Below are 230,686 nucleotides of genomic sequence, written 5' to 3'. Positions count from 1 at the left end.
GGTCGTGCCTGTTTGGATTTTGCGTGGGTTTATTTTTTAAGTTTTACCAGGATTTCATGAATGGCCATTGCCGCTCCTGATTGTGGTGTATCAATATTTATCCGCAAAATGCTTTCCTGGTTCGGCGCCACTGTAAATTCACCGCTGAGTTCAATGACGTGTATAGATTCGATTAAGGTTGGAGGAGTGATATCTATGTTGTTGACGTTCAATACCACCGTGCTTGGATTGCCGGCAGCTTCTCGACCTATCTTTATGCTAAAAATATATGTCGCGTTACCTAGAGTGGAATACCTGTATGTTCGGATAAAAGCCGTCCCGCTCGCTGGTGAGAGGCCGGGATCAATGTTGAGTCGGTCATTGTATGTATATATGCCCCACATGGGTTCTGGAGTGCCCGACCGCCAGCCAGGCCAGAGTTCATGTGGAATTTCATTTTCAAACGTGACTCTTTCCTGGAAATCCTGTTCGCTTGTTGCATTCATGATGAATCTCCATGTTTTAGGAAGACGCAGTTCATGAAAACATGCCAAGGCAGAGCGCACACCTGTCAGGTCTGACAGGTGTGCGGGGTTATCCGACCGGCGGCTCTAATACAGCCTCGTCCGTTGGAACACCGGTATTCGGCATCCGGGTATCAAATGCTCGACCTCAGCACATGTTGGTCGTTCCCAATCACTTTAGGGCTTCAGCCTGCCTGCACCGGCCCCGCGACTCCAGTGATTCAACATCCGATCCACCACCAGCTCCCCGAGCATGATCAGCAGCGCTACGCCCAACAGCGTCAGGCGCTGCGACGCGGGATGAGAAGGCCGAGATCATTGGCGATGATTAGCGGACATCGGCCAGCAGTTCCTCGTTTTGAAGCCTGCGGGCACGACGTACACACGACCGGTTTTACGGGGCGGTGGGGTGAAGTCGGGTGGGCAGAGGCGGTGATCCAGCACGCGTTCGGCGGTGTCGTTATAACTGAGGGATTCTTAGGGGAGATGGGGTTTGTTTGGCGTTCGTGGTAAAGCCTCCTTGCGAGGTAGAGCCGTCATTCATCGCTGATAAACGGATAGGGTGTGAAGGTGTCTTTTGAACGCCTGGGTTTAAAAGGCGATTTGCGCCGACCTCACTGGCCCTTCATGAGCAAGCTCGCTACCACATTCGGAATGCTTTCCCTGTGGGAGCCAGCTTGCTAGCGAAAGGGCCGTCCCGGCCAAAAGAAAAAACTCGATCGCGCCCCGCTGTTTAAATCACTGGTTAAATAAATCCGTCTCCTTTGTGTTTTTTTATGCCATTCGCTGACTTGGAGGCTTTTCCATCAGCCGATGCGCGATTTATATCCCATTGGATATGCATTGTAGTCTGCGATCGACTTTTGTTGCGTCCATCCGGGATGGGTTGGGTGAATCGGGATTTGTAAAGCATAGGTAAGGTAGTAATCATTCGGCTGGATGAATGTGGTGGCCCAAATGTAAACATTTCCTTTCGGTTGTTGGATTCCGAATAGTAGCGCTTGGTAAATCTGTTTCTGTAGAGGCGTCCCGTCAACAGTGAAGAGTTGGGCACCCAAGGATGATAGTGAGGCGACAGCTTGATCATATGGAAGACGCCTTTCGTCACTGACTACGAGGTCGTACACGTTTTCGCAAGTAACCTGATAACTGACGGTATTTCCTTTCGTGTCACGCACGCTGATCATTGCGATTCCGTTTCCTTTCGAGATGACGTGGCCGGTTGCCGGATCAACGGAAGCGACAGTGGGTTTGGAAGAGCTGTATTCAAAAGGAGGACTCCCTCCACGGGCTTGTCGGGTTTGATGTGCGCCCGGAGGTATGTATGCCGCTTTCTCAATGGGCTGGAAATACTCTGGTCTGGTTGGGGGGGGTGGAGGGTACAAATGTGCCCCATCCAGTAGCATTGGCGTGGTATCTATTTCCAGTGCGGGGGGGTCGGTATAGGTGCGAGCTGCCGACACTTCACCGGAACCATACCGCGCCATGGGGTTGTCTTGGGTCAGCACGTCTAGCAGCAATGGATTGCCCGTCAGTTTCTCCAGGTCGATGGTTTCCGCGTCATCACGGGGATAGTCTTCTCTGCGTTTCAGCAGAATGGGCTTGTCCACCCGCTTGCCATCCAGATCCTCATCCACGCTCTGCACCGGCGACCACGGTGCATCGGTATCCGGGCCGTTGCCGATCTGATCGGTGACGGTGTAGGAAAAATGCAGTTTGTTGTCCAGGCGTTTCGCCTTGTCCAGAAAGGCGCGGGTGACGGTGACGCAAATGGTGATGGGGGTTTCGTCGCCGGGGTTCGGCGGTGGCGGCGCCTGATTCGGACTGACCCTGGGCTTGGGTTCCAGCAGTTCGCCGTTGCACGTGAGGGTGATGACGTCATACGCCCGGCAATACGGGTAGGCGACGCACACTTCGGCGCTGACGAAATCCGCGCCGACGCCGTTCTTGATCACGTCGGGCAGCAGCAGCTTGAGTTCGGAGTGGCCGCCGGGGTCGGTCAGGTGATCCTTCAGGCCCGGGCGGATACGGTTGTAGAGGATTTCCAGCGATGGGGTGGAAGTGCCTCGATTGTCGTTGCCACGCCTGACGGTGTAGTACAGCTTGTTGACCTGGTCCGGATGCAGTCGACCCTTGGGAATGCGCAACATGGTGCGCACGTTTGGATCCTCAATGGTTTTGCTGTCCAGTGCGACCAGTTCACCCTCAAGCCAGAGCTCCATGACATCGCCGGGGTCCATGGTGCCCGACAACGGTGGATCGGCGTGGACAATGGCGCCGCCGATGAGATCATGGGCCACTAAAGGCACGCCGGTGTGTCCACCTTCCACAGGCTTGGTCTGGCCGTTGATGATGGGCGGGCTGAGGATGAGGACGGTGTTGTCCGGTGGGGTAGAGATGGTCATGAATGAAGCTCCTGCGCGTTGGGAATGGGCAGGGGTTATCAGAGCTCTTAATCGGCGATTGCGCACCTGTCAGATCTGACAGGTGTCGACATGTCTCCGACGAATGGTCGTTGATGGATTAAAAAATCGCCGTTCCGGTTGATGCGGAACGGCGGTTTTTTCTTGGGAGAAGATTGCCTGTGACGCCGCCGCCTTCGCGAGCAAGCTCGCTCCCACAGTTGGAATGCGGTCAAACTGTGGGAGCGAGCTTGCTCGCGAAAAGGCCATCCCGGTCAGCAGAAAAATCTCGGTCAAGCCTCGCTGTTTGAATGACTGGTTAATAGTGGAGTTTTTATATCGACACCCGGCAACGCAAAACCGCCTCGGTTGAACGAGGCGGTATTTTTCAGCTTGAACTGCGTATTTATAAATATGTAAGTGGGTCGTGCCTGTTTGGATTTTGCGTGGGTTTATTTTTTAAGTTTTACCAGGATTTCATGAATGGCCATTGCCGCTCCTGATTGTGGTGTATCAATATTTATCCGCAAAATGCTTTCCTGGTTCGGCGCCACTGTAAATTCACCGCTGAGTTCAATGACGTGTATAGATTCGATTAAGGTTGGAGGAGTGATATCTATGTTGTTGACGTTCAATACCACCGTGCTTGGATTGCCGGGAGCTTCTCGACCTATCTTTATGCTAAAAATATATGTCGCGTTACCTAGAGTGGAATACCTGTATGTTCGGATAAAAGCCGTCCCGCTCGCTGGTGAGAGGCCGGGATCAATGTTGAGTCGGTCATTGTATGTATATATGCCCCACATGGGTTCTGGAGTGCCCGACCGCCAGCCAGGCCAGAGTTCAAGTGGAATTTCATTTTCAAACGTGACTCTGTCCTGGAAATCTTTGTAGGCCTTGATCCTGTAAGTCCGTAGGGCAAACGTCACGGCATCTGTCTCGACTTGACTGCCGCCAAAGCCTGCCTTGAACTCCAATTTCAGGTCACTGCCATCTTCCAGGCTTTGCAAGTCGGGGAGTGGAAAGCCGTCGTGGGTGTGAAAACCCTGGTCGATCCACGTCGCATTGGTTTGCGAACCCGGCGGTTGCCAGAAGGTTTTCGAGTAGTCGCCCCCGCCTTTTAATGTCCCTTTCGCTTTCAGCCAGACATATTGTTTCAGCGCAATGTGCGGATAACTGTTCGCGCGCAGGGTGGCGTTGGTGGTCAATTGACTGACGTCCAATTCCGGCCCTTCGCCTTGTTCGGAGGCCTGCACGATCAGCGGCCCGGGCAAATCGCTTTGCGCAATGGGCGACACCGCCAGCGCACGAATCCGCGACTCTTTCGGAACCTGGGTGCCGCGCGTTACCGTGTAATCCAGCGTGATGGACTTGGCGAGGTTGAAGGCGAGCACCGAGACGGCCAGCGGTATTTCCTGCGGGCCGACGGTGGTGACGGGCCATGGCTCGGTGGTGTGCGAACCGGCAGCCGGCGTTCCGGGGGCGCCGGTCCAGCGGACGATAATCTTGTCGCCGACGAGCATGCCGTCATAGTTGATCACTGAGGTCAGGGCGTTCTGGGCCTCCAGCGGGTCGAGGCTGGTGTCGTTCGGGGCTTGCTTGATTTTCGGCTCTTTCAGATCCAGCGCCACGCCGACACTGAACGCCAGCGTATCCGAATAACTCGTTCCACCCGCTGCGCGCTTGATGTCGTAATACGCCTTCACCGTCCCGCCTTCGTTGCCCTTGATCAGTTCGGCCTTGATCGGGAACGCCACAGGCTGGCCGGCGGTGATGGAGCTCAGTTCGACCCGGTCGCTGTTTACGCCGGTAATGGAGCCTTCCCAGACCCGCGTGACGATGTCGCCCTTCACGGTCTTGAGGTAGTTCACGGTCAGCGTGGTGCCGTTGGTATCGGATGGCAGGACGCCGCTGACCACGCCGTCGACTGCCGGCTCGGGCAATTCCTGGCGTGGTTCGCCGATCTGCAGGATATCGGCGTGGATCGATTCGCGGATCGCGTGGGTCTGGTTGAGTTTGCTCATGGTGCCGAGTACCGAGTCCTCGATCAGCAACTGGTAATACAGCTCCAGCTCTTTGCCAATGATCGGTGTCAGGTGCTGCTTGTCGACGATGATCTGCAGCGGAAGTTGGGCGTCCATATCGCCTTGGGTAATCGGTCGCAGGTTCAGGTTCGGCAGGTAGGGGGTCAGGTCGGGGCGAGTGCCGAGCCAAAACAGCTCGATCGCTTGGCCGACGGCGAAGTAGGGGCCGAAGGCAATTTCGATGGTGACCTGTTTCAGGTCCGGATCCAGCGGATCGATGGCGCCTTGTCTGGCCTCCAGCGCCACGGGAGCGGGGAGCCGGTGAATCTCGCCGATGGCGCTGATGAACTGGGTTTTGGCATCCCGTTGTGCGCTGCCGTCGGCCTTCTCCAGGCGATAAGACAGGGCGATCTGAGCCTGAGCCAGTTGGCGCAGCACGGCGTTGGACACGATGATCTCAGGAACGCTGGGCACGCTGATCAAGACTTTTCCCGGTAATTCAATGTCGATCGGCGGACCTTCTTTCGGGGTGCCTTTGATTCGGACAAAAATGGTGTCACCTACCTCGAAGTCTATCGGTTGTGGAGGGACTGGAGGGGGCGAAGGTGGGGGAGGGTTTACGGCCATAACTTGAACCGTACCGTCGGCGTCGCCCAGGTTGTCGACGTCCAGTACGTTGTTGATAGCCTCCTTGAGCAAAGGCGCGCCCAGCCGGGTTTTGTCAAGCGTTACGACTACCCGTTGCTCGACGCTCCAGCCGTCGGAGCGATTGTCGACCAGGTCGTAAACTTCGAAGGCCACGGCCAGCCCTGCCTCGCCAGAGTCGCCGGCGTCTACGATGGTTTCCTTTGGAATGGTCACGATAACCGGCGTCTCGCCGTCAGCCTGTTCCTGGGTCAGTGCAGGGCCAGAAAAGAACATTCCGCCCCAGCTGAACTGAGGCGTATCGCCAGCGGCGGCGAACAGATAAGGCGGCGAGCCATCAGCTTTTCCGAGAGTGATCGATACGCCAGCATCGACGTTACCCTGGTGGACACCGTCCTTCAAAATATCCTCGGGAATGCTCATCACCAGTCCCGGGTGCCCCGGCCCCTCGCTATGGTCAGGACCACCGGGGAGGGTGAGTTTGACCAGCACCTGCATCACTTCCGAGGGTTCGGGCGTACCGCCGAGGCGGGTGACGGTGTAGGAGAGTGTGTGCATTCCTTCGGTAAGGTGTCTGGCCTCCACGAACATTTGCAGCTCGGTGCCGACCGCATCCTCATCAACGATTTCCAGCGCTATCTGCAGATCGGAGTCCCGCAAGATGCGCAACGCGTCGCGGTTACCCATCGTCCCCCAAGGCCCGGCCTGGCAGAGCAGGCCCTGACGAGGGAAGTTGAGCTTCGCCGCGGCGAGATTGATGCCCCACCTCAGGGGCGTCGACGACACTGGACCCGTACGGCCGGGGATTTTGAGTTCCTGTAGCAGCTGCGGAGCGTCGTTGATTGAGTCGTTGTCGGACATGGTGGCCACTCCGTGGGCTTGAGCGATGGAGTGATTGAACGGCTAAAAGGGAGATTGCGCACCTGTCACATCTGACAGGTGCGGGCGGAAATCCGACGGGTGGTAATGTTGGAGAGGTCGAGTCGCCGCTGATAAAACCCGTAAAAATTGCGCTGCGCTTTCATGCCGATAACCGGCCGATTACGTCACAAACCGGTGCGTTTAGAAGGCGCTCCGCTAATACGTCGAAGGCTGCCATAAAGATGTCGATTTAACGATTGGCCTGATCCAGCCCTCACATGTCGGTTAAAGGGTTGGAAGAAAATCACAATTCAACCCATGACAAATAAGTACTCCCATAATTACATACATACATTGAACCTCCGTCCATACTGCTTACGAGGTGACGAGGCCCGCTTCCAATTGGATAGGCTGGCCCAGCAGCGCCAGTACTTAGATTTATGGTGTGCAACAAGTCTTCACTTATATTCGTAATGTATAAGTAATCGTCAGTCTTGCTGGTGATCAATGCATGTCCTCCAATACTTTCAATGTGTCGGATTGCTACTTCCTGTTCAATTTCAATGACTGAAATGCCGGTCGCTGTAGCAATATAGGCTGAATCTCCAGCGTGGTTGATGGTGATACCCAGTGCTGGCGCAGGGAGCACGATTGCGCGACGGGTAAATGTTGCGATGTCGATGATGGAAAGTTCAGAGCTTGTCTGATTGCATATGTAAATGGATTTGCCATCAGGGCCAGCGAATCCTTGGCGTGGATTTCGCCCGGCGGGGATGGTTTCGGCTGCAAAAGTATCAGTATTGCATCTTGTGATAGTGCCTGAACTGTAATTGCAAGAGAATAGCCAGCGACCATCCAGACTAAGAATCAGGCCTGTAGGATCTCCACCAGTATCGACAGTTTGAATGACCTCCTTGGCATGCAAGTCAATTACCGAGATCTTATCGACAGATCTGTTGCTCACATAACAGAATCTCTCATCCGGACTTATAGCAACACCATGAGCACCGGTGATGTTCTCAATTGTTGTAATAATCTCATGGGTTGCTGTATCGATAATGGAAAGATTCTTTTTTTGCCAACTGGAAACGTATATACGCGTGCCATCCGCACTGATTTTCACGTCCCAGCTCCCACCACCAATAGGGATGTTCTTCAGCTGCCCCTGGGCCGTCACTGTGGCCGATGCCTCGCCAACTGATGCACCTTTACTGGCCACCAGATTGTAACTTCCACTTGTCTGAGCGCCTGTTACACCGCGGACACTGACTTTGCCCTCGATGTCGCTGGGGAAATCCCGTGAGCCGCTTCCTCCATCGCTAAAGCTGAAATCAGCGGGGAGGTCCAATGTGACGGTTCCCTGCAGGGGGGTTCCGTCCAAATTGCTGAGTTGAACTTCGATATCCTTAAGCCGACCTCTCGGTGCGATCACGTAAGGCGCATTGGTGAATTTCACTAGCACCGCATCCTCAACGGCCTTCACGGTATAAGTACGTACCGGAAAACTCAGCGCCAGGTTTTCATCCGTGCTGTGATCCGGGGTGGACATGAACGTCACCGCCAGTTCGCTTTGATCCTTCAACCACTGCAGATCAGCCAAGGGCAAGGATGCATCGAGATAACCTTGCGATATCCAGAGGGCGTTCACCGCATTGCTCGGGCCAGTCCACAGGGTGCGCGTATATGGTTTATCGTCTTTTTTTGTGCCTTCCACTCGCATCCAGACACGCTGGCCGCTGGCAATGTGCGGCCAGAAACCGCCACGAAGAGTCGCCGCAGCAGTGAGCGTGGACACATCCAGGTCAGTGCCGTTACCACCGTCGGCCGCTTGAATGATTTTCGGCGAGTGCGAAAGATCCACACGCAGTTGCAACACCGCCAGCGCACGAATCCGCGACTCTTTCGGATCCTGGGTGCCGCGCGTTACCGTGTAATCCAGCGTGATGGACTTGGCGAGGTTGAAGGCGAGCACCGAGACGGCCAGCGGTATTTCCTGCGGGCCGACGGTGGTGACGGGCCATGGCTCGGTGGTGTGCGAACCGGCAGCCGGCGTTCCGGGGGCGCCGGTCAAGCGGACGATAATCCTGTCGCCGACCAGCATGCCGTCATAGTTGATCACGGAGGTCAGTGCGTTCTGGGCCTCCAGTGGGTCAAGGCTGGTGTCGTTCGGGGCTTGCTTGATTTTCGGCTCTTTCAGATCCAGCGCCACGCCGACACGAAACTCCAGCGGCTCGGCATAACTGGTCCTCCCATCCGCACGCTTGATTTCGTACCTGGCCACCACCGTCCCGCCTTCGTTGTCCTTGATCATCGCGGCCGGGATGGTGAACGGTATTTCCTTACCGGCGGTAAATTCGTTCAGCTTGATCGAGTCGGGATACTCACCGGTGATCGAGCCGACCCAGAACATGAACGCTTCATCGCCTTTGACCGTTTCCGTGTAGATGATCGTCGCGGTGGTGCCGGGGGTGTCGGCGGGCAGGACGCCGTCCACCACGCCGGCCACCACCGGTTCGGGCAGTTCCCGGCGTGGTTTGCCGACTCGCAGGATGTCGGTGTGGATCGACTCGCGAATGGCGTGGGAGGCCTGGTACGCGTCCAGCTTGGCGAACGCCGCGCTCGGGATCAGGAGTTGGTAGTAGAACTCCGCCGTGCCGCCGTTGACCGGGGTCAGGTGGTTGCCGTCAATGCTGTACGACAGCGGTTTGGCTGCGACGATGTCGTTGTGGGTGATGGGGCGCGTTGGCAGAGCAGGCAGGTAGGGCTTGAGGCCTGACGTGGTGCCGAGCATGAATATGTTGAGCTCCTGACCTTCGGCAAAGGATTTGTCGAAGGGGATTTCGAGACGCACCTGGGGCAGTGCGGGATCCAGCGCCCCGGAGTTCTCGTCCAGCATGATCGGCGCGGCCAGGCGCTGGACTTCGCCGATGGCGCGGATGAATTGGCCGTTGGATATCAGGTCGGCGCTGCCATCGGCTTTTTTCAGGCGGTAAGACACGGTGATCTGGGACTTGGCCAACTGACGCAGCACGGCATTGGGGGCCTTGGTTTCAACAACGCTCGGCACGCTGATCAGCGGGAGGCCTTCTATTTCCAGATCAATCGGTGGACCTTCGACCGGCGTGCCCTTGATCTTGATGAACGGAATGTCACCGATTTTGAAGTGGGCATTGTCTGTGGCGACCACTTGCACGGTGCCATCGGCGTCGCCCAATTGGTCGACGTCCAGCACGTTGTTTAGCGCCTCCTTGAGCAACGGCGCACCCAGCCGGGTCGCATGAACGGCCACCACCACACGCTGTTCAGGACTCCAGTCCTCGGAACGGTTGAAAACCTTGTCGTACACCTCGAACACCACGGCCACTCCGGGGATCCCTGGACCACCGGCATCACCCGCTTCACGGATGATATCTTCTTTGATTTTCACGATGATCGGCGCCGTGCCTTCGGCCTGGTCCTGGGTCAGTGGAGCACTGAGCACGAAGATTCCACCCCAACTCACGCGGCAAATATCGCCGGCCGCGGCGAAGGGATAGGGCGGTGTGCCGTCGGCCTTGCCAATGCTGATGTCCACGCCAGCGGCCACGTTGCCCTCGTGGATGCCGCCGTCAAGAATCTCCTGCGCAATGATCATGATCAGCCTGGAATGGCCGTCGTCACCGTTGTTATCGTGGCCACCCGGGCGCGTCAGCTTGACCAGCACCTGCATGACTTCGGACGGTTGATCTGTGCCGCCCAGCGGCTTGACGGAATAGGACACCGCAAACTCGCCGTCGACCATGTGCCGCGAAGGCACGAACATGCGCAGTTGCGTATCGACCTCATCCTTGAGGACGGTCTGGGTCAGCACGTTGTGCCCGGTGCCCCAAAATATCGTCAGCCTGTCGCCACTCGCCATATTTCCCCACGGCCCCGCCTCGCACCGCAGGCCGTGATACGGAAAGTTGTCCAACGCGGCGGCGATGTTGATACCCCAGACATCGGGATCCTTCGACACCGGGTCCTTGCTGCGACCAGGAATGCCAAGTTCTGCGAGTAGCAGGGGTTTTTGGGGGCTGGACATGGAGACGGCTCCGACGGGAAGTGACGGAACGAGTTAACGCGACTTGGCGTGAATGCACACCTGTCAGACTTGACAGGTGTGCGGTGATATCCGACGAGCGGTCGCCTTTCCGGACGCTGCGCCCGAGAAAGCTTCGTCGGTTGCAAGCGCCTTACGGCGGTGACGGCGTCGCTTAACGGTGGTTGCGTGGAGCCGGGTGGGCAGAGGTAATGATCGAGGGTGCGATCTCGTCAAGGCAGGACGGGTCCTTGTCGCATGAGAAATCCATGGCGCTGCGCGAGCGAGCCTGCCTGATCAGGCGCTCGTTGCCGGAGCTTCAGTGCCCAGGCAGTTCAGTTGCATTTGCGAATGAATGTGCATAGCTCATCAATGCGCTCGCCGAGGTCCAGAACCGAATAATCTGGCTTGTACTCACTGCTGATCTTCGCCGCGACCTTGACCTTGTTGGCCACGGTTTTCTTGCGTGCGTGAAGCTTCTTGTATTCCAGGGCATTGGCCCAGATCGACTGGGAAACGATGCGTTTGGCAGTACGGTGAACTTGCTTGATCGCCACTTCCATATATTGGGGGGCGATGTAGTTCTCGATTTCCCGACCCTTGGTGACCCAAGCGACGCCGCCGTTAGCCTGGATCTCTTTAATCACGCGCTCTTTGGTCTTGCGCAGTTTTCCCTTGGCGCTGGATTTATCGCTGTCGATCAGAATCGCCGAGTTTCTGTTCAACGACTGCAGATTGATGAAGTCGGCACTGTTATCTTCACTGTCGTCTTCGTTTTCTTCCGCTACGCCGAGGTGGCTCAGCAGCCTGCCGCCGTAATACATGACCGAATAGTGAATACCTTCAACTAGCTCGGGGGCACGGCCTGCCAGCCAGTAGTTGAGATACGTACGGTCTGAGGGCCCTTCAACCCAGACGATGCAGTTGGCCTGCAGGATATCCGACGCCAGATAGCCCAAACGATCAAGAATGTCGCGCCGATCGGGCTGGCTCTTGATATGGCTTCCGCACATCTCGAACAACGTTAGTTTGTCTTTCGCCGCGATATTGATGACGGTCGCAGAATGCGTGCTGATCAGCAGTTGTTGATGGCGTTCGGTGGCAATTTCGATCAGGGAATCCATCACAAACCTGAGCATTTTCGGATGCAGGTGACTTTCCGGTTCCTCCAGCAGGCAGATGGCATGCTTCGGGCAATTTCGCAGCCAGGCGGCCATCAGCGCATAAGACTTCCAGCCTGTGGGAAGCCAGCTCACGGGTAGTTGGTTGGGCATTTTGGGGTCGTCCTTGATCCACACCGACAAACGACCGTCCTCGCCGAGCTGGAAAGTGCCGTCGTCAATCAGCGTGGCACCGAAACTCCCTTGCCGATCAGTCGCCAGGCTGCACAGAAACGGCTTGCTTTTGTTCAGTTCCGCGACAGCGTCTTCGCTGAATTGATCTTCGAGCGTCATGCCGTTGCGGTAATGAATATTGGCGTATTCGTAAAAACGCGGTACGGGTGAAAACAGGGCGTGCTTGTGCAGGTCGCTGGAACGCACATAGTGTTTTCGTTGGCTGGGTATGAGCAGGAGCTGACTGCACGCGACGTTTTCAATGCAGTCCAGATCCGGGTCGAACGTATTTCCGGAAAAGAAGTACGACCAATTGTCGTCATTATCAAAGCTGATGCTGTAGCCGGGCAGAATCTGTCGCGGCGGATTTTCCCGTGGGAGCGAGGCCAGTATTTCCGGGTGTTTCAACGCCCTGACCATGTCGATGACGGTTGATTTACCCGAGCCATTCTCGCCAATGAAAACATTGATATCGCCAAGGGTGATCGCGCCGCTCTGCTGCAGTGCTTGCCAGTGCGACATGAGGTTATTGGCGTTAACCGTTTGGCTTGGCGTGTTGAGCGTGCGTATGGCCGACAGCCAGATGTGCTTTATCTTCATGGGGTAGAACGGCCTCCTGGCCTTGAAAAAATGCTAGTGGCTGTAAGGAATCAGCCGGTCCCGATCCATCTCGCGCAATAACTGATCGAGCATCTGCCGTTTGTTTTCAAACGCTGGAATCGGCACGTACCACGCCATTACGCTCCAGCCCTCGCGCGAGTAGTTGTAGGTTTTGAGCAGTTGACCATCCTTGAAGACCGAGCCGCGCAGGTTGTCCTGGTAGTGGTAGGGCATCGGGAAGGTGAACAGTGTGAAGACGTTGACCAGCGCCAGCCAGTTGACCTTGCCGTCACCGGGTTCGGTGATCAACAGGCTGTAGCCGTTGCGGGTGTAACCGCCATCGAGCATCGAGAACGCGCCGGTTTTTTTCAGGACGCTGATGGTTTCGCGCTGATGCTGCTCGTCGATGCGCGTATACGCCGGCCCCATGCCGAGCGTGACCGGCACATAGGCTTGGTCTGCATGGTAGTCGAGCGGTTGCAAGGTGTTGGCGCAGCCGCCCAGCATCAGTGAGGCGCAGAGCAGGCCGGCGACTTTCATCATGGCGAGGTTCATTGCGCGACTGCCGGGATCAGCCGGTCTTGCTGCACATCCTGCGCGAAGGCGCGAGCGATGCGGCTGAGGTTCTGTTCGCGCATCTCACCGCCCTGATCCAGCAGCCAGATGTATTTTTCAGTGGTGTTGCGATAGGTGTATTGCTTCAGGCGCTTGTCACCCTGGAACACGGTGAATTCGCTTTGCGTGTCGAATTCGTTCGACAGCGGCAGCAGGAACAACGTCGCGCTGCTCAGCAGGATGACCGGAAATGGCGGCAGGTGACGCTCCACATTGAGCTTGACCTGCACGTTGTACTCGTCAGCTTTGCCGCTGCCGGTTTCGATGGTGCGGAACACGCCGGTCTGACGCAGGTGGTTGCGCAGGCTGGAGCCATTTTCCGGATCATCGACCATAACGTGAATCGGCTGCAGATAATCTTGACCGTCTGCGAGCGTGCGCTCTGGCAAGGTGTTGGTGGCCGCGCAACCGGTCAACAGAGCGGCGGCGGTGAGGGCGATGACTGTTCTCATGGTTTGGCGTCCACGGCCGCACCTGGAGTAGGGCCGGTAAAGATGTAGGGCTCAGCGTTTTTCAGGTCGAGCTTCAGCGGTTGCAGGGTTGGCAGCCCTGGGGTCATGCGCTGAGCGACGGTGGCATCACGGGCGTTTTGATCATTCCAGCGGAACGCGCAGAATCCTGCGGTCATGCAAAACGAACGGAACTCACCGATGTAATAGGCCTTGCCGGCTTCAAGGCGCATCGGCAGGTTGAATTTCTCGCGGGCCTCGGCTGAGGTGAAAACGGTGCCGAGCCCTGGTTGGTAGCGTGCGGAAAAGAACTGGAAATCATAGAACTCGTAATCGCCCGGCTTGAGCGGCAGCACGAATACGCTCGCTGCGCCGGCTCCGTCCTGAATATCCTGCGGCGTTGAGTAAGCGCCGGCCATTTTCCAGACACCGGCGGCCCCGTATTCCGAACCGCGTTTGCGGAAGAAGATTCGCTGGTTGTCAGCAGCGGACTGCTTGAGAGATTGCGGCCCGATTGAGCCCACGAGGTAACTGACTGGCTCGCTGGCCTTGGGTTGCAAGGGTTCGCTGACCCATGAGGCGCTTTCGGTAATGCAGCCGCTGAGCGTCGCGGCGAGCACAACGGCCATGCCGAGTTTGAATAACTGGAACATGTTCATCCCTGAATCCGGGTGTGTTGATTGACTACAAACAGGAAGGTCAATCAATGCCTTCCTGGCTTGGCTTTTTTTGCGGGTGCGCAGGATAAGGGAGGTGATGGCATTTGGCTAGCGGTGATCGCCGTGCTGCAAGGATAGATTCGGCTACTGTTTGGATGGGAAACGCATCCGATGTAGGAGTGAGCCTGCTCGCGATGGCGTCCTCCCGAGAAATTGGTGTTGACTGACACACCGCTATCGCGAGCAGGCTCACTCCTACATGGGGCCGCATTGCAAAGGGACGTGAGTGTTTCTTTCAGAAACCAAGTGGGTACTGGACGACCACGTAGATCCGGTCAATGTCATCGCCAGCCTGCGCTTCGTTGGCGCGGTGGGTGACGTGGGAAAGCTGTACCGACAAATCCTTCGCGGCACCGGACTGGACGATGTATTTCAGGTCGATGTCGCGTTCCCAGTGCTTGCCGCCATCACCCTGTTGCGGTTGATAGTCGCCGCTGTCGGCGTCGAACGGGTTGTACGCGCCGCCCTTGGGGGCGTGGGTGCCGTCGATGTGGCTGCCGCGGACGTAGCGGGTCATGAAGTTCAGGCCGGGGATGCCGAAGGCGCCGAAGTCGAGGTCGTAGCGGGCTTGCCAGGAACGTTCGTTGGCGCCGTTGAAGTCGGCGTATTTGATCGAGTTGGCGAGGTAGATCGAGTCGCCGCCAACGAAGTCGAACGGCGTGTCGCCGTTGATGCGCTGCCAGCCGAGCATCACCGCGTGGGGGCCGAAGCTGTATTTGCCGGAGAGGCTGAACGCGGTGTTATCGATCTCGCCGGCCAATGCGCGGCCGGTGTCGCGGGTGTGGTAGAGGTTGGCGTCAAGCAGCACGCCGGACTGTTTGAAGTGCAGGTTGCCGTAGTACTGGTGCCAGGTGTCGCTCAGTTCGGAGGCGTAAAGTGCGCCGCCGATGGGGCTTGCGCCGAACAGGTCGGCGCCGATAAAACTGATCCCGCCGGCCTCGGTGTTGGCGCCATAGCCGTAAAAATCACCTTTGCCCGATGAGCTGTCCTGGTTCTTGAACGCGGTGAAATGTCCGGCGACCAGATTGACGTAGTCAAACTCGGCGCTGTTGAGCAGAAAACCGGTGGCGTATTCCGGTTGCAGACGTTTGTCGGAGGTGTCGAAGACCGGGTTCTCTACGGTCATTTCACCGAAGGCGAGGGTGGTACGGGAGACTTTCAATTTGAGCGCACCGCCGGCGCTGGAGTAGTCGTTTTCGCTGCGACCATCGCTGTCGACCGGAAGCAGACCCGTGCCCGAATGCCCTTTGCCACCGTCAAGTTTCAGCCCGGCGAAGGCGTGGGCATCGATGCCGAACCCGACAGTGCCCTCGGTGAAACCGGATGAGAAGTTACCGATAAAGCCCTGAGCCCATTCCTGTTTGTAGTTTTTTCCGGAGGGTGCAGGCGAGCGGTAGTCGTTGCTGAGATAGAAGTTGCGCAGCAGCACGTCGCTTTTGGCGTCGCCGAAAAAGCCGCTGGCGTGGGCGGTGCCGGTCAGACCGCAGAGCATGGCAAGCAGGGTGAAACGGAAAGGGGCGCGGTTGATCATGGTCAGGGCCGGTGGCGATTTGGATGGCGCTGATGATCGGGGGATTGGGTTGAAAAGGATTGGGCCGGTGTGCTGAGTTGGCAGCCTTTGTAGGAGTGAGCCTGCTCGCGATAGCGGTGTATAAGGCAGCATCTTTGTCGGCTGACACACCGCTATCGCGAGCAGGCTCACTCCTACAGTTGATAGCGGTGTGTCAGTAAGGGTTACACCAGCGGCGGTGTCCGCGGTGGGATCTGGCGTTTGCTGCCGGTCGATTCAAACGCAGCGGCGAAGCGCAACAGGTTCGAATCGTCGTAGGCGCGGCCGGCGAAAGTCAGGCCGACGGGCATGCCGATGTCGGCCATCACGCCCATCGGCACGGTCACGGTGGGCACGCCGAGGTGGCGGATCGCGAGGTTGCCGTTGGCTACCCAGACGCCGTTGCTCCAGGCGATGTCGGCCGAGGCAGGATTGACATCAGCATCCGCCGGGCCGACGTCAGCGACGGTCGGGAACAGCACCGCATCGAGGCCGAGCTTATCCATCCAGTCTTCGAGGTCGATGCGCCGGGTTTGCTCCAGACCGCGCAAGCCATCAGGCACGGTAGTGATTTCATTCCACGGCGTGATACCGCGTTCGGCCATGCGCACGTATTCGTCCATGCCGGCGGCCAGATCGCCTTCGCGGTTGGGCAGGGTGCCGGGGTCGTGCGGGAAAATTTTCGGCCCGTCGACGTCGACCAGACGATTGAGTTTCGGATCGCCGTTGGCCTGCAGGAAGTCGTCAAACGCCCAGGCAGTCAGATCCCACAGTTCGTGGTGGAGGAATTCCTTCGAGACCAGGCCACGGGTGAACACGGTTGGCGCGCCGGGGCGGTCGCCTTCGCAGTTGGAGACCAGCGGGAAATCGCTTTCGATGACTTCGGCACCAGCGGCCTCCAGGGCCTGACGCGCCTGCTGCCACAAGTCGATCACCGAAGCGCGGGTGTTGATGCGCTGACCGGTCGGGCCGCCGATGCCAGGGGCTTCGCTGGTGCCGGCGTCATCGTCGGCGTTGATGTACATGCGCGGGATGGCGAAGCGTTTGCCGGCCAAGGCTTTGGCGTCGGCGGCCAGTTCACTGTACGCCGCCGGGCGCACTTCGCTGACGCGGGGGATTGGCACCCACGGTTGCAGGCGCCACAAGTCGCCACGGGTGTCGGGGTCTTCGGCGACGACCACGTCGAGCACTTCGAGCAGGTCGGCCATGGTCCGCGCGAACGGCACGACGACGTCCATGGTGGGGGTCAACGGCCAATTGCCGCGCACCGAAATCACTCCGCGCGACGGGGTGTAGGCGCACAGCCCATTGTTCGACGCCGGGCCGCGACCGCTCGACCAGGTTTCCTCCGCCAGACCGAATGCAGCAAAACTCGCTGCGGTGGCGGTACCGGCGCCATTGGATGAGCCGGAGGCGAAAGGCGCGGTGAGGTAGGCGGCGTTGTACGGACTTTCAGCGCGGCCATAAACGCCACGCTGCATGCCGCCATTGGCCATCGGCGGCATGTTGGTCTTGCCCAGGCAGATCGCCCCGGCAACGCGCAGGCGCTCGATGGTGAAAGCATCGCGATGGGCAACCAGATCGGCAAACGCCGGGCTGCCGGACGCGGCGGTCAGGCCTTTGACCAAGTAGCTGTCTTTGGCGGTGTAGGGGATGCCATCGAGCGGCCCCAAGGTTGCGCCTTTGGCGCGGCGGGCATCGGAGGCGCGGGCTTCGTTCAGCGCTTCAGGATTGCGCACGACTACGGCGTTGAGTGCCGTCGGGGTGTCGGCGCCGTCGTAGGCATCAATGCGCGCCAGATAGGCTTGTACCAGTTCCACGGCAGTGGTCTGGCCGGATTCGAGGGCGGCGCGCAGTTGGGCGATGGAGACTTCGGTGACTTCGATCATCGGGTCACCTGTTGAGCGAAGATGTTCTGGGCAGGGGTATTCATAGCGGTTCTCGTTGCACGGCTTTAAGCGACAAGGTCAAGACTGGCGCCTATTTAACACCAAGCCGCGCTCCGAGTAATCGACGGGGTGACGGCCCCGCCGATTTTTTCTGGGTCTAGCGGATCACTCGTTGATGCGCGGGTGCTGCTGAACCAGCACCTTGCGCTTGGCCTCCAGCTCGGCGATCTCGGCATCGATGTCTTCGATTTTCTGTTCGATGTTGTCGTGGTGTTCCTGCAGCAGCTCCTTGGCCTCCTCGAGGTCGGAGGCCGCCGGGGCCGCGCCGCGCAGGGGTTTGTTGGCGGTTTCCTTCATGGTCACGCCGGTGATCAGGCCGACCACGGCGATCACCATCAGGTAATACGCGGGCATGTACAGATCGTTGGTGCTTTCCACCAGCCAGGCCACGGCAGTCGGGGTCAGACCGGCGATCAGCACCGAGACGTTGAAGGCACTGGCCAAAGCGCTGTAGCGGATATGGGTGGGGAACATCGCCGGCAGGGTAGAGGCCATGACGCCAATGAAGAAGTTGAGCAACACCGCCAGAATCAGCAAGCCGGAGAAGATCAGGCCGATGCTGCCGCTGTTGATCAGCATGAACGCCGGAATGGCGAAGATGAACAGGCCGATGCTGCCGACGACAATAAAGGGTTTGCGGCCGATCTTGTCGCTGACGAAGCCGATCAGCGGCTGCACGAAGAGCATGCCGACCATGATCGCGATGATGATCAGCACGCCGTGGTTTTCGCTGTAATGCAGGTTGTGGGTCAGGTAACTCGGCATGTAGGTGAGCAGCATGTAGTAGGTGACGTTGGTCGCCGCTACTACGCCGATGCAGGTCATCAGGCTGCGCCAGTGCTTGGTCGCGACTTCCTTGAACGACACTTTCGGGCCACCGGCGAGGCCTTCGCGGTCACCTTGTTCGAGCTTTTCCACGTGCTGCTGGAACGCCGGGGTTTCTTCCAGGGCGTGGCGCAGATACAGGCCGATCATGCCCAGCGGCAGGGCAAGGAAAAACGGAATTCTCCAGCCCCATTCTTCGAAGCGCTGTTCACCGAGGATCGTCGAAATCAGCACCACCACGCCGGCGCCAAAGACGAAACCGGCGATCGAGCCGAAATCCAGCCAGCTGCCGAGGAAGCCGCGTTTGCGGTCCGGTGCGTATTCAGCGACGAAGATCGAGGCGCCGGTGTACTCGCCACCCACGGAGAAACCCTGGGCCATCTTCGCCAGCAACAGCAGGATCGGCGCCCAGATGCCGATCGAGGCATAGGACGGAATCAGGCCGATGGCAAAGGTGCTCAGGGACATGATGACGATGGTCGCGGCGAGGACTTTCTGCCGGCCGTATTTGTCGCCGAGCGCACCAAAGAACAGCCCGCCCAGCGGACGAATCAGGAAAGGCACGGAGAAGGTCGCCAGCGCGGCGATCATTTGCACGCCGGGATCGGCGCCGGGGAAGAAGACCTTGCCGAGCACATAGGCGACAAAGCCGTAGACGCCAAAGTCGAACCATTCCATGGCGTTGCCCAGTGCGGCGGCGGTGATTGCCTTGCGCATCTTGGCGTCGTCGACAATGGTGATGTCTTTCAAACCGATCGGTTTGACGGTGTTCTTGCGTGATTTCATTGCGATGTTCCCGCTCGCTGATCCAGATTAGCGCTGCGATGCCATCTCCATGATGGCGCCGGCTCTTCTGCCTCAGATACATGCGGACACGAAATAATTCACCGATGGCTGGAATTAATTTCGACAGGTGGGTGACTGGTCGGTGCTCTGAAGGAACTGGTTGAGCATTCAAAAATTTTGGTTGCCTGAACCAATGCCATCGCGAGCAGGCTCACTCCTACAGGGGGGTTGTGTATTGCCGGGATTTTGTGCCCGACGCCAAACCCTGTAGGAGTGAGCCTGCTCGCGATAGCGGTGGTGCATCCACCACAAGGCTTAAAGCGCAGCCTTCACCTGCAACCCCACCACCAGCGCATTGTCGATGTCCTGCCCGGAGAACGCGCCCGGTTCGATGATGTATTGCAGGTTCGGGCGCAGGGTCAGCCATGGGGTGGCCTGGTAGCCGTAGCCCAATTCGATCAGTTGCTCAGCGCTGTCGAGATGCGGGAATGCAGCGCCATTGGCCATGGCGGCATCCTGCTGAACATCACGGCTGCGCGGGTTCGGCACGGCGCGGCCATAGCCCAGCGCCAGAGTGTCACGCGGGCGGCCTTCGAACGGTTTGTACAGGACTACGCCGGTGCCGTACCACTTGCTGAACGGTGAGGCCGCTTCACTGGCCGCCGAATACTGACCAAACGCATGCAGGCTGCGCCCCTCGGAGGTCGGCGAACGCCAGACCGCCTGATCGATCAGCAGGTAATGACCGCCACGACCGGACACCTCGTCGTCGCTGCCAATGCGTTTGACGTCGGAACTGTCGTAGTAATAGCCGAGCTTGTATTCACCCGGCAGCTCGCCGGCGTGCTTGTACACCAGCTCGATCGGTACGACGGTGCCGGTGGTGTGCTTCGGCCCCAAATGCCAGGCGCGGCTGGAATTGCCGTTGCTCTCGGGGTCGACGTTGAACGCCGCCACACGCAGCTGCCAGGACGGCGACAGGTCGTATTTGACCCGCACGCCCAGACGCGCGTTGGGGTAGTTGGTCCAGCCGCTGCCGCCGGACATGTTCAGCGGATGGCCGCAGAAACCAGCGTTCATGAAGTTGCACAGAATGCCGCTGTCGAGGCCGCCGAGGTCGTTGCCCATGGCCATGTAGCCGAGCTTCACGTTCAGCGCCGGAGTGAACAGGCTGCGCTCGTAACTGAGCTCGGTCAGGCGCGTGTACAGGCCGCCGTAGTTTTCCTGAATCGGCAAGCGGTTGCCGACCAGATCTTCCGAAGCGCTGTTGCCGCGACGGTCGTTGATGGTCAGTTGCACCTTGCCGGCATTGTCGACGCCATACAGCTTGCCCAGATCAAACTGCACGCCGAGCTTGATGTTCTGCGAATAACGCGCCGAACGGTGCAGGCCGCCGTCGGCGTTGTAAGCGGTTTCGCCGCTGTAATCGCCGCTGAACTTGACGCCGTCTTCATCCAGTTGATGACGCAAGCCGCCCCAGTCACCGGTGAGGGTGCTGCGGGTCAGCAGACCGGAATCGCTGGCGGCCAGCGCGGGCAGGGCGGTGGTGCAGCTCAGGCCCAGCAGCAGGCCAGTGGAAAGTTTGGTACGAGAAAAGCGAACAGCCGATGACATGTGAATCCTTCCTGCTGAAATCTTCAACGCAATAAAACGGCGACGCGGTGCTGTGAGGCACCGCGCGCTGGGGAGTGGGTGGATGTGCAGCAGCGGATTACGGCAGGGCGTAGGCCATCACGTAATCGCCGCGATCAGTCGACTGACGTGCGCCGCCAGCGGTGACGACGATGTACTGCTTGCCGGTCTTCGGCGAAACGTAGGTCATCGGGCCGCCCTGGCTGCCGACTGGCAGACGCGCTTTCCAGACTTCTTCGCCGTTGCCGCTGTTGAAGGCGCGCAGGTAGAAGTCCTGGGTGCCGGCAATGAAGATCAGGCCACCCTGGGTCGACAGGGGGCCGCCGAGGGTTGGCAGACCGATCTTGATCGGCAAGTGCATGCGAATGCCCAGAGGACCGGTGTCTTCAACGGTGCCGACCGGAACCTGCCACGCGACTTTCTGGGTCTTCATGTCGATCGCGGTCAACGTGCCGAACGGCGGCGCCTGGCACGGAATGCCGGCCACCGAGAGGAAGCGGTTCTTGTTCACTGCGTACGGCGTGCCTTTGAGCGGCACAGCGCCCATGCCGGTGTTCAGTGCTTCGCCACCGCCTGCGGCCTGGCCCTTGTTCTGCGATGGAATCATCTGAATCCACAGACCCAGGCGCATGTCGTTGACGAAGATGAAACCGTGCACCGGGTCAGTGGAGATGCTGCCCCAGTTCATGCCGCCCAGCGAACCCGGGAAGCTCAGCGATTTGTCAGTGCCCGGCGCGGTGTACAGACCCTCGTAGCGCATGCTCTTGAAGTCGATGCGGCAGAGCAACTGGTCATACGGCGTGGCGCCCCACATGTCCGACTCGGTCAGGTGCTGCGCGCCGATCTGCGGCATGCCCACGGATTTCGGCTGGGTCGGCGAGTACGGCTCGTTGGGGATGTTCGCGGCTTTCACCGGTACTTCCTTGACTTCAGTCAGTGGCTTGCCGGTGGCGCGATCGAGCACATAGATCTGCCCGGCCTTGGTGCCGATGACCAGCGCCGGAACGCTTTGGCCGTCCTTGTCGAAGTCGATCAGGCTCGGCTGCATCGGCAGGTCGAAGTCCCACAGATCGTTGTGCACGGTCTGGAACACCCAGCGTTCTTCACCCGTGCTGGCATCCAGCGCGAGGATCGAGGCGCCGTACTTGTGGTCCAGTTCGCTACGCTCGACACCATAGATGTCGGTGGACGAGCTGCCCATGGGCAGGAACACCGTGTTGGTCGCTGCGTCATAGGACATCGGTGCCCAGCTGTTTGGCGTGCTGCGCACGTAGGTGCTGCCATCGGCCGGTGCATTGCGATCCTGCGGGTTGCCCGGGTCGAACGCCCAGCGCATGGCGCCGGTGATCACGTCAAACCCGCGAATCACGCCGCCGGGCATGTCGCTCTGCACGTTGTCGGCGACGCGACCGCCTACCACCACGGTGGTGCCGGCCATCAATGGCGCGGACGACAACTGATAGTAGCTGTCCGGAACATCCCCCAGACCGGCCTTCAGATCGACCTGACCGTTGTTGCCGAAACCTTGGCAGAACTCGCCGGTGTCAGCGTCGACCGCGATCAGGCGGGCATCGATGGTGTTGGTCAGCAGACGGCGCTGGCAGTTGGCGGCCGGCGCCGGTTTGGCTTCGATGATCGAAGAATTGCTCGGCTGAGCGAGGGTGGCGGTGGCGTCGAAATAAGCCATGCCACGGCAGCGCTGCCAGACTTTCGATTGCGCGTTGATCGCGTTCTTCCACAGCTCTTTACCGGTGTCGGCGTCGAGGGCGATCAGGTTGTTGTGCGGAGTGCAGATGAACACCTTGTTGCCGACCTGCAGCGGGGTGAGCTGGTCTTCGGCGCCGTTGCCATCGCTCTCGGCGACGTCACCGGTGTGGTAGGTCCACGCGACTTTCAATTGGTCGACGTTGTTGCGGTTGATCTGATCGAGCGCGGCGAAGCGGCTGCCACCTTCGGTGTTGCCGTAGTGCGCCCAGTCTTTCTGCGCCTTGGCCGGCTCGACCGGGGTCAGTCCCGGACCGGTGCCAGTGGCCGCAACCGTTGGATGCGCGACGAACATGTTGCCCGCAGCAACCGCCACACCCACGGCGAGCACAGCGGCCACGGCATACGCGCCGCGACCGGCAACGCGGCCATTGGCACGCGCCAGCAGCGGGTAGACCAGCGCGACGACCATACCGATCGCGCTGAACATGAACAGCCGCGAGAACACCGGCCAGAACACCAGCCCGGCGTCAGCCACCGCCCAGATCGCAGTCGCCACGAGAAACGCGGCGAACAGCCAGGCGCCTGCAGTCTTCTTCAGTGCGATCAGCACACCGGAAACGGTCATCGCCAGACCGCCGACCAGGAAGTACCAGGAACCGCCCAGGCTGACCAGCTTCACACCGCCGGCCGCGAGCGCCAGACCGAGCAGGGCGATGATCACGCCAAGGCCGACGAGAATGAACGTTGAAACGCCTGAGACGCGTTGACTGTGGTTCACATTGAAAGTCCCGTTTGAATGAAGCGCGGGATTATAGCGGTAACTAACCATTCAGTTAACCGCAGTTTTGCCATGAAAACGTGCACTTCTGTGAATCAAGCGTGGTGCAGGATTAGCAAAACGCAAGTTGAGAGGGGTTTCTCGAGGTTTCAGCAGGAGGGGCGGATTGAGCGTGGTATTGCAATGCACATGCTTGGACACCGCGCTGGATTCACCCCTCACCCCAGCCCTCTCCCCGAGGAGAGGGAGCTGATTTGTGGGCTTTTTGAGACCTGTGTTCGCCTCGGTATCTCAGATCGGTGTAACTCGCACATTCAACTCGGTCAGTTCCCTCTCCCTTGGGAGAGGGCTAGGGTGAGGGGCTTTCAGGATCGATCACGATGGCGACCTTGCCCTTGGCCCGGCCTTGTTCGACGTAGTGCAAGGCGTCAGCTATCTGATCGAAGCCAAAGATCCGGTCGATCACCGGTTTGATAACCCCAGCCTCGATCAATGCGCTGATCTTCTGCAGCTGAATGCCATCGGCGCGCATAAACAGAAACGCATAACGCACCCCACGCTTGCGCGCCTTTCGCCGGATACCGCTGCTGAGCACACGCATGACCAACCCAAGCAGCCACGACAAACCCTGCTCCTGTGCGAACTGCGCGGTCGGCGGTCCGGACAGGGAAATCAGCTGCCCACCCGGTTTCAGCACCTTCAGCGATTTCTCCAGCACATCGCCACCGAGGCTGTTGAGCACTACATCGTAATCGCGCAGTTCGCTGGCGAAATCCTGTTGCGTGTAATCAATCACCACGTCAGCGCCCAGCGCTTTGACCCACTCGACATTCGCCGTGCTGGTAGTCGTCGCGACGAAAGCGCCGAGGTGTCTGGCCAGCTGAATGGCGACTGTGCCGACGCCACCGGAGCCGGCGTGGATCAACACTTTCTGACCCTTTTGCAACCTGGCGACTTCAACCAATGCCTGCCACGCGGTCAACGCCACCAGCGGCATGCACGCCGCCTCGGTCATGTCGAGACGGGCGGGTTTGAGGGCGACCGCTGTTTCGTCGACGGCGATGCGGTGGGCAAACGTGCCGATCCTGTTTTCAGGCGCACGGGCATAAACCTCATCGCCCGGCTTGAACCGCTTGACCGCCGCACCAGTGCCGAGCACCACACCGGCGACATCGTTGCCCAATATCAAAGGCATCTGATAGGGCAGGATCATCTTGAATTCGCCGCTGCGAATCTTCAGATCCAGCGGGTTGATGCTGCTGCCGTGCACTTCGATCAGCACGTCGTTTTCCCCGATCAGCGGTTCGGGGACGTCGCCAATCCGGCCGTTCTGCTTGCCGTAGCGCTCGATGAAAAATGCTTTCATTACGGATGCTCTTGTCGGTAGGAACCCGCCGCACTGGCGGCGGGTCCGGTTGAAGTCAGGCTTGAGGCAGATAACGTGGCGCCACGGCCGACTGGCGAATCTGCCCCAGCAGGCCCTGCCGCGCGGTTTGCAGGGCATCCCAGCGTTCGCCTTCATGCAGCGGCGGGATGGTGACGACTTCGCGACGATCAAAACCGACCAGCGCAGCGTCAACCATGTCGCCGACTTCCATGATGTCGGTCAGCGTGTTGATGTCGATACCGGCGCGGTCCCAGATTTCCGTACGGGTGGCGGCGGGTAGTACGGCTTGCACGTACACGCCTTTCGGCGACAGCTCCAGGCTCAGGCCCTGGGAGAGAAACAGCACGAACGCTTTGGTCGCGCCATACACCGACATGCCGAACTCCGGCGCCAGGCCCACCACCGAACCGATGTTGATGATCGCGCCGTCCCCAGCCTTGGCCAGACGCGGGGCGATGGCGCTGGCCAGCCGCACCAGCGCGGTGGTGTTGAGGGCGACCAGTTGCGCCACGCTGTCAGTGCTTTGTTCGATGAACGTGCCGGACTGCGCGGCGCCGGCATTGTTGACGAGGATGCCGATGCGCGCGTCGTCGCGCAGGCGCGCTTCGACAGTCTGCAGATCGCTGAGTCGGGTCAGATCGGCTTGCAGCACTTCGATATTGACGTTGTGCTCAGCGCGCAGACCGGCGGCGAGGGCGTCCAGACGCGACTGGTCACGGGCGACCAGCACCAGATCGTGCCCGCGTTGGGCGAAACGTGCGGCGTAGACCGCGCCGATGCCGGTGGAGGCGCCAGTGATCAGAACAGTAGGGCGAGTAGTCATGGTGTCGGCTCTTTTTGAATAGAAGATTGATTGCGGGCTTTTAGGATGATGATCGAAATCTAAACTGTCAACGGTTTTGATTATGGCCAACATCTATGTATCATCGAGCCATGATTTTTCAGCGCTGGAGGTATCCAACATGCGCGTATCCAAAGCTCAGGCTCAGGCCAATCGCGAGCACATTGTCGAAACGGCTTCAGTGATGTTCCGCGAACGCGGTTATGACGGGGTTGGTGTGGCTGACCTGATGGCGGCGGCCGGTTTCACCCACGGCGGTTTTTACAAACACTTCGGCTCCAAGGCCGATCTGATGGCCGAAGCGTCGGCCAACAGCCTGGCGCAGTCACTGGCCAGCGCCGAGGCGATGAGCGTGCAGGACTTCATCGATGTGTACGTTTCACGCGACCATCGCGACGGCCGTTCCACTGGTTGCACCATGGCGGCACTGTGCGGCGATGCGGCGCGGCAGTCGGGGGATGTGAAGACAGCTTTCGCCGAGGGCATCGAGCGCTTATTGCAGATCCTGGGCGAGAAATACCCGACCGCGCCGCAAGGTGAGGGCAGAAGCAAAATGATCGACCTGCTGGCCCATGCGGTCGGCGCGATCATGCTGTCGCGGGCCTGCCCGGACGACTCGGCGCTGGCCGATGAAATCCTGGCGGTGTGTCACGCTTCGATGACTGAGTCGTTGCCCGTGATCGAGACTCAGGAAGAAACCATGCAGGACAGTTGAAGTGAGCAGCTTTAGCGGTGCAGGGCCTTGTCGAGTGCCGCCAGTAACACCTCTTCCTCGAAGGGTTTGCACAGGCACTCGAACGCCTGGTAATGCCCGGTTTCGGCCAGCGCCGCCTCGTCCCAGTGAGCAGACATGCAGATCACCGGAATCTGTCGCGGCAGCGCGCGCATGACGTCGATGCCGGACAGGCCGGGCATGCGCAGGTCCAGCAGCAGACAGGCGATCTCGGCGAAGTCGGCGTCGGCGAGAAACGCTTCGCCGCTGGCATACACCTGCGCGCGATAACCGACGGAACGCAGAAGATTCGACAGGCTTTTGCGCACGGATGCGTCGTCATCAACGATGCAGACGATGGTAGGTCGGGTGCCGTCGGCTGCCGTCGGGCAACCCGCCAGGCCGCTCACGACAGGCTCGATGGGCCAGGCGAAGGCGCAGCGCTGATCAGTCCGTAGAGTTCGACGAGGTTGACCAGCGAGCGGGTCTGCATCTTCGCCATGATGTGTTTACGGTGAACCTTGGCGGTCACCTCACTGGTGCCCAACTGGTTGGCGATCTGCTTGTTCGACAGACCGCCAACTATAAGCGGCAGCACCTCGCGCTCACGCGGCGTCAGGTGCGCTGCCAATTGCCGCACGTGCTGAACCCGTTGCCATTGATCGTACGCCGTCGCCGCGTGCTGACGAGTGTTGCGCAGAATGCCGAGCAGTTCATCGTCATTGAAGGGCTTGGTCAGAAACTCCACCGCGCCGGCCTTCATGGCCTGCACCGACATCGGAATGGTGCCGTGGCCGGTCATGAAGATCACCGGCCACGGCAAGCCGCGCTGGTTCAGTGCCGCCTGCAACTGCAAACCCGTGGCTTCCGGCAGGCTGACGTCGAGCAGCAGGCACGCCGGGCCATTGGCGATGTCGGCGTCGAGCAATTCCTCGGCGGACTGGAAAATCCGGTGTTCGATGCCTTCGGCGCGCAACAAGCGGCTCAACGCGGTACGCACGCAGGCCTCATCGTCGACAATGAACACCGGCACCGATTGCGCATCGACCGGCGGCGGCTGCGCCACGATCGGCGCCGAGGCCAGTGGGTTGAACAGCGGCAGATTGGGTTCGCGGTCTTTCAATAATCGGTAACCTCGACGGGGAACCGTCTGGATGATTTCTTTTTCCCCGAGCAGTTTGCGCAGCGAGGAAATCTGCACTTGCAGATTGTTCTCTTCGACGACGATGTCCGGCCACACCTGATTGATCAGTTCGTCCTTGCTGACGATGCGCCCGTCGGCCTGCATCAGCACCGAGAGTATTTCGAACGCCCGCCCGCCCACGCGCAAGGGCCGGCCATCGAGAAAGGCTTCGCGCCGTTCCAGAGAAATCGTGGCTTGGCCGAGTCGGATCATGCAGGCCTCTGCGTTGCAGGTGAGAAGGACAGGGCGCGGGCGCCGGGTTATCAGGCGTACGCTAGGTGACGGCCTGGCATAAAGCAATTATCCCGAGGGATAAGTCGCGCGCTTTTATAGCCTCAAAAACCACGGTGCGAGGCTCTGGACGGCCATCTTGAGGCCGCAGACGGACATCAGCGCAGCGGCTGGCCCTCTGGCAAAAAAACGCTGCGTATACTTCGCCACCAGCCTGAATCCCATTTCCAGCGGTGAATGTGTATGCCCGGCCAGCCATCCTCATCTGCAATTTCCCGCGCGACCGATGCGCCGATGCTCGATGAAGCATGGCTGGACATCTGCCGGTTCAGCCTGCTGCGTCGCGACCATGAACTGACGTGGTTCACCCTCGAAGACAGCCGCTCGGGCCAGACATGGTTTGCCGTACGCGCGCCGATCCAGCGTCCGGCGCTGTGCCAGCGGCTGGAGCGCGACTTCCATGTGCAGCTGCCATCGCAATGGGCGATCAACCCGCTCGCGCTGATTCGTTCGGCGGACGGCCCGGTGCTGGTCTACCCACAGTGGGGCGCGCCGCTGGCGGGATTGCTCGACGCCGCCGGCCTGCCGCTCGGGCGCGTGCTGAACATCGCCGTCGCCGCCGCGAATGCGCTGGCCCACTCTCGGCAACCCGAGACAGCGCAAAACCCTGTGGGAGCGAGCCTGCTCGCGAAAGCGTCAATTCAGCCGACATCGCCCTTGACTGACCCACCGCTTTCGCGAGCAGGCTCGCTCCCACAGAGTGCTTTATTGCCTTGGCATCTGCTGGTCGGCGCTGACGACAGTGTCAGGCTGATGGGCTTTCACACCCAGGCCCAGGAAACCCCGGACAGCGAACTGCCGAGCCTCGAACACTGGCCCTATCTGGCGCCGGAGCAGCTGCAGCGCGATGGCGCCGGGTTCGATGAACGCAGCGAGGTGTATGCGCTGTCGGCAATCATCTACGAGGCCCTGGCCGGGCGCCCGCCGCTGACCGCCCGCGACGCCTCGCAATGGTTGCATGTGCATGCCGCCGTCGAGCCATTGTCGCCGGCGCAATACATCCCCGACCTGCCGCAAGGCATTTGTCATGTGCTGCTCAAAGGCCTGGCCAAGGAGCCGGAGGCGCGTTACCAGAGCATCGAATCGCTGGCCGCCGATCTGACCTGGTGCCTGCGCCAATGGCAGAAAAAAGGCCAGATCGAAGCGTTCCGCCTCGGTGCCTTCGATGCACGGGCGACGGCTACGCGCGGCGATGTGCTGTTCGGCCGTGATGACGAGCGCAAGCAACTGCTCGAACAGATCCAGCGCGTGCGCAGCGATGGCATCGCCCGCGTGCTGCTGGTCGCCGGCGCGCCGGGGGCGGGCAAGTCGACGCTGATTCAGCAAGTGCTGCGCACACAAGCACCCGGTTACTGGGCCAGCGGCAAGGTTGAACTGCTGCAAAACGACCGACCCTTCGCGCCACTGGCGCAGATTTTTCAATCGCTGATCAGCCAAGTGTTGACCAAGCCCACGCTGGCCTTGCAGGCCCTCGGGGCGCAGCTGAGCGATACCCTCAAAGGCCGTGGCCGCTTGCTGGTGGACATGGCGCCGGACGCCGAATTGCTGATCGGTACCACCGCCGAATTACCGGACATGCCGGCCCGCCATGCCCTCGACCGAGTCAATCGGGCGCTGCTCGATGTCCTCGAGGTCTTTGCGCAACCGGGGCATCCGCTGCTGTTGTTCATCGATGACGTGCAGTGGGCGGACGACTCGACCCAAGCGTTTCTCAAAGCTTTCATCGCCCGGCCGACGCGGCATTTGTTGCTGATTCTGGCCTATCGCGAGGGCAAGCTACCGCAAGGTCCGGGCAGTTGGAGCGATGACCTGCGCGCCGCCCCGACATTGCCAGTCAGCGATCTTGCATTACGGCCGCTGTCGGCGCAGGCCGTCGCGCAATTGATGGCGATCGAACTCGATGCCGACGTCGATAACCTCGAGGCGCTGGCGCGCGTCGTGCATTTCAAGACCGCCGGCAATCCGTTGTTCGTCAGCCAGGTGGCACGGGCTCTGGTGGATGAGCGTCTGCTGCGTTTCGATGCAACGACGCGGCGCTGGGTGTGGGATCAGGCCGAGGTGAACGGCTATCGCTACGCCGACAATGTGGCCGAATTGATGGTGCACCGCTTGCAGCGTCTGCCGGTCAGTGCACGCGAAGTGCTGCGTACGGCGGGTTACGTCGGTGGGCGCTGTGAAGAAGCGCTGTTGCAGCGACTGCTGCCGGATGATCCAGCGCAATTGCTGCGTGATGTGAATTACCTGGTCAGCGCCGGACTTCTCCTGCGCGAACCGGGCCAACTGGTGTTTCCCCACGACCGCGTACTCGAGGCGGCCGCTGCCTTGACGGCGCCAGCCGGGCGCGCCGTCGAACATGCGCGCATAGCCGCCGCCATGCTCGATCACTGCGGCGAGCAGCGGCAGGCGCGGGTCTTCGACATTGCCAGTCAGATTCAGCGCAGCGACGTCAACGCGCTGCAACCACCTCGGCGCGCCGATTTCATCCAGCTGTTGGTCGAAGCCGCTGAGCGCGCCCGCGCTAGCGCCGCGGTCGAGCAGGCCGTGGATTATCTGCGCAGCGCCGAGGTATTGCTCGGCGACAGCGGCTGGACGCAGCTCTACCCGCAAGCCTTCGCGGCGCGCTGGCTGGCGGCCGATTGCGCGATGTTGCTGGCGGATCTCCCCGGCGCGCAACAGCGCCTCGATGACTGCCTCAACCACGCCGAGACCCCACTGGACCGAGCGAAAACCTATCGCCTGCGCGCCAGTCTGCGCACTTTGCACTCCGATTATCACGGGGCGATCAGCGAAGCGTTGAGCGGTCTTGCGTTGCTCGATATCGACCTGCAGCGACAACCCTCGAAAGCGCAACTGGGCGAAGCGTTCGAGCGGGTTCGGCAATTGGTCGGCGCGCGACGGATCGCTGATCTGACCGCATTGCCCAAGGCCAACGAGCCGCGAATCGAAGTGGCGATGGAGCTGCTGAGCACGCTGATCGCCTCATTCTTCGTGCAGGACGATATTGCCTTTCTGCACTTGGCGAAGATGGTCGAGCTGACGTTGCTGCATGGTACGACGCCGAGCAGCGGCTACGGTTTTGCCTGGTACGGCGTGATGATCGCCGACCGCTATGGCGAATATCTGGACGGTGCCGCTTTCGCCGAACTGGCGCTTGAACTCACTGATCTGCATGGCTACGAAGCGGGACGCACCGGCACCTTGGTGGCGCTGGATCAGGTCAGCCCGTGGACCAAACCGATGGCCCACGCCCGGCAGAAGGCTTTCGCCGCGTTCGAATGCGGTCAGGCGGGCGGCGATCTCGGCATGTCGTGTTACGCCTGCAACCATATCGGCTCGGATTTGCTGTTCATGGGCGAACCGCTGCAAAACGTGTTGAACGAACTGGACGTCGGCCTGAGCTGGGTGCGGCAGTTTCACTACATCGACATCGAACGCATTCTGCTGGCGCAACAGGCGTTTGCCAGTGACCTGCGCAATGAGCCTGAGCCTCGTTCGATCGCAGAGCTTGATGCGTTGGAGCATGACCGCTTCGGCCCGCTGGATCGCGGTCGCGTTTCGCAGCCGACACTGTTCTGGAAAGGGTTGTACTCGGGCATGTCGGCGTTCTATTTCGGTGAAGTGCGCTACGCGCTGCGCCGTTTCGAAGACGCCGAGGCGTTGACCTGGTCGCTGCCGGCGCACATCGATCTGGCCCATTACTACCTGTTCTACAGCCTGGCGCTGGCCAGTCCCGATGCGCCGGGCTCTGCCGCGGAAAAATTGCAGAAACTGCAGCAGCAACGTCAGCGTTTCCTGTCTTGGGTGGAGCTCAATCCTTCGACCTTCAGCAACAAACTGCTGCTGGTCGAAGGCGCAATGGCCCGTGTGCGCGGGGAAGGGCTGGTCGCCATTCGCTGCTTCGACCAGGCGCAAATCGCCGCGGCCGCGGCCGGGTTCATCCATGAACAAGCGCTGGCCCATGAGCAATTGGCTGAAGTTTGCCTGGCAAACGGTCTGGTCTCGGGAACGCATCATCACCTGCGCGTCGCCCGCGATTGTTATGTCCAGTGGGGCGCGCAGGCCAAGGCGCGTCAGCTCGAAGCCGCGCATCCGTTTCTGGCTCGCGAGTATTCGCTGGAAACCGTAGCGCCGGTGACGCGGGTGCGCCTTGATCTGGAAGTCGGCATCGAAGCGGCGCGCGCGGTCTCGCAAGAAGTGCTGCTCGATCGGCTGGTGGAAACCTTGATGAATCACTTGATGATTCAGGCCGGAGCCGATCGGGGTGCGCTGTTGTTGGTCGCTGACGGTGAGTTGCAACTGGCCGCTGCCGCGCACGTCGAGGCGGGTAACGTGCGGGTCAGCCAGGACAACCAGCGCCCGTTTGAGCAGATCGCCCCGGTTTCAGTGCTCAATTCGACCATGCGTACGCGCACGCCGATGGTGCTCGACGATGCCCGCGCCGACTGCCCGCAAGCCTACAGCGCTGATCTGCAGCAACGGCAGGCGCGCTCGATGATGTGCCTGCCGTTGCTCAAACAAGGCGCGTTGATTGGTCTGGTTTATCTGGAAAACAGCCTGGTTCCGAAGCTGTTCAGCGCCGAACGCCTGACGATGCTGGAAATCCTTGCCTCGCAGGCGGCGGTGTCGTTGCAGACCGCGCGGTTGTACGCGCAACTGGTCGAAGACAACCGACTGCGGGCGCAGATGGAGGCTGACTTGCGCAGCTCGCGGGCGGAACTGGCGCGTAACGCGCACCTGAAAATGATGGGCGAGCTGTCGGCCTCGATCGCCCACGAAATCAGCCAGCCATTGCTGGGAATCTCATCGAACGCCTCGGCCAGTCTGCGCTGGCTCAAGCGCGACACACCGGATCTCGACGAAGCGATTCAGGGCCTGGAGGACATCCGCGCCGACAGCGCCCGGGCCACCGAGATTGTCCAGGCCTTGCGCGCCTTGGCCAAACAGGCGCCGCTGCAACGGCTGCCGCTTTCGATTGACGTGTTGATTGGCGAGGTAGTGCAACTGACGGCCAGTGATGTGCACAGTCGCAGGGTGAGCTTGCACACCCGGCTCAATGCTGCTGGCCCGGTGTTGGCGGATCGCGTGCAGATCCAGCAGGTAATCTACAACCTGATCACCAACGCACTGGAGGCGATGGCCGGGCAGGGTGTTGTGGATGGGCGGGTGGTTATCGAGTCGACGGTGGCCGATGGGCAGGTCTGTGTGTCTGTGCAGGACAATGGGCCGGGGATTGCCGAGCATCAGCGTGAGGAGATTTTCGACGCATTTTTCACCACCAAAGGCAGTGGCATGGGCATGGGCCTGGCGATTTGCCGAACGGTGATCGGCGCCCATGGCGGGACGTTGCGCGTGGAGGACAGCGAAGAGGGCGCGCGAATCTGTTTCAGACTGCCGCTGGCGCCGGACGCCAGGATCAAAAGCCCCTCACCCTAGCTCTCTCCCGGAGGGAGAGGGGATGACCGTGGTGTTTGGTCGAGGTATGCCGACCTGGGATATCTAGCCGAACCCCGGTGTTGGAAAGCCCACAAATCGGCTCCCTCTCCCTGGGGAGAGGGCTGGGGTGAGGGGTGGATTCACCGCGGGACCTACGTCGACCGCCAGCGCTCTATCACAAAAAAAAGCCGCGAAAATCGCGGCCAAAAGGGAGGAGTGAACAAAACTCTTTGGAATCCGACTCAAGGCCGCAGTTCCGTCAACCGCGCGCCTATCGTCGAGTTCAGCAGCCCATCGCTAAGCCGCCAGACATCCGCCTCAACCACCGCCACCCGCGCCCGGCACATCGCCTGTCGCCAGACCTTCGGTGGCATTCCCACCATGCGTCCAAACGTGCGCGTGAAGTGCGAGTGATCGGAAAAACCGCATTCGTAAACAATGTCGGTAATCGCCATCGAGGTCAGCAGCAAGCCCTTGGCCTTGTCGATCTTCATCTTCAGCATCCATTCCTGCGGCGAGCAGCCAGTCACGATCTTGAACGCCCGGGAAAAATGACTGCGCGACAGGTTGCAGTGCTCGGCAATTTCGCTGACCCGCAGGCTGCGGCTCAGGTCGCGCAGCATGTAGGCCTTGGCGCGGCGTTCCTGCCAGCCGGACAGCGCGCCCAAGGGGCGCGCGAGGTGGCAGGGGTGGTCTGACTTCACCGATTGCGGGTTCATGGCGGCTCTCCTGATCGATGGGCAAAGTCTCGCCGCCAGCGACATTTAAAGTCCTTAAACAAACCTTAAAAGTTATGAAGCGCAGACCTCAGGCGTGGAACGGGTAATCGACGTAGCCGCGCTGATCGCCGCCGAAGAAACTGCTCGGATCCGGTGTGTTCAGCTCAAGGCCATCGTGCAACCGACGTGGCAGGTCCGGGTTCGCCAGAAATGGCCGGCCGAAGGCAATGATGTCGGCGCGATCAGCGCTCAAGGCCTGTTCGGCGGACTCGGCGTCGTAACCGCCGGCGAGGATCAGGACGCCGTTCCAGGTCTGGCGCAACTGGGCGATGATCGCGTCCCAGCGCGGGTCGAAGTTCTCGTCCTTGACCGTGCCGACCATGGCCGGCTCGACCAAGTGCAGGTAGGCCAGATTCCACTGATTGAGCGCTTCGACCAGATAACCGAAGGTCGCTTCAGGCGTGTCATCGCCCATGCCCATGAAGCGGCCCATTGGCGTCAGGCGCACGCCGACGCGTTCGGCACCGACTTCGTCAGCGACGGCGGCGACTACTTCCAGCAGAAAGCGCGCACGGTTTTCCACGCTGCCGCCATAGGCGTCGTTGCGCTGATTGCTGTTGCTGTTGAGGAATTGATCGAGGAGGTAACCGTTGCCGGCATGGATTTCCACGCCGTCCATGCCAGCGTTCAAGGCGTTGCGCGCGGCGCGGCGATAGTCTTCGACGATGGCGGCGATTTCCGCTGTTTCGAGGGCGCGCGGTACCGGCACATCACCCCACACGCCATTGCCTTGTTCATCGACGATAAAGGTCTTGCCCGGCACAGGCAGTGCGCTCGGTGCCACCGGCAAACCGGCGTCAGGCTGGAAGCTCGGATGCGAGACCCGGCCCACATGCCACAGCTGCATGAAGATCAGGCCATGGGCCGCGTGCACCGCCGTGCTGACTTCACGCCACGCCTGCACTTGTGCGTCGGTGTAGATCCCCGGCGTCCACGCATAGCCCTGGCCCTGTTGGGAAATCTGCGTGGCCTCGGTGATGATCAGCGCGGCACTGGCACGTTGGCGGTAGTACTCGGCGTTCATCGCGGTCGGAACATCGCCCGGTTGACCGGCGCGTGAGCGCGTCAGGGGCGCCATCGCTACGCGGTGGGCAAGGGTGTAAGGGCCGAGGGCGATCGGTTGGAACAGGCGACGGGTCATGGGTAGCTCCGGATTTCGATGAGTAGGGTTCAAGCGCGGCAGCCAGGTGCCGCGCGCTGTGCAGCTAACTTAACCGGGGGTGGCGGAGCTGATAATCCGTGGCCGGCGCTACGCAGTTTTGCGCGCAGCGCAACGGCACCCGCGCTCATCCATGACGAGCGCGGGCGTGATTCAGGCGGGTGGGGTCGAGCGGGTCAGCGGCAGGTTCAGCCAGCGCCGGCCCGTGGCATTGCTGACCGCGTTGCCGAGGGCGGCAGCCATTGGCCCTTGAACGATTTCGGCGGCGCCGAGGAAGGGTTCGCCCGGTTGATCGAGCAGGTGCACATCGACTTTTTTCGGCAATTGCGTAAAACGCAGGATCGGATAACCGCTCCAGTCGTAGCTGCGAATACCGCCGGCGTCGTAGGCGACTTTTTCGTAGAGCGTCCAGCTCGCCGACTGGACGATGCCGCCCTCGACCTGATTGCGCAGGCCATCAGGGCTGACAATCTGGCCGACGTCGACCGCCGTCACCACATGATCGACGCGGATCTCGCCGGTCTGCGGATGCACCCGCAGTTTCACCGCGAGGGCGCAGTAACCCATGATGTTCTTGTAGCGGGCGAAGGCAAAACCGATCCCCGCGCCGGGTTCGCTGCCCTTGTGTGGCCAACCGATTTCGTCACGCACGCGCTCTATGACGGCACGGGCGCGCGGGTCGCTCAGATGCGTCAGGCGCAACGCCACCGGGTCGAGCCCGCTCTGGATCGCCAACTCATCGATACCCGCCTCGATGGCGAAGATATTGATGTGCGCGCCGAGCGAACGCATGGCCGAGGTGCGGAAGGGCATCGTCGTCACGAAGTTCATGTTGATCCGCGTCGCGCCCAGTTCATACAGCGGCACCGCGTTGCGATCGCCGTCACCTTCGGGCTGGGCGATCGGCACCGAGGGCGCCGAGGTGAAGGGTTTGGCCAGCAAGCGTGCCGGCAGCAGGCGCCCGGCATTGACGATGCGTTCGTTGTGCGGCGTGGTCCACAGCTCGTAGTTCCAGTCCTGCAAACGGCCCTGACTGAGGCCAGCGTCGACCTCGGTGACCATCGCCGAACTGTACGGCTCCCAGAGATTTTCCTGCTCGCGCATCCATTGCACGCGCACCGGCGTGCCCGGCAAACGCATGGCGATCAATGCCGCATCGGCGGCGGCATCATCGGCGCCGTTATGGCCATAGCAGCCCGAGCCCTCGGTATGAATGCAGCGCACACGCTCCGGCGGCAAACGAAGCATTTCGGCGATGCCGGCGCGCAGCGGATAGACGCCCTGGGTGTGAGTCCAGACCGTGAGCAGGCCATCGTTGAACCAGGCCACCGCGCAGGACGGGCCGATCGAGCCATGCATCAGATACTGCTTGGTCACTCGCGCCTTGAAGCGTGTCTCGCTTGCGCCGCCGGGATTGCCGTTGTTGCTGATCGGGTAGCGCTTGGAGGGCAATTGCTTGAGCAAATCGTGAATATCGGCGGCTTCGGGAATCGCCTCGCCGCCGCTCCACTTGGCGCCCTCCATGCCGCTGCGCATGGCCTTGATCGCTTGCCATTCATCACGGGCGACCACGGCCAGATAGTTGCCGTCGCGGATCACTTTGACCACGCCGCTGAGCGCTTCAATCGATGCCGTATCGAATGCCTGCAGCGTGCAGCCGGGGCGCGGCGGGCGAATCACTCGCGCGTGCAGCATGCCCGGCAGGCGCATGTCCTGCACGAACGCCGCGCCGCCGCTGACCTTGGCCGGAATGTCCAGACGCGGCAGGTTGTGCCCGATCAGCTTGAAGTCGGCCGCCGCCATCGCCGGTGATTGCGCCTTGGCGTATTGGTGCACATCGACATGCCTGACCGCGTCGGCGTACGCCATGCGTTGCCCGCTCGGGCCTTCGATAATGCCGTCGCGAGTGCTCAGTTGCGCAGCGTCGACTTGCCAACTGCGCGCGGCGGCATCGACGAGCATTTCGCGCACCTGCGCAGCGGCGTTGTACAGCGCGGTGCCGCTGTCGAAAATGCTGTGGCTGCCGGCGGTGTAGCCTTCGTTGGGCGTCAGTGCGGTGTCGGCGGTGAGCAAATTGACGGCGCTGGCCGGTACCTGCAAACGCTCGGCGGCGATTTGCAGCAATGCGGTTTTCACCCCGGTGCCCAGTTCGACTTTGCCGGTGTACACGGTGATGCCGTCGGCGCCGATGCGAATCCACGCGTCGAGGTAAGGGTTGGTGCGCAGACTGCCGGGTAGATCGGGGGCCAGCACCACGGTGCCGAGGGTGTCGACTTCGGTGTCGGCCAAGGCCCGCCGCGCTACCGGCATCAGGGTGAAGGCCATCAGCAGCGCGCCGCCGCGCAGGAACGCCCGGCGGCTGGGGTTCAAGCCATTTGCTTCGCTCATGTCAGGCTCCCGTCGTGTCCGGCCACCTGTTTGATCGCCTCGATGATGCGCAAGTGCGTGCCGCAGCGGCACAGATTGCCGGCCATGTGCTCACGAATGGTTTGCTCGTCCGGGTGCGGATCGCGTTCAAGCAACGACTGCGCGCGCATCAGCATGCCGGCGATGCAGTAACCGCATTGCGCCGCCTGCTTGTCGATGAACGCGGTTTGCAGCGGGCCGGGTTTCTCGGCACTGCCGAGGCTTTCCACGGTGCGGATCTTTTTCCCTTCAAGGCCGGCGCATGGCGTCAGGCAGGCGAACACCGGCTTATCGTCGACGATCACCGTGCACGCGCCACACTGGCCCAGGCCGCAGCCGTATTTGGCGCCGTTGAGGTTCAAGTGATTGCGCAATGCGTACAGCAGCGGCATGTCCGGTTCCAGCTCCAGCGCTTGGGCGGCTCCATTGACGGTGAGAGTGATCTGGCTCATTTCGTCTCCTGACGTAACGCTTCAATAGTGGAAGAGAGGTCGGCCCAGGGTTGGTCGGGTCTGGCTTGTTCGCGCAGGTACGCGGCGAGTGCGCCGAGCTGGGCGTTGTCGAGGCTGGCGGCGAACGGCGGCATCACCGGACCGGGCGCGCCGGGGATGGCGGGCACGCCCTCAAGCACGGTCTTGAGAAAGTTGCGCGAACTGGCCGCTTGCAGGGCCGAGGTGTTTTGCAGACCGGGGCGTCCGTCGATTTCACGCATCGGCGCGGCGGGTGCGTGACATCCGGCGCAGGCGCTGCTGAAGAGCAGGGCGCCGCTGCTGTGATCCGCTGGACTGCTCGGCTGCTTTTTCGGCGTGGTTTCGGTCACTGCGTGGGGGCTCTGCAGACTCAACAGGTAGTCGGCGATCGCCTCGGCTTCACTGGCCGGCAAGCGCGCCAGACTCAGGCTGACCGGACGCATCGGCCCGGCGGGTGTGCCGTGGCCATCGACGACGTCGGCGCGCAGATAGCCGACCAATTGCTCGCGATTCCATGGATTGGCCCGTTGGCCGAGGCCGACCAGCGCCGGGGCCTCCCAGCCATCGACGCTGCCGCCCTGCAGATATTCCGAGGATTTCTCCGCGCCGATCAGGTTCAGCGGCGAATGGCAGCCGGCGCAGTGGCCCGGGCCGTCGACCAGGTAGCGTCCGCGATTCCATGCCGCGCTGTGTTCGGCCAGTGGCGTCAAAGGCTCGCCATGCAGAAACAGCAGGTTCCAGAACGACACCAGCGGGCGGATGTTCATCGGGAAGTTCATCTGGTTCTGCCTGGCGGGGGCGTGTACGGCGGGGCCGCTCATCAAGTAGGCGTAAGCGTCGGCAATGTCCGCTGCGCTCATGCGCCGGTAGTGCACATAGGGAAAGGCCGGGTAGAGAAAGTGGCCGTCGCGGGCAATGCCTTCGCGCATCGCCCGTTCAAATGCCGGCAAAGACCACTGGCCGATGCCGGTCTGCGCATCCGGGGTGATGTTGGTGCTGTACAGCGTGCCGAACGGCGTCACCAGCGGCAGCCCGCCGGCCAGGTATTCGCCGCCGGGGCGGGTATGGCAGACCGCGCAGTCGCCGGCCTCGACCACCCGCGCGCCGCGTTGCAACTGCGCGCTATCGAATGACGTAGGCCGTTTGATCGGTGCGATCGCCGGGCGCCACATCAGTGCGACGGCGACGCTCAGGCCGAACACCGCGAGCACAGCCACGCTGATCCACAGGGTTCTGGATTTGAGTAGTTGGCTGTTCATGGTTGGCAGAAAAACGCGGCGGGCAGTGGCAGGACGAGTGAAGTGCGGGTCATGGAAACGCTCCTTGTACAGCCGGGGAAGGGCGCCGATGCGGACGTCTGCGCCAGGGCCAAAGCGTAGAGAAGACGCTTGCGGCAGAGAATCACCGGCCCGCGCAACAGCGCGTTGCGCCAGAAGCAACGTTGCGCTCGACGCATCAGTGCGTTGCCCCTGGTACGGATTCTCGCCGCCGCCGGGTGACCGTAGCCTTGGCACCACTTTCCCGAACTCAACGAGGTGTCACCATGCTTACGGGCAATCCTGCCGTTGCGGCCCCGGCCGAACAGCCTGCTTCACTCTCCGGCCTGATGGTCGCGTTTCTGGCCTTCTGCTGCGGCGCGGTCGTCGCCAACCTGTATTACGCGCAGCCCATCGTCGAACTGATCGCGCCGCAGATCGGCCTGTCCAGCGCCAATGCCAGCCTGATCGTCTCGCTGACCCAATTCGGTTACGCCTTGGGCCTGTTGCTGCTGGTGCCGCTGGCCGACCTGATGGAGAACCGCCGTCTGGTGGTCGGCTTCACTCTCGCTGCCAGCGTGACGCTGCTGTGCGCTGGCCTGACCCATTCGCCGTCGCTGTTTCTGATCTTGTCCTTGCTGATCGGCCTGACCTCAGTCGCCGTGCAGATTCTTGTGCCGCTGGCCGCGCATCTGGCCCCGGAAGCCAGTCGTGGCCGCGTGGTCGGCAATATCATGAGCGGCTTGCTGCTGGGGATTTTGCTGTCGCGTCCGCTCTCGAGCCTGTTGGTCGAAGTGTTCGGCTGGCGCGGGGTGTTTTACAGCGCGGCGGCACTGATGGCGGTGATCGCGTTGATTACCGCTGTGGCATTGCCGCGTCGGGTGCCGACGCACAAAGCCACTTACGTCGCGTTGATTGGTTCGGTGTTTGCCCTGGCTCGGCGCTTTCCGGTGTTGCGTCAGCGTTCGCTGTATCAAGGCTTGCTGTTCGCCAGTTTCAGCCTGTTCTGGACCCTCGCGCCGATCGAGCTGATGCGTCATCACGGTTTCAGCCAGGCACAAGTGGCGATCTTTGCGCTGGTCGGAGCGGTGGGTGCGATTGCCGCGCCGATTGCCGGACGTCTGGCCGATGCCGGGCACGGTCGTCGCGGTACCCTGGTGGCGTTGCTGCTGGCACCGTTGTCTCTGTTGATCGCCGCGCTGCCGGGCAGTGGTTATGTGTGGCTGGTGGTGTGTGCGGTGCTGCTGGACTTTGCCGTACAACTGAACATGGTGCTCGGCCAGCGCGAGGTCTACGCCCTCGACCCGCACAGCCGCGCCCGTCTCAATGCGGTGTACATGACCAGCATTTTTGTCGGCGGCGCCCTCGGGTCACTGGTCGCCAGCCCGCTGTACGAACACTTCGGCTGGAACCTCTCGGCCATGGCCGTGGCGGTGCTGCCGGCACTGGCGCTGGCGTTGTTCCTGGGTCAGAAAGCTGACCGCAGCTGAATTTCAAAACAACACAAAACCCATGTAGGAGTGAGCCTGCTCGCGATGGCGGTGTGTCAGTCAATACACATGGCGCTGACAGACCGCTATCGCGAGCAGGCTCGCTCCCACAGGGATTGCGCGACACCGCCTGATCCCTGACCCACCCCAAAACCATTGTAGGAGTGAGCCTGCTCGCGATAGCGGAGTGTCAGCCAATACACATGGCACTGAGAGGCCGCTATCGCGAGCAGGCTCGCTCCTACAGGGGGCGGTGATTTCCGGATTTTTTCAGGAACCGATGAACATGCCTTCTGCAGAGAGCACCCTCAAGCACGACGGTACAAGACGTCCGGCGAGCGCTGATGCACAATCGGCGGCGTTTCCTCACCACCGGACCCCGCTTATGGACAAGTTGCTGGCATTGAAGATGTTTGTTGAAACCGTGCGCTGCGGGGGCTATTCCTCGGCGGCGCGCAAGCTTGGGATCTCGACGTCTTCGGTGACACGGCAAGTGGCGGGGCTGGAGAACGAGTTGGGCGCAAGCCTGCTCAATCGCACCACGCGCAACACCAGCGTCACTGTTGCCGGCCAGACCTATTTCGAAAAAGCCGTAGCGATTCTCGATGCCATCGACGAAGCCGATGCGGTGGTCGCCGATCGTGGCAGCGAAGCGCAAGGCCGCTTGCGCATCAGCGTGCCGGTGGAGTTTGGCCGCCGATTGATCGCGCCGCACCTGAGCCGCTTGCTCGAACGCCATCCGGGGCTGGAGATCAGCCTCTCGCTGAGTGATCAGGTCAGCGATTTGCTCAGCGAGCAGATCGACGTTTCGGTGCGGCTCGGCTCGACGGTGGTCAGCGAAGACATCGTCAGCAAACGCGTCGGGCAGTTCCAGCGCTGGGTCGTCGCCAGCCCGGATTACCTGGCGCGCAGCGCGGTGCTCGAGCATCCACGGGATCTGCTCGAGCACCAGTGCCTGCGTTTCGATTACGGCGGCAGCCATCACCACTGGACCTTCGAGGGTGACGAAGAGCCGATTCAACTGAACGTCCAGGGACGCCTGCAAAGCAACAACGCCGACATTCTGCGCGAAGCCGCAATCGGTGGTGGCGGGGTGACGCTGCTGGCCGACTGGCTGGTGCGTGACGACGTCGCCGCCGGGCGCCTGACGCGCTTGCTTGAGCACTACGAGGTCAATCCCGGCAGCGCCAGCAGTTGCATCAACGCGCTGTACTTGCCCAATCACCGAGGCTCGAGCCGGATCAACGTGTTCATCGATTTTCTCGTGGAAATTCTCAAACCCGCTGCACCCGCCCCCTAGCGCTGCACACTCTGTTGCTGCAGCCGCTGCACACTGCTTGTATGCTTGCGCCCCGGAACACGTGGCCGCCGTGAGTGCCGACGTTCGAATGATGGCTGGAATGGATCCCGGACTTCCTTAAGGTACAGACGTGAAGCGTGATACTCGCCTTGTAATGCTCCTGCTGCTGGTGATTGGCTGTTCCCTGACTTCGCTGACGATCTGGAAAGTATGGTCCTCGCGTGAACGCGCGCTGGCCGAGGTTGACGTGCATGGCCTGAACCTGACCCAGGCGCTCAATACCTACACCGAAGGCATCGTCCGGCAAAGCTCGCTGCTCTTGCTCGGGCTGGTCGAACGTCTGGAAACCGAGGGCAGCGGGCCGACGCAGATCCAGCGCATCAAGACCCTGATCGACCACCAGCAGCCGCTGATGCCACAGCTCAGCGGCATTACCGTCTATGACCGCCACGGGTACTGGTTGATGTCCTCCAACCGGCCGATTCCCGAGGGTGCCAACAGCAGCGATCGCGCCTATTTCATTCATCACCGTGACAGTCCGAGCCGCGAGCCGTTCATTGGCCCGCCGATCCAGAGCCGTTCCAATCACGAATGGGTGGTGACCATCAGCCGCCGCTTCAATGACGACGATGGACAGTTCGCCGGTGTAGTGGCGGTGACGCTGGGGGTGGAAAACTTTCTTCGCGTGTTCGGCAAGCTCGACGTTGGCCAGGACGGTGCGATCGGCCTGTCGTACACCGATGGCACGCTGTTGGTGCGCTACCCGTTCCGCGAGCAGGACATGGGCCGCAATTTCTCGTCATCGCCCATCTACGCCAAATACCTCGTCGACCGCTCGGTCGGCACGGCGTCGTACACCTCCAGCCTCGACGGTGTCGAGCGGCTGTACGCGTTCCGCAAAAGCGAAAGCCTGCCACTGATCACCACCGTGGCCCTGGGCAAGGACGAAGCGCTGGCAGCGTGGCGCATCGAAGCGGCGTTGTCGGCGGTGGTGGTGACCGGACTGCTCGGGCTGACCGGGCTGATCGGCTGGTTCCTGATCCTCGACATTCGCCGACGTACCGAAGCCGAAGAGGCGTTGCTCGACGCCCAGCAGCAGTTGCTCGCGTCCAATCGACAGCTCGAATTGCTGGCGCTGAAGGATGCGCTGACCGGCCTGGCCAACCGCCGCTGTTTCGATGAAACACTGGCCGTGGAAGCGCGGCGGGCGCAGCGTGATGGAACCTCGCTGGCCTTGCTGATGATCGATATCGACCACTTCAAATTGTTCAACGATGCCTTGGGCCACGTCGCCGGCGATGCCTGTTTGCAAGCGGTCAGCAAGGTGCTCGAGAGCTGCGTGCGACGCCCCTCGGATCTGGTCGCCCGCTACGGTGGCGAGGAAATGGCGGTGATCATGCCGGCCACCGACAGCGCCGGCGCCACGGTGGTGGCGCAACTGGTGCTCGAGCGCTTGCAGCAGGCGAACATTGCCCATCCGGGCAGCCCGTTCGGTCGGGTCACGGTGAGTATCGGTATGGCGGTGGGCGCGGGCGCGCAGCTGGATTCGCTGCCGGAGTTGATCGAGGCCGCCGATCAGGCGCTGTATCGCGCAAAAGCGGCGGGGCGCAACGGTCTGGCCTGACACGCCCGAAAACCTGTAGGAGTGAGCCTGCTCGCGATGGCGGTGGGTCAGCTTGCACATTCATCGACTGACCCAACGTCTTCGCGAGCAGGCTAGCTCCTGCAGGGGAGGTGTGTTGGGTGCTTAGGCGGAGTAGGTCGGGTAATCGGTATACCCTTCGGCACCACCGCCATACACCGTGGCAGGATTCAATTGATTCAACGGCCAGCCTTGGGCAATCCGCGCCGGCAGGTCCGGGTTGGCCATGAATGGTCGGCCAAACGCGACCAAATCCGCCAGCCCCGACCCAAGCAATTGCGCCCCGGTTTCGGCGGTGTAGCGCCCGGCATAAATGATCGCGCCGCTGAACGTATCGCGCACGGCCTGGCGAAAGGTCTGCGGCATCGCTGGCGCGTTGTCCCAGTCGGCTTCGGCGATCGACAGGTAGGCGATGCCCACGTCTTCGAGAATCTTGATTGCGCCGATGTAAGTGGTGTGCGGATCTTCCTCGACCAGACCCAGATAAGTCCGCGCTTCATCGGTGGTGCTGAACAGCGGCGCAAAGCGCACACCGACCTTGTCCTTGCCGATGCATTCTGCGACGCCAGCCACCACTTCGCGCAAAAAGCGCAAGCGATTGTCCAGCGAGCCACCGTACTGATCGGTGCGCAGATTGCTGTGCGCCGAGATGAACTGATTGACCAGATAGCCATTGGCGCAGTGCAGTTCGATGCCATCGAAACCGGCTTCCATCGCGTTGCGCGCGGCCTGGATGTACAGCTGAATCAACTCCTGCACCTCATCCGTGCTCAGCGCGCGCGGAGCCGACGGCGGCACCAGTTCACCGGCACCGGGCGCGGTCTCAATGAATACGCTGACGCGGTCGGTGGCGACAGCAGATGCCGACACGGGCGCGTCGCCATTGGGCTGCAATGCGGTGTGCGAGACCCGGCCAACATGCCAGAGCTGGGCGAAGATCACGCCATCCACCGCGTGCACCGCCTCGGTGACTGTGCGCCAACCGGCGATCTGCTCCGGCGTGTGAATGCCCGGCGTCCACGCATAACCTTGCCCGCGCGGTTCGATCTGCGTGCCTTCGGTGACGAGGAAACCGGCACCCGCGCGCTGTTGGTAATACTCAGCCATCAGTTCGTTGGCGACATTGCCCGGCTGCGTGCTGCGCTGGCGGGTGAGGGGTGGCAGGACGATGCGGTTTTTCAGGGTATGTGCGCCCAATTTAGCAGGCGTGAAAAAAGCGTTGTTCATGGAGTCAGCCTTTGAATCTGATTAGACCAGTCGACTAGTAACTGGGCAAAAAAACAACGCCGGGCTGTACGCGCGCGGCGTTGATCGGGTTGGAGCGAGAAGGTCAGCCGAGCAGCTTCAACAGCTTTTCCGCAACGGCGGCAGAACTGGCCGGATTCTGGCCAGTGACCAGTTGCCCGTCAGTTACCACATGCACCTGCCAGTCGGCGACTTTCGAGTAGCGGCCACCGAGACGTTGGAATTCGTCTTCGATGAGGAATGGCACCACATCAGTCAGACCGACTGCCGCTTCTTCGGCATTGGTAAAACCGGTGACGTCGCGATCTTTGACGATCGGCTGGCCATCAGCGCGCACGACATGCAGCAACACGCCCGGTGCGTGGCAGACGAAACCATGAGGCTTGTTGGCGCGGTCGAAGGCTTCGATCAGCGCGATCGAAGCCTTGTCTTCGGCCAAATCCCACAGTGGGCCGTGGCCGCCTGGATAGAACACTGCATCGAAATCTTCGGCGCGGACATCAGCCAAACGGCCAGTGCTGGCCAATGCTTTTTGCGCGGCCGGATCGGCGCGGAAGCGATCGGTCTCGGCAGTCTGCGCGCCGGGCTCGTCGCTTTTCGGATCGAGCGGCGGCTGGCCGCCGGCTGGGGATACCAGGGTGACGTCGGCGCCGGCGTCCTTGAAGGCGTAATACGGTGCGGCAAATTCTTCCAGCCAGAAGCCGGTTTTCTTGCCGGTGTTGCCGAGTTGATCGTGGGAAGTCAGAACCATCAAGATTTTCATAGAGCACCCTTGGTTTGGTCAGGCATCGGCACAAGGCGAGGAATTCGCTCAGCGTCGGCACCGCATGAATTGGTGTGTCGGGGCGCAGCATAGTTTTCAATTAGACCAGTCGTCTAGTAATTTTTTCAGAAAATGTTTTTGCCTGTTGGATATGGCAAACTCCCGGTCCTGAAATCTATACGACTGGTCTATTGTCTGGAAACTTGCGCACCATGAAGCCGACCTTTGACGACACCCGCCAACACTTGCTCGACACCGGCCACCGGATGATGGCCGAGAAGGGCTTCACCAGCGTCGGCCTCAACGAGATCCTGCAGACCGCCGGCGTGCCCAAGGGCTCGTTCTATCACTACTTCAAATCCAAGGAGTTGTACGGCCAGGCGCTGCTTGAGGATTATTTCGTCGACTACCTTGCTGACATGGAACGCCGCCTGACACTGCCGGGGCTGACTGCCTTCGAGCGCTTGATGGATTACTGGCAGGGCTGGCAAAACCGCTGCACCGTCGAAGGCCACGGTGATGAATGCCTGGTGGTCAAACTCAGCGCCGAAGTCGCCGACCTGTCCGAATCGATGCGCCTGACCTTGCGCGACGGCGCCGAACGTATCGTCGCGCGCATCACCGAATGCATCGAACAGGGCCAGACCGACCAAAGCCTGCCCGAAGGCGATGCGAGGAAGTTGGCGGAGACCCTGTATCAGCTCTGGCTCGGCGCCAGTTTGCTGAACAAACTGCAGCGCACCGGCCAGTCGCTGGAGACCTCAATGGCGATGACCCGGCAGCTGCTGCGAGTCTGAGCCTCACCGCAGGCTCACTCCTACACTGTTATGTGCCGAACCATCGATCTTCATTCGATCCCCAATCCCTGTGGGAGCGAGCCTGCTCGCGAAGACGGCGGCACATTCAACATCGTCATCGCCTGATCCAACGCATTCGCGAGCAGGCTCACTCCTACACTGTTATGTGCCGAACCATCGATCTTCATCCAACCCCCAATCCCTGTGGGAGCGAGCCTGCTCGCGAAGACGGCGGCACATTCAACATCTTCATTGCCTGATCCAACGCCATCGCGAGCAGGCTCACTCCTACACTGTTATGTGCTGAACCATCGATCTTCATTCAATCCCCAATCCCTGTGGGAGCGAGCCTGCTCGCGAAGACGGTGGCACATTCAACATCTTCATCGCCTGATCCAACGCAATCGCGAGCAGGCTCGCTCCTACACTGTTTTGTGCTGAACCATCGATCTTCATCCAACCCCCAATCCCTGTGGGAGCGAGCCTGCTCGCGAAGAGGGCGGCACATTCAACATCTTCATCGCCTGATCCAACGCATTCGCGAGCAGGCCCACTCCTACACTGTTTTGTGCTGAACCATCGATCTTCATTCAATCCCCAATCCCTGTGGGAGCGAGCCTGCTCGCGAAGAGGGTGGCACATTCAACATCTTCATCGCCTGATCCAACGCATTCGCGAGCAGGCTCGCTCCTACACTGTTTTGTGCTGAACCATCGATCTTCATCCAACCCCCAATCCCTGTGGGAGCGAGCCTGCTCGCGAAGAGGGCGGCACATTCAACATCTTCATCGCCTGATCCAACGCATTCGCGAGCAGGCCCACTCCTACACTGTTTTGTGCTGAACCATCGATCTTCATTCAATCCCCAATCCCTGTGGGAGCGAGCCTGCTCGCGAAGAGGGTGGCACATTCAACATCTTCATCGCCTGATCCAACGCATTCGCGAGCAGGCTCGCTCCTACACTGTTTTGTGCTGAACCATCGATCTTCATTCGATCCCCAATCCCTGTGGGAGCGAGCCTGCTCGCGAAGACGGCGGCACATTCAACATCGTCATCGCCTGATCCAACGCATTCGCGAGCAGGCTCGCTCCTACACTGTTTTGTGCCGACCCATCGATCTTCATTCAATCCCCAATCCCTGTGGGAGCGAGCCTGCTCGCGAAGACGGTGGCACATTCAACATCTTCATCGCCTGATCCAACGCAATCGCGAGCAGGCTCACTCCTACACTGTTTTGTGCTGAACCATCGATCTTCATTCAATCCCCAATCTCTGTGGGAGCGAGCCTGCTCGCGAAGAGGGCGGCACATTCAACATCGTCATCGCCTGACCGAATGCAATCGCGAGCAGGCTCGCTCCTACACTGTTATGTGCCGAACCATCGATCTTCATTCAATCCCCAATCCCTGTGGGAGCGAGCCTGCTCGCGAAGACGGCGGCACATTCAACATCGTCATCGCCTGATCCAACGCATTCGCGAGCAGGCTCACTCCTACACTGTTTTGTGCCGAACCATCGATCTTCATTCAATCCCCAATCCCTGTGGGAGCGAGCCTGCTCGCGAAGACGGCGGCGCATTCAACATCTTCATCGCCTGAACGAATGCAATCGCGAGCAGGCTCACTCCCACAGGTTTTCGCGGCGAATGCAAAACCCGGCAACACACAAAACCCAATGTAGGAGTGAGCCTGCTCGCGATTGCGGCGTACCAGTCAGCGAATTATTCAACTGACCCACCGCAATCGCGAGCAGGCTCACTCCTACACTGTTTTGTGCTGAACCATCGATCTTCATTCAATCCCCAATCCCTGTAGGAGTGAGCCTGCTCGCGATAGCGTCGTATCAGTCAGCGATTTATTCAACTGACCCACCGCAATCGCGAGCAGGCTCGCTCCTACACTGTTTTGTGCTGAACCATCGGTCTTCATTCAACCCCCAATCCCTGTGGGAGCGAGCCTGCTCGCGAAGACGGCGGTACATTCAACATCTTCATCGCCTGATCCAACGCCATCGCGAGCAGGCTCGCTCCCACAGGGGACCTGCGTTGCTTGTTGAGTTGGGGATCTGCAGGCCATTCAACACTCACTCAGGTCTGCTGTCCTTGTCAGGCAATTGTTCAAACCACTGCGCATACGGTGTATTGGTCACCTTGAAACGGTTGTAATCCGGGCTGCCGTCATCCCACCACACCGGACCGCGCTCACCCAGGGCGACTTTTGCCTCGTCCACGCGCGCTCTGGCTGACTTCAACGCCTGTGCATCGTCCGCACGCTTCGCTTCTTTGACCGCACGCCGCGCCGCCATGAGATCTGCGACCAGCGTCTCGCGTTCGGCAGGTGCCAGTGCTGGATTGCTGCAGCGCCACAGTTGCTGCTTGACCACAAAATAGCGACCGTCGGGGGTGGTGGGGTACATAGGCGATGGCCTCGGGTGATCCGTTCTCAGACCGGGTAAGACAACTCGCCGATGAGTTTATCCAGCGTAATCGGATAATCGCGCACCCGTACTCCGCAAGCGTTATAGATCGCGTTGGCGATGGCCGCCGCAGCGCCGCTGATACCCAACTCGCCGACGCCTTTGGCTTTCAACGGGGTGGCATACGGATCGACTTCGTCGAGAAAGATCACCTCCTGGTGGGGAATGTCGGCGTGCACCGGCACCTCATAGCCGGCCAGATCGTGATTGACGAAAAAGCCCATGCGATGATCCACCGCCAGCTCTTCCATCAATGCCGCGCCTGCACCCATGGTCATGCCGCCGATGATCTGGCTGCGCGCGGTTTTCGGGTTGAGGATGCGCCCGGCGGCGCACACCGCCAGTTGCCGACGCAGGCGAATTTCGCCAGTCGCCGCATTGACCGCGACCTCGGCGAAATGCGCGCCGAAGGTCTGCTGGGCGAAGCGCTGGGCAAGGTCGCCGTACTCCATGCGGTCCTCGCCAGTCAGCTCGCCCTTGGCGGCAGCTTGCGACAGGGCAACGTGCTGCGTGCCTGCGCGAATCTGCCCCTCCACAAACTCCGCTTGCTGAGGATCGATCCCGACGGCGCGAGCAGCGGCCTCGCGCAATTTCAGGCACGCGGCATACACGCCGGCAGTGGAGGAGGCCGCGCCCCACTGGCCGCCGGAGCCTGACGATTCCGGAAACCGCGAATCGCCCAGATGCACCACGACACGCTCCAGCGGCACGCCCATCATTTCCGCGGCGGTCTGGGCAATGATGGTGTAACTGCCGGTGCCGATGTCGGTCATGTCGGTTTCGACGGTGATGATGCCTTGGCGATCAAGGCGCACGCGCGCCGCCGATGCGGTGGTCGGTGCGCCGCGAATTGCCGAGGCCAGACCGATGCCGATCAGCCAGCCGCCCTCGCGTCGCTGACCGGGTTGAGGGTTGCGCTGCTGCCAGCCAAAGCGCTCGGCGCCAGTGTTCAGACACTCCACGAGTTGCCGTTTGGAAAACGGCCGCGACGGCTGCTCCGGATCGACCTGCGTGTCGTTGAGGACGCGCAGCTGCAGCGGATCCATCTGCAGATTTTCTGCCAGTTCATCCATGGCGATTTCCAGCGCCATCATCCCCGGCGCCTCACCCGGCGCGCGCATCGCCGAACCCTCAGCGAGATCGAGCACGGCCAGGTTCAAACGAGTCATGCGATTGGCCCCGGCATAAAGCAATCGCGTTGACGCGGTAGCCGCTTCGGTGCGTCCGCCGCGCAGATTGCCCGACCAGCTCTCGTGGCCGATCGCCGTGATCATGCCGTCACGGTTGGCACCGATGCGTATGCGCTGAATCGTCGCCGGGCGGTGAGTCAGGTTGTTGAACATCAGCGGACGCGGTAAGGCGACCTTCACCGCACGGCCGGCATGTCGGGCGGCCAGCGACGCCAGTACCGCGTCGCAGAGAATCGTGCCCTTACCGCCGAAACCGCCGCCGATATACGGCGAGACCAGCCGCACATCCTCCTTGGCAATCCCGAGGGTTTTCGCCAGATCGCGCACGCCCCAGTTGATCTGCTGAATCGATGTCCACAAGGTCAGCTGCTTGCCGTTCCAGCGGGCGATGGTCGCGTGCGGTTCCATCATCGCGTGGGCCTGATCGGGTGTGCTGTAGTGCTGGTCAACCTGCAGAGGCGCGGCGTTGAAGGCGCCTTCGAAGTCACCGACGCTGGTCTGCGGCGGCGGGCCGAAACCGGCCGGGGGCGCTGGGGGCGCTGAGTCTTTCGCCGCCGCCAGATCGAACGAACCCGGTTCGGCCACATAGCGAATATCGAGCAACCCAGCCGCAGCGCGCGCCTCTTCGAAGGTGTTCGCGACGACAATTGCCACGGCCTGGTGATAGTGATCGACCTGCGGCCCGGCCAAGGCCCGAGCTACGTAAAACTCGCCTTTGGCCAACGGTCCGGCGTTCTCATAAGTGACGATGGCGATCACCCCGGACGCCTCGCTCGCTCGGGCTGAATCAATCGAGGCGATGCGCCCCTTGCCGATCCCGGCGCCGACGATATAGCCGTAAGCGGCGTCCGGCACCGCTGCGTTCTGTTCGTAGGCGTAAGTGGCGGTGCCGGTGGTTTTCAGCTTGCCGTCGATGCGGTCGGCAGGTTGGCCGATCACCTTCAACTGGTCGATGGGATTGGTACCGGCCGGGGTGTCGAATTTCATAGGCGAATTCCTTTCAGTCGGGCTGGCGGCAAATTCACAGCGCCGCGCAGCCATCGGTTGACGTCGGATTTCAACGAGCCTAGGCCATCGACGCGCAACTGATAATGCGTGGTTTCAGGATGAAGTGATGAATCCTGCTCACCAATCCTGACCAACATGACAAATAAGAATAAGTTTCAATTACCAATACGACGGTATACCATGCGCGGCGTTTTCATTGGCGGTTTTGCCCTTCGTTCTGGCCTATTCGTAAAGGTTTTCACCTCATGCGTCGAACTCTGCTTTCCATTTGTGTGCTGCAGGCGTTGTCTTCTTCCTCGTGGGCTGAGCCAGCCGAACCGACTTCTTCCACGCTCGAGCTGGAAGCCACCGATGTGGTCGGCACAGCGGATTACGAAAGGGCAGACGGCCCGGTACACGGCTATCGCGCGACCCGTTCGGCCAGCGCCACGCGCACCGACACCTCGATTCATGAAACCCCGCAGTCGATCAGCGTAGTGACCAAAGACGCCGTCGAAGACCTAGGTGCTACCCGTTTGCAGGACGCGCTGGATTACGCCGGCGGGGTCGGGCGGGCAAATAATTTTGGCGGCCAGGGCCTGACCACGTTCACCGTGCGCGGCTTTACTACCGGTGAGTTCTACCGCAACGGTTTCCCGATCAACCGTGGCTACCCGAACATGCCCGACGCCAACACCATTGAGCGGCTGGAAGTGCTGCGCGGCCCGGCGACCATGCTGTATGGCCGTGGCGATCCCGGCGGTACCTTCAACGTGGTATCGAAACAGCCGTTGCCCGAACGCACGGTCACCTTGGGCAGCCAGTTGAATGACCAGGGCATGAAGCGCGGCACCCTCGATGCTTCCGGGCCGCTCGATGAAGAAGGTCGCCTGGCCTATCGCTTGAATGTGGTGGGCGAGGGCGGCGACACCTTCCGCGATCATGTCGAGACCGAGCGCTACGGCATCACGCCAGTGCTGAGCTGGCAGGCGACCGACGCGACCAAGCTGATCTTCGAAGGCGACTTCATGCGCAACAACGCGCCACTCGATCGTGGCGTGACGCGCTATCCGGCGCAGATCGGTACCGCCTCGCGCGACACGTTCTTCGGCGAGAAAGACGTCGGCAAACTGCACAACGACAACAACATGGCGCAGCTGCGTTTCGAGCACATGCTCAACGACGACTGGACCCTGGGCGGTGGTTTCCAGTGGCTCGACGGCTCGCTCAAGGGCGACGCGATCGAAGCCAACGGCATTGCCGCTGACGGCCGTACGCTGGGACGCAATTTCAACTACCGCAAGCTGGAATGGACCGACAAGGACACCCAGCTTAACCTCACCGGCCACTTCGACACCGGCGGTCTGCAGCACACCTTGCTCACTGGCATCGAGTATGAAGATTACGACTACAAGTCGATCATCCAGCGCTCCAGCGGCGCCGTCAGTGCCTACCCGATCGACATCTTCAATCCGGTTTACGGCCAGCCGCGCCCGGCGCTGACCCGCACGCCGACCCACGACAAAGAAAACCTCAAGACCTACGCCGCGTTCGTGCAGGATCAGGTGGCGCTGACCGACAAACTGAAAGTGCTGGCCGGCGCGCGTTTCGAGCGCTTCGAGCACGATTACGAAACCTACGTGCCGGGCGGCAAGAGCTGGCAGGCCAGCGACAACGCCGTCACCCCGCGCATCGGCGTGACCTACGACCTGAGCGAAACCCTGGCGGTGTACGCCAACACCGCGCGCTCGTTCAAGCCCAACACGGGTGCCAGTCGTGAGGGTGGCGGCTTCGCCCCGGAGAAGGGCAAGTCCTATGAGATGGGCGTGAAATGGGAAGCGCTGGATCAGCAGTTGAGCGTCGACGCAGCGATCTACCAGATCGAAAAACGCAACGTGCTGACCACCGACCCGGTGGATTCCACCTTCAGCGTTGCCGCCGGTGAAGTGCGCAGCCGTGGTTTCGACGTCAACGTTACCGGCAATCTCACCCCCGAGTGGCGAGTGGTCGGCGGTTACGCTTACGTCGACGCCGAGGTGACCAAGGACAACACGCTGCGCTCCGGCACGCGCCTGCTGAACATTCCGAAGAACAGCTTCAGCCTGCTCAACATGTACGAGTTCCAGGACGGCACGCTCAAAGGCCTTGGCTTGGGCACCGGCCTGAAATACGTCGACGAGCGTGCCGGGCAGACCGCCAACACTGCGTTCTCCATGGGCAGTTACACCGTGGTCGACCTGCTGAGCTTCTACAAAGTCAACGACAAGGTGCGGCTCAATCTCGATGTGAAAAACATCTTTGATCGCGACTACGAAGAAGGCGCCTTCGGCAACGTCTACGCCTATCCGGGCGCGCCGAGAACCGTGCAGGTGGGGATTTCCTACACGCTGTAATCCGCCGCAGCGGTGGCCTCCGACCCATGGTGGCCTGAGAGTGGCATGTCGAGATCAGGCATCGGCATGCCGCACTCAGGCTAGTTGGGCGGCGGTCGGGCCACGTAAGGTGAAGCATCATTTCGTCGGCAAAGCGTCTGCGTCGCTGCTTTCGCCTGAGTCGGCTCAAGGAAATGATGATCGCCTGACGCTCAGTCAGTGGCCCAAACGTCGATCATGAGAACAATAAGAACCCATGAACAGCCTGAACCCCAAGGACTCCAACGGTCAGTTGGCGCAAGGTTTCAAACCGCGCCACGTCACCATGCTTTCGATTGCCGGCATCATCGGCGCAGGACTTTTCGTTGGCTCAGGCCACGCCATCGCCGCCGCAGGACCTGCGGTGCTGCTCGCTTATCTGTTCTCCGGCCTATTGGTCGTGCTGGTGATGCGCATGCTCGGCGAAATGGCCGTGGCGCATCCCGACACCGGCTCGTTTTCCACCTACGCCGATCAGGCCATCGGCCGCTGGGCCGGGTTCACCATCGGCTGGCTCTACTGGTGGTTCTGGGTGCTGGTGATTCCGATCGAAGCACTGGCCGCCGGGCACGTACTCAATCAATGGTTTCCCCAGGTCGACGCGTGGTTGTTCGCCTTGCTGTCGATCGTGCTGCTGGTGATCACCAACCTGTTCAGCGTGTCGAAATACGGCGAGTTCGAATTCTGGTTCGCCATGGCCAAGGTCATCGCGATCATCGGTTTCATCGGCCTGGGCTTTGCGGTGCTGATGGGCTGGATTCCCGAGCGCGAAGCCACCGGCTTGAGCACGCTGATGGCCGAGCACGGCGGCTTCGCGCCGAACGGCATGTCAGCGGTGGTCGGCGCTTTCATCACTATCATGTTCAGTTTCATTGGCACCGAAGCGGTGACCATCGCCGCTGCGGAGTCGAACAACCCGGCGCAGAACATCGCCAAGGCGACCCGTTCGGTAATCTGGCGCATCGGCATCTTCTATCTGCTGTCGATCTTCGTGGTGATTTCCGTGGTGCCGTGGAACGACCCGCAACTCGCCTCGGTCGGTTCCTACCAGCGCGCACTGGAGCTGATGAACATCCCCAACGCCAAATTCCTCGTCGACGTGGTCGTGCTGATCGCGGTCGCCAGTTGCATGAACTCGTCGATCTACATCTCTTCGCGCATGCTCTATTCGCTGGGCCGACGCGGCGATGCACCGCCGGCATTGAAAGTGACCTCGGCCGCCGGTGTGCCGCGCGCGGCGGTCATTGCCAGCACGGTGATCGGCGCAGGCGTAACGTTGCTCAGCTACTTCATGCCGGCCGGGTTGTTCCAGTTCCTGCTCGCCAGCTCCGGCGCGATTGCCTTGCTGGTGTATCTGGTGATCGCCATTTCGCAGTTGCGCATGCGCCGCCGACTGGAACGGGAAAAGATCGAAATGACCTTGCGCATGTGGCTGTTTCCGTGGCTCACCTGGCTGGTCATCGCTTTCATCTGCGCGGCGTTGGCAGTGATGATGATCACCCCTGAACATCGCATGGAAGTGAGCTCGACGATTGGCCTGGCGCTACTGATCTCGTTCATCGGATTGGCCACCAGCCGCCAGCACCGGCCGGCGGGCAGAGTGGCGGCTGCGAGCAAAGCTTAAGCAAACAGCGCCTTGAGCCCACGGGAAAACCAGCCGTTCGGGCTCGGGGGCAGATCCTCGCGATGATTGAATGAGCCAGTCATCGCGCAGGCTTCACCAGCGAGCGAGCCCATCAATTGCGGCAGCAAGAAGCTGCGCTCGCACTCGCTGGCTGACAATCCGGTTTTCTCCTGCGGCCAAACAACGTTGGTTTCGGCAAACGAATTCATGGCACACCTCCTCAAAATTCAAACGTCCAGCACCAAGGTGTCGCTGCCCTGCGCCGGGGCGGCGCAGCAGATCAGCACTTCGTCGTCCGCCAGGCGCATGGCCGGCGGGGTGAGGTAATGCACCTGGCCGCTGCTCAGGCGGGTTTTGCAGGTGCCGCACGAACCGCCGCGGCAGCTGAATTCCGGATTCAGGCCACGTGCCTCGGCCAGTTCCAGCAAGGTGCCGCTGCCCGGTTCCCAGCGCGCTTCCTTGCCGGACGTGGCGAACAACACCTTGACCGGCTCTTCAGCGACCGGCACTTGCGGCGGCGCCGGGGTGCTGATTTCGACATCGCGGATCAGCGTCGACGGGCCGAAGGTTTCGGCGTGGATGCGATCATCGGGAATGCGCATCTTGCGCAGGCCGTCGTACAGCGCCTGGGTGAAGCTGCCCGGGCCGCACAGATAGAAATCGTAGTCATCCAGCGGCAGCAGGCTTTTCAGCAAGGCGATGTCGATGCGCCCGGCATGGTCGTAGCCCTGCGCTGTAGCCTGCAGCGGCGGCTGGCTGACCACCCGCAGCACTTTGACCTTGTCGCCGGCACGCGCAGCCAAAGCATCGATTTCTTCGCGAAAGGCCAGATCCTCGACGGTGCGACTGCTTTGCACCACCCAGGTCGGGCGCATGCGGCTGATGCGTTTGCCCTGATAGACCACTTCGCGCAGCATCGACAGCAATGGCGTCACCCCGACCCCGGCGGCGAGCAGCACCAGCGGGCGCCGTTCCGTGGCGTCGACGGTGAAGTCGCCTTGCGGGGCGCGGGCTTCGATCAAATCCAGTGCTTGAACCCGGTCGTGCAAGTGTGAAGAAACCGAGCCATCGCGTTTGACGCTGATGCGCAAGAACTCGTCCGACGGTGCGCTGGACACGCTGTAGGTGCGGATCGACGCGGCGTCCTGGCCGTCGAGCAAGACCTTGATCGGCAAGTGCTGGCCCGGTTCGAAGCGCGGCAGGCAGAAGCCGTCGTTGGCTTGCAGGTAAAAGGAGCGGATCTGCGGATTCTCATCGACCACCCGCGTGACGTGCAGCGCACGCCACTGATTGCGCAGCGCCTCAGCCTGCAAACGCTCGCGGGTCTGTTCCCAGCTGCCGGTCATCTGCGAATTGGGCGAATCGCCTTCCGGCTGCTCGGCCCAGCGCAGCGGCAACGCGGCCTGACGGTAAACGATGCGCTGCGGCTTGAAACGCCACAGACGCTCGGCACCCTGGAACGCAGCGATCTGCGGATCGTCGAGCAGCACTTCGGCGCTGCCGGTCATCTGCAATAGATCGCCGCTTTCGAAATCGATGAAGGTCAGTCCGGCTCGCGGATTGAGCAGGATATTGCCGAGGGTGTTGAAGAACAGATTGCCGGAGAAATCCGGGATGGTCAGGGTGCCGTCCTCGTCCATATGCACGAAACCGGATTTGCCGCCGCGATGGGACACATCGACCTGACGCTCACCATCGCGCACCACATAAGTAGCTACGTAGAACGAATCGGCGGCGGTGATCATGTCGCGCACCAGCGGTTCGCTGACAGGCAGGTCGAGCGCGGTGTCGGTGGTTTCGTCGACGAAGGCGTAATGGCGCAAGTTGATGTAGCGCGGGCAATTGCCGTAAGCCTGGGTCACGCCGATCTCGAGGCTGTTGTCATCGCGGCGGCTGATGTTGCCGTTCATGCGATTGCGCCGGCGAGTGTGCAGCTCGATGCCGAGCATGCCGATCGCATCGCCGGGCTGCAGGCCTTGATTGGCCGGGTCATTGCGCTGGGCGTCGAGTTTGATCTTCAACACCTGCGGCGAAGGCGAATCCATGAACCCCGGTTGACCGGTGCGCAGCGTTGCCCACGGATCGCCCTGGCTGTCGACGGCGCCGAGCACGACGAAGGGCAGTTGCGCATAGAACTCGCGGTGCTGGTCCGGCATCCAGTCGCGGGCCAGTTGTCGCTGGCCGACACCGACCATCATCTCCACCGCGCCGACGGCACGTTGCAGGGTCAGCTCACCTTCATGCCAGGGCGAGGGCTGCGGTTTCGACGCTGTGTCCATTTCGATTCTCCTCAGTGCAGACGGGCCGGTGAGCCGCCAGGGGCTGAAGCTCAAGTGGGCTCATGTTCGCTCTCGGCCGGTTGCGAGGGAATGGCCAGAAACTGCAATCCACTGTTTCAGTCGGTGAAATGATCCCTACGTGCGTCCAAGGACGAGGGGGATTATTTCACTGGCTGAAATGCTCGATTGTATTGAGTGAGGATTCCGCGATTTACGGCAGGGGAGCAGGATGAGCCCATCGACACGATCAGCGGGTCGACCTCGAATAATTCAGGAGCACGTCATGTCTCAGTCAGCCGTCAAACTGTACCGCCATCCGTTGTCCGGCCATTCGCATCGCGTCGAGTTGATGCTGTCCCTGCTGGACGTTCCGACCGAACTGGTGTTCGTCGACCTGATGAAGGGCGCGCACAAAACGCCTGAATTTCTTGCCCTCAACCGTTTCGGCCAAGTGCCGGTGATTGACGACAACGGCACGGTGCTCGCTGATTCCAACGGCATTCTCGTCTACCTCGCCGGCAAATATGGCAACGGCCAATGGCTGCCGAGCGACCCGGTCGAGCAAGCCAAAGTACAGCGCTGGTTATCGGTGGCTGCCGGCCAGATCAGCTCCGGCCCGGCCACGGCGCGCTTGATCACTGTGTTCGGTGCCGGTTACGACGCGGCTGATGCGATCAAACGTTCCCATGCTTTGTTGCAAGTGATGGAAGACGAACTGGCCAACAGCGCATTCCTCGCCGGTGACAAGGCAACCGTTGCCGATGTGGCTGCCTACACTTATGTCGCCCACGCACCGGAAGGTAATGTCTCGCTCGAGGATTACCCGAATGTGCGGGCCTGGCTGGAACGGGTTGAGACGCTGCCGAAATTCGTCGGCATGCAGCGCACCGCGGTAGGCCTGCAAAGCGCTTGATATCAGCACACGCCAAACCCCTGTGGGAGCGAGCCTGCTCGCGAAGGCTTTCTGTCAGTCAACATCAGAGTTGAATGACACACCGCTTTCGCGAGCAGGCTCACTCCCACATGATTTCACTGTGTTTTCGAGGTTTTCTACAGGTTCCCGCCTATGGATCGTTTTCAGGAAATGCGCATGTTCCTGGCCGTGGCCGAGGAGGGTGGCTTCGCGGCTGCGGCCCGGCGTTTGAATACCTCGCCACCCAGCGTCACCCGTGCGATTGCTGCGCTGGAACAACGCATCGGCACGCGCCTGTTGTCGCGCACCACGCGCAGCCTGCACCTGACCGAAGCCGGGCATCGTTATCTGGATGATTGCCGACGGATTCTTTGCGATATCGACGAAGCCGAAGAGGCGGCCGCAGGCAGTTATCGGGTGCCGTGCGGGCATTTGAGCGTGACTGCGTCGGTGTTGTTTGGCGAGTTGTTCATCGCGCCGTTGCTGGCGCAATACGTCGATGCGTTTCCTTCCGTACATCTGAAGGCCTTGCTGGTTGATCGGGTGGTGAACATGGCCGAGGAGGGCATCGATGTCGCCGTGCGCATCGGTCATCTGCACGACAACAATCAGCATGCGATCAAGGTCGGCGAGGTCCGCCAGGTCATCTGCGGCACGCCCGATTACTTCGCCCGTTATGGTCGGCCGCAACATCCGAACGAGTTGAGCCGCGCCAATATCGTCATGTCGTCTGCCAGTCATTTGCTCAGCGATTGGCAATTCGCCCATGCCGATGGCCCGTTGAGTTTTCGCTTCGAACCGCGTCTGGTGGTCACCGCGAATCAGGCGGCGATCAACATTGCCAGTTCCGGCTGGGGCATTACCCGGGTGCTGTCTTATCAAGTCGCCAGCCAGGTCGCGGCCGGTGAACTGGAGTTGGTGCTGGAGGGCTTTGAGCCACCGGCGTTACCTGTGCAACTGGTCTATCTGAAACATCCGCGCGTACCGGCGAAGGTACGCACGTTTGTCGATTTTCTCAGCGAACGCCTTCAGCATCACCCGGCGCTGAAAGCCGTGAACAGGGTTCACGGCTGACGCTGCAAGGTTCGATCACTTCGCCGTAGCGGCGGTTTCGATCAGGCTGGCGACGGCTTTCGGGTTCGACACCATTACCACGTGCGACGCGCCTTTGACCACAACGGTCTGCTTGGCGTGTGCCCGCTCGGCCATGAACGCCAGGGCTTGCGCCGGGATGTTCTTGTCCTGGTCACCGTAGACAAAGTACGACGGCACGGTTTTCCACGCTGGCTCGGTGGCGGCTTCGTTGAGCGCGGCGACGGTGACCGGGCGCTGGGTGGCGGCCATCAACTTCGCATCCGCCTGAGACACATCGGCTGCGAACTGATCGTGGAATTTGTCTTGCTGGATGTACAAATCCTTGCCGCCATCGGCCAGGGCAACCGGGGCCGACAGGGTCGGGCCAAGGGTGCTGCCGGGGAAACGCCCGGACAACTCGGCAGCGGTTTCACCCTTTTCCGGCGCGAATGCAGCGACGTACACCAGCGCTTTGACATTGGCATTGCCATAAGCGGCTTCGCTGATCACCGGGCCACCGTAGGAGTGGCCGACCAGCACCACCGGAGTTTTCACGCTGGCCAGCACATCAGCCACCGATTGCGCATCACCCTTGACCGAACGCAGCGGGTTGGCGGCGGCGATCACCGGGTAGCCATCCTTCTCGAGAATCTTGACCACGCCGTTCCAGCTGCTCGAATCGGCGAAGGCACCGTGCACCAGCACCACGGTAGGTTTGACCGGCGCGGCGAACGCAGCGGTGGCGCCGAACATGGCGGCGGTGAGGGCGAGGGTTGCGAAGACTTTGTTCATGGTGATGTCCTGTCGTTTGATTAGGGTAGGAATGGAAGCGACAGGGGTATTTAGCGCGCTAAATGTGTCAGTTCTGTGTGCGCATGGCCGAACTTCGCATGCGTGTGTATCCGGGTTGGCGAAAGCTACATGCTGATACAAACCGGTCGATCCTTCAGATCGCGCGGCGGATCTTGCCCGGGGCCTCGCCGTAGATTTCCTTGAATTTCTTGCTGAACGCCGCTTGCGACTGATATCCGACCTGCACGGCAATGTCGTTAAGGCCCAGATGCGAATGGCTGAGCAGACTGAATGCCAGTTCCATGCGCAACTGGGTCAGCAGCACCCACGGCGACACGCCAGCGACCCGGGCAAATGTACGCATGAAGGTTGCGCGGGACATGTTAGCGGTGTCGGCCATGGCCTCGATGGTCCATTCGTGTGCCGGGTCGGCCAATATCGCCTGACAGGTTCGACCAAGGCGCTGGTCGCCAAGCAGCGCCAGGGTACTTTTGTCGTGATCGGCCCGGGCCAGATGCGCACGCAGGATCAAGGTGAACAAGGCCTGGGACAGCGAGTCGAGAAGAAATCGTGCGCCCGGTTGCTCGCTGTCGGCTTCGCTGCGCAACAGCGCGACCAGGGCTGTCAGCGGCGCATCCACCGGCAAGCCATCGTTGGCAATCAACAGGTAGTCGGGGAGGGCAGCGAACAGCATCGACGCGCGGTTGTAATGAAAGCCACCGCAGAGCATGTCCAGATCGGCGCTCGCGCCACCCAGCCGATAGATTGGCAACACCCCGCCGGGAATCAGCGTTGGCGCCATCGGCGCTACGTTTTTACCGGTGCTGTGCAGCACATGTGGCGTGCCCCGTGGCAGCAAAAGAATATCGCCGGCGCGCATCGCCAGGCGTTGTCCGCTCGCCAGCTCAACCCGGCATTCACCTTCGAGGACGATGTGATAGGGCGCCTTGCCCAAGGCTTCCTGTTGGTGATCACGTGCCCAGTCGCCCTGAAACTGGCAACGCAGATCCAGGCCGCCGCGCACGTTGGCCAGGCTGATGAGTTTATCGAGCGAGTTCATTGGCACGCATCACGATGGAGTCCGCAAAGTTGAGACGATTGAGCAAGACGTTGAGCATGACCGACAAAAGCGCGATTCGATAGCACCGCAGACTGACTCCACTTTCATTGATCTGGAGAAGTCGCATGTTCACCTCAATCAACGCCGGACTACAACAGCTCGGCAAACTCGATCGCCTCGGCATTCCGCTGATGCGCGTGGCCATCGCCATCGTGTTCCTGTGGATCGGTGCGTTGAAGTTCGTGCCGTACGAAGCCGACAGCATCACGCCCTTCGTCGCCAACAGCCCGGTGATGTCGTTCTTCTACGAACACCCTCAGGACTACAAGGCGCACCTGAGCCACGAGGGCGAGCTGAACGCCGACAAGCGCGCCTGGCAGACCGCGAACAACACCTACGGTTTTTCCACCGGGCTCGGCGTGGTGGAAATCCTCATCGGTCTGCTGGTCCTGTCCAATCCGCTTTCCCGCCGTACCGGCCTGCTCGGCGGCGCTCTGGCATTCGCTACGCCGCTGGTGACCCTGAGCTTTCTGGTCACGACACCTGAAGCCTGGGTAGCTGCGCTGGGCGATGGTGAGCATGGCTTTCCCTATCTGTCCGGCGCCGGGCGCCTGGTGCTCAAAGACGTCCTGATGCTCGCCGGAGCGCTGCCGGTAATGGCCGATTCCGCACGCCAATTGCTGACTGAACGTCAGGCCTGAATTCCCTCATCCTTTATAGAGAGACAACTCCATGAAAACGCTTTTCGCTTTGACCCTGGCCATCGTCGCCGGCAACGTGTTCGCCGCCACCGAACCTGCACAAACCGGCGTGCCACTGGATATCGCCAAAACCATCAGCATCACCGACACCAGCGCCGCCTGCGGAATCGTCCCGGTGGAGGTCGTCTATGAAGACAGTCACGGTCAGCGGCATGTCGCCACGTACACCGTGCTGGGCAATGGCTGCGGTGGCGATTAGCTCAAGTTTGCCCCAGCACTGTAGCGGACTCGATTTTGGCAGTCCGCTGCAGCGTTTCCGGAACACCGATCAACAGCAGCAGGAACGCCGCCGCTGCGACCCCGGCGAGGGTCAGGAATGCCGCGCTGTAACCGGCAGCCTCGACGACGAACCCGGCCAGTCCATTGCTCAACGCCGCCCCCAGACCAAACGCGGTGGTCAGTGCGCCGAGGCTGACATTGAAATGTCCGGAGCCGAGCGTGAGATCCTTGACCATCACCGGGAACAGCGCCCCGAAAAGCCCGGCGCCAACACCGTCGAGCAACTGCACGGCGACCAGCCAATAGGGATCATCCGAGAAGGTGTAGAGCAACCCGCGCAGCGGCAGGATCAGGAAACCCGCCAGCAACAACGGTTTGCGCCCCCAGACATCGGCTTTCGCACCGGCCAGTAGCGCCATCGGCACCATGACCAGTTGCGCGGCGACGATGCATGCCGACGTCAGCGGCGTGGCCATGTGCAGGTTGGCTTGCGCGAGTTTCTGGCTCACCAGCGGCAGCATCGCCGCGTTGGCCAGGTGGAACAGCGCGCAGCACAGGGCAAACATCAGCAGCGGTCGATTGCTCAGCAGCACCTTGAACCCGGACGGCTGATGGCTTTGATCGCCAGGCTGCAGCCCCCGCGCCACATCATGATCGATCGCCTCGGCCGAGACGAACAGCACGGCAACCACGCTGGCCAGCGCCATGACCGCCATCAAATAAAACACCGCCACCGGACCGAACAGGTAAGCGAATAAACCGGCCAACAACGCCGCACACGCGTTGCCGGCGTGGTTGAACGTCTCGTTGCGGCCAGTGCGCCGAGTAAATGCCCGGGGGCCGGTAATGCCCAGCGTGATCGCGGAAATCGCCGGGGCGAAAATCGACGCAGCCGCTGCGCTCAAGGCTTGGGTCAACGCCACCAGAGTGAATGAAGAAATGAACGGCAGGACCAGACAACTCGCCGTCACCAGTAGCGCGGCGATGATGATCAACGCACGTTTCGCGCGGCTGCTGTCAACCAGTGCTCCGGCGGGTGTTTGCGTGACCAGCGCGGCAATACCGGCGAGGGTCATGACCACACCGATGCTGGCCGGGTCCCAGTGGTGCACGGCGAGCAAGTAAATGGCGAGGTACGGCCCGAGGCCGTCGCGAACATCCGCGAGGAAGAAATTCAGACTGTCCAGCGAGCGGTTGTTGCGGCGATCGAGATGGCTGATCACGAGGGCAGTCTCTTGAAAGTGAGGTCTGCGTAAATGTATCAACCTCGGCAAACCTAATGACCGAAGCGGCGGGGGATTAGTTGCAGGACGGCGGAGCAGTTGCTGCTCCGCAGATATTCATGCGTCAGGCGTTTGCAGTACCTCGATCCACAATGCACCTTTGCCCGATGCCGCTTCGCCGACACGCTTCAGGGCGCCATCCTTGCTCACCGCGTAAGTACCGACCTTGGCACTTTTCTCGCCCGTGACCAGCAGCCAGCGGCCATCGGGCGAGAAGGCGATGTTGCGCGGTTGTTGTTCCTGCACCGAGTAGTTGTCGAGGAAGGCCAGTCGGCCTGTTGCCGGATTCACGGAAAACGCCGAAACGCTGCTACTGGTACGTTCACTCATCAGCAGCAGCTTTCCGTCCGGCGACATGCGCAGGTCAGCGGCCCAGATGCGCGGGGTCGGGTCGTCTTTCAGATCGTTGTTGCGCGCATCACGGATTTCGCCGTGGGCCAGTTTCAAACGCTCGGGAATGCCATTGGCTGCAGCGATTCGGGTCAGCGCGCCGCTGCTTTGGTCGATTGAAAACGCGGTCACGGTGCCACTCATTTCGCCCACGACGTAAAGGAATTTGCCGTCCGGCGAGAATGCCAGATGGCGAGGGCCGGTTTTCTCCGGGACGCTGACCGAACCACTGCCAATCGGGCTGAGCTCACCGGTCTGGGCATTCAGGCGGTATTGCAGAACCTTATCGGTGCCCAGGTTGCCGGCGTAGGCAAAGCGATTGCTCGGCTCGGTGCGAATCGAATGCGCATGCAGGCCGGTCGGGTAGCGCAGGATGCTGGCGGAAGGTTGTTGATCCTCGCCGATCTTCTGAACGCTGAGGGCGTCGGCGCCGTAAGACGCCGCGAGCAGGTAGCGACCTTTTCGGTCGGTCGACAGGTAGGCCATGCTCTCTGCCAGAGGCGCCTGGGTAAACTTTGTCAAATGACCGCTGTGGGGATCGATCCGGTAGCCCAGAACCTGAAAAGGTTTGACCCGCAAGGCTGCAAACAGCACCTTGCCATCCGGGGTGAGGGCCATGGGATTGACCTGGTCACCGGCCTGGATCTGTTCGACCAGGGTGAGCGCGCCGTTGTCCGGCTCGAGGCGGTATTGCGAGATCAGACCGTCACCGGGACTTGAGATGTAGGCGTAGGTCGCGGCATTGGCAGTCACGCTAAGGGTTGAGGCAAGCGCAGCGATCAAAAGGGTTCTTTTCATCATTTCCAGCCGTATTGTTTTTGTGATCAGTCATCCTATGAGTGATTGGCGGGGGCATCAATGTCTATTTGGCCGATCTGTACTCCGGTCGCGCCTCTGTCACAGCGTCGATTCAGCTGGGATGGATCGGTGAAAATGATCGGGGAGGGCAATGCCTCGGCAGATATGAAACATTTCTACATACTCTCCCATTAGCGTTGTTGTACGACATCCTACTAATGTGCCGGACTGCATTCGTTCACACAAAAACAATAACGGAGATACCCCTATGACGAGCATGGCTCCACTCGATCATCAGGCCGCTGCGAAACCGCAAAACCTGTTCCTGCGAACGCTGAAACTGCTCGGCCCCGGCATCATCGCCGTGCTGTCGTGGCTTGGCGCGGGCGACCTGATCACGTCCTCGGTGGCCGGCGCGAATTACGGCTACGCCATGATGTGGGTGCTGGCGGTCTCGTTGTTGCTTCGGTACTTGATCGTCAACATCATTGCCCGCTTTCAGCTATGCAATAACCAGGGCATGACCATCCTTCAGGGCTATGCCCAGCTCAATCCGGTGTTTGCCTGGTTCATGCTGGTTTACGCCTTGTTGATGGGGCACTTGATGAACGCCTACATGATCAAGGGGGCAGGCGAGTCGCTGGCGATGCTGTTCAAGATCGATCAGCCATTGCTGTGTTCGGTGGCGGTGGTGCTGGCGGTCTGGATGCTCGTCGGGCGCAACATCTACACGATGATCGAAGGCGTAATGAAACTGCTGCTGGCGATCATGACGCTGGCCTTCATCGCTCTGGCGGTGATGTCCGGCCCGGATGTCACCGGCATCATCAAAGGCACCATCGGCTTCAGCATTCCGCCTGACGAGGGCGTGCACGGCGCGTTGCTGGTGGCGGTCTCGGTGATCGGTGCGGTCGCCGGTTCGATCGCCAACTTCGTGCACCCCTACGTCATGCGCCAGAAAGGCTGGATCGGGCCGCAGCACAAGCGCATTCAGCGTAACGATCTGCTGTTTGCGGTGTTCGTCGGGATCATCATCAACCTGGCGATCTGGATCGTCGGTGCGGAAATCCTGCGACCGAACGGTATCGAGGTGAAAACCTTAGGCGATCTGGGCAAGGCGCTGGAAATCTACTTCGGCCCGATTGGCTGGTATGTGTTCTTCATCGGCGTATTCGCGACGTTGTTTGCCAGCATTTCCGGCAAGACCACGGCGTTTCCGATGCTGATCACCGATGCCTTCCAGCACGTTCGCCCTGAGCGGCGCGAGAAGTACGGCAAAGAGTTCCATCACGACCCGATGCACAAGTGGTTCATGCTGTTCATCCTGGTCACGCCGCTGATCTGGTCGATGCCGGGCATGCCGGATTTCGTCACCCTGACCATTGGTGTCAGCGCGTTGAACATCATTGGTTTGCCGGTGATTTCCCTGGGCTTGCTGATCATGTCCAATCAGAAATCGCTGCTGGACAAGCAATACCGCAACAACCTGTTCGAAAACATCGCGCTGTTGTTTGCCACTGGGCTGGCGTTGTGGGTGGCTTTTCAACTGGGCGTTGATCTGTTCACCTGATGACCAGAAATCGAGGGGGCATACGCCCCCTCGAATCGCCCCTTACAACGGCACATCCATCTCGATCCTGCGCCAGGCGGCCTCGGAAAAGCTGTACACCGAGAATGCGATCAGCCCCAACGCCATCAGCATCAACAGCACGCCGCCAGCCGGCAGATTCTGCAAAGCATCCAGCGCTTCCTTCATGCCGGGTGGATTCGTTGCCTGGTAAACCGAGCCGCTGACCGCCATCAACAGCGCAATCTCGATAAACACCACACCTCGCGCAATCAAGCCAAAGCGCGACACCGGGCGCACGTAGCGCATCACTTCGTCATCCGCTTCGAAGTACTTCTCGAACGAGGCCTTCCAGCCTTTGATGATGTGGGCGATACCGACACCGAGCGGAATCAGCGCGATCAGGTAGATCAATAGATTCGAGTGTTCGAACGACAGCAGATGCGCGAGCAGATCCCTGGTCTTGCCATCGCCGGAGCCGCCCGAACTCCTGAGGCCACTCACCAAAAGGCCCAAGGCAAAGAAGGCCAGCGCCGCGTTGACCATACCGCCAGCAAGCAAGCCTGCACGAATGACCAGACCCTTGAACTCATTGCCGTGGTGGTCGATGTCACGAATCGCTTGCAGCGCCCGCCAAGCGGCGAAGGCCAGCAGACCGGCGACCACAACGCCGATCAGCACGTAGCCGAAGGGTTGGCTGAGCAATGCTTCGAGGCTTTTGTGGCTGTCTTTTGGTTTGGTGGAGTCATGGGCGGCGAGCAGGGCGAAAATGCCGATGATCAGGTACAGAACACCGCGCGCGGCGTATCCGCCTCGGGCGAGCAGGACAAGGGTGTGTTGAGTGGACATGAGTTTGCTTCCAGGGAATCGATGTGAAGCAGACCCGTGGACGGGGCAGGGGTTCGATTAAGGTTGTGGGTCAGGTCACCCTTGAGTGACGTGCGCCCTTAACGGCCTGCCATTCAACGGATCAAGGATTCTCTCCAGCACTCTGGCGACGGAAGAACACTGTCACCTGGCCGACCTCAACACCCCACTTGGACATACTGGTGCGGTTGATCAACGTGTCTTCGTCGATCAGGTACATCCAGTCGTCCATGCTCACCTCGTAGGTCGAATCGTCGACGGGCAGGTTCAGGCGATACCGCCAGTGGAAAGTATTTCCTGCAATCTGTCCCTTTGCGACACCGACCACGTCGCCCGCGCGACCGCTCCAGCGGCCATTCTCCTCGGGAGTGAGGGTCCAGATTCGGCGTTGATGGGTACCGTCGCTATACACAAAGCGCTCGTCGAGAATCAGGTTGTTGCCTTCGCGACGACTGACGAGGTCGACCTCGAAACGCTTGGTCACTTCGCCGTTGCGCTTCTGGAACATCCCCCAGGCTTTGACGGGCTGGCTGAAAAAATGCTCCAGACTCAATGCAGGTTGCTGGTCTGCGTACCGAGCAACATCGACACTGCCGCAGCTTGCAATGCTGAGCGACACTACTAATAGCAGCAGAAATCGGGTCATCTTCCTACTCCTTGAGCTTGTACAGTTAACCAGCGGCGTATAGGCCTAGTGCCGTCCGATGAGCTGGAGAAATTCCTGCCGCGTCGTCGAACTATCACGGAAGGCACCGAGCATGACGGAGGACGTCATGACCGAATTCTGCTTCGCGACACCGCGCATCATCATGCACATGTGCCTGGCTTCAATGACCACCGCGACACCGGCGGCATCGGTGATCTGCTGGATGGCTTGAGCAATCTGCTGAGTAAGGTTTTCCTGAATCTGCAGCCGCCGCGCGAACATGTCGACCACCCGCGCCACCTTCGATAGTCCCAACACCCGGCCAGTGGGGATGTACGCCACATGCGCCTTGCCGATAAATGGAAGCATGTGATGCTCGCACAGCGAATAAAGCTCGATGTCGTTGACGATTACCATCTCATCACTTTGCGATTCGAACAGAGCACCGTTGGTCACGTCTTCCAGGCTCAACGCGTAGCCGTCGCACAGGTATCGCATGGCCTTGGCGGCCCGCTCGGGCGTGTCCCGCAGACCTTCGCGCTCAGGGTTCTCGCCGACGCCAACGAGGATCTCACGGTAATGGCTGGCTAACTCTGGGCTCATTCGGGTTACTCGTGGCGAGTGCTGCGTGAGGGCTAATGTCGGGTGAAAAAGGTTGTACGTATATGAGGAATCTGTATAGGTTTTATTGAAGATAGGCTGAAAAAGATCAACTGACAACGAATCGGCGGTTTTTTTGTGCAGACGTGAAATTTCAGACAGGACAAACTTAAGGCGAGGTTCAGTCAGTGGCTTGATACGGGCTGGCAGATGGCTGTTTTGGATCGAGAGCTCACGGGGGGGAATGGGGCAGCTATCGGCCATAAGCGGTCGCTCAATTCGACTCGATAATTCCCACCCGAGCGTGCATCATCGCGCTCGCCACGATCCCGACGTGGCATCGAAGCCATCAGTGCAGAACATGCCCGCCCGCAAGAAAAAGCCCTTTGAAATGGAAGTCATCTCATGTTCGAACGTAACAAACTGGTTCCGGAGTTAATGGTCACCAACCTGGATAGCAGCCTGGCTTTTTGGGTTTCTCGTCTGGGGTTCAAGGTAGCTTATCAACGCCCGGAAGATGGATTTGCATACCTGGATTTGAATGGTGCTCAAGTAATGCTTGAGCAGGTTGATTCGAACGCGGGTCAATGGCTGACTGCGCCGTTGACCAAGCCGTTTGGAAGAGGCATCAACCTGCAGATTGATGTTGAGGCTGTCGCCCCCATCATCCAAAAACTTGATTCGGCTGGATGTCCACTCTATCGAGAATGCAAAGACACTTGGTATCGGGCTGACAATGCAGAAGTAGGCCAGCGCGAATTCATCGTACTGGATCCCGACGGTTATCTCGTAAGGTTGGTAGAGAGGTTGGGTGAGCGGCCGGCTTGCTCAATCTGAATCTGAGCCAATCCGACCGTCAGCTTTGGGTCGTTTTCTGCCTGTGACGGCAGGCAGAAAACCAGCCTAATTGGTCGGACGTTACCGAAAATAGCCTCCAAATGTGGCCCTTCCTTAGCGCTCGGTTCGCCGCCCTGCGACGTCTTGCTCCACGAACAAAACCTCCTTTATCGACAACACCTCGTATATTTGGGTGTGATACGGCGCGATTTTCGAAATTAGGCAACGGGAATTATTCAATTGACCAGAGACACCAAAACCGAAGCTGATAAAAATGGATCAGCAGAACAATTCATAAACGTCGAACTCGCCGACCTGGCAGTCACTTTCGGTTTACCTGCAAAGCGCTTCCAGGAAGAATTGGCGAAATTTGGCTGGGGCATGATTCTCGATGAGGCGAACCGTTTGGCGCACATGGATGAGTTTGACCGTATGACTGAACTGCGTAAGCAGAACAAGGAGCGCGTAAGACAAGATGTGCATCCGACCTGGGCGCATCTAGTACAAGCTGCGAAAGAATTCCTCCCTCATCTAGCATCGCGGGTGCCTGGCACTCCTACGACCCCTCCTGACCGGCTGACAGGCTATGTCTATGTTTTATTTGATGGGATAACGGGGCTGAGCAAAATCGGGCACACCAAGACGGCTGGCCGTCGGCAGCGTGCACAGATGGGCGGCCATGGGAGCCCTATCGTCAATGTCGTAAACGTCAAAGTTGCAGACTGCCTTGCGGCCGAAACGCAGTGCCATGAGCATTTTGCCCAGTACCGCACAAATGGTGAGTGGTTTAGTGCGCAACTCGAGGAAATTATTCAGTATGTTGATACGGAATTGGACTGGCTGGGTGCCGACTACGAGAATCAGGAGACGCTTGAGCACTACATCCATCACTGCCAGTCCGGAAACAGAGAAGAGGCTAAGGCGGTATTGAGGAAGGGGCGAAGCAGACATTCACGGTTCAAGCCTACCAGCGGCGGACAGGCATGGGGAGACATTTAAAGCCCACAAGTTTCAGAAATCGTCCCAGCCCACATTAAATTAAACGTCCGCTTCTGGCCGACAACTGCCGCTCACGGGCGATATCTCTGGGCCAAGAAGCGCCTATTGATTACATTTTTGGGCGCGCAGAATCAGGAAGCCGGCAATGACAATCAAAACAATTCCAGCCCATGTAAAGGTGTCCGGCGTTTCCTGGAACAGTACATAACCCCAAAGGCAGGCGAAAACCAGGTACGCATAATCGAAAGTCCCGATAAGTGCTGGAGGCGCAACCTGGTAGGCCTTGGCGGTAGCCGTATTTATGAAAATCAGGGCGCAGGCGTAACAGAAGATAAAAAGCATCTCCTGCCAACCGGGCGTCTGCCAGGGAGAGAGTAGAAATGCAGCACCAGCAACTGTGGACTCACTGACCATCAGCGATGCGCCGCCTCCGATTACGGCGGCGAAAAGAAAAGCGATATTTAAGCCCAGCGCCAATACCAGTGGATGTTCATTGCGACAATGTCGACGTGTCACAACCATCGCGACCGCGTAGAAAACAGCCGCAATCACAGGTAGCAGAGTTGCAAGGACGAAAACATCTGATCCCGGGCGTAACACTGTGGCGACACCCGCGAAACCTATTCCTATCGCAACCCAACCTCGCAGTGATAACGGCTCACCTCCGTAAAGGGTGGAGAAAAGCGCTATGAAAAGGGGAGTTGTGTAGATCGCCACGGCAGCCACTGATAACGGGATCAACGGTAACGCCGAGTAGTACGTTACCCACATTAACAGCAGCAGAATGCTCCTGATTGTCACCCAAAACATCGAGGCGGTTGAGTATCGACCCGATCTGACGTCCCTTGCGAGCCAGGCTACAAGGGTGGGCACCGACAGGCAGGAGACGATGAGGAACAACTGCCAGAGTGGAAGTCTGGCGCTGAAATATTTGACTGCTGCATCGGCCAGCGAAAGGAGAAAGACAGCAGCGCTTATCAGCAATATGCCCTTGGCAACACTGTCGCCGCTTGCACTGTACTTGCTCACGAATCGCACTCCTGTTCCTTCAGTGAACTGAGAATTTAACAGATGGTGGCGAATTCTCAGGGCAAATAGCCGACACGCCAGACGGCGATTTTCATTCCTGACCGTTGTCCGCTTCTGGCCATAAGCAGCCCTTCAAGGCCGCTCGTTTTTCAGGCGGCAGAGGCCCACCCCGTCGCCGCTACCTGGCGCTCACCGTCCACAACTGATCCAGCTTCGTCGTATAACTCTGGCTCATAAGCTCCCGACGCATCGCCCATCCCGGTGCTGTAGGCACGCTGGCTACACGCAGCACTCCCTTTCCCCAGCGACCATTGATCTCATCCAGCACACCCATCACCTTGTCTGCCATCGCCGGCTGGGATTGCGCGAACAGGTCATCGGTGAATTCGCCAGGCTGGCGCAGATCCATCAGCAGCACTTCCGCCTTGCTGTACTTGTAGCCGGGACGGAAGAGACGATTGACCGCTTCGGTCGCAGCCTTCGTCATCAGCCGCACGTCGTTGGTCGGGTACGGTAACTCCACCAAGGCGCCATTGGCATATTTCGCTTCCTCAGGATTGAACATGCCGGTGCGAATGCTCACGCGGATCTTCTTGCACAGCGAGTTTTGCGCTCGGAGTTTTTCTGCCGCACGTTGAGTGTAGGTGGCGACGGCCTCTTTGATCGGCTCGATCTGCGTGAGCCGGTTGCCGAACATCCTACTGCAGCAGATCTCCTGCTTGGGTGGATCAGCTTCACCCTGTTCCAGGCATGAGGTGCCGGCGAGCTCCCGAGCCGTTTTCTCGATCACCACGCTGAATTTCTGGCGAAGCATCCACGGATCGGCTTTCGCCAGGTCCATCGCGGTCTTGATGCCCATTGTTTCCAGGTGTGCCTTCATGCGCCGGCCGACGCCCCAGACCTCGCCGACATCGGTGTTGCGCAACGTCCAGTCCCGTTTGAACGGATCGCACAGATCCACCACGCCGCCAGTGATGTCCAGCAGCCGTTTGGCTGTGTGGTTGGCGAGCTTGGCCAGCGTCTTCGTCCGTGCGATGCCCACTCCGACTGGAATGCCGGCGCGTTTGAGAAGTGTTGAGCGTATGTGCCTGCCAAGCGCGGACAGATCTCCGGGCATGCCAGTCAAATCGGCAAATGCCTCATCGATGCTATAGACCTCAAGTGCCGGCACCATCGATTCGATGATGGTCATGACGCGCTCGCTCATGTCGCCGTACAGCGCGTAATTACTGCTGAAAGCCACGATTCCATGCCGGCGTAGATGGTCTTTGATCTGAAAGTACGGCTGACCCATTTTCACGAAAGGCTTGGCATCGTAACTACGCGCGATCACACAGCCGTCGTTGTTGGACAGCACCACGATAGGGGTCTTTGCCAGGTCGGGCCTGAAGACGCGCTCGCAGCTCGCGTAAAACGAGTTGCAGTCGATGAGTGCAAAAACCGGTTCACGCATGGTCATGATCACGGACGCTGTATTTCACGACACCCCAGATCACCAGCTCATCGCCTTCCATGACATGTCTCGCCGGGTATTTCGGATTCTCCGACAAAAGCATCACGGCGTTCTCGCGCAAAAGCAGGCGCTTGCAGAATGGCTCCGAGTTCAACGCAGCGATGACGATATCGCCACTGACCGCCTCGATGCTCCGATCGACGATCACCATATCCCCGGAATAGATGCCCGCGCCTTGCATGCTGTCGCCATCGATCCTCACCAGATACACGTGCGGCGCCCGGATATCGAACAGCTCATCCAGGGAAATGTGCTTTTCGATGTGGTCCGCCGCAGGGGAGGGGAAGCCCGCCGGTACCCTGGCGGAATAAAGGGGCAGCTTCTTGCCGCCAGTAGCGAGTGGGCCGAGAAGAATGATGCTCATGATGCAAGCCTTAGGAGGTTAACTGTACGTACATACAGTTAACGATTTGGTTCGCTTGCGGTCAATCTCATAGGCACCACAATTCGACGGGTGACAGCATGTGCGGACGCTACTCGATCTACGAATCGATGGATCACTACCTCAAGGAGCTTGCGCCAAGGCAGTTGGTGATCAATGGCTATGACCTCTGGCCCGTTGAGCGATACAACGTCGCACCGTCGACGCGGGTGGAAATCATCCGGCCGGTTAGGGAGGGCTTGAGCATTGACAAGGTCAGATGGGGATGGGCGCCTTTCTGGGCGAAGGGAAAGCGTCCTGACCCGATCAACGCAAGAGTCGAGACCGTCATCACCGGCAAATTTTTCAATCAGCTCTGGCCAGACGGACGCGTACTCGCGCCGGCGAACGGCTGGTTCGAGTGGGTCAAGGACGAAGAAGATCCGAAGAAAAAGCAGCCGTATTTCATCACCCTGAAAGAGCAGATTCCGATGTTCTTCGCAGGGTTGGCCGAGGTGCACGAAGCTCTGGAACCGGACGAACGGGACGGCTTCGTCATCATCACCGCGGCAAGTGATGAAGGCATGGTCGATATCCACGACCGCAAGCCCTTGGTCTTGGCGCCTGAGCATGCGCGTGAATGGATCGACCCCAATACCTCACCTGAACGCGCTCGCGAATTAGCCATGGAGCACTGCAGGCCGGCGACAGATTTCCATTGGTACAAGGTTGGCAAGGATGTGGGCAACGTGCGTAACCAAGGCCCGCAGCTCATTCAGCCGCTCTCCTTGGCCTCGGATGTCGACGATTGATAAACCAGCGGTGGAAAAATCGACGTGGCTGGCTCAGCTGCTGCAACACCGGGCAATAAGCAGGGAAGCCGCCGAGCATACGGGGAAGAGCTGCGGAAAGGGCGGTTGCCCTTCGGTGCGGAGGCAACACCGATGACGTATGTTTCTCCAAAGAGTGGCCGACAATATCTGGTCGTCAGCGCTGGCGGTAATTCGGCGACGACGCAGAAGGGTGATTACGTGGTGGCATATGCGCTGCCGCAGTGAAGGAAGGGGAAAAACTGATGGGTAAACGTTTATCAAGAGTGATCGCATTGACAGGATTACTGGCAGGACAAGCGCTGGCCGCCGAAGACAATGGCCTGGTGGTACGCATCGCGCAACTTGAAATCGACCCTGCACAGGTTGCGGCCTATCAAGCCGCAGTCAAAGAAGAGATCTCTGAGTCGACTCGAGTAGAGCCCGGCGTCATATCCATCTACGCCGTGGCCGAAGTCGACCGTCCAAACTGGTTTCATTTTTTCGAAATCTACGCCAGCGACTCGGCATATCGAAGCCATATCGAATCGCCGCACTTCAAAAAGTACGCTGTTACTACGAAATCGATGATTCTGTCGAAGCGCCTGATTGAAACCACCCCGATCGAGCTTGGTTCACGGTCTGGCCGATAACCGGCTGCGCGCTGGTCAAGTTGATTTCTCAATGGAGCAAAATGAATGAAAAATTTCAAGGTGATGGCGATTGCCCTGGCGGGACTGGCGTATTTTGCGGCGGACAGTTATCAGGTGATGGCATCGGACGCAGAATCTGCCGCACCACCGGCCTACTATGTCGCCGAGTTTGAAGTTACCGATCCCGAGGGGATGAAGCCTTACAGTGCGCAGGTCGAATCAACCTTCAAACCCTATGGCGGACATTTCATCGTGCGAGGCGGAAAAACCATTTCGCTTGAAGGTGAAGCACCAAAGCGTCGCCGTGTGGTCATCGAGTTCGCGAGCGTCGAAAAAGCCCAGGCTTGGTACAACTCCGCGCAGTACACAGAACTGAGGAAAGTCCGCCAGCGTTCAGCCAAGACGGACGTCTACTTGATCGAGGGAGTACCGGCGCGGTAGTTCCGACTTTGTAAATTTAGGATATTGTTTAGCGGGAAACCCCGATCAATAGCAGAAGAGAGATTTCATGTCCAAACTCGCAGAATTCCGCCAGCTCGAAAAACACCTCGCCGAACAGCTTCAGGCGCTCGAAGCCCTCAAGGGTGACGCAGGCCTCAAGAAAGAAATCGAGTTCGAAACCAAGCTGCGTGATTTGCTCGCAAAGTACGGCTACAGCTTGAAGGACGTGATCAATGTGCTCGATCCACAGGCAGGTCGCCGCGCTCCAGCTGTCGAGTCCAAAGCGGGTAGCCGCAAGCCTCGCCAGTTGAAGGTCTATAAAAACCCGCACTCCGGCGAAGTGGTAGAGACGAAGGGCGGCAATCACAAGACGCTCAAGGAGTGGAAGACAAAGCACGGCGCCGCGACCGTAGAGTCTTGGCTGACCAAGTGATGTGTTGATTGAGTAAAAAGGCCCGATAGGGCCTTTTTTGAAACTCTTATTTGGAGATCGCTGTTACCTGATCACTAATAAGCTGGGCCAAAATTCGCACAGGCTCCGTAAAACTCTGTCGAGACCGATGTACCAACCCGATATCCCGGTGAAAGGTGTGTTGTCCCAAATCGATCGCCCGTACACCTGTGGGCCATTCCTGATGGGGTTTTGTCTGCGGCACCAGAGCTACGCCTACACCCTTTTCAACCAGCTTGATGATGGCCTCCAGTTCATCCAGCTCGCAAACTTCCTGCAAGGTGAAATGCATCTGCCGCAGGAAACGGTCGACCTGCCTGCCGCCGAAGGATGATCGGTCATAGCGAATGAATGGCTGGCTGGACAGCAGTTCCGACCAGTCTTCTCCCTCTAGGTCACGTGGCACGATCAGTCGATAGGGCTCTAGCGCCAGTGTCGTCCAGCGCAGGTCACTTTGAAGGGAGAAAGGCGGGCGAATGATCACGGCCATGTCGATCTCGCCGGCGTCGACGAGGTTCACCATCTCCATTGAAAGGCCCGGGATAACACGTGTGCGGCACTGCGGACACTGTTTGTGAAACTTTGCGAGCGCATCGGGCAAATAGGAGCGCTGCACGGACGCGATCGCACCGATGTTGACCAGCACGCTGGGAGGCTCGCCCAGCGTTGTAGAGCCCAGATTGTCATAAAGTCTCAGCAGCTCTTGCGCCTGCAGAAGTATCTGGTGGCCCATTTTGTTGAGATGGGCCGAGCGTCCTTTCCTGTCGAAAATTTCGAACCCGAGCTCGGCTTCCAGGCGCTGGATTTGCGCGCTCACGGCGGCCTGAGTCAGGCCGATCTTGTTGCCGGCAGCGGCGAACGTGCCTTCACGCGCCACAGCAATGAGTGTCTTCAGTTCTTTGATCATTCACAAATATTAGTTGTGTTTCTAAGAAATATATATTGATTTTTATGTTTGGCTTCCCGTCCTACGATGTTTCCCATCCACGGCAACGGCTTAATCCAGAGAGCCAATGGCGGTGGAAATGTTCGCCAACCAACAAAAAATATTTGGAGTTCTCATGAGCCTCTCGCCATTCCACCTTGCTATCCCTGTTTACGACCTGGCTGCAGCTCGCACCTTTTACGGTGAGGTTTTTGGTCTTGAAGAAGGGCGCTCCAGCACGCAGTGGGTAGATTTCGATTTTTATGGTCACCAACTGGTGATTCATGAACATCCAAAAACCGCTTCGCAGGAAAGCGTGCATAGCAACCCGGTTGACGGACACGATGTTCCAGTTCCGCACTTCGGCATCATTTTAGGTTGGGAACAGTGGGAGGCACTGGCCGAACGTTTGAAGTCGTTTGGTACCGAATTTGTGATCGAACCGTACATTCGTTTCAAAGGCCAAGTGGGCGAGCAAGCCACCATGTTTTTGTTTGACCCGTGCGGCAACGCTCTTGAGTTCAAGGCGTTCAAGGATATGAGCCAGCTCTTCGCCAAGTAACAACAGCCATGGCACAACGGCGTTGTGCCATTTGATTTCAAATGAGCTGGAAGCTCATGACTCTAGCAACTGCGAATAGACGCAGACCTTTCACTCCAACAAGAAGGCTAGACATGAAACGTATTCCCCTGGTGTGGCAAATCGTTGCCGGGCTATTGCTTGGCGTGCTTGTCGGTTGGTACTTCAATACGCATCCGCAGTATCAGGCATGGGTGAGTTCGGAGATCCTAAAACCGCTCGGAGATATCTTCATCAAGATGATGAAGATGGTGGTTGTACCGATTGTGTTCTGTTGCATGATTCTGGGCATCGCAGGCGGTGGCGATAACAAATCGTTTGGCCGCATGGGGATAAAATCGCTGGGCTACTTTTTTGCAATTACGGCCTTGGCCATTGTCATCGGCTTGTGTTTCGCCAATGTTTTCGAGCCGGGGACGGGCACCGACATTTCCGGTATTTCGCACGGCACCGCAGCGATCACTCTGGAGCCGGCCAAAGGCGCATTGGTCATCTTGCAGAACATCGTCCCTGACAATGTGCTGGTTGCTATGTCAGAAGCGAAGTTGCTGTCCGTGTTGTTTTTCGCGGTGCTGTTAGGCATGGCATTGAACGCTCTGCCGAAGGACAAAAGCGCACCCTTCATCGCGGTCGTTCAGAGCCTTTCCGATGCAATGTTCAAGGTCGTCTCAATCGTCATGGCTTATGCACCGATCGGCGTGTTTGGAATGATCGGCGCGACCGTGGCGACGTTTGGTTTCGCCTCATTGTTGCCGTTGCTCAAGCTAATCGGGGTGGTTTATCTGGCGCTGATAGTTTTCGCGTTGGTGATACTTGGCGGCATTTGCTATTTGATCGGCGAAAACATTTTCAAGTTGATCAGGTACTTTCGCAATGAGCTTATTCTGGCGTTTTCGAGTGCCGCGTCCGCCGCCGTCATGCCGCAGTTGATGACGCGATTGGAGAACTACGGTGTCCCGCGTCGGATCGTCGGTTTTGTGGTGCCAGTGGGTTATGCGTTCAACCTGGATGGCGCATCGATTTTTCTCGGTGTGGCAACGATCTTCGTGGCGCAGCTCTATGGCATCGACCTTTCTCTGTCGCAGCAGATCCTGCTGGTGGTGACGATGGTGCTGACCTCAAAGGGAGCAGCAGGGGTACCCGGTTTTGCCATCATCATCCTGTCAGCGACATTGGCGTCCGCCGGATTACCGTTGGAGGGCGTGGCGTTGATCGCAGGCATCTTCAGGATTATCGACAGTGGCACCACCACGCTGAACGTATTGGGCAATGCCATTGCACCGTTGGTTATCGCCAAGTGGGAGAAGGTTGCACTGAAACCTTCTCAGCCGCACACGGCAGCAAGCGTTTAGTCGCGTTCGTCAGATACTGGAAATAGTTACTAGACGACCGGTCTAGTTCTGATTAGGCTGTGCTCACTATGAAAAAACCTAATCAAGACATGCGACAACACATCATCGATGTAGCGAAGGCATTGATGACCCACAAAGGCTACACCGCTGTCGGTCTTATGGAAGTGCTGAAGGCGGCGGGTGTACCTAAAGGGTCGTTTTATCACTACTTCTCCTCCAAAGAGGAATTCGGCCAGGCACTATTGGAGGAATACTTTCAGGAGTACATCGGGCGGGTGGACGTCGTTATGGCGGCGCAAGGGACGGGTGCCGAGCGGCTCCTTGGCTATTTGCGCTATTGGGCGAAGACGCAGGCGTTCGATCATCCCGAGGAGAAATGCCTGGTGGTGAAACTCGGCGCCGAAGTGTGCGACCTGTCGGAAGACATGCGCGGCGTACTGGAGGAGGGCACAGCGCTGATCATCGAGAGAATCACGCGATGTGTTCAGCAAGGAATGGCTGATGGCTCAATCACTTCGGCTCAAGACGCAGAATCACTGGCTGAATCGCTGTATCAATTGTGGTTGGGGGCATCGCTTCTGGTAAAAGTCCGCAATACGACGGCTGCCTTTGATACGGCACTGATCACGAGTAAGCGCCTGCTGGCATAGGGGCATTTTTTTTAAGCTTTTAACTAGACGACCGGTCTATTCATTTGGAGTTTTTATGATTGATATTGCCGCAGACACCGACCTGTTTTCCCCTATGACCATGGGGGCGATACAACTGGCTAACCGAATTGTCATGGCCCCCGTGACTCGCAGCCGAATGGCCGACGACGGCGTGCCGAATGAAATGCACGCTACTTATTACGCCCAGCGTGCCAGCGCGGGCCTGATCATTGCCGAGGCCACAAACATTTCGGCTCAGGGGCGTGGCTATGCCATGACGCCCGGAATCTGGACAGAGGAGCAGGTAGCAGGCTGGAAAAAAGTCACTGACGCAGTGCACGCGGCCGGCGGAAAAATCGTCAGCCAGTTGTGGCACGTAGGTCGCTTCTCCAGCGTTGAGTTGCAGCCAAACGGCGAAGCGCCGGTCGCGCCCTCGGCAATCAAGGCCGAAGGGACCACCTATACCAACAATGGCATGGTCGAAGTGTCCATGCCTCGGGCGCTTGAGACCTCAGAGATCCCGGGGATCATCGAGCAGTACAGGCATGCGGCAGAAAATGCCAAGCGAGCCGGTTTCGACGGTGTGGAAGTCCATTCTGCCAACAGCTATCTGCTCGATCAGTTCCTGCGTGATTCCACCAACCAGCGGACTGACCGGTACGGTGGCTCCATCGAAAATCGGACACGACTGACACTTGAAGTCACCGAAGCCGTGGTAGCAATTTGGGGTAGTGATCGGGTCGGCATCCGCCTTTCACCCGTAACTCCTGATGCAGGTAACACGCCTCCAGACAGCAACGTCATGGCGACCTACGGTCACCTCATTCAACAGTTGAACAGATTCAATTTGGCCTATCTGCATTTCGTCGAAGGCGCGACAGCCACCTCTCGTACCGTTCCTGAAGGGGTGGATCTGGACGCGCTGAGTGCGCAGTTCGAAGGTTCGTACATTGGCAACAACAACTATGACCTGGAAATGGCGCTGGAGCGCAGGGCGCAAGGGCGGATTGATGCCGTGGCGTTTGGTCGGTTGTTCATTGCCAACCCCGACCTGGTAGAGCGCCTGCGTCGCGGTGTCGAGCTGACCATAGCTCCGCGCGAGAGTTACTACGGCGGAGGCGCCAAGGGCTACATCGATTGGCCAACGGCCAACTCCAACTGATTAGAGATTCCCTTTGCGTCAGTTCGGCGCGGGGAGGCTTCGTCGCGAAAACATTTCGCCGCACAAGAGGTACTCAAATATGAATTATTTGCAAAACAAGGTTGCCATCGTCACTGGCGCATCTTCCGGCATTGGTGCTGCCACCACCCGCGCATTGGCCGCACAGGGCGCTCGCGTCGTGGCAGCAGCACTCGATCAGCACGGGTTGGAAGCGTTTGTTGCCGAGTTGCGTGAGGCCGGGAGCGACGTGGTCGCGTTCACTACAGACGTTACCCATCTGGTTCAAACCAAAGCGCTCGCGAAGTTTGCACAAGATACCTATGGCGCAGTGGACATCCTGGTCAACAACGCCGGTCTGATGCTCTTTTCCAACTGGGTCGATCTGGCCGTGCAGGATTGGGAAAAGATGATCGATGTGAACATCAAGGGCTACCTCAACACTACTGCTGCTGTGTTGCCATTCATGCTTGGACAGAAATCCGGGCAGATTCTCAACATGGACTCCGTTGCAGGCCACCAGGTCGGCCCCGCGGCGGGTGTTTACAGCGCTACCAAGTTCTTCGTCCAGGCCATGACCGAATCCATGCGAAAGGAGTTGGGCGTGCAGCATGGCATCCGCGTCAACACTGTCAGCCCGGGCGTGATCAATACCGGCTGGGCGGACAAGGTCAGCGATCCTGAAGGGCGTAAGGCTGCCCAAGAGCTGAACCGGATTGCCATTGCGCCCGACGATGTTGCCCGCGCAGTGATCTACGCGCTCAACCAACCGGAAAACGTCACCGTCAACGATCTCATCATCTCGCCGACTCGCCAGGATTGGTGATTGTCGTTTGAGTTTCCCGTGTCCGATTGACCAAAAGTCACCGGCAACATGCAACCAGGAGTACATCATGAGTAATCCAACCTACGTCCAGGAATACGACGCGATCGTTGCTGTTCTGAGTCAGTACAACGAAGGTGGTGCCAAGGCTGACAGCACTTTGATGAAGCCCGCGTTCAACGAGCAAGCAACCATGTTTGGCGTCGACGGCGACAAGCTCGTCGGCGGCGCGATCCAGAATCTGTACGACGTCATCGACAACTCTTTCCGCCCATCTCCCGAAGCCAAAGCCGCGATCGTTCGCATCGACATCGTGGGCACTGCCGCCAGTGCGCGCGTTGATACTGACAATGTTTCGGGGTATCGATTCACCGACTTCTTCAACCTGCTGAAGGTAGAAGGCAAGTGGACGATCGTCAGCAAGATTTACCACACCCATCCGACCGCTTGAGCATTTGAGCGCGTCTGGCGGCGTGTGTTTTACGTCGCCCTAATAAAAGGAGAGAACCATGTCAAAGAACATCAAGGCAGTACCAACCTCCGAGTACAACGCTGTCATCGCTACCGCCAATCAGTACGTTGAAGGTCTGCGTGTGGGCAGTGCAGAAGGCGTTGCTCAAGCTTTCCATAAAGACGCTGTGATGTACGGTTTCACAAATGGTGAATTGCTTGGCGGCCCGATCAAGAATCTGTTTGATTTCGTTCAGAAGAATGGCAGCGCCCCAGAAATTACGACTCGCCTCGATATCTTGGCAATCACACCCACGACAGCCGTTGTGCGTGTCGATATGGAAAAGGATGCGATCGGTGCCGACTACAACGACTACCTGACCCTGATCAAAATCGACGGCACCTGGAAGGTCATCGCCAAGGTTTATCACCAGTTCGAAGGTTGAGCGTTCACCGATCCCGGTTGAATCAATCCCGGGATCGGAGCTCGTTCATCGTCAAATGGAGAAGCGATCATGAGTAAGGTTTTCATCATCGGCGCCGCTGGCAAAGTGGGGCGGCGATTGGTTAAGCAGCTCGTCGGGCGAGGTCACGAAACGATCGCACTGCATCGGAACCCGGAGCAGGAAAGTCAGCTTGCGGCCCTGGGCGCGACGCCCGTTATAGGCAATTTGCTTGAGCTGGATCCCGGGCAAATGGCGCGACTTATGTCGGGCATTGATGCCGTGGTCTTCACCGCAGGGGCAGGCGGCGCAGGTATGGATCTGACTAATGCGATTGATGGTCGGGGATTGGAGTTGGCAGTGGCCGCGACAATTCAGGCAGGTGTCCGGCGTTTCATTCTGGTCTCGGCCTTCCCCGATGCGCTGCGTGGTAGTCCGTCATCCGAAGGTTTCGAAAATTACATTGCCGTGAAAAAACGAGCTGATGCTCACTTGGTTGGGACGGGTCTGGATTGGGTAATTGTGCGTCCAGGAACGCTTCTGGATGACCCAGGCACTGGCAGAATCCGTGCTGACGTTGCTATTCCTTACGGTGAAGTTTCGAGAGATGACGTAGCAGCGACACTTGCCGAGTTGATCGAACAGCCCAGGGTGAGTCGAGTCATTATCGAGCTTACTCAAGGTGACATGCCAGTCTCCGACGCTGTTCGCAGGCTTGGTCATGAGCGTTGCTTGCAATGACATTAGTTTTGATTGGCGCTACGGGGCTGGATGGACGCGAGGTTCTGAAACAGGCGCTCGACGATCCACGGATCAGCCTGGTGGTTGCGCCGACTCGCCGTGCTCTTACAGCACATATCTGAAGGGAGATACACGATGCCGATGGTTGAGTTTTCCGCTGTCTTGGACAGCAATGTTGGACATGCCTGGAGCGTGTTGAAAAAATTTGGAGAGATTCATAAATGGCATCCATCGATTGTCGAAAGCAGCATTGAGGACAACCAACCTGATGGATTGGTCGGCTGTATTCGCAGACTCACGCTGGCCGATGGCGCAGTTGTCAGGGAGCGTTTGTTATCGGTCGATGATCACAATACAACGCTATCCTACCGCTTCGAGGAGGCGCCATTACCGCTGGACAACTATGTTGCCACGGTGAAATTGGCCTCTCTCACTGGACAGCCCAAGACGTTCATCAATTGGTCTGCAAGCTTTGACCTGCAAGATTTGAATACAGCAGACGACTATCAGGAACTCATACGTGGACTGATCGTGGATGGTCACAATAGCCTTCAGCTGTTTCTAAACAGGCATTGAACATTTCAAAGAATTGACGCGTACAGGCTTGGCCAGGCAAGTATTCTAAGCGTGGATACCAAAGGCCCTGGAAGCTGATGATTGTCGGCTCAAAGCAGTGCTGAAGCACAAAGCCCTCGCGTGATCAGATGGTGGAACAGGAAGCGACCGAACTCGCCGGCACCGCAGAGCGCCTGAGCTCCAAAATCTTTCGCTCATGAACAGCTCCCCATTCCCGCATGGCACTCACCAAAGGCGCGAGAGAGTTGCCTAATTCTGTCAGCGAATACTCAACCTTTGGCGGCACCTCGCGATAGATTTCGCGATGTATAACCCCATCAGTCTCCAGCTCTCTCAACTGGAGTGTCAGCATCCTCTGAGTGATATCTGGAATGAGGCGTCGGAGCTCGTTGAAGCGCTTCGTTCCAGACATCAAGTGAAACAGTATGAGCGATTTCCATTTTCCACCTATGACATCGACAGTAAACGCGACGGGACAAGCGAAGGCCTCAATTTCATTCTGAGGGTTACATTTTTTCACTGAAATCACCATGGTATAAAAAGTGTGCCTACAGCACAAAATTGTGCGTACTTACACGCAAGTGGTGTGTAAGTTAGCATGATTCCATATTGACCAGTATGGAATCCGCCAGATGAGTTTGTTGTTATCCCCCCATGAAATTAAAGGCCTTAAACTGAAAAACCGGGTCGTCATGTCCCCCATGTGCATGCACATGGCAGCGGATGATGGCTTTGTCACTGATTGGCACCGCGTTCATTATGGAGCTCGCGCACTGGGTCAGGCGGCGCTGATTTTTCCCGAGACGCTGGCTATCCAGGCTGACGGTCGTATCGGGGCTGGTGACCTTGGGATCTGGAGCGATGAACACGTTGTCGGCTTGAAAGGGCTAACCGAACTGCTTCACAGCTTTGGTGCGAAAGCCGGCGCTCAGATCGGCCATGCGGGACGCAATGCCGATCTGCCCAACCTTATTCATATCGCCCCGTCGGCGATTCCGTTTACGGATTCCAGCCCTGTGCCTCGGGCACTCGCGGCTGACGAAATTCCGGGTTTGGTGAAGCTTTATGGCGATGCCGCACGACGCGCCAGTGAAGCGGGCTTTGATGTGCTCGAGATCCATGCCGCTCACGGTTATTTGCTGAGTGAGTTCCTATCCCCACTCGCCAATACCCGCGATGACGAATATGGCGGTGATGCCAAGCGTCGCTATCGCTTCCTGCGCGAAGTGCTGGAGGAAGTCAAAACCCATTGGGGCGATCGTCCTCTGTTTGTTCGTATCTCCAGCTCTGATTACGCCGAAGGCGGAAACACACCCGAGTCATTTCTTGAATACGGTCGCTGGATGAAAGAGCAGGGCGTCGATCTGATCGACTGCAGCTCCGGTGGGATCAAAATGATCAAGGTTCAGACTTATCCAGGTTACCAAGTACCGGCCGCTGAGTTGCTACGTAAGGAGCTGCATATTGCGACGGGTGCAGTGGGTGTGATTCAGAGTGGTCGTCAAGCCGAGGAAATCCTGCAGAACGGCCGAGCTGACTTGGTGTTTGTCGGACGGCAAATGCTGCGCGATCCATTTTGGGTGCGTACTGCAGCAGATGACTTGAAAGAAGCCATTGAGATTCCTGAAGCCTACACTCGTTACGGCTCTGTATGGCTAGATACCAAAGCGTGAATTTGCCCTCGTCATAAGCGTGCCAGACCTTAATCCAATTCGACTCGATGAACCAGGAATACACCATGAGCAAACCTACTTACGTTCACGAATACCAAGCCATCACCGAGGTGCTGAATAAGTACATTGAGGGCTGCAAGCAAGCGAAAAGCAGCATCATGAAGCCAGCTTTCGATGAGCGAGCAACCATGTTCAGCGTCGATGTAGACGGTCACTTGGCCGGTGGTGCAATTCAAATCCTTTTCAAGGGTATTGATGAAGGTTTTCGCCCGTCCCCTGATGCACCGGCAGCTATCGTCCGCATTGAAATCGTTGGTACGGCCGCGAGCGCACGCATCGACGCCAACGACATGTCCGGCATTTCCTTCACCGACTTTTTCCACCTGTTGAAAGTCGATGGCAAGTGGGCGGTCGTCAGTAAGATCTTTCACACCCACGTCGCGCCTTGACCCTCTGTCGTCTATGAGTCTGCGGCAATTGAGGCTTCCCATCACTCATCAATAAAAATGGAAGCGTCATGAAAACCCTTACATCTGCTCTCGCTCCGACGGTCGTCACTCTTGCGCCCGTTAGCGCGTACGCCACCACATACCCGGGAGTAGAGCAAAACTGTGAGATTCACGGGCCATTACTCCTGCGGTGCCAGCGCAGCAATCAATTCGTGGGAGGTCACTATTGAGTGAGCGAAAGTCGGCCCGTTCAGGTCGTGGGCGGCGTGCATCATTTCCGCACGGAAAGCGGCGGTCGCGTCACGCACCAAGGTGACGTGGTAGCCCAATTCCGAGGCGTAGCGGGCGGTCGCTTCGATGCAGGTATTGGCGAGCAGGCCGACGATGATGACGTGGGTGATGCCTTTCTGCTTCAGGCGAAGATCGAGGTCGGTATTGGCAAAGCCGCTGGCGCCCCAATGTTCCTGTACGACAATGTCGCCGTCCTTCGGCGCGAAATCGGGATGCCATTCACCTCCCCATTCACCGCGTGCGAAGTGGTGCATGTGCATAATTTTGCATTGGGTCGGTGTTGGATGGCCCCAGCCTTCGTAGTCGCCGTGTTCCCAGCGGTGGTGCGGCACAATAACCACCGGAATGTTGTGCGCTCGTACGGCGCGATCGAGGGCCCGCAGGTTGTCGAGCAGCCCGACCTGGTCGGCAATTGGCTTGATCAAGGGGAATACCTTGCCGTTCTCCGAGAGGAAATCGTTGTACGGATCGACCAGCAGATAAGCGGTGCGGTTCAGCGGATAGAGGGCATTCGACATGACGATGTACTCCAAACAAGTTGGGTGACCGGTGCCGTGGGCTTGCCCGGGGCATCGTGTTGGTAGTCGCTTTGTCAGGCTGTAGCGGACTCTCGTGCCACCTGCCTGAGGATGTGTTCGTATTCCTTGACTGAATGCGATCCGGACACCAACTGACGACCATTCAGCACCATGGCCGGGACCGAATTAATTCCGCGTTCAAGGTAAAACCCCTCAAGTTCGCGGACCTCGCTAGCGAACGCCTCGCTAGTCAAAATCTCGCGAGCTCGGGTGGTTGAAAGTCCTGCTTCACCGGCCAGGCGCACCAATGTTTCGTGATCGCTGGGGTTCTGGCCGTTGGTGAAATAAGCCTCGAGCAGGATTTTCTTCAGCGCAACCTGGCGGCCGTCCTGCACAGCCCACAGCAGAAGGCGATGGGCGTCGAAGGTGTTGTAGAAATGGCTGCGCTTTTCCAGGTCGAACTGAAAACCGATGGTTTTGCCACGCGCGATGATCATTTCATTGCGCGAGGCAACTTCTTCGGCGCTGCGCCCATATTTGCGCATCATGTGCTGGATGGCGTGCTCGCCCTCGGCCGGCATGTCCGGGTTCAGTTCGAAAGGCTTGAAGGTCAGCTCCACTGCAACTTCGCCGGCAACATTAGCGATGGCTTGTTCCAGCGCTTTGGCGCCGAGTGCGCACCAGGGGCACACCACATCCGACACAAAGTCGATCCTGACAGGAAAAGTCATTTCTTCGACTCCGTCAGCTGTTGGCGGTACTCAGTGGTGGTGATTCCGGCATAGCCCCAGTTATCGGTATCGACCTCTTCAATGACGATATGCGTGAGGTGCGGATCCTTGTTGAGCACTGTTTGCATGGTTCTGGTTATCTCGGCGATGACTTGGGATTTCTGTTCCTTGGTGACGCCATCGCGGGTGATACGAACGCTGATGAAAGGCATGGGGAAGTCTCCTGTTGGCGCCCCATCGACATGATGAGGTGAGCAGTGGGATGGACTTTAAAGTGTCGCTTTCAGTGGATAAATCAGGGGCGGAGAACATCACTTGTGACGCTGTGTAATCAATACATCTGCAGAAGGTAAATCGCCCTCCCTGGCGGCGGCCGCAGGGGAGGGCGAATGCTACGGCAGGAGGAATGAATCAGTTCTGCGCTTTGCTCATGTGGGTGAAAAGCTCGGTGGGTACTTTCTTGCCGTTGGAAAGGTATTGGTTGCTTCTGAACTTGTAGACCTCGCCTTCAGAAAGAAAACCATCGTGGTTGGTGTCCATCGCTTGAAATTCTTCACCGCCCTGAGGTGCCACAGCCAGGAGTTCTTTAAGAGAGACGCGACCATCATGGTCGGTATCTGTGCGAGCGAAAGAGTCGTCACCACACTTGCCTTCACCGCACTTGCCTTCGGCAGTCACGGACTTGTCGCTGGCTTGGCTGGCACCGCATTTGCCTTCGCCACACTTGCCTTCGCCGGCCTTATCCGCCGATGCCAGTTGATAGCCTTGGGACAACGGCTCAACAGCAAAAGCTGCAGACGATGCCAGGCTCATGCCACCGGCTAAAGCGATAGCGGCCAGGCCAAGACTTTTTGTGTTCGAGAAAGATTTACGGTACATGGTGATTCTCCAGATACTTTGCGCGGCCAGGCCGCGGTTCACGCCACAGGGCGAATAAACCCGCAAAGAAGCTCTAGGCGAAGTGGGAAAAGCCTTGAGTTACAAGGCTAATGCGCGCAAGCGTCTTCCACTTCGAGGGCGACCTTATTCGGGTAAGGCTTATTTAGCCGGAGTCATGTATCCACGATGTATCAAGCGAGAGATGCATTTGTAAGCCAATCCCAAGACTTCGCGTGCAGGTACATAGAGATACAAAAGCTGACCTCGGCCTTTGCGCGTCAATCAGGACAACAGCTTTAAAACGGGTGTCGCAGCTACCCCGACAACAGCTTGCTCATGCAGCTTGCGCAGCAGAACCAGCGCGTCGGCAACGAAGCTGGTCACATCTGATGCACCAGCCTCTGCAGCCAAAGCATGCAACTGCGCTCGACCATCCATGTCAGGGAACTGCTCGATCCGCTGCAACAATCGGAATGCCAGCGGGCTGACGTGGGAGAACTGCACTTGACCACTCGGCACCCGGCTGATCAGCAGCAACGTCGGTAGTTCTGGCGGTTCAGAAGGCAGGTGGCCTGGCCCGAGACGATGTACGGCCCAGGTGTAAGCCAACGGCCAGACGAGCGGGGATAGCCGAAGGGGTCGGTCGAGTAACTGCGCCGCATCACTGGTCTCCAGCGGCGCAGCGTCCAACTGTTGCAGCGCCATCTCCACCCACTCGTAATGGGCCAATTCAGGTAAGAACGGGTACCAAGGATGCTCAAAACCAGGCGCGTCCTCCAGGCTCGCTACGAAGTCTACAAACTCGCGTGCAATTTCTCCGAAACGTGGCGTTTGCGCGCGGTGGTCACGCAAAAAACGTCGGACCAGCGCACGCCAGCCAGCATCGCCCAACACGGCAACCAGTACCGGGAACGTTCCGCCCAGTAAACTCAGGAGATTATTGAACACCAGGTTCAGATAGACCTGCGCTCTTGCGGGATTCATCTGCGCAGGCGGCGCGTAACTGTCCGGGTCACGCAGGTAACGGGTCAACGCGAGCTGCTGACTGTGCAAACTTGAAGTGGAGTCAGCCATCGACGGTCACCCGCACCAAAGCATCCGCGTCGCGCTGCAACCGCCTGATGGTATTCAGCTCAGCCACAAGTTCGTCGTAAGACGGAAAGTTGAAATCGCGCTCCAGCAGCGTTGGCTTTACACCAAAGAGGCCATAAGCCTGTTCCAGCAATGACCAGACTACCGGTTTGACCGAAGCACCATGGGAGTCGATTATCAGGTCATCGGCTTCGTCGTAATGGCCAGCCACGTGCATGGCGACTACGCGTTCTGGTTCCACGCCGGCCAGGAAAACCGTTGGATCAAACCGATGGTTCACTGAGTTGACGTACACATTATTAACGTCGAGCAACAGGTCGCAATCGGCCTCGCGAAGTACTGCATTGGTGAACGTAAGTTCGTCCATATCCTGATGAGCAGCGGCGTAATAAGAGACGTTCTCTACGGCAAGACGGCGGCCGAGGATGTCCTGTGCACGACGGATGCGCGCAGCAACGTGCTGAACCGCCTCCTCAGTAAATGGCAACGGCAGCAGGTCGTATAGATGGCCATCGTCACTGCAGTAACTCAGGTGTTCGCTATAAAACGGCACGTGGTAGCGATCGAGAAATCCTCGTACTTGCTCAAGAAAAGACTCGTCCAGAGGCGCACTGCCACCTAGCGACAGTGACAGGCCATGGCATGACAACGGGTAGCGTTCAGCTAGAAACTGCAGAGCATCCCCATGCGCGCCGCCGATGCCGATCCAGTTCTCTGGAGCAACCTCTAGAAAATCGAAATCCCCGACTGGAGCGTCACGAAGTGTCTTGAGTAGTGCGCGGCGCAATCCGAGTCCAACGGTCGGCTCATGAGGGGGCTGTGGAGCTAAAGATATTGATGATGAAATGTTCGTTTGCATTCGCTTGATTCTCCGACTCGATGTAACTGACGAAAGCAATGACGATTCAGCGTGCATTCAAACGCTGGATACACCGATGGATGAATGCATCCAGGCTCAGCTTGCCGGCCCCAGTGAACAGCAGCGGCACAAGTGCTACGAGGTAGATCAAGGGCAGCTTGTAATTGCCGTAGCCCTGATTGCTGATGGAGTAGCCTCTTGCGAGTTCGCTCAACGTCGACCAGTCTGCTGGCCAATGAACTGCGGCAGTTGCCACAACGGTGACCACGATGAGGATCAGTGCTGAAAGACGTGTTCCCAGGCCTACAAGCAAAGCAATGGAACAGAGCAGTTCTGCCCACATTGATAACTGCCAATTGAACGTAGCGGGCAGCTGATTGAAGGGAAAAGGAAAGGCACCTTGAATGCTTGGGAACCAGTTCTCACCGTTCCACTTTTCCCACCCGGCCTCAAAAAACTCCCACGCCAGAAAAACGCGCAGGCTTAAAGGCGCGATCCAGTCTCCGACGCGATCGAGGTTAAGGCGCAGCCGATTCAAGACCGATGACGTGTTTGTTTGCATTGATTTAAACCTCCGACTTGTCGTCAAGAAAGTGGAAGCATTTCAGGTGCTCCCAATGAGAGGTGCCAGGCACGGTACCCACTGCGCTGGCCGTGACCGTAGTTCATCGGGTTGGTGTATCTCGCTTGTGTCTTGCGCTGCTGGAAGCTCAATGTTGTGTAACGCGTCCGCCTCTATACACACTTAGATACAGACCAATACCCGACAATGGTTGTGGCAAGGTTTGATTCATTCGAGATGTCACGTCCAACTGAACACCGTTGTTCCAAATGCGTCGAAGAAGGCTAAGCCACTCTCGTTCCCAGCCATTGAGTTCAACTTCCTGATGCTCACCAACCTTTGGTATGTCGTCCTGCCATCCACGCAATTGACCAACGAACTTGCGGCAGTACGCTTGCTTGGCCAGCCATTCGTTGCCTTTCGTGACGACAAAGGGAAGGCGCATCTTCTGTCCGATGTCTGTGTCCATCGTGGTGGCTCGCTTTCGGCCGGCGCCAAAGTCGGGGAGAGCGTGCAGTGTCCCTACCACGGGTGGCGGTTCGGAGCGGACGGCATCTGCACACATATCCCGGCACAGCCGAATTTGCGCATCCCCGCCAAGGCTCGAGTCGATGCCTATCCCACACTTGAACGCTACGGCTGGGTCTGGGCATTTCTCGGCGATCTGCCCGAGCATGAAAGGCCGCCGCTACCCGTGCTCGACTGGATAGATGACGCGAACACTCGTGTGGTTTCCGGGTATTTCGACTGGGAGGCAAGTTGGGATCGGGTCATTGAGAACGGGCTCGACTTTGCGCACGCGCCATTCGTTCACGGCAGCACGTTCGGCGACCCTGATCATCCTGAGATCGATGCATTTGAAGTGGATGGCGATGCATGGAGTGGGCGCGCGAAGATGATCATGCGCCGCCCAAAACGCACCGGGTTATTTCGACGAAAATCTGCGACTGAGCGGGTGAGCGTGGAGACGATTCCAGGCTTTCATCTGTCTGGTCCGTGCACGACGCTGGAACTTGAATTGCCGAATGGGTGGCGAATCCACATTGTCTCGGCGCATGTCCCCATTGATGCCAACCGCACGCGAACCTGGTGGATGATGGGCCGGACATTCCTCCGATCCCGACTGTTTGACCGACGTTTTGTTGCCAGCAATATTCGGATTTTCGAGCAGGATCATGAAGTGCTGAAGAACGTCCGGCCAGAACGTGTACCGGATTCCTGGCAGCAGGAAGTGTCGTTGAAGTCGGATGCACTGCAGATTTTCTTCAGGCGTCGTGTGAAGGAGTTGGAGCAGAACGGCTGGCGTATCGATGAAGACCGACTTGGACGAGAATTTACGGGGCGAAAGGCGTGCGCGGTGCCGAGCCCCGGACGTCGGCAGGCGCGTGCCTGGGCGATTGAGACCATCCCGCTTACGCAGGTTGAAGCAGTCGAAGACGCTTCAAAGCTGTAGCGGGATTGCGCCTGAAATCACGCGCCATACCGTTTCCTATCTGTTCTGAAACAGCCTAGGGGATCAAACGCATCTTCCGCAGTTTGTCGAACACGTCAAAAAACGCCTGATCGCTCGCCTGGTAGGCAGTGAAGCCCATCATGCGGCTTTTCGACATGTCCGTGACCACTTCGATGGGACGACCAAGATCTGCATCGGTATGCCATGGGGAAATCAGGCGACTGATATCCGATTCCTTCAAAGCGTGTTCGGCAACTATCTGCGTCCATACGGCTTGGTCGTCAGCCATCTGCTTCTCCAGAGGAGAGGGCGACGCAGGATAATCAGCAGCAGGCAAGTCGAAGTATTCGGCAATTCGGCCCCACATCCATTTCCAGCGAAATACGTCGCCATTGGTGATATTGAACGCCTGGTTAGCCGCAGCCGGGGTGGTGGCCGCCCACAATTGTTGTTTCGCCAACTGCCGCGCGTCCGTCATATCGGTGAGGCTGTCCCACTGCACCCTCGATCCGGGAAACACAAAGGGGCGATTGGTGTGTTTGCACACCGAGGCATAGACGGCGAGGGTGGTTGCCATGTTCATCGCATTGCCCACGGCGACCCCGGTGACGGTGTGCGGGCGATGGACGCTCCAGGTGAAGCCGTCCTGTTCAGCAGCGGCGAAGAGTTCGTCTTCCTGGGCGTAATAGAAATTCTCGACATCCAGACGACCTTGTTCCTCGCGAAACGGTGTCTGCGGAAGGCTGCCTTTACCATAGGCTTCGAACGGGCCGAGGTAGTGCTTCAGGCCAGTGACCAGTGCTACGTGTTCGACGCTCTTGGCTGGGCGAACCGCAGCGAGCACGTTGCGTACCATGGCGGCGTTAACCCGAATGTTCTCGGCTTCTGTGGCTTGCCGTGACCATGTGGTAATGAACACGTGAGTGGGTTTCAAATCCCTCAGCGCCTGTTCCAGCGACGCCGGGTCCTGAAGATCTGCCGCGACAGGGATCACGCCTTGCGCTTGCGATGGATGCCTCGAAAGGGCGGCGACCTGCCATTTGTTGTCGATGAGTAACTGGGTGATGGCGCTGCCGACAATGCCGCTGGCGCCCACGACTAAAGCTGTCTGGGTCATAGGTTTCTCCTGGATTTGAGTTTGGGAGTCCGTGTGGGCAGCAGAGGTTCAACCGGAAAATCCGTTAGAGTGTTCGCTACTCCCTGTAGAAGTCTGTGAACAATGACTCGTCCGCTGTTTGTTTCTCTGGATGGCCCCAAAGGCGTCGGCAAAACCTCGCTGTTGGAGGCGATCACTGAAGCCCTGAGGGCAGGCAACCAGAAAGTCATCCGACTGTGCGAGAAAAAAAGCGACCCGTTCAGGGGCGAGACAATGCATCTGGTGAACCGGCTCGCCCGACATCCTGACCGGGATCTGGAACTCGAAGTCTGCCAACGCCTGGCTGATAGCCGCCGCTGGATCTCCCGGCACGTGCTGCCCAGACAACCCACCGACAGCATCATCCTGATCGATCGCTGGTACCCGTCCGAGGCCGCCTTTCGCCGGACAGTCCCGTTTGCAGAAATCCTGCAGCTCAATATTGATCGCAATGTCCAAGTGCCCGACCTGCATGTCGGGGTGGTCACAGCGCCGGAGATTTCGTGGGCGAGGGCAGGGGCACGACGGCGCGGCCTGAGCAGCACTGTGCTTCGGGGGCTTGAGGAGCATGCCGCTTGCACTCGGGCGTTCGAGCAAGCCGCTGCCGATCAGGGTTGGTTTTTGTGCCGGAATGAGGGAACGATCGAGGAGGCGACGAGGCGGGTGGTCGTGGAGATCAATCAGGTGATGAGCCGCCGGAATATTCCCTTGGTCTGATGCGTGAGCACGCGCGCGAATCTGCGCCGCCGACGAGCGGTGCAAATATTACAAAGTATTTCACCGCTCAGCGAGGTCAAGTAGTCAGGTTTATTCAGAGGTTTCAAGATGAGATTTGCACGTTTTTGCCAGGCACTTTCCAACTGGGCGGGTAGCCCGAAGACCTTTTTGACAGCGATCCTCCTGATCGTCGCCTGGGCGGGAACAGGGCCATATTTCCACTACAACGACACCTGGCAACTCATCATCAACACGTCGACCACGATCATTACGTTCCTGATGGTGTTCCTCATTCAAAACACCCAGAACCGCGACAACGACATTTTGCATTTGAAGATTGATGAGCTGATACGCGCCACCAATGAAGCGCAGAACGCCACGCTGGGTCTGGAGAAGATGGAGGCGCGCGAGCTGAGAAAATTGCGGGACCGGTATCGTGCGCTGGGTGAATCGAGTGAGATTGATGTAGAGCCGATCCATGATAATGGCGCTCGTTAGGATTTCGAGTGGTGGTCTTTTTTCTGTCGCTATCGTGACGGTTCACAAGCGGCAATGTTTTTGATCTTCACGATCGCTCAGTGCTCGTGGACCAATCCGCGCTCTGTTCCGGGGTAGTTCAGCGTGGGCGAATCCCTCGCAAAACCATCGTTCGACTGAGCGCGGCGACCGAAAAGATTTGCAGGTGGCCGGGCGTTCAGCGGTGAGATCCAAGCCTGCCTTCACAGCCGAGGGACTGTCAGTTATGCGTTGTTAGTGCTTGTTAGCGCCCGGCTACCGAAGTATGTCGCGTGGAGACTTTTTCGCTGCCCACTCAAGCCTCTGCAGCGGTTTTCGATGCCCGTGGCCTGCAGGAAACGGCAGTACGATCTACGAACATTTTTGACATCCCTGTCTCTTTGCCATCGTCACGATCATGTGGGAAACGGCTGATATTTATTTCGCAGAATTCCTACATTTTGTTTGCCTCACCAGCAAAAAACGTGGTTATTATCTGCCGGCGCTTCGGGTCACAAACCCGGCGCCAGAAGATTGCCGTGTGTCCACAGACCCGGCAGTCGCAGCCGATCGGGACCACCCTGGCGCTGTCATCCCCGCGCAGGTTGTTCCTCGTCGTTGACCCTCAAAATGGAAGGCGAGGTTTCAATTGGTCACGCGGTTTGCAATCGTCGATGTAGTGAATGGGGCGACGTCTGTCGCCAATGATTCGACCCACCTTCCAGTTGCCTGCGCCGACCGCGCGGCGGCGTTTTTCTCCAGCCTGTCTCCCCCCGAATTTCTGCGTGTGCCCGCGTTCAACGCGAGTCTGCACGCGCGCGCCGTACCATCCTCCTGAATTCGAATGACCGTGCCGGCATCTGATGCCGGGGCCTGACTGGCGGGGCATGTTCTGTCCCGGCCAGATCACAACAATAAAGTAGTCATGGACGGTAGTCTCCGATGCTCGATAACACTTCCTTGCGTGGGACGAATCCAACGCAGCCCGACGTTTGCTCCTTGAAACCGTTCGATGCAGACCTGTGCGTGCACGGTCTGTTTGAGGCGCAGGTGCTGCGCAACCCTGATGCCATCGCCGCACGCTGGCAGCAGGAGGCGCTCAGTTATCGTGAACTGAACACCCGCGCCAACCGGTTGGCCCATCACCTTCGCAAGCTCGGGGTCGGGCCGGACGTGCGAGTCGGACTGTGCCTGGAGCGTTCGTTGGAAATGCTGGTCGGCGTACTCGCGGTGCTCAAGGCCGGCGGCGCCTATGTGCCGCTGGACCCGTCTTATCCGCAGGCGCGGCTGGCGCACATGCTGGCCGACAGCGCACCGCCGGTGGTGCTGACCCATGGACAGGCGCGCGTTGTTTTGCGGGCGGCGCTCGGACAGTCGGCGACCACCCCCACTCTGCTGGATCTGGCCGACGCCCGCGATTGGGCTGCGCTTGCGGCTGACAACCTTGATCCTCACGCGATCGGCCTGACACCCCGTCACCTGGCTTACGTGATCTACACCTCCGGCTCCACCGGCACCCCGAAAGGCGTGATGGTCGAGCATCGCGGGCTGGTTGCGGTGAGTGCTGACTGGGCGCAACTCTATGAGTTGGGCGAGCCGATCAACCACCTGCAAATGGCCGGCTTTTCCTTCGACGTGTTCAGCGCCGACCTGATCCGTGCGCTGGGTTTTGGCGGCACGCTGGTGCTGTGTCCACGGGACACCCTGATGGACCCGCCGGCCCTGTATCGCTTGATACGTGACGCGCACATCGGCTTTGCCGACTTCGTGCCGGCGCTGCTCAATCCACTGTTGGCGTGGGTCGAAGAGACCGGCCACGACCTGTCGTTCCTGCGCACCGTGGTCTGCGGCTCCGACATCTGGACCGCCCACAGCGCCCGGCAATTACGCAGGCTGTGCGGTGAGCAGGTGCAGATCGTCCAGGCCTATGGCGTCACCGAGGCGAGCATCGACAGCACCTGTTTTGAATTCACCGAAGGCAGCCAGATCGACGCGGTGTTGCCCGTCGGCCGGGCACTGCCCAATACCCGGATTTACCTGCTCGACGCTGACGGTAAAGCGGTTGCCGAGGGAGGAGCCGGTGAACTGTACATCGGTGGCGTCGGCGTGGCGCGCGGTTATCTGAACCTGCCGCAACTGACCGCTGAGCGTTTCATCGACAGCCCCTTCGTGGCGGGCGAGCGTCTGTATCGCACCGGTGATCTGGCGCGTTACCGGGCCGACGGCCAATTGGAATTCCTCGGCCGCAACGATTCCCAAGCCAAATTGCGCGGGCTGCGTCTGGAGTTGGGGGAAATCGAAACCCGGCTCGCGGACATACCGGGCGTGCGGGAAAGCGTGGTGTTGCTGCGTCAGGACAGTCCCGGTGAACCGCGTCTGGTGGCCTACTACTGCGAAAAACCAGACTCAACGCTGAGCCCGCGCGCGCTGCGTGAACAGCTGCAAACCAGTCTGCCGGACTACATGGTGCCAACCGCCTTCGTGCGTCTCGATGCGTTGCCGCTGACCGCCAACGGCAAGGTCGATCGGCCAAACCTGCCGGCGCCGGACATCGAGGCTTTCGAGCAGCAGGAGTATCAGGCACCACAAGGCCCGCTGGAAACAGCGCTCGCCGCAATCTGGGCCGATGTGCTCGGCGTCGAGCAGGTCGGGCGTCAGGATCAGTTCTTCGCCCTCGGCGGTCACTCGCTGCTGGTGATGCGCGTGCTGGCGCAGGTTCGTCATGCGCTGGGGCTGGAAGTGGCACCCTCGACGCTGTTTGCCGCGCCGGTTCTGGCTGAGTTCGCCGAACGGCTGCACGCCAGTCAGGCGGCGGCTCGTCCAGCCATCACAACCCTTGAACGCTCGGGCGCGCAAACGTTGTCGTCTGCTCAGCAGCGCCTGTGGTTTTTGGCGCAAATGGAGGGTGGCAACGCCGCCTATCACATGCCGTTGAACCTGCGTTTGCGCGGTTCGCTGGACGTGGCAGCACTCGAACGCAGCTTCAATCAACTGGTGGCGCGCCATGCGGCGCTACGCACGACGTTCATTGCCGTTGAAGGGGAAGGGCGGCAATTGGTTTCGCCGTCTGCGCACAGTATCCGGCTGACGGTGATTGACGTGCAGGGGAACGATGCGCAAAAACGCCTGAGTCGCTTGATCGACGAGGAGGGCGCCGTACCATTCGATCTGAGCCGCGGCCCGCTGATGAGGGTCAGCCTGGTGCGGCTGGCGGCGGATGACCATGTGCTGTTGCTGACCCAGCACCACATCATCTCAGACGGCTGGTCGATGGGCGTGCTCACCCGCGAGCTCGGCCAGCTGTACGCAGCGGCGTTACAGGATCGCGACGATCCGCTGCCGCCATTGCCGGTGCAGTACGTGGATTACGCCGTGTGGCAAAAACAGTGGCTGTCCGGTGACGTTCTGGAGCAGCAAAGCCGTTACTGGCGTGAAACCCTCAGCGGCGCACCGGTGCTGCTGGAGCTGCCGACCGATCACAAGCGCCCGCCCGTGCAGGATTACCTCGGCGGCTTTGTTCCATTGGTCTTCGACGAAGCTTTGACCGCGCGATTGAAAGCCCTGGGCATGCAGCAAGGCACGACGCTGTTCATGACTCTGCTGGCCGGTTTTTCGCTGTTGTTGTCGCGCCTGTCGGGGCAACGCGACGTGGTGATCGGCGTGCCGTCGGCCAACCGCCCGCAACAGGAACTGGAAGGGCTGATCGGTTTCTTCGTCAATACGTTGGCTCTGCGGATGACTCAATCGGGTACGCCGTCGGTGGCGCAATGGCTGCAACAGGCGCGGCGAGTGGCGCTGGAGGCTCAGGAGCATCAGGACCTGCCGTTCGAGCAAGTGGTGGAATTGCTCAACCCGCCGCGCAGTCTGGCCCACAGTCCGCTGTTCCAGGTGCTGTTTGCCTGGGAACAGGATCAGGATTCCGATCTGCTGCTGACCGGGCTTGAGGTGACCCCGGTCGAGAGCAGCCATCACGTGGCCAAGTTCGACCTGCAACTGGCCCTCAGTGAGCGTGACGGGCGGATCGTCGGCGGTCTGGAATACGCTTCGGGCCTGTTCGAGCGCGGCACCGTCGAGCAGTTCGGCGAGTACCTGCGTCGGGTACTGACGCAGATGTTCGAGAATAGCGAGCAGTCGCTGGCGGGGATCAAGCTGCTGAGCGCCGAGCAACACCAGCACATCGTTCATGACTGGAACCTCACCGCCCGGGAAACCGCGTCGCTACCCGGTTGCGTGGCGCGTTTCGAAAGCCTCGCCCGGCAAACACCCGACGCCGTGGCGTTGCTCGCCGACCGTGAGCAACTGAGCTACGGCGAACTGAATCGCGCCGCCAACCGCCTCGCGCGTTACCTGATCGAACAAGGCGTCGGCCCCGAGCATCGCGTCGGCCTGTGCCTGGAGCGTTCGCCGCAAATGGTCATCGGCCTGCTGGCGATCCTCAAGGCCGGTGGGGCGTATGTGCCATTCGATCCCGCTTACCCGAGCGAACGCCTGGCGTTCATGTTCAGTGATGCGGCGCCTACCTTGCTGCTGACGCAATCGAGCCTGATGGCCGGGCTACCGGCTAACGAGGCGAAAATCTGCTGCCTGGACACTGACGCATCGCAATGGGCGCAACACCCGACGGATGACCCGCAGGTCACGGTGACCCCGGAACACCTCGGCTACGTGCTTTACACCTCCGGCTCCACCGGACGACCCAAAGGCGTGGCCCACAGCCGTCGTGCGCTGGACAACCTGATCACCTGGCAACTCGATCAGGCCAGGGCACCGCAGCGGGTGCTGCAATTCGCCTCGCTGAATTTCGACGTCTCGTTCCAGGAAATCTGCAGCACGCTGTGCCAGGGCGGCAGCCTGTTGCTGATGACCGAAGACAGTCGCAAGGACCTCGCCGCGCTACGCCCGACCCTGGTGGCCGAAGGTGTACAGCGGGCGTTCCTGCCGTTCGCCGTGTTGCAGCAACTCGCCGGCCTGACCGAGGCCGATGCACCGATGCCGGCCGGCGGCTGCGAGATCATCACCGCCGGTGAAGCCCTGCAAATCAATGACGAGCTGCGTGGCTTTGTCCGCGGGCTCGGCGGCGCGCAGTTGCACAACCAGTACGGGCCGACCGAAACCCATGTGGTCAGCCAATTCAGCCTCGATTGCAACGCGGCCGAATCCTGGCCGGACGCGCCGCCCATTGGCCGCCCCATCGCCAATGCGCGGCTGTACGTGCTGGACGAATATCTGAATCCCGTGCCGATCGGCGTGGCAGGCGAGTTGTACATCGCTGGCGCTTGCCTGGCCCGTGGCTATCTGAACCGCCCGGACCTGACCGCCGAACGCTTCCTGCCGGACCCGTTCAGTGCCGAGCCGGGCGGGCGGATGTACCGCAGCGGCGACCTCGCGAAGTTCCAGGCCGACGGCAACGTGCAATACCTGGGACGCATCGACCAACAGGTGAAATTGCGCGGTTTCCGCATCGAGCTCGGCGAGATCGACAGCCTGTTGCATCAACAACCCGGCGTACAGGAAGCCGCCGTGTTGCTGCGTGAGGACGTGGCCGGGGACAAACGTCTGGTGGCCTATGTGGTCGGCACCGCGCCCCCTGAATGCCTGCGCGCTGAACTGCAACGCCAGTTGCCCGAACACATGATCCCGAGTGCCTGGGTTCGCCTGTCGCAATTGCCGCTGACCCGCAACGGCAAGCTCGACCGCCAGGCGCTGCCAGCGCCGGAACGCAGTGCCGGGGCGACTTACGAGGCGCCGCGCAATGACATTGAGCGTCAGATGGCCGGGATCTGGGCCGAAGTGCTCAAGTGCGAAAGGGTCGGCATCCACGACAACTTCTTCGATCTCGGCGGCCACTCGCTGCTGGCGACGCGGATGATCTACGCGATCAACCAGCGCATGGGCGCGCAACTGTCCCTGAGCAGCCTGTTCCAGACCCCGGTGTTGCTGGATCTGGCGGCGCAGGTGTCGCGTGAAGAGCAAAGCGTTGAACCGGCATTCATCCAGCTCGAGCCGGATCGCGGCAATCGACATGAACCGTTCCCTCTTACCGATATTCAGCAAGCCTACTGGTTCGGTCGCGAGGCCACGGTCAGTCTGGGCGGCGTCAGTGCCCACGGCTACGAAGAACTGCGCATTCCCGAATTCGACGCCGAGCGTTTCGAGCGTGCGCTGAACCGCATGATCCAGCGCCACGACATGCTGCGCGTGGTGTTCCTCAGCAACGGCACGCAACAGGTACTGGGGCAGGTGCCGACCTACCATATGCCGCGCAGCGACCTGCGCGGGTTGCCCGCTGATGTAGCGCAACGCACCCTTGAGGCGACCCGCGAACGCCAGTCCCACCAGGTGCTGGACGCCAGTCGCTGGCCGCTGTTCGAGTTCAGCCTGTCGTTGCTCGACGACGGCATCACCCATTTGCACATCAGCCTCGACGCGCTGATCGTCGACGCGGCGAGCACGCAGATTCTCGCCCGCGAACTGATGGCGTTCTACGTCGATCCGACGCTGGAACTGGCGGAACCGGGGCTGACTTTCCGCGACTATGTGCTGGCCGAACAACAGCTGCGCGAAGGTCGCCGCTACGAGCAGGCGCTGAGCTACTGGCGTGAGCGGGTGACCACTCTGGCCCCGGCGCCGGACCTGCCGTTGGTGCGCCAGCCGGAAAGCATCGCCAACCCGCACTTCACCCGCCGCGACCGCGACATGTCGGCGGCGCAGTGGACGCAGCTCAAAGCCGTGGCTAAACAGTTTGCCGTGACGCCGTCGGTGATGCTGCTGACCGCGTTCAGCGAAGTGCTGGCACTGTGGAGCCGCACGCCGCGTTTCACCCTGAGCCTGCCGCTGTTCAACCGCATGCCGCTGCATCCCGATGTAGACGAAATCATCGGCGACTTCACCTCGCTGGTGCTGCTGGAAGTCGGCATCGACGGTTCGCAGAGTTTCACCGACAAGGCGCGCGCGGTGCAGGCGCAACTGTGGCGCGATATCGACCATTCGGTGGTCAGCGGTGTGCGAGTACTGCGCGAATTGTCCCAGGCCCGGGGCGTGCAGCAGACGGCGATGCCGATCGTGTTCAACAGCACACTGTCGGAAGCGGCGCCGGAACTGGCCGAGTTCAATCTCGCCGACGCATTGAATGCCAGGCACATGCACAGCATCACCCAGACCCCGCAGGTGTGGCTCGACCACACGTTGCTGGAGCTGGAAGGACGCCTGCTGTTTAACTGGGACAGCATCGACGAACTGTTCCCGCAAGGGATGATCGAGCAGATGTTCGTCGCCTATAACACGCTGCTCGACAGCCTGTGCGAGCCGGCAGCCTGGGGCGCAAATACGCCGCAATTGTTGCCGCAAGCACGCTTGCCGGCACCGGTCGACAACCAGCACACGCTGCCGTTGATGCACGACTTGTTCGAACGTCAGGCCCTCGCGACACCGGATGCACTGGCGGTAATCGGTGCGCGACAGCTGACGTACGCCCAGCTACGCAACGAGGCGCGGCAACTCGGCGCCCGTCTGCAAGCGCAAGGCGTGCTGCCGAACCGCTTGGTCGCGGTGGTGATGGAGCGCGGTTGGGAGCAAGTGGTCGCGACCCTGGCGATTCTGTATGCCGGCGGCGCTTATCTGCCCATCGAGCCGACTCAGCCGGCGGAACGGCTGCGGCATATTCTGGAGCGGGCCGAGGCGAGTCTGGCCCTGACCCAACCAGCGCTGCTCGACAAAATCGAATGGCCGGCGCAAGTCACGGCCATCGCGGTGAGCGATGAAGTCTCAAACGATGTACTGCCACTGCAACCGGTGCAGGTGAACGAAAGCGACCTGGCTTACGTGATCTATACCTCGGGTTCCACCGGCCAGCCCAAAGGCGTGGTGATCGATCATCGCGGTGCGGTCAATACCTTGCTCGACATCAACCGACGCTTTGCCGTCGGCCCGAAGGACCGCGTATTGGCGATCTCGTCGCTGAGCTTCGACCTGTCGGTCTATGACTTCTTCGGCACCCTCGCCGTGGGCGCGGCGGTGGTCATCCTCGAACCGCAATTGTCACTTGATCCGGCGCACTGGCTGGCGTTGATCGAACGTCACCAGGTCAGCGTATGGAACTCGGTCCCGGCGCTGCTCGGCATGCTGGTCGAGTACGTAGAGGGCGAGGGCGGCGCGTTGCCCGCCAGCCTGCGGGTGGCGATGCTGTCCGGTGACTGGATTCCATTGACTCTGCCCGAGCGGGCCTGGGCCTTGCAGCCGGATTTGCAGTTGATCAGCCTGGGCGGTGCCACCGAAGCGTCGATCTGGTCGATCTGCTACCCGGTGCAGCATGTCGACCCGGCGTGGCGCAGCATTCCCTACGGCAAGGCCCTCGATCATCAGCGCTTCTACGTGCTGGATGAAACGCTGCAGGTGCGCCCGACCTGGGTCGCGGGGCAACTGTACATCGGCGGTATCGGTCTGGCGAAAGGTTACTGGCGCGATGACAAGCTCAGCGCCGGCAGTTTCTTTGATCATCCCCTGACCGGTGAGCGCCTGTATCGCACCGGCGACCTGGGGCGCTTGCTGCCGGACGGCAACATCGAATTCCTCGGCCGCGAAGACAATCAGGTCAAGGTTCAGGGTTATCGCATCGAGCTGGGCGAAATCGAAGCCGCGCTCAATCGCCATCCCGGCGTGCAGAGCGCGGTGGTGCGGATTTTGGGCAGCGCGCTGGGCGAGAAGCGTCTGGCGGGTTATGTGCTCAAGGCCGATCCGGCGTTGCAGGCCAACGATTTCAGCGCGTACCTGAGCGACAAACTGCCGGCCTACATGATTCCGCCGTCGTTCACCTTTGTTGAAGCGTGGCCGTTGTCGTCCAACGGCAAAGTCGACAAGAAACGCCTGCCGGAACCGGAGCAGATCGAGGAGCAAGGGCCGGCGATCGAAGTCGATGGCCCGCAGGAGCAACGGCTGGTGGCAATCGTGCAGGACGTGCTCAAGCGCGATTCCATTGCCGCCAACGCCAATCTGCTGAACCTCGGCGCAACGTCGATCGATATCGTCAGGATCAGCAACGCCTTGTCCGGCGCCTTGCAGTTCCGCCCGCACGTGGCGCAACTGCTGGCCCAACCGACGTTGCTGCATCTGCTTGGCATGTACCGCCAGAACCGGGCGCGGCAGGATGTGCTCGGCAACATGCAGCAGGCCTCGGATCCGGTACAGGACATCATCGAAGATCCCCAGCAGCGGGCGCAGTTCAAGGCCGAACAGCGCGGACGCCGCGACTTCGCTCAGACCCTGCCGGCGCTGGCGCTGGACCTGCCGCAAGACCCGGCCTTCGCCCGACGTTTGAGCAATTACCGCTCGGTGCGTCAATACGATCGGCAACCGATCGCCACCCGGGCCTTCGCGCACGTACTGGCGGCGTTGGCCCAAGGGCAACTCGATGGCGAGGTGAAATACCAGTTCCCGTCGGCGGGCGGGCTTTACCCGATTCAGGCGTACCTCTACGTCAAGCCGGATCGCGTGCTCGGCGTGCCCGGCGGGGCGTATTACTACGATCCCCGCCAGCATCGTCTGCTGGCGCTCCAGAGCGGAGCGCTCGACCCGGACACCTATGACTATTTCGTCAACCGTCCGGTGTACGAGAACGCCGCGTTCTCGCTGTTCTTCATCGCCGACATGGCGGCGATTCGTCCGTTGTACGGCGAACGCAGCCGCGACTTCTGCCACATCGAAAGCGGCGCGATGGCCCAGTTGCTGAGCATGACCGCCGTCGAGCAGGGCCTGGGCCTGTGCGGTATCGGCTCGGTCGAAGAACAGCGACTGACCACGCTGTTCGACCTCGGGCCGAGCCATGAATTGATCTACTCGATGATCGGCGGCCTGCGCACGGCCGATGAACGACACCGCGCGCCAGTCGAGGCGTTTGCCATCGAGCCTGTGACCGCCAGCCTGGACGATGAAGACATGGAGGAATTCGAAGTATGAATGCCGATCAATTGCTGGCGTTGTTCGCTCGCCATGGCGTGGTGCTCGAGGTTGACGGTGACAGGCTGCGCTGCAAGGCGCCGCGCGGGTTTCTCAGCGAAGAACTGACCCAGGCGCTCAAGCGTCACAAACAGGAACTGATCGCCTTGCTCGGCGGGCAAGATGACGCGGTAATTCCCCGTCGTGCAGGTGCGCACGCGGCTTGGCCATTGTCGTTTTCACAACGGCAACTGTGGTTTCTTGATCAACTGGAACCCGGCAACCCGTTCTACAACGTGCCGACGGCGGTAACGCTGAAAGGGCAGTTGGACGTCGCGCAGCTGGAGCGGGCGCTCAACCAACTGGTGGCCCGCCACGAAGTCCTGCGCACGACGTTTTGCAGCGTGGACGGTGAACCGCGTCAGGTGGTGCATTCGTCGATGCCGCTGTCGTTGTCGGTGACGGATCTGCGCCAATTGCCTGCCGACGAGCGTGAGCAGCAAGTGCGAATCGCCGTCGAACAGGATGCCCGGGCGCCGTTCGATCTGGCCGCCGGTCCACTGCTGCGGGCGTCGTTACTGCACGTGGCCGACGATGAATACCTGTGGCTGTACAGCGTGCATCACATCATCGCCGACGGCTGGTCGATGGGTGTGATCCTGCATGAAATCGCCACGCTGTACGGCGATTATCTGCGTGGCGAAACCTCGACTCTTGCGCCGTTGTCGGTGCAATACGCCGACTACGCGTGCTGGCAGCAACAGCGGGTGGGTGGTGCGGCGCTGGACGCGCAGCTCGATTACTGGCGCCGCACCCTGGACGACGCGCCGCTGTTATCGACCTTGCCCGCCGACCGGCCGCGACCGCTGGTGCAGCGCTTTGTCGGGGCCACGTTCAGTTCGTCCGTCGATAACGGCACCTTGCGTGAACTCACCGCGCTGGCCCGGCAGACCCAGGGCACGCTGTTCAACGTGTTGCTGGGCGCATTGGCGGTACTGCTGTGGCGCCACAGCGGTCAGCAGGATCTGTGCATCGGCACGCCGTTCGCCAATCGCAATCGCCCGGAAATCGAGCCGCTGATCGGTCATTTCGTCAATACGCTGGTGCTGCGTCAGCGCCTGAATCCGCAGCAGACCTTCGCTGAACTGCTGCGTGAGGTGCGGGGGCAGATGTTCGACGTCCACGCCCATCAGGACGTGCCTTTCGATCGCGTGGTCGAGGCTGTCAACCCGCCGCGCGATCCCGGTCACTCACCGTTGTTCCAGGTGATGCTGGTGCTGCAGAACACCCCGGGTAACGCGGTGCAGATGCCCGCGCTGGAACTGGCGCCGTACGGCACCAGCAGTGCCACGGCCAAGTTCGATCTGGCATTCGAATGGGTCGAGCGGGCAGGGCGACTGGACTTGCTGGTGGAATACAACACCGACCTCTACGACCTTGCGACCATCGAACGCCTGAGCGGGCACTACCGCCACCTGCTCGAGCAGATCGCCGCCGACGCCAAGCAACCGATCAATGCCTTGCCGTTGATGAACGAGGCGGAGCGTCAGCAGATGCTGGTGGAGTTCAACCGCGCCGCGCCACTGACGCAAGCGGCGCCCTGCGTGCATCAACTGGTCGAATCGCAGGCGGCGAGCAACCCTCAGGCCTGCGCAGTTGTGTTCGAGGGTGAGTCGCTTGACTACGCCGAACTCAATGCCCAGGCCAACCGCCTGGCGCGGCACTTGCGCAACTTGGGCGTCGGCCCGGATGTGCGCGTCGCGGTGTGCATCGAGCGCTCGCTGGAGTTGCCGGTCGCGTTGCTGGCAGTGCTCAAGGCCGGCGGCGCCTACGTGCCGCTGGATCCGGATTATCCGCTGGGGCGCCTGAGCCATATGCTCGGTGACAGCACGCCGGCGGTGCTGCTGACCCTCGGCTCGGCGCACGCTATCCTGCGGCAAGCCGTGCAAGGCTCGACCTGGGAAGCGCCGATTCTCGACCTCGAAAAAGATGCCGCGAGCTGGGCGTCATTGCCGGCGGACAATCTTGATCCGCGCCATGTCGGCGTCACCCCTGACCACCTCGCCTACGTGATCTACACCTCGGGCACCACCGGTTTGCCCAAGGGGGCGATGGTCGCCCACCGTGGCCTGAGCAACCTGCTTCTGTGGTGTTTGCAGGTCTGCGGCGAAGCGGGGGCGATGCTGCACAAGATTCCGTTCGGTTTCGATGCCTCGGCGTGGGAGACGTTCTGGCCGCTGGCAACTGGCGGGCTGCTGGTGATCGCGCGGCCCGGCGGGCATTACGAACCAGCGTATCTGGCGCGCGAGGTGCGCGAACGGAAGGTCACGGCGCTGGTGTTCGTGCCGGCGATGCTACAGCTGTTTCTGGAGGTCGACGAGGTCAGCCAGTGTGCGTCGCTGACTGACGTGTTCAGCGGCGGCGGTGAACTGCCACCGGCTCTGGCCCGGCGCTTTCAGGAGCGCCTGCCCCATGCGCGGCTGCACAACGTCTACGGCCCGACCGAAACCACGGTGATCAACAGCATCTGGACCCTGGAGCCTGGTGCCGAGGTACCGGCCCGGCAGCTGCCGATCGGCCGGCCGATTTCCAATAACCGTTTTTACGTGCTTGATGACCGCGACCAGCCGGTGCCGGTGGGCGTGACCGGGCATCTGCACATTGGCGGCGTGGGCGTGGCCCGTGGTTATCTGGGACTGGAGCAGCTCAGTGCCGAGCGCTTTATCGACAATCCGTTTGTGACAGGCGATCGGCTCTATCGCAGCGGCGATCTGGCGCGTTATCGCCCGGACGGTCAACTGGAATTTCTCGGTCGCAACGACTTTCAGGTCAAGTTGCGCGGCGTGCGTCTGGAACTGGGCGAGATCGAGGCCCGGCTCGAAGCGTTTCCCGGCATTCGCAGCGCCGTGGTGCTGATGGTCGGCGAAGCAGCGCAGGATCAGCGGTTGGTGGCGTGTTGCGTGGTGGCCGAGACCGTGGACGAAGCAGCGGTGCACGCCCATCTGGCGACGACACTGCCCAGAGCGGTGATCCCCGGCAGCTACCTGTGGCTCGACGCGCTGCCACTGACCGCCAACGGCAAGGTCGACCGAACCGCGCTGACAGCGTTGGCGGATGAAGAGATGACCAACCGCCAGGTCAACCTGAGCAGCCCGCGCGATCACATCGAACTGGCGTTGTACCAGATCTGGAAAAGCCTGTTGCTGGCGCCGCAGATCGGCATTCGCGACAACTTTTTCAATGTCGGCGGCACCTCCATCGCCGCAATCAAAATGGCCCATGAAATCAGCCAGCAGTTCGCGGTCGAAGTGCCGGTGCGCGTGGTGCTCAGCTACCCGACCATCGAAGCGCTGGGCGGCTGGCTGCGGGTCGGGGCCAACCCGGCGCTGGCCCAGAGCAACCTGATCGAATTCCGACGCGGCAGCGGCCAGCACAACGTGGTGTGCATTCACCCGGCGGGCGGCACGGCGTTCTGCTACCTATCGCTGGCCAAGGTGCTGCCGGATACAACCGGCGTCTACGGCGTGCAATCGCCGGGGCTGAATCCTGGGGAGAGCACCGAGCCGACGGTCGAAGCGATGGCCGAGGCCTACTTGCGCCAAATTAAGCCGCTGACACAGCAACCGCTGATCCTCACCGGGTTGTCGTTCGGCGGCCTCGTAGCCTATGAAATGGCGCGACGGTTGACGGCGGCGGGGCATCGTCAGGTGACGGTGGTGCTGCTTGACACCCAGGGTAGCGACGACTCCGGTTTCCGCGAGCAGATCGGCACCGTGGACATGGTCGAGTTTCGCGACAAACTGGTGCGCTTCAACGGCATGTACCCCGGCATCGAAGACGCCCAGGTCGAGCGCTATTTCAACATCTACAACCACAACCGGCTGGCCATGGCCGCTTATGAGTGCTCGCCGCGCGCCGGTCGTGTGGTGCTGATCCAGGCGCGGGAAGATTTCAGCCGCCATCAGTTACATGAACTGCGCGGCTTCTGGCGTCGCCGCGCGGGCAGCGGCTATCTGGCGAAACTGGTCAGCGGCGGGCACTGGGACATGCTCGAAAGCGCGGAAATCCACCGGGTCTCGCAAATCATCCGTCGGGAGCTGCAACGCTTCGACGCGCAGGAGGCGAAATAATGAGTGCGTCCAATGACAGGCCGTTGCTCGCGCGTTTTGCCGAGCAAGTGGCGCGCAATCCGCAAGCCCCGGCGGTGATCGATCAGTCGGTCAGGCTGACTTACGCCCAACTGGCCAGCGCCAGCGAACGCATCGCCCGAGGGTTGCTGGCGCGCGGCGTCGAGCCCGGCCAGTCGCTGGCGCTGTGCATGCCGCGATGCTGGCAGTGGTTGGCGGCGATTATCGGCGCGCTGAAAGTTGGCGCGATAGTGGTGCCGCTGGACCGGGCCAGCCCGCGCCAACGCCGGGAACTGATGCTGGCGGATGCGGCGTGTGTCGGCCTGGTTACTCTGAATGACGAATCGTTGTGGTCGCCTTCACTGTGGCAAACCAGCGTCGAGGCCTTGCTCGATCAGCCGGACGCCCCGCCGCAAGCACTGGCCGAAGACTTCGCCGAGGTGATGTTCCTGTTCTACACCTCGGGCACCACCGGCACGCCGAAAGCGGTTGAGGTTGGCGAGCGCGGCTTGCTGCGGCTGGCGTCTACCGACGGCTATATCGAGATTCGCCCGACGGACCGGTTTGCCTGCCTGTCCAACCCGGCATTCGATGCGTGCAGTTTCGAACTGTGGGCGCCGCTGCTCAACGGCGGTTGCTGCGTCCTGATCGCTGACGAGGACGTGCTGGATGCGCGTCGACTGGCCGAGGTGCTGGAGCGCACGCAGGTCGACAACCTGTTCATGACGGTGTCGCTGTTCAACACGATGATTGCCGAGTGGCCGTCGTGCTTTTCCAGCATGCGTCAGGTGCTGATCGGTGGTGAGCAGATCAGCGCTGCCGCCGTGCGCGGGTGGTATCGGGCCAATCCTGAGAGCCGCTGCCGGATCTTCAATGTCTACGGCCCCACCGAATGCACCACGTTTGCCCTGTGCTGGCCGATCAGCCGCGATTTTGCCGGTGACTCGGCGCCCATTGGCCGGCCGTTGCCGGATACCGGCGTACAGGTGTTGGATGAGCAGCAACGCCCGGTGTCGGCAGGCGAGGTCGGCGAGCTGTATTTGAGTGGCAGTGGTGTCGCCCGTGGCTACCGCAACCGGCCCGAAGAAACCGCCCGCCAGTTCGTCCGTTTGCCCGACCTCGACGGTGGCGCGCAGGTGCATTACCGCACCGGCGATCTGGTGCGGCGCAATGCTGAAGGCTTGATCGAGTACCTGGGGCGGGTCGACCGGCAGGTGAAGATCCGGGGTTTCCGGATCGAGCCGGGGGAGGTGGAGCAACGGATCCTGGAGCATCCGGGTGTGGCGCAGGTGTATGTCTGCACCCGGCGGCAGGCGGCGGAAGATCATCAGTTGCTGGCGTTCATCGTGCCTCGCCGGGCTCTGGACTATCACGCTTTCGAAAACCATCTGCGGGCACAACTGCCGCCTTACATGCGGCCTAATCAGCTGTTCCTGCTGGAGCGCCTGCCGCTGACGGCCAATGGCAAGATCGATCGTGATAGCTTGCTGGCCCAAGGTTTGAGTCCGTGGCACCCAGTCCTGACGGCTACGGATAACGAAAACGCATCACCGGCGCTGGATTGGTTGCTGAGTCAGGCCCGTTTGCTGCTCAGCCAACCCGCTCTGAGTGCGCAGGACGATTGGCTGGGCTGTGGCGGCGACTCGCTCAAGGCGATGCGCCTGCGTTCGGCGATCCGTGTCCGCTGGCAGCGCGAGATCGCGATCGATACGTTGCTCAACGAGCCTTTCTCGTCATTGGCCGTACAACTGAGCGGTGAAACGAACGGCGCGTCGATCTACCCACCCGCGCCTGCGATCAGTCGCGCAAAACGCCTACCGGCCACCGCCGAACAGCGCCGCCTGTGGCTGTTGCAACAACGCTCGCCGACCTCGACCGCCTACAGCGTGCCGCTGATTCTGAATCTGGCGGCAGGGGTCGAAGTCGCGGCACTGGCCGAGGCGTTGGGGCGTCTGGTGCAGCGTCATCCGGGATTGCGCACGGCATTCGTGGCGGGTGCCGATGGACTGGATCAGGTAATCGCCGAGCAGGGCTCGACCTGTCGCATCTTTGCGGTCGGGCATTTCACCGAGGACAACTGGCAGGCCTTCGCCGACCTGGTGTTCGCCGCGCCGTTCGACCTGACCACCCCGAAGCTGTTTCAGGCTTGGCTGTTGCCGTTCGCCGATGGCAGTTGCCGGCTGTTGCTGAACCTGCATCACATCATCGTCGATGGTTGGTCTGTGAACCTGCTGTTCGACGACCTGGCGCAGCTTTACAGCGATGTCCTGCAAGGCCGCGACAGCCTGCAACCCGCGGCCCGCTTGACGACGCTGGAGTTTGGCCAGTGGCAGCGCCAGTGGAGCGTCGATCCGCATTATCGTGACCAGCGCCGCGCCCTCGCCGAGTTGCATCGCCGTCAGGAAGAACCGCCGCCTGCATTGATGCCAATGCGCGAAATCAGCCCGGACGCCCGGTTGCACCGGGAACCTTTGGGCACCCTGCGCAGCGCGGCCCTCGAACGCTTTTGCACCCAACAACGGCTGACCCGTTTCGAAGTGCTGTTCAGCGTCTTCGCCTGGAGCCTGTACGCCCTGACCGGGTGCGAACGGCCACGGATCGCCAGTCCGGTGTCCAACCGGCCACTGGCGGAGTTCGAAGACACGGTCGGCATGTTTGCCAACACCGTGCTGATCCCGACCGCCGTCGAGCAGGCATCGACCCTGGACGAACAGTTGCGCAAGCAGACCGCCACGGTGCGCGAGGTGCTGGCGTTGCAGGACGTGGCGCTGGCGGATCTGGTGGAAGACCTGCGGCTGTCGTCGAGCCCGTTACTGTTCGATTTCATGTTCGTGCTGGAGAACACCGATTACGCAGCGCTGGCCGATTCGAACCTGCACGCGACGCTGCAATTCAACGAGTACTTGCACGCCAAGTGCCCGCTGACGCTGTTGATGGTGGGCAGCGGGTCGCAACTGGAATGCTGGTGGGAATATCAGTGCAGCTACTTCGATGGCGAACAGATGCGCGCAGTGAATGCGCTGTTTCGCCGAGGCCTGGACCTGTTGCTGGAAACCCCGGCGGCCAACCTCAACGATTTGCTCGGTCCGTATCGACGTGGTTTGCCCCCGGCCAGTGAGGGCCCTCGGACTGCGCTGCCGTTCAACACACTGGCGGACGGGTTCGAGCATCAAGTGCATTGCACGCCGGATGCGGTTGCGCTGGTTCAAGGCCAGCGGCGCCTTACCTACAGCGAACTGAATGCGCTGGCCGAGGCTCTGACGGCAAACCTGATCGAGTGCCATCCGTTGCCCGTCGGGAACGCGCCATTGCATGTCGTGCTGTTCCTCGAGGCCTCGGTGGAACACATCGTCGCCTTGCTGGCCCTGGCCAAACTCAATCTGACGGCCGTGCCGCTGGATCCTGCCTATCCGGTGGCGGTCCAGCGCCAGGTGCTGGAACAGGCGCAACCGCATTGCGTGCTGTTCAGCGATATGACGAAGTCAGCGCTGGATGACCTGAACGCCGGACGATTCGCCACCCATCGGGTCGATCTGAGCGCCAATGCCACAACGTTCGAACGTCGACGCCACGCCGGCGAACGGCCGCTGTACACGCTGTTCACCTCCGGATCGACCGGCACGCCCAAAGGTGTGCAAGTGTCGGAGCGCACCCTGTGCAACCTGCTGCAATGGCAGCGCACCGAAGGGCAGTTGCCGGCCAAAGCGGTAACCCTGCAGTTCTCGATGCTGTCGTTCGATGTGTCGTTTCAGGAGATTTTCAGCACCCTGTGCGGCGGCGGGTGCTATCACCTGATCACGCCGCGCTGGCGTCAGGACGCCGAGGCGTTGCTGGAGTACATGGTCGAGGCGCGGATCGAGCGCCTGTTTCTACCGTACGTGGCCTTGCAGCACCTGGCGCAAACCGCCGTGGCCCGGGGCATTTACCCTTCGGCGTTGCGCGAGGTGATCACGGCCGGCGAGCAACTGCTTTGCACCGATGCGCTGCGCAACTGGTTCGGCGGCATGCCGCACGCCTCGCTGTTCAACCATTACGGCCCGACCGAAACCCACGTGGTCAGCGCCTTGCGCCTGCCGTCCGTGGCGCGGAACTGGTCGTTGCGCGCGCCGATCGGCCATGCCGTTGGCAATGCGCAGCTGTTGCTGGTCGATGAGCATGACCGCCCGGTGCCCAACGGCTGCCGTGGCTACCTGCTGGTGGCCGGGCCAATGGTTGCCCGGTGCTACCTGGCTGATCCAGTGTTGAACGCTGCGCGGTTTGTCGAGCTGGCAGACGGCAATTTGTACTACCGCACCGGCGATCTGGCGTGGGCCGATGCCCAGGGCTGCCTGCATTATCTGGGACGTGACGATCAGCAGATCAAGCTCAGCGGCCATCGTTTGGAACTGGGTCAGATCGAGTCGGCGCTGATGCAGGTGCCGGAAGTGGTCAACGCGGTGGTGGCGGTGCAGGCCGATCCGCCACGGCTGATCGCCTGGCTGCAGCTCGAGGGCGAACCTGCGACATCCGGTGAGCTGGACCGTCAGGTCGCAAAACTTCTGCCGGCCCATGTGCGAATCGATGAATACCGGCGGATCGACCTCTGGCCACGTACGCCCAGCGGCAAGATCGACCGCAAGGCCTTGCCGAATGTTGGCGAGGCCCTGGAGCGGCGCAGCACGCCAACACCGGTTGTTCAATTGACCGCGCTGGAACGGCAACTCAGCGAGTTGTTCCAGGCCGTGATCGGACGGGACATCGAACCGCAGCAGACCTTCTTCGAGGCCGGCGCCACCAGCCTCGGCTTGATGCGTTTGCATGGCCGTTACGCCGAAGAGCTGCCGCACAAGGTGACAATGGCCGACCTGTTCGAATACGTCACGGTGCGACGTCTGGCGGCGCATCTGTCGACCGCGCCGGTGGACGTGGCCGAGCGTGGACGGCAGACCGATGCAGGCCATCAGCCGATGGCGATCATCGGCATGTCGGTCAATGTGGCCGGGGCGCAGAACCTGTCCGAGTTCTGGGCGATGGTGCAAGGCAATCGGCTGGGCATTGAGCACTTTGCCGCTGACGAGGGGCTGGTCGGCGCCCGCAGTCAACTGGCGGGCATGCTCGATTTCGATGCTGAGTACTTCGGCATCAGCCGCCAGGAAGCGCGCCTGATGGACCCGCAACAGCGGCATCTGCTGATGGCGTGCGTTCAGGCCCTGCAACACGCGGCCATCGTTCCGTCGGCGAATGGCCCGCGCATCGGCCTGATCGCCAGTTGCGGCGAAACCACTTACTTCCAGCAAATGCTGCGTGAAACCGCAGACGACGATTTGCCCGACGGCTTCCAGCTGGCGCTGCATCACGACAAGGATTTTCTGGCGACCAAAGCCGCGTATCACCTGGACCTGAACGGCCCGGCCCTGAGCGTGCAGGCTGCTTGCGGCAGCTCGCTGATCGCCGTGCACCTGGCCAGTTCGATGCTGCGCCAGGGCGACAGCGACGTGATGCTCGCGGCCGGGGTGCTGATCGACCCGACGCTGACCGAGGGCTACCGGCACCGCTCGCAGCACATTTTCTCCGCCGACGGTTTGTGTCGTCCGTTCAGCGACGACGCCAGCGGCACCCTTGGCGCCAGCGGCTACGGCGTAGTGGTGCTCAAACCGCTGGCCAAGGCGCGGGCCGATGGCGACCGGGTTTACGCGTTGGTCGAGGGATCGGCGTTGAACAACGATGGCCGGGCCAAGATGAGTTACACCGCGCCGTCGGTGGCGGGGCAGAGCGCGGTCATCCGCGATGCCTTGAGCCGTGCCGGGTTAACCGGCGCTGACATCGGCTACGTAGAGGCCCACGGCACCGGCACCTTGCTCGGCGATCCGATCGAGGTCGCGGCGTTAACCAAGGCGTTCGGCGATGCGCCGGCCGGCCAATGCGCGCTGGCCTCGGTGAAAAGCCAGATCGGTCATCTGGGTGCGGCGGCGGGCGTGGTCGGGCTGATTCGCGCCAGCCTCGCGGTGTTCCATGGCGTACTGCCGCCGAACCTGGGTTTTGGCCGGATCAACCCGCAGATCGACCTGGAGCATTCGCCGTTCTATGTGCCGACCACGTCCCGGCCATGGCCGCAAGGGCGGCGGCGACTGGCCGGTGTCAGCAGTTTCGGGATCGGCGGGACCAACGCGCATGTCATCGTTGGTGCTGCACCTACGGCGCAGCAAACTGTTGAGGAAACGTTGCCGCTGCTGATGATTTCAGCGCATAGCCGGGCGGAGTTGCTGCGCGATATCGCGGCGATTCGCGAATACCTGCACGCGAACCCGGAACAGCAGACTGCGTTGCTACGGCACTTGCAGTCAGGTCGCCGGCAGTTGCGCTGGCGCTTCGCGATAGTGTGTCGGCGGGGTGACGACATTCCATTGCAGCCGGCAGCGATCAAGGAAATCACGGCCTCGGGCGCGCCGTTGATCGCCCGTGATCAATCGCCGCAGGAGCTGCTGGAAGCTTGGTACGAAGGCGCGAATATCCAGTGGCCACAACGCTCGGCACCGCCGCCCTGGGATTTGCCGCCGTCGTCGTTCGATCTTCAGCCGTATCGTTTCCAGCCACCTGTAGCTGTTCAACCTGATGCGCCAACCCTTGAGCGACAACCGCTGGCGGACTGGTTCCACCAGCGACAGTGGGTGCGCACCCGGCGCCTGAGCGCGACAGCGACGGCCGGATCCCGTGAGGTGCTGATTCTGTGCAGCCAAGACGCGCCCGAATCGACATTGCTGGCGAGCCTGAACGCCGTATATCGACGCGTGATTCAAGTGCGCACCGGCAACGGTTTCAAACGCCTGAGCACGGACCGTTTCGAGCTTGATCCGCTGGACGCTGAGGCCCTGAGCCGTTTGCTCGCTGAGGTCGCAGAACCTGCACTCGGCGAGCTCGACTGGCTGCATGCCTTGCCACTGGCGGTGTCTGGTGCAGTCAACGAGCAATCGCTGGATCTGGCGCAGTGGGCCTGTCTGGACACGGTCAGTGCGCTGATGCAGGCCTGGGGGCAAACCCCGCGTACGTCCCGTCTGCGGTTGTGGTTGATGTCGTGGCAGGCATGCCCGGTGGACGGCGAGGTTCAGCGGCCCGAACTGGCAGCGCTGGCCGGCATCACTGAAGTGGTGCCGCAGGAATACCCGGTGCGTTGCCACTGGCTGGACTGGCCGTCGTCACGCCTCGGAGCGCACGCGGGCGAGTTGGCAGCGTTGTTGGTCGATCCGGTCTCATTGCCTCGGCGAATGGCGGTGCGCGATGGTTATCTCTGGCAGCCACGTTTAATGCCTCAGCCATTGACCGGCCCGGCAACGACATCAGAGCTTCTGCCGGAAGACGGTACGTTCCTGGTACTGGGCGGCAGCGGCGGTATCGGCCGGACCTTGTGCGAACACCTGTTGCAGGCACCTGCACGCCGGGTGGTGCTGCTCTCGCGTCAGGGGCAATTGCCGGCGTCTCTGGCGGCTTACGCTTTGCGGATCGACTGCATCAAAGCGGACATCGCCGACCTGCCGCGCTGGCCGCAGGTACTCGATCAACTGGCCGTTCGTTACGGTCGTGTGAGCGGGGTGATTCATGCGGCGGGCGTCGGTGCAGGCAGCCTGATTCGTCACCGCGATGCTCGGCAAATGGCCCAGGCCATGGCCGCCAAGACCCGCGGCATGCTGGCGGTCGAGGCCCTGATCGAGCACCTGACGCCGGATTTTGTCCTGTACTGCTCGTCGATGTCAGCACTGTTTGGCGGCGCGGGGCATCTGGACTACGCAGCGGCCAGCGGGGTGCTCGACGGCTTCACCCACTATCGCCCGAACGCGACCGATGCTTGCCTGCGCCTGGAGATCAACTGGGACATCTGGCGCGACATCGGCATGGCCACCACCAGCAACAGCGCAGACACCGCGCACCTGGAGCATCTGACGGTTGGCCTGTCCGCCGAAGAGGGCTGTCGGGTGTTCGACCTGGCGATGGCGACGCAGTTGCCGCAGCTACTGATCTCCACCACCGGCATCGACACGGCGCGGCGGTTCTATCCGGTTCGCCATGGTGCCGTGGCCGCAGTGCTCGAGGCACCGAAGGGCGTGGATCTGTCGACGCGCCTGCGTGAGTGTTTGTGCAAGTGGCTCGGTGTGGCCGAGTTGGAGGACGACGATTCACTGTACGACCTGGGCGCGGATTCGCTGACGCTGCTCGACCTGATCGACGAACTGCAAGCGGCCACTGGTGAGGTATTCCAGCTGTCGCAATTCAGCCACAAGGTCAGCCTGAGCGAAGTGCTTGGGCTGGTGTCGACCGCCACGGTTGAAGAGGCGCCCCTGGCTGCACCGCACGACTGGCACGACGCGGTGCGGATTGATCAATGGCATGCCGGTGCCGGCCGCGATTGGCTGTACCTGATCCACCCGGTGGGTGGCGATGTGCAGGCCTATCGGGAACTGGTCTCGGCATTGCCGGCGGAGTTGGGTGTGTGCGTGATCGCCGACCCGGCGCTGCGTCTCCCGCAGTTGCCGAACATCAGCGTGGACGAACGTGCACGCCGGTATCAGGCGGCGATCAAGGCCCACCTTCCGCCCGGCAGCACTTGGCGCCTGGCAGGCTGGTCATTTGGTGCATGGGTGGCGCAGGCTCTGTGTCATCAGGCCCAGGCTGACGGATTCAGCCAACCGTTGTTATACCTGATCGACCCGCCCGCGCCGGATGCCGGTGCGGAACTGGCCGGCATCGACGAACAGACGATCGAGCAGGTGTTCCATCGCGAGTTCGCCCAGCGCTGGCCGGAGGTTGAAGGGCAGGGCATTGCCGAGGAACGTCAGGCGTATCTGCAACGGCTGACGGTGTGCTGTCGCAACAACATGAGCAGCATGCTCGACTTCCAGCCGCCGGCGCTGGCGACCACAGCGGTGCGGCTGTTCATCGCCGGGCAGGCCAATCCTTACGGGCTGGGCAATGCCTGGAACCCGGACGACCTGCAACGCAATTGGCAGGCCTTGCTGCCGCAGTTGCGTAGCTGGCAAACCCTCGACACCGATCACTACGGCATCGTGGCGGGCCGCTGGGCGCGGTTGCTGGCCGAGGTGATCGGTACGGATGAGCCTGCGCCATGAATTATCCGATCTCGATGCCGCGATGGTGGCTGGCCTTGACCAAGGTGTTGTGCGAAGCCGATTCGAACGCGGCCTTGCGCTTGAGGCAATTGCGCGGTCAGGTGCCGTTTCAGCTGTTTCATCTCTGGCAGGCCGACGTGGTCATGCCGATGCTCTGCGAAGCCTTGCCGGAACATCAGCAGGCGCTGCTCGCGTTGCAAAGCCTGCATCAGCGGGCGGCGCTCGGCGTGATCGGGCGTCAGGGCGAGTGGCGGGCGACGCTCAAACCGGTGTTGCTGGCGCTGTACCGCAAGGCCTACCCCTACGACGCCGCGTACGCCAAGGCCCACGCCAGTGCGATGACCTACGGCCTCGCACCGGCCAACAGCGCCACGATTTCCGAGCACTTCGGCGATGCCGAGGCGTTCGCCGAGTATTACGCACAACTCAATACCGAAGCCGCTGCCACCGCGTTTGCCCAGGCTCATGCCAGCGCTAACGCCGAGGTGTCGGCCCGGGCCTTTGCGGACGACGATGCAGACACCTGCGCTCAGGTGTGCGGGGCGTCCGTGCGGGTTTACGTCGGGGCCTGCGCTTGGAGCGACGAACAGCGACATGCCGTATTCAACCATCTCGCCGCCGGGCTCGAGCGGAGTCTGGCCACGCTGCAATCCCGTTCAACAGGAGAACGACATGAATGACGCACACCTGCAATTCGATGTGGTGATCAACGCCCAGGGTCAGTATTCCCTGTGGCCGGCGGGCAAGCCGATGGCCAGCGGCTGGAACGAGGCGGGGATGCGTGGCGAACGCCAGGTCTGCCTGGATTACATCAACGAACACTGGATCGACATGCGCCCGCGTTCGCTGCACGAGCAATCATCGGTGTCGTTCCAATAAAAAAAGGTGAGGGAACATGGATCAGTTGGCACTCAAGGCAATCGAGCGCATCGCCGCCGAACGGCGCGCGCCGTATCAGCACATCACGGTCGAGCGGATCACGCCGATCATCGGCGCCGAGATCGGCGGCGTCGATCTTTCGCAGCCGCTGAGCGACGAGCAGCTCACGGAAATCCGCCGGGCCTTTCTGGAGAACCACGTGGTGGTGTTCCGCGATCAGCACCTGACGGTGGACGAACACAAGGCGTTTGGCCGGCTGTTCGGTGAGCTGCGGGCTCTGCCGGTGGAAGACATCGACGGCGATGACCCGGAGCTGGTGGTGATCCGCGCCAATGCGCAATCGCGCTACGTGGCCGGCGAAACCTGGCACACCGACGGCACCGCCGATCTGGCGCCGTCCATGGGCTCGATGCTGTACGTCAAGGAAACCCCGGCCATCGGCACCGGCGGCGACACGCTGTTCGCCAACATGCACCTGGCGCTGGAAATGCTGTCGCCGACGATGCAGCAGTTTCTCGGCGGATTGACCGCGATCCATGACGGTGCGATTCCGTGGAAGGGCTATGAGGCGCCGGCCAATCTGCCGAAAACCGAACACCCGGTGGTGGTTCGCCACCCGGAAACCGGGCGCAAGTCGCTGTTCGTCAATTCCGGGTTCACCTCGCACATCGTCCAGTTGTCTGACGGTGAAAGTCAGGTACTGTTGAACATGCTGTTTGACCTGGTCGCCCGCGAACCGGTCGTCAGCTGTCGCGTGCGCTGGGCGCCGAACAGCCTGGTGTTCTGGGACAACCGCTGCACACAGCACCATGCGGTCTGGGATTATTTTCCGCACTCGCGGTATGGCGAGCGGGTGACGATTCTGGGGACGCAGCCCAAGGCTTGAGTCTAAAAAACCGGTGGGAGCGGGCGCCGTTCCCACCCTCATTCACAGGCCTTGTTTGAGCAGTTGCTCGACGATCAACTCGCCGAACGCCAGATTCCCGTGCAACGGGTCATCCACCTCGCAGTACGCCGGAAGCTGAAAGCCCAGCTCATCATTCGCCGCCGCGCGTACGTCGATCAGCTCGATGCCGAGTCCTTGCAGGCGCTGGATCAGCAGCGTCTGCGCGGCCATGAACACGCGTGGGTCGGACAGCTCCGGCACCCGCTGCGGCGGCAGCACGGCGAACACCTTGAGGTTCAGCGCCCGGGCCTGTTCATAGAACGCCAGCGCAGGCCGGGACAACGTGTCGATGATGGACTCGAACAGCGGCCCGGTGAGAAAACCTTCGTCGAATTCGCCGTCCGGCGTCTGGTAGCAGGTCCAGTTCGGCGCGGTGGCGAGATAGTGCAGGCTCAGGCCGATGGTACTTACCAGCGGCACCCCGACCTTCGCCAGTTGCGGTACTTCGAATGGCTCAAGGGCCTGGCGATACAGGCGCTCCATCTCGACGTCCCGGAACACCACGTCATGACGGGTCAGGCTGAAAAAATCCACCGCGAAATCCCGGCCGGTGCCCAGCGGGCCGCCACTGAAAGGCAACTCGCGGGCCTGCGCCGCCTTGCCGATGACCCCGGCATGGGAATCGCCCAGCAGCAGAAACCTAGGCGTAGTAATCGAGCACGGCGTCTTCACAGACAAGCTCCTCACTGGACACGCAGGTGGAGGCAACGCTGGTCAGCGCCTGCAGCGGTTGAACCGCATCGAGCCCGGCGAAAAACTGCCGCATGACAAATGCCACGCCTTCAGGCGTGACCTCCCGTTGGTTGGGTTGGTAGAACGCGCCCCTGAAAGGTGTGCCGGTGATGATTTCGTAGGAGGGGAAATAGTCGACGTCGTGCAGGTCTTCGCACAGCTGCCCGGCAACGGCGCGCAGGACTGATTTGGAATAGGTGGTGGCGCTCAACACATGCTCGCCCGTCGCGGTTGCCGTCAGGGGCACCGGTGACACGGTGAGCAGCAGACGCAGTTGCGGGTTGATCGAACGCATCAACTCAAGCGCCCTGACCATGTCGCCATAGGTGTCCATGAAGCCGAAGTTGCAGAAGCAGTGCAACTGCGGATCGAAGGTGCCGCGCACGGTGCCGGGGCACACGGGATACACCAGACCGGTCTGGCGGTTCTGCCAGGCTTCGGTCAGGCCCAGGGTGAACACGAACACTTTGGCGCGGCGCAGGGCAGTGCGGATGGCATCGAGGGTGGCTTCGCGCGAGGCGAACAGTGCGTCCTCGCTGGCAAAACCGTCGGGTTCCACGGCGGGGCGGAACGGGTCGAAGAAACGCCCGTCATGGGCCCAGGTTTCGTCGGGTGGCAGGCTCACGCCGAGCGCCCATTCCAGCCATTGGCACAGCATCGCCGGAGTGTACAGATTGCCGGTACGAAACGAGAAAACTCCATAGTTATGGGCCTTCCAGTCGGTTTCGGGCAGTCCGGGCGGTGCCGGTTCGGCATCCAGCCAGTTCATGCCGCGTTCGCCCAGCGCCCGGCCGATGTGCTGGGCGAAACACGAGCCGGCGGTGACGATGGCGTCCTTGTTGCCGATCTCGAATTGTGGCGTCCACAGTTGATCGATGTTCAGCGCGGGCTTGTCAGCCACGGCGGTGCGCCAGAAAGCGCGGGGTGGCAGGCACTGATAAGGGTTCACGAGGAGGGCCTCCTTGGCGGTCGCTGATAAAACCGGTCAGCTGATTTGATAGCGGTAGATCAGGTCGTCAAACCACCGATCTCCAATCTGATAGGCCTGCGGCACGCGGCGCTCGAATACAAAACCGCATTTCTCCAGAACCTTGCATGACGCGATATTACCGTCGGTCACGGTCGACTCCAACGAGTCCAGGCCGATGGCCGCGGCATAGTCGATGATCGCCTGCCGCGACTCGGTGCCAAAGCCTTTGCCCTGATGCTCGGGCAACAGCAGGCAACCCACCTCGGCATGCCCCGGCGACAGGATGCGGAATCCGGTCACACCCAGTTCCTGCCCGCTGGCCCTGTCGATCACCACCAGACACAACCAGTGATCCGACTGTGGCCCCCAGGCCGGAAGCCGATGCTCGAAGCCTTTGCGCACCTGGTGCTCGGCGATTTCACCGAACACATACTGCATGGTTTGCGGCTCGGAATGCAGCCTGAGGAACAGCGGCCAGTCGGATTCGACCATCGTGCGCAGGTCCAGGCGTTGCGTGGTGAGCTCAAGCATCCGCAGCTCCTTGCAAGGGCGGAAAGGGAAGACAGTTTTTTACTGGGTGTGGCGCGAAAGATCAATGATGCTGCGGATTTGCGCTGGCGCGCCGTCAGCCGTCAGCCATCAGCGTCAGCGCTAGTCTATTCCATGAACTTTTCACAAATCAGTGTGGTTGTTTCCTCGCTGTGGATGATGCGCTGGATCGAAAGTGATCCGGATTTCGCAGTTTCGACGACATCACCCACGACAGCTTGATGATTGAGGGTTATGAATCCAATCAACTGTTTTTCCTGATTCTTGAGGCAGTAATCATATTTGCTTGTACAGAACTCGTCTGCCGTAGGCCTTGATTTGAATTCGTGTTCTTTTGATTTGAAATAATCTTCATCACGCTCGGCGTGAAGAAGAGAGCGCTGATAGGCACCCAGTTTTGAAAGCCGCGAAGTTATCTGTTTGTTAGCCAGCAAGAAGGTAAAAACGCCAAGGAGCCCGATGGCAACTGACAAAATGAAAGCGGGAACTGAAAAGTGAAGAATCAAGGAAAATGTGCCCAATATTGGCGCGGCTAAAGCAATGAATTTGAATATTCCTGCGTAGGTCGTGTTTTCAATGTCCCAGATGTACTCTCGCTCGTTTTTTCCAGAAAGGGTCTTATACAAAAAGAAAATAAGTATGTTTGAAACCAGACTGGCCGAGAACAAAACCGCTGAGGCGATCAGCGCCGGCTTCGACAGGGTGTCAGTCGATGCGCTGAATAAGGCAAGGAAAAATGCAAAAGAGATGGCCCCGAGTACTGAGCTCATGTGCTGTTGCTGGGCGATGATTGTTCCGTCTTCGTAGCCGGATTTGAAGTTGATGAGTGCAAGCTCTCTGGCTGTTTTCCCGTTTATTGTCGGCTCGGATTCTTGGTTGCCGTTCAATTTCAACTCCTTTTGAGTGAATACTTTTCCATAGATCGAAACTAGCGGCGTAATGTTTGCCTGCACAGGACGATAACGTCAATGGGCACTGCCAGGAATAGACAGTATCGATTTTTCTGTGGTCGCAGTCCGACAACATTGACCGGGCCCGACTGCTCAATCCCAATCTGGCGCCAGCCTGGTAAGGCTTCGCCGACTCTCTCACGAGGAAATCTACCCCGGTTCGCCATGTTGCCAGGGCATGCAGGTGCTTGGGTGTTGCCTCCAAGCGTTGCAGCACCTCCAAATTAATTGGAAGCGCAGATCGTGCCTGGTCATTGAGCAAGCTTAAAGGTGGGAGCAGACGGTATGGCGGTTGCGGCTCAGCCATGTAAAACCCGTCCTGATCGGGTTTAGGGGCCGCGCTTGGTGTTGTTCGGGAGGCGCTTGTCTGGACTCAAGTTGTCAGCGTCCATATTGGCGCCAACGCGGGTGTAACGGACGGTGACTACGCCGCGTGCGAGTATGAGCCTTGGCGTTTGCGAATCATCCTGGCAGGTTGAGGTGCCAAGCGGTCAGCCGTTGAAAGCTCGAAAGTTGCGAAGGAAGGGTATGCAAAGCCTTGATTTGACTTGATTCTGATAATTCAAGGCAAATCCCGGTTTTCAGGTAAAGGTGACATTAAGGGCAGAGCCCAATCACACACATGATTTAACATAATATACATTACACGTAACAAGATGTTACGAGGTTGTCGTGGTTGCCACGGGGAATTGAAATCACCGCCACGTTAACACCCGCTAAACCTCTACCTCCGATATTGCCGTAGATTCCCCATCTGATCATTCGACTGAAAAAATCCCGCTACTGACTGTAACGGGATTTCTGATCTGGTTTGAAATGCCCCGATTCGACTTCTGAAGAATTTACTCATCACTTGGCGAATTCATAGGCTTGGTCGTTTGCTGAGTAATTGTCTGTTTCGCAATAACACGCTGATCCGCCGATTTGTTGAGCAAATCATTTCGTCGGGCCACTTGCGCGGGTGTTAATTGGTTCAATTGCTCTGGAGTCAGGTTCAAGAGTTGGTCATCGCTGAACGTTGTCATGGCGTTTTCTCCTTGGTGGAATGTGCTCATTACGCAGCGACTATCCTTTGCCCCTCAGAGCAATTTTAAAACTGTAAGAAATAACAGTTTTTTAGGCCCGTTTGCGTTATCGCTCATAACGAAAGGACCTGAAGATGTGCGACTGGTTGCGCTGGGTTCATTATCTCCTCCGTTATCGGGAGGCTTTTTTGATAGCTCAACTAAACGGTCATTTAGTGTAGTTAACGTATTATCGGCGAAGTTCGATGCATTTCCCTGCTCTACTAGAAATCCACAGTCGCCGACAGCAGATACGTCCTCGGCGTCGACAGCGTCAACCCCGGCTCACTGTCATCCGAGGCTCCCGCCGAGCTCCAGTAGCGCTTATCCAGCACGTTTTCGACATTGGCGCGCAAGGTGATCGTCTTTTCGTCCAGCTTGAAAGCATAGCGTGTGCCTACGTCGAACCGTTCCCACGAGTCGATTTCCTTGTCGTTCGATTGGTCCAGGTACTGCGAACTTGAATAGATTCCGCGACTGGTCAACGTTAAGCCCTGCACCGTTGGCACATCCCACTCCGCGCCAAGGTTGACGTTGTATTTCGGTGTCGCCGGTGCGCGGTTGCCGTCGAATGTGCCGTTGGTGGTGTGAGTCAATTCGCTATCGATGTACATCACTCCACCGAGCAATCTGAAGCCTTTGAGCGGTTCGCCGAATACGCTGAGTTCCACGCCATTGTTCTCGCGCTTGCCGTTCGGGCCGAAGACACGCGTGGTGACGTTGGTTTCGTAGGCGGGTTGTTTGATGCGGAATACTGCTGCCGTCAGCGCATATGAGCCCGCGTCGTATTTGGCGCCGACTTCGATCTGGCGGCTGATGAATGGCGGGAAGATTTCGTCCTCGTTGATCGATGTCGATGGTGCGATCTTGCCCTGGCTGAGGCCTTCCATGTAGTTGGCGTACAGCGAGAGTTTGTCGGTTGCCTTGAACAGAATGCCCCCCGATGGCGAGACCTTTTCTTCATCGTAGGCTGTGTCGCCCTTGATGCCGCCGCTCCAGTCATCGACTTTGACCCGCTGCCAACGCGCACCCAGGGTCAGCAACAGGCGATCGTCGAGGAAACCGAGGGTGTCGGACAACGCCACGCCGCTGAAGCGGTTCTCGGTGTAGACCTTGGCGTCATTGCGGGTCGGCGTGCCGGGTCTGGCGATTTCCACCGGGTCATAGAGATTGCTGCGCCCGGCCGCGTAACGGGCGCCGCCGTTTTCGAAGTCCATATAAAAGTAGTTGGCCGCCAAGTTCACTTCATGGCTGACCGGCCCGGTCTGGAACCAGTTACGAACGCCAGCGGTAGCCGTGCGGACGTTTTCGTCGCGAGTGAAATCTCGCGGCTGGACGCTGAAATCACCGGCGTCGTTAGTCACCGAAACGGCATGGCGCAAGAAGTCGTGATTGCTTTTGCGCGCGCCGACGCCGCCATACAGCATGACCGAATCACTGACATCGAACTCCCCGCTCACCGTACCGAAGGTATCTTTGGTGCGCGCCTTGCTCCAGGGTTGCGCATAGTTGTCGCGCACATCATTGGCGTTCGGCACCCTGGCATTGGCGGCGACTTGCACGCGTTCCTGCGGTGCGTCGGTGTCGCGTTCGGTGTGGCCGATATCGGTGGAAAGCCGCAAGCGTTCGCCACGGAAATCCAGGCCGAATACCGCCATGTCGCGATCGACACTCTGGTGATCCCATTCCGTATCGCCGGACTGTTTGACGCCGTTGAAGCGCACGCCGAACTGATTGTCTTCGCCAAAGCGCCGCCCGACATCCACCGCGCCACCGACCTGGTTGTTCGAGGCGTAGTTGGCCGTCAGCGAGGTGATCGGCTTGTCGGTGGCGCGTTTCGGCACGACGTTGATCCCCCCTCCTACACTGCCCCGTGGCGAAATCCCGTTGATCAATTGGCTCGGGCCCTTGAGGATGTCGACGCGATCGGCCATTTCCATGTCGATGGTGTACGTCGGCAAGATTCCGTAGAGGCCGTTATAGGAAACGTCGCTGTTGAACAGGCTGAAGCCACGAATGGTGAATTGCTCGTAGCGTCCGCCGGCCGGGTTGGTCGCGCGTACCGAAGGGTCGCTGCCGATCAGGTCGCCGAGCGTGCGGGCCTGCTGGTTCTTCACCGTTTCGCTGGTGTAGGTGGTCATGCTGAACGGGGTTTCCATGAAATCCCTGGAGCCCAACAGCCCTTGCGAGCCTCGCCGTGCAACCTGGCCGCCGGCAAACACGTCGGCCTCGGTTGACCCGCTCGCGCCGAGAATAGATGTAGGCGCAAGCTGCAAGGTGCTGCCTTCTGCCGCGGGTACCAGCGTATAAGCCTGATCGCCGACCGGTTGCAGTTGCAGCCCCGAGCCCTGCAACAATCGGCTGAACCCCTCCTCCACGCCATATTCACCGGCCAAACCATTGCTGTTGCGGCCGCTGACCAGCGCCGGATCCACCGATAGGTTGACTCCGGCCAGGCCGGCGAACCGCGTCAACGCCGCACTCAGACTACCGGCCGGGACCTGATAACTGCGGCGACTGCCGTCGTCGGCCCAGCTCGATTGGATCAACACGGGGCTGGCACTCAGGCTCAGCAAAAGACTCAACTGCAACAACGGACGCAAACGACCTGGGAATACTGCGGGCATTGGAAGAAGCTCTCGATTTGGTTCACTTGCCTGGAATGACCAGCGAGGCGAAAAAAAGGGACAGGCTTCAGCCAGTTTTTTCTGCACGCGGCACCAGCGACACCCAGAATCGCGTTCGCGTGTGCACGTCGACAGGCAAACTCGCCGCCAGCAGTGACAGCACTTGATCAGTGTCATCGAGGCGGAAACTGCCGGTGATGCGCAGCGATTCCAGCGCCGGATCCCAGCGCAGTACGCCCGGGCGGTAGCGGCTCAACTCGCGCAGGAAATCACCCAGCGGCTGGTTTTGCGCCATCATCACGCCGTCGCGCCACCCGGGCATCAACGTATCGAATGCCGTCACCGCGCCGGCACCAGACGCTTGCAGGCTGACTTGTTGGCCCTGCTTCAATACCCGCGTCGGCCCGTGCAACGGCTGCAACTGCATTGAGCCACGCAGCACGCAGACCTGGCAGTCGCGAGCATTCAGGCGCACCGAGATGTCGCCGTGACTGACGATCATCCGCCCGTAAGGCGCGTTGACGATAAAAGCTGAATCCCCCGCTACGTTGAGCGCCATCTCGCCACGCATCAGCGTCAACTGACGGGCAGGCAAATCGACGTTTACCGCACTGTCGGTGTTGAGCTGCAATGACGAATCCTGCGCCAACTGCACTGTGCGCCGCTCACCGGTGCTGGTGTGCAGATCGGCGCGCCAGACCTCCAGCGGCAGCTCACGGCCGATCAACCACGCCGCCGGCACCAGCGCCGCCACGCCCAAGGCACGCTTGAGCGCCGCGCGCCGCGCCGGATCCGGCCGATCCAGCGTGGCCATGGCCAGCGCCGGCGGTAAGCCTGCAAAGCGCTGACGCAATTGTTGAATTTTCTGCCACGCGTTTTCGTGGCGACTGTCGCTGCTGCGCCAATGCTGCAACCGGGCGCGATCTTCATCGCTGGCTCCGCCGGATTCGAGCAATGCCAACCACTGCGCCGCCGCCCGCGCCACTTCGCGCGCTTCATCGCTGGGGGCAACGCGCGTCACAGTTCCACCAGCAAGCAATGCTCGTAAGCCTGGGCCATGTAACGTTTCACCGTACGTTCTGAGACCTGCAAGCGCTTGGCAATCTCGCGGTAGCCGAGCCCCTCGAGCTGGCTCCACAAAAAAGCCCGACGCACCGCACGCGGCAAGCCGTCGAGCAGTTCATCCAGTGCCTGCAAGGTTTCCAGCAGCAACCAGCGCTGCTCCGGCGACGGCGCGCACGCTTCCGGCAATTGCGCCAAGGCGTCGAGGTAGGCTTTTTCCAGATGGCGTCGCGTGTAGAAATTGCTCAGCAGCCGTTTGCCGACGGTGAGCAAATACGCGCGGGGCTCGCGCAATTCGGCCAGTGGCGGCGCGTTGCACAAGACGCGCACAAAGGTGTCCTGACTGAGGTCCGCCGCATCCCACGCATTGCCCATGCGCCGGCGCAGCCAGGTTTCCAGCCAGCCGCGATGTTCACGGTACAACTGTTGCAGGCTCTGCTCCGCCGGTGACGTGGCTTCAATCATCTCAAGAGACCCTGCGCGAAGGTAGATTCAAATGAGACTGATTCTATTTAACTTCGCCAAGGACACAAAGCCTTTTTCTGCTCAGCGCTTGAGCGTCTCGCTCGGCAGCTCTTTGAACAGCGCGCAGTAACTGCTGGAAAACCGCCCCAGATGCCAGAACGACCAGCGCATTGCCACTTCGGCAACCGTGGTTTCCGCGGGCCGACGCTTGAGCAGTTCCCGGTGCGCGCTGTTCAACCGCCGCAGGCGCAACCAGTGACTCGGGGTCATGCCGGTGTAGGCCTTGAACGCCTGTTGCAACTGGCGCAGCGGTACGCCGGCAACCTGGGAAAGTTCAAGCAGATTGACCGTGTCCTCCGGAGAGTCAGCCGCCCACTCCCCTACCCGCTGCATGATCTTGCGTTCATCGTTGCGCCGCTGCAATCCGCCACGATCGAGACTGGTTTGAGCGTTGTCGAGAATGAACAGGCAGTCTTCCAGAAGCTGTTCAGTCAGGCGATCTTTATCAAGTGGATCAGCGGGTTGCGCCAACTTCGTGAGAATCGAGCTTAACCAGCTACTGAACAGAGCGTTCTGTCCGCTGTTAAGCGGCGCCATGAACAATCCTTCGAGTTTTGCCACCTGCAAACCGTGCTCTTGAACGAAATCCGGTCCAAATACCACGGCAATTTCCCGGTAGTTCTCGGGGGTGATCCAGATGTTACGGCTCTCTTCATTGAGCAAATAAAGCGCGTTATCGCTGCGATCGAAACAGAACGCCAGGGCACCGGATGGCGCACTGAAATTCTGCTCGACCCGAGTGTTCATTTGCTCTTCGTAGACCTCGACGCCTTGCAGATCCAGATAGCGAATCTGCCCGGCGAAATGCCCCGGCGACATCTGCTGGTAATGCTGGACCCAGCCCGGCGTAGCGCGGATTTGTTCGGCCACGTCGGCGGTGTTGAACGCTTGTACCTGAAGCGGATTGCACGTTGTCATGGGGTGACCTTGCGCACTCTTTTGGTGCGCTTTGGTGCTGCTGAAAGTGGATAGATGGAATCGCAAGCCGCGCCCAAGATAGTCGTCAACGCGCCACAGGGGAAGGGGCGGAAGATGAAACCCGCCCTCCCCGGCGTCTACAAAACCAATAACGAGGTCTTTATGAACGCCCCTTTCGATCAGCTGTTCACCTGGCTGAAAGATCACAAGATTACCGAAGTCGAATGCGTGGTCAGCGACCTGACCGGCATCGCCCGCGGCAAGATTGCACCGACCAACAAGTTCCTGCATGAGCGCGGCATGCGCCTGCCGGAGAGCGTGCTGCTGCAAACGGTAACCGGGGATTTTGTCGACGACGACATCTACTACGACCTGCTCGATCCGGCTGATATCGACATGGTCTGCAAACCCGTGGCTGACGCGGTCTACGTGATTCCATGGGCGATCGAGCCAACCGCTATCGTCATCCACGACACCTTCGACAAGTTCGGCAACCCGATCGAACTGTCGCCGCGCAACGTGCTGAAGAAAGTCCTGCAGCTCTACACCGACAAGGGCTGGAAGCCGATCGTTGCGCCGGAAATGGAGTTCTACCTGACCCAGCGCTGCGAAGATCCGGACCTGCCGCTCAAGGCACCGCTGGGCCGTTCGGGCCGCGCTGAAAGTGGCCGGCAGTCGTTCTCCATCGACGCCGCCAACGAATTCGATCCGCTGTTCGAAGACGTCTACGACTGGTGCGAACTGCAAGGCCTGGACCTCGACACGCTGATCCATGAAGACGGCCCGGCGCAGATGGAAATCAACTTCCGCCATGGCGATGCCCTGGATCTGGCTGACCAGATCACCGTATTCAAACGCACCCTGCGTGAAGCGGCGCTCAAGCACAACGTCACCGCGACGTTCATGGCCAAACCGATCGGCGACGAGCCCGGCAGCGCCATGCATCTGCACCAGAGCGTGGTCGAGATCGCCACCGGCAAGCCGATCTTTGCCGATGCCGAGGGCAACATGAGCGAGCTGTTCCGTCATCACATCGGTGGCCTGCAGAAGTACATCCCGAAAGTCCTGCCGATGTTCGCGCCGAACGTCAATTCGTTCCGCCGCTTCCTGCCGGACACCTCGGCGCCGGTCAACGTCGAATGGGGCGAAGAGAATCGCACGGTGGGCCTGCGTGTGCCGACGTCGGGGCCAGAGTCGATGCGCGTGGAGAACCGCTTGCCCGGCGCCGACGCCAACCCGTATCTGGCGATTGCCGCGAGCTTGCTGTGCGGCTACATCGGCATGGTCGAAAAGATCGAGCCGAGCGCGGCGGTCGAGGGCCGCGCCTACGAACGGCGCAACCTGCGTCTGCCGATCACCATCGAAGAAGCCCTGACGCAAATGGAAGAGTGCCCGAAAGTGGCCGAGTACCTGGGCAGCAAATTCGTCCGCGGATACGTCGCGGTGAAGCGCGCCGAGCACGAAAACTTCAAGCGCGTGATCAGCTCGTGGGAGCGCGAGTTCCTGCTGCTGAGCGTCTGAAATCCTCGCTGTCTGTCCTAACACCATCGCGAGCAGGCTCACTCCTACATTTGAAACGCGTTCCCATGTAGGAGTGAGCCTGCTCGCGATAGCGGTTATCCAGGCAATAGAGAACCACCTGAAAAAACCTACAACTGAAAAGGTGTCGATATGCGTCCATTGAAATCCCTATTCCCGGTAGCGCTGAGCGTGCTGTTCAGCGCCACAGCCCACGCCGAGCCTCAGGTCAGCGTCTACAACTGGACCGACTACATAGGCGAAACCACCCTCGCCGACTTCCAGAGCAAAACCGGGATCAAGGTGATCTATGACGTCTTCGACTCCAATGAAACCCTCGAAGGCAAACTCCTCGCCGGGCGTACCGGATACGACGTGGTAGTGCCGTCCAATCATTTTCTCGCTCGGCAGGTAAAGGCCGGCGCGTTCATGAAGCTCGATCGCTCGCAGTTGCCAAACTGGAACAACCTGGATCCGAAACTGCTTGAATTGCTTGAAAAAAACGATCCGGGCAATGAGCATTCCGTTCCCTATCTGTGGGGCACCAACGGCATCGGTTACAACGTCGACAAGGTCAAGCAAGTGCTCGGCATTGACCACATCGATTCCTGGGCCGTGCTGTTCGAACCCGAGAATCTGAAGAAGCTCAGCCAGTGCGGCGTGTCGATGATGGACTCCGCCGACGAAGTCTTCCCCGCCGTGCTTAATTACATGGGCATGGACCCGCGCAGCGAAAATCCCGAGGACTATAAGAAGGCCGAAGCCAAGCTGCTGAGCATCCGCCCGTACATCACCTATTTCCATTCTTCCAAATACGTCTCGGACCTGGCCAATGGCGACATCTGCGTCGCCTTCGGTTATTCCGGCGATGTGTTCCAGGCCGCCAACCGCGCCAAGGAAGCCAAGAACGGCGTCAATATCGCCTACGCCATTCCCAAGGAAGGCGCCAACCTCTGGTTCGATCTGCTGGCGATTCCCGCCGATGCGAGCAACGCAAAAGAGGCCCATGCCTTCATCAATTACCTGCTCGATCCGCAAGTGATCGCCAAGGTAAGCGCCACGGTCGGCTACGCCAACCCGAACCCGGCGGCCAAGCCGTTCATGGATCAGGAGCTGGTCAACAATCCCGAGGTTTATCCGCCGCAGGCGGTGCTCGACAAACTCTACATTTCCTCGACCCCGCCCCAGGCGATCATGCGCCTGATGACCCGGTCGTGGAGCAAAGTGAAGTCGAACAAATGAATCAGCACGGCCCACAACACGCTCGTTCCTGGTACGCCGCATCCGCTCGGGCGACCGTGCCCTACCCTGCGCTCGACGGTGATCTGCTTGCCGATGTCTGCGTGATCGGTGGCGGCTTCACGGGCGTCAACACGGCGATTGAACTGGCCCAGCGCGGTCTGTCGGTGGTGTTGCTCGAGGCGCGGCGGATCGGCTGGGGCGCCAGCGGGCGCAATGGCGGTCAATTGATTCGCGGGATCGGCCATGAAGTCGAGGGGTTCGCCCGCTACGTAGGCCAGGACGGCGTGCGTTATCTGCAGCGCGCCGGCATCGATTCGGTGGAGTTGGTGCGCCAGCGCGTCACTGCAAACGCCATCGACTGCGATTTGCGCTGGGGTTTTTGCGAACTGGCCAACACTGCTGCGCAATTCGCTGCGTTCAAGCAGGAACAGGCCAGCCTCGACGAGCTCGGCTACGCCCACGAGACCAGGTTGGTCGGCCCTGAGCAGATCCGTCAGCAAGTGGTTGATGCTGGTGTGTACGCCGGTGGATTGATCGACATGGGCTCGGGCCATTTGCATCCGCTGGATCTGGTGCAAGGCGAAGCGCGTCTCGCCGCGTCGCTGGGCGTGCGCATTTTCGAACAGAGTCCGGTGCTGGAAATTCTCCATGGCCCGACCGTCGAGGTGCGTTGCGCCACGGGTTCAGTGCGCGCCGGCAGCCTGGTGCTGGGTTGCAACGCGCATCTGGATGAACTGGAGCCGAAACTCAGCGGCAAAGTGCTGCCCGCCGGCAGTTACATCATCGCCACCGAGCCGTTGGACGAAGCCCGCGCCGCGCAGTTGATTCCGCAGAACCTGGCGCTGTGTGACCAGAAGGTCGGGCTGGATTATTACCGACTCTCGGCTGATCGACGTTTGCTGTTCGGCGGCGCTTGTCATTATTCCGGCCGCGATCCGGCGGACATCGCCGCGTATATGCGACCGAAAATGCTCAAGGTGTTCCCGCAACTGGCCGACGTACGCATCGACTACCAATGGGGCGGCAAGATTGGCATCACCGCCAACCGCTTCCCCCAGGTTGGCCGGCTCCAACAGCACCCGAACGTGTTCTATGCGCAGGGCTACTCCGGTCATGGCCTCAACGTTACGCACTGGTGCGCGAAACTGTTGGGCGAAGCCATTCACGCCGGACACAGCCAAGGCATGGACGTCTTCAGCAGCGTGCCGCACATGACCTTTCCCGGCGGCCCGGCCCTGCGCTCACCGCTGCTGGCATTGGGCATGTTCTGGTATCGCCTGCGCGAAATGCTCGGTTAACAGGCGCTTACATATTCCTGAAGTTAAAACGGCTGGGGATTTGCTCTATCGCAAGGCACTTCTATATTGATGAAGTGCTTTTGCGTTCCTGACGCTCAGTGCCCGATCAATTAAGGAGGACATGGATGAAGTCGTCAGCCAGCGACGAGCCGCGAGCACCCGGTCAGGCGCCGATCAAGACCCGCCGTTTCGGCATTTCGCTGGTATGGATCGTGCCGATCGTGGCGGTGCTGGTGGGCATTTCGCTGGTGATCCACAACATCCTCCAGGAAGGCCCGACGATTACCGTCACCTTCAAGACCGGCGATGGCCTGACCGCCAACAAGACCGAAGTCAGGTACCGCAACGTGGTCATCGGCCACGTCTCCGAGGTAGAACTGGCCGACGATCATAGAAACGTCAACGCCACGATCAAACTGGCCAAGCAGGCCGAAGCCTTCACCCGCGAGGATTCGCAATTCTGGGTGGTGCGCCCGCGCATCGGCGCTGGCGGTGTCTCGGGCATCGATACGCTGCTGTCGGGCGATTACATCGGCGCCGACATTGGCCAGGCCAACACTCGGGCAAAAACCTTCAAAGGCCTGGAGAACCCGCCGCCGATCACCTACGGCGAACCGGGCAAGCGCTTCACCCTGCACACCGCTGACCTTGGCTCGCTGGACATCGGCTCCCCGGTCTACTACCGCAAGATTCCGGTCGGCCAGGTGGTGTCCTACGCGCTGGACCCGGACGGCAAAGGCGTCAATATCGAAGTCTTCGTGCATTCGCCCAACGATGCCTACGTCACCGAAAACACCCGGTTCTGGAACGCCAGCGGCATCGACATCAATGTCGGTGCCAACGGTTTTGCGGTGAAAACCGAGTCGCTGTCGACCCTGCTGGTCGGCGGCATCGCGTTCCGCGCCCCGGACTACAGCCCCAACGACACACCGGCGGGCGAAGACAAGAATTTCGAACTGTTCGCCAACCAGACCGCCGCCCTCGCCCCGCCCGACGGCAAGGCGCAGTATCTGGCGCTGCGCTTTGATCAGGCCTTGCGCGGGCTCAAGGTCGATGCGCCAGTGGAGTTCCTTGGCATCGAAATCGGTCGGGTGGTGGCAGTCAATCTCGACTTCGACGAGGTCAAGCGCACCTTTCCGGTGAATGTCGGCATCGTCATTTATCCGCAGCGACTGGGCCGCGCCCACGCGAAAATTCTCAAGACCTACCATGGCGACGAAAACGACGAGGCCACCGGCGCGCGTCTGATCGCCACTTTCGTCGAAAATGGTCTGCGCGCCCAAGCCCGCAACGGCAACCTGCTCACCGGTCAGTTGTATATTTCCCTGGATTTCTACCCCAAGGCACCCAAAGTCGCATTCGACCCTACTGCGCGGCCAGTGACCATTCCAACAGTCCCGGGCAGCCTTGAACAGTTGCAGGAAAAACTCGAAGCGATGGTCAACAAGATCAACGCGCTGCCGGTCGAGCGCATCGCCAGCAACCTCGACGGCAATCTGGTCGAGCTGCGCAAAAGCCTGAAGCAGTTCAACGCCAAGACCCTGCCGGGCGTGCAGAGCACCCTCGCCGATGTCAGCAAAACCCTGCAGTCCGCCAGTTCGACCCTGGCCGAGGATTCACCGCAGCGCGAGCAACTCACCGAGACCCTCGACGAACTCGGGCGCATGTCACGTTCGTTGCGTGAGCTGTCGGATTACCTTGGCCGCCATCCTGAGTCGCTGATTCGTGGCCGTCCCGACAACGCCGCGCCGCTGGACCTCAAAGGACCGCCACGCAATTGAGCACAGGAGCTGCATCCATGGCTTTACCGTTGAAGATCACCCTGCTCGCTGCGTTCGTCTTGCTGACCGCGTGCCGCAGCGACCCGATCAGCTTTCACACGCTGACCCCGGCGCAACCGGGCGTCAGTCGTAACGGCGCCGACATCGCCATCGAAAGCATCAGCGTGCCGCCGCAGGTCGATCGCGCGCAGATTGTCATCCGCCAAGGCAACAGCGGCGTCGCTATCCTGGATACCGATTGGTGGAGCGCCACCCTCGCCGATGAGTTACGCGGTGCGCTGGCCGATCAATTGAGCAGTGGCGTCGGCCAGCAACGAGCTTCCGTGCGCGTCGACGTGCAGCGCTTCGATTCGATTCCTGGTCAGTACGCCCTGATTGACGTGAAATGGCGAGTGCGCCCGCTCGGTGCGGCGGATGCCGCGCTGCTGACCTGTCGCTCGGTCTTGCAGACGTCTTCAGGGCCGAGCATCGAAGAACTGGTGACCGCGCAACAGAACAACGTCAAACGCCTCGCTGGGCAAATCACGCAGGCGGCCACCGGCTCGCGCTGCCCGCCGCAAAACTGACTCGGCTTACAAATCGAAGCGATCGACCGCCCGCCGCCGCTCGTTGTCATCGCGTACGTCGTAGTTGGCGGTCGTCTGGATATTGCTGTGATGCGCCAGTTTCTGCGCGATCGACAGGTCGTGCTCCTCGATCACCCGAGTAATGAACGAGCGCCGGAAATCGTGGGGCATGATCTTCACCCCGACCTGCGTTCCCCGCTGGCGGGCAATGTAGTAAATCGCGTGTTTGGTGATGCGCTCGCGTGTGATGTGGCTGCCCCGACGAATGCGGTTGAACAGAAACGCATCGTCGCTCTCGCCTTCCTTGAGCTGTGAGCGACGCAGTTCCAGCCAGGCGTCGAGCTTGGCAAACGCCCAGGCTGGCGCGTACTTGATCAGCTGTTTGTTGCCTTTGCCGGTCACGGTCAGGCTGCGTTCGTGGAAGTCGACCTGACTCAGATCCAGATCCACCGATTCCGACTTGCGCATGCCGGTGCCGTACAGCAACGCAATCACCGCCGCATCACGCAGGCCTTGCGGGCGCGGGTCGGCAGCGCAGACTTCCATCAGTTCGTGAATCAACGTGCGCTTGAGATTGCGGCCCTGGGACAACCGCGTGCCGGCAATGCCTTTGACCGAACGCATTTTCAGCAGGTGATCCTGGCTGATCAGGCTCATGCGCCAGGCTTCGTTCATCACCCCGCGCACGGCGTTCACATATAGCGACGAAGTGTTCGGTGCGTAACCGTCGGCACGCAACGCGGCGACCAGCGCCACCACGTCTTCCGGTTGCAAACCGTGCCACGGGATCTCTTCGATATCGACGTCTTCGAAACCGAGGCGGTCGGCGGCGTCTTGCAGCACGTAACGCATGGTCAACTGGCTGGAAGGCGCCAGTCGCGCCAGGTAAACGGTCAGTGGATTGCTGGTGGACGGTGCGGGTTGGGTACTCGACAAATCACTCAAACGAAACGGCCTTGAAATAAAAAACGATTCAACAAAAACAATAAATGCATGAAATGAAACGCAAAAAACGGCATGACTCAATGAAAGGGGTTGCCGCGAAAGGCCGACAACCTGCCGTTCGAGGCCGCAAAAGTCAATCGGGCATTCCCCGAACGGTCCATTTGCGGGTTCATCCGCACGGTAGGCGAACTGAAACATCGCGCTCTTATCTTCAATGCATGGAACTGCAGGCAGGAGTGCGGCATGAAGATCACGGTGTTTGGCAGTGGTTATGTCGGTCTGGTGCAAGCGGCGGTGCTGGCCGAGGTGGGGCACGAGGTCGTGTGCATGGATGTCGACGCGCAGAAGATCGAGCAGCTGCGCGAGGGGCACGTCAGTATTTTCGAGCCGGGCCTGGCAAACCTGGTGCGTGAAGGGCTGGATGCCAATCGCCTGCAATTCACCACCGATGAACGACGCGCCGTGTTGCATGGGCGGGTAGCGTTTATCGCGGTGGGGACGCCGTCACGCGAGGACGGTTCGGCGGACCTGCGCTATGTGCTGTCGGTCGGCGACGCGATTGCCCGGCATCGTGAGCAGCCATTGATCGTGGTGGAGAAATCCACGGTGCCGGTGGGCACGGGCGATGCCTTGCGCAGCCACATCGAGAAGGCGCTGATCAAGGTCGGCCGCTTGCTGCAGTTCGATATCGTCTCCAACCCGGAATTTCTCAAGGAAGGCTCTGCCGTCGCCGATTGCCGGCGGCCGGATCGTATCGTCATCGGCTGCGAAAGCGCTGAGGTGCGCGAAGTGATGCGCGATCTGTACGCGCCGTTCAATCGCAACCATGAGCGCATCCTGTTCATGGATCTGCGCAGCGCCGAGCTGACCAAATACGCCGCCAATTGCATGCTGGCGACCAAGATCAGCTTCATCAACCAGATCGCCGAACTCGCCGAGCATCTGGGTGCGGACATTGAAGCGGTGCGCCAGGGCATCGGTGCCGATATGCGGATCGGCTATCACTTCATTTACCCGGGTTGCGGCTACGGCGGATCGTGTTTTCCCAAGGACATGCGCGCGCTGATTCACAGTGCCGAGAAGGCGCACTGCTCAAGTGATCTGCTGCAAGCGGTCGAGGCGATCAACCAGCGCCAGAAGCACAAGCTGTTCGAGCGCATCAATGCCTTCTACCGGGGCGATTTGCGCGGCAAGATCTTTGCCCTGTGGGGCCTGGCGTTCAAGCCCAACACTGACGATATGCGTGACGCGCCGAGTCGGGTGCTGCTCGAGGATTTGTGGGCTGCCGGTGCCAGCGTGCGTGCGTTCGATCCCGAGGCCATGCTGGAAACGCAGAAGCTCTATCCGAACGAGTCAAAACTGATGTTGATGGGCACGCCGGAATCGGTACTGGCCGGCGCCGATGCGTTGATCATCTGCACCGAATGGCAACAGTTCAAAGCCCCGGATTTCGAGCTGATCAAACAGCGTCTGCACAGCCCGGTGATTTTCGACGGGCGCAACCTGTACGACGCCGAACGCCTGGCGCGCAACGGGTTTCAGTATTTCCCGATGGGGCGCGGCGAATCGTGCAGGTTGCCGATCACATTGCGGCAGAGACCGGCGGCTTCGGATGTGGCTTGAGCTGCCCCGGTGGGAGTCAGTGGTAATTGTGGGGTGCACAGACCCTGTGGGAGCGAGCCTGCTGGCGAATACGCTATGTCAGCGACATCGGAGGTGACTGATCCGCCGCCTTCGCGAGCAGGCTCGCTCCCACATTGGATTTGCGGTGGTCAGTGATAATCGTGTGTACGCACCCCCTGTAGGAGTGAGCCTGCTCGCGATAGCGGTGTACCATTCGACACATTCAGAGGCTGACCCACCACCATCGCGAGCAGGCTCACTCCTACAAGGGGCGATAGTGGATCAGCTTTTTGCCCCAGGCTTCCCGAATAAGGATATTCCCCTTCCGTGGCCATCTATTCTCCGTTCATTCGCCGGCTGATGATCAGCTCGCTGACCGTGGTGGTCAGTCGTGCTCTGGTCAGTCCGCTGCTGACGCTGTTCCTCAGCAACAAGCTCGGGCTCAATCCGCAGGATGTCGGCCTGCTGCTGGGTATTGCCGTGTTCAGCGCCACGCTGCTGTCGCTGTACGGTGGCTACATCATCGACAAGCTGGACAAGCGCCAATTGCTGATCCTGTCCATGCTTTCCAGCGGTATCGGCCTGATCCTGCTGACCTTCGCGCAGAACCTGTATCTGGTCACCGTGGTGCTGATCATCAGCGAAACCGCGTCGGCGCTGTTCCTCATCGGTAGCAAGGCGATCCTCAGCGAACAGCTGCCGGTGGGCCAGCGGGTCAAGGCTTTTTCCCTCAATTACACGCTGACCAACATCGGCTACGCCGTCGGCCCGATGCTCGGCGTGGTGATTGCCGGAGTGCAGCCGTCCGCGCCTTTCATCGTTGCCGGCGCAATTGCCATTGGCAGTATTTTTCTCCTGCTCGGCGCGGCCAGGGATGCCCGTCCGATCACTGCTGGCAGCGCGCCGCAAAGTTTCCTCAACACCCTGGTGATCCTGAAAAACGACCGCACGATGGTGTTGTTCACCCTCGGCTGTCTGCTCAGCACATTGGTGCACGGGCGCTTCACCCTCTACCTGTCGCAATACCTGCTGGTCACCCATAACCAGCAACAGATGCTCGACACCATGGCCGCCCTGCTCGCGTGCAACGCAATCACGGTGATCCTGCTGCAGTACCAGGTCGGTCGCTGGCTCAGCCGCGAACACCTGCGTCACTGGATTGCCGGTGGCACCGCGCTGTTCATCGCCGGGTTGATCGGTTTCAGCATGGCGGACAGCCTGCTCGGCTGGTGCGTGGCAATGTTCATCTTCACCTTGGGCGAGATGATCATTTACCCGGCCGACTTCCTGTTCGTCGACACCCTCGCCCCGGAGGCGCTGCGTGGCAGCTACTACGGCGCGCAGAACCTCGCCGCCCTTGGTGGGGGCGCGAGCCCGGTCATTTGCGGGTTTCTGCTGATGCACACTCCGGCGCCGAGCATGTTCTATGCGCTGAGCGGATTGGCGGCACTGGGCGGTTATCTATGCTTCATCAGCGCGCGTCGCACTGCTTCAATGCAAAAATAGTGCACTAAAAGTTCATTTATATGAATTTGTCAGCATCGAGTTTGATCGGCAAACTACGCGCGTTCCTCCCCCAATGTTGGAACCTTCGAGGGCTTTCCGGATATGCCGGACAAGTCCTTTTTTTTGTCCCGGATTTTGCAAAGGATCAGTTCTACATGCTTGCTCGCTGGTTGCCCGCCGCCATCAACACCCGCCCCACAGAATGGAGCCGTGCCGCCATCGGCATGAGTCTGGGCACGCTGGTCAGCGTGTGGATGTGCGCGCAGGTGTTCGGGCATGACGTCGCGTTTCATCTGATCGGCCCGCTCGGCGCTTCGGCGGTGCTGCTGTTCGCGGTGTCCTCCGGCGCCCTCGCCCAGCCGTGGTCGATTCTCGGCGGCTACCTGTGTGCCGGCGTGGTCGCCTTGCTGGTGGCCCACGTGCTCGGCCGAACGCTGGGCAGCGCCTGCCTCGCCGCCGGCATGGCGGTGATCCTGATGTGCTGGCTGCGTTGTCTGCATCCACCGGCCGGGGCCTTGGCGTTGACGCTGGTGCTGGCCGATCCGGCGACCATCGCCATGGACTGGAAAGCCATGGAACCGGTGATGCTCGGTGCCCTGTGCATGCTCGCCAGCGCCTTGGCCTACAACAACCTGACCCGCATCCGCTACCCGAAACGCCCCGCCGATCCGGCCCCGCCAGTGGTCCCGATCGACAGCCAGGCGATCACCGCCGAAGACCTGAAACGGGCGCTGGCGGACATGGAGGCTTTCATCGACGTCACCCCCGAAGACCTCGAACGCCTGATCCACGCCAGCGAACTGCACGCCAAACGCCGCAGCATCAGCGAAACCTTCAGATAACCGCGCAATTTCGAGGCATGTAAAAACGCAGATTCCCCCTGCAGATATCCCCGTTGTACACGGCAAATTTGCACTGTTACGATCCGCTAACGCCCGCGCGCGGGCTTTTCGAATAAAGACAATAAAAGCAGGGAGTTACTGATGACAGCTCAGGCTTCATCCCGGCGGACCCCGTCCATGGATGCCATGCAAAACGATGTGCTGGCCGAGGTGCGCAACCACATCGGCCACCTGACCCTCAACCGCCCCGCGGGCCTCAATGCAATCACCCTCGACATGGTGCGTCTGCTGCAACAGCAGCTCGATGCCTGGGCGTCTGACGCCGAAGTGCACGCCGTGGTATTGCGCGGTGCCGGTGAAAAGGCCTTCTGCGCCGGCGGTGATATTCGTTCGCTGTACGACAGTTACAAGAGCGGCGACACGCTGCACGAAGATTTCTTCGTCGAGGAATACGCCCTCGACCTGACGATTCATCACTACCGCAAACCCGTGCTGGCCTTGATGGACGGTTTTGTCCTCGGCGGCGGCATGGGCCTGGTGCAAGGCGCCGATCTGCGCGTAGTCACCGAGAAGAGCCGTCTGGCGATGCCGGAAGTGGCCATCGGTTATTTCCCTGATGTCGGCGGCAGTTACTTCCTGCCGCGCATTCCCGGTGAGCTGGGGATTTATCTGGGCGTCAGCGGCGTGCAGATTCGCGCTGCCGATGCGCTGTATTGCGGCCTCGCCGACTGGTATCTGGACAGCAGCAAACTGGCCCTGCTCGATGAAAAGCTCGACCAGATGGAATGGCAGGACACGCCGCTCAAGTCGCTGCAGAATCTGCTCGCCAGGCACGCCGTGCAAACCCTGCCCGATGCGCCGCTCGAAGCCTTGCGCCCGGCCATCGACCACTTCTTTGCGCTGCCCGACGTGCCGAGCATGATCGAGCAATTGCGCGCCGTCACCGTCGCCGACAGCCACGAATGGGCGCTGACCACGGCAGATCTGCTGGAAACCCGCTCGCCGCTGGCCATGGCCGTGACCCTGGAAATGCTCCGTCGCGGCAGGCACTTGAGCCTGGAGCACTGCTTTGCTCTGGAACTGCACCTGGACCGCCAGTGGTTCGCCCGGGGCGACCTGATCGAGGGCGTGCGCGCCCTGCTGATCGACAAGGACAAGTCACCGCGCTGGAACCCGCCAACCGTCGCTGGGCTGGACGCTGCGCAGGTGGCGAGTTTCTTCCATGGTTTTGATGAGAGCGGGAGCTGAGCCATGCACGATCTCGAACTGACTGAAGAACAAGTGATGATCCGCGACATGGCCCGGGATTTTGCCCGCGGCGAGATCGCGCCCCATGCCCAGGCCTGGGAAAAGGCCGGCTGGATCGACGACGCCCTGGTGGCGAAGATGGGCGAGCTGGGCTTGCTCGGCATGGTCGTGCCTGAGGCATGGGGCGGCACTTACGTCGATTACGTCGCCTATGCGCTGGCCGTCGAGGAAATCTCCGCCGGTGACGGCGCGACCGGTGCGTTCATGAGCATTCACAACTCGGTCGGCTGCGGCCCGGTGCTCAACTACGGCAGTGACGAACAGAAGCAGACCTGGCTGGCCGATCTGGCCAGCGGGCAAACCATCGGTTGCTTCTGCCTGACCGAACCCCAGGCCGGCTCCGAAGCGCACAACCTGCGCACCCGCGCCGAACTGCGCGACGGCCAATGGGTGATCAACGGCGCCAAGCAATTTGTCAGCAACGGCAAACGGGCGAAACTGGCGATCGTGTTTGCGGTGACCGACCCGGATTTGGGCAAGAAAGGCCTTTCGGCGTTTCTGGTGCCGACCGATACGCCGGGTTTCATCGTCGATCGCACCGAACACAAAATGGGCATTCGCGCTTCCGACACCTGCGCGGTGACGCTGAACAACTGCAGCATCCCCGAGGCCAACCTGCTCGGCGAGCGTGGCAAAGGCCTGGCCATTGCCCTGTCCAACCTTGAAGGCGGACGCATCGGCATCGCGGCACAGGCATTGGGCATTGCCCGCGCGGCGTTTGAAGCGGCGCTGGCCTATTCGAAGGATCGCGTGCAATTCGACAAGCCAATCATCGAGCACCAGAGCATTGCCAATCTGCTCGCTGACATGCACATGCAGATCAACGCCGCGCGGTTGCTGATCCTGCATGCAGCGCGGCTGCGCACGGCGGGCAAACCGTGCTTGTCCGAGGCATCACAGGCCAAGCTGTTTGCTTCGGAAATGGCTGAGAAAGTGTGTTCTTCGGCGATTCAGATTCATGGCGGTTACGGCTATCTCGAGGATTATCCGGTCGAGAAGTATTACCGCGATGCGCGCATTACCCAGATTTATGAAGGGTCGAGCGAGATACAGCGGATGGTGATTGCTCGGGATCTGAAGAACTACCAGTTGTAATGGTGTCGCCCCCCTTCCCCTCACCCCAGCCCTCTCCCCAGGGAGAGGGAGCAGACCGAGTCGGTTACGAATTCAGCGACAACCTTTCAGGTCGGCGTAATTTGCCAATATCGCGCGGTCAGTCCCCTCTCTCCAGGGAGAGGGAGCAGACCGAGTCGGTTACAGATTCAGCGACAACCTTTCAGGTAGGGGTAATTCGCCAATATCGCGCGGTCAGTCCCCTCTCCCCAGGGAGAGGGAGCAGACCGAGTCGGTTACGGATTCAGCGACAACCTTTCAGGTCGGCGTAATTCGCCAATATCGCCCGTTCAGTCCCCTCTCCCTCCGGGAGAGGGCTAGGGTGAGGGGCTTTTGAAGGTTTCACACATTATTCCTGCCCCGAACGCCGGATCGCCCTCACCCCCAACGCCGCCAGATCACTTTCCCCCTCGCCCAACGCCACCGCATCCAGCAAGTTATCGCGCAACACGCTGGCCACCGGCAACGGCACATGATTCGGCTCGCCGGCCTTCAGCGCCAGGCCAACATCCTTCAAGCCCAGGCGCAGAGTAAAACCCGCCCCCTCCGTCTCCCGCGCGGCAATTTTCGGCCCGTAGACCTTATAGGCCGGTGCCGCGAACAGCGTGTTGGTAATGAACTCGACGAAATCGCTATTGCCCACGCCATAACTCTGGGTCAACGCCATTGCTTCGCCGGTGGCTTCGATGGCGCTGATCAGCATCATGTTGGTGGCGATCTTGAGGATGGCGGCGTTGACCGGGTCTTCACCCATCGGCCAGGTTTTCTGCCCCATCACATCCAGCAGTGGCTGAACCCGAGCAAGCGCGGTGGCCGGACCGCCGACGGCGATGTTGAGCTTGCCGGCCTCGGCCAGATCGTTGCGTCCGAATACCGGGGCGGCAATCAGTTGGGCGCCGACGCTGTCATGCAGCGCTGCCAGCTCCTTGATGAACTCGACCGACAGCGTGGCCATGCTCAGGTGAATCAGGCCCGGCTTGCTTGAGGCCAATGCGCCGCTGTCGATCAGCACCGAGCGCGTCACCGCGTCGTCGGCGAGCATGCTGATCACCACTTCAGCATCGAAGGCTTCGCCGGGATCGCCTGCGGCGGTTGCGCCCTGGCTGACCAGTTGTTCGACGGCAGGCTGGCTGCGGTTCCACACCCGCACTTCATGGCCGGCCTTGAGCAGGTTGGCAGCCATGCCCTTGCCCATGGAACCCAGCCCGATAAATCCGATACGCATGTTGACCTCCGCTCTTGATGTGCAAGAAGGTCAACAGACTAGCGCTAGTGAGTGGGCCTTTAAAAGCTTCGCGAGCAGGCTCGCTCCCACAGGAGTTTCCATAGTCCAATGTGGGAGCGAGCCTGCTCGCGAAAGCGCCAGCCCGGACAGCCAATCACTTGCCCTGGAATGCAGCCTCACGCTTGGCAATAAACGCCGCCATCCCTTCCTTCTGATCCTGCGTCGCAAACGCCGCATGGAACACCCGGCGCTCGAAACGCACGCCCTCCGTCAGGTTGACCTCGAACGCGCGGTTGACGCTCTCCTTGATCATCATCGCAATCGGCAGCGATTTGCCGGCGATCACTGCTGCGACTTTCAGCGCCTCATCAAGCAGTTCATCACTCGGCACGATTCGCGCGACGATGCCGCAGCGCTCGGCTTCCACCGCGTCAATCATGCGCCCGCTCAGGCACATTTCCATGGCCTTGGCCTTGCCCACCGCGCGGGTCAGGCGCTGGGTGCCGCCCATGCCTGGCAGCACGCCGAGGTTGATCTCCGGCTGGCCGAATCTGGCATTGTCGCCAGCCAGAATGAAGTCGCACATCAGCGCCAGTTCGCAGCCACCGCCGAGGGCAAAACCGTTGACCGCGGCGATGATTGGCTTGCGCCGGTTGGCGACGCGATCGCTGTCGCTGAAGAGATCGTCCATGTAGATCTGCGGATAGGTCAGCTCGGCCATTTCCTTGATGTCGGCGCCGGCGGCAAAGGCTTTTTTCGAGCCGGTGAGGACGATGCAGCCGATGTGCACATCGGCTTCCAGCGTATCGAGGGCGTGGTTCACTTCGCTGACCAGTTGCGCGTTCAGCGCATTCAGCGCCTGCGGCCGGTTGAGGGTGATCAGGCCGACGCGGTCGCGGGTTTCCAGCAGAATCGTTTCGTAAGTCATGAAGAAAATTCCTTGTCAGAGATTGCGCGAAATAACCATGCGCTGAATGTCGCTGGTGCCTTCGTAGATCTGGCAGACGCGCACGTCGCGGTAGATGCGTTCCAGCGGGAAGTCGTTGAGGTAACCGTAACCGCCGAGGGTTTGCAAGGCCATGGAGCAGACCTTCTCGGCCATTTCCGAGGCGAACAGCTTGGCGATCGACGCCTCGACCAGCGCCGGCTGGCCGCTGTCACGCAAGGCCGCTGCGTAATGCACCATCTGCCGGGCGACGGCGATTTGCGTGGCCATGTCCGCCAGGCGAAACGCCACGGCCTGATGCTCGATGATCGGCTTGCCGAAGGTGTCACGCTCGCGGGCGTAATCACGGGCGGCCTCGAAGGCGGCACGGGCCATGCCGACGGCTTGCGAGGCGATGCCGACGCGGCCGCCTTCGAGATTCGCCAGTGCGATTTTGTAGCCCTCGCCCTCCTCGCCGAGGCGGTTGGCGACCGGCACTTTCACATCTTCGAAGAGGATCTGGCAGGTGTCGGAGGCGTGTTGGCCGAGCTTGTCTTCGACCCGCGCAACCTTGTAGCCAGGCGAGTCGGTCGGCACGATAAACGCGCTGATCCCGCGTTTGCCGGCGCTCGGGTCGGTCACGGCAAACACGATCACGACACCGGCGTTCTGCCCAGAGGTGATGAACTGTTTGCAGCCGTTGAGTACGTAGTGATCGCCTTCCAGCCGCGCGCGGGTCTTCAGGCTGCTGGCATCGGAACCGGCCTGCGGTTCGGTCAATGCAAACGCACCGAGCATGGCGCCGCTGGCCAGCGGTTTGAGGAAGCGCTCGCGCTGGTCGTCATTGCCGAACTTGAGAATCGGCACGCAGCCGACCGAGTTGTGCACGCTCATGATCGTCGAGCAGGCACCGTCGCCGGCGGCGATTTCTTCCAGGGCCATGGCGTAGGCCAGATAGCCTGTGTCACAACCGCCCCACTGCTCCGGCACGAGCATGCCGAAGAAGCCCAGTCCGGCCATTTCGGCGATGGCTTCCTTGGGGAAACGGTGCTCGCGATCCCACTCGGCAGCGAACGGTTTGAGCCGCTCCTCGGCAAACTGCCGGGCCATGTCGCGGATCTGATGTTGGTCTTCGTTGGGGATCATGGTGATTCCTTCAAATCTGGGTACGACATAGAACTCTGTGGGAGCGAGCCTGCTCGCGAAAGCGGTGTGTCAGTCACGCATGTGCCGGCTGAAACGACGTTTTCGCGAGCAGGCTCGCTCCCACAGTTGATCGGGGATGCCTTCAGTAAACGCATTCCACAGCCATGGCCGTGGCTTCGCCGCCGCCAATGCAGATGGCTGCAATCCCGCGTTTGAGCTGTTTCTGCCGCAGTGCCGCCAGCAGCGTCACCAGAATCCGCGCGCCCGAGGCGCCGATCGGGTGGCCCAGCGCACAGGCGCCGCCATGCACGTTGAGCTTGTCGTGGGGAATCTCCAGATGCGTCATCGCCGCCATGCCGACCACCGCGAACGCTTCATTGACTTCAAACAGATCCACCTGATCCAGTGCCCAGCCGGTTTTCTTCACCAGTTTCTTGATCGCGCCAATCGGTGCAGTCGGAAACAGCCCCGGAGTGTCGGCAAATGCCGAATGACCATGAATCACCGCCAGCGGTTTGAGGCCCAGTTGCCGGGCGTGGGACTGGCGCATCAGTACCAGCGCCGCGGCGCCGTCGGAAATCGAGCTGGAGTTGGCCGCCGTGACCGTGCCGCCTTCGCGGAACGCCGGTTTCAGCGAGGCGACTTTGTCGAGTTTGGCTTTTGGCGGTTGCTCGTCGTTACTGATCACAACCTGTTCTTTGCCGACGGTGACGGTCAGCGGGACGATTTCGTCCTGGAAGCTGCCGTCCTTGATCGCCTGTTGGGCGCGGGTGGTCGAGGCGATGGCGAAAGCGTCCTGCGCTTCGCGGCTGAAGCCGTTGGTCTCGGCGCAATCCTCGGCGAAGGTGCCCATCAGCCGGCCCTTGTCGTAGGCGTCTTCGAGGCCGTCGAGGAACATCGAATCGAGCACGCGGCCATGGCCCATGCGATAACCGGCGCGGGCACGATCGAGCAGGTATGGCGAGTTGGACATGCTTTCCATGCCACCGGCAATCACCACATCGGCACTGCCAGCGAGCAGCATGTCGTGGGCCATGATGGTGGTCTGCATGCCCGAGCCGCACATCTTGTTGACCGTGGTGCAGCGCGTCGATTTATCCAGCCCGGCGCCCAGCGCAGCCTGGCGTGCCGGCGCTTGGCCGAGGCCCGCCGGCAGTACGCAGCCGAACAGCACTTCATCAACCGCGTCACTGGCGACACCGGCGCGTTCGACCGCCGCCTTGATTGCCGCCGCGCCAAGTTGCGGTGCGCTGAGGCTTTTCAGTTCGCCCTGAAAACCGCCCATCGGTGTGCGGACGGCGCTGACGATAACAATCGGATCGTTGGACATAATCATGACGGATTCCTCTTTACTTGGCGGCCATACGCAAGGCGCCGTCGAGACGGATCACCTCGCCGTTGAGCATGCTGTTTTCAATGATGTGGCGTACCAGCGCGGCATATTCGGCGGGCTTGCCCAGACGCGGGGGAAACGGCACGCCGGCGGCCAATGAGTCGCGCACTTCCGGGGTCATGCCGGCCATCATCGGCGTTTCGAAGATGCCCGGTGCGATGGTCATCACGCGAATGCCGAAGCGCGCCAGTTCGCGGGCGGCGGGCAGGGTCAGGCTGGCGATCGCACCTTTCGACGCCGAGTACGCAGCCTGGCCGATCTGGCCATCGAATGCTGCGACCGAGGCAGTGTTGATGATCACCCCCCGCTCGCCGTCAGCATTGGCTTCGCTCTCGGCAATGGCCGCCGCGGCCAGACGCAGCATGTTGAAGCTGCCGATCAGGTTGACGTTGATCACTTGGGCAAAACTGCTCAGGGCGTGCGGGCCGTTCTTGCCGAGGATCTTCTCGCCGCGAACGATGCCGGCGCAGTTGATCAGGCCGTTGAGGCTGCCAAATGCGGCGATGGTCGCCTGCACAGCAGCTTCGGCGGCGGCTTCGTTGCTGATATCGGCGACGACGCTCTGCGCACCGAGGCGCTCGGCCTGAGCGGCGACGGCTTCGGCGTTCATGTCGACCAGCATGACTTTTGCGCCGGCACTGACCAGCAATTCAGCGCTGGCAGCACCGAGGCCTGACGCGCCGCCGGTGACGATAAAAACCTTGTTCTCGATCTGCATGACAGTGTTTCCTTGGATTCAAGCTGAAACGTTGTGCGCCGCGGCCTCTTGAGCCTTGGCGATTTCCTGGTTGCGCAAGATAAAGCGCTGCAATTTGCCGCTCGGGGTCTTGGGCAATTCGCTGACAAATACGATTTCACGCGGGTACGAATGCGCGGCCAGACGCTTGCGCACATGTTGGCGCAGCTCTTCGGCCAACTCCGGCGCGGCGCGGTACTGCGCACTCAGCACGACAAAGGCTTTGACCAGTTCGGTGCGTTCCGGATCGGGCTTGCCGACGACTGCCGCTTCGACCACCGCCGGGTGTTCGATCAGCGCACTTTCCACATCGAACGGGCCGACGCGGTAGCCCGAGGTGGTGATCACGTCATCGCTACGGCCGACGAAGCTGATGCTGCCGTCGGGGTTCCATTCGACGGTGTCGCCGCTCAGGTAGTAGTCGCCGACGAAGGCCTTGGTCGGTGCGCCTTCGTAGCCGCCGAACCAGCACATCGGCGACTGCGGGCGGTCAATGGCGAGAATGCCGGGCTGGCCGACGCCCAGTTCCTTGTACTGCTCATCGAGCACGACGATGCGGTGGCCGGGCGAAGCGAAACCGGCAGCGCCAACATGGACGGGGTGCCCGAGGCCGTGATGGTTGCACAGCACCATGCCCAGTTCGGTCTGGCCGTAGTGGTCGTGGATGACCACGTCGAGGTTGTCGGCGAACCAGCGGATCACTTCCGGATTCAGCGGTTCACCGGCGCTGCTGACGATGCGCAGCTTGCCCTTGATCGATCTGGCGAACTCCTCTCCCCCGGCAATCAGCAGACGATAGGCAGTGGGCGAGCCGGTGAGGTTGCTGATGGCGTATTTGTTGATCACCCGGCAGGTGCTTTCGAGGGTGAACGGGCCATCGTAGAAGGTGATCGGGTGACCCAGCGCCAACGGCCCGGTCACACCGAAATAAATGCCATAGGCCCAGCCGGGATCAGCGACGTTCCAGAACGCATCTTCAGGACGCAGGTCCACCGCATCGCGGGTGTAGCTCTGGAACGCGACGATCGCTTTGAGCGGCACCGACAGCGCTTTCGCCGGCCCCGTAGTGCCTGAAGTGAACATCAGCAGGAAAGGGTCTTCGCCGGTCAGCAGCACCGGTGCGCAGACATTGGAATAGTTGCTCAGCTCGGCCCAGAAACTGAAATCACCACGGACAATGCCCTGACCTTTCACGCCGCCAACGGTGACGATGGTCGGGCAGTCGCCGACCTCATTGAGCTTGGGTCGGTTGACCGCATCGGTCACCACAACCTTCGCCCCGGAACTGTTCAGGCGATGTTCAAGGGCTTTGGGGCCGAACGCGGTGAACAGCGGCTGATACACCGCGCCGATGCGCCAGGTGGCAAGAACGGTGATCAGTAATTCGACGTTGCGCGGCAGCAGTCCGGCGACTCTATCGCCCTTTTGCACGCCTTGGGCGAGGAGGAAATTGGCGAAACGCGCGGCTTTGTCTTGCAGGTCAGTGAAGGTGTAAGTCGCACTTGAACCGTCGCGACCTTCCCAGAACAAGGCAATGCGACCGGGCAAGGCGTGGCGGTCGCAACACTCGACGCAGGCATTGAGCGCCGCCAGCGTGCCGCTGAGCGACGCATTGACGATGTGCTGATAATCGAACTGTTGCGTGGCAGACAAGTAATCGCGCATTGCCAGAATCCCTCGGTGTTTTTATTAGGCTGGGAACCGTAAACAACACAGGGATAGTCGCGCCGTGCGGGACCTGGGGCAATGGTCAAAATTATCAAAGTGGCTGACTGGTTTGGCCAACGGATTGGCGCCGCATCCCCTGTAGGAGCTGACGAGTGCAACGAGGCTGCGATCTGTTGATCTTGATTTTCACCATCCAGATCAAGATCAAGATCAAAAAATCGCAGCCTTCGGCAGCTCCTACGGGGGAACGCATTTCAAAGTGTGGGAGCGAGCCTGCTCGCGAAGGCGTCGGGTCAGACGACCTCATTCAGGATCAGAGTGCGGTAATGCCCCGGGTTCGACCCGGACCACTTGCGAAACGCCTTGTAGAACGAGCTGGCATCAGCAAAGCCCAGTCGGGTGGCGATCTCGACAAAACTGATCGAAGGCTCTGCCAGCCAGGTTATTGCCAGTTCCTTTCGCACACTGTCCTTGAGCCCCTGATAGGTCTGCCCTTCCTCGGCCAGACGCCGGCGCAACGTCGAGGCGGACATGCACAGTTGCTGGGCCAAGGCCTCGGTTTCCGGCCACTGCTCGGCGGGTAGTTGCCGCAGATCCTGCTTGATCCGGCTCGCCAGGCTGTCCGGGTCGCGGTACTTGACCAGAATGTTCGCCGGCGCCTGGGCGAGAAAGCGCTTCAGCTCTTCGGCGCTGCGCTTGACCGGCAGGTCGAGGCAGTCGGCGGAAAAAATCATTCGCGTGCGTGGACGTTCGAAACGCAGGTTCTCCGAAAACATCACCCGGTAGTCGTCGGTGAAATCCGGTTCGGCGCAGCGCAGTTCGATCGCCAGAATCGGAATCCGCCGCCCGGCCAGCCAGCACGCTACGCCGTGCACGATCATCCAGTAAGTGAAATAGGTGAACGCACGGCGCGGTTCGGCATCGTCTTCGAGCAGGACGATTTCGGCGAGGCTCTGCTGATGCACCAGTTGCGCCGGCAGGCGTTCGAGCATCAGCGAAAGGAAATTCAGGCCGGTGTCCAGCGCTGCCGCCAGCGTCGGTTGCGCCATGGCGCTGCGACACAGGAATGCCAGGCTGCCGGACTTGAGCTTGCGCGGGTCCATGCCGAAGAACTCGTCATCACCGCGCCGGGCCAACAGGCGCCAGAGTTTGGCGTATTGCGAGGCCGGCACCCTGCCCGCGTCGGATGCCAACAGAGCCGGAGCGATGCCGACCTTGCTCAACGCCTCATCCGTGGCCGCGCCCGGAGCACAACTCTGCAGCAGTGCTTCGCGCACCAGTGGAATGGCAATGGTGTCTTTGTCCGCCATGGAGCGAGGTAAGCCTTGTTGTTTTTTGGGTGATGGGCATCTTAACCCAGCCTCTCTGACCCAATACAAATCCCTTGTAGGAGTGAGCCTGCTCGCGATAGCGGTCTATCAGTCACATCTCCTTGGCTGACAGACCGCTATCGCGAGCAGGCTCACTCCTACAGGGTTGCGTGTTTCGTTCAGCTGAGGTTCAGCTAAATGTCAATGAATGCCATTTGGGAATGAGTGTCATTATGTTACAACTTAGCCACCTAACTAAATTGCTGTGGCTACCAAATGCTCGTTCCCTTTTTGATCATGTTGCGCGAAGGCATCGAGGCCGCGCTCATCGTCGGCATCATTGCCAGTTACCTGCAACAGACCGGCCGCGGTCAGTGGATGCCCGCCGTATGGATCGGCGTTTTCCTCGCTGCCGCCCTCGCCCTGCTGGTCGGTGGTGGCCTGGAACTGGTCAGTGCCGAATTCCCGCAGAAGCAGCAGGAGCTGTTCGAGGGCGTGGTTGGCCTGGTCGCGGTGGGCATTCTCAGTTCGATGGTGTTCTGGATGCGCAAGGTCGCGCGGTCGATCAAGCATTCGCTGCAAGCCTCACTGGACCAGGCGCTGACGGCGTCCCGGCATCAGGTGATTGCGCTGATTGCCATGGTCTTTTTCGCTGTCGCTCGCGAAGGCCTGGAAACAGTGTTTTTCCTGCTTGCGGTGTTCCAGCAGAGCGAGGGCCCGGGCGCGCCGATTGGCGCCCTGCTCGGCCTGATCCTGGCGGTGATCGTCGGTTTCCTCATCTACAGCGGCAGCATGCGCCTGAATCTGTCGGCGTTCTTCAAGTGGACCGGTTTGTTCATCCTCGTGGTCGCCGCCGGGATCCTCGCCAACTCGGTGCAGGCGCTGCATGAAGCCGGGTTGTGGAATCACCTGCAAACGGTGCTGTTCGACTTCAGCGCGACGCTACCGATGGACGGCCCGCTGGGCTCGGTGCTGGCCGGCATGTTCGGTTATCAGGATGCGCCGACCGTCAGCACCCTCGGCGCTTACCTGATTTATCTGCTGCTGGCGCTGGTGATGTTCTTTATGCCCGCGCCGCGCCAAGCGCCGTCAACGACTTCCGTTTCCAGCCAATAAGGCCACCCATGTCTGACAATCAAATCCCTCAGGCCTCGCCGCCCCGCGCCTTGCGTTGGGCGCTGGCCGGCTCGGTAGTGCTGATGATCGGCGCCGGCGGGCTGTTCTGGTACGCCTCGAACATGGCCGCCGCCAAGCGTCAGCACAACCACGACGAAATCGTCGTCAACATCCACCCGCACAGTTGCGAGCCGAATGCGCTGACCGTGCCGGCCGGCCGCGCCAGTTTCCGCATCGTCAACCGCTCCGAGCGTGCGGTCGAGTGGGAAATTCTCGACGGTGTGTTGGTGGTCGAAGAACGGGAAAACATCGCACCAGGACTGAGCCAGGTGATCAACGCCAACCTGCAACCGGGCGACTACGCGATCACCTGCGGCTTGCTCAGCAACCCGCGCGGCACTTTGCACGTGACACCGACGGCCGCTTCCGACGCCGCCGCCAAGGCCAAACCGTCGATGGTGGCGTTCGTCGGGCCGTTGTCGGAATTTCGCGTGTATCTGGCCGTTCAGGGCAGTGCCTTGATCAAAGCGGTGACAGCCCTGGATCAGGCTATAGCCAGTGGCGATCTTGCTGAGGCGCAAGCCGCGTACCTGCCGGCGCGTGCTGCTTATCAGCGTCTGGCGCCGGCGGCGCAGCGTCTGGCCGAGCTGGACAATCACATCAATGCCCGCGCCGATTATTTCGAAAAGCGCGAGCAGGATCCGGGCTTTGTCGGTTTCCATCGACTCGAACATGCCCTGTTTCAGCAGCGCACACTCGACGACGTTGCGCCGATTGCCCAGCGCCTGCTCGCTGACGTCACCACGCTCAAGCAGCAGTTGCTCGCGCAGTCGCTGCCGCCGGAGCAACTGGTGAGCATCGTCGTGCGCAACCTCAACAGCCTCGCCGACGTGCGCGCTGGCAGCGGCGAAGAAGAACGCTACAGCCACAGCGATCTCAACGGTTTCGCCGCCAACGGGCAAACCGCGCACAAAGTCGTCGACCTGTTGCGGCCGATGCTGAGCAAATCCGCGGCAGACGTGTTGGCGAAAGTCGACCAGGCGTTGGGCGACTTCGACAGCCAGCTCGACGCACTGAAATCCGCCGACGGCTACGTCAGTTACGACGCCGTGACCTCCGCGCAACGCCAGCAGATCGCCGCCAAAGCCAAGGCTCTGGCCACGGCACTGGATGGCATCGACCCCGCCCTCGGCCTTTCCGGCCTGTAAGCAGAAGACCACCCGATGAACGATTCAGAACCTCTCAACCTGCAACGGCGCCGCGTGCTGATGGGCATGGGCGCCGCCGGTGTCGCCCTCGCCGGATCAGCCCTGAGCTGCCCGGCCATGGCCGCAGCGCCGGCACAAGTCACCGGAGCGCCGAGCAGCGACAAGACCGAAGACCGCCACGATTTCCACGGCGTGCACCAGACCGGCATCGTCACCCCGCGCCCGGCCTCGGGCATGCTGGTGGCGTTCGATGTGCTGGCGACCGATCGCGAAGATCTCGAGCGACTGTTCCGCACGCTGAACGAACGCATCGCGTTTTTGATGAAGGGCGGCCCGGTGGCGCAGATCGATCCGAAACTGCCGCCGCCGGATTCCGGCATCCTCGGCCCGGTGGTCACCCCGGACAACCTGACCATCACTGTGTCCGTCGGTGATTCGCTGTTCGACGAGCGCTTCGGTCTGGCAGCGGCCAAACCCAAGCGCCTGCAACGCATGGTCGGTTTCCCCAACGATGCGCTGGATGCCGATTGCTGCCATGGCGACCTGAGCCTGCAGTTCTGCGCCAACACCGCCGACACCAACATTCACGCCCTGCGCGACATCGTCAAGAACCTCCCCGATCTGCTGCTGGTGCGCTGGAAACAGGAAGGCAGCGTGCCGCCGCAAGCCCCGGCCAAACCCGGCGTACCGGCGCAGTCGGCGCGCAACTTCCTGGGTTTTCGCGATGGCTCGGCCAACCCCGATTCCAACGACGCCAAGGCCATGGACCGCATCGTCTGGGTGCAACCGGGCAGTGATGAGCCGGCGTGGGCTGCCCATGGCAGTTATCAAGCGGTGCGCATCATCCGCAACTTTGTCGAACGCTGGGATCGCACGCCTTTGCAGGAGCAGGAAAGCATTCTCGGCCGGGTCAAGAGCAGCGGCGCGCCCATCGGTGGCCACACGGAAAGCGAAGTGCCGGATTACAGCAAGGATCCGGCCGGCAAGCTGACCAGACTCGACGCGCACATTCGGCTGGCCAATCCGCGCACCGCCGCGACCCAGGCCAACCTGATCCTGCGCCGGCCGTTCAACTATTCCAACGGCGTCAACAAGAACGGTCAGCTCGACATGGGCCTGCTGTTCATCTGCTACCAGGCCGATCTGGAACAAGGCTTTATCACCGTGCAGACGCGCCTCAACGGCGAACCGCTCGAGGAATACCTCAAACCGGTCGGCGGCGGTTACTTCTTCACCCTGCCCGGCGTTACCGGCGATGACGACTTCATCGGTCGCTCGTTACTGGCTGCCACATCCCACAACAAAACCGCATGACACCCAACCGACACTGGAGCCGCCCCATGAAAAAGACGCCACTCGCGTTATTGCTGACCCTTGGTTTGCTCAACACCCCGCTGTCGGCGTTCGCCGCGACTGCGCCGCTGGATCTGGTGGGGCCGGTGTCGGACTACAAGATTTACGTCACCGAGAAGCTCGATGAGCTGGCCAGCCACACTCAGCAGTTCACCGACGCGGTGAAGAAAGGCGATCTCGCCACCGCGCAGAAGCTCTACGCGCCGACGCGGGTTTATTACGAGTCGATCGAGCCGATTGCAGAACTGTTCAGCGATCTCGATGCGTCCATCGACTCGCGGGTCGATGATCACGAGAAAGGTGTGAAGGCTGAAGATTTCACCGGTTTCCACCGGATCGAATATTCGCTGTTCGCGGAGAAATCCACCCAGGGTCTGGATGCACTGGCCGACGGTTTGAACAAGGACGTGCAGGACCTGCAAACCCGTGTGGCCGGCCTGACCTTCCCGCCGGAGAAAGTCGTCGGTGGCGCTGCTGCGCTACTGGAGGAAGTCGCGGCGACGAAGATTTCCGGCGAGGAAGATCGCTACAGCCACACTGACCTGTATGACTTCCAGGGCAATATCGACGGCGCGAAGAAGATCGTCGATCTGTTCCGTTCGCAGGTCGAACAGCAGGACAAGGCATTTGTAGCGAAGGTCGACAAGAACTTCGCCACGGTCGACAAGATCCTCGCCAAGTACAAGACCGCGGATGGCGGCTTTGAAACCTACGACAAGGTAAAGGACAACGACCGCAAGGCGCTGGTCGGGCCGGTGAATACGCTGGCGGAGGATTTGTCGATGATGCGCGGGAAGTTGGGTTTGAACTGAATCTTCAGCGCCTGTCAGGGCCCTATCGCGAGCAGGCTCACTCCTACAATTGGAATGCGTTCCCCTGTAGGAGTGAGCCTGCTCGCGATAGCGGTTTTCGCCACACTACAAATACCAAACCCTAGAGAATCCGATAGAGCAACCGCTCAATCCTCACCCGACTCACCCGCTTGAGAAACTTCGCCACCCCCGCCGGGTAATCCGGCAGTGTCTCCAGGGTCTGGAAGCTGTCGATCCGCGTGGTATGGCGGAAGATGTTCTCCAGCTCTTTCGCCCGGGGCTCCAGCCATTCGCCTTGCGGATCATCGATCAGCAGCGCGTTTTCCAGATCCAGACGGAACGCCCGCGGATTGAGGTTGTTGCCGGTCAGCAAGGTGTAGCGCTGATCGATCCACATGCCCTTGAGGTGATAAGTGTTGTCACCATCGCGCCACAAATGCAGGTTCAGCTGGCCCCTGTCGATGCTGTGCTGATGGCGTTTGGCGAAGCGGCGCAGGCTGATCTCGTACAGATACGGCAGCGCGGCGATCACCTTGAACGGCTCGCTTGGCGGAATGTAGAAGTCATTGGCGGTCTTGTCACCGACCACGATATCGATCTTCACGCCGCGGGCTAGCGCACGGTTGATCTCGCGGATCACACCCAGCGGCAGGTTGAAGTACGGCGTGCAGATGGTCAGCTGCTTTTGTGCGCTGGCGATCAGTTCGAGGATCGCCCGGTTCAGCGGATTGTTCTTGCCGACGCCGAGCAGTGGGGTGACCGACAGCCCTTCCCTGCTGGTGCTGCCGGCGCCGGTGTCGTAGGTCGCGTACTTGAGGCGACTGCGCAGGTCGCCGATGTCGTTGCGCAGGCTGCGCGTGCTCGGCAGGTTCGGCAGGTCGAGGCGATGCACGGCTTTCGATTCGATCAGGCCATGCTTGACCAGATGATGCATCGAATCCGCGAGCTCGCGACTGTGCAGCACGTGGTAACGGTCGAAGCGGTACTTGTCGAGTTTGTGCAGGTAGACATTGTTCAGGCTGGCGCCGCTGTAGACCACGTTGTCATCGATGACGAAGCCTTTGAGGTGCAGCACGCCGAACAGCTCGCGGGTCTGCACCGGCACGCCGTAGATCGGCACTTCGCTCTGATGCGTGCGGGTCATGTCCTGATACCAGGCGGCGTTGCCGGGCTGCTTGCCCGCGCCGATCAGACCGCGCTGGGCGCGCAACCAGTCAACCACGACGGCAATTTCCAGCTCGGGACGCTTGAGTTTGGCAGCGTGCAGGGCATCGAGGATTTCCTGGCCGGCTTCGTCCTGCTGCAAATACAGCGCGACGATGTAGATGCGCTGGGTCGCTGCGGCGATTTGCTCGAGCAGGCAGCGTCGGAATTCGGCAGCACTGGACAGAATGCTCACCGCCTCGGCGGTCAGCGCGAAGCTGCGCAGTTTGGGCAGCAGAGAACGTTTGAAAAGCAACGGCATAAGGCTCGCAAGGTTCGATTCCGAAGAGTTTGAGAGCTTACACCATCGTCTGCGCCGGGTCTTGTCAGTGTCGGTTGAAATGCATTCCCCTGTGGGAGCGAGCCTGCTCGCGAGAGCCATTTCACAGACGCAATACATATCCGCTTGACCAAGGAGAACATCCGTTCTACTGTTCGCCACATGAACGAATCAATGAGCAGCGACACACGCGACATCATTCTGGATGTCACCGAAAAGTTGATCTACAAAAGTGGCATCGCTGCCACCAGCATGGATCTCCTGGTGAAAACCGCCGGCGTCTCCAGAAAAAGCATCTACCGTTACTTTGCCGACAAGGACGCGCTGGTGGTCGCGGCCCTTCAGCGACGCGATATACGCTGGATGAGCTGGTTCAGAAACGCTGTCGACCAAGCTGCAACCCCGGCCGAGCGCCTGCTCAACCTGTTTACCGTGCTCAAGGGCTGGTTCGACTCGGATGGATTTCGCGGCTGCGCCTTTATCAACACCAGCGGCGAAACCGGCGATCCACAGGACCCGGTGCGGCTGGTGGCCAAAGAACACAAACAGAAGCTGCTCGACTACGTGTGCGAGCTGTGTACCGAATATGGCGCCGAGGATCCGCAACTGCTGGCCAGACAGTTGCTGGTTCTGATTGACGGCACCATTACCGTAGCGCTTGTGATGGGTGATCACAGTGCCGCCGATAATGCGCAATGCATGGCGCGAAAGTTATTGGGCCTGTAACGCTTAACAAGCCGGACTTGTTGTTCATACATTAAATGAATCAGGAGATTGAACATGTCGACTGCAGCCCAGGTACGTCCGCCATTGCCCCCGTTCAACCACGCTTCAGCCATCGAAAAAGTGCGCCTTGCCGAAGATGGCTGGAACACCCGCGATCCGGAAAAGGTTTCGCTCGCCTACACCCTCGATACCAAATGGCGCAATCGCGCCGAGTTCGCCAACAACCGCGAAGAGGCCAAGGCATTCCTCACCCGCAAGTGGGCGAAGGAACTGGATTATCGCTTGATCAAAGAACTCTGGGCCTACTCCGATACCCGTATTGCCGTGCGTTATGCCTATGAATGGCACGACGATTCCGGCAACTGGTTCCGTTCGTACGGCAACGAAAACTGGGAGTTCGATGACAACGGCCTGATGTTCCAGCGCTACGCCTGCATCAATGACATGCCGATCAAGGAAAGCGAACGCAAATTCCACTGGCCGCTGGGCCGCCGGCCGGATGATCATCCGGGGCTGAGTGAACTCGGCCTCTAAAGCCTACCCCGATTCAATGTAGGAGTGAGCCTGCTCGCGATAGCGGTATGTCTGTGACGTCTTCACGTCTGACAAACCGCCATCGCGAGCAGGCTCACTCCTACAATGGTTTTGCGGTGAATATTGATTTTGAGTACGGCACCGCATCTGTGGGAGCGAGCCTGCTCGCGAATAGGCCCTGCGGCTCGCCGCAACAGTTGGATACAGGTAACATGACTGCCCTCCCCGCAGCTCACGTTCTGCGCCTTGCCGAATAAGCCGACTCCATGCCTTTCGAACTCAGCGTTGACCTCACCACCCTGGCCATTCTGGCTGCCGTTGCCTTCCTTGCCGGTTTCATCGATGCCATCGCGGGTGGTGGAGGTCTGTTGACCACGCCGGCGCTGCTGACGGCGGGCCTGCCGCCGCATCTGGTGCTGGGCACCAACAAGCTGAGTTCGACCTTCGGTTCGGCAACCGCCAGCTTCACCTTCTACAGACGCAAACTGTTTCATCCGCGACAGTGGACCCACGCGATAGTCGGCACTCTGGTCGGCGCGCTCACGGGTGCGGTGGTTGCGCATTACCTGCCGGCCGAATGGCTGAACAAAATGCTGCCGGTGATCGTCTTCGCTTGTGGTGTGTATCTGTTGTTTGGTGGCACGCCGAAAGCGCCGCTGGACAGCGACGCACCAATCAAAAAGAAATGGCAGTCGACCCAGGGCTTCAGCCTCGGCTTCTACGATGGCGTGGCCGGTCCCGGCACGGGCGCGTTCTGGACAGTGAGCAGTCTGCTGCTGTACCCGATCGATCTGGTCAAGGCCAGCGGCGTAGCGCGGAGCATGAACTTTGTCAGCAACATCGCGGCGCTGTCGGTGTTCATTTTCTCCGGTCAGGTCGACTGGATCATCGGCTTGTGCATGGGCCTGTCGGTGATGGTCGGGGCCTTTTTTGGCGCACGCACGGCAATCAGCGGCGGCGCCAAATTCATTCGTCCGGTATTCATCACCGTGGTGCTTGGCCTGACCGTGCGCCTAGCCTGGCAGCACTGGTTCAGCGTGGCCTAAGCGCCGCGCCACGTAGACATCGATCAAGTAACGGGCTATCGAACGTGACGCCGGCAACGGCGGCAGTTCATGGACGTTGAACCACTGGGCGTCTTCGATCTCGTCTTCCTGACAGACGATCTCGCCACCGGCGTATTCGGCATGGAAGCCGAGCATCATCGAATGCGGGAACGGCCAGCACTGGCTGCCGATGTACTGGATGTTCTTCACTTCGATCTGCACTTCTTCGCGCACTTCACGAATCAGACAATCCTCAGCCGACTCCCCCGGCTCGGCGAAACCGGCCAAGGTACTGTAAACCCCCGTGACGAAGCGCGGCGAGCGCGCCAAGAGGATTTCGTCGCCACGGGTGATCAGCACGATCATGCTCGGTGAAATGCGCGGATAGCTGCGCAGATCGCACGGCTGGCAATACATCGCCCGCTCGCGCGGCACCTGCGTCATCGGCTGGCCGCAGTTGCCGCAGAAGCGATGCTCGCGCGCCCAAGTGCCGATCTGCGCGGCATAACCGAGGACTTTGTACAGCGTGTGATCGCCCTCGAGCATGAACGCTCGCAGGCCTTTCCAGCCGCAACCCGGTACATCGCTGACACTGCGCAACTCCAGCAGATACACCGGTTCGCCGTCGAGATGACCAATGCCGTGCTCGGCAAGGACCGCAAGGTCCTGGCGCTTGAGCCATTCGCGCGGGAACAGCGCGCCGTTGTCATCGAACAGAAAGCCTTCCGGGCTGCGCGCCACGGCCCAGCCGCCGGGTTGATCGGTGTCGAGTACTGCAGTGGTCCAGCGAGAGATCATGGTTAACTCAATCCAGAAATTCGGGTTTCTGTTTGCTCATGTGGGCGGCCATCGCCACGCGCAGATCGGTGGATTGCAACATGGCGGCGTTCCAGGTGGCAACGTATTCGAGACCGTCGTCAATGCGATGGTCGCGCATGTAGCTGATCATTTCCTTGGTGCCGGTCACGGCAATCGGCGACTTGGCAGCGATGTCGCGGGCAATCTCGAACACGCCTTCGAGCAACGTGTCCTTGTCGCTGTAGACGCGATTGACCAGGCCCATGCTGCGCGCTTCCTCGGCGCCAAAGGTGCGACCGGTGTAAGCCAGTTCGCGCAGCATGCCGTCTCCGATGATTCGCGGCAACCGTTGCAACGTGCCGACGTCAGCGGCCATGCCGATATCGATTTCCTTGATCGAGAACTGCGCGTCCTCAGCCGCGTAACGCATATCGCAAGCGGCAATCAGATCGATCGCCCCACCCAGGCAGTAGCCCTGAATGGCGGCCAGCACCGGTTTGCGGCAATTGTCGACGGCGTTGAACGAAGCCTGCAGGTTGAGGATCTTGCGCCGCAGCAGGCGTGCATTGCGGCCCACGTCCTTGCCCAGTTCATTGGCCACGCCGGCCAGCATCATCAGGTCGATGCCGGAAGAAAAATGTTTGCCGTTGCCACTGAGCACCACCACACGCACTTCGTCGGTGTCGTCGATCCATTGGAAGATCTCGACGATCTCGCTCCAGAACGCCGCGTTCATCGCGTTGATCTTTTCCGGGCGATTGATCTGCACATGGGCGATGTTATCGGCCAGTTCGACGCTGAAGGCGGAGTATTGAGTCATGGCAGTGATCCTTTACCGGGCTGGAAAATAAGGCCCGAACTATAACAAGGCATTGGGGTGGCGGTTCGGCCAAATGCGGGACTGCCTGGCGCACTGATTCTGTAGGAGCTGCCGAAGGCTGCGATCTTTTGGGACGCAGAGCGTCCCGGGCTGCATTCCCACGCAGAGCGTGGGAACGATCAAGATCAAAAGATCGCAGCTTCGGCAGCTCCTACACAGGTACGCCTCAGATCGAGGGTTTCAGCCCCAGCCTGTACAACGAGCCATTCTCGTCGTCTGTCAGCACATACAAATAGCCATCCGGTCCCTGGCGCACATCGCGGATGCGTTGGTTCAACTCACCCAGCAGACGCTCCTCATGCACGACCTTGTCGCCATCGAATTGCAGGCGAATCAGTTCCTGGGACACCAATGCGCCAATAAACGCGTTGTGCTGCCAAGGCTTGAAGCGATCGGCATCGTAAAACGCCATGCCTGTAACACCGGGCGACTTCTCCCAGACGTGATGCGGCGCGACCGTGCCTTCGGCAGTTTTACCCTTCGCCTCAGGAATCGGCTGCATCGAGTAATTGATACCGTGGGTCGCCAACGGCCAGCCGTAGTTTTTACCGCGCTCGATGATGTTCACTTCATCGCCGCCACGGGGCCCGTGCTCGTTCTCCCACAACGTACCGGTCCACGGATTGAGCGCCGCGCCCTGAGGGTTGCGCAGCCCGTACGACCAGATTTCCGGCCGAACCCCGGATTGGCCTACGAACGGGTTATTGTCCGGCACCTTGCCGTCGGGGAAGATGCGTACGACCTTGCCCTGCAGCTTGTCGAGATCCTGCGCGGTCGGGCGATCATTGTTTTCACCCAGAGTGATAAACAGATACCCGTCGCGATCGAACACCAGGCGCGAACCGAAATGGTTGCTCACCGACAATTTCGGTTCCTGACGAAAGATCACGTTGAAGTCCTTCAAGGTCTTCAGGTCATCGGAAAGTCGTCCGCGCCCTACCGCGGTGCCGGCCTTGCCGCCCTCGCCACCGCCCTCTGCGTAGGACAGGTAGACCATGCGGTCCTGCTTGAAGTCCGGCGACAGCACCACATCGAGCAGACCGCCCTGCCCTTTGGCCCAGACTTGTGGCACGCCGCTGATCGGCTCCGACAATTTGCCGTCCTTGCTCACGACGCGCAGACGGCCCGGCCGTTCGGTGACCAGCATGCCTTTCTGATCGGGCAGGAACGCCAGCGCCCACGGATGTTCCAGGCCCTGGGCAATGGTGCTGACTTCAAGGATGCCCTGTTCGCTTTTCAGCTCTTTGGGCGCGGCGGCGAACGCCGGGGCACTGATCAGCGCGGCGGCGCAGCAGGTGGCTAGAAGGGTTTTACGCAACATGCACGATTCCTTATGTTCGTGTGAAGGGCTGACAGAACCTCAGTCCTGCCGGTCAACGGTTGCTGCCGGTGCCCCGTGAGGGCGGGTTGGGAATGAAGGTCGGCGGATTGCTCGGTACCGAGCGAATCGGCTGGCCGTTGCCGATGCCGCGATTTTCCACGGTCGGCTGACGCGGTACCGGAACGGTGTTCGGCCCCCGAAGGGGTGGAGCGCTGGGCTGGGTGCCCTGCATGCTGTTGGGATTGGCCCGGCGGATCGGGCTGTTGTATGGATTGTTGCTATTGCCGGTGGGGCTTTGCGCCAGCACGACGTCGGCATGAACCAGACCGCCACTGAGGGCCAGGACGGCGATGCCAATCAGAAACCGGTTCATGAGAAATGCCTCTTGATGTGCGTGGACTAGAGCCTTGGAGCCCACGCTACGCCGTGGGTTCGGATTTGTTAACCCTTGCGCCTTAAACAACATGTAACACGGCTTGACCGTAACCCTGGCAGCCCGCGCAATCACTGGAAACTTTCTCGCCGCGCCACGGGTCACCTGATCATCACTCGGAGGACAGGTCATGGCTCGGGCAATCTGGAAAGGCGCAATCAGTTTTGGACTGGTACACATCCCCGTGGCGCTGGTTTCAGCGACGTCGTCCCAAGGCGTGGACTTCGACTGGCTCGACAGCCGCAGCATGGACCCGGTGGGCTACAAACGCATCAACAAGGTCACCGGCAAGGAAGTCACCAAGGAAAACATCGTCAAAGGCGTGGCTTACGAAAAGGGCCGGTACGTGGTGCTCAGCGAGGAAGAGATCCGCTCCGCGCACCCTGTTTCGACGCAGACCATCGACATTTTTTCGTTCGTCGACGCCGAGCAGATTCCGCTGCAGAACATCGATACGCCCTACTACCTGGCGCCGGACAAACGCGGCGGCAAGGTGTACGCGTTGCTGCGCGAAACCCTGAGCAAAACCAATAAGGTCGCCCTCGCCCGCGTCGTCCTGCACACCCGCCAATACCTGGCGGCGCTAATGCCGCTGGAGTCGGCGCTGGTTCTGGTCAAGCTGCGCTGGCCGCAGGAAGTACGCGGCCTCGATGAGCTGGCCCTGGGCAGTGAAGTGACCAAACCGCAACTGGCCAAGGGTGAGCTGGACATGGCCAAACGTCTGGTTGAAGACATGACTGCGGAGTGGACACCGGAGGATTACAAGGACGAGTTCGAAGACAAGATCATGGCGCTGGTCGAGAAAAAAGCCCACGAAGGCAAGATCGAAGATGTCGAGACCGCCACTGGCGAAGAAGAGCGCAAGACGGCCGATGTTATCGACCTGACCGAGCTGCTTAAACGCAGTCTTGGTGGCAAGGCCCCGGCCAAGCCGAAGGCCAAATCAACCAGCAAGGCGGCGCCGGCGAAGAAGACTCGGAAGGCGTCTGGGGAATAATGGGTGAATCAGGAAGAAGCAATTTGAATGTCAGGGCGCTATCGCGAGCAGGCTCACTCCTACAGTTTGGAATGCGTTCCCGTGTAGGAGTGAGCCTGCTCGCGATAGCGCCAGTCAAGACACCGCTAATCTTCAGATCAGAATAAAGATCGCCAGCAACGCCGCAAAAATCGCCCACTTCTCCAGGTAATACCGCGTGCGATTGCGCTTCTTCAGCTCTTTGCCGCGCAAGCGGATCTTGTAGATTTTGGTAAACAAGCGGTTGATGCCACCGGTCTTGTCCCCCGCATCATTCGGCGCGCCCGCCGCCGACATCACCGTGCGACTGAACCAGCGATTGAACGCAGCGGCCCAGCGGTATTTCAACGGACGCTCGATATCACAGAACAGAATGATACGGTTCCGATCCGTGGTGTTTTCTGCGTAATGGATAAACGTTTCGTCGAACATCACCGCTTCACCATCGCGCCAGTGATAGTTCTCACCGTCGACGTTGATGTAGCAGCCAGGATCGTTCGGCGTATCCAGCCCCAAGTGATAACGGTATGAACCCGCATACGGATCGCGATGGCGCACCAGCTTCGAGCCCGGCGGCAGCTCGGCAAACATGGCCGCCTTGATCGAGCCGATGCTCTGCACCAGTTCGGTGGTGCGCGGGCACAGCTTCATTGCCGACGGGTGACTGTCACCGTACCACTTCAGATAAAAGCGCTTCCAGCCAGTCTTGAAGAAGGAGTTGAAGCCGACATCGTCATACTGGTTCGAGCGCTTGATCTCGCCGGCACGCAGCAGGTTCTGGCCTTCCTCGCGAATCTCTTGCCAATGGGCCTGCAACGGGCTCAGATCGGGAAAATCCGCCGGGTTCAGATACGGCTTGTTCGGCATTTTCGAAAAGAGGTACAGGAAGCAGTTGATCGGCGCGAGAAACGTCGAGTGGTCACTCAATTGCCGGCCCAGCTTGTGGCGCACGCGTCCACGCAGGTGAACGTAAGCAATGGAGATGACATAAACAGCGGCAATGATGAGTTTCACGGAAAAGGGTCACACGTCAAAAGTGAACAAACTGCGCGCGTGGCGGCCTTGGGGCCCAGCGTCTTATGCAGCGGTCTTGATGCACAGGGCGCGTCCTTGGCCCGCGCCGTTTCCGGGCGCTCGGTGAAAGGGTGGCATTTTAGCCACACTTTGTAACCGATAGTGAACCCTCAACTGTGAAAAACTGTCTTGCCCTACTTTTGGGTAATGCCGGCGCGACTGCAAAAGCGGGCGAAACGGCCGTTGCTCATTTCGATGGAACCACGCTTCGCGCGCGCTCCTCTATCGCTTACCAATAATGGAGGAACCCCCATGATCGCCCCAGAAACCGGTATGAAACCAGGTCAGCGCTATCGCATTGAGAGCGTCGAGCGTGCGCCGCAATTCTCTGGCTTTTTTCTCGATGGAAAGTATTACCTGGGACCTGAATTGCAGACCGCCGTCGGCTGGCTAGAAGGACAGACGTTCTTCTACGACCAGCTCGACCCGACCGGTGAGCCGGTATACACGGACAGGGTTGCCGGCACGATCGAGGGGCTGACGTTGGTAATGCCGGACGGCTTACGCTTGGAAATCGAGGAATTGCCCTATCTGGCGGAAGCTACTGCGCCGGTGCGCGCATCCCTCGCCGGGCGTGTCGAGCAAATTTCGCGGCAGCCAATTCGCCCGTCTCCGCTGCTGGTAGCCGGGGCTGCGATGCTGGTAGGGGTTTGCCTGCTGACACTCTCACGCATCAGAAATCGATAAGGCCACCGCGCGAGCAGTGGCCCCTCTGTCGGTCACTGCTCGCGGGTTACCGTCAGCGCGACCACGGCGATGCGCTCGGCGCGCTCATATTCAGGCTTGAGCAATTCCTCGCTGAACACATCCGGATCTAGCTCGCGATAGGTCCAGCCGAAACGCTCGCCCTTGAGCAGCGGCGCAACCGCCTCGCAAAACGGATCCTTACCGGCAACAATCGCCACGCCGGTATAGACCAGCAACGTGCCGCCGACTTCCAGACGCGGCAACGCCTCGCGCACGATGCGCACCGACAAACCCTCACCCAGCGCGCCGCCGCCGTGACGATAGGCGCGCTGTTGCTGGTCGTTCATGTACGGCGGATTGGCGATGATCAAGTCGAACTGGCCTTCGACGCTGGCGAGCAGATCGCTGTGATACACCGACACGTTGCTGGCCCCGGCCAGCTCGGCGTTGACCGCACTCAGGCGCAGCGCCTGCGGGTTGATGTCGACCGCCACCACTTGGGCATCCGGACGCGCCTTGGCGATGAGCACCGCCCCGGCGCCACTGCCGCAGCCGATATCCACTGCGCGCCTGATCGGCGAAAACCGTTGCTGCAATTGCGCTTCGATGGCTTGGGCGAAGCGATACGTGTCCGGGCCGAAGAAGACCGCATCGCTCGCCGTCGTCGGAAACGCCGAGTGGGCAAATAACCGGTCATAGAGCGTCGACCAGCGCACCTGGCTGCGCCATACGGCGCCATCGCGTGCGACAACGCCTGACTGCTCCAGGCTTGCCAGTTCGTCTGCCTTGAACAGCTCGGCAGGAAACGGCATGGACCAGCCGAACACGTCGCGCAGATCCTTCGCCAGCGGTGTGGCGAAACGCTGCAGAAAACGTTCGTGGGTCAACGGCGTTGGGGTGATGAAGTGATAACCGCTGTCGAGCAGGCGTTTGCCCAGCTCGAACAGCGCTCTATCCGATGTTTCTTGTCCCGACATGAAAGCTCCTTGTTTCAACGCAAGCGGGCGCGCAGTTGCATGAAGCGACGCGTCGCGAAAAGTCCGGCTGGACGCCAATGCCGCTGGGGTTGCAGCCACGGCAGCAAAATCTCCATTTGCTCGGTGGAAGGCTTGTCGGCCAGCGCGGCTTCGAGGTTGAGCAGATCGGCATCGTCGTCAAAGGTTTCTTCGACGGCGGCTTCGCGGCGCACGTAAGGCCGAGGCCGGGACGCCGGGCAATCCTCAGTGATCCAGTCGCGCATCAGTTGTTTTTCATAGCCGTTGAACACACCGAACATCGCCGCATCGCTGCCGTCGATCAAACGCCAGAAGCGACTTTCTTCCACCGCCTCGCCACGTTTGATCCAGCTCTTGCGCTCCAGCGCCGCGAGGAATTCGCCCATTTGCCCCGGCGTCGCCAGCCACTGGTTGATGGTGCGGTTTTCGATCCGGCAGTAATCAGAGTGCATGTGCCGACCGAACACCGCCTTGCGCTCGAGCATGGCAATGACTTCATGCTGCAAATCAAATTCCTTGATAACTGCGGTGGTGCCCTTGCCGACATCGTTGAGGCGATAACCGATCGCCATGCGCCGGTAGAACTCGTCGCGCTCTTCGCCCAGCGGCATCAGCTCGAGCATCGATTGCACAGCCTTGCGCGCATGGCCGGTGCTGGCGTTGTCGATGGTCACATGCAGGCGGAAATAATGCGGGTCGATGCCCAGCTCCGCCAGCTCATACGCAGTGATCAACAAGTGCAGCGGCAGTTGTTCGTAGCCGAGGTTGAAGCCGATGACTTCCGGCAGGAACTGCGCGCCGAAGCGCCCCAGCGCCAGTTGCACCGCGCCCTGCAAGAAATACTCATCGGCAAGGCCGCTCAGATCCGAGCAATCATGTTCGGCGAGCAGTTTGCGATAGATCACCACATGGTTCTGCCGGGGCACGCCCTCGCCCAGTTCTTCCAGATAGGTGTCGAGCAAATCGTCGAAACGCGGATCCTGCCACTGCGGCAGCAGCCCGGCCAGCCACGCGCCATCGACCTCTTTGGTCGGTGCTACATGCAGAATGAAATACAACGCGTGGGATTTGTTGCGGAAATAGCGGCGTGGCGCGCCCTGCTGACGCTGTTCGAGGTAATCCGCGTATTCGCCAGCCACTTTGGCGCAACGGGTTTCCGACCATTGCAGCAACTCTTCAGCGTTGCTCGGCAAGTCGTCAGGCAGTGCAGCCGCCGTGCTCAATTGTCGACGCAGAAAGTCCAGCGCCGCGCGATCGGCCGTGGAGTCTTGTGCCAACAATCGGTCGTAGAGCCGGCGCTCGGTATCCGCCGGCCTGGATGCTTTACCCGAAGACTTCCTGGTCGGGATTTCGATCAGCGACATGACTCATTCCCCTGCGTTATTGGCATTGCCTATAAACGAAAGAGTGATTGGCGCTGAAAAAAATTCCTTTTTTGTGCGCGACGATTCGCTCAGCGGTTTGCGCGGCTTCTCTACCCCAAGGCGGTGTCGAGAAACATCATCACGCCAAAGCCGAGCATCAGCCCGAGCGTTGCAGGGGTTTCATGGCCGTTGCGGTGAGTTTCCGGGATCACTTCATGGGAAACCACGAAGATCATCGCGCCCGCTGCCAGGCCCATCGCCACCGGAAAGCCCAAGGCGAAACTGTTGGTGATGCCCAAACCGATAATCGCGCCCAACGGTTCCATCAATCCGGAAGCGGCGGCAATCAACGCCGCGCGTCCGGCCGAAATCCCGGTGACCCGCAGCGCCAACGCCACCGCCAGGCCTTCGGGAATATCCTGAATGGCGATGGCAGTGGTCAGCGGCAGGCCGATTTTCATGTCGCCGGTGGCGAAACTGACGCCGATCGCCATGCCTTCGGGCAAGTTGTGCAGAGTGATCGCCAGAACAAACAACCAGACCCGATTGAAGCGCTTCGCCTCAGGGCCGCGCCGCCCGCTCTTTTCATGTTCATGCGGGACGAAGCGGTCGAGGCCGACCATCAATGCAACGCCCAACGCCATGCCGGCAACCACGACGGCGGCGGCGAGCATGGGACTGCTTACCGCCTCTTTCGCCGCCGCGATGCCCGGCAGGATCAGTGAAAAGGAACTGGCAGCCAACATCATCCCTGCCGCGAAACCGAGCATGGTGTCTTGGGTTCGCGAAGTAATCGCGCGCAACGCCAGGGCCAGCAATGCACCGACTGCCGTAGCGGCGAAACCCGACAGCCCACCAAGGCTCGCGAGGCGCAAGGTGTCGCGGCCTGTGCTGACCAGACCGGTGTAGCCGCTGATCAGCAGCAGCACGGTGACACCGACCAGGGTCAGCCAGAAAATGCGCCCTCCCCAGCCCGTGCGCGACAGGTTCACGAACCATGCTCGCACGGGAGCTGCGAACGAAGATGACGGTAGCGCCATGAATACTCCTCAGGTTCAAGTGGCCGGTACGAACGGCGTGGTTTCATCCATCTGCGCCAAAGGAACATCGCTGCCACCCGGGGTCAGAATCACCTTGCGGCATTCTTCCTGCTTTTTATTGAAGATCTTGTAACCCTCGGCCGCCTGTTCCAGCGACAGCCTGTGGGTGATGATCGCTTCGGGCTGCAACTTGCCGGTTTCGATGTAGCCGAGCAGCTCCGGCAGAAAGCGCTGTACGTGAGTCTGGCCCATTTTGAAGGTCAGGCCCTTGTCGAAGGCGTCGCCGAACATGAAGCCGTGGATGAACCCGGCATATACCCCCGGAACGCTGACCACACCGCCACGCCGCACGGCTGCAATGCACTGGCGCAACGCCTTGCCGCTGCTGCCTTCGAGCTTGAGTGTAGCCATCACGGTTTCGGTGGTGCTGCCTTTGGCCTCAAGGCCGACGGCATCGACCACCGCATCGACACCGCGATGGCCCGCAGTCTGGCTGATGATGGTGTCGGCCGGGTCGTCGTCCTCATCGAAGTTGATCGGAATCACGCCGTAGGTGCGCTGGGCATAATCGAGGCGGTACTGGTGGTGATCGACCATGAAGATCTGTTCCGCACCAAGCATTCTGGCGCAGGCTGCGGTCAGCAAACCGACCGGCCCGGCACCGTAGATCGCCAGGCTCGAACCCTGGACGACGCCGGCGTTGATCACCGCTTGCCAGGCGGTCGGCAGGATGTCGGAGAGGAACAGCACTTTTTCGTCCGACAGCGTGCCCGGGACCTTGAACGGGCCGGTGTTGGCTTTCGGTACGCGCACCAGTTCCGCCTGACCGCCGGGGATCCCACCATACAGACGGCTGTAGCCGAACAGCGCGGCCGGTGGCGGAATCATTTTCTTGTTCAGCGCCGCGCCGGGGCCTTCATTGGTCGTCTCGCAAGCGGCATAGAGCTCTTGCTGGCAGAAAAAACAATCGCCACAGGCGATCACGAAAGGAATCACTACACGGTCGCCGCGCTGCACTGCGGTCACGGCAGAACCAGTTTCTTCGACGATGCCCATGAACTCATGGCCGAAGATATCGCCATGTTCGACGGTGGGTATCTTGCCTCGGTACAGGTGCAGGTCCGACCCGCAGATGGCGGTCGCGGTGACGCGCAGGATGATGTCGTCGGCGGCTTCAAGTTTCGGGTCCGGTACGGTTTCGACGCGCACATCATGAGCGCCGTGATAGGTCATTGCTCGCATGGCTTGGTCCTCACTCGGTTGAACGAAATAGATGCTGCTCCACTTTCCGAAGTGAAAATGGTCGAGTGAGTTCATTCGGGTTTTCGAGATTTTGATCAGCGGATATTCCGCGTCCGCCTGACGAGCCGACACAGATGCCGGTTTGCCTGCCATATAACTGCCGTCTGAGTTATGCGACAATGCGCGCCAATGTCCAACAAGAACCCCGTACTCGTCGCTCAGCAGCTTGCCTTCACAGGCCCCAGTTGCGGACGGCTTATGCGCGTTGGCTCAACTCAAGCACAGACTGGGGGGAGCTGGAAAAGCTCCAGATTGGTACTCAATTTTGTACCAGGCACCACAGACCAGCTCTAACCCATTGATAGGTAAGGTAATTGATCTCCACAGCTAACATCACGATGCAGTTTGGCGCCAAGCCGCTGTTCGAAAACGTTTCGGTCAAATTCGGCGCAGGCAATCGCTACGGCCTGATCGGTGCCAACGGTTGCGGCAAGTCGACCTTCATGAAAATCCTCGGCGGCGATCTCGATCCGTCCGGTGGTCAGGTCATGCTCGAGCCGAACGTGCGTCTGGGTAAGCTGCGCCAGGATCAGTTCGCCTACGAAGAATTCACCGTGATCGACACCGTGATCATGGGTCACGAAGAGCTGTGGAAGGTCAAGGCCGAGCGCGATCGCATCTACTCGCTGGCGGAAATGTCCGAAGAAGACGGCATGGCCGTTGCCGAGCTGGAAACCGAATTCGCCGAAATGGACGGCTACACCGCCGAATCCCGCGCCGGCGAACTGTTGCTGGGTCTGGGTATTCCGCTGGAACAGCATTTCGGCCCGATGAGCGAAGTCTCCCCAGGCTGGAAACTGCGCGTATTGCTGGCGCAGGCGCTGTTCTCCGATCCGGAAGTGCTGTTGCTCGACGAACCGACCAACCACCTGGACATCAACACCATTCGCTGGCTGGAAAACATCCTGACCCAGCGCAACAGCCTGATGATCATCATCTCCCACGACCGTCACTTCCTGAACAGCGTGTGCACGCACATGGCTGACCTGGATTACGGCGAGCTGCGCCTGTTCCCGGGCAACTACGACGAGTACATGACCGTGGCGACCCAGTCCCGCGAGCAGTTGCTGTCGGACAACGCCAAGAAGAAAGCGCAGATTTCCGAGCTGCAATCGTTCGTCAGCCGCTTTTCGGCCAACGCCTCGAAAGCCAAGCAGGCCACCTCCCGCGCCAAGGCGATCGACAAGATCCAGCTGGCCGAGGTCAAGCCTTCCAGCCGTGTCAGCCCGTTCATTCGTTTCGAACAGAACAAGAAGCTGCACCGTCAGGCGGTCATGGTCGAGAAAATGGCCAAGGGTTTCGATGGCAAGCCACTGTTCAAGGACTTCAGCTTCCAGGTTGAAGCCGGCGAGCGCGTTGCGATCATCGGCCCGAACGGTATTGGCAAGACCACCCTGCTGCGCACCCTGGTCAACGAACTGACCCCGGATGCCGGTAGCGTGAAATGGACCGACGCCGCTGAGCTGGGTTACTACGCTCAGGATCACGCTCACGACTTCGAAGACGACGTCACGCTGTTTGACTGGATGGGTCAGTGGACTCAGGGCGAGCAGATGATTCGCGGTACTTTGGGCCGCATGCTGTTCTCCAACGACGAGATTCTCAAATCGGTCAAGGTCATCTCCGGTGGTGAGCAGGGTCGCATGCTGTTCGGCAAGCTGATCCTGCAAAAGCCGAACGTGCTGATCATGGACGAACCGACCAACCACCTGGACATGGAATCGATCGAAGCGCTGAACCTGGCGCTGGAAAACTACCCGGGCACGCTGATCTTCGTCAGCCACGACCGTGAGTTCGTATCGTCCCTGGCCACCCGCATCATCGAGCTGAGCCCGAACGGCGTGACCGACTTCAGCGGCACCTATGACGACTACCTGCGTAGCCAGGGCGTTGTGTTTTAACGGCAGCTGCGAGTTTCAAGCGGCAAGCTGCAAGTAAAAGCCCTGTCCATGTGACAGGGCTTTTTTTATGTGATCAAAATATTTTCGCCGGTGCTGACTCCATCGCGAGCAGGCTCACTCCTACATTTGGAATGCATTCCCCTGTAGGAGTGAGCCTGCTCGCGATGAGGTAATCAGCCGCGCCATCAATCCCTGCAGGAGCTGCCGAAGGCTGCGATGTTTTGATCGTTAGCCTGCTTTCTTTTATCCCAACCCCGCGCCATGATGTCGGCAACTCTCCCACCGCCGCCCGCGAACGAGTGCTCATGTCTGCGCAGCCACTGCCACCGCAAAGCTCCCTGGCGATCACCCTGCAGATCGTCTCCATCGTTTTCTACACCTTCATTGCCTTTCTCTGCATCGGCTTGCCGATCGCGGTACTGCCAGGTTATGTCCACGAGCAACTGGGTTTCAGCGCGATCATTGCCGGCCTGGTGATCGGCTCGCAGTACCTGGCCACCCTGCTCAGCCGGCCGATGGCCGGGCGCATGTCGGACACCCTCGGCACCAAGCGGGCGATCATTTATGGCTTGTGGGGGATTGTCCTCAGTGGCGCGCTGACGTTGCTGTCGACCTTGCTGCAGAGTTTTCCGCTGACCAGCCTGTTGATCCTGATCGCCGGGCGCCTGCTGCTGGGTATCGCTCAAGGCTTGATCGGTGTCGGCACGATCAGTTGGTGCATGGGCCAGGTCGGTGTCGAGCACACAGCCAAATCCATCGGCTGGAACGGCATCGCTTCCTATGGCGCGATTGCCATTGGCGCGCCGCTGGGCGTGGTGATGGTTGCTGAATATGGCTTTGTCAGCCTGGGTATCGCGCTGTCGGCGTTGGCCGCGGGTGCGTTGTGGTTGATCCGCAACAAGCCTTCGGTGCCGGTGATTCGTGGTGAGCGTCTGTCGTTCTGGGCCGTGTTCGGCAAGATTGCGCCGTACGGCACCAGCCTGACCCTCGCGTCGATCGGCTACGGCACGCTGACCACCTTCATCACCCTTTATTACCTCAACCGCGGCTGGACTGGAGCGGCGTACTGTCTGACGGTGTTCGGCGTGTGTTTCATTTTGTCGCGACTGTTATTCATCTCCGCGATCGCCCGGTTTGGCGGGTTCGCCTCGGCCATCGTCTGCATGACAGTGGAAACCGTCGGGCTGGTGATGTTGTGGCTGGCGCCCTCCACTGCCTACGCATTGATCGGCGCCGGGCTGGCGGGGTTCGGGCTGTCATTGGTCTACCCGGCGCTGGGCGTTGAAGCGATCAAGCAGGTGCCGAGTTCCAGTCGTGGTTCGGGACTCGGAGCTTATGCGGTGTTTTTCGATCTGGCCCTGGCGATCGCCGGGCCACTGATGGGCGCGGTGGCATTGAATCTGGGCTATTCGTGGATTTTCTTCAGCGCGGCGCTGTTGTCGGTGACCGGGTTGGGCCTGACCCTGCTCCTCAAGCGCCGCACGACCTCATGAAACACCGAACCCCTTGTAGGAGCTGACGAGTGCAACGAGGCTGCGATCTTTTGATTTTGCTTTGAAGATCAAGAGATCGCAGCCTCGTTGCACTCGTCAGCTCCTACAGGAATTGGTGGCGGTGATGAAGTTATTGATCCGCCGTCTGCATCCCCGCTCGGGTTGTTTTCGCCAGCGCATGGGCAAAAAACCGTCCGGCCTCCGAGATCAGGTTGCGGTGAATATCCTCGCGATCGACTCCGTCAGCGTCGGTACACAACGCTGGCATGGCGCGGATCTGCTCTTCGGTGCACGGCGCCATGAACACGAAGTGCCCTGCCCCGGCCAGCAGCTTGAAGTCCGGCGCCGTGGGCAGTTTGCGCGCCAGCGCGGCGGCGTTTTTGTCGAAGGCCACCAGTTTGTCGCCGTCGCCGCTGTAGAGCAGCACTGGCACATGCACGTCGGCGAGAGTATGGCGGCCGAATTTCAGGCTCAGCGGCGCCATCAGCAACAAGGCGTGAACCCGTGGATCGGCCACCGGTTGCAAGTCATCGCGATCGACAATCAGCTCGCCCTGGGTGTTGCAGGCGTCGTGATCGTCCGGACGTTCCTGGCAATAGCGGCGCAGACGATCCAGATCAGGTTGCGCCCCGGACAGAATCAACGCGGTCTCGCCACCCGCCGAATAACCGATGACGCCGACCTGATCAGCATTGACGAACGGCGCCAGCATGCGGTCGCCAAGGGTCGCGGTGATTGCTTGGGAGATTTGAATCGGACGGCCATAAAGGTTGCTCAACGTGCCAAGACGGCTATGGTCGCGCCAGTTGTCGCCGGGGTGAATCACCGCCACCACCACAAAGCCTTTGCGCGCCAGCGACGTCGCCAGATCATGCAAGGCCAGCGGCGTGCCGGTGTTGCCGTGGGAGAGCATCAACATGGGAAAGCGGCCGATGGCGACTTTGGTGTCTTCCCCGGCTTCCACCGGGTAGCCCTCGAGCAAACTCAGGTGCTCGCGGTCACTGGACGGGTAAAAAGCGATGGCGCGCATCGGTTGCAGATCGAGCGGGTCGAGAAAGCTCATCTCGTGATAACCGACACTCCAGACGGGATGCCGCCCCGGCGCGGCCTGCACTGAATTCAGGCTGCCGAGCAGGCAAATCAGCAACATTGCACAAAGATGCTTCATGAATGCCCCCACCCTGTCGGACTCCATCGTCGGATGTGCTGAAACTGCATAACCCGGGCCAGATTATGTAACAGCCAGAAACAAAAAACTCCGTAATCGGCCCTTGCGGAACCAGAATACAGAGTTTTTCGGGTATTACCTGAACATCAGCTGTTCTTTACGCAAGCCTTACGCGGCGGCGAACAGTTGCTCGCTGATCTTCGCTTGCGCAGCGCTCATGGCGTTGTTGCGCACTTCTTCGCCATAGGCCAGGCCTTCAGCGCGGACAATTTCGATATCGGTGATGCCGAGGAAGCCCAGTACCAGCTTCAGATATTCTTCGTGAGCGATGCCACTGGCCTGGCCGGCATGGATGCCGCCGGAGGTCGACACGATCACCACTTTCTTGCCACCGCACAGGCCTTCCGGGCCGGCTTCGGTGTAGCGGAAAGTCTGGCCGGCGACGGCAACACGGTCGATCCACGCCTTGAGCTGGGTCGGGATGGTGAAGTTGTACATCGGCGCGGCAATCACCACGGCGTCGGCAGCGATGAACTCGGCCAGGGTCGAAGCGCTCAACTCGGCTTCGTGCTGTTGCACAGCGTCGCGCAGCTCGGCGGTAGTACCGGCGGCGACCAGCGTGGTGGACGAGAAGTGGCTGATCGCGTCGGCAGCCAGGTCGCGATAGGTGACCACGGCGCTCGGCTCGGCGGCTTGCCAGGCGTCGACGACCTGACGGCTCAACTGACGGGAAGCCGAGTTGTCGCCGAGAATGCTCGAATCGATGTGCAACAGTTTCATGTGGGTGCTCCTGGAAAGAATCGCCGGCGGCGACGGAATGGAGATAATCCTACGCAACAAACCAATGGCTGATTAGTCGCCGACAATGCGATAGTTCGTCCCATTGATAGAACGACTGGAAGCGCGCATGCAGGACCTCAACGATCTCTACTATTTCGCCAAAGTGGTCGAGGCTGGCGGATTCGCCGCCGCCGGGCGCCTGCTCGGTATTCCCAAGTCACGGCTCTCCAGAAGAATTGCCGAACTGGAAGAACGTTTGGGTGCGCGTCTGCTGCAGCGGACTACGCGACAATTGAATCTCACCGCTGTTGGCGAACGCTATTTGCGCCACTGCCAGGCGATGTTGCTGGAAGCGGAGATGGCTGACGAGGCCGTGGCGAGTATGTCCAGCGAGCCACGCGGTCGGCTGCGGGTGTCGTGCCCGACCGGGCTTGCCCATGAAATGCTGCCGACGGTGATCAGCGATTTTCTCGGCAAGTTTCCGCAGGTGCAGTTGGAAGTCGTGCTGCTCAACCGCCGTGTGGATCTGGTCACTGAAGGCATCGATGTGGCGTTGCGCGTGCGCGATCACGGCGATGAAGATCCGTTGCTGGTCACCCGACGCTTGCGTCAGGCCCAGGCGGTGGTCATAGCCAGCCCGGCGTTCATGCAGGGCAAGACCATCAATCATCCCCAGGACTTGAAGAACCTGCCGGTGCTCGGCGCGCTGGAAGCCGATCGCATGGTTCATGTGCGCCTGCTCGATCAGCAAGGTAAAAGTGTCGATCTGAGCATGGAAGCGCGGCTGGGTATCGATGACTTCGTAGTGCGCAAGGCCTGCGTACTCGCCGGTCAGGGTTTTACCGTGTTGCCGATGATGTTCTGCGAGACCGAATTGCGTAACGGCACGCTGGTGCAGGTGCTGCCGCAATGGTCACTGCCTGGCGGCTGGCTGCAAGCGGTGTATCCGCATCGGCGCGGGGTGATGCCAGCGGTGCGCGCATGGATCGATCATCTGGTCGAGTCGTTCAATGCCTGCGGGGAGCGGTTGCTATGAAACAGGGAAAAATGAGCGAAGCCGAGGTTGCCGGATTTTGTCTGGCGCTGCCCGGTGCTCGCGAAGACTACAAATGGGGCGGCGTGCGGGTGTTTTCGATTGCCGGCAACAAGATGTTCGCTTTACAGGGATTACGCGGCGACTCGCTGGCGTTCAAGGTCGACAAGGATCTGTTTCTCGGCCATTGCGATCGGCCGGGGATTCATCCGGCGCCGTATCTGGCGCGGGCGCAGTGGATCATCATGCATCCGCCCTACCCGCTGGGTGCGGAGGAATTGCAGGGGCTTTTGCAGCGATCGCATCAACTGGTGGTGAGCAAGTTGCCCAAAAAGACTCAAATCGGCCTGCTGCTGTAATCCCGGTCTCATGTAGGAGTGAGCCTGCTCGCGATAGCGGTGTATCAGTCGACATCCTTGTTGATTGAAAAGACGCTATCGCGAGCAGGCTCACTCCTACAGGGGTAAGTGTGTTCTTTAGATCAAAGACAACAGGTTGGAACCCAGAAAAATCTGGTCAATCCAGAACACCTGGTGCAGCAGCACGATCACCCAGAACAGAATCTGGAACGACACTTTGCGCGTCTTGTGCCGGAATACCTGCTGCGCGATCAATGCACCCGGCCAGCCGCCCGCCAGCTCCACCGCATGCAGGATGTTTTCCGGCGTGCGCCAGGCATCGGCGCGGGCCTTGCGCTTGTCGGCCCAGTACAGAAAGAACGCGAGCACACTGACAATCCCGTACGCCGCCAACGGCAGCCGCGAGATGCCGCTCAGCCACATCGACAGCGAGCCGAACAGCGGCAGCGCGCAGACGATCAGCAGCACCACCAGCTTCAACTTCACATGCTGAAGGCGCCCGCCCGAAGGCCGTCCTTGCGGGCGGTGCGCGCGCGAATCGTTCATGGCTTGGCCGCCGACCAGTCCACCCAGCCGAACTGCCAGGTCGCCAGAATGAACAGGCCGAACGCAATCCGGTACCAGGCGAACGCCGCATAGCTGTGGCTGCCGATGAACTTGAGCAAACCGCGCACGGCGATCATGGCGAAGATGAACGCCGTGACGAAACCAATCGCGAACACCGGGAAATCCGCCGGCACAAACAGATCGCGGTATTTATAGCCCGAGTACACCGCCGCACCGACCATGGTGGGCATGGCGAGGAAGAACGAAAATTCCGTGGCGGTCTTGCGCGACAGGCCGAACAGCAAGCCACCAATGATTGTCGAGCCGGAGCGCGAGGTGCCGGGAATCATTGCCAGGCACTGTGCGAAACCGATTTTCAGGGCATCGGTCCAGCGGATCTCGTCGACGGTTTCAGCGTGCACTTCATGCTGGCGCTGTTCGGCCCACAGCATGACGATCCCGCCGATCACCAGCGCAGCAGCCACGGTAATCGGGTTGAACAGGTATTCGTGGATCAGGTCGGCAAAGATCACCCCCAACACCACCGCCGGCAAAAACGCGATCAGCAGGTTGACGGTAAAACGCCGTGCGCTCGGCTGGGTTGGCAGGCCGATCACCACGTCGAGAATCTTGCGGCGAAACTCCCAGACCACCGCGAGGATCGCGCCGAGCTGAATAATGATGTTGAACGCCATGGCCCGCTCGCCGCCGAAGTTCAGCAAGTCGGCGACGATGATCTGGTGTCCGGTACTCGAAATGGGCAAAAACTCCGTCAGCCCTTCTACAACTCCTAGTATCAGTGCCTGCAAGGCAGTCCAAAGATCCATCAATCCCCCAGAGAGCGATGCGCGACGGCATGCCCCGATAGTATTTTTAGCGTTCACTGCGTTCAGCGTAGCCGGTAAAAGCTTTACCGATTCCGCGCGCACAGGATCCACACGAAACGGTAAAAATTCCGTGAAATTTCAAAACCGGATTCAGGTTTTCGCGCGCGGGGCCGAAATCCTAACAGACAAGCCTCAATAGCGCTCTGCGCGTTGGCTGGCTTGCCTGGCGCAGTCCCGAGCACTCAGCTGTGGCTGGATGCTGGCGATCGTTTATTACAAGAACAAGAATCCGGAGTGACAGCGTTATGAACAGCTTGCGCAGTGTGTCGATCAGCCGACGCTTGTGGCTCATCTTGATTGTGGCGGTGGTCATGTTGCTGACCTTGGGTGTGCTGATGCTCAAGCAGATCCACGACGACCTCTACCACGCCAAGGCGCAGAAAACCCAGCATGTGGTGCAGACCGCCAGCGGCCTGCTCACGTATTACCAAGGGCTGGAGACCGCCGGCACCCTGACCAGGGACGCGGCGCAAAAGCAGGCGCTGACCGCGATCCGTGGTTTGCGCTATGACCAGAACGATTACTTCTGGATCAACGACCTCACGCCTGTGATGGTCATGCACCCGACCAACCCCAAACTCGAAGGCCAGAACCTCTCGGCGATCCGCGACCCGGACGGCTTTGCGGTGTTCAACGAAATGGTTGCCATCGCCAAGGCCAAAGGCGCGGGCATGGTCAATTACCGCTGGCCGAAGCCGGGCGCGACTGACCCGGTGGCGAAGACTTCGTACGTGAAGCTGTTCGAACCCTGGGGCTGGGTGATCGGCTCCGGTGTGTACGTCGACGATGTCCAGGCCGAATTCCAGGAGCAGATGATCAAGGCTTCAGTGATCGGTCTGGCAATTGCGCTGATCATGGCGCTGCTGGTGATACTGATCGCCCGCAGCATCGTCCGTCCGTTGCAGGAAACCGTGAACGCCATGGCCAACATTGCCAGTGGCGAAAGCGACCTGACGCGCAGCCTCGATACCCATGGCAAGGATGAGGTCACCGAGCTGGCCCATCACTTCAATGCCTTCACGGCCAAGTTGCGCCGGGTGATTGGTGACTTGCAGGTGTCGGCCAGCGCTCTGGGCCAGTCTTCCAGTGAACTGGGCAACGATGCCTCGCAGGCACAGCAGCGCAGTCAGCAGCAATCGCAGCAGATGGAGCTGGTGGCGACGGCGATCAATGAAGTCACCTACGGCGTGCAGGACGTGGCGAAAAACGCCGAACACGCCGCTGCAGAAATGCGCGATGCCGAAGCGCAGGCACAACAGGGCCAGATCAACATTGATGGCAGCCTGCAACAGATCGACAAGCTCTCGGGCACGATCGATCAGGCGGTGGAAGTGATCCGCACGCTGGCGGCCGAGAGCACACAGATTGGCAGCGTACTGGAAGTGATTCGCTCGATTGCCGAGCAGACCAACCTCTTGGCACTCAACGCGGCAATTGAAGCGGCGCGTGCGGGTGAGCAAGGTCGCGGGTTTGCCGTGGTGGCCGATGAGGTGCGCTTGCTGGCCCAGCGTACGCAGAAGTCGACGGCGGAAATTCAGTCGATGATCGAGCGCCTGCAGAACCACTCGGAGGCTGCGGTGAAGGTGATTGGCGACAGCAGCAAGGCATCGCAACTGACCATTGAACAGGCAGGACTGGCCGGGGCCAGCCTCAATGCAATTGGCCAGGCTTTGCGCAATCTGAACGGACTGAATGCCTCGATCGCCAGCGCCACGTTGCAACAGGCCCATGTGGTTGAGGACATCAACCAGAACGTCACCCAGGCGGCCGGGCTTTCGCATAGCACCGCGTTGGCGGCTGAGCAGTCGAGCGCGGCAAGCTTGCGCCTTGGGCAACTGAGCGAACAGCTCAACGGGTTGCTGCGCCAGTTCCGGGTCTGACCCATCACCGCGGTGAGCCCACCCCTCACCCCAGCCCTCTCCCCGAGGAGAGGGAGCCGACCGAGGTGTCTGGCGTCATACATCGACCTGAACAATCGAGTCGATTATGGATTCAACGAAGATCGTTCAAACCGGCGCAGCTCAAAAGCATCCCCCAATCAGTCCCCTCCCTCCGGGAGAGGGCTAGGGTGAGGGGCTTTTGATCTGACTAATGCAGTACAATCCGCCCCCTTCTTTCATTCCCCAAGGATCACTCATGTCCGGGCTTGAACTGTTCGCCGCTGCCCTCGGTGTCATCGCCGTGTGGCTGACGGTCAAACAGAATCCGTGGTGCTGGCCGATCGGGCTGGTCATGGTGTTGCTCTACAGCTGGATCTTCTTTGAGGTGAAGCTGTATTCGGACATGTTGCTGCAAGTGATCTACGCCGCGTTGCAAGTCTACGGCTGGTGGCAATGGACCCGCGCCGGGACGATGCACGACGGACGCGAAGTCAGCCGCCTCGACACTCGCTCGATTCTGCTCGGTCTCGGTATCGGCGCAATCGGCAGCCTGTTGCTGGGCGCGGCGATGGCGCACTGGACCGATGCTGCACAACCGTGGCTCGATGCCGCGCTCACCGGGTTCAGTCTGGTCGCGCAACTATGGATGGCGCAAAAACGCCTGCAATGCTGGGCGCTGTGGTTTGTCCTCGATGTCATCTTTGTTGGCCTGTTCATCTATAAAGGCCTGTACCTGACTGCCGCGCTCTATGCGCTGTTTACCCTGCTCGCCGTGCAAGGCTGGCGGGAATGGCGCGCCGATCCGGCGTTGCGCACATGAAAGTCGTGGTACTCACCGGCCCGGAATCCACCGGCAAGAGCTGGCTGGCGGCAGGATTGGAGCAGCGTTTCGGCGGCGTGCGCGTTGACGAATATGTGCGCCGCTTTATTGAAGAAAACCCCCGGGACACCTGCCTGGCCGACATCCCCGCCATCGCTCGGGGTCAGTTGCACCGGGAAGATCAGGCGCGGGCCAGACAACCCGCGTTGCTGATCCTCGACACAAATCTTCTGAGCAACATCCTCTGGAGCCAGACTCTGTTTGGTGACTGCCCGGACTGGCTGGAAACCGAGTTGCTCGCCCGCCATTACGATCTGCACCTGCTGCTGTCGCCGCAACAGGTCGACTGGGCCGAAGACGGCCAGCGCTGCCAACCGGCTCTTGAAGATCGCATGGCGTTCTACGAAGCCACTCGCGCGTGGCTGATCCAGCATCAACAGCCGATGCAAGTGATCGAAGGCCATTGGGCCGAACGCCAGACGCAAGCCTTTGCGGCGGTCGAGCGTTTGCTGGCCGAATAAGCCAGCAAGCAGGCAATTCGCGCAATCTGTCCGTTTTTGAAACAGTCCCGAGCGCGCAAAGCCCCCGTCCAAACGCTGTTCATCACTGCGTCACCTCACCTGTTACGCCGCTGAAACACATCGGCGCAAACCCTTGATCCAGAGCTTTGCAACGCCAATTGGCACTCAAGCGATCCTCGGCGTGTATCACCGGTGAAACAGTAGCGACCAGAGCCATCCGCTCATATCCCCCAAGCCATTGAAAAAACAAGACAATTCAAATCCGGCACAGCTTTCGCTCTCTCCTTCACAACGCTGAATCACCCAGCCCACTGAAGAAGGAATTGCAGCCGTGGGGAATTTCAATAAAAGCCTGACCTGCCTCCTGCTGATCGGATCAGCCGCTAGCGCATTGATCAGCGTCAGCGCCCAGGCCGAAGGCAATGGCGTGATCGTTCTCAACCGCGACGTTCAGCCCATCCCGATCGGCCGCAATGGTGGCAGAGACCCCTATCCGACCACGGTCAACGCCAACCCTTCGGCGCGGATCAACCAGACCCTCAGCAGCACCGAACTCAGCGACGGCGATTTTGCCAGCGTCGCCAGCGGTTCGTCGATTCGCGGCAACATGACCACGCCCACCTCCAACCTGCCCGGCATGAACACCCTGACCAATCAGAACGGCCTGCCCGGCATGCGTGCCGGTAGCGGCGGCGGTTCTGGCGCGTCGATCTCCAACACCGTCAATCGGGCGATGAGCACCGGGCTGGCGCCTCTGACTCGCATGGCCGGAGGCCAATGACATGAATCGCACCCTGCTGCTTCTCGCCCTGCTCGGCTGCACCAGCGCCATGGCCGATCCGGCTTCAGTCAACCAGGCGAATATCCAGAATTCCGGTGCCCAGTATCGCGGCAACTTCAACGTCAACCAGGCCGCCGGTGACCAGATGCAGCAAGCCAACACCAAAGCGATCGCCATCGGCACCGAGTCCCACGCCACCACCAGCGTCAGGCAGAACATCGACACGCCCGCCAGCCGCGCCATCGACGCCAGCGCCAACATCGGCGGCAACTCTTTCAGCAATGGCAACGGCATCCTCGGTGTGAACCAGGGTGCCGGTGCCAACAATCAAATGGCCAACGTGACGCGCGTCAGCATCAGTGCCGGCCCGCAGAGCATTGACGACAGCGCCCTTTCGCAACAGAACGTGGCGTTTTTACCGAGCTCAGGAGCAACTGGTACCTCACCCGGCAGTCGCCAGGTCACGACAAGTGATCAGGCCTTCACCGGCAGCCGCGGGGTAATCCAGGTGAACCAGAGTGCCGGGGTGGGGAACCGCATGGCTAACACCCTGAGCATCCGGGTCGCTGACTGACCCAAACACAGTGCAATTGGAAAAGTAACAACACTTAACCCAACTAATAAGCACGACGGAGAAACAACCATGAAACCTACAATGGCTCTCAAACCACTGGTTTTCGCACTCGCAGCAGTGATGGCAATGGCAGCACAGGCTGGCGGCCGTGGTGACAACAACGGTCATGGTAACGGGCACGGCAATGGTCACGGCCAGCCACAAGGTCCAAATCTTGAACAACTGCTGCAGATCACCGCAGGCGCCGGCGCCGCTGTACTCGACGCGCAAAACAGCGACGGCAACGTGGTGAAAAACCAGGGCACCCTGAACAACGCCAATGCCAGCGACTCGCTCAATGGCTCCAACGGCAATATGGGCGCCAACGTCGCTGCCGGCGACGGTAACCAGCAGGACAACGCTGCGGCGCTGGCCACCGCTGACGAAAGCTTCATCTTCGGCAACGCTGTTGCAGCCTCGAGCGCGACTCAGGTGAACAACAACAACTACGTGAAAAACTCGTCCACCTTCAACAACGCCACGCTCAACAATGCCGGCAACAACGGTTCCGGTAACATCGGCATCAACGTGAGCTCCGGCAACTTCAACCAACAGAAAAACAACCTCGCCATCGCTGTTTCCGGCGGTCGCGTAGCGCAGGCTGCTGCCTCTGCCAACCAGTCCTCGACTGGCCTGGTCGTGGAAAACAAAGGCGTGCAGGCTTACAAAACCGACACCCTCACCGGTACCTATGCAGCCGCTGGCGTGTTCAAAGCCAAAGGCACCGCGACCATCGAAGACGACAACCATGGCGGTTGGGGTAACCGTGGCGGCGGCCACGGCGGCAACGATGATCAGAAAGCCAAGTTCGAAGCCGTGGGCAGCTTTGGCCTCGCTGGCGTCACCACCCAACAAGTGCTGACCAAAGATGGCTGGAAAACCCCAGTCGTCAACAACGCCAACATGAGCAACTCGATGAACAACTTCTCTGGCAACGGTGGAGTTAACGTCTCGGCGGGTGTCGCCAACCAACAAAGCAACTCGCTGTCCATCGCCGCAGGTTGCAAAGCCTGCATGTAATCGCGATCGAAACGAAAGCCCCGGTAACGGGGCTTTTTCCTCGGTTCCACAAGGCGTATTCGATCATGCGGACTCCTGCCCTCTTCGCTCTGCTTTGTCTGTGCGGCCTGACTCAGGCAGCCCAGATGCCCGTGGCTGCCCTGCCGGGTGGCGTGCTGGTCTACAAGGACGTGCAAAGCATTCGTGAGCGCAAGTTTGCCGACATCGTCGAACAGAAAACCGATTTCAGCTGCGGCGCTGCTGCACTGGCAACGGTTCTGCGCCAGGCCTATTGGCTCGACGTCGATGAGGAGCACATCATCAAAGGCATGCTGGTCAACGCTGACCAGGACCTGGTGCGAACCCAGGGTTTCTCCATGCTCGACATGAAGCGCTACGTAGAAAGCATCGGCATGCGCGCCCGTGGCTACCGGATCCCGCCCGAGAAACTCGAAGCGGTGACCATTCCGGTGGTGGTCCTGATGGACATTCGCGGCTACAAGCACTTCGTCGTCCTGCAGCGTTCGGACAAGGATTGGGTCTACATCGGTGACCCGGTACTCGGCCACAAACGCTACAAGCACGACGACTTTGTCAAAGGTTGGAACGGCATTGTCTTTGCCATCGTCGGCCCCGGTTACGACAAGGCCAACGCCTTGCGCAGCCCTCCCGTGCCGCTGACGGCGAAAAATACCCTGGACGGTTTCAACCCGGTCAAAGATGCGGAATTGATGGATTTCGGGTTCATTCAGAGCGACTTCTTTTAATCGCCGAGTTAGAGAATGGGACTGGATGTCCCGGGAGCAGCAGATGAAAAGCTCATACTGGCTGGCCGCCGCCTGCCTGGCAGCGAGTGCGTCAGGTTTAGCCCATGCCGGATTCAAACCCATCGAAATCAAGGACCAGGAGCTCGCCGAGCTGCGCGGTCGTTACGTCATGCCGGGGCGGATCATCAGCTTCGGCATTGTCATGAGCAGCACCTGGCGCAACGCCAGCGGCGACCTGATCGGGGCCGCGACTTCGATGCAGATCCAGGCCGCAACGGTCAAACCGCAATTCTATGTCTCGACCATCAAGGAGTCGGGCAACGGCAGTACTCCCACCTTGGGCACCGGCACTGTCATCGGTGGCGCCGGCCTCAACAGCAGCCAGGGCGTGACGCAAAGCGTGCGCGCTGCCGGCGATGGCAACACCGCCAACAACAACGTCGCAATCAACGTCAGCGAAGCCAGTCAAGCGCCGGCGCTGGTGCCGTCGCAAGGCCAGGCGCTCGTCGCCGGGCAGACCATCAGCGGCAGCAACGGCGCCGGCAGTGTCGCGGTTTCGGCCAACGGCGGTGGCGTGCAGATGGCCATTCAGGCCAGCGGCAATCAAGGCACAGCATTGCAACAGGTGGCCCAGGGCGGGCTGCTGCAAAACACCCGATTGCTGGGCAGTGCCAACGTGGTCAACAACCTCACGCAACTCAACGTCGTACTGAACAATAACGGCAGAAGCGCCGGTGCACTGGACTGCAACCTGACCCAACTCGGGGCCCTACGCAATATCGGATATTGAACTACGCTGAGTCTCGATCATTGGGCTTAAAGGGACGGCTTATTCATGTATCGATCAGTATCACTGCGTGCTGCAGTGTGTTTGAGTACCCTTCTCCCGGCGGCGATGCTGCAAGCAGCACCCGACGCCGATGTAGAAGCCCTGAAACGGGAACTTCTGGAACTGAAACAACGATACGAAGTACAACAACAAGCGCTCGCGGTACTTGAACAACGGGTTCGCCAGGTAGAAGAACAACCCGCCGCCCCACCGCCAAAACGGCTGGCCAAATCGCCGTCCGACATGAAAGGCAATCGCGTCGCTACCGGAGCCGCCACAGGCACCGGTGCGGCCGCCGCATCGGGAGGCGCCGCCGGGGGCAGCGGCGCTTCTTACGGTCAGTCGCTGGCCGATGATTCGCAACCGGCGCAGAGCGTTTCCAACCTGTATGACGAAGCCAGCGGTTTCTTCGGCGGCGGCAAGTTCAGCGTCGAAACCGGCCTGACGTATTCGCGCTACGACACCCGCCAGTTGATCCTCAACGGTTTCCTTGCGCTGGATTCGATCTTCCTCGGCAACATCAACCTCGACCGGATCAAGGCCGACACCTGGACCCTCGACCTCACCGGCCGCTACAACTTCGACAACCGCTGGCAGTTCGACCTGAACGTGCCGGTGGTGTATCGCGAGTCGACGTATCAGTCCGGCGGCGGCAACCAGGGCGCGGCCGGTGTCACCACCGAAGAAACCGTGACCAAGGATCCAACCATTGGCGACGTCAACTTCGGTATCGCCTACAAGTTCCTCGACGAGTCGGTCAACACCCCGGACGCCGTCGTCACCCTGCGCGTCAAGGCGCCGACCGGCAAAGACCCGTTCGGCATCAAGCTGCGCCAGACCGACGCCAACTCCAACCTGTTCGTCCCTGACACCCTGCCCACCGGCAACGGCGTCTGGTCGATCACCCCGGGCATCTCGCTGGTCAAGACGTTTGACCCGGCGGTGTTGTTCGGCAGCCTTTCCTACACCCATAACCTCGAGGAGTCGTTCGACGACATCAGTTCCACGGTCAACCAGAAAACCCCAGGCAAAGTGCGCATCGGCGACAGCTTCCAGATCGGCGCCGGCATCGCCTTCGCGCTCAATGAGAAGATGAGTATGTCGTTCTCCGTTTCCGACCTGGTGCAACGCAAGAGCAAGCTGAAACAGGACGGCGGCGATTGGGAGTCGGTGGTGTCGAGTGACGCCAACGCCGGTTACTTCAACGTCGGCATGACCATTGCGGCCACCGACAACCTGACGATCGTGCCGAACTTGTCGATCGGCATGACTGACGATGCGCCGGACTTCTCGTTCAGCCTGAAATTCCCGTATTACTTCTAAAGCAAAGCAAAAGATCGCAGCCTTCGGCAGCTCCTGCATTCGGATTACGTAATCCCTGTAGGAGCTGCCGAAGGCTGCGATCCTTTGATCTTCAGCCAGTTAACGAATCTGATGCTTATGCAACAACCGATAAAAAGTAGGCCGTGAAACTCCGAGGACTTTCGCGGCCACACTTAAATTATCACTGTGCCGATTCAACACATCACACAACGCCTGCCGTTCCGCCCGGGTCTTGTAATCCTCCAGCGTGCCCATCGGCGTAGCGACCGAGTGCTGACTGATCAAACCCAGATCCCGCGCCTCGATCTGCCGACCCTCCGCCAGCACCAGACCGCGCCGGACCCGGTTAGCCAGTTCCCGTACGTTCCCCGGCCAGTCATGTTTGCCCATGGCAATCAAGGCATCTTCGCTGAAGCTGCGAGGCCGGCGCCCGGTTTCATGGCTGTAGAAATGCGAAAAGTGGTTGGCCAGCATCGACAGGTCGCCATGGCGCTCACGCAGCGGTGCGGTCACCACTTGCAGCACGTTCAGCCGGTAATACAGGTCTTCGCGAAAGCGCTTCTTCTCGATCGCCGCTTCCAGGTCAACGTGGGTCGCCGCCAGCACTCGCACATCAACCGGGATGGGCTGACTGCCGCCGACCCGCTCGATGTGTTTTTCCTGCAGAAAACGCAGCAGATTGGCCTGCAGCTCCAGCGGCAAATCGCCGATTTCATCAAGAAACAACGTACCGCCATTGGCTGCTTCAATGCGCCCCACCTTGCGCTGATGCGCGCCGGTAAAAGCGCCCTTTTCATGGCCGAACAACTCGGACTGGATCAAATGCTCGGGAATGGCCCCGCAGTTGATCGCTACAAACGGTTTGCTGTGACGCTGGGACTGGCGATGCAGGGTGCGCGCCACCAGTTCCTTGCCGGTGCCGCTTTCGCCACGGATCAACACCGGCGATTCGGTCGGCGCAAGTTTGCTCAGCAGCTTGCGCAGTTCGCGGATCGGTTTGCTGTCGCCGAGCAGTTCGTGTTCCGGCTGGTCGACATGAATCGTGCCCTGACCACGCAGACGCGCCATGCCGAAGGCGCGACCCAGGGTGACCTGTACGCGGGAGACATCGAAGGGCAAGGTATGGAAATCGAAGAACCATTCACAGACGAAATCGCCGACGTTTTGTAGGCGCAGTACTTCCTGGTTGAGCACGGCGATCCATTCGGTGCCGCTGCGGCTGATCAGTTCTTTGACGGCTTCAGGGCGTTCCAGATGAAAAGGCTGCAGGCGTAGCAGGCCGACGTCACAGGCGCGATCGGCGGCATTTTCCAAGGTACAACTGTCGACATCCCAGCCCACCGCGCGCAAACCGGGCAAAAGCCGGTAACAGTCGTCGCAGGGATCGACCACCAGTAAACGTCTCGACGCAGGCGCTTCGCTCATGACTGTTCCTTGGCGCCAAATATAATAAATGATTGTAAAAACAGTCATTTGGCTGTCCCGGTTGTAACACTAGCAAGATTTTGACGGAGGCTTGTATCGATTGCTTATAGGAGGCTTATTAAAAGCGTTATAAGAAAGTTGGTTGTTAGTTAGCTATCGACTATTCGTAGTGTGTCAGACAGTAGCCCTCACCCTAACCCTCTCCCAGAGGTAGAGGGAACTGACCGAGGTGTTTGTGCGAGGTACGCCGACGTGCAATACCGAGTCGAACGCGGGTCTGAAGAGCCCACAAATCGGCTCCCTCTCCTCGGGGAGAGGGCTGGGGTGAGGGGTGAATCCAGCGCGGTGTTCGGTCATGAAAAACATCACTGACCTGAACTCGACTCCTGTAAAGAACCTGAAATTTCTTTGTTTCAGTTGTGACCCGCCCCCCGGTTGCGTGCATCAGTACAAGTAACCGGCCGCACGGTAAGCCCAACCGACGGCCCCTCACTTGATTGGGCGCCAATAGAGAGAAGACCCCATGACTGCCCCGCTGCGTATCAACGAAGCTCTTTTGATTGCCAACCACGCCTTCAAGCCTTTCCAGTGCGTGGCCTGGGCGCCACAAGACGGCAATGGCGAACTGAGCCTGACCGTGGTTGACCGCACCAATTCCCACATTGGTCGCAAACAGATCCCGAGCAGCGCCTATTCTGACCCGGCGCAACTCGAACAACTGCTGCAGCAGGCCCGCGCCGAGCTGAGCGAAGATGGCCACAAACTGCAATCGTGGTCGATGCCACACTGATAATCGAACAAGGGCGGATGACATAGAGTCATCCGCCCTTTTCATTTGGCAAAACCGTAACTTCCCGGGTCAGGTCCTGCCTGAATGCTTGGCTCGCTTCCGACTGGTTCAACAAGACACTGTTCTGGCACAGTGCGACCGTCGTTCTGTTAGTTCTTCCAGTTGTACTTCTCGCGGTTCAGGGATTGAATGTTTCGCTCGTGCAGTCAGCCGCCCACTCATTGGGTATGGGTTCACTCGCAAGGAGACGCGTGCATGTCCACCCTCAACACTTATGCGCTGCCCACTGCATGGAACAACCCCGGTTCGCTAGACGCGACATTCGCCATCGGCGGTGTTGCCCAGGTGTATTTCGCCGGTAGTCTGTCCAGCCAGACCCAGCATGTCGCGCTGGATGCCCGGGGCCGGATTCTGGTTGCCGCGAAGGTCGGCACGCCGAAAGGAAGTCGTCTTGGCCTGGCACGGCTGCTGGCCGATGGTTCGGCCGATCTGTCCTTTGGAAGTCAGGGCAGCGTAATCGGCAGCTTCATCGAGGGTTTCGAAGCCAGGGCCGGCAAGGTCCAGGTGTTACCTGACGGGAGGATTCTGCTGGCCGGCCTGCATTATGAAAACAACCATCGCACCCTGCCCTCCCTCGCCCTGTTTCATGCCAACGGTCAGCCAGACCGATCCTTCGGCGATGACGGCCTCCAGGTCGTGCGGCTGCCCGGCGAGCTGTCCATGGGCACTCGCGACACTTGGCTGCCGCCGGGCGTGCCGGGTGTCGAAGCCTGCGATTTTGCGGTGCAGGAAGACGGCCGCATTCTGCTGATCGCCAACCATCATTTCAGCCTCGCCGATCACGCCGGAATGCTGATTCGCCTGCAACCCGATGGCTGTCTGGACGAATCCTTCAACGGGCGCGGATTTGTGATGGTCCGCCACCTGTTGCTCAATACCTGGCTGAGCACGCTGCTGTTGAAGCAGGACGGGCGCATCGTCGTCGCAGGGTCCATTGACTTTCCGCAGCAAGGCCTGCTGGCAGTTTATCGGGCTGATGGAAGCCTGGACGAGCGCTTTGCCGTCGACGGCTTCATGGCTTTCAAGGCCCATGACAAAAGCGCTCAGGTCAGTCAGATCATCGAGTCCGACGACAGGCTTTTTTGTTTCGGCAGCAGCCGCGATCCGATCCGCTGCCTGACGTTTGTCCTGCACGCAAACGGTCGACCGGACTTGCACTGCCACCATGGCCTGCCTCTGGTGTTGGACATCGGCGCCAGCGGTTGCCAATGGAATGCCGCTCAGCGCATGCCTGACGGCCGCCTTGTTGCGGTAGGCGCGACCATCGGTGGGGTGGAAGCCGACTTCATGGTCGCCCGGTATCGACGCGATGGCAGCCTCGATCCGGAATTCGGCCAAGGCCATGGCTGGCTGCGCACGCGGCTGGGCCGAAGTCTCGATACAGCCAATTCGCTGACCGTACAAACTGACGGCGCCATTGTCGTCGGCGGGTCTTCGCTGGATGGCAACTACCGGGCGATGGTCGCGCGTTATCTGAATCACTGAATCAACACTTGCACCGGGACGTTGCCGTCCGTCGGCTAGATAGCCCTACCTGTAATTTCTGACAGTAGACGGGCACCTCGATCAGGGATCAGATGACCGGGCACGCAAATGGCTGCGTGTACGACCGAAAAAAGGAATTTCGAGATGACTGATCAAGAGAAATTATCGGCACCGCTAACGCCTGCCGATGCCCCGGCCAATCCTGCGACAGGCAGTGGTCTCCAGATACGCGAGGTCACCAACGGTAGAGGTGATTTCATACAGGACGGTGGCATCAGCTACGACAGCAATCTGACAATCAGCGGCTCGGCCTCTCCGAGAGAATATGTTGAGATATGGGATTGGGGGCAACCCGTTACCTCGGCTTATGCTGATCTGCGAGGCCTCTTCATCGCCAAACTGCCCGCTCAGCTGCCCGGGCCGCATTCGTACACAGCGACCAATGTTGGCGGGGACATTTCGCCGCCATGGACGGTCATCGTCGAGGGAGTGACCGCGCCGGTAATTGAAACGGTATACGGACCTGACGGAGAGCCCATCAACGACGGTCAGAGAACATTTCATAATGAACTGAACTTCATTGGCCGGGGCACACCTGGTCGAACCGTGGACCTGTTGAACAACGGCACGGTGATCAAGCTTCTGAACATCGACCCAAACGGGCACTGGAGCGCCAGACTCGAAGACCTTAAACCAGGCACGCAACTCTTTGTCGCAAGGGACCCCACCGGGCTCGTATCGCCGTCATGGCGGGTTGTGGTAACCAAACCGAGTGTGCTGGCAATCAAGTTCGTCATCGGTCAGGAGCAGTTTCAGGAGATCGAGAATCAAGGCATCACGACTGATAGAGCTGTCACTGTTGTCGGTACGGGTATCCCTCACGAGACGGGGTGGATTGTTGACTACAACAACAATCTTGTCCCCTTCGCAGTCGATGAACACGGTGTCTACAGCGCGACCATCACGGATCTGGCCGTTAATCATGTGCATACTTTGCGCTGTAAATCCGATACGGGGCGACTGTCTGCACCTTGGGCGATCAGAGTCGTTTCGTCGAAGCTCTAAGCGTCGTTCACTGCATCAGCGCTGAGGTAATCAGAGATCCACGACGCCACGGCGCCGTGGATCTGTTTCAGGGTGATCGCTACGGATTGGCAACGCACGATCGTTCTCAAGCAATCGCATCCCGAGACCTTGATCTTCCCTGAAACATCCGGCAACTTTCGCGCTTCTTAATAAAAGGAGCAGCCGATGTCCGGTTCAATGGCCCAGGCGTTCGCGCACAACTTCCTCGGGCAGTCGCCACGCTGGTACAAGGCGACCATTGTCGGTTTCCTCATTCTCAATGCCGTGGTGCTGTTCACCGTCGGCCCGGTCGCGGCGGGCTGGCTGTTGGTGATCGAGTTCATCTTCACCCTGGCCATGGCGCTCAAGTGCTATCCGTTGATGCCGGGCGGTCTGTTGTTGATTGAAGCGCTGTTGCTGAAGATGACCACGCCGCAAGCGCTGTATGACGAGTTGCTGCACAACTTTCCGGTGATCCTGCTGCTGATGTTCATGGTGGCCGGTATTTACTTCATGAAGGATCTGCTGCTGTTTCTGTTTTCGCGACTGCTACTGGGCGTGCGCTCGAAAGCCATCCTGGCGTTGATGTTCTGCTTTTTATCGGCATTCCTCTCCGCGTTTCTTGATGCGTTGACCGTGACGGCGGTGATCATCAGTGCGGCGGTGGGTTTTTATTCGGTCTATCACCGGGTCGCCTCGGGCAATGATCCGCGTCAGGACAGCGAGTTCAGTGACGACCGCCACCTGCCGACGCTGCACCACGAAGACCTCAATCAATTTCGCGCTTTCCTGCGCAGTCTGTTGATGCACGGCGCAGTCGGCACAGCGCTCGGTGGCGTCTGCACGTTGGTTGGCGAGCCGCAGAACCTGCTGATCGGCCATGAGATGGGCTGGCATTTTGGCGAGTTCTTCCAGAAGATCGCCCCGGTATCGCTGCCGGTGCTGGCGGCCGGTCTTGTGACCTGTGTGTTGCTGGAAAAACTGCGCTGGTTCGGATATGGCACGCTGCTGCCGGATAACGTGCGCGCCGTGCTGGCCAACTATGCTGCCCAGGACGATGCCGAACGTACGCCCCGGCAGACCGCAGCGCTATTGGTGCAGGGGGCGGCGGCGCTGATTCTGATTGGATGCCTGGCGTTCCATCTCGCCGAAGTCGGGCTCATCGGTTTGATGGTGATTGTCTTGATTACTGCGTTCAGCGGGATCACTGACGAACATCGCTTGGGCAGCGCGTTCAAGGATGCGATGCCGTTTACCGCACTGCTGGTGGTGTTTTTTGCCGTGGTAGCGGTGATTCATGATCAGCAACTGTTCGCCCCGCTGATCCAGTGGGTGCTGGCGTTACCGGTGGATCAACAGCCGGGGATGTTGTTCATCGCCAACGGTCTGCTCTCGGCGATCAGCGACAACGTATTTGTCGCGACCATTTACATTACCGAAGTGAAACAGGCATTTCTTGCCGGGCACATGAGTCGCGAGCATTTCGAGACATTGGCGATTGCGATCAACACCGGGACCAATCTGCCGAGTGTGGCGACGCCGAACGGTCAGGCCGCGTTTTTGTTCCTGCTGACCTCGGCGATCGCCCCGCTGGTGCGTTTGTCTTACGGGCGCATGGTGTGGATGGCCCTGCCCTACACCATGGTGATGGGCTTGCTGGGCTGGTATGCGGTGAGCTACTGGCTGTAACTGACACTGCAAACCCCATGTAGGAGTGAGCCTGCTCGCGATAGCGGTGTGTCAGCCACCATTTCGTTTGCTGATACGCCGCCATCGCGAGCAGGCTCACTCCTACAGTTTTTTCTGTGTGAATCAGTGCGGGAGAATGTACTTTTCGATCGCCTGCGCCACGCCGTCTTCGGTGTTGGGTGCGGTGACGACGTCGGCCTGGCGCTTGACCGCTTCTTCCGCCTGCCCCATGGCAATCGACAACCCGGCGCATTTGAACATCGCCGGGTCGTTGCCGCCGTCGCCGATGACCGCCGTTTGCTCCAGCGGCACGCCGAGATATTCGGCAATCGCCGTCAGCGCGGTGCCCTTGTTGGCCTCCAGCGCGGTGACGTCGAGATACACCGGTTGCGAGCGCGACACCTGGGCCATGCCGTTGACCTTCGGCAACAGCTGCGCCTCCAGTTCGATCAACAACTGAGTGTTATTGCTGGTGGCGACGATCTTGTCGATCCGCTGCAGATACGGTTCGAAACTCTCCACCACCACCGGCGGATAGCCGAGGCCACTCTGTTCACGCGGGACCATCGGCCCGTGCGGGTCCTTGAGCAGCCAGTCGCCGCCGCTGAACACCCAGACTTCCACGTCCGGCTGATCGGCAAACAGTGCCAGTGCGATCAGCGCCGTGGTTGCCGGCAAATAATGCGCGGCCAACAGCGTGCCGTCCGGTTTGACTATGGTGCCGCCATTGAATGCCGCTGTCGGCAGATCAACGCCCAGCGCCTCGATCTGCTGCAGCATGGCTTTGGGTGGACGCCCGCTGGCGAGGCTGAACAGCACGCCGGCCTCGCGCAATGAGCGCACGGCGGCAATGGTGCGTTGGCTCAGCGTGTGATCCGGCAGCAACAAGGTGCCGTCCATATCGCTGAGCAGAAAACCGATGGGTTGTTTCGTCAAGTCACTCATCCCAGACCATGCCAGACGCGGCCATCGCGAGTCAGGAGATCTTCCGCTGCTTGCGGGCCATCGTCGCCGGCCGCATACAACTCGACGCTGGCGTCCTGCTGCCAGGCATCAAGGAATGGCTGCACGGCTCTCCAACCGTTCTCGATGTTGTCGGCACGCTGGAACAGCGTCTGATCGCCGGTCAGGCAGTCGTAGATCAAGGTTTCATAACCGGTCGAAGGCTGCATCTCGAAGAAATCCTTGTAGGCAAAACCCAGCTCGATATTGGCCATGTTCAGCGCCGGCCCCGGCCGCTTGGCCAGCAGGTCGAACCACATGCCTTCATTCGGCTGGATCTGGATGCGCAGGTAAGTCGGCTGCAACTCATCGACTTCGGTGTCGCGGAACTGTGCATACGGCGCCGGTTTGAAGCAGATGACAATCTCGGTGTCGCGCACGCTCATACGCTTGCCGGTGCGCAGGTAGAACGGCACGCCGACCCAACGCCAGTTGTCGATCATCACCTTCAGCGCCACGTAGGTTTCGGTGCTGCTGTCGGGCGAGACGTTGGCTTCCTGGCGATAACCGTTCAACGGCTTGCCGTCGCGCTCGCCGGCGCTGTACTGGCCGCGCACCGAGTTGGCTCGCGCTTCGTCGGTGGTCCAGGGACGAATCGCCCCCACTACCTTGGCCTTCTCACCCCGCACCGCATCGGCGCCGAACGCAGCTGGCGGTTCCATGGCCACCATGGCGAGCAACTGGAACAGGTGATTGGGCACCATGTCGCGCAACGCGCCGGTGTGTTCGTAAAAACTGCCACGGGTTTCGACGCCGACGGTTTCCGCCGCCGTGATCTGCACGTGGTCGATGTAATGGTTGTTCCAGAACGCTTCGAACAGGCTGTTGGAGAACCGGCTGACGAGAATGTTCTGCACGGTTTCCTTGCCCAGGTAATGGTCGATCCGGTAGATCTGCTTCTCGCTCATGACCTTGAGCAGGCACGCGTTCAAGGCTTCGGCGGTCTGCAGATCGGAGCCGAACGGCTTCTCGATCACCACCCTTCTGAACGCTTCGGGAGTTTCTTCAAGCAAACCGGCGCTGCCGAGCCGGCGCACCACTTCACTGAAGAAACGCGGCGCGGTGGCCAGGTAGAACACCGCATTGCCGGTGCCGCTGTCGGCGATTTTCGCCGCCAGCGCTGAATAAGTGCTGTCGTCCAGGAAGTCGCCCTGGACGTAGCTGATACCTTTGGCGAGCTTGGCCCACAAGGCCGGATCAAGCATCTGATCGCCGTTGCCGACCTTCGCCGCGACTTCGGTACGGATGAAGTCTTCGAGCTTCTGCGCGAAGGCTTCATCAGTAATGGCGTTGTGGTCAACGCCGACGATCCGCAGATTGTCGTCGAGCAGGCCGTCGCGACTTAGGTTGTACAGCGCCGGCATCAGCAAGCGCTTGACCAGGTCGCCGTGGGCACCGAACAAAAACAGCGTGGTCGGTGGTGCGGGTTCTGCCTTGGATTTTCTGCGGATCGTACGGGTCATTTTTTCGCTGTCTCCACGTGGCCGCCGAAGCCGAAGCGTTGTGCCGACAGGATCTTGTCACCGAAGGTGCCCTGCCCGCGCGAGCGGTAACGGGAGAACAGCGAGTTGGACAGCACCGGCACCGGCACCGCTTGCTCCATGGCCGCCTCGATGGTCCATTGGCCTTCGCCGCTGTCGGCTACCGAGCCGGAGAAACCGTCGAGCTTCGGATCGCTGGCCAGCGCATCGGCGGTCAGGTCGAGCAGCCACGAAGAAACCACACTGCCACGACGCCAGACTTCCGCGATGTCGGCCACGTTCAGGTCGAAACGCTGATCTTCCGGCAAACGTTCGCTGGATTTGGTCTTGAGAATGTCGAAGCCTTCGGCGAACGCGGCCATCATGCCGTACTCGATGCCGTTGTGAATCATCTTGACGAAGTGCCCGGCACCGGCAGGACCGGCATGGATGTAGCCGTGCTCGGCGCGGTGGTCATCGGACTTGCGATCCTTGGTGCGCGGGATGTCGCCCATGCCCGGCGCCAGTGCGGCAAACAGCGGGTCGAGGCGCTGCACGGTTTCGGCGTCGCCGCCGATCATCATGCAATAACCGCGTTCCAGGCCCCAGACGCCGCCGGAGGTACCGACGTCGATGTAGTGCAGGCCTTTCTCGTTGAGAGTCTTGGCCCGACGAATGTCATCCTTATAGTTGGTGTTGCCGCCGTCGATGATGGTATCGCCGGGTTCGAGCAGTTCGCTCAGGGTGTTGATGGTGTCTTCGGTCGGCGCGCCGGCCGGCAACATGACCCAGACAGCGCGTGGCTTGTCGAGGCCGGCGACCAGGGCCGGCAAGTCGGCGACGCCGGTGGAGCCCTCGGCGACCAGGTTATCGATGAAAGCGGTATTGCGGTCGTAAACAACGGTGGTGTGCCCGTTGAGCATCAGACGTCGCGCAATATTGCCGCCCATGCGGCCCAGTCCAATAATCCCGAGTTGCATGTGCTGATGCTCCTTACTACAAATAAATGTGTGTCATTGGTTATAGCCCAACGCGACTGATGGAGGTTAGTCCAGAGCGTTGCGATGAAGTTTCCGGGCATTGTGCCCGATCCAGAGTGATAACGCCCCGAATCCTGCCGAAGACACACCGACCATGAAAAATAAAAAAGTTCCCTTCTTGGGCAAAAGAAATCAAAATTGGCGCCGATAGTAAGTCAAGCGCCTCGGAACGAGGAGTGACTTACAGTTGATGCACGCCATTTGCGAGGTGAGCAATGGGCACAGTACACACAGCAATGCCGCCACAAACCCTCTACGTTACGATCCGTCGCGACGAATTGCGCGAGTTGAAAGACGAGCGCGACCTGTTGAAGCACGAATTGGCGCAATTGCGCGCACTGACCCAGGGCTCGCAGCCGCAACCACGCCCGGTTGTGCAGCGCGCGCGCCACGCCTGACCCCCGCCTGCTTCGGGAGCGGCGCCCGTCGTTCCCGACACACTGCACCTCTGACCGCTTGATGCCAGATAAAAGCGGCGCTTAACAAATCTTTCACATTGCCTTGGGGATACTCCGCCCCATTCTGGCCGTACCTGCGCGTACGGCCTCTGTTCGTCGGTGTCATGGAAGCTTTCCGGCGTGGGTTTGATGATTGAGCTGGAGCGCTGAATGGCATTGTTCAAACGCAGCAAAACGACTGCAACCGGTTTCGACTGGGCCGGATTCATCTGGCTGTTCGTTTTCTTCTGGTACTTCTCGGGTATCACCCAACTGCTGATCCAGCTGACCGGCACATCCGGCTTCACCGGATTCCGTCAGGCCTTCGTGATGAGCGCGCTGTGGCTGGCGCCGATGTTGCTGTTCCCCAGACAGACTCGCCTGCTCGCGGCGATCATCGGCGTGGTGCTGTGGGCCTGCTCGATGGCCAGCCTCGGTTACTTCTTCATCTATCAGCAGGAATTCTCGCAGAGCGTCATCTTCATCATGTTCGAGTCGAACGTGTCGGAAGCCGGCGAGTACATGACGCAGTATTTCGCCTGGTGGATGATCCCGGCGTTCCTCGCCCATACCGCCTTCGCGTACTTTTTGTGGACGCGCCTGCGCCCGGTGTACATGCCACGTGGTCGCGCGCTGGTAGCGGCGACGGCAATCGTCATCGCCGTGGTCGGCTATCCGCTGGTCAAGCAAACCCTGCGCATGGGCACCTTCGCCCAAGGCTTCGAGAAATTCGAGACCCGCATCGAGCCAGCGGTGCCATGGCAGATGGCCGTGGCGTATCACCGCTATCAGGAAACCCTCGCCGACATGCAGGGCATGCTCGACAGCGCGAGCCAGATCCCGCCGCTGAAAAACCTCAAGGACGCATCGGCCGGGCAGCCGGCGACCCTGGTGCTGGTCATCGGTGAATCGACCAACCGTCAGCGCATGAGCCTCTACGGTTATCCGCGCAGCACCACGCCGGAACTGGACAAGCTCAAGGATCAACTGGCGATCTTCGACAACGTCATCACCCCGCGCCCCTACACCATCGAAGCGTTGCAGCAGGTGCTGACCTTCGCCGATGAGCAGAATCCGGATCTGTACCTGTCGACGCCATCGCTGGTCAGCGTGATGAAACAGGCGGGTTACAAGACCTTCTGGATCACCAACCAGCAGACCATGACCAAGCGCAACACCATGCTCACGACCTTCTCCGAACAGGCCGACGAACAGGTGTACCTGAACAACAACCGCAACCAGAACGCCGCGCAGTACGATGGCGATGTCATCGAGCCGTTCAACAAGGCGCTGGCCGATGCGGCGCCCCGCAAGCTGATCGTCGTGCACCTGCTCGGCACGCACATGAGCTACCAGTATCGCTATCCGCCAACCTTCGACAAGTTTCACGATCGCCAGGGCGTACCGGCCGGCGTGCGTGACGATCAACTGCCGACCTACAACAGCTACGACAACGCCGTGCTGTACAACGATTTCGTGGTGTCGAGCCTGATCAAGGATTATGCCAAATCCGATCCGAACGGCTTCTTGCTGTACCTCTCCGACCACGGCGAAGACGTCTTCGACTCGGCTGGCCACAGCACCTTGGGCCGCAACGAAAACAAACCGACCGCGCCGATGTACACCATCCCGTTCATGGCCTGGGCCTCGCCGAAGTGGAAGGAAAACCACGACTGGAACTTCGCCGGCGACCTCAGCCGCCCGTACAGCAGCTCGCAGTTCATCCATACCTGGGCCGATCTGGCCGGGTTGAGCTCAGATGAACTGGATCGCAGCAAGAGCCTGGTCAGCGACAGCTTCGTGCCGCGCAAGCTGTTGATTGGCGATCCGTACCAGACGGCGAAACGCGCGTTGATTGACTTCAGTTTGATGAAGCCGAAGAAACCCGAAACGACTATCGCGGACGCGGTGGAGCGGTAACATCGCGTCGGGAACTGCAGGCACGAGAGTCATTGAAGATCTCCCGGCCTGATCCCTTGAAAAGCTCTGTGTCGAAAGATGCAGGGCTTTTTTTGTTCAAGGGCCCGGAGTCTGTCAGCTATCTCCCCGCAACACGCTGCAAAACCTTCACTGAACGAGCGTTAACCCCGCGTTAATTCAGGCCTCCCAGACTCTCTTCCGAGATCTGCTTCATGGACGAACGGCTCCACTTGTTCAGTAGGAGGCACCATGAAAATCACTACCGCAATGCTTGCCGGGCTGTTTGCCCTGGGTTCTGCCAGCGTCTTCGCCGAAGGCGGCGCTGAGCGCATGCGTTATTACTACGACAATTTCCCGGTCCAGCACGCCCAGAGCGAGCAGAAGAGCGACGCCAATGCGAAAGAAATTCGCGTGCCCGCTGACCAGACGGCGCAGGTGACCGAGGCTTATCGCGACTGAGTTTTACCGAGCAACCGATGGACCTTCCGTGGCTCCGCTCTGGCCCGGGAGATGACAGTTGAGGCGCCCTGCCTGGGGCGCCTTTTTTTATGGTAGGGCGGATATGTGTCCGGCTCGTGATCAGCGGTGAATTCGCCCCTCACCCCAGCCCTCTCCCGAGGGAGAGGGAGCTGATTCGCGTGCAATTCAAATCCTGAATTCAACCCCAATGGTTCAGGTCGGCGTATTTCGTAAATTCGACTCAGTCAGTCCCCTCTCCCTCTGGGAGAGGGTTAGGGTGAGGGGCTTTTCAGGCTTGCAAAGCCTTTATCCAGAACCTGCACAGGGTTATTTGTAGGAGCTGACGAGTGCAACGAGGCTGCGATCTTTTGCGGTCAGTGGCCCCAGATCAACTCTTCAGTCCAGCCCAGTTCAGCGAAGTCTTCGGCACGCAGTGCACGCTCGCCGGCGCAGAAAAACTCATCCAGCTGCGGTGGCTTGACCGTCGTGCCGCTGAGCATCGCATGCACCTGGCCGCGATGGTGGATCTGGTGTTCGAACAGGTGCGAAAGCATGCGCAAGCGGCTGTCGTGTTGCGGTGTTTCGCGGGCGATGGTGACGATTCGCGGCAGATCGGCATCGCGCAGTTGTTCGCAATATGCGATCAGACGACGGTCGACATGTGCCTGTTCTTCACGCAGCGCGGCGGCGTCGGTAAACGGCTCGTCCGCATTGAAGAACACATAGCAGTCAGGGTGCGGCTCGTCACCGCGCAATTCCCGTTCGAGCGCGTCGACGTAGAACCAGTCGCAAGTGAGGATGTGGTTGAGGGTCAGGCGGATGCCGGGAAAGAAACTCACTCTTGGCGCAGCCAGGTCCGCCGCGTCGAGCTGGCTCCAGGCCTTGGCCAGGCGATGATTGGCCCAGGCATTCTGATAGGCCATGGTCAGCAAATGATGGGACAGCGGTTGGCTCATGTCGGCGCCCTCCTTTCAAGCTTCGGCGTAACGCTGCAACTGCATCTCCTGCAAGCGGCTGAGGGTGCGACGGAACGGGAATTCCAGATAGCCCTCGGTGTACAGCGCGTCCATCGGCACGCTGGCCTCGACGTACAGCGGCACTTTGCGGTCGTAGCATTCGTCGACCAGCGCGATAAAACGCCGCACGCCGTCGTCATGCACCGACAACTGTGGCAGCTCGCGGTCGCCGGCCACCACACGTTGCGCGCCATCTTCGGTGCCGCGCGCGATGCGCCCCTCACGTTTCTGCGCGCTCAGATTCGGCACTTCGCTCAACAGAATAGCCCGGTAGCGATCACACAGCGCGATGAAGTCCATGGCGGCGAAAGGTTGTTCGCACAGATCACGGTAACGGCACCACAGCACGGATTCGCTGGCCTGCACCACGTTCAGCATGCGATGACCCACGGCGACAGGCTCATCACTGCAGATTTCACTGGAAACCAGTGATTTGAACACGCCATCCAGCGCACTCGGCGAATCGGTTGCGCTGACAAAATAGCGCTGTTCGATCGCCCCCGGATGCAGGCGATGATCCTCGGCGCCATTCACCGCCACCACCTGCATATGCGCTTTGATCGCCGTAATCGCCGGGGTGAAGCGATCGCGGTTGAAGCCGTCGGCGTACAGATCATCCGGCGGCAGATTGGACGTACAAACGATCACCACGCCTTCGTCGAACATCACCTGGAACAAACGCCCGAGAATGATCGCGTCGCCGATGTCATTGACGAACAGTTCATCGAAACACAGCACGCGCACTTCGCCAGCCAGTTCTTTGGCCAGCGCGCGCAGCGGATCGGCGATGCCGCTCAGTTGAAACGACCGCTGATGCACCCAGCCCATGAAGTGATGAAAGTGCTGACGCCGGGCCGGCACGCGCAGGGTCTGATAGAACTGATCCATCAGCCAGGTCTTGCCGCGCCCGACCGGCCCCCACAGGTACACGCCACTGACCGAACGGGCACCGGCGTGCAAGGCTTCGTGGCATTTCTGCAAGGCCCAGACCGCGTGTTCCTGGGCTTCATCCTGGATGAAACCCTTGTGGTCAACGGCGTTTTGCCAAGCACTGAGGGGGGAGTCGAAAGTCATGCGCGGGAGTATGCCATGGGCGGTTTTCCATTGCTGGTCGAGGCACGTGAATGATCCGCATGTGGGAGCGAGCCTGCTCGCGAAGGCGTCGTGTCAGCCGATACAAATATTCACTGATAGACCGCTTTCGCGAGCAGGCTCGCTCCCACAGAGCAGTAAAACCTGACCTTTCAGGCAGTTATTGCTCGTTGCCCTCGCCGTCCGCTTGCGGCATTCTGCGCACCCATTTTCTGACCCGGCCCCGCCTCGCGGCGCGCACCTGACCATGACCGCCTCCGATAAAGCCCCGCGCAACAACGACCTGATCTACGGCCTAAACGACCGTCCGCACCTGACCGCCACCGTGTTCGCCGCGCTGCAACACGTACTGGCGAGCTTCGTCGGCATCATCACCCCGACCCTGATCATGGGCGGCGCCCTCGGTCTGCACAGTGAAATCCCTTACCTCATCAGCATGGCGCTGTTCGTTTCCGGGCTCGGCACTTTCGTTCAGGCCAAGCGTTTCGGCCCGGTCGGTTCGGGTCTGCTGTGTCTGCAAGGCACCAGTTTTTCCTTTATCAGTGTGATTCTCAGCGCCGGTTTCATGGTCAAGGCGCGCGGCGGCGGCACTGATGAAATCCTGTCGACGATCTTCGGTGTGTGCTTTTTCGCCGCGTTCATCGAAGTGGTACTCAGCCAGTTCATCGGCAAGCTGCGCATGCTGATCACTCCGGTGGTGACCGGCACGATCATCACCCTGATGGGCCTGTCGCTGATCAAAGTGGCAATGACTGATATCGCCGGCGGTTTCGGCGCGCCGGATCTGGGCGCGGCCAGCCATATCTTTCTCGCAGCGTTGGTGATCGGCACTATCGTCGTCCTGAACCGCGTCGACGTGCCCTTTCTGCGCCTGGGCGCGATCGTCATCGGCCTGACCCTTGGCTACGTCGTGGCCTGGCTGATGGGCACGGTGGATTTCGCTGCGATGCCCGAAGTGCCGCTGGTCAGCGTACCGGTGCCGTTCAAGTACGGTTTCAACTTCGATTGGGTAGCGTTCGTGCCGGTGGCGGTGATTTTCCTGGTATCTCCGCTGGAGGCGGCCGGCGACCTGACCGCCAACTCGATGATCTCGCGGCAACCGGTCAAAGGCCCGTTGTACATCCGCCGGATCAAATCCGGCCTGCTCGCTGACGGTCTCAACTCGGCCATGGCGGCGGTGTTCAACAGCATGCCGATGGTGACCTTCGCGCAGAACAACGGCGTGATCCAGTTGACCGGCGTGGCCAGCCGGTACGTGGCGTTTTTCATCGCCGGCCTGCTGGTGTTGCTCGGTTTGTTCCCGATGATCGGCGCGGTGCTGCAACTGATGCCAAAACCGGTACTCGGCGGCGCTGAGCTGGTGATGTTCGGCACCGTCGCCGTGGCCGGGATCAAGATCCTCGCCGAGGCCGGCCTGCATCGACGCAACATGTTGATTGTGGCGATTTCGCTGGGCATGGGCCTTGGCATCGCCGCCGTACCGGAAGTGCTGCGCGAGCTGCCGCAAGCGCTGCGCAACATCTTCGAATCGCCGATCACCGTCGGCGCCTTGTGCGCTATCGTGCTGAACATCTTTCTGCCGGAAGAATTCATTGAGCTGGAAGAGGACGATTTCGATCCGGAAGCATCGATTCTGCAGGTCATGGAAAACCCCGACGTCGCCGCCAAAGCTGAACCCGGTCAACCGGCGGCTGTCGCACAATTGAACCGCTGACGTCGAGCCTTGAAAAAAAGGGCTGCACCGGCAACGGTTCAGCCCTTTTTTGTCGAGAGATTTTTATGCGCCGCGTCCACGCCGTCATCCTGTCGCTCCTGCTGCTGTCGCTCAGTGCCTGCGCGCTGTTTCCTCACCGCGATCCGGTGAACATCAACGTGGTCGGCCTCGAACCGTTGCCGAGCCAGGAACTGGAAGTGCGCTTTGCCATCAAGCTGCGGGTGCAAAATCCCAATGAGACGGCGATCGACTACAACGGCATCGCCCTGGATCTGGAGGTCAATGGTCATTCGTTGGCTTCCGGTGTGAGCGATCAGAGCGGTTCGATCCCGCGTTTCTCTGAAGCGATTGTCACGGTGCCGGTCAGCGTCTCGGCGTTCTCGTTCCTGCGCCAGACCCTCGGCCTGAGCCAGACGCAAAGCCTCGATAACTTGCCCTACGTGCTGCGCGGCAAACTGGCCGGCGGGGTGTTTGGCACGATGCGCTTTACCGACAGCGGCAAGTTGAGTTTGCCCAAGGCGAGTGCTGCGACCTGGTAGTTAGCCGCTACACAGCCCCCATGTAGGAGTGAGCCTGCTCGCGATAGAGGTGTGTGAGGCAATGCATATATATCTGACAGACCGCTATCGCGAGCAGGCTCACTCCTACAAGGGATTTTTGCCAGTCCGGGGTTATGTGTTGAACCGCACCCCCGGCTTCGCACGTTCATCGACGGTCAACTCAAACACATCCGGCCGCGCATAGTGGCCCACCACGTCGTAGTCATACCGCGCACGGATCAGCTCATCCGTGTCGATCTCCGCCGTAAGCAACCCCGCCTCGCCACGCAGCGGTCCCGCCAGTACGTCACCCATCGGTCCGACGATAACGCTGCCGCCGGCAATCAACGGCCTGTCACTTGGCCAATTGGCAATCTCCACGCCCAACTCATTCGGCGAGGCCTGCACCTGACAAGCGCTGACCACAAAGCAACGGCCTTCGTGGGCGATGTGGCGCATGCTGACCTGCCACATCTCACGCTCGTCCACGGTGGGTGCGCACCAGACTTCGACGCCTTTGGCATACATCGCCGTGCGCAGCAGCGGCATCATGTTTTCCCAGCACACCACCGCGCCGAGCTTGCCGACCTGGGTGTCGAACACCGGCAAGGTCGAGCCATCGCCCTTGCCCCAGATCAGCCGCTCGGTGCCGGTGGGCATGAGTTTGCGGTGCTTGCCGATCAACCCTGCCTGCGGGTCGAAATACAGCACCGTGCAATACAGAGTGCTGCCGGCGCGCTCGATGACACCGATCACCAGATTGGCCCCGGTGCGCGCCGACAATCCGGCCAGCGCCTCAGTTTCGGCGCCGGGCACATCGATGGCGTTGGCAAAATAACGCGCGAAGGCCTCACGCCCTTCAGGCAAGCGATAGCCCAGTTGCGTGCCGAAACCCTCGCCTTTCGGATAGCCCCCGAGCAAGGCTTCGGGCATCACCACCAGCGCCGCGCCGGATTCGATGATCGCGTTCTCCCAGCCAAGGATTTGCTGGAGGGTTTCGCCTTTGCCACCGGGCAAGGCGCCGATCTGCAGCGCGGCAATAATCGATCTGGGCATGCTGTTTACTCCATCAGGTTCAGGTGTTGCCGATTCTCCAGCGTCACGCGATCATGAATAAAGCCCTGTCCGCTGCTGAATGATATGAGCCAAATGAATATCGCCGACGTCGACCTCAACCTGCTGAAAGTCTTTGAAGCGCTGCACGAAGAGTCCAGCGCCAGCCGCGCCGCCCTGCGCCTTGGCGTCACGCAATCGGCGGTAAGTGCCGCGTTGCGCCGCTTGCGCGAGGTCTATGGCGATCAGTTGTTCGTGCGCACCGGGCGCGGTCTGGCGCCAACCCTGCAGGCCAACCAGCTGAAACCGGTGATCAGCGATGCGCTGAACAAATGCCGACAGAGCCTGGCCATGCTCGATCCGGCGGCCAACCACTATGACGGGCGCTCGGTGGCGATCGGTCTGTCAGATGATTTTGAAATTGCCTACGGGCGCCGCTTGATCGAGGAAATCGCTCGTCGCGCACCTAAACTGCGGCTGATCTTTCGCCAGACCCACAGCCAGATCGTCGCCCGTGCGTTGATGGAACGCAGCATTGACCTGGCAATCACCGCCGGCGGGTTTGCCGAGCGTCTGCTCAGTCGTCAGGTATTGGCGGAAGGTGGCTACGCGTGCCTGGTCGATCCCGACAGTCTCGCGCCGGGCCAGCAGCAGATCGAGTTGCAGGAGTTCGTCGCCCGCGAGCACATTCTGGTGTCATCGGGTGGCTTTATCGGCATCACCGATGAAGGCTTGGCGGCCGTGGGATTGAGCCGCCGGGTCTGCGCCTCGACCACGCATTTTGCCGCGCTGCCCTTTCTGCTCAAGGGCAGTCAGGCGGTGGCGACCATTCCGGCCCACGCCGCGGCGAGCATCGCGGGACTGAGCGGGCTGGCATTGCTGCCCTGCCCCTTGGCCTTGCCGCGCTATCCGATCGAACTGGGCTGGCGCACCAGCACGCAGATCGATCCGGTGCTGGTGAAGGTTCGCGAGGCGATTGCCGCGACGTTCGGCCAGGCGTGACGCGGTTTACTTGTTCGCCGCCATCAGCCGATTGACTTCGCTGCGCACCATGTTGGCAAACTCCGGCGGCGACATGCCGTCCAGTTCGGCGCGAACCCACTCGGCCCATTTGCCCTTGCGCTTGGAGCGCTCGCCAAACAGACGCGCGGCTTCGCCCTTGGCTTTGCCCAGATTGTTCTGCCAGAGTTCGAACAGACGGGATTTCTCATCTTCCAGCGCTGCGCGCTCTGCGAGGGATTTGTCGGCCAGATTGAAACTCATGGGGATTTATCCTGCTGCGTAAAATGGCGACATCTTACACGCTCGGCGGAAACCTCCGGTGCAGGTTTTTCCCTTCGGTACGAATGACATGCAACTTTTCGTCGACCGCTACACTCCATTGGTCACTGTCCATTCAACTGCAAGGAGTCACCCAATGGCCCGTAAAACCGCCTCGCAAGCTGCCGAAGAGCAAATCAAGGATCAAGCTTTCAGCGAGCTTCAGGCTCTGATCGAAGAATCGGACAAACTGCTCAAGAGCAGCGCTTCACTGGTCGGCGAAGAAGCGGAAACGCTGCGTGCCCAGATCGCCCAGAAACTGCAGCAGGCGCTGGACTCGGTATCCAGCGTGCGCGACCGCACCAAACCCGCCGTTGAAGCTACCGAAAACTACATCGGCGGCCACCCATGGCAGACCGTGGCGATCTCCGCCGGTTTCGGCCTGGTGGTGGGCCTGCTGCTCGGTCGTCGCTGAGTACAAGCGCCACAAAAAAGCGAACCTTACGGTTCGCTTTTTTTATGTCTGCGGATAAATTCACTCCCCCGCCAATTCCCGCAACTGCGCCAATGTCTGCTCATCCAGGGTAATCCCTTCCAGCATCGACCGACTGCGCTGCCAATGCCGCCGATCCCCCGGCAGCCGCTTGAGCCCGACCCCGTGCATCTGTCGCACCAGTTCCTCGCTGCGCTGGGCAAAACTCTGCCCCGCGGCTTTGCTCGGATCAATCACAATCAATAACTGCCCCGTCCACGGAGTCTTTGCGCCGGGATGGTTGGACCAGTCGAACTCGAAGGAAAAATTGCCACCGGTCAACGCCGCTGCCAGCAACTCGACCATCATCGACAGCGCCGAACCCTTGTGCCCGCCAAACGGCAGCAATGCACCGCCTTCGAGAATCGCCCGGGGATCCTGGGTGGGCTGACCCAAGCTGTCGACGCCCATCCCGGCCGGGAGTTTTTCGCCTTTGCGCGCAGCGATCTGCACGTCGCCATGGGCGATGGCACTGGTGGCCAGGTCGAAAACGATCGGGGCGGCATTGGCTCGTGGCGCGGCAAAGGCGATCGGATTGGTGCCGAACAGCGGCCGGTCGGCACCATGCGGGACAACGCAGGTCATGCTGTTGACCACGCTCAGCGCCACCAGACCTTCGTCGGCGAACGGCTCGACATCCGGCCACAACGCGGCGAAGTGATGCGAGTTACGAATCGCCAACACTGCAATCCCGGCGTGACGCGCCTTTTCCACCAGCAATGCTCGCGCAGCGGCCAGCGCGGGCTGGGCAAAACCATTGCCGGCGTCGACCCGGACAAAACCGGGCGCGACGTCTTCGACCTGCGGCACTGCGTGGCCATTGACCCAGCCGCTTTTCAGGGTCGAGACGTAGCCGGGCATGCGGAATACACCATGACTATGGGCGCCATCGCGCTCGGCGCCGGCACAGTTGGCCGCCAGTACCCGGGCGACATCGCTGGAAGTGCCGTGGCGCAGGAAAATCGCTTCAAGCAGTTGCGTGAGTGCTTCGAGGGATAACGTGGGCGAGCCCTGATCGTGTAGCGCAGACATCTGAAGCTCCAGAATGATTATTGGAGGGAACAACAGCGTACGGTCGATTTGCCCACCGATTAACCCCGCCGGAGCCGTCGGCTGTCAACCCTTTGATCGCTCGGCGATCACTGGCTGAGCCGACTGCATCTTTTGATCCGGCGTGTGCGGTAACTATCTACCGCACCTGCTCCGGCTCACAGACCTACTGTTGAGTCCCTGCCCGATGGCGCCGCGTTCAGAGCACCGATGATGTCCAGTTCTACTGCTCCACTGCTGTTTCCCGAGATTCTGAAGTCCGCCGGCCTGCAGGCCGACCTGGCCGCACGCCACGGCCTCAACAGCAAGGATTTCGACTGGCTCGCACACGTACAACTGGCGAGCCACGCCCTGCGTAGCGCACAAACCCCGCCCATGCTCGCCGAACGGATTTTGCTCAACGCCGACAAGCAAGTGCCCGTGCCATTGGCCGGCAGTTTCGTGCTCGGCGCCGGTCCTGACGACAACGGCATGTTTCTGTACACGCCCTACGACGGATTGAAAAAATACAGCGATGACCAAGCGCTGACGCAGGCGTTGCAGGCGCGACTGAACAGTGCAGACGAGCAAGATGATCTGTTGGCTTTTCTCAGTGTTTCGCTGCGCAAGGAGCTGGTGGAGAAACGCGGCATTACCGTCACCCGACAAACCATCGACGGTGATGTCTTCGAGGATCAGCAAACAGCGATCACCCATTCGCAACAAGCCTGCGCACGCGACTTGCTCGACGAACTGAAACGCCTGCCTGCGCTCAACGCCCTGCTGGAAAAAATCCTCGGTGAACTGCTCCAGCCGCACTTCGGCGATTTGCCGCAGTCGAGCACACGTGTGGCTTTTTACGCCGCTACGAAACCCTCCTCCACCGATGCAGGCAGGCACTGGGTTGATTCGCGCTCGCTGATTGAAGCGCTGCTGCTGCATTTTCGCCGTCAGCAATGGCCCCACGGTCAGACTGTCGAGTTTTCACACCCCGCCCGCCTGTCCAGCACTGATGATCAATCCGCGTGGGCAACCGCTATCACCTCGGCTTCGAGCAAACTGATCATGCTGTTGTTCCGTCAGCTCGAGGGCTACTGGAATGCCGCGTCATTCGAGGGCTCGCCCAGGCGCACCTTCTTCAGCCAGACGCTACAGGACCAGGCGCGCGCCGATCTGATGATCAAGCGCGAAACACAAATCCTCTCCGCCGGCGAGTTCGACGCGCTGCACAGTCTGGTACGTGAGCCGTCCGTGGTGGTACGCCTGCCAACGTTCGAAACCGTGTGCCTGAGCGAACAGACAGCATCTGTCGAACTGGCCGGTTCGTTGATGATCAATCATGACAAGGCCTATCTCTATACCCCCAGCCAGGGCCTGCAGGTACTCACGAACTACGCCGACCTCAAACAGACGCTCACCGCGAAACTGCAGGCTGCCGGGCACGAAGACGAACTGTACGGACTGATGAGTCTGCAAGAGCGCAATCGCTACCTGGGTTTCGCTAACGTCCAGGTGTCCGGGGAAAACATCAGCGGTGAGATCATGCCGACGCTGTTCGAGGCAATTCTTACCAAACAACGTCAGAACATTGAGTTCGTCCTGCAGCGCTATCGCCAGGGCGAACGCACCACAGACGTTCATGCACTCTTCGACAAGGCGCTGGATATCCGCTCGATGATCCATGAGCGGTTGCTCGAACTCGACGTCAATGAGCGCTGGAGTACCCGACCGTTGTTTACCAGCGCGCCGCCATCCTCACTTGTGCAGGCCGACAAGGCGGCACAATTGGCGACAAGTCTGGGCCGCACGCTGGATAGTCTGACCAGCCACTTCAAAGACCAGCCGACCGCGAACGGCGCCGAACAGCGCACTTTTCTCGAAGGCATTCTCTGGAAGCTCGCGCAGGCGTTCGAAGATGGCTTGCGCGGTGAGGCGTTCGTGCGAAGTGTCAGCGGATCATGGCGGGAGGCGGAACGAAAAATCGTCGATACCGTGTTCGATGCCCGGCATCCGACACGCAGCGATCGCCAGTCACTCAACGGTTTTCGCCCGGATGCCTGGTCGCTCACGCTCGATTGTGCCGAGTCCACCGCTGAGCTGCCGCTCGCCTACTGCGTGCTGCTGACCGAGCGCGGCGGCATGGACGTCGAGCACTCGGGGCGCGCGATCCTGTGGACACCGGCCATGGGCCTGGAATTGTTCGCCGATATGGGCGTTGCGCAAAAACAGTTGCAACAACGCTTGGACGACAACAATCAGAGCCATACGCTGCTGGAGAATCTGCCAATAGCGCAGCATCGACTGGACCAGCAATACACGCTCGGCAGCTTCCAATTGATTGAGGGCCGTGTGTCCAACGACCGCATGCAGTCGGGCATCGAAGACTTCCTCGCTGAATGCGAAATGCTACGCGTCTGTATCAAGGACCCAGACACATTGGCGGCCTTCCTTGACCGGATGAAGAACGCTGTCATCGATACCAATCTGCGCCGCGCCGTCGATCTTGCACGTACCCTTTCCCGTCATCTGGACTATCCCGACTGGTTGCGCATGGCCTCGGCGACGGAGCAGCGCACACAACTCGCCCTGCTGGATGAACTGCGGCGCGCCTTTATCGAGGGCAAGGATTTTCTCGATGAGGTCCCGACTCTGGCCAGTTATATCGAGCAAACCCTGAAAAGCCTGCTCGACGCCAGATTCCCGGGCAACGGGCTCAAGCCAAAGGATATCCAGATCACCCCGAACCTGACGCTGGCTGGCCCGGCCTGCGACCTTCTGGAGTTCGCCCTGCATCACTACAACGTTGTGCAGGACAGCGGTTTCAAAGTGACCTCGAACATAGCCACCGCATTACCGAAAGATTTCGCCCAGACCGCCGTACGGCAATTACTGCAATCGCTCGACATCGCTACAACCTACACGGCAAAAGTGACCCAGGCGCTGTCCGGCGACAGCACGGCTGCACGCCTCAGCAAGAAGCGGTTTTTACGCCAGTTGCCCTGGCAATTGATGCAGCACGCCCACTCGATGAAGTTGCAGCAACAACTGTCGGACACCGGCTACGACTACATTTGTCAGATACTCGACATGCCGGACGGGATAGCGCGGGCCATGGTCGTGGATGCTCACGCCATCGCCTGCCCGCTGTCGTTGATCAAGACCGCGGGCGCTGATGGCGTCGACACGCTCGGCCTGTACGTCTTCGGACCGGGCGCTGGGCAGACAGGCCCGCGGGTGCTCTATGCGCCTTACTCCCGATGCGTATTTCGCGAGTTCGAGAACGAAGCGCAACTGATCGAAGCAGTGAATACGCCCGGGCATTTCCAGGACCTGATCATCCGGCGTCTGCCGGACGGGCAGCAGGCCATTTTCAGGAATCTGCTGAAAACGACGATCGGCAAACCCAGCGAGATCACCCTTCAAAGCACGCCCATAAACGGCAATGTGCTTGATCGGTTGCACAAGGACACCCTCAACCTTCTGCCACAACTGCTCAGCAGCCAGCCACAGATCAATGCCCAAGCGGATTGGGAAGCAGCCAGGTTTCTCTTCAGTCACGGCGTCCGGCTGGTGCCGCACTTGTTGCCGGGGAAACTGGCCTCTTTGCTGTTCCTCTGGAAAAGCTATCAGGACTTCAAGGCGTCCGCCGAAGACCTCCAGGACCACCATTGGGCCAACGGCCTGAAAAACTTCATCGAGGGTGCCATTTCGCTGTTCAGTCTGGGACGCTTGTCATGGGAGACCGAGACGCAGACAGCCACCAGCGAATTTGCCGCTGAGGCGCAGACATCTGCGCAGACCGATAGCACCGTAAAGGTTGCCTCGCGCTGGGCAAAAGCACCGCCCGCCTCGCCCTCCCGCGTTGCCTTGCAGCCCTTTGAAACCAGCAAGGCGCTGAAAGACCTAAAGCTTGAGAGCAACCGGCTGGTTTATCGGGACTCCGCCACAACTGACCAATACGTGGCGATTGCCGGCAAGGTCTATCCAGTCGTTCAGGCCGAGAAAACATGGTTCCTGCGCAAAGAAGATCGCAGCCAAGGGCCGGCACTGGCAGAGAAGAATTCAAGGCTGGTCATTGCACAGGCCGGCCAGACGGTGCAGCGCTGTCGCAGGAAGGGGCCGGCCGAACTGCAAAAGCAAGTCGAGGATAGCCGCTCGATCACCATGTACATCCAGGCCAAAGGGATGGCGCAGATCAACCGTCGCTCACCTGCCAGGGCCTTTGTGATACAGCAAGCGGTCACCCGGGCAAGAACCTATGCGCTCAATTGTCTGCATAACTTTGTCATCCATCGCGACAACCTGGGGGGTACACGGGTGGAGAAGGTGCTCAGGAACATTCTCGATGTGCCTCACATCACGCCCGCGCTGCAGAGGAAATTCGAAAAGGTGATCATCCCGCTGTGCCGTGAGCTGACGGATCCCGAGGATGATCTGCTTTACACAGAGCGCTTCTTCGCCGGCCTGAACCAGCGCTACGGCGACGATACGGTTGCCTTCGTTTTCAAACAGGACCGCAAGAAGATCGTCCACTTCACCGAACATTTCTTCAATCCGGCGCTGGATGTCTACACGGCCTTCCTGCCTCCAAGATTCAATGTGGACTCGCACGCACGTGCGGTCACCCTGATCCATGAACTTTCGCATCTGGTCTGCGATAGCGAGGATCTGGTCTCCCTTGACGCGATGGCCCCCTTTCCGGGCCTCATCGATACCACCACTGCGGACGGACAGCTGCTCAAGGATGATCTGGATAGCCGCCGTCGATCGCTCTCGCGCGCTACGCCTTCTGCACAATTGTTCGCGAGTAAAGACGAGACGGGCGCCTGGGTGGGCATGGATAAGATAACGTCGCAAGCCGATGACTACGAAAAAATTCTCAGCCTAACCAAAACCAGGAATCTTGCAGACGCGCGTAAAGCGTTCCGCAATCCGGTGTCTGACGAAGCACGCGTTGACGTGATACTCGCCAACGCTGACTCGATCGCGTTGCTCATCAGCGAATTGGGCCAGAAACTCGATCCGCTTCCGGCTCCCATCCCGTTGCCGGCGCCGACCGCAACCGTGTCGAAAACCGCGCAACCCGAGAGGTGAACAAAAAAAATGCGCTGGCTCGACACCAGCGCACTTCTGTATCAGCCAACAGTGAAGGCTTAGTCCTTCTGATCACGCAGGATATTGCCCGAGGCGCCATCGATGCGGAATTCATAAACAACCCCGTCGGCCTTGCGCCCTTCACCTTCCCAGTAACCGTCGTTGTCGGCGCTGATCTCATAGATTTCGACATAACCAGCCTTGGTCTTGGCGGTGTCGATGGCTTTTTCGATGGTGATCCAGCCTGCGCCTGGCCTGTCCGCCAGAGCGGCACCGGCGCTGAGCAAACCGGCAGTGGCAATCAGGGCTGCGAATGTCTTTTTGATCATTTTTTCACTCCATTTATGGATAGTAGGCAGTTGCTTCCTGTTTTTTTGGGCGTCACAGGGAAAAATAAGTTCCACGTTGATGGGTAAATGCCATGACGGATGTTCTCGGCAACCCGCCGGCGAGGTTAGAATGCGCTAAATCAGGACGAGTCAATGACCCAAGACACTCTCTCGGAAGCCGAATACGATGCGATCACCGATGCCGCCGCGCATTGGTGCATGCGTCTGCACGCCGCTGACTGCACGGACGAGGAGCGTCGCGCGTTTGAAGCCTGGCACGATGCGCATCCCCTGCATGCCTTCGAATACGAAGCCATGCAGGAAATCTGGGAAGTGGCCGGGGACCTGCCTCGAACCGAGCCTGAGGCACTCGCTGCGCAACGCAAGCCTTCGCGTTCGTGGCGCAAGTTTGCGGTCATTGTCGGCGCCTGTGCCGTCGCCCTGCCGCTCGCGGCTTACAGCGGCTGGAGTCTGGGCTGGCTGCCCGACAGTTATCAGCATTACGCCGCCACCGACCGCGTCCGTCAGGTCACCTTGAGTGATGGCAGCCAGCTGGAACTCAACCTCAACACCGAACTGACCTTCAGCAATTACAAACATGAACGCCGCGTGACCCTGAACAAGGGCGAGGCGTTTTTTAACGTCAGTCACGACACCGCGCATCCGTTCGTCGTGCGTGCCGGCGAAGGCAGGATTCGCGTGACCGGTACCCGATTCAACGTGTGGATGTATGAAGATCAGGTTCGGGTCAACCTGGTCGAAGGTTCGGTGCTGGTCAGCAGCAACCGCGATCTACCGGGAGACGGCCTGCGCCTGGCGCCATCGATGCAGGCACGCTACCGACATGGCGATTACGCGCCGCAAATCAGCCAGACCTACCCTGGCGACACTTCGCTGGCGTGGCGCAGCGGCCGACTGGTGCTCGATAACCTTGCCCTTCACGACGCCCTGCCGTTGATCAATCGTTACCTCGACAAGCCCTTGATGCTTGCCGACACCAGCACCGGCGCGATTCGCGTGGGCGGCGTCTACAACATCAATGAGATGAACAACCTGGCGAACAGCCTGCCGAAAGTGCTGCCGGTCTACCTGACCCGCAACAAGGAAGGCAACCCGGTGATCAACTCGATGCCGCAACGCCCGCCGAAAAGCTGAAGGCCGCGTCCCTTACGGGAGGCGGCCTTCGTTTGTTGCGGGCGATCACTGCTTAGTGCGCGGCCACCTTCCCTGCCTGATCCAGTGCCTCCTGAATCGTCTGCACCTGATATTGCGGATCTGCCTGGATCTGCTGTTCGGTGAAGGGCAGGACACTCCACTGTTTCTTCGAAAACGCTTCGGTTTGATCGCGCGAATACTTCGACGCCGGATCACTGGACAGTGAGAACGCCAGCAGCCCCTGGGCATGCGGGCCTTTTTCATCGAAGCTCACCACTTGCAGGTAGCTGGTGCCGCTGACCACCTCAAGTTTTCCGTCCTCCCGGGGCACGCTTTGCATCGCGTTGTAGATACCCAGCGTACCCGGCCCGCCATGGATGGGCGTTTGCTGCCCGCCGCTGCTGACTACCTGAATGTCGCCCCAGCGTGCGTCTGCTTTCAGACCCATCTTGCCGGTCAACTCGAGCGACGCCAGCATCGCTTCGCGTAGCGCTTTGGCAACTGCAGGCTGCTCGACCGCCAGACCACGCGGGGTGTTTTGCGCATCTGCGGGGTTGAACGCCACGCGCCAGATGTCCGGCGATTCAAGCAGCGCCTGCATGATGTTCTGGAAGTGCACCAGACCGAGGCCGGAATCCAGATTGGCGCGACCATCCCAAGCCTTGAGGCTGGCGCACGCAGATTTCAGTGTCGCGGCGTCGCTACCGAGATCGGTTGCGCAGAACTTCAGCAGGTCGGGCATGACCTGCGCGGCCAGATAGACCTGATCGTCCATGACCATGTGCTGCAGATCCTTGATCGCCAACGGGCCTTTTTTGCTCAGCTCAGCCAAACGATCAAGTGCGAATCGCGAGCGCAGGCCCAGTGGTTGTGCGTCCTGGCTGATCAGCGGCGAATAGCCGATGAGCGGTTGCGCCGGGTTGGCCAGCCATGCGGAATCGTTGGAGTGCTGAACGAAATCCTTGCGCAGCAGTTGCGGTAACTGGCTGGAAGCGAATATGCCCTTCTGCGCCGCTTGCGGATCGACATCCCAGGCACAGCCGCTATGGGAGCCGTCCAGAACAATCATGCGCAGGCCGAGGCGCGGGTCGCTGCACTTGGCGAGTTTTTCCGCGCTGACATTCGGCACCACCGACAGGTTCATGTACAGCGTCTGGCCCTTGTCATCGACCGCCAGAGTGTTGACCCAGGGAATGCCCTGGATCTTGTGCACTGCGTCTTGCAGATCCTTGATGTTGCTGGCCTGGTTCATCGCATACCACTGTTTAAGCACGCGATCGTTATCAAGGTTCGCATCGCGCAAGCTGTAGGCGTATTGCTTGTCCCAATCGAGCTTGCCCGGCCACTGCACGATCGGCCCGAACTGCGAGCTGTAGATGTCGCGCGCCACCGGTACGACCTGACCGTCAGCCTGCTTGACCTGCACGGTGACCTTTTGTTTGCTCAGTGGCAGCGACTTGCCGTCCAGAAGGTAACGTGTCGAATCCTTCGGATCGAGTTGCAGACGATAGAGCGTGAAGTGTTTCGACGAATCGACCGTGTGGGTCCAGGCCAGATGCTGGTTGAAGCCGATATTGATCATCGGCAGACCCGGCAAAGCCGCGCCCATGACATCGAGTTTGCCGGGGATGGTCAGGTGCATCTGGTAGAAACGCATGCCGCCGACCCAGGGGAAGTGCGGATTGGCCAGCAACATGCCACGGCCGTTGAACGAGCGCTCGCTGCCGACCGCCACGGCGTTACTGCCACGATCGAGAGCGAAACGCTGCTGACGTGCGTCGGCCAGCTGAAATGTCTGGGTGTCGTGCTTCACCTGCGCGGTAGCTTGCGGCGGCGTCGCGCCAGCAAGGGCTTCGGCGAACTGGCCCACTCCCCCTTCCACCAGCAAGCGCCGCGTCAGCTTGACCAGATCGTCGGTACTGATGTCGCGTACCCATTCCCCTTGGCATTGCTGCGGCAACCCTTGCTGACGGCGTTCAGCCAGAGAGCGGTTGTACCCGGCGGCATAACCCTCGACCAGATCGCGCACCTCGGCCGGTTGCGCCTGCCAGAACGAATGGACGGATTCAGGGCTGTTCAGCCAGGTAAAAAACACGTCGCTGACGCGGTTTTGCCGTTGCTCGACGGTGAACTGCTCCGGGCCGAAATAACGGGAACGCTGACCATTGACGGTCACGATCTCGTTGGCCAGCAGACACAGATTGTCCTGGGCATACGCATAGCCGATGCCGAACCCCAGACCGCGTTCGTTTTCGGCGCGAATGTGCGGCACGCCAAAACTGGTGCGGCGAATGTCCGCGCGGGTGTCTGCAGCCGGACTCAGTGCATGGGCCGACAGGCTCAGTCCGAATAAGGTGCCGGCGAGGGCCAGCCCGGTGAGTTGCCTGGAAATAATCACGCTCGCTCCTGCTCGAAAGGTCGATTGCCCCTGCGTCCACGCGCAATGAGCCTGTCGAAGAAACGAAGCTGAGGAAAAAAATTTAGCGGGCAATCCATCGGGGCAAGGCCGGCATCACAAGGCCAGGACGAATTAGCGACGAAATTTCTACATCTTTTCTTTCATGATTTGTCGTGCTGAAACGTCTTGTTTAGAGAGCGCAACAAAACCTTTCCCGATCTGGCTCTGAAAAGGAGTAATCGCATGTACAACTCGCAACTACCATCGGACGGTAGCCAGACGCCACAGGGCGTTTCCATGAGTTCGCACACCGGCAATTTCACCCAGCGCGGCGAGCGTCCGGGCAATGAGCGTATTCGCGTTCTGCTGAAGAGTTTCGGCCTGCGCACCAGCCTGATTCGCCTGAAAGTCATCGACGCCCTGCTGGTGGCGGCACAGAGCGATCGGCGTTTGGGCGTGCGCGGTGTGCATAGCCAGTTGCTCGATCTGGACGTGCCGTTGTCGTTTCTGAGCGTGCGCGAAGTGCTTAAACGCTTGTGCGCCGAAGGCGTGATCACCTTCAACGCCGACAAGAGTTACAGCCTGCATCCACAGGCTGCAGCGGTCCTCAACCACGATTGAGGCCCTTGGCTGTTCGCCGTCAGGGCTTGACCTTGCGGCGCATCACGCCATTGATCACCACCACAACCACGGCCACACCGATCGCCACGTACTGGAAGGTCTTCTCGGTGATCATGCCGGCGTTTTGCAGCCAGGACAGGCCCAGCATGATCGCCAGTACGGACAGAGCGATCAGAATCGAATAAATCAAGCGTTGCTTCTGGGTCATTGCGGTTTCCTGAAACATTGGAATGTCTGCGTTTGCAAGCCATACGCTTGCCGGATCACGTGAGGTGTCGGGACAAACGGGGATGCCATGTTACAGGCGCTGAAGATTTTTGGCTGCATGACCGCCCGACCTCAACGCACGGCCCGCCCGGCTGATCGACTGCAAACAATGCCCGCACTGTCGCGGGCATTGTTGTTTATGCCGTGTGGCCGCAGGTAAACATGTTATGTGCCGCGCCGATCAATTAAACATGTCGTAAGTTTTTGAAATCTGCTGACGCAGCAAACGCCTAGGTGCGCTGCGCGTCTGCGCCTAGGCTCTGCGAACTTCCTACAACCGATAAACAGGGACGTTCATGCAGAGAACACTTATAAACATCGGCCCCCGACAGGTAGCCGGTTTCTGTCTGGCGCTGACCGCTTTCGAACTGCTCACTTACATGGCCAGCGACGTGATCATGCCGGCGATGCTCGATGTCACAACCGAGTTCGGGGCGGACGCGCGGCATGTTCCCCATGCCTTCAATCTTTACCTGTTGGGTGGAGTCTGCCTGCAATGGTTACTCGGCCCGTTGTCCGATCAATTTGGCCGACGACCACTGTTGTTGATCGGCAGCGCGCTGTTCGGCGCCTCGTGCGCGGCGGCTTTCTTAACTGACAGCATTGAAGCTTTCAACCTGTTGCGCCTGTTGCAGGGCATGGGGCTGGGTTTCGTCGTCGCAGTCAGTTACCCGGCATTGCAGGAAGTATTCTGCGAAGCCGACGCCGTAAGACTCATGGCGCTGCTCGGCAATGTTGCCTTGTTGTCGCCCCTGCTCGGGCCGCTACTGGGAATCCTCTTGCTGGAATGGCTGAGCTGGCGGGAAATCTTTCTGCTCCTCGGCTGCGCAGCGGCGCTGGTATGGCTCGGCCTGTTGCTGTGGATGCCGGAAACCGTGGGCGTCGAGCGCCGCGATGGTCATCGAACTGCCCGAGTGCCCTTCTCCTGGCGACGCACTTCGCAACGCTACGCCGCGCTGCTCGGCAATCCGCGTTTTCTTTGCGCGAGCCTGGCGCTCGGCCTGATGAGCCTGCCGCTGATTGCCTGGATCGGCCTGGCGCCATTGCTGCTGGTGCGGGTTCTGCAACTGCCGCCATTGGAATATGGCCTGTGGCAGATCCCGGTGTTCTCGGCGGTCATCGCCGGCAATCTGATTCTCGACCGCTTGCTGCACACACATTCGTTGCCGCAATTGCTTCAATGGGCGCTCTGGCCGTTTTGTCTGGGCCTTGTGCTGTTGGCAGCGTGCGCGTTGCTCGGCGCGGGACTGGGTCCCGTGGTGGCGAGCCTGGCGTTGTACGCCGTCGGGCTGGGTATGAGCAATGCGGTGGTGTATCGCCTGGCGCTGTTTTCCAGTGATGACAGCAAAGGTCTGGTGTCAGCGCTGACCGGGATGATCTCGATTGCCGTGATGAGCCTCGGCGGCTCATTGATTGCCGCCATCGGTGGCGGCAGTCGTCTGGAATATTTCGCTCTCTGGGCCGCATTCGGCGGGCTCATGTGCCTGCCTTTGACGTACCGGCTCTTGCAAACCGCCACGCCTGATGTGGCCTCGCCTCAATAAGGAACATTGATGACTCACCTACCCTATGCCGACGCGCTGTGCGCGTTGCCGCGACCCTATTGCCCGGATTCAGCCCCGGCCGGTCTGTTCGATCGGGCGATGACTGAAATCAGCCGTTTTCACTGCGATTACACACCGGGTTACAGCCACTGGCTCAACGCCCATGGGCTGTCGCCACAAGACCTCGACAGCCTCGATGACTGGTCACGTCTGCCGCCGATTTTTGCCAGTTTCTTCAAACAGCACCTGCTGCTGAGCAGCACAGGCACAGACGCCCTCGAGCTGACGTCGTCGGGCACCAGCGGCCAGAAAAGCCGAATGCGCTATGACGAGCGCAGCCTGGCGCGGGCGCAATCGATGGTCGCGCACATATTCCGTCATTACCGCTGGGACACGCCGGACACGCCGTGCAACTACCTGCTGCTGAGCTACGAACCCGCAGGCCGCATTACCCTCGGCACTTCGTTCACCGATCAGTTTCTGTGTCGGTTCGCCCGGGCCAACCGGGTGGTCTACGCCTTGCGCAACACCGGTAGCGGCCACCAGTTCGACGTGTTCGGAGTGATCGCCGCATTGCAATCTTTCGCTGAAGAAGGTTTGCCGGTGCGGATCTTCGGCTTTCCGGCGTTTTTGTGGCAGACCCTGCAACGCATGCAGGACACTGGTGTGCAGGATCTGCAACTACCCACCGGTTCGCTGGCCTTTTTTGGCGGTGGCTGGAAAACCCAGGCTGCGCAGGAAATCCCCAAACAGCAGTTCTACGCCCATATCCATCGACAACTGGGCATCGAGCCCGCCCGCTGCCGCGATGGTTACGGCGCTGTCGAGCACGCCGTGCCTTATATCGAATGCGCCCGTCACCGGTTTCATGTGCCGGTGTACTCCCGGGTGCTGATTCGCAACCCAGCGGATTTATCCCTGCTGCCCTACGGCCAACCAGGTCTGCTCGGCTTCGTCTCGCCCTATATCACCTCCAGTCCGGCCCACGCCGTGGTCATGAGCGACCTCGCCACGCTGCACCCGGGCGCAAGCTGCGGCTGCGGATTGACCGGCGACTGGTTCGAACTGCACGGCCGCGCCGGCACCTCGGCGGGCAGAAGCTGCGCAATGGCCGCCGCCGAATTACTGGGGAGTCACTGATATGTATCTGATCAATGGACAGCTGCATCACACCTGCAGCCTCGAGCATGCGCTGGAAGATCTGCAACGGCAGTTGCCGCAACGCCTGGCGATGGCACTCGACAGCGACACCGTCATCAAGGCCGTCGCCGGGTTTGCAGAACATCTGCGTAACACCGCCACGGACCTGCCCCTCGACAGCGAACAGCGGCAAGCCCTGATCGATTTCTGCCAACCCGACGCGTTGCAGCACAAACGCCGGCGCGAACTCGGCGCCGATGCCGATTCCCTGCGCCGTATCGATTATCGTCTGCCACGCTTCGAAGCCTGGCGCCCGCTCGGGCTGGTGGTGCACATCACTCCCGCCAATGCGCCGCTGCTGGCGTTCTGCGCGGTGGTCGAAAGTCTGCTCGCCGGCAACGTCAACTGGTTGCGCCCCAGCCGCAGCGATCAGGGCCTGACGGCACGCCTGCTCTGCGCCTTGGCGAACTGCGACGCAGGCGGGCAACTGGCCGGTTACGTGGCGGTGATCCCGGCCGAGACCGGGCAGATCGGCCAACTGTGCAAGCACGCCAACGGCGTCGCGGCATGGGGTGGTGACGCGGCCCTGCAGGCCATTCGGCAACAACTGGCGCCGGGTTGCCGCTGGATCGATTGGGGCCATCGCATCAGTTTCGTGTACCTGACGCCCGAAGCCGCCACGCCGCAGACGCTTGAAGCGGTGGCCGATGAAGTCTGCCGACTGGATCAGCAGGCCTGCTCGAGCCCGCAATGGCTGCTGGTGGACAGCGATGATCCGCAGATTGTGCGCGGCATCGGTGAACAGTTGGCGCAAGCCTTCGAGCGTCGCCACGCGGACTGGCCCGCACTGGCGCCGACACTTCAGGAAGCTTCACAAATCACCACGCACCTGCAAATGGCCCGCCTCGGCCAGAGTTTCGCCGAACACACCGGGCAGGTTTGGGCCGGCGCGGGCTGGCGGGTGATCTGGCGCCACGACCGGCAACTCGCGCCGTCGCCGCTGTTTCGCAGTGTCTTGCTGCACCCGGTGCCGAAGGCTCTCCTGAGCGCGACGCTGTTGCCCTGGCGCAACGTGCTGCAAAGCTGTGCGCTGGTGTGTGCGCCGGCCTCCATCGCCGGGCTGACCCATGCGCTGATCGGTGCCGGCGTTACGCGTATCGCACCGATCAGCAGCATTCACGACGGTTACGAAGGCGAACCCCATGACGGTGTCTATGCGCTGCAACGTCTGAGTCGTCGGGTATCGGTGAGTCTGGCGGCCACGCAATTGCCAAGACAGGCCCGTCTCGATGTAGCGCCATTACCGGCGAAGTCGTGCGCTCCGATCATGGACAAAGCGGCCTTCATCGCCCAACCCATCAATGCTCAGGCGCAGTTGTATTTTCGCTCCGGCGGCACCAACGGCACCCCTGCGCTGGCTGGCTACAGTTATCGCGATTTCGATCGTCAGATGCGCGCAACGGCTGACGGCCTGTTCGCCGCCGGCCTCGATCCGGCGCGGGATCGGGCCATGAACCTGTTCTACTGTGGCGGGCTGTACGCCGGCTTTCTCAGCCTCAACAAAGCGCTGGAATGCCTGCAGGTGCCGCATCTGCCCATGGCCGCCCCGGCCGACGAAGACTATCGGGAAATTGCCCAATTGATTATCGAACAGCGGGTCAATGTGCTGGTCGGCATGCCCGGCACGCTGCATCGCCTGTTCCTCAACGAGCAGGAGCGTCTGCGCGCTTATGGCGGGGTCGAAAAGGTCTTCATGGGTGGCGAGCACCTCAGCGAGCAGAACCGTGAATTGCTCCGCAGTTGTGGCGTCGTGCTCATTCGCTCGGCGATCTACGGCAGCGTCGATGCCGGCCCGCTTGGCCATGCGTGCCAGGCTTCAGCGGACGGGGTGTTCCATTTGATGAATGATATCCAGCAGCTGGAAGTCGTCGCGTTCGATGAGGATGTAACGATCGTCGATGATCAAGTCGGCCGGCTGGTGGTGACCTCGCTCGCCCGCGACGGCGGCCAGCGCGTTGAGCGTTATGAGCTTGGCGACACCGGGCGCTGGCTGCCGGGCGTTTGCGCCTGTGGACTGCAGTCGCCGCGCTTCGAACTGCTGCAACGCCACGGCACGCTGCTGCGTATCGGCACTTACTTTATCTCTCTGAGCGAACTGGCGACACGACTGCAAGTTCCGTTTCAGTTGCGTCTGGATCACAGCGCCGAGGGCATCGAGCGGCTGCAAGTGCACAGCGAACTTGCAGCCGACGCGGTCAGGGCACGGCTCGCCAATAATTCGACCCTGATGAGCGCCGTCGACACCGGAGTACTGGTTCTGCACATAGAACAATGCTCGCCCGTGGCTTTCATTCAGAACAAATACAGCGGCAAGACGCCGTTGGTCATTGACTCTCGCCGCTGACGTTCGAACGTGAGCTGGCTTATTCGAAACAAGAAGAAGACATCGTGAAAAAAAACCACCCGATTGGCGAATTGATGGGCTTTGTCCGTCAGCATTCGCCCTACTACAAGAACTGTCTCGCCGAGGTTCCAGAGGCGCTCAACCGACTGAGTGAATGGCCTGTGCTCGATCCTGCAGGATTCTGGACTGGCAGCGAGAACCTTGATGAATGGGCAGTGTTGACTGCCCCCGTACGGGCTGCGCTGGTCTTCAAGACCGGCGGGTCAACCGGTGGCGGCCGACTGTCGGTCTACACGCGCGCTGAATGGCAACGCACGGCCGAGGACTTCGGCCGCAGTCTCAGCGCGCAATTCAACCCCGGCGACCGAGTAGCCAATCTGTTTTTCGCCGGCGACCTCTATGCCAGTTTCCTGTTTATCCACGATTCCCTGGCCCACGTTACACCGGCTGTCACCGAGTTTCCGTTTACCGGTGACGTTGACCCGGCGAGGCTGGCCGATGCCATCGGGCAACACCGGATCAACGTGCTGGCCGGCCCGCCCGCGCAGCTATTGACCTTTGCCGGTTGGCTCAAGCAACACAAGCGGGTATTGCCGATGATTGACAGCGTGCTGTACGGCGGGGAGAGCCTGTTCGCCTCGCAACGGCAACTGCTCCGGCAAGTGCTGCCCAACGCGCGCATTGCCTCCATTGGCTACGCCAGCGTCGACGGTGGATTTATCGGTGCCAGCCACCGTGACTGCATGGAAGGCGAACACCGCACGCCTGACGGCCACGTCCTGCTGGAGATCATCGACCCGCACACAGGGGCACGGATCGAGGACTGTGACAAAACCGGTGTGCTGGTATTGACCAACCTCCATCGCCGTTTGATGCCGCTGATCCGCTATCCCGTGGGTGACCTGGCGTGCTGGCGCGAACCGGAGGGCACGGCGCAACGCAAATTCGCGCTGAGGGGCCGCAGCTGTAGCAGCCATCGCGTGCGGGTCGGGATCCTGTCGCTGATGACGGATGAAATCAGCGACACCGTGAGGTGCACGACTGGCAGCGATGATTGGCAATTGGTGATTGAACAGGCCGACGACAGGGATGTGCTGACGTTGAAATACGTGGCGAACGAACGATCCGCCGGCATCGACATGACACTCGAGGCTCGTTTGATCGAACTTTACCCGCAGATAACCCCACTGCGAGACGCTCGACTGCTGGAGCTGCGTATCCACAGCTGCGGCTACCAGGATCTCGTGCGCCATCCTCGCGCAGGTAAAAGCATGCGAATCGTCGATCATCGCTGCTATGACCAACATGACAGGGAGGTGCGCGATGGAACCGTTGATCCTGCGCAATTACCGTGAGAGCGACGCCACGGCCGTCAGCGAGCTGTTTCGCGAGGTGTACGGCGATCATTACGTACAAAGCGATGTGTATCTGCCCTGCCTGATCAGTCAGAACCATGCCAAAAAACGCTGGCACTCGCTGGTGGCGGTCGAGGGTGAACGGATTCGCGGCCATGCCACCTTGTACAGGCAAAGCGAAACCTCCCACGATGCTGAACTGGCGTTGAGCGCCGTCCATCCTGACACTCGCTGTCAGAACATCGCGACACGCCTGGGCGAGCAACTGCTGACTCATGCGCAGGCTTTGGGCTGTCGCAGCGTGTCCATCAAACAGGTGACCCATCACCCGTACACCCAGCGCATGGCGCTGAATCTGGGATTCCATAACACCGGCCTGTTGCCTGATTTTGTCCGCTCGCCTTTCGGCAGCAAGAAACCGGAGTCGGTCGTACTGGGGGTCCGCGCCATCGACGGCTATCAGCGGCCGCTGCCGGAGCAGACGTGGCCAGCCAGTTGTCGTGCATTCATGGAGCATCTGATGGCTGTGTTCGGTGCCGGCGCCAGCGCAGCGCGTTGGCGCGGAGCCGCGTTTCAGGTTGAGCAGCACGGCAGTCGCCATGAAATGTTGCTGGAAAAACTCGACCCGGAACTGCTGAACCAATTGAGAACGCTGCCCAGGCACTGGCTGATTTCGATCCGTCTGCAACTGTCCCGACAGTTCGCCGTGGATCTGCACAGCCTCAACGCCATCGGTTTTGCCTTCACCGGTCTGGCGCCAGCGCAAGATAACCAGGGCGGCTGGCTGGCGTTGTTTCATCGCGGCTACCGTCCGCGCAAACTGGACTTGCATTGCCCGCACATGCAAGCACTGCATGATCAGACGCAACGGCAAATCACGGGCCGTGATTTACCGCGGGTGTGATCGTGCGCTGGTGAACCGGCATGAGCCTGCTCATTGCGGGCGGGCTTATGCCTTGGCTTTGATGCCCTTGTCGGACGGCACGGCAGCATTGCCTTCGCCGTACGTCTTGAGGTTCTGCAGGACGTAAATGGCTTTTTTGAATTCGGGAATCAGGCTCTTGCCGTAATAGTTGCCGTTCAGACTGTTGGTCTGGATGGCGTCGAGCTGCGTGGCGAAATACTCCAGAGCATTGAACTTGGCCTCCGGGTCTTTCTGCACACCGAAACGATCGAACTTGTCGCCAGCATTGAGCAGGGTGATCGAAGTGATCTCGGAAATCAGGCCACGCCCGCGCAGGAATTCGCTGAGGTTACCCAACTGCTTGACCGACACGTTGGCCGGGTCGAAACCCTTGATCTGCTTGCGCAGACCTTGTTTGTCCATCTCCGCGACGTTCAGCGCGTTCGGATCGTTACCGACCAGCGTCAGCATCTGCTGCACTTTGACGCTCTGCGAAACCTGCTTTTTGGCGCCGGTGTCGCGGACCATAACGCCCGCCTTGCTTTCCCAGGCGCCGGTATAACCGATTGTCATGCGAGAATTCCTTGTGCGATGAGCATGAAATGTCCTTGTACCAGCCATTCGAATGCCCGCAAGTATCGGCTGGCAACATGACAGTACCAACCTTTTTGTGTGCTTTTTTACAACTTTCGTACATTCCCGATACAAAGCGGACTACCAGCAAACGTTGCGTTAGAGCGGTCACGGGGATGTAACAAATGTCGTGCGCCGTGGTTGTGTACCCAAGCTGATACCAACCGGTCATCGCCCCGGGTGGTTTCGGCGGGCGAGCAGCTAAAGCTTCCGCCCGAAACGACGATACGCTGTGAACCCCGCCCTGTTTTGTTCCCCTCCGCCAACAACAACGCCGCTCAAGGATCAGTTCCATGCCCGCACTGCGCACTATTCAGGCTCGCTACACGCTGTTTCTGATTCTGTTTATCTTGTTGTTGTCAGTGCTGACCGTCGTCGGCATCAGTCAATTGGTGGCGCCTACCCTGCGCGATACCGAAGAGAAGGTCGTGCTCAACCGCATCGCCGAGGTCGCCGTGCAGATCCAGGGCGAACTGAACAAGGTACAGGCGCAGCAACGCAGCATTACCCAGACCATCCCGCTGCTCGACAGCGCCGCCATCGACACGGTGTTGCCGGGCCTGGTGGATCAGTACGGCGAGCTGAAAGTCTTCGGCGGCGGCATCTGGCCTTTGCCGGGCCAGCGTGAAGCCGGGCGCAACAAATTCAGTACCTTCTGGCACCGCGACGCCTCGGGCCAGCTGAAGGTCAACACCTTCTGGAACAGCGACGCCGCACCGAACTACTACGACCAGAGCTGGCACAAGGGCGGCATGGCCACCCCGCGCGGCCAATGCGCCTGGGCCGCGGCCTATAAAGACGACGCCAGTGCCGAGCCGCGCACCAACTGCGCCATGGCCATCTACAAGAACGGCAGTGCCTGGGGCGTTTCGACCATCGACGTGACGCTGGGCTTCTTCAACGATCTGGTGGCGCGCAAGGAAAAAGACCTCAACGCCGAGATGCTCATCGTCGAGGCTGACGGCAAGATCATCAGCAACAGCTCGCGCATCAGCGGTCCGATCGTGTTGAAGAACATCAGCGAACTGGCGGCCAGCTCGACTTTCGTCAATCAGATCAAGACCGGCTTGCAGAATCGGGATAAAGCGCAACGTGTCGAGTTCGATAACAACGGTGAAGACGCTACATTTTTCATGCGCCCTATCGAGGGCACACCGTGGTTCCTCGCCACCGCCCTGCCGACCAAAATGCTCACTGCCCAGCGCGACGACGTGCTCCACAGCTTGAGCCTGATCCAGATTCCGCTGGTGATCCTGCTGGTGCTGTTGCAGGTTTACGCGATTCGTAAACTGGTGCAGCGCATGAAGGCGCTGAAGGCCAACATCGATTCGCTGTCCAGCGGCGACGCCGACCTGACCCGCCGCATCACCATTCGCGCTGAAGACGAACTGGGTGCCATCGGCCATTCGGTCAACACCTTCATCGCCTATTTGCAGAACATGATCGGCGAAGTCACCCAGGCCACCGGCGCCATGGCTTCGAGCCTCGACAATCTGCAACGCACTTCGGCGCACACCAGCCAGATCCTGCTGCGTCACGCCTCGGAAACCGACCAGACTGTCACCGCGATCACCGAAATGAGCTCGACCGCCGAAAGCGTCGCGCAGAATGCCGCTGAAACCGCTGCGTTCACTCAACGTGCCAACGAGAACGCCGATCGCTCGCGCGTCGTGGTCGGTGAAGCGACCAACAGCGTAGTCGCGCTGATCGACGAAGTTGCCAGCGCTACACACAAAGTTGAAAACATGCAGCAGGACGCCCAGCGCATCACCGAAATCCTCGGCGTGATCGGCGCGATTGCCGGGCAGACCAACCTGCTCGCCCTCAACGCGGCCATTGAAGCGGCGCGTGCCGGGGAACAGGGTCGCGGCTTTGCGGTGGTAGCGGATGAAGTCCGTGCCCTCGCCGCCCGAACCCAGGCCAGCACCTCGGAAATCAACGAAATGCTGACCCGCCTGACCCAAGGCGTGAGCTCTTCGGTCAGCGCCATGGAAAACACCCAGGCCAGCTGTCAGTCCGCCGCTGACGCCACGGCTCGAGTCAACTCCGGGCTGGACGAAATGGCCGGTTCGGTCAGCCACATCAACAGCCTCAGCACCCAGATCGCCACCGCCGCCGAACAGCAAAGCGCAGTGACCGAAGAGATCAATCGCAGCATGGTGCAGATCCGCCACATGGTCGATGAGCTGGTGCAGAGCGGCCAGGCCAGCGAGCTGAATACCCGGCAATTGCTGGAAGCCAACAGCCGCGTGAGTGCGATCATGGGACGGTTCAAGGTTATTTAAGCCAACCGCATACCTGTAGGAGTGAGCCTGCTCGCGATGGCGGTTTATCGGTCAAGAATTTTGTCGACTGGAATACCGCTATCGCGAGCAGGCTCGCTCCTACACTGGTTAGCGTGTCTTGTAGCAACTGGAAACACTCAGTTGATGCCGGGGCGAAAAAACCGGTCAAAATGGGTTCTTTTTGACCGCCACCCGAGTCGAGAGCCCTTTCCATGCGAAGCCAACTGCGTCTGCTCGCCCTGAGCACCCTGTTCATCTCCTCCCTGGCGCAAGCCGCCGAACTGATCCCGATCGAAGTGCACCGCGATGCCAATTGCGGCTGCTGCAAAAAGTGGATCAGCCATCTCGAAGCCAATGGCTTCAAAGTCCAGGATCACGTCGAAAGCGACATGAGCCGCTTCAAACAGCAGCACGGCGTACCACCGCGTCTGGCGTCCTGTCACACGGCAATCATCAACGGCAAATTCGTCGAAGGTCATGTACCGGCCGATCAGGTGCTCGCGTTAAGCAAGCGCGACGATCTGCTCGGGGTTGCCGCGCCGGGCATGCCAATGGGCTCGCCGGGGATGGAAATGGATGGCATGAGTGACGCATACCAGGTCATCGGCCTGAAAAAGGACGGCGCTGATGTGGTGGTGGCGGACTACCCGGCCCGTTGATGGGGGCGGCTTACTTCGGCCTGTTCTTTGCGGCGTTTGGGGCGGCGACATTGCTGCCATTGCAGTCCGAGGCATTGCTGGTCGGGCTGATCGTCAGCGAGCGCTATTGGCTGTGGGGTCTGCTCGGGGTGGCGACGCTGGGCAATGTACTCGGTTCGCTGGTCAACTGGTGGCTGGGCCGTGGCATCGAGCGCTTTCAGGATCGGCGCTGGTTTCCGGTCAGCCCTCGACACATGGCCAAGGCGCGCAAACATTACGAGCGCTACGGGCACTGGTCGCTGCTGCTCAGTTGGCTGCCGGTGATCGGCGATCCGCTGACCTTGATTGCCGGTGTCATGCGCGAACCACTCGGGCGTTTTCTGTTGATCGTCACGCTGGCCAAAGGCGCGCGCTATGGCGTGCTGGCTTTGCTCACGCTGGGCTGGCTCGGTTGAACCAACCCTGCGTGTGATTGCCTTTGTTTAACGTCGGCGTAATCCCGGCCTTTCACAGTCGGCCAATTTTCAAGGAGTTTGTGCTTATGTCCGTCACGCTTTCCCGCTGGCTGCCCGGCCTCGTCCTCAGCGCTGCGTTGCCGCTAATGGCGCACGCCGCCACTGAAACCGCCCCCGCCGAAGGGCCGGCCTACGGCCCGGAACTCCAGGGTTTCCAGTATCCCTACACGCTTAAACACTTCGCCTTCGAATCCCAGGGCCAGAAACTGCAAATGGGCTACATGGACATCGCCGCCAATGGCAAGGCCAACGGGCGCACCGTGGTGCTGATGCACGGCAAGAATTTCTGCGCGGCGACCTGGGACAGTTCGATCAAGGCCTTGAGCGATGCCGGTTACCGGGTCATCGCCCCGGACCAGATCGGTTTCTGCACCTCCAGCAAACCTGAGCACTATCAATACAGCTTCCAGCAACTGGCCACCAACACCCAGCAATTGCTCAAAGCGCTGGGCATCCAGAAAGCCACTCTGCTCGGCCACTCCACCGGCGGCATGCTCGCCACCCGTTATGCGCTGCTGTTCCCTGAACAGGTCGATCAACTGGCGATGGTCAACCCGATCGGCCTGGAAGACTGGAAAGCCCTCGGCGTTCCGTATCGCACCGTCGATCAGTGGTACCAGCGCGAGTTGAAGGTCACGGCCAAGGGCATTCGCGACTATGAGCGCACCACTTATTACGATGGCCGCTGGAAGCCCGAATTCGATCGTTGGGTCGACATGCTCGCCGGCCTGAGCAAAGGCCCGGGCAAGACCCAGGTCGCATGGAACTCGGCGCTGATCTACGACATGATCTTCACCCAGCCGGTGTACTACGAGTTCAAGGACCTGAAGATGCCGACCCTGCTGCTGATCGGCACATCCGATACCACCGCAATCGGCAAGGACCTCGCGCCGCCGGAAGTTAAAGCCCGAATCGGCCACTACGAGGTGCTGGGCAAACAAGTCGCCAAGCTGATTCCACAGTCGACGCTGATTGAATTCCCGGGCATGGGTCATGCGCCGCAAATGGAAGAACCGGAAAAATTCCATCAGGCGCTGCTCGGCTGGCTGGGCAAGACTCCTTCCGTTCCTTGATGAGGTGAGGCGATGACGGTGCAGATTGCAGTGATCGACGACTGGCAGGACGTGGCCCGCGATGTGGTCGACTGGTCAGTGCTCGACGGTATCGGTGAAGTAACCTTCGTGCACGATTACCCGGCCGACAACGCCACGCTGTCCGAGCGCTTGGGCAAGTATCAAGTGATCTGCGTGATGCGCGAACGCACGCGATTCGACGCCGATCTGCTTGGACGCTTGCCTGAATTGAAGTTGCTGGTCACCGGCGGCATGCGCAATGCCGCGCTGGACATGCCTGCCGCAGCGGCGTTGGGCATCAAGGTCTGCGGCACCGACAGCTACAAACACGCCGCGCCGGAGCTGACCTGGGCGCTGATCATGGCGGCCACCCGTGATCTGGTGAAGGAAGCCAACGCCCTGCGCGCCGGCCAGTGGCAACAGGGGCTGGGCGGTGATCTGCATGGCAAGACCCTGGGCATTCTCGGCTTGGGCAGCATTGGCCAGCGGGTCGCGCAGTTCGGTCAGGTGTTCGGCATGCGGGTGATTGCCTGGAGCGAAAACCTCACCGCCGAACGCGCTGAACAGGCCGGCGTGACTTACGTCAGCAAGCAGCAACTGTTCGAACAGGCCGACGTACTGTCGGTGCATCTGGTGCTCAGCGAGCGCAGTCGCGGTCTGGTCGATACCCAGGCGCTGG

The 230,686-nt window shown here is 60.2% G+C and carries 186 protein-coding genes and 3 pseudogenes (1 of these 189 running past the window's edge); 96 read left to right on the top strand and 93 right to left on the bottom strand.

What is annotated here, in order from left to right:
- Window positions 1-29: 29 nt before the first annotated feature.
- The 16 genes and pseudogenes from BLU71_RS08825 to BLU71_RS08750 all read right to left on the bottom strand — a co-directional run bounded on the left by BLU71_RS08825 (window position 30) and on the right by BLU71_RS08750 (window position 25,648).
- Window positions 30-485, bottom strand: coding sequence for a hypothetical protein (locus tag BLU71_RS08825; RefSeq protein WP_064365358.1), 456 nt, complete (start codon window positions 483-485; stop codon window positions 30-32).
- A 195-nt stretch (window positions 486-680) separates the two neighbouring features.
- Window positions 681-980 (bottom strand): annotated as a pseudogene (locus BLU71_RS28120) (hypothetical protein); the annotation flags it as partial.
- 329 nt (window positions 981-1,309) lie between these two features.
- Window positions 1,310-2,908: a hypothetical protein gene (locus BLU71_RS08815; protein WP_083352841.1), complete on the bottom strand. Its 1,599-nt coding sequence runs from the start codon at window positions 2,906-2,908 to the stop codon at window positions 1,310-1,312.
- Window positions 2,909-3,357: 449 nt separating this feature from the next.
- The gene (locus tag BLU71_RS08810) at window positions 3,358-6,435 is read right to left on the bottom strand and encodes a hypothetical protein (protein WP_083352840.1); all 3,078 of its coding nucleotides are present in this window, start codon (window positions 6,433-6,435) and stop codon (window positions 3,358-3,360) included.
- Between the two features lie 304 nt (window positions 6,436-6,739).
- Complete coding sequence (locus BLU71_RS08805; RefSeq protein ID WP_083352839.1) at window positions 6,740-10,498, bottom strand: YncE family protein; 3,759 nt, start codon at window positions 10,496-10,498, stop codon at window positions 6,740-6,742.
- A gap of 332 nt (window positions 10,499-10,830) precedes the next feature.
- The gene (locus BLU71_RS08800; protein ID WP_064362461.1) at window positions 10,831-12,429 is read right to left on the bottom strand and encodes an ATP-dependent nuclease; all 1,599 of its coding nucleotides are present in this window, start codon (window positions 12,427-12,429) and stop codon (window positions 10,831-10,833) included.
- A gap of 33 nt (window positions 12,430-12,462) precedes the next feature.
- Entirely contained in the window at window positions 12,463-12,972 is a 510-nt protein-coding gene (locus BLU71_RS08795; RefSeq protein ID WP_231982495.1) for a hypothetical protein, read from the bottom strand.
- 8 nt (window positions 12,973-12,980) lie between these two features.
- The gene (locus BLU71_RS08790) at window positions 12,981-13,496 is read right to left on the bottom strand and encodes a hypothetical protein (RefSeq protein ID WP_083352837.1); all 516 of its coding nucleotides are present in this window, start codon (window positions 13,494-13,496) and stop codon (window positions 12,981-12,983) included.
- Window positions 13,493-14,146, bottom strand: a complete 654-nt coding sequence (locus tag BLU71_RS08785; protein ID WP_083354317.1) for a hypothetical protein — start codon at window positions 14,144-14,146, stop codon at window positions 13,493-13,495. Before BLU71_RS08785 ends, BLU71_RS08790 begins: the two co-directional genes overlap by 4 nt.
- 301 nt (window positions 14,147-14,447) lie before the next feature.
- Window positions 14,448-15,743 (bottom strand): OprD family porin, encoded by a 1,296-nt coding sequence (locus BLU71_RS08780; protein WP_065617387.1) that lies wholly within the window; start codon window positions 15,741-15,743, stop codon window positions 14,448-14,450.
- Between the two features lie 203 nt (window positions 15,744-15,946).
- Window positions 15,947-17,650, bottom strand: coding sequence for an amidase (locus tag BLU71_RS08775; RefSeq protein ID WP_083352836.1), 1,704 nt, complete (start codon window positions 17,648-17,650; stop codon window positions 15,947-15,949).
- A gap of 165 nt (window positions 17,651-17,815) precedes the next feature.
- The gene (proP, locus tag BLU71_RS08770; protein WP_042610020.1) at window positions 17,816-19,321 is read right to left on the bottom strand and encodes a glycine betaine/L-proline transporter ProP; all 1,506 of its coding nucleotides are present in this window, start codon (window positions 19,319-19,321) and stop codon (window positions 17,816-17,818) included.
- Between the two features lie 315 nt (window positions 19,322-19,636).
- Window positions 19,637-20,935, bottom strand: coding sequence for a carbohydrate porin (locus BLU71_RS08765; protein WP_083352835.1), 1,299 nt, complete (start codon window positions 20,933-20,935; stop codon window positions 19,637-19,639).
- A gap of 97 nt (window positions 20,936-21,032) precedes the next feature.
- Window positions 21,033-23,438 (bottom strand): glucose/quinate/shikimate family membrane-bound PQQ-dependent dehydrogenase, encoded by a 2,406-nt coding sequence (locus tag BLU71_RS08760; protein WP_156889221.1) that lies wholly within the window; start codon window positions 23,436-23,438, stop codon window positions 21,033-21,035.
- A gap of 349 nt (window positions 23,439-23,787) precedes the next feature.
- Window positions 23,788-24,804, bottom strand: a complete 1,017-nt coding sequence (locus BLU71_RS08755) for an NADP-dependent oxidoreductase (RefSeq protein ID WP_083352833.1) — start codon at window positions 24,802-24,804, stop codon at window positions 23,788-23,790.
- 55 nt (window positions 24,805-24,859) lie between these two features.
- A complete protein-coding gene (locus BLU71_RS08750; RefSeq protein ID WP_083352832.1) occupies window positions 24,860-25,648 on the bottom strand; it encodes an SDR family NAD(P)-dependent oxidoreductase in 789 nt (262 codons plus the stop codon).
- Window positions 25,649-25,787: 139 nt separating this feature from the next.
- On the opposite strand from BLU71_RS08750, the gene BLU71_RS08745 reads away from it, so the two are divergent.
- On the top strand, window positions 25,788-26,381 hold the full coding sequence (locus BLU71_RS08745; protein WP_083352831.1) for a TetR/AcrR family transcriptional regulator: 594 nt from the start codon (window positions 25,788-25,790) through the stop codon (window positions 26,379-26,381).
- 11 nt (window positions 26,382-26,392) lie between these two features.
- Here BLU71_RS08745 and BLU71_RS08740 read toward each other — a convergent pair whose 3' ends face one another.
- Both BLU71_RS08740 and BLU71_RS08735 read right to left on the bottom strand, forming a co-directional pair.
- Window positions 26,393-26,788 carry a response regulator transcription factor gene (locus BLU71_RS08740; RefSeq protein WP_223259153.1) on the bottom strand — a complete coding sequence of 132 codons (396 nt, stop codon included), beginning with the start codon at window positions 26,786-26,788 and terminating at the stop codon, window positions 26,393-26,395.
- The gene (locus BLU71_RS08735; RefSeq protein ID WP_083352830.1) at window positions 26,785-27,774 is read right to left on the bottom strand and encodes a response regulator; all 990 of its coding nucleotides are present in this window, start codon (window positions 27,772-27,774) and stop codon (window positions 26,785-26,787) included. The genes BLU71_RS08740 and BLU71_RS08735 overlap by 4 nt, the downstream gene beginning before the upstream one ends.
- A 351-nt stretch (window positions 27,775-28,125) precedes the next feature.
- Here BLU71_RS08735 and BLU71_RS08730 point away from each other — a divergent pair, with 351 nt between their 5' ends.
- Window positions 28,126-33,285 (top strand): AAA family ATPase, encoded by a 5,160-nt coding sequence (locus BLU71_RS08730; RefSeq protein ID WP_083354316.1) that lies wholly within the window; start codon window positions 28,126-28,128, stop codon window positions 33,283-33,285.
- 242 nt (window positions 33,286-33,527) lie between these two features.
- On the opposite strand, the gene BLU71_RS08725 is transcribed toward BLU71_RS08730, so the two are convergent.
- From BLU71_RS08725 to BLU71_RS08705, 5 genes are all read right to left on the bottom strand, one after another.
- Entirely contained in the window at window positions 33,528-34,004 is a 477-nt protein-coding gene (locus tag BLU71_RS08725) for a helix-turn-helix domain-containing protein (protein WP_083352829.1), read from the bottom strand.
- Window positions 34,005-34,092: 88 nt separating this feature from the next.
- The gene (locus BLU71_RS08720) at window positions 34,093-35,205 is read right to left on the bottom strand and encodes an alkene reductase (protein ID WP_083352828.1); all 1,113 of its coding nucleotides are present in this window, start codon (window positions 35,203-35,205) and stop codon (window positions 34,093-34,095) included.
- A 171-nt stretch (window positions 35,206-35,376) separates the two neighbouring features.
- Window positions 35,377-37,611, bottom strand: a complete 2,235-nt coding sequence (locus BLU71_RS08715; RefSeq protein ID WP_083352827.1) for a xanthine dehydrogenase family protein molybdopterin-binding subunit — start codon at window positions 37,609-37,611, stop codon at window positions 35,377-35,379.
- The gene (locus tag BLU71_RS08710) at window positions 37,608-38,081 is read right to left on the bottom strand and encodes a (2Fe-2S)-binding protein (RefSeq protein WP_042610010.1); all 474 of its coding nucleotides are present in this window, start codon (window positions 38,079-38,081) and stop codon (window positions 37,608-37,610) included. The genes BLU71_RS08715 and BLU71_RS08710 overlap by 4 nt, the downstream gene beginning before the upstream one ends.
- Window positions 38,078-39,613, bottom strand: coding sequence for a c-type cytochrome (locus BLU71_RS08705; RefSeq protein ID WP_419198351.1), 1,536 nt, complete (start codon window positions 39,611-39,613; stop codon window positions 38,078-38,080). The genes BLU71_RS08710 and BLU71_RS08705 overlap by 4 nt, the downstream gene beginning before the upstream one ends.
- A 29-nt stretch (window positions 39,614-39,642) precedes the next feature.
- Here BLU71_RS08705 and BLU71_RS08700 point away from each other — a divergent pair, with 29 nt between their 5' ends.
- The 3 genes from BLU71_RS08700 (at window position 39,643) to BLU71_RS08690 (ending at window position 43,769) form a co-directional block, all read left to right on the top strand.
- Window positions 39,643-40,845, top strand: a complete 1,203-nt coding sequence (locus BLU71_RS08700) for an MFS transporter (RefSeq protein WP_064362438.1) — start codon at window positions 39,643-39,645, stop codon at window positions 40,843-40,845.
- 385 nt (window positions 40,846-41,230) lie between these two features.
- Complete coding sequence (locus tag BLU71_RS08695; protein ID WP_042610008.1) at window positions 41,231-42,145, top strand: LysR family transcriptional regulator; 915 nt, start codon at window positions 41,231-41,233, stop codon at window positions 42,143-42,145.
- Window positions 42,146-42,275: 130 nt separating this feature from the next.
- The gene (locus BLU71_RS08690; protein WP_042610007.1) at window positions 42,276-43,769 is read left to right on the top strand and encodes a sensor domain-containing diguanylate cyclase; all 1,494 of its coding nucleotides are present in this window, start codon (window positions 42,276-42,278) and stop codon (window positions 43,767-43,769) included.
- A 123-nt stretch (window positions 43,770-43,892) separates the two neighbouring features.
- Here BLU71_RS08690 and BLU71_RS08685 read toward each other — a convergent pair whose 3' ends face one another.
- On the bottom strand, window positions 43,893-45,014 hold the full coding sequence (locus BLU71_RS08685; RefSeq protein WP_083352825.1) for an alkene reductase: 1,122 nt from the start codon (window positions 45,012-45,014) through the stop codon (window positions 43,893-43,895).
- Window positions 45,015-45,117: 103 nt separating this feature from the next.
- A complete protein-coding gene (locus BLU71_RS08680) occupies window positions 45,118-45,795 on the bottom strand; it encodes a type 1 glutamine amidotransferase domain-containing protein (protein ID WP_042610005.1) in 678 nt (225 codons plus the stop codon).
- 212 nt (window positions 45,796-46,007) lie between these two features.
- Between BLU71_RS08680 and BLU71_RS08675 the strand changes: the two genes are divergently transcribed.
- Window positions 46,008-46,592, top strand: a complete 585-nt coding sequence (locus tag BLU71_RS08675; RefSeq protein ID WP_042610004.1) for a TetR/AcrR family transcriptional regulator — start codon at window positions 46,008-46,010, stop codon at window positions 46,590-46,592.
- A gap of 2,084 nt (window positions 46,593-48,676) precedes the next feature.
- Here BLU71_RS08675 and BLU71_RS08670 read toward each other — a convergent pair.
- Together BLU71_RS08670 and paoC are read right to left on the bottom strand one after the other, a co-directional pair.
- Window positions 48,677-49,009: a hypothetical protein gene (locus BLU71_RS08670; protein ID WP_083352824.1), complete on the bottom strand. Its 333-nt coding sequence runs from the start codon at window positions 49,007-49,009 to the stop codon at window positions 48,677-48,679.
- A 26-nt stretch (window positions 49,010-49,035) separates the two neighbouring features.
- The gene (gene paoC, locus BLU71_RS08665) at window positions 49,036-51,246 is read right to left on the bottom strand and encodes an aldehyde oxidoreductase molybdenum-binding subunit PaoC (RefSeq protein WP_083352823.1); all 2,211 of its coding nucleotides are present in this window, start codon (window positions 51,244-51,246) and stop codon (window positions 49,036-49,038) included.
- A gap of 266 nt (window positions 51,247-51,512) precedes the next feature.
- On the opposite strand from paoC, the gene BLU71_RS08660 reads away from it, so the two are divergent.
- Window positions 51,513-53,639: a TonB-dependent siderophore receptor gene (locus tag BLU71_RS08660; RefSeq protein WP_083352822.1), complete on the top strand. Its 2,127-nt coding sequence runs from the start codon at window positions 51,513-51,515 to the stop codon at window positions 53,637-53,639.
- Between the two features lie 235 nt (window positions 53,640-53,874).
- A complete protein-coding gene (gene gabP, locus BLU71_RS08655; protein WP_083352821.1) occupies window positions 53,875-55,281 on the top strand; it encodes a GABA permease in 1,407 nt (468 codons plus the stop codon).
- Here gabP and BLU71_RS08650 read toward each other — a convergent pair.
- Both BLU71_RS08650 and BLU71_RS08645 read right to left on the bottom strand, forming a co-directional pair.
- Window positions 55,278-55,490 (bottom strand): hypothetical protein, encoded by a 213-nt coding sequence (locus BLU71_RS08650; protein WP_083352820.1) that lies wholly within the window; start codon window positions 55,488-55,490, stop codon window positions 55,278-55,280. The two genes, gabP and BLU71_RS08650, sit on opposite strands and share 4 nt — an antisense overlap.
- 18 nt (window positions 55,491-55,508) lie before the next feature.
- Window positions 55,509-57,560 (bottom strand): pyridoxamine 5'-phosphate oxidase family protein, encoded by a 2,052-nt coding sequence (locus BLU71_RS08645; protein ID WP_083352819.1) that lies wholly within the window; start codon window positions 57,558-57,560, stop codon window positions 55,509-55,511.
- Between the two features lie 283 nt (window positions 57,561-57,843).
- Between BLU71_RS08645 and BLU71_RS08640 the strand changes: the two genes are divergently transcribed.
- Together BLU71_RS08640 and BLU71_RS08635 are read left to right on the top strand one after the other, a co-directional pair.
- Window positions 57,844-58,473, top strand: a complete 630-nt coding sequence (locus tag BLU71_RS08640; RefSeq protein ID WP_083352818.1) for a glutathione S-transferase family protein — start codon at window positions 57,844-57,846, stop codon at window positions 58,471-58,473.
- Between the two features lie 153 nt (window positions 58,474-58,626).
- Complete coding sequence (locus BLU71_RS08635) at window positions 58,627-59,547, top strand: LysR family transcriptional regulator (RefSeq protein WP_065617365.1); 921 nt, start codon at window positions 58,627-58,629, stop codon at window positions 59,545-59,547.
- A 15-nt stretch (window positions 59,548-59,562) separates the two neighbouring features.
- On the opposite strand, the gene BLU71_RS08630 is transcribed toward BLU71_RS08635, so the two are convergent.
- Both BLU71_RS08630 and BLU71_RS08625 read right to left on the bottom strand, forming a co-directional pair.
- On the bottom strand, window positions 59,563-60,339 hold the full coding sequence (locus tag BLU71_RS08630) for an alpha/beta fold hydrolase (RefSeq protein WP_042609995.1): 777 nt from the start codon (window positions 60,337-60,339) through the stop codon (window positions 59,563-59,565).
- Between the two features lie 154 nt (window positions 60,340-60,493).
- Window positions 60,494-61,399, bottom strand: coding sequence for an AraC family transcriptional regulator (locus BLU71_RS08625; protein ID WP_083352817.1), 906 nt, complete (start codon window positions 61,397-61,399; stop codon window positions 60,494-60,496).
- Window positions 61,400-61,524: 125 nt separating this feature from the next.
- On the opposite strand from BLU71_RS08625, the gene rclC reads away from it, so the two are divergent.
- Both rclC and BLU71_RS08615 read left to right on the top strand, forming a co-directional pair.
- Window positions 61,525-62,100, top strand: a complete 576-nt coding sequence (gene rclC, locus BLU71_RS08620) for a reactive chlorine resistance membrane protein RclC (protein ID WP_064362412.1) — start codon at window positions 61,525-61,527, stop codon at window positions 62,098-62,100.
- 31 nt (window positions 62,101-62,131) lie between these two features.
- Window positions 62,132-62,359, top strand: a complete 228-nt coding sequence (locus tag BLU71_RS08615) for a DUF2790 domain-containing protein (protein WP_042609992.1) — start codon at window positions 62,132-62,134, stop codon at window positions 62,357-62,359.
- A 1-nt stretch (window position 62,360) separates the two neighbouring features.
- Here BLU71_RS08615 and BLU71_RS08610 read toward each other — a convergent pair whose 3' ends face one another.
- Window positions 62,361-63,602 (bottom strand): MFS transporter, encoded by a 1,242-nt coding sequence (locus BLU71_RS08610; protein ID WP_083352816.1) that lies wholly within the window; start codon window positions 63,600-63,602, stop codon window positions 62,361-62,363.
- A gap of 117 nt (window positions 63,603-63,719) precedes the next feature.
- Complete coding sequence (locus tag BLU71_RS08605; protein ID WP_083352815.1) at window positions 63,720-64,853, bottom strand: lactonase family protein; 1,134 nt, start codon at window positions 64,851-64,853, stop codon at window positions 63,720-63,722.
- Window positions 64,854-65,127: 274 nt separating this feature from the next.
- Here BLU71_RS08605 and BLU71_RS08600 point away from each other — a divergent pair, with 274 nt between their 5' ends.
- Window positions 65,128-66,420 carry an Nramp family divalent metal transporter gene (locus BLU71_RS08600; RefSeq protein WP_371919852.1) on the top strand — a complete coding sequence of 431 codons (1,293 nt, stop codon included), beginning with the start codon at window positions 65,128-65,130 and terminating at the stop codon, window positions 66,418-66,420.
- 42 nt (window positions 66,421-66,462) lie between these two features.
- Here the strand turns inward: BLU71_RS08600 and BLU71_RS08595 are convergent, their stop codons facing one another.
- From BLU71_RS08595 to folE, 3 genes are all read right to left on the bottom strand, one after another.
- A complete protein-coding gene (locus tag BLU71_RS08595; RefSeq protein ID WP_083352814.1) occupies window positions 66,463-67,266 on the bottom strand; it encodes a DUF1206 domain-containing protein in 804 nt (267 codons plus the stop codon).
- Window positions 67,267-67,387: 121 nt separating this feature from the next.
- Entirely contained in the window at window positions 67,388-67,930 is a 543-nt protein-coding gene (locus tag BLU71_RS08590; RefSeq protein WP_083352813.1) for a DUF3833 domain-containing protein, read from the bottom strand.
- Between the two features lie 45 nt (window positions 67,931-67,975).
- On the bottom strand, window positions 67,976-68,533 hold the full coding sequence (gene folE / locus BLU71_RS08585) for a GTP cyclohydrolase I FolE (RefSeq protein WP_083352812.1): 558 nt from the start codon (window positions 68,531-68,533) through the stop codon (window positions 67,976-67,978).
- Between the two features lie 402 nt (window positions 68,534-68,935).
- Here folE and BLU71_RS08580 point away from each other — a divergent pair, with 402 nt between their 5' ends.
- Both BLU71_RS08580 and BLU71_RS08575 read left to right on the top strand, forming a co-directional pair.
- Complete coding sequence (locus BLU71_RS08580; RefSeq protein WP_083352811.1) at window positions 68,936-69,367, top strand: bleomycin resistance protein; 432 nt, start codon at window positions 68,936-68,938, stop codon at window positions 69,365-69,367.
- Window positions 69,368-69,607: 240 nt separating this feature from the next.
- Window positions 69,608-70,366 (top strand): GIY-YIG nuclease family protein, encoded by a 759-nt coding sequence (locus BLU71_RS08575; protein WP_083352810.1) that lies wholly within the window; start codon window positions 69,608-69,610, stop codon window positions 70,364-70,366.
- A gap of 102 nt (window positions 70,367-70,468) precedes the next feature.
- Here the strand turns inward: BLU71_RS08575 and BLU71_RS08570 are convergent, their stop codons facing one another.
- The 3 genes from BLU71_RS08570 to BLU71_RS08560 form a co-directional block, all read right to left on the bottom strand.
- Entirely contained in the window at window positions 70,469-71,395 is a 927-nt protein-coding gene (locus tag BLU71_RS08570; RefSeq protein WP_133247384.1) for a DMT family transporter, read from the bottom strand.
- Window positions 71,396-71,573: 178 nt separating this feature from the next.
- A complete protein-coding gene (umuC, locus tag BLU71_RS08565; protein WP_083352808.1) occupies window positions 71,574-72,854 on the bottom strand; it encodes a translesion error-prone DNA polymerase V subunit UmuC in 1,281 nt (426 codons plus the stop codon).
- A complete protein-coding gene (locus tag BLU71_RS08560; protein WP_064362391.1) occupies window positions 72,841-73,272 on the bottom strand; it encodes a LexA family protein in 432 nt (143 codons plus the stop codon). The genes umuC and BLU71_RS08560 overlap by 14 nt, the downstream gene beginning before the upstream one ends.
- A gap of 98 nt (window positions 73,273-73,370) precedes the next feature.
- On the opposite strand from BLU71_RS08560, the gene BLU71_RS08555 reads away from it, so the two are divergent.
- The 4 genes from BLU71_RS08555 (at window position 73,371) to BLU71_RS08535 (ending at window position 75,605) form a co-directional block, all read left to right on the top strand.
- Window positions 73,371-74,081 (top strand): SOS response-associated peptidase, encoded by a 711-nt coding sequence (locus BLU71_RS08555; RefSeq protein WP_083352807.1) that lies wholly within the window; start codon window positions 73,371-73,373, stop codon window positions 74,079-74,081.
- Window positions 74,082-74,344: 263 nt separating this feature from the next.
- A complete protein-coding gene (locus BLU71_RS08545; protein ID WP_064362386.1) occupies window positions 74,345-74,731 on the top strand; it encodes a putative quinol monooxygenase in 387 nt (128 codons plus the stop codon).
- A 45-nt stretch (window positions 74,732-74,776) separates the two neighbouring features.
- Complete coding sequence (locus tag BLU71_RS08540) at window positions 74,777-75,172, top strand: DUF1330 domain-containing protein (protein WP_083352805.1); 396 nt, start codon at window positions 74,777-74,779, stop codon at window positions 75,170-75,172.
- A gap of 67 nt (window positions 75,173-75,239) precedes the next feature.
- Window positions 75,240-75,605 carry a histone-like nucleoid-structuring protein, MvaT/MvaU family gene (locus BLU71_RS08535; RefSeq protein WP_042609978.1) on the top strand — a complete coding sequence of 122 codons (366 nt, stop codon included), beginning with the start codon at window positions 75,240-75,242 and terminating at the stop codon, window positions 75,603-75,605.
- A gap of 46 nt (window positions 75,606-75,651) precedes the next feature.
- On the opposite strand, the gene BLU71_RS08530 is transcribed toward BLU71_RS08535, so the two are convergent.
- The gene (locus tag BLU71_RS08530) at window positions 75,652-76,530 is read right to left on the bottom strand and encodes a LysR substrate-binding domain-containing protein (RefSeq protein WP_064362382.1); all 879 of its coding nucleotides are present in this window, start codon (window positions 76,528-76,530) and stop codon (window positions 75,652-75,654) included.
- Window positions 76,531-76,684: 154 nt separating this feature from the next.
- Here BLU71_RS08530 and BLU71_RS08525 point away from each other — a divergent pair, with 154 nt between their 5' ends.
- The 9 genes from BLU71_RS08525 (at window position 76,685) to BLU71_RS08485 (ending at window position 83,322) form a co-directional block, all read left to right on the top strand.
- Window positions 76,685-77,110, top strand: a complete 426-nt coding sequence (locus tag BLU71_RS08525) for a VOC family protein (RefSeq protein WP_039762906.1) — start codon at window positions 76,685-76,687, stop codon at window positions 77,108-77,110.
- A gap of 113 nt (window positions 77,111-77,223) precedes the next feature.
- Entirely contained in the window at window positions 77,224-78,480 is a 1,257-nt protein-coding gene (locus BLU71_RS08520) for a cation:dicarboxylate symporter family transporter (RefSeq protein ID WP_065617356.1), read from the top strand.
- A gap of 68 nt (window positions 78,481-78,548) precedes the next feature.
- Window positions 78,549-79,130 (top strand): TetR/AcrR family transcriptional regulator, encoded by a 582-nt coding sequence (locus BLU71_RS08515; protein WP_064362378.1) that lies wholly within the window; start codon window positions 78,549-78,551, stop codon window positions 79,128-79,130.
- Between the two features lie 55 nt (window positions 79,131-79,185).
- Window positions 79,186-80,292 carry an alkene reductase gene (locus BLU71_RS08510; RefSeq protein ID WP_064362377.1) on the top strand — a complete coding sequence of 369 codons (1,107 nt, stop codon included), beginning with the start codon at window positions 79,186-79,188 and terminating at the stop codon, window positions 80,290-80,292.
- A 79-nt stretch (window positions 80,293-80,371) separates the two neighbouring features.
- Window positions 80,372-81,115, top strand: coding sequence for an SDR family oxidoreductase (locus tag BLU71_RS08505; RefSeq protein ID WP_083352804.1), 744 nt, complete (start codon window positions 80,372-80,374; stop codon window positions 81,113-81,115).
- Window positions 81,116-81,182: 67 nt separating this feature from the next.
- Window positions 81,183-81,563, top strand: coding sequence for a nuclear transport factor 2 family protein (locus BLU71_RS08500; RefSeq protein WP_064362371.1), 381 nt, complete (start codon window positions 81,183-81,185; stop codon window positions 81,561-81,563).
- A 58-nt stretch (window positions 81,564-81,621) separates the two neighbouring features.
- The gene (locus BLU71_RS08495; RefSeq protein WP_048728942.1) at window positions 81,622-82,008 is read left to right on the top strand and encodes a nuclear transport factor 2 family protein; all 387 of its coding nucleotides are present in this window, start codon (window positions 81,622-81,624) and stop codon (window positions 82,006-82,008) included.
- Window positions 82,009-82,077: 69 nt separating this feature from the next.
- The gene (locus BLU71_RS08490; protein ID WP_064362369.1) at window positions 82,078-82,746 is read left to right on the top strand and encodes an NAD(P)-binding oxidoreductase; all 669 of its coding nucleotides are present in this window, start codon (window positions 82,078-82,080) and stop codon (window positions 82,744-82,746) included.
- 135 nt (window positions 82,747-82,881) lie between these two features.
- Window positions 82,882-83,322: an SRPBCC family protein gene (locus BLU71_RS08485; RefSeq protein WP_064362367.1), complete on the top strand. Its 441-nt coding sequence runs from the start codon at window positions 82,882-82,884 to the stop codon at window positions 83,320-83,322.
- A gap of 124 nt (window positions 83,323-83,446) precedes the next feature.
- Here BLU71_RS08485 and BLU71_RS08480 read toward each other — a convergent pair whose 3' ends face one another.
- Entirely contained in the window at window positions 83,447-83,842 is a 396-nt protein-coding gene (locus BLU71_RS08480; RefSeq protein WP_083352803.1) for a winged helix-turn-helix transcriptional regulator, read from the bottom strand.
- 112 nt (window positions 83,843-83,954) lie between these two features.
- On the opposite strand from BLU71_RS08480, the gene namA reads away from it, so the two are divergent.
- Window positions 83,955-84,995 (top strand): NADPH dehydrogenase NamA, encoded by a 1,041-nt coding sequence (gene namA, locus BLU71_RS08475; protein WP_064362363.1) that lies wholly within the window; start codon window positions 83,955-83,957, stop codon window positions 84,993-84,995.
- 65 nt (window positions 84,996-85,060) lie between these two features.
- Window positions 85,061-85,444, top strand: a complete 384-nt coding sequence (locus BLU71_RS08470; protein ID WP_064362362.1) for a nuclear transport factor 2 family protein — start codon at window positions 85,061-85,063, stop codon at window positions 85,442-85,444.
- 179 nt (window positions 85,445-85,623) lie between these two features.
- Here BLU71_RS08470 and BLU71_RS08465 read toward each other — a convergent pair whose 3' ends face one another.
- The 7 genes from BLU71_RS08465 to BLU71_RS08435 all read right to left on the bottom strand — a co-directional run bounded on the left by BLU71_RS08465 (window position 85,624) and on the right by BLU71_RS08435 (window position 90,376).
- Complete coding sequence (locus BLU71_RS08465; RefSeq protein ID WP_083352802.1) at window positions 85,624-86,253, bottom strand: isochorismatase family cysteine hydrolase; 630 nt, start codon at window positions 86,251-86,253, stop codon at window positions 85,624-85,626.
- A 74-nt stretch (window positions 86,254-86,327) separates the two neighbouring features.
- Complete coding sequence (locus BLU71_RS08460) at window positions 86,328-86,984, bottom strand: DsbA family oxidoreductase (RefSeq protein WP_083352801.1); 657 nt, start codon at window positions 86,982-86,984, stop codon at window positions 86,328-86,330.
- Window positions 86,981-87,196 carry a tautomerase family protein gene (locus BLU71_RS08455; protein WP_042609975.1) on the bottom strand — a complete coding sequence of 72 codons (216 nt, stop codon included), beginning with the start codon at window positions 87,194-87,196 and terminating at the stop codon, window positions 86,981-86,983. Before BLU71_RS08455 ends, BLU71_RS08460 begins: the two co-directional genes overlap by 4 nt.
- 199 nt (window positions 87,197-87,395) lie before the next feature.
- Entirely contained in the window at window positions 87,396-87,863 is a 468-nt protein-coding gene (locus tag BLU71_RS08450; protein ID WP_083352800.1) for a hypothetical protein, read from the bottom strand.
- A gap of 282 nt (window positions 87,864-88,145) precedes the next feature.
- The gene (locus BLU71_RS08445; protein WP_083352799.1) at window positions 88,146-88,937 is read right to left on the bottom strand and encodes a DNA-binding domain-containing protein; all 792 of its coding nucleotides are present in this window, start codon (window positions 88,935-88,937) and stop codon (window positions 88,146-88,148) included.
- On the bottom strand, window positions 88,930-89,814 hold the full coding sequence (locus BLU71_RS08440; RefSeq protein ID WP_083352798.1) for a DUF692 domain-containing protein: 885 nt from the start codon (window positions 89,812-89,814) through the stop codon (window positions 88,930-88,932). Before BLU71_RS08440 ends, BLU71_RS08445 begins: the two co-directional genes overlap by 8 nt.
- A gap of 46 nt (window positions 89,815-89,860) precedes the next feature.
- Window positions 89,861-90,376: a DoxX family protein gene (locus BLU71_RS08435; protein ID WP_083352797.1), complete on the bottom strand. Its 516-nt coding sequence runs from the start codon at window positions 90,374-90,376 to the stop codon at window positions 89,861-89,863.
- Between the two features lie 325 nt (window positions 90,377-90,701).
- Between BLU71_RS08435 and BLU71_RS08430 the strand changes: the two genes are divergently transcribed.
- Window positions 90,702-91,829 carry an aromatic ring-hydroxylating oxygenase subunit alpha gene (locus BLU71_RS08430; RefSeq protein ID WP_083352796.1) on the top strand — a complete coding sequence of 376 codons (1,128 nt, stop codon included), beginning with the start codon at window positions 90,702-90,704 and terminating at the stop codon, window positions 91,827-91,829.
- A gap of 55 nt (window positions 91,830-91,884) precedes the next feature.
- Here the strand turns inward: BLU71_RS08430 and BLU71_RS08425 are convergent, their stop codons facing one another.
- Window positions 91,885-92,946: an SDR family oxidoreductase gene (locus BLU71_RS08425; protein ID WP_083352795.1), complete on the bottom strand. Its 1,062-nt coding sequence runs from the start codon at window positions 92,944-92,946 to the stop codon at window positions 91,885-91,887.
- 102 nt (window positions 92,947-93,048) lie between these two features.
- Between BLU71_RS08425 and BLU71_RS08420 the strand changes: the two genes are divergently transcribed.
- From BLU71_RS08420 to BLU71_RS08385, 8 genes are all read left to right on the top strand, one after another.
- Complete coding sequence (locus BLU71_RS08420) at window positions 93,049-93,681, top strand: dTMP kinase (protein ID WP_083352794.1); 633 nt, start codon at window positions 93,049-93,051, stop codon at window positions 93,679-93,681.
- Window positions 93,682-93,789: 108 nt separating this feature from the next.
- Window positions 93,790-94,179, top strand: a complete 390-nt coding sequence (locus tag BLU71_RS08415) for a low affinity iron permease family protein (RefSeq protein ID WP_042609968.1) — start codon at window positions 93,790-93,792, stop codon at window positions 94,177-94,179.
- A 939-nt stretch (window positions 94,180-95,118) separates the two neighbouring features.
- A complete protein-coding gene (locus tag BLU71_RS08410; protein WP_083352793.1) occupies window positions 95,119-104,127 on the top strand; it encodes a non-ribosomal peptide synthetase in 9,009 nt (3,002 codons plus the stop codon).
- On the top strand, window positions 104,124-108,236 hold the full coding sequence (locus tag BLU71_RS08405; protein ID WP_083352792.1) for a non-ribosomal peptide synthetase: 4,113 nt from the start codon (window positions 104,124-104,126) through the stop codon (window positions 108,234-108,236). The genes BLU71_RS08410 and BLU71_RS08405 overlap by 4 nt, the downstream gene beginning before the upstream one ends.
- Window positions 108,236-117,331, top strand: a complete 9,096-nt coding sequence (locus BLU71_RS08400) for a non-ribosomal peptide synthetase (RefSeq protein ID WP_083352791.1) — start codon at window positions 108,236-108,238, stop codon at window positions 117,329-117,331. The genes BLU71_RS08405 and BLU71_RS08400 overlap by 1 nt, the downstream gene beginning before the upstream one ends.
- Complete coding sequence (locus BLU71_RS08395; RefSeq protein ID WP_083352790.1) at window positions 117,328-118,011, top strand: hypothetical protein; 684 nt, start codon at window positions 117,328-117,330, stop codon at window positions 118,009-118,011. Before BLU71_RS08400 ends, BLU71_RS08395 begins: the two co-directional genes overlap by 4 nt.
- Window positions 118,004-118,210, top strand: coding sequence for an MbtH family protein (locus tag BLU71_RS08390; RefSeq protein ID WP_039762895.1), 207 nt, complete (start codon window positions 118,004-118,006; stop codon window positions 118,208-118,210). The genes BLU71_RS08395 and BLU71_RS08390 overlap by 8 nt, the downstream gene beginning before the upstream one ends.
- A 16-nt stretch (window positions 118,211-118,226) precedes the next feature.
- Entirely contained in the window at window positions 118,227-119,096 is an 870-nt protein-coding gene (locus BLU71_RS08385; protein ID WP_083352789.1) for a TauD/TfdA dioxygenase family protein, read from the top strand.
- Window positions 119,097-119,138: 42 nt separating this feature from the next.
- Here BLU71_RS08385 and BLU71_RS08380 read toward each other — a convergent pair whose 3' ends face one another.
- The 9 genes from BLU71_RS08380 to BLU71_RS08340 form a co-directional block, all read right to left on the bottom strand.
- Complete coding sequence (locus BLU71_RS08380; protein ID WP_173867320.1) at window positions 119,139-119,828, bottom strand: hypothetical protein; 690 nt, start codon at window positions 119,826-119,828, stop codon at window positions 119,139-119,141.
- A complete protein-coding gene (locus BLU71_RS08375) occupies window positions 119,797-120,837 on the bottom strand; it encodes a GSCFA domain-containing protein (RefSeq protein WP_083352788.1) in 1,041 nt (346 codons plus the stop codon). The genes BLU71_RS08380 and BLU71_RS08375 overlap by 32 nt, the downstream gene beginning before the upstream one ends.
- A gap of 36 nt (window positions 120,838-120,873) precedes the next feature.
- Window positions 120,874-121,389, bottom strand: a complete 516-nt coding sequence (locus tag BLU71_RS08370; protein ID WP_083352787.1) for a GNAT family N-acetyltransferase — start codon at window positions 121,387-121,389, stop codon at window positions 120,874-120,876.
- Window positions 121,390-121,514: 125 nt separating this feature from the next.
- Window positions 121,515-122,294, bottom strand: a complete 780-nt coding sequence (locus BLU71_RS08365) for a hypothetical protein (protein WP_065617338.1) — start codon at window positions 122,292-122,294, stop codon at window positions 121,515-121,517.
- Window positions 122,295-123,199: 905 nt separating this feature from the next.
- Window positions 123,200-123,382 carry a hypothetical protein gene (locus BLU71_RS08360; protein ID WP_083352786.1) on the bottom strand — a complete coding sequence of 61 codons (183 nt, stop codon included), beginning with the start codon at window positions 123,380-123,382 and terminating at the stop codon, window positions 123,200-123,202.
- 263 nt (window positions 123,383-123,645) lie between these two features.
- Window positions 123,646-126,048, bottom strand: a complete 2,403-nt coding sequence (locus tag BLU71_RS08355; RefSeq protein ID WP_083352785.1) for a TonB-dependent receptor — start codon at window positions 126,046-126,048, stop codon at window positions 123,646-123,648.
- Window positions 126,049-126,115: 67 nt separating this feature from the next.
- Window positions 126,116-127,069 carry a FecR domain-containing protein gene (locus tag BLU71_RS08350; protein WP_083352784.1) on the bottom strand — a complete coding sequence of 318 codons (954 nt, stop codon included), beginning with the start codon at window positions 127,067-127,069 and terminating at the stop codon, window positions 126,116-126,118.
- Window positions 127,066-127,575 carry a sigma-70 family RNA polymerase sigma factor gene (locus BLU71_RS08345; RefSeq protein WP_065617332.1) on the bottom strand — a complete coding sequence of 170 codons (510 nt, stop codon included), beginning with the start codon at window positions 127,573-127,575 and terminating at the stop codon, window positions 127,066-127,068. The genes BLU71_RS08350 and BLU71_RS08345 overlap by 4 nt, the downstream gene beginning before the upstream one ends.
- A gap of 81 nt (window positions 127,576-127,656) precedes the next feature.
- Window positions 127,657-128,553 (bottom strand): helix-turn-helix domain-containing protein, encoded by an 897-nt coding sequence (locus BLU71_RS08340; RefSeq protein WP_083352783.1) that lies wholly within the window; start codon window positions 128,551-128,553, stop codon window positions 127,657-127,659.
- Window positions 128,554-128,715: 162 nt separating this feature from the next.
- Here BLU71_RS08340 and BLU71_RS08335 point away from each other — a divergent pair, with 162 nt between their 5' ends.
- The 5 genes from BLU71_RS08335 (at window position 128,716) to BLU71_RS08315 (ending at window position 134,958) form a co-directional block, all read left to right on the top strand.
- Entirely contained in the window at window positions 128,716-130,074 is a 1,359-nt protein-coding gene (locus BLU71_RS08335) for a glutamine synthetase family protein (protein ID WP_042609952.1), read from the top strand.
- A gap of 150 nt (window positions 130,075-130,224) precedes the next feature.
- A complete protein-coding gene (locus BLU71_RS08330) occupies window positions 130,225-131,313 on the top strand; it encodes a polyamine ABC transporter substrate-binding protein (RefSeq protein WP_083352782.1) in 1,089 nt (362 codons plus the stop codon).
- Window positions 131,310-132,611: an NAD(P)/FAD-dependent oxidoreductase gene (locus BLU71_RS08325; protein ID WP_083352781.1), complete on the top strand. Its 1,302-nt coding sequence runs from the start codon at window positions 131,310-131,312 to the stop codon at window positions 132,609-132,611. The genes BLU71_RS08330 and BLU71_RS08325 overlap by 4 nt, the downstream gene beginning before the upstream one ends.
- Window positions 132,612-132,736: 125 nt before the next feature.
- On the top strand, window positions 132,737-134,392 hold the full coding sequence (locus BLU71_RS08320; RefSeq protein WP_042609949.1) for an intermembrane transport protein PqiB: 1,656 nt from the start codon (window positions 132,737-132,739) through the stop codon (window positions 134,390-134,392).
- A 17-nt stretch (window positions 134,393-134,409) separates the two neighbouring features.
- Window positions 134,410-134,958 carry a PqiC family protein gene (locus tag BLU71_RS08315; RefSeq protein ID WP_083352780.1) on the top strand — a complete coding sequence of 183 codons (549 nt, stop codon included), beginning with the start codon at window positions 134,410-134,412 and terminating at the stop codon, window positions 134,956-134,958.
- 6 nt (window positions 134,959-134,964) lie between these two features.
- On the opposite strand, the gene BLU71_RS08310 is transcribed toward BLU71_RS08315, so the two are convergent.
- Window positions 134,965-135,903 carry a site-specific integrase gene (locus BLU71_RS08310; RefSeq protein ID WP_309475230.1) on the bottom strand — a complete coding sequence of 313 codons (939 nt, stop codon included), beginning with the start codon at window positions 135,901-135,903 and terminating at the stop codon, window positions 134,965-134,967.
- 243 nt (window positions 135,904-136,146) lie between these two features.
- Between BLU71_RS08310 and BLU71_RS08305 the strand changes: the two genes are divergently transcribed.
- From BLU71_RS08305 to BLU71_RS08285, 5 genes are all read left to right on the top strand, one after another.
- On the top strand, window positions 136,147-137,526 hold the full coding sequence (locus BLU71_RS08305; RefSeq protein WP_083352779.1) for a UDP-glucose dehydrogenase family protein: 1,380 nt from the start codon (window positions 136,147-136,149) through the stop codon (window positions 137,524-137,526).
- A 327-nt stretch (window positions 137,527-137,853) separates the two neighbouring features.
- Complete coding sequence (locus tag BLU71_RS08300) at window positions 137,854-139,032, top strand: MFS transporter (protein ID WP_083352778.1); 1,179 nt, start codon at window positions 137,854-137,856, stop codon at window positions 139,030-139,032.
- 155 nt (window positions 139,033-139,187) lie between these two features.
- On the top strand, window positions 139,188-139,874 hold the full coding sequence (locus BLU71_RS08295) for an HPP family protein (RefSeq protein ID WP_083352777.1): 687 nt from the start codon (window positions 139,188-139,190) through the stop codon (window positions 139,872-139,874).
- Between the two features lie 141 nt (window positions 139,875-140,015).
- Window positions 140,016-141,122 carry an enoyl-CoA hydratase/isomerase family protein gene (locus BLU71_RS08290; protein WP_042609945.1) on the top strand — a complete coding sequence of 369 codons (1,107 nt, stop codon included), beginning with the start codon at window positions 140,016-140,018 and terminating at the stop codon, window positions 141,120-141,122.
- A gap of 3 nt (window positions 141,123-141,125) precedes the next feature.
- Window positions 141,126-142,277, top strand: a complete 1,152-nt coding sequence (locus tag BLU71_RS08285; RefSeq protein WP_042609944.1) for an acyl-CoA dehydrogenase family protein — start codon at window positions 141,126-141,128, stop codon at window positions 142,275-142,277.
- 367 nt (window positions 142,278-142,644) lie between these two features.
- Here BLU71_RS08285 and BLU71_RS08280 read toward each other — a convergent pair whose 3' ends face one another.
- The 7 genes from BLU71_RS08280 to BLU71_RS08250 form a co-directional block, all read right to left on the bottom strand.
- Window positions 142,645-143,520 (bottom strand): NAD(P)-dependent oxidoreductase, encoded by an 876-nt coding sequence (locus tag BLU71_RS08280; RefSeq protein ID WP_065617323.1) that lies wholly within the window; start codon window positions 143,518-143,520, stop codon window positions 142,645-142,647.
- Window positions 143,521-143,674: 154 nt separating this feature from the next.
- Window positions 143,675-144,448 (bottom strand): enoyl-CoA hydratase, encoded by a 774-nt coding sequence (locus tag BLU71_RS08275; protein ID WP_064362300.1) that lies wholly within the window; start codon window positions 144,446-144,448, stop codon window positions 143,675-143,677.
- A gap of 15 nt (window positions 144,449-144,463) precedes the next feature.
- Window positions 144,464-145,591, bottom strand: coding sequence for an acyl-CoA dehydrogenase (locus BLU71_RS08270; protein WP_083352776.1), 1,128 nt, complete (start codon window positions 145,589-145,591; stop codon window positions 144,464-144,466).
- A gap of 142 nt (window positions 145,592-145,733) precedes the next feature.
- Complete coding sequence (locus tag BLU71_RS08265) at window positions 145,734-146,927, bottom strand: acetyl-CoA C-acyltransferase (protein ID WP_083352775.1); 1,194 nt, start codon at window positions 146,925-146,927, stop codon at window positions 145,734-145,736.
- A gap of 13 nt (window positions 146,928-146,940) precedes the next feature.
- Entirely contained in the window at window positions 146,941-147,702 is a 762-nt protein-coding gene (locus tag BLU71_RS08260) for an SDR family NAD(P)-dependent oxidoreductase (protein ID WP_064362295.1), read from the bottom strand.
- An 18-nt stretch (window positions 147,703-147,720) separates the two neighbouring features.
- Window positions 147,721-149,385, bottom strand: a complete 1,665-nt coding sequence (locus tag BLU71_RS08255; protein WP_083352774.1) for an AMP-binding protein — start codon at window positions 149,383-149,385, stop codon at window positions 147,721-147,723.
- Window positions 149,386-149,681: 296 nt separating this feature from the next.
- Entirely contained in the window at window positions 149,682-150,698 is a 1,017-nt protein-coding gene (locus BLU71_RS08250) for an AraC family transcriptional regulator (RefSeq protein WP_042609938.1), read from the bottom strand.
- Window positions 150,699-150,974: 276 nt separating this feature from the next.
- Between BLU71_RS08250 and efeU the strand changes: the two genes are divergently transcribed.
- Genes efeU through efeO (BLU71_RS08230) form a run of 4 tightly spaced genes read left to right on the top strand, consistent with a single transcriptional unit; the run spans window position 150,975 to window position 155,187 of the window.
- Complete coding sequence (efeU, locus tag BLU71_RS08245) at window positions 150,975-151,814, top strand: iron uptake transporter permease EfeU (RefSeq protein ID WP_042609937.1); 840 nt, start codon at window positions 150,975-150,977, stop codon at window positions 151,812-151,814.
- Between the two features lie 8 nt (window positions 151,815-151,822).
- Complete coding sequence (gene efeO, locus BLU71_RS08240) at window positions 151,823-153,022, top strand: iron uptake system protein EfeO (RefSeq protein WP_065617318.1); 1,200 nt, start codon at window positions 151,823-151,825, stop codon at window positions 153,020-153,022.
- A 15-nt stretch (window positions 153,023-153,037) separates the two neighbouring features.
- Window positions 153,038-154,336 carry an iron uptake transporter deferrochelatase/peroxidase subunit gene (efeB, locus tag BLU71_RS08235; protein WP_083352773.1) on the top strand — a complete coding sequence of 433 codons (1,299 nt, stop codon included), beginning with the start codon at window positions 153,038-153,040 and terminating at the stop codon, window positions 154,334-154,336.
- Between the two features lie 26 nt (window positions 154,337-154,362).
- A complete protein-coding gene (efeO, locus tag BLU71_RS08230; RefSeq protein ID WP_083352772.1) occupies window positions 154,363-155,187 on the top strand; it encodes an iron uptake system protein EfeO in 825 nt (274 codons plus the stop codon).
- A 121-nt stretch (window positions 155,188-155,308) separates the two neighbouring features.
- Here the strand turns inward: efeO (BLU71_RS08230) and pssA are convergent, their stop codons facing one another.
- Window positions 155,309-156,652 (bottom strand): CDP-diacylglycerol--serine O-phosphatidyltransferase, encoded by a 1,344-nt coding sequence (pssA, locus tag BLU71_RS08225; RefSeq protein WP_083352771.1) that lies wholly within the window; start codon window positions 156,650-156,652, stop codon window positions 155,309-155,311.
- 180 nt (window positions 156,653-156,832) lie between these two features.
- On the opposite strand from pssA, the gene BLU71_RS08220 reads away from it, so the two are divergent.
- From BLU71_RS08220 to BLU71_RS08210, 3 genes are all read left to right on the top strand, one after another.
- On the top strand, window positions 156,833-157,396 hold the full coding sequence (locus tag BLU71_RS08220) for a TetR/AcrR family transcriptional regulator (protein WP_083352770.1): 564 nt from the start codon (window positions 156,833-156,835) through the stop codon (window positions 157,394-157,396).
- Between the two features lie 54 nt (window positions 157,397-157,450).
- A complete protein-coding gene (locus BLU71_RS08215) occupies window positions 157,451-157,930 on the top strand; it encodes a DUF1348 family protein (protein ID WP_041480390.1) in 480 nt (159 codons plus the stop codon).
- A gap of 266 nt (window positions 157,931-158,196) precedes the next feature.
- Entirely contained in the window at window positions 158,197-158,976 is a 780-nt protein-coding gene (locus tag BLU71_RS08210; RefSeq protein ID WP_042609931.1) for a TSUP family transporter, read from the top strand.
- Here BLU71_RS08210 and nudC read toward each other — a convergent pair.
- The 4 genes from nudC to BLU71_RS08190 form a co-directional block, all read right to left on the bottom strand.
- Window positions 158,944-159,774, bottom strand: coding sequence for an NAD(+) diphosphatase (gene nudC, locus BLU71_RS08205; protein WP_064362285.1), 831 nt, complete (start codon window positions 159,772-159,774; stop codon window positions 158,944-158,946). The genes BLU71_RS08210 and nudC overlap by 33 nt on opposite strands.
- 7 nt (window positions 159,775-159,781) lie before the next feature.
- On the bottom strand, window positions 159,782-160,594 hold the full coding sequence (locus BLU71_RS08200) for a crotonase/enoyl-CoA hydratase family protein (RefSeq protein WP_083352769.1): 813 nt from the start codon (window positions 160,592-160,594) through the stop codon (window positions 159,782-159,784).
- Window positions 160,595-160,820: 226 nt separating this feature from the next.
- Window positions 160,821-161,975 carry a PQQ-dependent sugar dehydrogenase gene (locus tag BLU71_RS08195; RefSeq protein WP_083352768.1) on the bottom strand — a complete coding sequence of 385 codons (1,155 nt, stop codon included), beginning with the start codon at window positions 161,973-161,975 and terminating at the stop codon, window positions 160,821-160,823.
- Window positions 161,976-162,027: 52 nt separating this feature from the next.
- On the bottom strand, window positions 162,028-162,348 hold the full coding sequence (locus BLU71_RS08190) for a hypothetical protein (RefSeq protein ID WP_042609927.1): 321 nt from the start codon (window positions 162,346-162,348) through the stop codon (window positions 162,028-162,030).
- Between the two features lie 190 nt (window positions 162,349-162,538).
- On the opposite strand from BLU71_RS08190, the gene BLU71_RS08185 reads away from it, so the two are divergent.
- Complete coding sequence (locus BLU71_RS08185; protein WP_064362283.1) at window positions 162,539-163,405, top strand: Ku protein; 867 nt, start codon at window positions 162,539-162,541, stop codon at window positions 163,403-163,405.
- Between the two features lie 132 nt (window positions 163,406-163,537).
- Here BLU71_RS08185 and lpxO read toward each other — a convergent pair whose 3' ends face one another.
- Window positions 163,538-164,437 (bottom strand): lipid A hydroxylase LpxO, encoded by a 900-nt coding sequence (gene lpxO, locus BLU71_RS08180; protein ID WP_083352767.1) that lies wholly within the window; start codon window positions 164,435-164,437, stop codon window positions 163,538-163,540.
- Between the two features lie 312 nt (window positions 164,438-164,749).
- Between lpxO and BLU71_RS08175 the strand changes: the two genes are divergently transcribed.
- Window positions 164,750-165,184: a short chain dehydrogenase gene (locus tag BLU71_RS08175; protein ID WP_083352766.1), complete on the top strand. Its 435-nt coding sequence runs from the start codon at window positions 164,750-164,752 to the stop codon at window positions 165,182-165,184.
- A gap of 32 nt (window positions 165,185-165,216) precedes the next feature.
- Here BLU71_RS08175 and BLU71_RS08170 read toward each other — a convergent pair whose 3' ends face one another.
- The 4 genes from BLU71_RS08170 to BLU71_RS08155 form a co-directional block, all read right to left on the bottom strand.
- Entirely contained in the window at window positions 165,217-166,161 is a 945-nt protein-coding gene (locus BLU71_RS08170) for a methyltransferase (RefSeq protein WP_083352765.1), read from the bottom strand.
- Window positions 166,162-166,175: 14 nt separating this feature from the next.
- Entirely contained in the window at window positions 166,176-167,543 is a 1,368-nt protein-coding gene (locus BLU71_RS08165; protein ID WP_083352764.1) for an iron-containing redox enzyme family protein, read from the bottom strand.
- Window positions 167,544-167,653: 110 nt separating this feature from the next.
- Window positions 167,654-168,583, bottom strand: coding sequence for a ZIP family metal transporter (locus tag BLU71_RS08160; RefSeq protein WP_042609922.1), 930 nt, complete (start codon window positions 168,581-168,583; stop codon window positions 167,654-167,656).
- A gap of 15 nt (window positions 168,584-168,598) precedes the next feature.
- Window positions 168,599-169,825, bottom strand: coding sequence for a zinc-dependent alcohol dehydrogenase (locus BLU71_RS08155; protein ID WP_083354314.1), 1,227 nt, complete (start codon window positions 169,823-169,825; stop codon window positions 168,599-168,601).
- Window positions 169,826-170,199: 374 nt separating this feature from the next.
- Between BLU71_RS08155 and BLU71_RS08150 the strand changes: the two genes are divergently transcribed.
- Complete coding sequence (locus tag BLU71_RS08150; protein ID WP_016774693.1) at window positions 170,200-171,786, top strand: ABC-F family ATPase; 1,587 nt, start codon at window positions 170,200-170,202, stop codon at window positions 171,784-171,786.
- 305 nt (window positions 171,787-172,091) lie between these two features.
- The gene (locus tag BLU71_RS08145) at window positions 172,092-173,279 is read left to right on the top strand and encodes an MFS transporter (protein ID WP_083352763.1); all 1,188 of its coding nucleotides are present in this window, start codon (window positions 172,092-172,094) and stop codon (window positions 173,277-173,279) included.
- Between the two features lie 130 nt (window positions 173,280-173,409).
- Here the strand turns inward: BLU71_RS08145 and BLU71_RS08140 are convergent, their stop codons facing one another.
- A complete protein-coding gene (locus BLU71_RS08140; protein ID WP_083352762.1) occupies window positions 173,410-174,447 on the bottom strand; it encodes an alpha/beta hydrolase family protein in 1,038 nt (345 codons plus the stop codon).
- Between the two features lie 168 nt (window positions 174,448-174,615).
- Complete coding sequence (locus BLU71_RS08135; RefSeq protein ID WP_042609919.1) at window positions 174,616-175,227, bottom strand: FMN-dependent NADH-azoreductase; 612 nt, start codon at window positions 175,225-175,227, stop codon at window positions 174,616-174,618.
- A gap of 127 nt (window positions 175,228-175,354) precedes the next feature.
- Between BLU71_RS08135 and BLU71_RS08130 the strand changes: the two genes are divergently transcribed.
- Both BLU71_RS08130 and BLU71_RS08125 read left to right on the top strand, forming a co-directional pair.
- A complete protein-coding gene (locus BLU71_RS08130) occupies window positions 175,355-176,263 on the top strand; it encodes a LysR substrate-binding domain-containing protein (protein WP_042609918.1) in 909 nt (302 codons plus the stop codon).
- Window positions 176,260-176,619, top strand: a complete 360-nt coding sequence (locus tag BLU71_RS08125) for an MmcQ/YjbR family DNA-binding protein (RefSeq protein WP_042609917.1) — start codon at window positions 176,260-176,262, stop codon at window positions 176,617-176,619. The genes BLU71_RS08130 and BLU71_RS08125 overlap by 4 nt, the downstream gene beginning before the upstream one ends.
- A gap of 117 nt (window positions 176,620-176,736) precedes the next feature.
- Here BLU71_RS08125 and BLU71_RS08120 read toward each other — a convergent pair whose 3' ends face one another.
- Window positions 176,737-177,165: a DUF1294 domain-containing protein gene (locus tag BLU71_RS08120; protein WP_064362266.1), complete on the bottom strand. Its 429-nt coding sequence runs from the start codon at window positions 177,163-177,165 to the stop codon at window positions 176,737-176,739.
- Entirely contained in the window at window positions 177,162-177,992 is an 831-nt protein-coding gene (locus BLU71_RS08115; RefSeq protein ID WP_042609915.1) for an undecaprenyl-diphosphate phosphatase, read from the bottom strand. Before BLU71_RS08115 ends, BLU71_RS08120 begins: the two co-directional genes overlap by 4 nt.
- A gap of 305 nt (window positions 177,993-178,297) precedes the next feature.
- Here BLU71_RS08115 and BLU71_RS08110 point away from each other — a divergent pair, with 305 nt between their 5' ends.
- From BLU71_RS08110 to BLU71_RS08070, 9 genes are all read left to right on the top strand, one after another.
- Window positions 178,298-179,932 (top strand): methyl-accepting chemotaxis protein, encoded by a 1,635-nt coding sequence (locus tag BLU71_RS08110; protein WP_064362263.1) that lies wholly within the window; start codon window positions 178,298-178,300, stop codon window positions 179,930-179,932.
- Between the two features lie 256 nt (window positions 179,933-180,188).
- Window positions 180,189-180,752 carry a nicotinamide riboside transporter PnuC gene (pnuC, locus tag BLU71_RS08105; RefSeq protein WP_083352761.1) on the top strand — a complete coding sequence of 188 codons (564 nt, stop codon included), beginning with the start codon at window positions 180,189-180,191 and terminating at the stop codon, window positions 180,750-180,752.
- Window positions 180,749-181,273: an AAA family ATPase gene (locus tag BLU71_RS08100; protein ID WP_083352760.1), complete on the top strand. Its 525-nt coding sequence runs from the start codon at window positions 180,749-180,751 to the stop codon at window positions 181,271-181,273. Before pnuC ends, BLU71_RS08100 begins: the two co-directional genes overlap by 4 nt.
- A 331-nt stretch (window positions 181,274-181,604) precedes the next feature.
- Window positions 181,605-182,054, top strand: a complete 450-nt coding sequence (locus BLU71_RS08095) for a hypothetical protein (RefSeq protein WP_083352759.1) — start codon at window positions 181,605-181,607, stop codon at window positions 182,052-182,054.
- Window position 182,055: 1 nt separating this feature from the next.
- Window positions 182,056-182,628 (top strand): hypothetical protein, encoded by a 573-nt coding sequence (locus BLU71_RS08090; protein WP_042609910.1) that lies wholly within the window; start codon window positions 182,056-182,058, stop codon window positions 182,626-182,628.
- 69 nt (window positions 182,629-182,697) lie between these two features.
- On the top strand, window positions 182,698-183,687 hold the full coding sequence (locus tag BLU71_RS08085; protein WP_064362253.1) for a hypothetical protein: 990 nt from the start codon (window positions 182,698-182,700) through the stop codon (window positions 183,685-183,687).
- A gap of 65 nt (window positions 183,688-183,752) precedes the next feature.
- The gene (locus BLU71_RS08080; RefSeq protein ID WP_042609908.1) at window positions 183,753-184,433 is read left to right on the top strand and encodes a C39 family peptidase; all 681 of its coding nucleotides are present in this window, start codon (window positions 183,753-183,755) and stop codon (window positions 184,431-184,433) included.
- Between the two features lie 43 nt (window positions 184,434-184,476).
- On the top strand, window positions 184,477-185,223 hold the full coding sequence (locus tag BLU71_RS08075; RefSeq protein ID WP_042609907.1) for a hypothetical protein: 747 nt from the start codon (window positions 184,477-184,479) through the stop codon (window positions 185,221-185,223).
- Window positions 185,224-185,268: 45 nt separating this feature from the next.
- Window positions 185,269-186,585 (top strand): hypothetical protein, encoded by a 1,317-nt coding sequence (locus BLU71_RS08070; RefSeq protein WP_042609906.1) that lies wholly within the window; start codon window positions 185,269-185,271, stop codon window positions 186,583-186,585.
- A gap of 99 nt (window positions 186,586-186,684) precedes the next feature.
- Here BLU71_RS08070 and BLU71_RS08065 read toward each other — a convergent pair whose 3' ends face one another.
- Window positions 186,685-188,010, bottom strand: a complete 1,326-nt coding sequence (locus BLU71_RS08065; RefSeq protein WP_042609905.1) for a sigma-54 dependent transcriptional regulator — start codon at window positions 188,008-188,010, stop codon at window positions 186,685-186,687.
- A gap of 523 nt (window positions 188,011-188,533) precedes the next feature.
- On the opposite strand from BLU71_RS08065, the gene BLU71_RS08055 reads away from it, so the two are divergent.
- The 4 genes from BLU71_RS08055 to nhaB all read left to right on the top strand — a co-directional run bounded on the left by BLU71_RS08055 (window position 188,534) and on the right by nhaB (window position 193,099).
- Complete coding sequence (locus BLU71_RS08055) at window positions 188,534-188,800, top strand: hypothetical protein (RefSeq protein WP_016774677.1); 267 nt, start codon at window positions 188,534-188,536, stop codon at window positions 188,798-188,800.
- A 255-nt stretch (window positions 188,801-189,055) separates the two neighbouring features.
- Window positions 189,056-190,345 carry a hypothetical protein gene (locus BLU71_RS08050; protein ID WP_083352757.1) on the top strand — a complete coding sequence of 430 codons (1,290 nt, stop codon included), beginning with the start codon at window positions 189,056-189,058 and terminating at the stop codon, window positions 190,343-190,345.
- 144 nt (window positions 190,346-190,489) lie between these two features.
- The gene (locus tag BLU71_RS08045; RefSeq protein WP_083352756.1) at window positions 190,490-191,410 is read left to right on the top strand and encodes a hypothetical protein; all 921 of its coding nucleotides are present in this window, start codon (window positions 190,490-190,492) and stop codon (window positions 191,408-191,410) included.
- Between the two features lie 186 nt (window positions 191,411-191,596).
- Window positions 191,597-193,099 carry a sodium/proton antiporter NhaB gene (gene nhaB, locus BLU71_RS08040; protein ID WP_083352755.1) on the top strand — a complete coding sequence of 501 codons (1,503 nt, stop codon included), beginning with the start codon at window positions 191,597-191,599 and terminating at the stop codon, window positions 193,097-193,099.
- A 123-nt stretch (window positions 193,100-193,222) separates the two neighbouring features.
- Here the strand turns inward: nhaB and BLU71_RS08035 are convergent, their stop codons facing one another.
- The 3 genes from BLU71_RS08035 to gnd are packed head-to-tail and all read right to left on the bottom strand — an operon-like array spanning window position 193,223 to window position 196,541.
- A complete protein-coding gene (locus tag BLU71_RS08035; protein ID WP_083352754.1) occupies window positions 193,223-194,044 on the bottom strand; it encodes a Cof-type HAD-IIB family hydrolase in 822 nt (273 codons plus the stop codon).
- The gene (gene zwf, locus BLU71_RS08030) at window positions 194,041-195,564 is read right to left on the bottom strand and encodes a glucose-6-phosphate dehydrogenase (protein ID WP_042609900.1); all 1,524 of its coding nucleotides are present in this window, start codon (window positions 195,562-195,564) and stop codon (window positions 194,041-194,043) included. Before zwf ends, BLU71_RS08035 begins: the two co-directional genes overlap by 4 nt.
- Entirely contained in the window at window positions 195,561-196,541 is a 981-nt protein-coding gene (gnd, locus tag BLU71_RS08025; protein ID WP_064362242.1) for a phosphogluconate dehydrogenase (NAD(+)-dependent, decarboxylating), read from the bottom strand. The genes zwf and gnd overlap by 4 nt, the downstream gene beginning before the upstream one ends.
- 275 nt (window positions 196,542-196,816) lie before the next feature.
- Here gnd and BLU71_RS08020 point away from each other — a divergent pair, with 275 nt between their 5' ends.
- The 3 genes from BLU71_RS08020 to BLU71_RS08010 all read left to right on the top strand — a co-directional run bounded on the left by BLU71_RS08020 (window position 196,817) and on the right by BLU71_RS08010 (window position 199,417).
- Window positions 196,817-196,999 carry a DUF6026 family protein gene (locus tag BLU71_RS08020; protein ID WP_042609898.1) on the top strand — a complete coding sequence of 61 codons (183 nt, stop codon included), beginning with the start codon at window positions 196,817-196,819 and terminating at the stop codon, window positions 196,997-196,999.
- A gap of 210 nt (window positions 197,000-197,209) precedes the next feature.
- Entirely contained in the window at window positions 197,210-198,958 is a 1,749-nt protein-coding gene (locus BLU71_RS08015) for a phosphoethanolamine transferase CptA (RefSeq protein ID WP_083352753.1), read from the top strand.
- Window positions 198,959-199,207: 249 nt separating this feature from the next.
- Window positions 199,208-199,417, top strand: coding sequence for a hypothetical protein (locus BLU71_RS08010; protein ID WP_064362234.1), 210 nt, complete (start codon window positions 199,208-199,210; stop codon window positions 199,415-199,417).
- Window positions 199,418-199,791: 374 nt separating this feature from the next.
- Here BLU71_RS08010 and BLU71_RS08005 read toward each other — a convergent pair whose 3' ends face one another.
- Window positions 199,792-200,373: a DinB family protein gene (locus BLU71_RS08005; protein ID WP_083352752.1), complete on the bottom strand. Its 582-nt coding sequence runs from the start codon at window positions 200,371-200,373 to the stop codon at window positions 199,792-199,794.
- 15 nt (window positions 200,374-200,388) lie between these two features.
- The gene (zapE, locus tag BLU71_RS08000) at window positions 200,389-201,507 is read right to left on the bottom strand and encodes a cell division protein ZapE (protein ID WP_083352751.1); all 1,119 of its coding nucleotides are present in this window, start codon (window positions 201,505-201,507) and stop codon (window positions 200,389-200,391) included.
- 265 nt (window positions 201,508-201,772) lie between these two features.
- On the opposite strand from zapE, the gene BLU71_RS07995 reads away from it, so the two are divergent.
- Both BLU71_RS07995 and BLU71_RS07990 read left to right on the top strand, forming a co-directional pair.
- Entirely contained in the window at window positions 201,773-203,239 is a 1,467-nt protein-coding gene (locus tag BLU71_RS07995) for a nucleobase:cation symporter-2 family protein (protein ID WP_042609893.1), read from the top strand.
- 65 nt (window positions 203,240-203,304) lie between these two features.
- Window positions 203,305-203,778 carry an LEA type 2 family protein gene (locus BLU71_RS07990; RefSeq protein WP_042609892.1) on the top strand — a complete coding sequence of 158 codons (474 nt, stop codon included), beginning with the start codon at window positions 203,305-203,307 and terminating at the stop codon, window positions 203,776-203,778.
- A 132-nt stretch (window positions 203,779-203,910) separates the two neighbouring features.
- On the opposite strand, the gene BLU71_RS07985 is transcribed toward BLU71_RS07990, so the two are convergent.
- Entirely contained in the window at window positions 203,911-204,834 is a 924-nt protein-coding gene (locus BLU71_RS07985) for a carbon-nitrogen hydrolase family protein (protein WP_083352750.1), read from the bottom strand.
- 84 nt (window positions 204,835-204,918) lie between these two features.
- Here BLU71_RS07985 and BLU71_RS07980 point away from each other — a divergent pair, with 84 nt between their 5' ends.
- Window positions 204,919-205,833, top strand: a complete 915-nt coding sequence (locus tag BLU71_RS07980) for a LysR family transcriptional regulator (RefSeq protein WP_042609890.1) — start codon at window positions 204,919-204,921, stop codon at window positions 205,831-205,833.
- A 6-nt stretch (window positions 205,834-205,839) separates the two neighbouring features.
- Here the strand turns inward: BLU71_RS07980 and BLU71_RS07975 are convergent, their stop codons facing one another.
- On the bottom strand, window positions 205,840-206,094 hold the full coding sequence (locus BLU71_RS07975; protein ID WP_003224595.1) for a hypothetical protein: 255 nt from the start codon (window positions 206,092-206,094) through the stop codon (window positions 205,840-205,842).
- Between the two features lie 154 nt (window positions 206,095-206,248).
- Here BLU71_RS07975 and BLU71_RS07970 point away from each other — a divergent pair, with 154 nt between their 5' ends.
- Window positions 206,249-206,566, top strand: coding sequence for a DUF883 family protein (locus BLU71_RS07970; protein WP_042609889.1), 318 nt, complete (start codon window positions 206,249-206,251; stop codon window positions 206,564-206,566).
- A gap of 60 nt (window positions 206,567-206,626) precedes the next feature.
- Here BLU71_RS07970 and BLU71_RS07965 read toward each other — a convergent pair whose 3' ends face one another.
- Window positions 206,627-207,655, bottom strand: a complete 1,029-nt coding sequence (locus tag BLU71_RS07965; RefSeq protein ID WP_083352749.1) for an Ldh family oxidoreductase — start codon at window positions 207,653-207,655, stop codon at window positions 206,627-206,629.
- 555 nt (window positions 207,656-208,210) lie between these two features.
- Between BLU71_RS07965 and BLU71_RS07960 the strand changes: the two genes are divergently transcribed.
- Window positions 208,211-212,746 (top strand): dermonecrotic toxin domain-containing protein, encoded by a 4,536-nt coding sequence (locus BLU71_RS07960; RefSeq protein WP_231982487.1) that lies wholly within the window; start codon window positions 208,211-208,213, stop codon window positions 212,744-212,746.
- A 59-nt stretch (window positions 212,747-212,805) separates the two neighbouring features.
- Here BLU71_RS07960 and BLU71_RS07955 read toward each other — a convergent pair whose 3' ends face one another.
- Window positions 212,806-213,075, bottom strand: coding sequence for a PepSY domain-containing protein (locus BLU71_RS07955; protein WP_083352748.1), 270 nt, complete (start codon window positions 213,073-213,075; stop codon window positions 212,806-212,808).
- Between the two features lie 153 nt (window positions 213,076-213,228).
- On the opposite strand from BLU71_RS07955, the gene BLU71_RS07950 reads away from it, so the two are divergent.
- Window positions 213,229-214,230 carry a FecR family protein gene (locus tag BLU71_RS07950; protein ID WP_083352747.1) on the top strand — a complete coding sequence of 334 codons (1,002 nt, stop codon included), beginning with the start codon at window positions 213,229-213,231 and terminating at the stop codon, window positions 214,228-214,230.
- A gap of 52 nt (window positions 214,231-214,282) precedes the next feature.
- On the opposite strand, the gene BLU71_RS07945 is transcribed toward BLU71_RS07950, so the two are convergent.
- On the bottom strand, window positions 214,283-216,628 hold the full coding sequence (locus tag BLU71_RS07945) for an acylase (RefSeq protein WP_083352746.1): 2,346 nt from the start codon (window positions 216,626-216,628) through the stop codon (window positions 214,283-214,285).
- Window positions 216,629-216,871: 243 nt separating this feature from the next.
- On the opposite strand from BLU71_RS07945, the gene BLU71_RS07940 reads away from it, so the two are divergent.
- Window positions 216,872-217,249, top strand: coding sequence for a fe2+ zn2+ uptake regulation protein (locus tag BLU71_RS07940; protein ID WP_039760510.1), 378 nt, complete (start codon window positions 216,872-216,874; stop codon window positions 217,247-217,249).
- Window positions 217,250-217,268: 19 nt separating this feature from the next.
- Here BLU71_RS07940 and BLU71_RS07935 read toward each other — a convergent pair whose 3' ends face one another.
- On the bottom strand, window positions 217,269-217,457 hold the full coding sequence (locus BLU71_RS07935; RefSeq protein ID WP_016770563.1) for a hypothetical protein: 189 nt from the start codon (window positions 217,455-217,457) through the stop codon (window positions 217,269-217,271).
- 355 nt (window positions 217,458-217,812) lie between these two features.
- Here BLU71_RS07935 and BLU71_RS07930 point away from each other — a divergent pair, with 355 nt between their 5' ends.
- Genes BLU71_RS07930 through BLU71_RS07910 form a run of 5 tightly spaced genes read left to right on the top strand, consistent with a single transcriptional unit; the run spans window position 217,813 to window position 224,863 of the window.
- Window positions 217,813-219,060 (top strand): MdfA family multidrug efflux MFS transporter, encoded by a 1,248-nt coding sequence (locus BLU71_RS07930; protein WP_083352745.1) that lies wholly within the window; start codon window positions 217,813-217,815, stop codon window positions 219,058-219,060.
- 9 nt (window positions 219,061-219,069) lie between these two features.
- Window positions 219,070-220,200 carry an acyl-protein synthase gene (locus BLU71_RS07925; protein WP_083352744.1) on the top strand — a complete coding sequence of 377 codons (1,131 nt, stop codon included), beginning with the start codon at window positions 219,070-219,072 and terminating at the stop codon, window positions 220,198-220,200.
- A 1-nt stretch (window position 220,201) separates the two neighbouring features.
- Window positions 220,202-222,604, top strand: a complete 2,403-nt coding sequence (locus BLU71_RS07920) for an aldehyde dehydrogenase family protein (RefSeq protein ID WP_083352743.1) — start codon at window positions 220,202-220,204, stop codon at window positions 222,602-222,604.
- Window positions 222,605-222,648: 44 nt separating this feature from the next.
- A complete protein-coding gene (locus tag BLU71_RS07915; protein WP_173867318.1) occupies window positions 222,649-223,959 on the top strand; it encodes a phenylacetate--CoA ligase family protein in 1,311 nt (436 codons plus the stop codon).
- Window positions 223,928-224,863 (top strand): GNAT family N-acetyltransferase, encoded by a 936-nt coding sequence (locus tag BLU71_RS07910; RefSeq protein WP_083352742.1) that lies wholly within the window; start codon window positions 223,928-223,930, stop codon window positions 224,861-224,863. Before BLU71_RS07915 ends, BLU71_RS07910 begins: the two co-directional genes overlap by 32 nt.
- A gap of 45 nt (window positions 224,864-224,908) precedes the next feature.
- Here BLU71_RS07910 and BLU71_RS07905 read toward each other — a convergent pair whose 3' ends face one another.
- Window positions 224,909-225,436: a hypothetical protein gene (locus BLU71_RS07905; RefSeq protein WP_042609880.1), complete on the bottom strand. Its 528-nt coding sequence runs from the start codon at window positions 225,434-225,436 to the stop codon at window positions 224,909-224,911.
- Window positions 225,437-225,789: 353 nt separating this feature from the next.
- On the opposite strand from BLU71_RS07905, the pseudogene BLU71_RS28115 reads away from it, so the two are divergent.
- From BLU71_RS28115 to BLU71_RS07880, 6 genes and pseudogenes are all read left to right on the top strand, one after another.
- Window positions 225,790-226,920 (top strand): annotated as a pseudogene (locus BLU71_RS28115) (cache and HAMP domain-containing protein); the annotation flags it as partial.
- Between the two features lie 333 nt (window positions 226,921-227,253).
- A pseudogene (locus BLU71_RS28110) lies at window positions 227,254-227,781 on the top strand (methyl-accepting chemotaxis protein); the annotation flags it as partial.
- A 212-nt stretch (window positions 227,782-227,993) separates the two neighbouring features.
- Window positions 227,994-228,440, top strand: a complete 447-nt coding sequence (locus BLU71_RS07895; RefSeq protein ID WP_042609878.1) for a DUF411 domain-containing protein — start codon at window positions 227,994-227,996, stop codon at window positions 228,438-228,440.
- Window positions 228,440-228,874 carry a YqaA family protein gene (locus tag BLU71_RS07890; protein ID WP_083352740.1) on the top strand — a complete coding sequence of 145 codons (435 nt, stop codon included), beginning with the start codon at window positions 228,440-228,442 and terminating at the stop codon, window positions 228,872-228,874. Before BLU71_RS07895 ends, BLU71_RS07890 begins: the two co-directional genes overlap by 1 nt.
- A gap of 86 nt (window positions 228,875-228,960) precedes the next feature.
- The gene (locus BLU71_RS07885; protein ID WP_064362203.1) at window positions 228,961-230,007 is read left to right on the top strand and encodes an alpha/beta fold hydrolase; all 1,047 of its coding nucleotides are present in this window, start codon (window positions 228,961-228,963) and stop codon (window positions 230,005-230,007) included.
- A 12-nt stretch (window positions 230,008-230,019) separates the two neighbouring features.
- Window positions 230,020-230,686: the 5' portion of a D-2-hydroxyacid dehydrogenase family protein gene (locus tag BLU71_RS07880; protein WP_083352739.1), read on the top strand. Its footprint extends 287 nt past the window's final position; 667 of the gene's 954 nt are visible here — the first part of the coding sequence; the start codon lies at window positions 230,020-230,022; the stop codon falls past the right edge of the window.

This window comes from Pseudomonas moraviensis, assembly GCF_900105805.1.
In the GTDB taxonomy this organism is placed as follows: Bacteria; Pseudomonadota; Gammaproteobacteria; order Pseudomonadales; family Pseudomonadaceae; genus Aquipseudomonas; species Aquipseudomonas moraviensis_A.
The sequence above is the reverse complement of the archived record's forward strand: the minus strand, read 5'-3'. Positions and strand labels throughout refer to the sequence as shown.

Bases quoted from the DNA above. Each gene is read 5' to 3' on its own strand.
- BLU71_RS08775 (WP_083352836.1), bottom strand. From the start codon at position 17,650: ATGATCGAAGTCACCGAAGTCTCCATCGCCCAACTGCGCGCCGCCCTC.
- BLU71_RS08680 (WP_042610005.1), bottom strand. From the start codon at position 45,795: ATGAAAATCTTGATGGTTCTGACTTCCCACGATCAACTCGGCAACACC.
- BLU71_RS08700 (WP_064362438.1), top strand. From the start codon at position 39,643: ATGCTTACGGGCAATCCTGCCGTTGCGGCCCCGGCCGAACAGCCTGCT.
- BLU71_RS08175 (WP_083352766.1), top strand. From the start codon at position 164,750: ATGATCGCCCCAGAAACCGGTATGAAACCAGGTCAGCGCTATCGCATT.
- BLU71_RS08315 (WP_083352780.1), top strand. From the start codon at position 134,410: ATGGCTTTACCGTTGAAGATCACCCTGCTCGCTGCGTTCGTCTTGCTG.
- BLU71_RS08535 (WP_042609978.1), top strand. From the start codon at position 75,240: ATGTCCAAACTCGCAGAATTCCGCCAGCTCGAAAAACACCTCGCCGAA.
- nhaB (WP_083352755.1), top strand. From the start codon at position 191,597: ATGTCCGGTTCAATGGCCCAGGCGTTCGCGCACAACTTCCTCGGGCAG.
- BLU71_RS08600 (WP_371919852.1), top strand. From the start codon at position 65,128: ATGGCTCCACTCGATCATCAGGCCGCTGCGAAACCGCAAAACCTGTTC.
- gnd (WP_064362242.1), bottom strand. From the start codon at position 196,541: ATGCAACTCGGGATTATTGGACTGGGCCGCATGGGCGGCAATATTGCG.
- BLU71_RS08070 (WP_042609906.1), top strand. From the start codon at position 185,269: ATGTATCGATCAGTATCACTGCGTGCTGCAGTGTGTTTGAGTACCCTT.
- BLU71_RS08530 (WP_064362382.1), bottom strand. From the start codon at position 76,530: ATGATCAAAGAACTGAAGACACTCATTGCTGTGGCGCGTGAAGGCACG.
- BLU71_RS08510 (WP_064362377.1), top strand. From the start codon at position 79,186: ATGATTGATATTGCCGCAGACACCGACCTGTTTTCCCCTATGACCATG.
- BLU71_RS08020 (WP_042609898.1), top strand. From the start codon at position 196,817: ATGGGCACAGTACACACAGCAATGCCGCCACAAACCCTCTACGTTACG.
- BLU71_RS08385 (WP_083352789.1), top strand. From the start codon at position 118,227: ATGGATCAGTTGGCACTCAAGGCAATCGAGCGCATCGCCGCCGAACGG.
- BLU71_RS08520 (WP_065617356.1), top strand. From the start codon at position 77,224: ATGAAACGTATTCCCCTGGTGTGGCAAATCGTTGCCGGGCTATTGCTT.
- BLU71_RS08100 (WP_083352760.1), top strand. From the start codon at position 180,749: ATGAAAGTCGTGGTACTCACCGGCCCGGAATCCACCGGCAAGAGCTGG.
- BLU71_RS08815 (WP_083352841.1), bottom strand. From the start codon at position 2,908: ATGACCATCTCTACCCCACCGGACAACACCGTCCTCATCCTCAGCCCG.
- BLU71_RS08210 (WP_042609931.1), top strand. From the start codon at position 158,197: ATGCCTTTCGAACTCAGCGTTGACCTCACCACCCTGGCCATTCTGGCT.
- BLU71_RS08715 (WP_083352827.1), bottom strand. From the start codon at position 37,611: ATGAGCGAAGCAAATGGCTTGAACCCCAGCCGCCGGGCGTTCCTGCGC.
- BLU71_RS08015 (WP_083352753.1), top strand. From the start codon at position 197,210: ATGGCATTGTTCAAACGCAGCAAAACGACTGCAACCGGTTTCGACTGG.
- BLU71_RS07925 (WP_083352744.1), top strand. From the start codon at position 219,070: ATGACTCACCTACCCTATGCCGACGCGCTGTGCGCGTTGCCGCGACCC.
- BLU71_RS08785 (WP_083354317.1), bottom strand. From the start codon at position 14,146: ATGTTCCAGTTATTCAAACTCGGCATGGCCGTTGTGCTCGCCGCGACG.
- efeO (WP_065617318.1), top strand. From the start codon at position 151,823: ATGTCTGACAATCAAATCCCTCAGGCCTCGCCGCCCCGCGCCTTGCGT.
- BLU71_RS07935 (WP_016770563.1), bottom strand. From the start codon at position 217,457: ATGACCCAGAAGCAACGCTTGATTTATTCGATTCTGATCGCTCTGTCC.
- BLU71_RS08290 (WP_042609945.1), top strand. From the start codon at position 140,016: ATGACAGCTCAGGCTTCATCCCGGCGGACCCCGTCCATGGATGCCATG.
- BLU71_RS08335 (WP_042609952.1), top strand. From the start codon at position 128,716: ATGAACGCCCCTTTCGATCAGCTGTTCACCTGGCTGAAAGATCACAAG.
- BLU71_RS08710 (WP_042610010.1), bottom strand. From the start codon at position 38,081: ATGAGCCAGATCACTCTCACCGTCAATGGAGCCGCCCAAGCGCTGGAG.
- umuC (WP_083352808.1), bottom strand. From the start codon at position 72,854: ATGACCATGCGTGAACCGGTTTTTGCACTCATCGACTGCAACTCGTTT.
- BLU71_RS08800 (WP_064362461.1), bottom strand. From the start codon at position 12,429: ATGAAGATAAAGCACATCTGGCTGTCGGCCATACGCACGCTCAACACG.
- BLU71_RS08635 (WP_065617365.1), top strand. From the start codon at position 58,627: ATGGATCGTTTTCAGGAAATGCGCATGTTCCTGGCCGTGGCCGAGGAG.
- BLU71_RS08590 (WP_083352813.1), bottom strand. From the start codon at position 67,930: ATGACCCGATTTCTGCTGCTATTAGTAGTGTCGCTCAGCATTGCAAGC.
- BLU71_RS08320 (WP_042609949.1), top strand. From the start codon at position 132,737: ATGAAGTCGTCAGCCAGCGACGAGCCGCGAGCACCCGGTCAGGCGCCG.
- BLU71_RS08805 (WP_083352839.1), bottom strand. From the start codon at position 10,498: ATGTCCAGCCCCCAAAAACCCCTGCTACTCGCAGAACTTGGCATTCCT.
- BLU71_RS08135 (WP_042609919.1), bottom strand. From the start codon at position 175,227: ATGAAACTGTTGCACATCGATTCGAGCATTCTCGGCGACAACTCGGCT.
- BLU71_RS08430 (WP_083352796.1), top strand. From the start codon at position 90,702: ATGCTCACCAACCTTTGGTATGTCGTCCTGCCATCCACGCAATTGACC.
- BLU71_RS08130 (WP_042609918.1), top strand. From the start codon at position 175,355: ATGCAGGACCTCAACGATCTCTACTATTTCGCCAAAGTGGTCGAGGCT.
- BLU71_RS08490 (WP_064362369.1), top strand. From the start codon at position 82,078: ATGAGTAAGGTTTTCATCATCGGCGCCGCTGGCAAAGTGGGGCGGCGA.
- BLU71_RS08695 (WP_042610008.1), top strand. From the start codon at position 41,231: ATGGACAAGTTGCTGGCATTGAAGATGTTTGTTGAAACCGTGCGCTGC.
- BLU71_RS08650 (WP_083352820.1), bottom strand. From the start codon at position 55,490: ATGAATTCGTTTGCCGAAACCAACGTTGTTTGGCCGCAGGAGAAAACC.
- BLU71_RS08035 (WP_083352754.1), bottom strand. From the start codon at position 194,044: ATGAGTGACTTGACGAAACAACCCATCGGTTTTCTGCTCAGCGATATG.
- BLU71_RS07995 (WP_042609893.1), top strand. From the start codon at position 201,773: ATGACCGCCTCCGATAAAGCCCCGCGCAACAACGACCTGATCTACGGC.
- BLU71_RS08115 (WP_042609915.1), bottom strand. From the start codon at position 177,992: ATGGATCTTTGGACTGCCTTGCAGGCACTGATACTAGGAGTTGTAGAA.
- BLU71_RS07950 (WP_083352747.1), top strand. From the start codon at position 213,229: ATGACCCAAGACACTCTCTCGGAAGCCGAATACGATGCGATCACCGAT.
- BLU71_RS08625 (WP_083352817.1), bottom strand. From the start codon at position 61,399: ATGAACTCGCTCGATAAACTCATCAGCCTGGCCAACGTGCGCGGCGGC.
- BLU71_RS08055 (WP_016774677.1), top strand. From the start codon at position 188,534: ATGACTGCCCCGCTGCGTATCAACGAAGCTCTTTTGATTGCCAACCAC.
- BLU71_RS07905 (WP_042609880.1), bottom strand. From the start codon at position 225,436: ATGACAATCGGTTATACCGGCGCCTGGGAAAGCAAGGCGGGCGTTATG.
- BLU71_RS07985 (WP_083352750.1), bottom strand. From the start codon at position 204,834: ATGCCCAGATCGATTATTGCCGCGCTGCAGATCGGCGCCTTGCCCGGT.
- BLU71_RS08090 (WP_042609910.1), top strand. From the start codon at position 182,056: ATGAATCGCACCCTGCTGCTTCTCGCCCTGCTCGGCTGCACCAGCGCC.
- BLU71_RS08345 (WP_065617332.1), bottom strand. From the start codon at position 127,575: ATGATTGAAGCCACGTCACCGGCGGAGCAGAGCCTGCAACAGTTGTAC.
- BLU71_RS07930 (WP_083352745.1), top strand. From the start codon at position 217,813: ATGCAGAGAACACTTATAAACATCGGCCCCCGACAGGTAGCCGGTTTC.
- pssA (WP_083352771.1), bottom strand. From the start codon at position 156,652: ATGCCGTTGCTTTTCAAACGTTCTCTGCTGCCCAAACTGCGCAGCTTC.
- BLU71_RS08420 (WP_083352794.1), top strand. From the start codon at position 93,049: ATGACTCGTCCGCTGTTTGTTTCTCTGGATGGCCCCAAAGGCGTCGGC.
- BLU71_RS08145 (WP_083352763.1), top strand. From the start codon at position 172,092: ATGTCTGCGCAGCCACTGCCACCGCAAAGCTCCCTGGCGATCACCCTG.
- BLU71_RS08795 (WP_231982495.1), bottom strand. From the start codon at position 12,972: ATGATGAAAGTCGCCGGCCTGCTCTGCGCCTCACTGATGCTGGGCGGC.
- zwf (WP_042609900.1), bottom strand. From the start codon at position 195,564: ATGACCCGTACGATCCGCAGAAAATCCAAGGCAGAACCCGCACCACCG.
- BLU71_RS08545 (WP_064362386.1), top strand. From the start codon at position 74,345: ATGGGTAAACGTTTATCAAGAGTGATCGCATTGACAGGATTACTGGCA.
- BLU71_RS08725 (WP_083352829.1), bottom strand. From the start codon at position 34,004: ATGAACCCGCAATCGGTGAAGTCAGACCACCCCTGCCACCTCGCGCGC.
- BLU71_RS08265 (WP_083352775.1), bottom strand. From the start codon at position 146,927: ATGATTATGTCCAACGATCCGATTGTTATCGTCAGCGCCGTCCGCACA.
- BLU71_RS08255 (WP_083352774.1), bottom strand. From the start codon at position 149,385: ATGCGCGATTACTTGTCTGCCACGCAACAGTTCGATTATCAGCACATC.
- BLU71_RS08080 (WP_042609908.1), top strand. From the start codon at position 183,753: ATGCGGACTCCTGCCCTCTTCGCTCTGCTTTGTCTGTGCGGCCTGACT.
- efeO (WP_083352772.1), top strand. From the start codon at position 154,363: ATGAAAAAGACGCCACTCGCGTTATTGCTGACCCTTGGTTTGCTCAAC.
- BLU71_RS08410 (WP_083352793.1), top strand. From the start codon at position 95,119: ATGCTCGATAACACTTCCTTGCGTGGGACGAATCCAACGCAGCCCGAC.
- BLU71_RS07895 (WP_042609878.1), top strand. From the start codon at position 227,994: ATGCGAAGCCAACTGCGTCTGCTCGCCCTGAGCACCCTGTTCATCTCC.
- BLU71_RS08685 (WP_083352825.1), bottom strand. From the start codon at position 45,014: ATGAACAACGCTTTTTTCACGCCTGCTAAATTGGGCGCACATACCCTG.
- BLU71_RS08065 (WP_042609905.1), bottom strand. From the start codon at position 188,010: ATGAGCGAAGCGCCTGCGTCGAGACGTTTACTGGTGGTCGATCCCTGC.
- BLU71_RS07965 (WP_083352749.1), bottom strand. From the start codon at position 207,655: ATGTCTGCGCTACACGATCAGGGCTCGCCCACGTTATCCCTCGAAGCA.
- BLU71_RS07910 (WP_083352742.1), top strand. From the start codon at position 223,928: ATGGAACCGTTGATCCTGCGCAATTACCGTGAGAGCGACGCCACGGCC.
- BLU71_RS08395 (WP_083352790.1), top strand. From the start codon at position 117,328: ATGAATTATCCGATCTCGATGCCGCGATGGTGGCTGGCCTTGACCAAG.
- BLU71_RS08370 (WP_083352787.1), bottom strand. From the start codon at position 121,389: ATGCTTGAGCTCACCACGCAACGCCTGGACCTGCGCACGATGGTCGAA.
- BLU71_RS08460 (WP_083352801.1), bottom strand. From the start codon at position 86,984: ATGACTTTTCCTGTCAGGATCGACTTTGTGTCGGATGTGGTGTGCCCC.
- BLU71_RS08645 (WP_083352819.1), bottom strand. From the start codon at position 57,560: ATGGACACAGCGTCGAAACCGCAGCCCTCGCCCTGGCATGAAGGTGAG.
- BLU71_RS08275 (WP_064362300.1), bottom strand. From the start codon at position 144,448: ATGACTTACGAAACGATTCTGCTGGAAACCCGCGACCGCGTCGGCCTG.
- BLU71_RS08780 (WP_065617387.1), bottom strand. From the start codon at position 15,743: ATGATCAACCGCGCCCCTTTCCGTTTCACCCTGCTTGCCATGCTCTGC.
- BLU71_RS08450 (WP_083352800.1), bottom strand. From the start codon at position 87,863: ATGTACCGTAAATCTTTCTCGAACACAAAAAGTCTTGGCCTGGCCGCT.
- BLU71_RS08555 (WP_083352807.1), top strand. From the start codon at position 73,371: ATGTGCGGACGCTACTCGATCTACGAATCGATGGATCACTACCTCAAG.
- BLU71_RS08720 (WP_083352828.1), bottom strand. From the start codon at position 35,205: ATGACCCGTCGCCTGTTCCAACCGATCGCCCTCGGCCCTTACACCCTT.
- BLU71_RS08215 (WP_041480390.1), top strand. From the start codon at position 157,451: ATGTCGACTGCAGCCCAGGTACGTCCGCCATTGCCCCCGTTCAACCAC.
- BLU71_RS08280 (WP_065617323.1), bottom strand. From the start codon at position 143,520: ATGCGTATCGGATTTATCGGGCTGGGTTCCATGGGCAAGGGCATGGCT.
- BLU71_RS08120 (WP_064362266.1), bottom strand. From the start codon at position 177,165: ATGAACGATTCGCGCGCGCACCGCCCGCAAGGACGGCCTTCGGGCGGG.
- BLU71_RS07920 (WP_083352743.1), top strand. From the start codon at position 220,202: ATGTATCTGATCAATGGACAGCTGCATCACACCTGCAGCCTCGAGCAT.
- BLU71_RS08295 (WP_083352777.1), top strand. From the start codon at position 139,188: ATGCTTGCTCGCTGGTTGCCCGCCGCCATCAACACCCGCCCCACAGAA.
- BLU71_RS08045 (WP_083352756.1), top strand. From the start codon at position 190,490: ATGACTGATCAAGAGAAATTATCGGCACCGCTAACGCCTGCCGATGCC.
- BLU71_RS07975 (WP_003224595.1), bottom strand. From the start codon at position 206,094: ATGAGTTTCAATCTGGCCGACAAATCCCTCGCAGAGCGCGCAGCGCTG.
- BLU71_RS08745 (WP_083352831.1), top strand. From the start codon at position 25,788: ATGCGCGTATCCAAAGCTCAGGCTCAGGCCAATCGCGAGCACATTGTC.
- BLU71_RS08560 (WP_064362391.1), bottom strand. From the start codon at position 73,272: ATGAGCATCATTCTTCTCGGCCCACTCGCTACTGGCGGCAAGAAGCTG.
- BLU71_RS08340 (WP_083352783.1), bottom strand. From the start codon at position 128,553: ATGACAACGTGCAATCCGCTTCAGGTACAAGCGTTCAACACCGCCGAC.
- BLU71_RS08390 (WP_039762895.1), top strand. From the start codon at position 118,004: ATGAATGACGCACACCTGCAATTCGATGTGGTGATCAACGCCCAGGGT.
- BLU71_RS08140 (WP_083352762.1), bottom strand. From the start codon at position 174,447: ATGAAGCATCTTTGTGCAATGTTGCTGATTTGCCTGCTCGGCAGCCTG.
- BLU71_RS08415 (WP_042609968.1), top strand. From the start codon at position 93,790: ATGAGATTTGCACGTTTTTGCCAGGCACTTTCCAACTGGGCGGGTAGC.
- BLU71_RS08325 (WP_083352781.1), top strand. From the start codon at position 131,310: ATGAATCAGCACGGCCCACAACACGCTCGTTCCTGGTACGCCGCATCC.
- BLU71_RS08405 (WP_083352792.1), top strand. From the start codon at position 104,124: ATGAATGCCGATCAATTGCTGGCGTTGTTCGCTCGCCATGGCGTGGTG.
- BLU71_RS08260 (WP_064362295.1), bottom strand. From the start codon at position 147,702: ATGCAGATCGAGAACAAGGTTTTTATCGTCACCGGCGGCGCGTCAGGC.
- BLU71_RS08195 (WP_083352768.1), bottom strand. From the start codon at position 161,975: ATGTTGCGTAAAACCCTTCTAGCCACCTGCTGCGCCGCCGCGCTGATC.
- BLU71_RS08735 (WP_083352830.1), bottom strand. From the start codon at position 27,774: ATGATCCGACTCGGCCAAGCCACGATTTCTCTGGAACGGCGCGAAGCC.
- BLU71_RS08755 (WP_083352833.1), bottom strand. From the start codon at position 24,804: ATGAAAGCATTTTTCATCGAGCGCTACGGCAAGCAGAACGGCCGGATT.
- BLU71_RS08455 (WP_042609975.1), bottom strand. From the start codon at position 87,196: ATGCCTTTCATCAGCGTTCGTATCACCCGCGATGGCGTCACCAAGGAA.
- BLU71_RS08445 (WP_083352799.1), bottom strand. From the start codon at position 88,937: ATGGCTGACTCCACTTCAAGTTTGCACAGTCAGCAGCTCGCGTTGACC.
- BLU71_RS08675 (WP_042610004.1), top strand. From the start codon at position 46,008: ATGAAGCCGACCTTTGACGACACCCGCCAACACTTGCTCGACACCGGC.
- BLU71_RS08190 (WP_042609927.1), bottom strand. From the start codon at position 162,348: ATGAACCGGTTTCTGATTGGCATCGCCGTCCTGGCCCTCAGTGGCGGT.
- BLU71_RS08525 (WP_039762906.1), top strand. From the start codon at position 76,685: ATGAGCCTCTCGCCATTCCACCTTGCTATCCCTGTTTACGACCTGGCT.
- BLU71_RS08110 (WP_064362263.1), top strand. From the start codon at position 178,298: ATGAACAGCTTGCGCAGTGTGTCGATCAGCCGACGCTTGTGGCTCATC.
- BLU71_RS08660 (WP_083352822.1), top strand. From the start codon at position 51,513: ATGCGTCGAACTCTGCTTTCCATTTGTGTGCTGCAGGCGTTGTCTTCT.
- BLU71_RS08495 (WP_048728942.1), top strand. From the start codon at position 81,622: ATGTCAAAGAACATCAAGGCAGTACCAACCTCCGAGTACAACGCTGTC.
- BLU71_RS08010 (WP_064362234.1), top strand. From the start codon at position 199,208: ATGAAAATCACTACCGCAATGCTTGCCGGGCTGTTTGCCCTGGGTTCT.
- BLU71_RS07990 (WP_042609892.1), top strand. From the start codon at position 203,305: ATGCGCCGCGTCCACGCCGTCATCCTGTCGCTCCTGCTGCTGTCGCTC.
- BLU71_RS08485 (WP_064362367.1), top strand. From the start codon at position 82,882: ATGCCGATGGTTGAGTTTTCCGCTGTCTTGGACAGCAATGTTGGACAT.
- BLU71_RS08615 (WP_042609992.1), top strand. From the start codon at position 62,132: ATGAAAACGCTTTTCGCTTTGACCCTGGCCATCGTCGCCGGCAACGTG.
- BLU71_RS08170 (WP_083352765.1), bottom strand. From the start codon at position 166,161: ATGTCGGGACAAGAAACATCGGATAGAGCGCTGTTCGAGCTGGGCAAA.
- BLU71_RS08540 (WP_083352805.1), top strand. From the start codon at position 74,777: ATGAAAAATTTCAAGGTGATGGCGATTGCCCTGGCGGGACTGGCGTAT.
- BLU71_RS08270 (WP_083352776.1), bottom strand. From the start codon at position 145,591: ATGATCCCCAACGAAGACCAACATCAGATCCGCGACATGGCCCGGCAG.
- BLU71_RS08355 (WP_083352785.1), bottom strand. From the start codon at position 126,048: ATGCCCGCAGTATTCCCAGGTCGTTTGCGTCCGTTGTTGCAGTTGAGT.
- BLU71_RS08160 (WP_042609922.1), bottom strand. From the start codon at position 168,583: ATGGCGCTACCGTCATCTTCGTTCGCAGCTCCCGTGCGAGCATGGTTC.
- BLU71_RS08580 (WP_083352811.1), top strand. From the start codon at position 68,936: ATGTTCGAACGTAACAAACTGGTTCCGGAGTTAATGGTCACCAACCTG.
- BLU71_RS08075 (WP_042609907.1), top strand. From the start codon at position 184,477: ATGAAAAGCTCATACTGGCTGGCCGCCGCCTGCCTGGCAGCGAGTGCG.
- BLU71_RS08670 (WP_083352824.1), bottom strand. From the start codon at position 49,009: ATGTACCCCACCACCCCCGACGGTCGCTATTTTGTGGTCAAGCAGCAA.
- BLU71_RS08425 (WP_083352795.1), bottom strand. From the start codon at position 92,946: ATGACCCAGACAGCTTTAGTCGTGGGCGCCAGCGGCATTGTCGGCAGC.
- zapE (WP_083352751.1), bottom strand. From the start codon at position 201,507: ATGACTTTCGACTCCCCCCTCAGTGCTTGGCAAAACGCCGTTGACCAC.
- BLU71_RS07955 (WP_083352748.1), bottom strand. From the start codon at position 213,075: ATGATCAAAAAGACATTCGCAGCCCTGATTGCCACTGCCGGTTTGCTC.
- paoC (WP_083352823.1), bottom strand. From the start codon at position 51,246: ATGAAATTCGACACCCCGGCCGGTACCAATCCCATCGACCAGTTGAAG.
- BLU71_RS08285 (WP_042609944.1), top strand. From the start codon at position 141,126: ATGCACGATCTCGAACTGACTGAAGAACAAGTGATGATCCGCGACATG.
- BLU71_RS07980 (WP_042609890.1), top strand. From the start codon at position 204,919: ATGAGCCAAATGAATATCGCCGACGTCGACCTCAACCTGCTGAAAGTC.
- BLU71_RS08185 (WP_064362283.1), top strand. From the start codon at position 162,539: ATGGCTCGGGCAATCTGGAAAGGCGCAATCAGTTTTGGACTGGTACAC.
- rclC (WP_064362412.1), top strand. From the start codon at position 61,525: ATGTTCACCTCAATCAACGCCGGACTACAACAGCTCGGCAAACTCGAT.
- BLU71_RS08790 (WP_083352837.1), bottom strand. From the start codon at position 13,496: ATGAGAACAGTCATCGCCCTCACCGCCGCCGCTCTGTTGACCGGTTGC.
- BLU71_RS08825 (WP_064365358.1), bottom strand. From the start codon at position 485: ATGAATGCAACAAGCGAACAGGATTTCCAGGAAAGAGTCACGTTTGAA.
- BLU71_RS08470 (WP_064362362.1), top strand. From the start codon at position 85,061: ATGAGCAAACCTACTTACGTTCACGAATACCAAGCCATCACCGAGGTG.
- BLU71_RS08250 (WP_042609938.1), bottom strand. From the start codon at position 150,698: ATGGCGGACAAAGACACCATTGCCATTCCACTGGTGCGCGAAGCACTG.
- BLU71_RS08515 (WP_064362378.1), top strand. From the start codon at position 78,549: ATGAAAAAACCTAATCAAGACATGCGACAACACATCATCGATGTAGCG.
- BLU71_RS08435 (WP_083352797.1), bottom strand. From the start codon at position 90,376: ATGCAAACAAACACGTCATCGGTCTTGAATCGGCTGCGCCTTAACCTC.
- BLU71_RS08200 (WP_083352769.1), bottom strand. From the start codon at position 160,594: ATGACTCAATACTCCGCCTTCAGCGTCGAACTGGCCGATAACATCGCC.
- BLU71_RS07885 (WP_064362203.1), top strand. From the start codon at position 228,961: ATGTCCGTCACGCTTTCCCGCTGGCTGCCCGGCCTCGTCCTCAGCGCT.
- BLU71_RS08810 (WP_083352840.1), bottom strand. From the start codon at position 6,435: ATGTCCGACAACGACTCAATCAACGACGCTCCGCAGCTGCTACAGGAA.
- BLU71_RS08465 (WP_083352802.1), bottom strand. From the start codon at position 86,253: ATGTCGAATGCCCTCTATCCGCTGAACCGCACCGCTTATCTGCTGGTC.
- BLU71_RS08005 (WP_083352752.1), bottom strand. From the start codon at position 200,373: ATGAGCCAACCGCTGTCCCATCATTTGCTGACCATGGCCTATCAGAAT.
- BLU71_RS08750 (WP_083352832.1), bottom strand. From the start codon at position 25,648: ATGACTACTCGCCCTACTGTTCTGATCACTGGCGCCTCCACCGGCATC.
- efeU (WP_042609937.1), top strand. From the start codon at position 150,975: ATGCTCGTTCCCTTTTTGATCATGTTGCGCGAAGGCATCGAGGCCGCG.
- namA (WP_064362363.1), top strand. From the start codon at position 83,955: ATGAGTTTGTTGTTATCCCCCCATGAAATTAAAGGCCTTAAACTGAAA.
- pnuC (WP_083352761.1), top strand. From the start codon at position 180,189: ATGTCCGGGCTTGAACTGTTCGCCGCTGCCCTCGGTGTCATCGCCGTG.
- BLU71_RS07970 (WP_042609889.1), top strand. From the start codon at position 206,249: ATGGCCCGTAAAACCGCCTCGCAAGCTGCCGAAGAGCAAATCAAGGAT.
- BLU71_RS08050 (WP_083352757.1), top strand. From the start codon at position 189,056: ATGTCCACCCTCAACACTTATGCGCTGCCCACTGCATGGAACAACCCC.
- gabP (WP_083352821.1), top strand. From the start codon at position 53,875: ATGAACAGCCTGAACCCCAAGGACTCCAACGGTCAGTTGGCGCAAGGT.
- BLU71_RS08220 (WP_083352770.1), top strand. From the start codon at position 156,833: ATGAACGAATCAATGAGCAGCGACACACGCGACATCATTCTGGATGTC.
- BLU71_RS08595 (WP_083352814.1), bottom strand. From the start codon at position 67,266: ATGTCCACTCAACACACCCTTGTCCTGCTCGCCCGAGGCGGATACGCC.
- BLU71_RS08640 (WP_083352818.1), top strand. From the start codon at position 57,844: ATGTCTCAGTCAGCCGTCAAACTGTACCGCCATCCGTTGTCCGGCCAT.
- BLU71_RS08765 (WP_083352835.1), bottom strand. From the start codon at position 20,935: ATGTCATCGGCTGTTCGCTTTTCTCGTACCAAACTTTCCACTGGCCTG.
- BLU71_RS08155 (WP_083354314.1), bottom strand. From the start codon at position 169,825: ATGCGAGCAATGACCTATCACGGCGCTCATGATGTGCGCGTCGAAACC.
- efeB (WP_083352773.1), top strand. From the start codon at position 153,038: ATGAACGATTCAGAACCTCTCAACCTGCAACGGCGCCGCGTGCTGATG.
- BLU71_RS08630 (WP_042609995.1), bottom strand. From the start codon at position 60,339: ATGAACAAAGTCTTCGCAACCCTCGCCCTCACCGCCGCCATGTTCGGC.
- BLU71_RS08400 (WP_083352791.1), top strand. From the start codon at position 108,236: ATGAGTGCGTCCAATGACAGGCCGTTGCTCGCGCGTTTTGCCGAGCAA.
- BLU71_RS08165 (WP_083352764.1), bottom strand. From the start codon at position 167,543: ATGTCGCTGATCGAAATCCCGACCAGGAAGTCTTCGGGTAAAGCATCC.
- BLU71_RS08085 (WP_064362253.1), top strand. From the start codon at position 182,698: ATGAAACCTACAATGGCTCTCAAACCACTGGTTTTCGCACTCGCAGCA.
- nudC (WP_064362285.1), bottom strand. From the start codon at position 159,774: ATGATCTCTCGCTGGACCACTGCAGTACTCGACACCGATCAACCCGGC.
- BLU71_RS08330 (WP_083352782.1), top strand. From the start codon at position 130,225: ATGCGTCCATTGAAATCCCTATTCCCGGTAGCGCTGAGCGTGCTGTTC.
- BLU71_RS08500 (WP_064362371.1), top strand. From the start codon at position 81,183: ATGAGTAATCCAACCTACGTCCAGGAATACGACGCGATCGTTGCTGTT.
- BLU71_RS08505 (WP_083352804.1), top strand. From the start codon at position 80,372: ATGAATTATTTGCAAAACAAGGTTGCCATCGTCACTGGCGCATCTTCC.
- proP (WP_042610020.1), bottom strand. From the start codon at position 19,321: ATGAAATCACGCAAGAACACCGTCAAACCGATCGGTTTGAAAGACATC.
- BLU71_RS07890 (WP_083352740.1), top strand. From the start codon at position 228,440: ATGGGGGCGGCTTACTTCGGCCTGTTCTTTGCGGCGTTTGGGGCGGCG.
- folE (WP_083352812.1), bottom strand. From the start codon at position 68,533: ATGAGCCCAGAGTTAGCCAGCCATTACCGTGAGATCCTCGTTGGCGTC.
- BLU71_RS07940 (WP_039760510.1), top strand. From the start codon at position 216,872: ATGTACAACTCGCAACTACCATCGGACGGTAGCCAGACGCCACAGGGC.
- BLU71_RS08125 (WP_042609917.1), top strand. From the start codon at position 176,260: ATGAAACAGGGAAAAATGAGCGAAGCCGAGGTTGCCGGATTTTGTCTG.
- BLU71_RS08360 (WP_083352786.1), bottom strand. From the start codon at position 123,382: ATGACAACGTTCAGCGATGACCAACTCTTGAACCTGACTCCAGAGCAA.
- BLU71_RS08605 (WP_083352815.1), bottom strand. From the start codon at position 64,853: ATGATGAAAAGAACCCTTTTGATCGCTGCGCTTGCCTCAACCCTTAGC.
- BLU71_RS08440 (WP_083352798.1), bottom strand. From the start codon at position 89,814: ATGCAAACGAACATTTCATCATCAATATCTTTAGCTCCACAGCCCCCT.
- BLU71_RS08305 (WP_083352779.1), top strand. From the start codon at position 136,147: ATGAAGATCACGGTGTTTGGCAGTGGTTATGTCGGTCTGGTGCAAGCG.